Origin of the sequence: Amycolatopsis granulosa (genome assembly GCF_011758745.1) — a bacterium.
GTDB lineage: Bacteria > Actinomycetota > Actinomycetes > Mycobacteriales > Pseudonocardiaceae > Amycolatopsis_E > Amycolatopsis_E granulosa.
Window position 1 is genome coordinate 4,607,027 of record NZ_JAANOV010000001.1, and the last position, 226,709, is coordinate 4,833,735.

Consider the following 226,709-nt stretch of genomic DNA (forward strand, 5'->3'; position numbering starts at 1 on the left):
CCCGTCGCTGACCCGCGGCCGTTACGCCTACGACTTCGGTGACACCGCGGGGCTGACCCCGCTGCTGAAGATGCACACGCTCGGGCACGACTTCGTCCCGGACCCGATCCACGCCGGCGGTCTGCGCTACCACGGCATGTCGCCGCTGCTGTCGCACATCCGCGAGCTGGGCCTGATCGAGGCGATGGCGGCCGGGCAGCAGGAGTGCTTCGCGGCCGGGGTGGCCTTCGCGCGGGCGGAAGGCATCATCCCCGCGCCGGAGCCGACGCACGCGCTGGCGGCGTGCATCCATGAGGCGTTGCGCTGCAAGGAGACCGGCGAGGAGAAGGTCATCCTGACGGCGTTGTGCGGGCACGCGCACCTCGACCTGCCCGCGTACGCGGCGTACCTGTCCGGGCGGATGACCGACAACGAGCTGTCCGAATCCGTGCTGGCCGAATCGCTGGCGGGGCTGCCGTGACCGACGAGCACGCGTCCCTCACCTACACCTCCTACCTGGCGCTGGACGAGGTGCTGGCCGCCCAGCGCCCCCGCTCCGCCGAGCACGACGAGATGCTGTTCATCGTCATCCACCAGGTGTACGAGCTGTGGTTCAAGCAGATGCTGCACGAACTGGCGTACCTGCAGGACAAGCTCACCGCCGGGGACACGCCGCACGCGATCCGCACGTTGCGCCGGGTGCTGACGATCCTCAAGGTCGTGGTCGCGCAGATCGACGTGCTGGAAACCATGACGCCGACCCAGTTCACCAGTTTCCGCACCCGGCTGGACGCGGCGAGCGGCTTCCAGTCGGCGCAGTTCCGTGAGCTGGAGGCGCTGCTGGGCCGTCGCGACCGCGGCGCGTTCGAGCACTACCCGGAGGGCAGCGCGGCGCGGGAGCGGATCGCCGCGGCGATGGCCCGCCCGTCGCTGTACGACTCGTTCCTGGCCTACCTGTCCGCCCACGGTTACGAGGTGACGGGCGACCAGCGGAAGCTGCTGCTGAGCGTCTACGCCGACGACGCCGGCCCGGCGACGGTCGCCGAGCACCTGGTTGACCTGGACGAGGGTGTGCAGGAGTGGCGGTACCGGCACGTGAAGATGGTCGAACGGACCATCGGCGACAAGGCCGGCACGGGCGGCTCCTCGGGCGCGAAGTACCTGCGGGGCACCCTGTTCAAGCCGCTGTTCCCCGAGCTGTGGGCGGTCCGCGCGGACCTGTAACCGCCGGGAGCGGCGAACACGCCGCCGGAAGCGGCCAACACGGCGCCGGGCGGCGTGTTCGCTCCGGGGGGCGGCGTGTTTGCTGTCGCGGGCGGTGGGTTGGCTGGTTCGGCGCGCGCGGGGTGGGCGGCGTCAGGCGTCCCGGAGACGCGTGAGCAGCGGGTCGAGGGCGGCGGGGTCCTCGACGTGGGCGTTGTGCCCGAGCCCGGGCAGGATCACCGCGTCCTCCGGCAGGTGCGCGGCCGGGCACATCGGGTCGTGTTCGCCCGCGGCGAGCACCACCGGTGCCCGCGCCGCCGCGAGCAGTCCCGGCAGGTCCGGCGCCCCGACGCCGAACGCCGCCTGGTCCAGCGCCGGCCGCCACCCCTCGGTGAGGCCGCTGTCGACGATCGGCGAGTCCGCGGCGACCAGGCCGTGCAGCCCGGACAGCTTGAGCCAGCGGGCCGCCGCCTCCTCCCGCGAGGCGAACACCTTCGCCGGCCGGGTGGCCTGCTCGGCCGCCCGGGCGAGTTCCTCGTCGGTCCAGCGCACCTTGATGCCGAGGCCGCAAGCCCTGCTCACCCGCACGCCGAACCAACCGCTCGCCAGGGTGAGTGCCACCACCCCGCCGAGGGAGTGCCCGAGCACCGCGACGGGTGTCCGGGACGGCACCAGCGGCGCGACCGCGGCGGCCAGCGCGCCGAACGAGTACCGGGGAAGCGGTTCGGACCGGCCGTGCCCGGGAAGATCCGGGGCGATCCACCGGCCCGGCCACCGCGTGACCACCCCGTCCCACACCGCGCCGGTCGCGCCCAGGCCGTGCAGGACGAGCAGCACCGGTCCCGCCGGCCCACCGGAACGCACGTACATCGCTCGATCTTGCCATGGCCTTTCCGGCGGCGGGACCGCTAAGTTCTCCCCATGGAGCGAACGGGGACGACCTTCCCGGACGCCTCCGCCCCACAACCGGAGAGCCCCTCCGCGGCGCCACGAACGTCGTCGGGTGGGTCGCAGATGAGGAGTCACCACCGTGACGGATGGAGTGTTCGGCCGCGAAACCGGCCATGAGCAGGTCGTGTTCTGCCAGGACCAGGCGAGCGGCCTGAAGGCGATCATCGCCGTCTACTCGACCGCACTGGGCCCCGCGCTCGGCGGCACCCGGTTCTACCCCTACGCCAGTGAACACGACGCGCTCGACGACGTCCTGGCGCTGTCCAAGGGCATGGCCTACAAGAACGCGCTCGCCGGGCTCGACCTCGGCGGTGGCAAGGCCGTCATCATCGGCGACCCGTCGACCACCAAGACCGAGGCGCTGCTGCGTGCCTACGGCCGGTTCGTGCAGTCGCTCGGCGGCCGCTACTACACCGCCTGCGACGTCGGCACCTACGTCGCCGACATGGACGTCATCGCTCGCGAGACCCGGTTCGTGACCGGCCGCTCCCGCGACGACGGCGGCGCGGGCGACTCCTCCGTGCTGACCGCGTTCGGCGTCTTCCAGGGCATGCGCGCCGCCGCCGAGTTCCGCTGGGGCAGTGCCGACCTGGCCGGCCGGCACGTCGGCGTTTCCGGGGTCGGCAAGGTGGGGCACATCCTCGTCGGGCACCTGGTCGAGGCCGGCGCGCGGGTGTCGATCACCGACGTCTCGGGCGCGGCCGTCGAGCGCACCAAGGCCGCGTACCCGGCGGTGGAGGTCGTGGCGGACAACGACACGTTGCTGCGCGCGCCTCTGGACGTGTTCGCGCCGTGCGCGCTCGGTGGCGCGCTCAACGACGCCACGGTGCCCGTGCTCGGTGCCGAGGTCGTCTGCGGCGCGGCGAACAACCAGCTCGCCCATCCGGGCATCGAGAAGTCGCTGGAGGACCGCGGCGTGTTGTACGCGCCGGACTACCTGGTCAACGCCGGCGGGGTGATCCAGGTCAGCGACGAGCTGCACGGATTCGACTTCGACCGGGCCCAGCGCAAGGCGGCCGGCATCTTCGAGACGACCAAGGCGGTGTTCGAGCTGGCCGACGCCGAGGGTGTGCCGCCGGCGACCGCCGCGGACCGTCTCGCGGAGCGCCGGATGTCCGAGGTCGGTCGGCTGCGGTCCATCCTCGCCGGGTGATCTTCGCGGCGGTGGTGGCGTGGGCGGCCGGGCAGGCCGCCCACGCCGCGCGTCAGCCGCTCTTGCGGCGGAAGGTGCGCTTGCTGGCCGCGGGGCCATGACCGTGGACGTGGCCGCCCTTGCCGCCGCCGCCCTCGTGCCGGCCGGACGCCTGGGCGCTCGCCTGCTTGCGTTCGAGAGCCTCGCGGAACCTGCGCTTGACGTCGTCCTCCGATTCACCCGGTGACGTGTTCTCGGACATACGACCTCCTGATGTCGCCGCTTGCCCGTCCAGCCTTCCAGGTGCCCGTGGCCTTGGCGAGCTGTTTTCGTCGCGATTGTCGGCCGTGTTGACTGGCGTGCCAACACGAGGGAGTTACTGTTACGGCATGGCGAAGTCTGCTCCTGTGCCCGGACGTCCGCGTTCCCGTGACGCGGCGGGGTTGCCCGCGGTCACCCCGGAACGCATCATCGATGCGGCGCTCGAGCTGACGGCCCGGCACGGAGTCGAGACGTGGACGTTGCGCCAGCTCGCGGGTGCGGTGGACGCCTATCCGGCGGTCATCTACCACCACGTGGGCGACCGGGACACGGTCGTCACCGCGGTCGTCGACCGCGTCATCGCCATGTACGAACTGCCGCCGGCCGAGCTCGACTGGCGTGACTGGTGGCGCCAGTTCCTCACCAACTTGCGGGGCGTGTTCATGCGCTACCCCGGTGTGGCGCGCCGGGTGGCGCTCCTCGGTCCGTCGGTGAAGGCCGCGGCGCCCACTGTGGACCGTGCGATGAGGACGCTCATGCGGGCCGGTTTCGACGCGGACGAGGCGGCCATGGTGTGCCGCATGCTCGTCAGCCAGGCGTGTTTGTTCATCTCCCTGGAGGACGACCAGCGCAAGACGTCCGAGGTCAAGGCCCAGATCTCGAAGGTGTGGGGCACCCCGCCGGCGGATCCGGACCTGTCCGGGCTGGCCACCCTGAACGAATCGGTGCACGAGCGCCTGGCCGACCCGGACAAGAGCGAGGAGTACTTCGCCGAGCTGTTCTACTACGCGGTCGACCGCGCGCTGGACGGAGTTCAGATGCGGTTGAGGGAGATCGAGCGTCCCTGACGGACGGACGGGGGGCGCGCCGGTGTCGGCGCGCCCCCCGTTCTCGTTTTCGCCGGTCAGGGGCAGATGATCTTCGGCTGTGGGTTGTAGCGGACGGTGCGTGTCTCGCGCCGGACCTCGCGGCCGGACTTCGCGTCGCGCAGCACCCGCGTGTCCGTGCTGGTGAAGCCCTGCGCACCGGCCGAGGCGTGACAGTTCTCCGCCGGACCGGGCTTCTCCTGCGGCGGGACGAAGTTCGTCCGCTCACCGGGGATCGACTCCACCGTGTACCGTTTGGTGCCCCACAGCTTGACCGTGATCGACGACGGCGTCCAGATCGTCTGGATCGCGACACCGGTGCCGGAATCGTTGGTGAACTTCAGGTCGATGACGCTGGCCCCGTTCGGGCTCTGGAACACCGTCGCCTCGCGTGCGGCGGGGTAGCGGCTGATGTAGTAGCTGTGTTCCTTGTGCCCGGCGTCCTTCAGCCCGGCGAAGTAGGCCGCGTTGTACAACGTGGTGGCGAACTGGGAGATGCCGCCGCCGACCTCGCGGGCCGGGGCGCCGTTCTCGATCACACCGGCCTCGACGTAGCCCTGCGCGGCGCCGCGCGGGCCGGTGAAGCCGTTGAGGCTGAACGTCTCGCCCGGTTTGACGATCGCGCCGTTGACCTTCTGCGCGACGGTGCGGATGTTCACGCCCGAGTCCGTGGCGAACCCGCTGGTGGTGAACTCGCCGATCACCTCGGTGATGCCCAGTTGGTTGGCCTGCTCGGTGGTGACCTTCGCCGGCGTGGTCTGGTACTTCGCCACCAGTTCGTGCTTGCCGGGCGCCTTGAGCAGGTCGAACACCGGCTGGAGTGTCGGGTTCCAGTCCACGCCCTTGCCGTCCACCGACGGCTGCACCGCCGGCCGGCCGCCCTCGAACACGATCTGCGCGTCCTTGCCCTCCTTCTCCGAGGGCTTGAGCTGCGGCGCCGCGGCCGCGATGAGCTTGTTGTGGTCGACCTTCGGCACGAGCGTCCCGCCACCGCCCGGCTCGAAGGCGAGCGCGGCGGCGACGGCTTCGGGCGGCAGGGTCGCGACCGCACCTTCGCCGCGGATGACGAGCGGCGTGGACACGGCGGGCCGGGCGAACCCGTCGAGGGTGGCCTGCACGGCCTCGGTGGTGACCCGCACGGGCGTGGTGGTGACCGGGAGGGTCAGTGTCCGTCCGGCGGCCCAGTGGCTCAGCACCTCGTTCCTGGCGCCGGCGGCATCGAGCTGCTGGCCCGGTTGCGGCGTCACGGCGACGGGCTTCGCACCCTCGAAGCGGATCGTGCCCTCGGTGGGCGGCCGGTCGGTGCGGGCACGCAGCTGTTCGACGGCCGCGGTGAGCCTGGCCTCGTCGGCGTGGGTGACGACGCCGACCTCGCGGTCGGTGAAGAGGGACGCGACGCGGGTGAACGGGTTGAGCGGCTGGTCCCCGGCCTGGTCCAAGGTGGACGGCCAGTCGAGGCTGAGCCCGGCGCTGCCCGGGTCGATGGCCGCGGTGATGTCGCCGGCCCGGACTGCGACGGCCTCGGTCAGCCGGGGCTCGATCTCCGCGCGCAGCTTGTCCTCGGCCGCGCTGCGCTTGAGGCCACCCACGTCGACTCCGGCGACGGTGACGCCGCGCGGGACGGTGCCCTGGCTGACCAGCAGGTCGACGGCGTAGAGCGCGGCGAGCACGCCGAGCACGGAACCGGCGACGATCGCGGCGCGCTTGGCGGTCTTCGTGCGCCGCGGCCCCTCTTGCGGCACCTTCGGCAGCACGTCGGTGACCGCGGCCATGACCTCGGTCCGCTCGTCGTCGGATGTGGGCCACGTGGGCTCCTGCGTCAAGGCTCACCCCTCCTGATCCGGACAACCCGGATGAAGGTTACGGGGCGGGGCAGGCGCCGCCCTGCTCCGGGTGGTTGTGCGTGGTACACCGGTGGCCATGCGGCTGCTCATCATCGCGGACACGCACGTGCCGAAGCGGGCGCGTGATCTGCCGGACCGGGTGTGGGCGGAGGTCGCGCGGGCCGACGTGGTGGTGCACGCGGGCGACTGGGTGGATGTCGCGCTGCTCGACGAGCTGGAGTCCCGTAGCCGGCGGTTGATCGCGGTGTACGGCAACAACGACGGCCCCGAGCTGCGTGAGCGGCTGCCCGAGGTGGCGCGGGCGGAGCTGAACGGCCTGCGGCTGGCGGTGGTGCACGAGACGGGGCCGGCGAAGGGCCGCGAGGCCCGGTGCGCGCGGGAGTACCCGGATGCGGATGTGCTGGTGTTCGGGCACAGCCACATTCCGTGGGACACCGAGGCGCCCAGCGGCCTGCGGCTGCTCAACCCGGGTTCCCCCACGGACCGGCGCCGTCAGCCGGCGCACACGTACCTGACCGCGCGGATCGACGCGGGCCGGCTGCGGGACGTGCGGCTGCACGCTCTACCACCCCGTTGAGCGGGGTTCGCCACCGTCCCGGCCGTTACCGCTCCGGCCGGCTCAGCTCGCGTTCCCGGCGGCCGGTTCCGCCTCCGCCGTGGGCGGCTCGGCCGGCATGGGGGCCGGGCGCATCCCGGGGGAGTGGCTCGCCGTGCGCGCCTCCGGCACGGTGACGTCCACCTGTTCCCGCGCGAGCAGCCGGACCACCGAGGTGATCGGCTCGACGCCGATGTCCGGGTCGAGCGAGCGCAGCAGGCCCAGCCCGAGGGTGATGCCGAACAACGCGTGCGCCGCCTCCCTGGCGCTCATCGGCAGCCGCACGCCGAGCCGACGGGCGTTGGCCTCGAGCAGCGCCGTCACCTGGTCGGTGATCTCCGCGTTGCGTTTCCCCAGGCACTCGAGCAGGTCCGGGTCGTGCCGGCAGTTGAGCAGGTACTCCGCTTCCAGCCGGATCCACTGCAGGTCGCCGCCGGTGCTCGCGGCCCACGCCGCGAAGGCCGTCAGCAGGTCCTCCAGGCTGTCCGCGCGGGCCACCGCCGCGTCCGCCGACGCTGTCTTCTCCGCGCGGATGCCGGCCAGGACCTCAAGGCACAACTCGTCCTTGTTCCGGAAATTGGAGTACACCGCGCCCTTCGAAAACCCCGCCTCCTCGGCCACCCGCTCCAGTGAGGTGCTGGAGTAGCCGTCCCGGAGGAAGAGGCCGGTGGCGGTGTCGAGGAGCCGTCGGCGCGTGTGCGCCTGACTTTCCGCACGCGTCAGTCGAGCCATGCGGTCACTCTACGACGATGCTTGAACTGCGTTCAAGCGCGGTAGGCAACGATCATGCGCTGTCACTCATGTGGGTGACTAGGTGTGGAGGGTCCGGAAGCGGAGCCCAGCGTCCGTCAACCGCGTGAGCAGCGCGTCGCCCATGGCGGCGGCGGGGGAGAGCTGCCCGGCCCGGGCGGGCAGCTCGTCCAGCGCGAGGCACAACGCGGACTCGGCGAGCATCTTGGCCGTCTCGTCGTAACCCGGGTCACCGCCGGAGACCTCGGTGACCACCCGCCTGCCGCCGCCGTCGGCGGTGAACCGCACCGTGAACCACGACTTCGCGCGCCGCTGCTCGCTCGGGCCCTCGCCCGGCTTGCGCAGGCGTTCCAGCGCCGCGCGCACCGGCGGCAGCTGCACCAGTGCGACCGCCGCGCCCAGCCCGGCGAGCCCACCGGCCAGGACCGGCAGGTGCTTGACCGCCGCGTAGTGGCTGTAGGTGAAGTCCGGCCCGTATTCGGGGAGCTCCCGCGCGGAGGCGACCACGACCTGCGGGTCGATGGTCGGCAGCGGCACCAGCCAGTGGCCCGTCTCGCCGTCCCGCCGCGGGGTGCCGGTCACCGCGCGCACGCGCCGCCCCTCCGGGTGGTGCTGCACCTTCCGGCGTTCCCGCGCGGCCTGCCGCATCGGCAGCAGGCGCGAAGCCGCGCCCAGCGCGGAGGCGTAGGTACCGCCGGAGAACGTCGCGCCGGCCCGCACCTGGCCGCGCACCCGGATCGGCACGTCGTCGGGAAGTTGCTTGACGGTGTAGTAGACCCCGAGGTCGTGCGGGATCGAGTCGAAGCCGCACGCGTGCACCAGGCGGGCCCCGGTTTCGGCGGCGCGGGCGTGGTGACGGACATACATCAGATCGGTGAACTCCGGCTCGCCACACAGATCGACGTAGTCGGTGCCGGTCTCGGCGCACGCGGCGACCAGCGGCTCGCCGTACCGCACGTAGGGGCCGACGGTGGTGATCACGACCTTGCCCGACGCGGCAACCGCTTTCAGCGAGGCGGGATCGCTGACGTCGGCGTACTGGAGCGGCAGCCGGGCGAACTCCGGGCCGAGGCTCGCCCGCACGCCCTCGAGCTTGGCCCGGTTGCGGCCGGCGAGCGACCAGCGGCAGCCCTCCGGTGCGTGCCGCGCCAGGTACTCCGCGGTGAGCCGCCCGGTGAACCCGGTCGCGCCGAACAGGACCACGTCGTAAGCCATGCCGGTCACCCTAACCGCCTTCCGGCACCTCGCCGGACGGGCCGGACCTGCCCGCCCTGTCGCACGATGCGGTGACGGGTGGCGTCGGCACCGGGGTGGTCGACGTCACGACGATCGAACTGATCCGGATGTTGCCGTTTCCCGCCGCACGGGCCGGGAAGTGGCGGCGACCGGCTCCTGCGGGCCGCGGAACTCGCAGCTCAGCTGCCGGATCCGGCCCGGAGGGGGCTGGACACGCGGCACGATCTGGTGGAGGCTCGGGGGCTCTACACCAAATACGGCTACCGCGAGATCGAGGCTCCGGAACACCGGTTGTACGCCGATCACTGGTTCGAGAAGCGGCCGGCGCTCGGCCGACAGGTGTAGTCGCCGGAGAACCGGGGTAGTCCTGCGCGCAACTGAGATGGTCGCGGAGGTGAGGTCGAGATGGCGGACACGTCACGGCTCCCGGCGCCTGTTGCCGAAACCTGGGAGTGGCAGCGGCACGGCAACTGCCGGAACTTGGACAGTTCGGTGTTCTTCCACCCGGATGGCGAGCGCGGCTTCGCACGGGCGGACCGCGTGGCGCGCGCGAAGCAGATCTGCATGTCCTGCCCGGTGATCGTCGAGTGCCGGCACCACGCGCTCACCGCCGAGGAGCCCTTCGGGGTGTGGGGCGGGCTGGACGAGACCGAGCGGCGGGCGATGATCCTGCGGCGCAAGCAGCTGCTGTCGAGCGCTGAGAAGGAGCAGGAGTGCGTTTCGGTTACACCCTGATGACCGAGCAGGCCGGACCGCGGGAACTGGTCCGGCACGCGGCGGCCGCCGAGCAGGCGGGGTTCGCGTTCGAGGTGTGCAGCGACCATTACTCCCCGTGGCTCGACGAACAGGGTCACGCCCCGTACGCGTGGAGCGTGCTGGGCGCGGTCACCCAGGTGACCGAACGCGTCGAGCTGCTGACTTTCGTGACCTGTCCGCTCATGCGCTACCACCCCGCCGTGGTGGCGCAGAAGGCGGCGACCATCTCCCTGTTGTCCGGTGACCGGTTCACGCTGGGTCTGGGTGCCGGCGAGAACCTCAACGAGCACGTCGTCGGTCGCGGCTGGCCGTCGGCGAACGTGCGGCACGAGATGCTGAGCGAGGCGCTCGCGATCATCGGTGACCTCTTCGACGGCGGTTACGTGAACTACTCGGGTCAGCACTACCGGGTGGACTCGGCGAAGCTGTGGGACCTGCCCGAGCGGCGTGTCCCGATCGGCGTGGCGGTGTCGGGCAAGCAGTCGGTGACCCGGTTCGCCCCGGTGGCCGATGCGTTGATCGCGACCGAGCCGAAGGGCGAACTGATCTCGGCCTGGGACGAGGAACGCGGCCGGCTGGGGCAGGACGCCTCGCGCAAGTACGCGCAGCTGCCGGTGTGCTGGGACCCCGACCCCGAGGCGGCGAAGCGGCGGGCGCACGAGCAGTTCCGCTGGTTCGGCGGCGGCTGGAAGGTCAACGCCGAGCTGCCCGGTCCGGCCGGGTTCGCCGGTGCCACCCAGTTCATCACCCCCGGCGACGTCGCGCAATCCATCCCGTGCGGCCCGGACGCCGGGCCGATCGTGAAGAGCGTGCAGGCGTTCGCCGAGGCCGGTTTCACCGACCTGGCGCTCGTTCAGATCGGCGGCGAGCACCAGGACGGGTTCTTCGATTTCGCGTCGAAGGAACTCCTGCCCGCGCTGACGGAGGCATACGGCGGCGACTAGGGGCGACTAGGGGCACGGTGCCGTGCCCCCGGTGTCCGGGCGAGGAACGGGGGGCGATGCCCGCGTACGTCATCGTCACCGTCGAGGTGCTCGACGAGGAGGCCGGGCTGGCCTACGCCCGCGTGGCCCAGCGGTCCATCCTCGATCACGGCGGCCGCTATCTGGTCGCGGGTCCCACGCCCGAGCCCGTCGAGGGCACCTGGGAGGCGCCCCGGCTGGTGATCCTCGAGTTCCCCGACATGGATCGCAGCCGGGAGTGGTACGACTCGCCGGAATACCGGCAGGCCCGGAAGATCCGCGAGGGCACGGTGCGGGTGAGCATGTTGTTCGTCGAAGGCGCGCCGCCTGAGGGTTTCACGCTCCCCGGCTAGTCCAGCAGATCGCCCTCGCGCGTGATCAGCGCCCGCAGCTTGCCCAGCGCGCGGTGCTGGGTGACCCGGACGTTGCCGGCCGAGATGCCCAGTGCCTCGGCCGTCTCGTTCGCCGACAGTCCCACCGCGATGCGCAGCGTCACGATCTCCTGTTGCAGCTGCGGAAGGGTGGCGAGCAGCTTGGTCATCCGGTCGCCGAGGTCGACGTCAAGAGCGTGCTTCTCCGGTTCGTTGTCGGCCAGCGGGCTTTCCGGCAGCTCGGCGACCGGGTCCGACCGGTCGCGTGAGACCAGGCGATAGGCGTCGGCCACCTTGTTGGACGCGATGGCGTGCACCAGGTACAGGAAGGACCCGCCCCGGTCCTGGTACTGCGGCAACGCGTGCAGGACGGCGAGGCAGACTTCTTGCGCGACGTCGTCGGCGGAAAGGTAGGACAGGTCACGACCGCCCAGCCGGGCCCGGCAGTACCGGACGGCGACCGGTGTGATCATCTCGATCAGCCTGGCCACGGCCCCGTGGTCGCCGGTGGCGGCTTCGCGGACGGCCGGGTCGAGTTCTTCTTTCGTGAGCCGTTGTGATGCCCGAGGAAATGCCTGGGGGGTCAGCCCCGGCGCCTCGGGCTCGACTCTTCCGGTAGTGCTGGGCGGGACACTCGTTCGCATGGTCGGCTCCCCAACGACAACAACGAAGACCCGTCGACCGGTCGCCGTCGGGGGCCCGCGTTTCGAGTAACTCTCGGTGAGCGGGTACTCCCTCTAAGTCCCTGCCTACCCGTCACCGATGCGACTGAGCGTAATCGTAGGTGGTGCCCGCCCCGGCAGTCCAGATTTCAACTAGACGTACCCCATTCGCAGCAAGCACCCGCTCGATCGAGCGTGCCCGGTGCGCGCCGCGAGCATCGACGAACAGCCGGGTGCACATGTGACACCTTCCGTGCCAGTGTGACAACGTGCCGGTCAGCGTGGTGGGAAGACCCACCAGCGCAACACGGCGAACCGTGCGAGACCGCCGAGTGCGCTGGCCAGCGCGAGCGCGACCGCCTGGACGGCTGCCGACGGGGCCGGGGTGAACAGGTGCAGCGACAGCAGTACGACCGACCCGTAGCCCGCGTAGAAGGCGAAGGTTCCCACCGACTGAAGATGCACTCGAAGGGGGGATGCCGGGCTTCCGGCGAACGTCACGCGGCGCTGGAACTCCGTGTTGGCGATCGTGGTCAGTGCCAGGGCGAGCACGTTCGCGGCGAGCGCGCCCAGCAGCGGCCGGGTGCCGAGGAAGAGCACTTCCTGCAGTCCGGTGGTCAGCGCTCCGGCGACGGTGTACCAGGCGATCGGGTGCGCGGCCGGACCGGGGATGGCCGCCGCCTGCCGGGGGGCCGCCCCGCTCATCCACGTCGCGGTCATGGTTCAAAACTTACCTATGCTCAGCATATATTTGTACACTACAAGCATGTGAGCTTGCTCTCGGGTTTGCCCGTTCCGTCACTCGGGTATCGCCACCGCTAGGACCAGCAGGTGAGGAGGACCGATGAGTGAGGCTCATGGCCATCCCGTCCCCGACGCGGTGGAGAGCGATCCGGCCGCGCTGAACAGCGCGGAGGACCTCGACGAGGACCGGTTGCGCGTCGATCCGCTGGAGGAGGGCATCGAGCCGCCGGAGCGGTACCTGGCCGCCGACCGGTTCGGCACGACGCCGAACGAGCAGCGCGAAGGTGAGAGCCTGGACGGACGGCTGGCGCAGGAGCGCCCGGACGTCCAGCCGGAGGACGTGCCCGTGGACGAGACCGAAGTCCGGCCGGACACCAGGCTGGGTGCCGACGGCGGTCAGAACCTCGGCGATGCGGTGGACCAGATGGCCGACAACCCGCCGGGCTCGGTCCCGGACGCGATCCGCACGCCGCCGGACGAAGACCCTGTGTGATGTCCATCACATTGCATCTGACCTGGTCAAACCCCCGGCGATGGGTGCGGACCCGCCGTGCGGAGCAGCGTCGCCGCCGCGCGGCCCCTACGGTCGGAAGACACGAGTGCACGTAACGCGAAGGGACTGACACGATGCTCGCTTTGACCGACGCCGCCGCCGAGGCGATCAGCGCCCTGACGGCACAGGAGGGCCAGACCGACAACGGTGGCCTGCGCTTCGCCGTGCAGGCCCAGCAGGACAGCGGGGCCCAGCTCGCGCTGTCCGTGGCACCGGCCCCGGAGGACGGGGACCAGGTCGTGGGCGCGGAGGGGGGCGCGAAGGTGTTCCTCGAGCCGCAGGCCGCGATCTTCCTGGACGACAAGGTGCTCGACGTCCAGCAGGACGAGCAGGGACAGCTGAACTTCGCCGTCCTGCCCCAGCCGGGCCACTAGAACCGGGACTTCAGCCGGCGGAGGGTGCCGCACCGGTGCCCTCCCCCGGCTGCTTCCTAGAAGTGCTGGACCAGTTTCCGGAACGAGTTCAGCGTGAGCACGCGCTCGTCCGCGTCGTCCAGCTCGTCGTGTTCGAGCACCCAGGTGTGGGCGTTCGGGATGAACACCGCGTTCATCCCCGCCGCACGCGCGGGCCGGATGTCCGACTTCGGCGAATTGCCGATCATCCACGTCGTTTCCGGGGCGAGCATCCGCGTAACGGCCAGCCCGCGGTACACCCCGACGTGCTTCTCCGGCACGATGTGCACCTCGCGGAAGTGGTGGGCCACCCCGGAGGCGTCGATCTTGCGTTGCTGCTCCTCCTGGTCACCCTTGGTGAGCAGCAGCAGCTCGTGCCGCGACCCCAGCTCGTCGAGGGTCTCCGCGACGCCGGGGATCAGTTCGACCTCGTGGTGGATCAGCGCCGACGCCAGCTCCTCGATCCGGTCGCGTTCGGCCGCGGTCGCCGGGCGCTCGCGCAGCTTCTCGAAGCATTCGGCCAGGCTCCGCAGGAACACCTTCGTGCCGTAGCCGTGCGTGACCGCGTTGGCGCGCTCGATGTCGTCCAGGATGGCGCGCACCGCCGCGCGCTCCAGCGTCGGATGCGCGATCCAGTCCAGGTAGTCGTCGATGACCCGCTCGAAGACGACGTTGTTCTCCCACAGGGTGTCGTCGGCGTCCAGAATCAGCACCTGCCCGGTCTTGCGCACCCGGGACACCTTAGGAGGCGGCACCGGAGGCGCGCACCTCATTAAGGGGCGGCTCGCCGGACAGCACCGCCGCCACGTTGCGCGCCGCGAGCAGGGCCATCTCGGTCCGGGTCTCCACGGTCGCCGAGCCCAGGTGCGGCGTGACGACCACGTTGTCCATCTCCAGCAGCCGCGGCTCGACCTCCGGCTCCTTCTCGAACACGTCCAGCCCGGCGCCGGCGATCTCGCGGCGCAGCAGCGCGTCGGCCAGCGCGGCCTCGTCCACGACCGGTCCGCGGGTGGTGTTGATCAGGAACGCGGTGTGCTTCATCGCGCCGAGGGCCTCGGCGTCGATGAGGTGCCGCGTCTCGGGGGTGAGCGGGCAGTGCAGCGAGACGACGTCCGCGGTGGTGAGCAGGTCGCGGAACGGGAGGCGTTCGGCGTGCAGGGCCGATTCCACCTCCGGCCGCGCGCGGGACCGTCCGTTGTAGACGATCCGCATGCCGAACGCCCGGGCGCGGTGGGCCACCGCCTGGCCGATCTGCCCCAGTCCGACCACGCCGAGGGTCTTGCCCTGCAGTCCGGCGCCGAGCATGAACCCGAGGTGGAACGACCACGGCCGGCGCGCCCGCAGCAGTCGTTCGCCCTCGCCGATCCGCCGGGTCACCGCGAGCAGCAGGGCGAACGCGAGGTCCGCGGTGGCGTCGGTGAGCACGCCCGGCGTGTTGGTGACAGCGGCTCCCCGCCCGGCCAGCGCCGGCACGTCGATGTTGTCGTAGCCGACCGCGACGTTGGCCACGACCTTCAGCTGTGGGCCGGCCGCCTCGGCGACGGTGCCGTCGATGCGGTCGTGCAGCATGCTGACCACCGCGTCCGCGCCGCGCACGGCCTCGCGCAGCTCGTCGGGCGTCAGCGGGCGGTCCTCGCCGGACACCCACACCTCGCCGGCTTCGCGCAGCACCACCAGTGCCGCCTCCGGAATCTGCCGCGTCACCACGATTCGCATGGCCCCACTGTCGCAGCCCCGGGGGCGGGCGGCGACCGCTACCGCGGGTCCATCCCGCCCGGGCCGCCCTCGCCCTCGGGCTCGGCCTCGTCGGTGCCGGCCTGGGGGTCCTGATCGCGGTAGGTGGGTTCGCTGTGCTCACCGCCGATGTCCGCGTCCTGCTGCTCGCTCTCGGCCGTGACGGGATCTATCTCCGGTCCGCTCATGCCTCCACTCTTCCTTGCGCCGCCCCGGTCGGCCAGCTATGTTCATATTAAGAACTTCTGTGCGTAATGCGAACAACTCGAGTGAACGAGAGCAGCGCAATGGCCGAGACAACGTCGCTCCGTGATGCCGTCGCCCAGCTGGTGCACGACGGGGACACGGTCGCCCTCGAAGGGTTCACCCATCTGATTCCGCACGCCGCGGGCCAGGAGATCATCCGCCAGCGGCGCCGGGACCTCACGCTGGTCCGGATGACCCCGGACATCGTCTACGACCAGCTCATCGGTGCCGGGTGCGCCAAGAAGCTGATCTTCTCCTGGGGCGGCAACCCCGGTGTGGGCTCGCTGCACCGCTTCCGCGACGCGGTGCAGAACTCCTGGCCGGTGCCGCTGGAGATCGAGGAGCACAGCCACGCCGGCATGGCCAACCGCTACGTCGCCGGTGCCTCCGGGCTGCCGTTCGCGGTCCTGCGCGGCTACCGCGGCACGGACCTGCCCCGGCACACGGACACCATCAAGACCATCACCTGCCCGTTCACCGGCGCGGAGCTGGCCGCGGTGCCCGCCCTCAACCCGGACGTCTCGATCATCCACGCGCAGCGCGCCGACCGCGCCGGCAACGTGCAGATGTGGGGCCTGGTCGGCGTGCAGAAGGAAGCGGTGCTCGCCGCGAAACGCAGCCTGGTCACCGTCGAGGAGATCGTCGACGAGCTGACCCCGGTGCCCGGTCAGGTCATCCTGCCCGCCTGGGCCGTCACCGCCGTCGCGGAGGTGCCCGGCGGGGCGCACCCGTCCTATGCCGCGGGGTATTCCGAGCGCGACAACGACTATTACGCGTATTGGGATTCCATTGGGCGGGAGAGGGACTCGTTCCAGCGGTGGCTGGACGAGAAGGTGTTCAGCCAGGAGGTGGCGAAGTGACCGCGACGGACGAGCGGGCGTACACGTCCGACGAGATGATGTCGGTGGCCGCGGCCCGCGCCCTGTCCGGCGGCCAGCGCGTGTTCGTCGGTATCGGCCTGCCCTCCACCGCCGCCAACCTCGCCCGCCGCACGCACGCCGCGGACCTCGTGCTCGTCTACGAGTCCGGCACCCTCGGCTCCAAGCCCACCCGGCTGCCCGCCTCCATCGGTGACGGCATCCTCGCCGACACCGCGGACGCCGTCATCAGCGTCCCCGAGGTGTTCAACTACTGGCTGCAACCCGGCCGCATCGACATCGGCTTCCTCGGCGCGGCCCAGCTGGACCGGTTCGGCAACATCAACACCACCGTCATCGGCCCCGACTACGCCAGCCCGAAGGTGCGGCTGCCCGGCGCGGGTGGTGCGCCGGAGATCGCCGCCAACTGCCGGGAGGTCTACGTCGTGGTGCGGCAGAGCAGGCGCAGCTTCGTCGAGCAGGTCGACTTCATCACCTCCTTCGGCCACGGCCGCGGCAAGGGCGACCGGGAGAAACTGGGCCTGCCCGGGGCCGGCCCGACGCTGGTGATCACCGACCTGGGTGTGCTGCGTCCCGACCCGGGGACCGCCGAGCTCGTGCTGACCCAGATCCACGAGGGCGTCACGGTCGAGCAGGTCAGGGAGGCGACCGGCTGGGACCTGACCGTCGCGCCGGAACTGACGACCACGCCTCCGCCCACCGAGGCCGAGCTGACGGCACTACGCGAACTGAAGGCGGCACGGTGACGTCGGAAAACAGGGTGACACCGAACAACACGACCGGCGCTTTCGTCCTCGACGCCGTCCGGACCCCGTTCGGCCGGTACGGGGGCGCGCTCGCCGGGGTCCGTCCGGACGACCTCGCCGCGCACGTGCTGCGTGCGCTCGCCGCCCGCACCGGCTTCGATCCGGGCACGGTCGACGAGGTCGTGCTCGGCGACGCGAACCAGGCCGGCGAGGACAACCGCAACGTGGCGCGCATGGCGGCGCTGCTCGCGGGCTGGCCGACCTCGGTGCCCGGCACCACGGTGAACCGGCTGTGCGGGTCCGGCCTGGACGCGGTGATGCAGGCCAGCCGCACCATCACGACCGGCGACGCGTCCCTGGTCGTCGCCGGTGGGGTGGAGTCGATGAGCCGGGCACCGCTGATCCTGCTCAAGGCGGAGAAGCCGTACGCCGCCGCGAACCAGACGTTGCACTCGAGCACGCTCGGCTGGCGGATGGTCAACCCGGAGATGCCCGGGCAGTGGACGATCTCGCTGGGGGAGAGCACCGAGCGGCTGGCGGAGAAGTACGGCATCACCCGTGCCGCTCAGGACGAGTTCGCCCTGCGCAGCCACCGCAACGCGGCGAAGGCGTGGGACTCCGGCTTCTACGACGACCACGTCGTCCCCGTGCCCGGCACCGGCCTCACCCGCGACGAGGGCATCCGCCCCGACTCGACACCGGAGAAGCTCGCCGCGCTCCGGCCCGCTTTCCGCGCGGAGGGCACCATCACCGCCGGCAACGCCTCGCCGCTCAACGACGGCGCCTCCGCCGTCCTGCTCGGCGACCAGGCCGCGGCGGACCGGCTCGGCATCACGCCGCTGGCGCGCATCGCCGGGCGCGGCGCGGCCGGCGTGGATCCGGACGTCTTCGGCATCGGCCCGGTGCGCGCGGCGGAGATCGCGCTGGAGCGGGCCGGGATCGGCTGGGACCAGCTGGCCGCGGTCGAGCTGAACGAGGCGTTCGCCGCGCAGTGCCTGGCCTGCTTCGCCGACTGGCCCGAGCTCGACCCGTCGATCGTGAACGTCAACGGCGGCGCGATCGCGATCGGCCATCCGCTGGGCGCCTCCGGTGGCCGGGTTCTCGCGTCGCTGGCCCACGAGCTGCGCCGCCGCGGCGGCGGTTACGGCCTGGCGGCCCTCTGCATCGGCGTGGGCCAGGGGCTCGCGGTCGTGCTGGAAGCGTGAGGAGAAAGGAAGACCGTGTCATGGCAGCACCGACGGGCGACAAGCTGATCCTGCCGCGTTACCGGCGGGACCCAGCGGGCACGCACCCGCCGCTGGACTCGCCGGGGTACCGGTCGACGGCGCTGCGGCACCCGAAACAGCCGCTCGTGCTGCTGCCGCAGATGCTCACCGAGGTGACCGGCCCGCTGCTCGGCCCGGGCCGGATCGGCGAGCTCGACAACGACCTGACCCGCCGGCACGCCGAGGAGCCGCAGGGTCAGCGGATCCTGGTGCACGGCCGCCTGCTGGACGGCGACGGCCGCGGCATCCCGGACTCGCTCATCGAGATCTGGCAGGCCAACGCGGGCGGCCGCTACCGGCACATCGGCGACAACTGGCCGGCGCCGCTGGACCCGAACTTCGACGGCGTCGGCCGCACCGTCACCGATGCCGACGGCCGGTACGAGTTCACCACCATCAAGCCGGGTGCCTACCCGTGGAAGAACCACGACAACGCCTGGCGGCCCGCGCACATCCACTTCTCGGTGTTCGGCCAGGCGTTCACGCAGCGCCTGGTGACGCAGATGTACTTCCCGGACGACCCGCTGTTCTTCCAGGACCCGATCTTCAACTCGATCCCGGACGAGAAGGCGCGGCAGCGGATGATCTCCCGCTTCGACTACCGCCGCACCACCGACCACTGGGCACTGGCCTTCGAGTTCGACATCGTGGTCCGCGGCCGTGAGCAGTCCGTCTTCGAGAACGAGGAAGAGGAAGAATGAGCACCCCGTCGCAGACCGTGGGCCCCTACCTCGCGATCGGCCTGCCCTGGGCGGACGGTCCCACCGTGGTGCCCGAGGGCACCCCGGGCGCGGTGTGGATCCGGGGCACCGTCACCGACGGCGCGGGCACCCCGATCCCGGACGCGATGATCGAGACCTGGCAGGCCGATCCGCGGGGCCGCTTCGACCACCCGGACGACCCGCGTGGCCGGGTGCCCGGGTTCCGCGGCTTCGGCCGGTGCCCGACCGAACCGGACGGCAGCTACGCGATCCTGACCCTGGTGCCGGGCGCGATCCCGGGCGAGAGCGGGTCGATGCAGGCACCGCACATCGACGTGTCGGTGTTCGCGCGCGGACTGCTCAACCGGGTCATCACCCGCATCTACTTCCCGGACCACGCCGAGTCCAACGCCGCCGACCCGGTGCTGAACTCGGTTCCCGCGGAGCGGCGCGGCACGCTGATCGCGGAGCGGACCGCGGACGGGTACCGCTTCGACGTGCGGTTGCAGGGCGTGGCTGAGACAGTGTTCTTCGATGTCTGAGCTGTTCGACCCGATGCTGGCCGCCGGACCGGTCCGCGCCGAGGTGTCCGACGCCGCGTGGTTGCGGGGTCTGCTCGACGCGGAGGCGGCGCTGGCCGCCGCGGAGGCGGACGCGGGCGTGATCCCGCGGGAGCACGCGGACCGGATCGCGGCGGTGGCCCGGGACGGCGGCTTCGACGCCGCCGCGATCGGGGAGAAGTCGGTGGGCGTGGGGAACCCGGCCGCGCCGCTGGTGCGGGAGCTGACCGCGCGGGTCGGCGGCGAGGCGGGCCGGGTGGTGCACCTCGGCGCGACCACTCAGGACATTGTGGACACCGCCGCGATGCTGGTGTCCCGGCGTGCCTCGGCGGTGCTGCTCGACGAGGCCGCGGCCTGTGCGGACCGGCTCGCGGAACTGACCCGGGAGCACGCCGGGACCGTCCAAGCGGGACGGACGCTGCTGCAGCAGGCGCTGCCGGTGACGTTCGGGTTCCAGACCGCCGGCTGGCTGTCCGGGCTCGACGCGGCGGCCGACCGGTTGCGCGCGCAGCGGTTCGCCGTGCAGCTGGGCGGTGCGACCGGCACGCTCGCGTCGCTCGGCGAGCGGGGCCCGGCGGTGCTGGCCGCGTTCGCGCGGCGCCTCGGGCTGGACGAACCGGTCCTGCCCTGGCACACCGAGCGCACCCGGATCGCCGAGCTGGCCGCCGCGCTCGGCGCACTGTCCGGAGTGGTCGCCGGGATATCGCGGTCGCTGGTGCTGCTGGCCCAGACCGAGGTCGCCGAGGTGGCCGAGGTGGCGGAGGGCAGCGGCGGTTCCTCGACGCTGCCGCACAAGCGCAACCCGGTCGCCGCGGTCGCCGCGAACGCTGCCGCCCAGCAGGCGCCGGGGCTGGTCGCGACCCTGCTCGGCGCGATGGCGCAGGAGCACCAGCGCGCCGCCGGATCGTGGCACGCCGAGTGGCGCCCGCTCACCGAACTGTTCCGCAGCACCGGATCCGCGGTGCACTGGCTGCGCACCAGCCTGGACCGTCTCCAGGTGGACGCGGACCGGATGCGGGCCAACCTGGACATCACCGGGGGCGCGCTGCTGTCCGAACGGGTCACCACCGCGCTGGCGGCCGAGGCCGGCCGGCTCGAAGCGCACGACGCGGTCAGCGCGTGCACCCGGCGCGCCCTGGCCGGCGAGGGTGCGCTGGCCGACCTGCTGGCCGGGGACCCGCTGGTGGGCAAGCACCTCACCCGCGCGGGCATCGAAGAGCTGCTCGACCCCGCGGGCTACCTGGGGAGCGCGCGCGTGTTCACCGAACGGGTGCTGGCCGCACACGAGAAACGGAAGGAAACGCGGTGAGGGTCCACCACGACATCGCGGGCGGCGGTGACTCCGGTGAGGTCGTCGTCCTCAGCAACTCCATCGGCAGCAACCTGCGCATGTGGGACCCGCAGGTGAAACCATTGACCGACAACGGGTTCCGCGTCGTCCGCTACGACACGCGCGGGCACGGGAACTCGCCGGTGCCGCCCGGCCCGTACTCCATCGCCGATCTCGGCGGCGACGTCGTCGAGCTGCTCGACACGCTCGGCGTGGCCTCCGCGCACTTCGTCGGCCTGTCGCTGGGCGGCATGACCGGCGCCTGGCTCGGGCAGCACGTACCGTCGCGGATCCGGTCGCTGACCCTGGCGTTCTCCTCGGCCCGGCCGGGCAACGCCGACATGTGGACGCAGCGCGCGCGGCAGGTGCGGGCCGAGGGCATGGCGCGCATCGCCGAGGGCAGCATCGGCCGGTGGTTCACGCCGGGCTGGATCGCCGCGCACCCGCAACGGGCCGCGGAACTGCGGCGGATGACCGAGACCACCCCGGCCGAGGGGTACGCGTCGTGCTGCGAAGCGATCGCCGGGCTCGACCTGACCGCCGGGCTGGGCAGGATCGGCGTGCCGACCCTGGTGATCTCCGGCGCCGACGACGCCGCCCTGCCGCCGTCGCACGGCCGGCTGATCGCCGAGGGCATCCCGGGCGCGCGCTTCGAGGTCCTCGCCCACGCGGCGCACCTCGGCAGCTACGAGCAGGCGGAGAAGTTCACCGAGCTGCTGCTGGAGCACCTGAAGGGGGCGCGATGAGCGACGAGCTGTACGAGGCGGGCATGCGGGTCCGGCGCGAGGTGCTGGGGGACGCGCACGTCGATCGCGCGGCCGGCAACGCCACCGACTTCACCCGCAAGTTCCAGGACTACATCACGCGTGCCGCGTGGGGCTCGATCTGGACCCGCGAGGGCCTGGACCGCAAGACGCGCAGCTGCATCACGCTGGCCGTGCTGACCGCGCTGCACTGCCACGGCGAGATCGCCATGCACGTCCGCGCGGCGATCGGCAACGGCCTGACCGCGGACGAGATCGGCGAGGTGCTGCTGCACGCGGGCGTGTACGCGGGCGTCCCGGCGGCCAACGAGGCGTTCGCGATCGCGCAGCGGACCCTGGCCGAGATGGGCGAACCCACCGCCCAGCCGCGCGACCGGTAACCCCACCCGCACCCTCGACGCAGGCGCTTCGCACCACGTTAGATTGGCGAGCATGGTGGAACCGACCGAGCGCGGCGCGCACCACGTCCAGTCGCTGGAACGCGGGCTGGCCGTGATCCGCGCGTTCGGTGCCGGCGCACCGGAGCTGACGCTGTCCGACGTGGCCCGCTCGACCGGGCTCACCCGTGCGGCGGCCCGCCGGTTCCTGCTGACGCTGGCCGACCTCGGCTACGTGCGCACCGACGGCAAGCACTTCTCGCTGACCGCACGCGTACTGGAACTCGGGTACGCGTTCCTGTCCAGCATGACGCTGCCCGAGGTCGCGCAGCCGCACCTGGAGCGCCTGTCGGCGGAGGTGCGCGAGTCCAGCTCGGTGTCGGTGCTCGACGGGGCCGACATCGTCTACGTCGCGCGGGTCGCGGTGTCCCGGATCATGACGGTGAGCATCAACGTGGGCACCCGGTTCCCCGCCTACGCCACGTCGATGGGGCACGTGCTGCTCGCCGGTCTCGGCGAGGAGGGCTTCGCGGCGTACCTGGAGCAGGCGAACCTGGAGCGGCTCACCTCGCACACGCTGACCTCTCCGGCGGCGCTGCGAGTGGAGCTGGCCGCGGTCCGGCAGCAGGGGTGGGCGCTGGTCGACCAGGAGCTGGAGGAGGGCCTGCGGTCGGTGGCGGCGCCGATCCGGGACCGGCACGGCACCGTCGTCGCCGCGGTGAACGTGTCCACGCACGCCAGCCGGACGCCGCGCGAGACGGTGGTCGAGGAGATGGTGCCGCCGTTGCTGGCCGCCGCGAAGCGCATCGAGGACGACCTGGCCGTCGCGCCCGCGCAGGCCCGCCGTGGCTGAGTGTGCGGGTCTGCTGCTCGCGGCGGGTGCCGGGCGCCGGTTCGGCAAACCCAAGGCCCTGGTCGAGCTGGCCGGGGAGCCGTTGCTGCGCCGGGCGTTGCGGGTCCTGACCGACGGCGGGTGCGCGCCGATCCGCGTGGTGGTGGGCGCGCAGGCTGCGCAGGTGCGCGCCTTGCTGCCCGCTCCCGGGCTGGCGGTGGAATCGCCGGACTGGGCCCGCGGGATGGGGGCGTCGCTGCGCGCGGGTTTGCGGGCGTTGCCCGAGGCGGATGCGGTGCTGGTGCACCTGGTGGACCTGCCGGGCGTGGACGCGCGGATCGTGGCGCGGCTGCGTGCGCTGGCCGCACCCGAGGTGGTCGCCCGCGCCGCCTACGACGGGGTGCCCGGTCACCCGGTGCTGCTGGGCCGCCGCTGGTGGCGCGAGGTCGCGGACAGCGCCTCCGGCGACCGCGGCGCGCGTGACTGGCTGCGCGGCCGCCCCGACCTGCGGCTGGTGGAGTGCGCCGACCTGGGCGGCGGCGAGGACGTGGACACCCCGGCGGACCTGGCTCGTTAAGCGGCGACGACCACCCCGCCCACGCCGCTGCGGCCGACGGGTGTACCCACCAGATCGACGGTGACCCCGGAGCGGACGCCTTCGCCGCACACGGCGACGATCGCGCCGGTCACCTCCGTGACCAGCCGTGCGACGATTTCGTCCGCGTCCGGGCGGGCGAAGACGCTCTCCTTGATGCCGAAGGTGACGGTCGGCGCGGGCGACTCGGCCGGCTTGCCGCCGATGCCCCACCGGTTCGGCGGCAGGCCGATCAGCCGTACGTCCACCAGGTCACGTGCCCAGTCCCCGTACACCGCGACCACCGCGTCGGTCAGCGCTTCGATCAACGCCGTCTCGCGGCCGGTGAGGTCGCTTTCGAGGGCGTGGACGGTCAGGTGCGGCATGCCAACTCTCCTTGATGACAAATTTGATTTGCTATCAAAGGTAAAGGGCTCCGAGTGGTGTGTCAACCGCCCGCCGACCCCTTAGGGTGGAAGGGGTGAAGGTCAACTCACCCGAAGAGCTGGCGACGGAGCTGGACCGGGTCGGCTACCTCGCCGACGAGGGTGTCGCCACCGCCGCCTTCCTGGCGCTGCGCATGCAGCGCCCGCTGTTCTGCGAAGGCGAACCCGGCACGGGGAAGACCTCGCTGGCCGTGTCCCTGTCGGAGGCGCTCGGACTGCCGCTGGTGCGGTTGCAGTGCCACGAGGGCATCGACGCGGCGCAGGCGCTGTACGAATGGGACTTCCCGCGCCAGCTGCTGCACCTGCGTGCGCTGGAGGCGGGCAGCGAGCGGCTGGACGTCGACACCGCCGAGCAGTCGCTGTTCACCGAGCGGTTCCTGCTGGCCCGGCCGCTGCTGCGCGCGCTCAAGGAATCGCCGTGCGTCCTGCTGGTCGACGAGATCGACCGCGCCGACGACGAGTTCGAGGCATTCCTGCTGCAGCTGCTCGACGAGAACGCCGTCACGATCCCGGAGTTCGGCGAGATCCGCGCCGAACGCCCGCCGCTGGTGCTGCTGACCTCCAACCGCACCCGCGAGGTGCACGACGCGTTGAAACGGCGGTGCCTCTACCACTGGCTGGAGCACCCCGACCTGGCCCGTGAGGTCGCCATCCTGCGCCGCCGGCTGCCCGGGGTCGGTGAACGGCTCGCGACGCAGATCGCCGCGGCCGTCCGCCGGCTGCGTGAGCTGGAGCTGCTCAAGCCGCCGGGTATCGCCGAGTCGCTGGACTGGGCGCAGGCGCTGGTGACGCTGAACCGCTCCGAGCTGGACGCCGACATCGCCGCCCGCACGCTCGGGGCGGTCCTCAAGTACTCCGAGGATCTCGACCGCGTCCGCGCGAAGCTCGACGCGGTCCTCGCCTAGGCACCGTCGGCGATGCGGCGGCTGGACCACCAGCTCAGCGCACGCGGTGGGCGAGCAGGTAGGCCTGCGGAGTCCCCTCGTGCTCGAAGGCGGGCTGCCGGACCAGCCGTGCGGTCACGGAGATCCCCGCTTCCGCCAGCAGCTCCGTGACGCGGTCCGGCGGCAGCCGGTAGGCATCGAAGGAGACCGCGTGCCCGTAGGCCCGCTCGAAGCTCCGGCGCTCGTCGCCCACCTGGAAGGCCAGCATCAGGTGGCCGCCCGGCACCAGCACCCGCGCGAACTCCGCGAACACCTCCGGCAGCAGCTCGGGCGGGGTGTGGATGATCGAGTAAAAGGCGAGGATCCCGCCGAGGCTCCCGTCCGCCAGCGCGAGGTCCGCCATCGGGCCGACCTCGAACCGCAGGTGCGGGTAGCGCCGTCGCGCCTCGGCCACCATTCCGGGCGAGAGGTCGATACCGAAGACGGGGAGCCCCAGCGAGTCCAGATAGGTCGTCACCCGCCCCGTGCCGCAGCCGATGTCTGCCACCTGCCCGCCGCCCGCGCGCACGTACTCCGCGAAGAGCCCCAGCATGGCGCGGTCCTCGGGGGTCTGCTCCAGAAGCCCTTCGACGAGCCGGGCGTAGTCGGCGGCCACGGTGTCGTAGGCGGTTCGGGTCCGGTCGAGATGAGTCACCCGGCGACGGTATCGAGCACGGGGTAGTCGGTGTAGCCCGACTCACCGCCGGTGTACAGGAATTCCCTGTCGCGCAACGGGTTCAGCGGCGCACCGGCACGCAGCCGCGCCACCAGGTCCGGGTTGGCGAGGAACGCGCGCCCGAGCGCGACCAGGTCCGCGCCCGCCGCGAGCAGCCGCTCGCCCGCCCGCCTGCCGCCGTCCCCGGGAAGCGGGCCCGGCCACGGCAGCTTCGGGTTCGCGATCAGCACACCGGGCCACTCCGCGCGGAAGAACCCGTCCTCCGGATCGGCGAAGGCGACGTGCAGGTAGCCCAGCCCGTCGCCGGCCAGCTCGCCGAGGAGCGTGCGGTAGATGGCCCCAGTGTCGCCCTCCTCGATGCCGTTGGCCGTGTTTCCGGGCGAGATGCGCAGCCCGACGCGGCCGGCTCCGATCGCACCGGCCACCGCGCGCACGACCTCGACCACGAACCGGACCCGGTTGGCGACCGGTCCGCCGTAGGAGTCGGTCCGGTGGTTGGTGTTGTGCGCGAGGAACTGGTGCAGCAGATAGCCGTTCCCGCCGTGCACCTCGACACCGGCGAAGCCCGCGTCGATCGCGTTGCGCGCGGCGGCCGCGAAGTCCGCGATCGTCGCGGTGATCTCGCCGGTGGTCATCTCCCGCGGCGTCACGGTGGGCCGGTGGCCGTCGCGGGTGAAGATGGTGCCCGGCAAGGGGATCGGCGACGGCGCGACCGGATGCAGGCCGCTGTTGTCCGGATGTCCGATCCGCCCGCCGTGCTGCAGCTGCAGGAACATCCGCCCGCCTGCCGCGGCGGTGACCCGGCGCCAGCCGTCCACCTGTGCGGCCCGGTGGATGCCCGGGATGTTCGGGTAGGTCTGCCCCACCCGGTTCGGGGTGGTCGCCTCGGCGATGATCAGGCCGGCCGTCGTGCGCTGCCGGTAGTAGGTGGCCATGATCGGTTGCGGGACGCCGTCCGCGCTGGCGCGCGTGCGGGACATGGGTGCCATCACGAGGCGGTTGGGCAGGAGCAGCGAGCCGAGGCGGACCTGGTCGAACAGTGTGTTCGCCATGCGCCGAAGGTAAAACCTAGTATTCGTGCGAGGTTCAAGTCCGGAGGTGACGATGCGGATCGGCGAGCTGGCGCGGCGCACCGGTGTCAGCGAACACTCGCTGCGTTACTACGAGAAGCAGGGGCTGCTGACGGCCGAGCGCACCGCGGGCGGTCAGCGGGAGTTCGCCGAGGCCGCGGTCGACCGCGTCATCCGCATCCAGGAACTGTTCGCCGCCGGGTTGTGCAGCGCGAAGATCGCGCAGCTGCTGCCCTGCATGCATGACGGTGACCGCGGCCCGTCCCGGATCGCCGGCGCGAAGCTGGTGGCCGATCTGCGAGATGAGCGCGAGCGCATCGACCGGATGATCCGCGACCTGCTGCGCTCCCGCGAGGTCCTCGACGAGGTGATCGCCGCGGCCACGACCCGCTGACGCCGTTCCGGGGCGATCCCCCTCACATCGGATTTTCGCGTAACAATGGGCGGGTGAGCACCAGCGACCCGCTGCCGGGTTTCGTCGGTTTCGCGGCCGCGCTGCGCGTGGCCGGCGTCGCTTGCGGACCGCAGCGGGTGCAGGCGTACCTGGACGCGGTCGAACGGCTCGACGTCGGCGACGCCGACCAGCTGTACTGGGCGGGGCGGCTCACGCTGTGCTCCGAGCCGGACGACCTGATCCGCTACGACGACGCGTTCGCCCAGTGGTTCGCCGCCGCGCCACCGGAACCGCGGCCGGCCACGGTCCGCCGCGAGCAGCGGGCCCGCATCGCGGCCCTGGTCTCCCGGTCCGCGGGCGAGGGCGAGTCCGGCGCGGACGACGACGAGCTGCGGGTTGCCGCCACCGACGCCGAGGTGCTGCGCGAACGCGACCTCGCGGAGCTGACCAAGGCCGAACGGGAACACCTGCGGGAGCTGATGGCGGTGCTGCGGCCGCAGCCGCCGATGCGCAAGTCGCTGCGGGTCCGGCCGGCGCGGCGCGGATCGCTGGACGGCGGACGGACCCTGCGGGCGATGCTGGCCGGCGGCGGGGAACCGGTCCGGCTCGTGCACCGCGACCGCGCGACGCGGCCGCGCCGGGTGGTGCTGCTGCTCGACGTGTCCGGCTCGATGAGCCCGTACGCCGACGCGCTGCTGCGGTTCGCGCACGTGGTCGTCCGCCGCGCGCCCGCCGCGGTCGAGGTGTTCACCCTCGGCACGAGGCTGACCAGGGTGTCCCGGCAGCTGCGGCAGCGCGATCCGGAGCGCGCCATGCTCGCCGCCGGCAGCGCGGTGCCGGACTTCGCGGGCGGCACCCGGCTCGGCGAGACGCTGCGGATCTTCCTCGACCGCTGGGGGCAGCGCGGGCTGGCGCGCCGGTCGGTCGTCGTGGTGTTCTCCGACGGCTGGGAGCGCGGCGATCCGGCGCTGCTCGGCGAGCAGATGGCGCGGATGCGGCGTCTGGCGCACGCGGTGTTCTGGGTGAACCCGCACGCGGGACGCGAAGGCTACGCTCCGGTGCAGTCCGGCATCGCGGCCGCGCTCCCGCACGTCGACCGACTGCTGGCCGGCCACAGCCTGGCGACCCTGGAACGACTGCTGCAGGAGATCCGCGATGCATGACGTACTGGACGAGTTGTACAAGCGCTGGAGCGCGGGCGAGGCCGTCGGCGTGGGCACGGTGGTGGCCACGTTCTCGTCCGCGCCACGCGCGCCCGGCGCGGCGATGCTGGTCGGCGCGGACGGTTCCGCGACCGGCAGCGTGTCCGGCGGGTGCGTCGAAGGCGCGGTGTACGAGCTGGCGCAGCAGGTCGTCGCCGACGGCGAGCCGGTCCTGCAGCGCTACGGCGTCAGCGACGACGACGCATTCGCGGTGGGCCTGACCTGCGGCGGGATCATCGACATCTACGTGGAGCGGATCGACCGGCAGACCTTTCCCGAACTGGGCGACGTCGGCGATTCCGTCCACCGGGGCGAGCCGGTCGCGGTCGTCACGGTGATCGAGCACGAGGACCCGCGGCGGCGCGGGCGGCACATGATCGTATGGCCGGACCGCACGGCCGGCACGCTGGGCACGGACCGGATCGACGACGCCGTGGCCGACGACGCACGGGGCCTGCTCGCGGCCGGGCGCACCGGAACCCTGCACTACGGGCTCGAGGGCGAGCGGCGCGGCGAGGGCATGGCGGTGTTCGTCAACTCCTTCGAACCACAGCCGCGGATGCTGGTGTTCGGCGCGATCGACTTCGCCGCCGCGATGGCGCGCATGGGTTCCTACCTCGGCTACCACGTGACCGTGTGCGACGCGCGCCCGGTCTTCGCCACCGCCTCCCGCTTCCCGGAAGCGGACGAGGTGGTGGTGGACTGGCCGCACCGCTACCTGCAGGCGGAGGCCGCAGCCGGCCGGATCGACCGGCGGACGGTGATCGCGGTGCTCACCCACGACCCGAAGTTCGACGTGCCGTTGCTGGAGGTCGCGCTGCGGCTGGACGTCGGGTACATCGGCGCGATGGGTTCGCGGCGCACCCACGAGGACCGCCTCGCCCGGCTGGGTGAGGCCGGATTGTCGGAGGTGGAACTGTCGCGGTTGTCCTCCCCGATCGGACTCGATCTCGGGGCGCGGACGCCGGAGGAGACGGCGGTGTCGATCGCCGCGGAAATCATCGCGTTGCGGTGGGGCGGCGGCGGCCGGCGGCTCACCGAGCTGTCCGGACGCATTCACGGCTGAGCCCTCTCGTGCGTCCGCGACCGGTCACTTCGTGACAGCGGTTCCGCGGATGCGGTGATGGAGCAGGCAGTTCTCGCGCATCCGCGGGAGCCCGGTCCAAGCGTCACCCAACCAGGACTTGTCCGAACGGCACGGACGTAGCACGCTCGGTTGTGAAGCCGATCACCCAGCTCCCACCACTGGAGGCCTCATGCGCATCACCGTCACCGTGGACGGAACCAGCTACACCGACGAGGTCGAACCCCGCACGTTGCTCGTTCACTACCTGAGGGAGACGCTCGGGAAAATCGGCACCGTGGTCGGATGCGACACCAGCAACTGCGGTGCCTGCACCGTGCACCTCAACGGGCACAGCGTGAAGTCCTGCTCGGTCCTGGCCGTGCAGGCCGACGGCGCCGAGGTGACCACCATCGAGGGTCTGGCCCGCGACGGCCGGCTCCACCCCGTGCAGGAAGCGTTCCACGACAACCACGCGCTGCAGTGCGGGTTCTGCACACCGGGCATGATCATGCAGTCGATCGACCTGCTCGCCGACAACCCGGATCCGGACGAGCAAGCCGTGCGCGAGGGGCTCGAGGGCAACCTGTGCCGCTGCACGGGATACCAGAACATCGTCCGGGCCGTGCGGGACGCGGCACAGCGGATGAGCCCCGGAGCGGGTCCCGAGGCCGAGCGCGTGCAGGGTGACGACGTCACCCGCACCTCCGGCGCGTTCGCGGGCGGAGGCGAGTGACATGACGTCGACGATCGAACCCGAGGTCGGCAAGGCACGCACGCGCAAGGAGGACGCGCGGCTCATCACCGGCCGCACCCGCTGGACGGACAACATCACCCTGCCCGGCATGCTCCACGTGGCGATCCTGCGCAGTCCGTTCGCGCACGCCCGGATCAATTCCATCGACACGTCGGCGGCGCGGGACATGCCGGGCGTGGTGGCGGTCTACACGGCCCGCGACCTCGACCCGGACAGCGCGATCGGCATGCCCTGCGCGTGGCCGATCACGCCGGACATGAAGCAGCCGCGGCGGCCGGTGCTCGCCGCCGACCAGGTCAACTTCGCCGGCGAGGGTGTCGCCGTGGTGGTGGCCCGCAGCAAGGCGGAGGCCGCCGACGCGCTCGAGGCCATCGACGTGGACTACGAGGAACTGCCCGTGGTCCTCGGCCTGGAGAACGCCCTCGCCGAGGGCGCGCCGCTGGTCCACGAGGAGCTCGGCACCAACAAGCAGGCCACGTGGGTCTTCGACTCGGCCGAGGCAGGCACCGGGGAGAACGTCGAGGAGGCCATTTCGAGCGGCGAGGTGGTGCTCCGGCGCCGCTTCCGCCAGCAGCGGCTGGTGCCGGCGTTCATGGAACCGCGGTCGGTCGTGGTCGACCCGACCGGCACCCAGATCACCATGTGGTCGGCCACCCAGGTCCCGCACATCCTCAAGACGATGACCGCCCTGACGCTCGGCATCCCGGAGCACAAGCTGCGGGTCATCGCCCCGGACGTCGGCGGCGGGTTCGGTGGCAAGATCGCCGTGCTGCCCGAGGAGACCATGACGGTCCTCATCGCGCAGCGGCTCGGCAAGCCGGTCAAGTGGACCGAGACCCGCTCGGAGGCCATGCAGACCGCGCACCACGGCCGGGACCAGATCCAGGACATCACGATCAGCGCGACCCGCGACGGGAAGGTGACCGGTCTCAAGGTCGAGCTGATGGCCGACATGGGCGCCTACAACGGTCTGGTCGGCCCCGGCGTGCCGATCCTGGGCGCGTTCATGTTCAACGCGATCTACAAGGTCCCGGCGTACCACTTCGCCTGCACCAACGTGTTCACCAACACCACGCTCACCGACGCCTACCGGGGCGCCGGGCGGCCGGAGGCCACGTTCGCGATCGAGCGGATCATGGACGAGCTCGCCGCCGAGCTCGGCATGGACCCGCTGGAGCTGCGGGAGAAGAACTGGATCAAGCACGAGGAGTTCCCGTTCACCACGGTGTGCGGGCTGACCTACGACTCGGGCAACTACGAGGCCGCCACCGCGCGGGCCAAGGAGCTGTTCGACTACGACGGCCTGCGCCGCGAGCAGCGGGAACGCCGGGAGCGCAACGACCCGGTCCAGCTGGGCATCGGCATCTCCACGTTCACCGAGATGTGCGGTCTCGCCCCGTCGCGGGTGCTCGGCTCGCTCGACTACGGCGCGGGCGGCTGGGAGCACGCGGCGGTCCGGGTGCTGCCCACGGGCAAGGTCGAGGTCGTCACCGGTGCCTCGGCGCACGGGCAGGGGCATGAGACGGCGTGGAGCCAGATCGTCGCCGACCGGCTCGGGGTGGCGTTCGAGGACATCGAGGTCATCCACGGCGACACGCAGTCCTCGCACAAGGGCATGGACACCTACGGATCGCGGTCGCTGGCGGTCGGCGGCATCGCCGTGGTGAAGGCGGCCGAGAAGGTGGTGGACAAGGCGCGGGCGATCGCCGCGCACCTGCTCGAGTGCTCGCCGGACGACCTGGAGTTCGAGGGCGGCAAGTTCACCGTCCGCGGCACGGACACGTCCACGACCATCCAGGACGTCGCGTTCGCGACGTTCGCCGCGCACAACCTGCCCGAGGGCATGGAGCCGACGCTGGACTCCGAGGCCGTGTTCGACCCGGAGAACTTCTCGTTCCCGCACGGCACCCACCTCTGCGCGGCCGAGGTGGACACCGAGACCGGGCGGGTGCGGTTGCGCTCGTACGTCTGCGTGGACGACGTCGGCAAGGTGGTCAACCCGCTGATCGTGGAGGGGCAGGTGCACGGCGGTCTCGCCCAGGGCATCGCCCAGGCGCTCTACGAGGAGGCGGTGTTCGACGAGAGCGGCACGCTCACCACCGGCACGTTCGCCGACTACCTGCTGCCCTCGGCGGCCGACCTGCCGTCGTTCGTCACCGACCGCACGGAGACGGCGGCGACGTCGAATCCGCTGGGTGTGAAGGGCGTCGGCGAGGCCGGCACGATCGCGTCCACCCCGGCGGTGGTCAACGCGGTCGTGGACGCCGTGCGGCACTTCGGCGTCAACGACATCGAGATGCCGTGCTCGCCCATGCGGGTGTGGTCGGCGGTCCACCGCGGCCGGACCGACGCCGGTGGTGTCGGCTCGGAGGCCGGTGGCGGTCTGGGTTCCATCGACGCTTCGGGAGGTGCGCAGTGATCCCCGCTGCCTTCGACTACGTCGCTCCGTCCACTGTGGACGAGGCGGTGCAGGCGCTGGCCGCGGCCGGTGAGGACGCCAAGGTCCTGGCCGGCGGGCAGAGCCTGCTGCCGGTGCTTCGGATGCGGCTGGCCGCGCCGACGACACTCATCGACCTGGGCAAGATCTCCGAGCTGCGGGGTGTCCGCGACGACGGCGACGCGATCGTCATCGGGGCCATGACCACGCACTACGACGTGCAACGTGATCAGCTGATCGCCGAGCACGCCGCATTGCTGGCCAAGGCGACCGACACGGTGGCCGATCCGCAGGTGCGGCACCGCGGCACGTTCGGCGGCTCGATCGCCCACGCGGACCCGGCGGGTGACCTGCTGGCCCCCGCGCTCGCGCTGGACGCCGAGATGGTGATCGCGAGCAGCGGCGGACGGCGCACCGTGCCGGCGGCGGAGTTCTTCCAGGACTTCTTCACCACCGCCCTCGATCCGGCGGAGATCCTGGTCGAGGTCCGGGTGCCCAAGCACACCGGCTGGAAGGCTCACTACGAGAAGTTCAACCGGGTGGCGCAGGCGTGGTCGATGGTCGCCGTCGCGGCCACGGTCCGCACCGACGGCGACACGATCGCCGAGGCCCGGGTGGCGCTGACGAACATGGCGTCGGTGCCCGTGCGGGCCACCGCGGTCGAGCAGGCGCTGGTGGGCCAGTCCGCGTCGGACGAGACGATCCGCTCCGCGGCCGCGCACGCGGCGGAGGGAACCAGTCCCACCGCCGACGGCAACGCGGACGTCGAATACCGGCAAGAGCTGGCGAAGGTGCTGACGGGCCGCGCGGTGTCGGCGGCGCTGGCCGGGGTGTAGGCCGGGCAGGCCCGCGGCCGTCCCGCCGGGACGGCCACGGGCCTGGCACCGTGCTCGACGGGCGCCGATGCCGGTCCCGCGTACTCACCCCGCGCCGGTTCCGGCACTAAGGTGGTCCGAGGGACTCGAAGCTTTCTGGAGAAGGGAGGTCGGCCCGTGCGGCTCGACCATGAATTCACCGTTCCGGCCCCGCCCGCCGAGGTGTGGAAGGCGGTCACGGATCCGGAACGCGTTGCGCCCTGCATGCCCGGTGCCACCCTGACGAAGGTCGAGGGCGAGACGTTCACCGGGACGGTCAAGGTGAAGCTGGGCCCGATCTCCCTGCTGTACAAGGGTTCCGGCGAGTACCTGGAGACCGACGAACAGGCTCGCAAGATCGTGATCAAGGCGTCGGGCAAGGACTCCCGCGGAGCGGGCACGGCGGCCGCGACGGTCACGGTGACGTTGTCGGAGAACGACGGTGGCACGAAGGGCACGGTCGCCACCGATCTGAACGTCACGGGCCGGCCGGCGCAGTTCGGCCGCGGCATGATCTCCGAGGTCGGTGGCAAGATCCTGGACCAGTTCGCGGCGAACCTGGCGGACCGGCTCGGTACCGCGGAGAGCCCGGCCACGGAGGAGAAGCCGGCCGAGTCCGGGGTGACCACCGAGCCGGCGCCGGAGAAGCCGAAGCTCGAGTCGGTGAAGCCCCAGCCCCACGAAGCCGAGGCGATCGACCTCTTCGAGTACGCCGGCAGCTCCCTGACCAAGCGCCTGGCGCCGATCCTCGCCGGGGTCGCCGCGGTGCTCGGGGTGGTCGCGATCGTCCGCCTGCTCCGCCGCCGCTGACAACCGCCGCGGTCGGCAAAACCGGGTGGGTGCTGCGCTGACGGGCACACCGGAGCCCGGCCTCGGGCACCGCAACGAAAGCGTCCGCCGGCGGCCAGAAGGTGTCCGGGACACCGGCCGCATACGTCGACGGCGGTGGCGGAACACGGGTGCCCCCTCCACGATCGCCACCAGCCGCCGAACACGGCATCCGCGTCCACACCGGCCACCTGCCGCGGATGCCGGCTACCGGTGTGGAAGGGCAGGTCAGCCGCTGCCCATCGCGCCGCGGGGGTCGTGGGCCGCTGGCTGGGGGCGCTGGCCGGTGCATTACCGGCCGCGGCTCGCGCCGCCAGTGGCGCCGCTGACGCCACCACTACGGGCAGGAGCCGGCGTCGGCCCGCGTGCCCTCACACCGCCTGCCTGCACCACATGGGGCCAATTGCGCGGCGGTGTGCCCGGCGCCACCACCGGGAAGCGGCACGGTTCGGCGGCGGTTGTACCGGGTGTGCGCAGCGAAACGGACGTGGTGGTGATCGGCGCGGGGCAGGCCGGCTTGTCGTCCGCCTACTTCCTCCGCCGGTCGGGTCTGGAATTCGTCGTCCTCGACGGGAACTCCGGGCCGGGCGGTGCGTGGCAGCACCGGTGGCCCTCGCTGCGGCTGGACAAGGTCCACGGCTTCCACGACCTCCCCGGCATGGCCTTCCACGAGCAGGACGAGCACCGGATGGCGTCGGAGGTCGTGGCCGAGTACTTCGCGCGCTACGAGCGCACCTTCGACCTGCCGGTTCACCGCCCGGTCGAGGTGCTCGCCGTGCGGGATGCGGGTCCCCGCCTCCTCGTCGAGACCACCGGCGCTACCTGGGCCGCCCGCGCGGTCATCAACGCGACCGGCACGTGGACCCGCCCGTTCTGGCCGCACTACCCGGGGCAGGAAACCTTCACCGGCCGCCAGTTGCACACGGCCGACTACCGCACCGCCGAGGAGTTCCGCGGGCAGCACGTCCTGGTCGTGGGCGGCGGCACCTCGGCCGTGCAGCTGCTGATCGAGATCGCGGACTTCGCGAGAGGCACCACCTGGGTCACCCGCCGGCCGCCGGTGTTCCAGGACGTGGAGTTCAATCCGGAACTGGGCCGCGAGGCCGTTGCGAAGGTCGACCGCCGGGTCCGGGCCGGGCTGCCGCCGGCGAGCGTCGTGAGCGTCACCGGGCTCGTGCGCACCCCCCAGGTGCGCGACGCGCAGGCCCGCGGGATCCTCACCCGCAAGCCGATGTTCGACCGCATCACCCGGACGGGCGTGGTCTGGGCGGACGGCACCGAGCAGCGGGTGGACGTGATCCTCTGGGCCACCGGGTTCCGCGCCGCACTCGATCACCTGGCGCCGCTGCACCTGCGTGAACCCGGCGGCGGCATCCGCATGGACGGCACGCGCGTGGTCGCCGAACCGCGGCTGCACCTGGTGGGCTACGGCCCGTCCGCCAGCACGATCGGCGCGAACCGCGCCGGCCGCGCCGCCGTCCGCGAGATCCGGCAGCTCCTGACGACACGCCCGGCGCAGATCGCCGCGGCGAGCTGAGCGCACCGGCCCGCCGCGCGGCGCAGTGGCGTGCCACCGGGTGTCACGCGCCTGCGCCGCGGCGAACGGGGTACGGGCTTGTCAGTTGGGCAGTGCGAACACCCGCCGGGCGTTGCCGCTGAGGTACAGCTCCGTCGCCGCCGCTCCCAGGTCCAGGTCCGGCAGGCGCTTCAACGCGTCGGCCGGGGTCATCATCGGGTAGTTGCTGCCGAACAGGACGCGCTCCCGGCCGCGCCCGCGCATGAACTCCACCAGCTCCCCGGGCAGCCGGTGCACCGCGTACGCCGAGGTGTCCACGTGGAAGTTCGGGTACTTCGCGGCCAGGGACAGCACCTCCGCCATCCACGGGTAGCCCACGTGGCCGCCCACCACGGTCAGCTCGGGGAAGTCCAGCAGCACCTCGTCCAGGTACGGGATCGGCCGCCCCGGCTCGGACGGGCACAGCGGCCCGGTGTGGCCGATCTGCGTGCAGAACGGCACGTCCTCCTCCACGCACGTCACGTACACCGGGTAGTAGCGCCGGTCGTTCGGCGGCAGGTTCCACAGCCACGGCACCACCCGCACCCCGACGAAGCCGAGCCGTACGCACCGGCGGATTTCCCGCACCGCCCGCACCGGGTCGCGCAGATCCACCGACGCCACCCCGGCGAACCGGTCCGGGTGCGCGGACACGATCTCCGCCACCTCGTCGTTGGTGATCAGCGCCCCGTCCGGCCCGTGCCACGCGGACAGCAGCGCGACCCGCACGCCGGCCTCGTCCATCGCGTCGAGCGTGCCGGACAGCTGGGGCGCGCGGCGCGCCATGCCGGTCCACCGCACCAGCGTCTCCAGCCACGGCTGGTCCATGAACCGCTGGTTCGGCTGCTGCATCCACACGTCGATCACGTCAGCCATCGTTGGTCCCTTCATCGGTCGAAATCGTGCGGGCGATCCGGGCCACCAGGTCCACGGCGGACTCCGGTGGTGGCCGCCCCTGGGCCAGGTACCGCCGCACCACCGCGTACGGCAGGTCGATCAGCACGAGCAGAAGCTCGTCGGCACTCGATCCGGTTTGCGCGCGCAGCCGCCGCACCACGGTGCGCAGCACCTCGTCCAGCGCGGCATCGCACCGGGCGTCCTCGGCGCGGTCCTCGGCCGACCAGGAGCTCGCGCCGAGCAGCCGTTTTCCCGCGTACAGCACCTGGGCCTCCCCGGGCCGTTCCCGGCACCAGCGCACGGCCGCGGCCGCCGCGTCCAGGGGCCGTTCTCCGCCCAGTACCGCCAGGTAGTCGCGATGGAACCGCCGCACGGTGCGCAGCCACAACGCGGCTTGCAACGCCGGGCGTCCCGGGAAGCGGTGGTAGACCGATCCGCTCGGCGCGCCCGCCTCCCGCGCCACCGCCGACATGGTGACCGCTTCCGGCCCGCCCGCGGCGAACAGCCGGACGGCGGCGTCCAGCAGCTCGTCGGCGGAATGCCGTGGTGGTCGGCCCATGTTTGTGGAGACTACCCTCTAAAACCAGAGCTCGGCAGCCCCCGCGCATCTCGACGGTTGCCCACGACGCAGGGCGCGCTCGTCCCGTCCACGCTGCGGTGTTCATCACGGCTTCGCGTTTCCGGTGGACGGCGGCATCCCGGCCGCGTACGTTACGCCGCTGTAGACTGAAGCCGGACAACTGAACATCAGGCCGTCACGAGCCGGAGCGGGAGAGTCCCCAGGTCACTGGGGCACCGAAGGAGCAACTTCCCCGTCAATCTCTCAGGTACCAGTTACCGCTCCGCGCCAGGCCACTCTGGAAAGCAGGCGCGCGCATCGCGCCTCACCCAAGGTGAAAGCCGCGAGCGCGGTGAAACTCTCAGGTGCCGATGACAGAGGGGGAGTTCCCGCCACCCGCAGATGAGGAGCTCCCGATGTCCTTCGCCGATCGTCACATCGGACCTTCCGAGCACGAACAGGCCAAGATGCTCGCCGAGTGCGGGTACGGGAGTCTGGACGCCCTGGTCGAGGCGGCCGTCCCGGCCGCGATCCGCACGGCGGGCGCGCTGGGCCTGCCCCCGGCCTCCGAGCAGGAGGCGACCGCCGAGCTGCGTGCGCTGGCGGCGAAGAACCGCCCGATGACCCAGATGATCGGCCTGGGCTTCAGCGACACCGTCACCCCGCCGGTCATCCGCCGCAACGTGCTGGAGAACCCGGCCTGGTACACCGCGTACACGCCGTACCAGCCGGAGATCTCGCAGGGGCGGCTGGAGGCGCTGCTGAACTTCCAGACCATGGTGTCCGGCCTGACCGGCCTGGACATCGCCAACGCCTCCCTGCTCGACGAGTCCACGGCGGTCGCCGAGGCCGTCCTGCTGATGCGCCGTGCGTCGAAGGCGAAGTCGTCGCGCGTCGTCCTGGACGCCGAGTGCCTGCCGCAGACCATCGCGGTGGTGCGCACCCGGGCGGAGGCGGTCGGCATCGAGGTCGACGTACGGGACCTGGGCACCGGGCTGCCGGAGGACTTCTTCGGCGTCGTCGTGCAGTACCCGGGCGCGTCCGGTCTGTTGCGCGGCAAGGGCTTCTACGAGGCCATCGGCAAGGTCGCGAAGGACGCCGGCGCGCTGTACACCGTGGCGGCCGACCTGCTGGCGCTGACGCTGATCACCGCACCCGGCGAGTTCGGCGCGGACATCGCGGCCGGGACCACCCAGCGCTTCGGCGTCCCGCTCGGCTACGGCGGCCCGCACGCCGGGTACCTCGCCGTGCGCCGCGGCCTGGAGCGGTCGCTGCCCGGCCGGCTGGTCGGCGTCTCGGTCGACGCGGACGGCAACACCGCTTACCGGCTCGCGTTGCAGACCCGCGAGCAGCACATCCGCCGCGAGAAGGCGACGTCGAACATCTGCACGGCCCAGGTGCTGCCGGCGGTGCTGGCGGCGATGTACGCCGTGTACCACGGCCCGGAGGGGCTGACCGAGATCGCGCGGCGGGTGCACGGGCTGGCCGCCGGGCTGGCCGGGGCGCTGCGGACCGCGGGCGTGGAGGTGGTGCACGAGGGCTTCTTCGACACCGTGCTCGCGCGGGTGCCGGGCCGGGCCGCCGCGGTCGTCGCCGCCGCGCGCGCGGCGGGCATCAACCTCGGCCGGGTGGACGACGACCACGTCCGGATGGCCTGCGACGAGGTGACCACGGTGGACGTCGTGGACCGCGTGCTGCGGGCCTTCGAGGCCGGCCCGGGCATCGCCGAGGACGCCACCGCGCTGCCCACCGGGCTGGCCCGCACCAGCGAGTTCCTCACCCACGAGGTGTTCCACACCCACCGCTCCGAGACCGCGATGCTGCGGTACCTGCGCCGGTTGTCCGACCAGGACTACGCCCTGGACCGGGGCATGATCCCGCTCGGTTCGTGCACCATGAAGCTCAACGCGACCGCCGAGATGGAGCCGATCAGCTGGCCGGAGTTCGCGGGCCTGCACCCGTTCGCCCCGGCCGGGGACGCGGCCGGTTACCGGGAGCTGATCGACCAGCTGTGCGGCTGGCTGGCCGAGGTCACCGGCTACGACCGGGTGTCGCTGCAGCCCAACGCCGGCAGCCAGGGCGAGCTCGCCGGGCTCCTGGCGATCCGCGCGTACCACCGCGCCAACGGCAGGCCGGAGCGCGACGTCTGCCTCATCCCCTCCTCGGCGCACGGCACGAACGCCGCGTCGGCGGTGCTGGCCGGGATGCGCGTGGTCGTGGTGGCCTGCAACGACAACGGTGACGTCGACCTGGACGACCTGCGTGCCAAGGCCGAGCAGCACCGCGAGACGCTGTCGGCGATCATGGTGACCTACCCGTCCACCCACGGCGTGTACGAGGAGGGCATCGGTGAGATCGCCCGCATCGTGCACGAGGCCGGCGGTCAGGTCTACGTGGACGGCGCGAACCTGAACGCGTTGCTGGGCCTGGCCAAGCCGGGCGAGTTCGGCGGCGACGTGTCGCACCTGAACCTGCACAAGACGTTCTGCATCCCGCACGGCGGCGGCGGCCCGGGCGTCGGCCCGGTCGCGGTGCGCGCGCACCTCGCCCCGTACCTGCCGAACCACCCGCTCGCCGACGGTGCCGGCCCGGCCACCGGGGTCGGCCCGATCTCGGCGGCGCCGTTCGGTTCGGCGTCGATCCTGCCGATCTCGTGGGCCTACATCCGGATGATGGGTGGCGCCGGCCTGACCAGCGCCACCAAGGTCGCCGTGCTCGCCGCGAACTACGTCGCCGCGCGGCTGTCCCCGCACTACCCGGTGCTCTACACGGGACGGAACGGGCTGGTCGCCCACGAGTGCATCCTCGACCTGCGGGCGCTCACCAAGCGCACCGGCGTGACGGTCGACGACGTCGCCAAGCGCCTGGTGGACTACGGTTTCCACGCCCCGACGATGTCCTTCCCGGTGGCCGGGACGCTGATGGTCGAACCGACCGAGAGCGAGGACGTCGGCGAGCTCGACCGGTTCTGCGACGCGATGATCGCGATCCGGCGGGAGATCGAGCAGGTCGCCGAGGGCACCTGGCCGATCGAGCGGAGCCCCCTGCGCAACGCGCCGCACACCGCGGAGATGCTCACCGGCGACTGGGACCTGCCCTACGACCGCAGGACCGCGGTCTACCCGGCCGGCGTCTCCCCGAAGAACAAGTACTGGTCCCCGGTGCGCCGCATCGACGGCGCGCACGGTGACCGCAACCTCGTCTGCTCGTGCCCGTCCATCGAAGCCTACGGGAGCTGATCCATGCGGACCCCTCTGCACTCCGTCCACAAGGGACTGGGCGCGCTGTTCACCGACTTCGCCGGCTGGGAGATGCCGGTGCGTTACGGCAGTGAGCTGGCCGAGCACCGCGCGGTGCGCGAGGCCGCCGGGCTGTTCGACCTCTCGCACATGGGCGAGATCGAGGTGAGCGGACCGCAGGCCGCGGACGCGCTCGACCACGCGCTCGTCGGCAAGCTGTCCGCGGTCAAGCCGGGCCGTGCCCGCTACACGATGATGTGCAACGACACCGGCGGGGTGATCGACGATCTCGTCGTCTACCGGCTCGAGGACGAGAAGTACCTGGTGGTGGCCAATGCGGGCAACGCGCCGGCGGTGGCCGCGGAGCTCACCGGGCGGGCCGCCGGTTTCGACGCGCGGGTCACCGACCGCTCCGCCGAGTTCGCGCTGATCGCGGTGCAGGGACCCCGGGCGGTGGATGTCGTCGGCGCGGTCACCGACGCCGACCTCGCCGGCCTGAAGTACTACGCGAGCGTGCCGGCGACGGTGAAGGGCCACGACGTGCTGCTGGCGCGCACCGGCTACACCGGTGAGGACGGTTTCGAGTTGTACGTGCCGCCGGACGAGGCGGCGGCGGTGTGGCACATCCTCACCGACGCCGGCGAGCCGCACGGGCTGGTGCCGGCCGGGCTCGCCTGCCGCGACACGCTCCGGCTGGAAGCCGGGATGCCGTTGTACGGCAACGAGTTGTCCGCCGAGCGGTCGCCGTTCGAGGCGAACCTGGGCCGCGTCGTCAAGCTCGACAAACCGGACTTCGTGGGCAAGGCGGCATTGGCCCAGCGGCAGGATCCGGCCGAGGTGCTGGTGGGACTGCGCGGCAGCGGGCGCCGCGCGCCCCGGCACGGGTACCGGGTGCTCTCCGGCGGGGAGCCGGTGGGCGAGGTGACCAGCGGCGCCCTGTCGCCGACGCTGGGCTACCCCGTGGCGATGGCGTACGTGCCGGTCGCGCTGAGCGCTCCCGGCACCGAACTGGCGGTCGACATCCGCGGCCGCGTCGAGCCGGTCGAGGTGGTCGAGCTGCCGTTCTACCAGCGGGAGACGGCTACCCGGTGAGTTCGCCGCGGCGGTGCAGCTCGTCGAAGACCAGCGCGCCCGCCGCGGAGAGCTGGCCGCGGTCGCCCGGACCCAGCCAGGCCAGCTCCGCCACTTCCGCCGAGGCCGCGAGGGTGCCCCGGTACTCGGCGGTGTAGCAGGCCATCCGCACCACCCCGGCCTGCCCGTGGGCCGGGGCCTCGACCGTGCCGAAGTGGTGGACGGTCGCCGGGTCGATCGACACCGACAGCTCCTCGGCGACCTCCCGGGTCAGCGCCGCGAGGTCGCTCTCACCCGGTTCGCGCTTGCCGCCCGGCAGGTACCACACCGTCTTGCCGTGCGAGCGGGCGGCGAGCACCCGTCCGGACTCCACCCGCACCCAGGTGACCTTGTCGATCACCCGCCGGTCCCCGCCGGTCATGCGGTCACCAGCGCGAGCGTGAACCCGTCGTAGCCCTTCACACCCACGGTCTGCACCACCGTGGCCTCGACCCGCGGCTCGGCGGCGATCAGGTCGTGCATCTCCCGCGTCGCGACGATCGCGGGGTCGGTGCTGTCCGCGTCGGCGAGCGCGCCGTCGCGCACCACGTTGTCCACGACGATCACCGAACCCGGCCGGGACAACCGCAGTGCCCACCGGAAGTACTCCGGGTTGTTCGGCTTGTCCGCGTCGATGAAGACCAGGTCGAACGGGCCGTCGAGGGTGGGCAGCGTGTCCAGCGCCGGGCCGACCTTGACCTCGACGATCTCGCCGAACCCGGCCGCGTCCAGGTTGTTGCTCGCCACCTCGGCGTGCTTCGGGTCGGCCTCCAGGGTCACCAGCCTGCCCTCCGGGGGCAGCGCCCGCGCCAGCCAGATCGTGGAGTAGCCGCCGAGCGTGCCGATCTCCAGGATCGACCGCGCGCCGTGCATCCGCGCCAGCAGGTGCAGCAGCTTGCCCTGGGCCGGGGACACCGCGATCTCCGGCAACCCGGCGTCGGCCGCGGCCGCCCTGGCGTCCTCCAGCACCGCGTCCGCGGCGATCAGCGTCCGGCCCACGTAGTCGTCGACCGCGCTCCACACGTCCTGGCTCACAGGAGCCGAAACTACCGGCGCGCCTTCGGGATCACCAGCGGAGTGCCGGTCTCGGGATCGGGGATCACCGAGCACGGCAGGTCGAAGATCTCCTCGACCCGCTCGGCGGTCACCACCTCCTCCGGCGTGCCGGCCGCCAGCACCGCGCCCTCGCGCATGGCGATCAGGTGGGTGGCGTAGCGCGCCGCCTGGTTGAGGTCGTGCAGCACGGCGACCAGGGTGCGGCCCTGCTCGGCGTGCAGCTGCGCGCACAGGTCGAGGATGTCCATCTGGTGCGTGATGTCCAGGAACGTGGTCGGCTCGTCGAGCAGCAGCAGCTCGGTCTCCTGCGCCAGCGCCATCGCCAGCCACACCCGCTGGCGCTGCCCGCCGGACAGCTCGTCGACCATCCGGTCGGCCAGGCCGGACACCCCGGTCGCGGCCATCGACCGCTCGACGACCTCGGCGTCCTGGCGCGACCACTGGCGCAGCAGCCGCTGGTGCGGGTACCGGCCGCGGGAGACCAGGTCGGCGACCGTGATGCCGTCCGGCGCGATCGAGCTCTGCGGCAGCAGCCCGAGCCTGCGCGCGACCTGCTTGGCCGGCAACGACGTGATGACCTCGCCGTCCAGGTAAACCATGCCGCGCCGCGGTTTGAGCAGCCGGCTCAGCGCCCGCAGCAACGTCGACTTGCCACACGCGTTCGGGCCGACGATCACGGTGAACGAGCGGTCCGGGATGGCGACCGACAGACCCTCGGCGACCACCCGTCCGTCGTACCCCAGGGTCAGGTCGTCGCCGTGCAGCCGGGTGCTGGTGATCGGCTCGGCGGCGAGATCCACGGTCTGGGCCATGGAGGTTAGGCTAACCTACTGAGCTGGCGAACGATACGCACCGCGCCTACCTTGACAGGGTGTTCGACGTCACGGACCTGACTCGCGTCGCGCCGGTGCTCGACTCGCGCGCCGTCACGTTCGAAAACCCCACCGGCGAACGGGGCGCGGGTGGCCGGGCCGGCGGCGGACGCAAGGGCGCCCCCAGCCGGGTGATCGAGGGCGGTGAACGGGTCACCCTGGCCGACCTCGCCGGCCCGGGCACCATCCGGCACATCTGGATGACCTTCCCGCCGGACCGGCCGGCCCGGATGCGTGCCGTGCACCTCGAGGTCCGCTACGGCGGCCTGTCGTATCCCAGTGTTTCGGTGCCCTGCCTGGACTTCTTCGGTTCGCCGCACGGCCGCCCGGTCGCCTACGCCAGCGCGTTGACCAGCATGCCCGAAGCCCGCGGGTTCAACAGCTACCTCCCGATGGCCTTCGGTGAGCGCATCCGCATCGACCTGGTCAACGGCAACCCGGACCCGATCGTCCTGTACTTCCAGATCGACTACACACTCGGCGAATCGGCGTCCGGGCGCCTGCACGTCAGCTTCCGCCGGGAGAACCCGACCGTGTCGAAACGGGATTTCGTGGTGACCGACGGTCTGCACGGCCCGGGCCGGTTCCTCGGCTGGGTGGGCGGCGTGCGGCCGATCGACGGCGGCCAGTGGTACGGCGAGGGCGAGGTGAAGGTCTACCGCGACGGCGACCGGGAGTTCCCCACGATCTGCGGGACCGGGCTGGAGGACTACGTCGGATCGGCCTGGGGGATGGGGCCGCACGCGGGGTTGTACTCGGGTGCGCCGCTGGAGGTGCCCGGCCGCGGGCCGATCCCCAGGTTCGTCGGGTTCTACCGCTGGCACGTGCTCGACCCGATCATGTTCAGCACCGACCTGCGGGTGACGCTGCAACAGATCGGCGCCGACCGGGGCGGGCTCGTCGAGCGGGTCGACGACTACTGCGCGGCCGCGTTCACCGTGTGCGAGAACGCCCAGCCGGTGCCGCCGGTGGACGTCGCCGCGGTCATCGCGGATCTGGAGTGACCTACCGGGACTGTTCGCCGACCACCACGACCGCGTCGCGCAGCGCCGCGCGCAGCCGGCCGACGTCGAGCGGTTCGAGCACCGCGGCTTCACCCGGCGGTGCCACCAGGACCACCCGGCCGCTGCTCACCAACACCGTCAGGTCCCGCCGGCGCCCGGCCAGGTCCCGGCAGCTGATCGACCATTCGTCTCGAGCCGCCACGTCCGTCGCCTTCCCTCGGTGGTGGTGCGGATGATTAGGGGACGACTCCGGGCGCGGCGTGTGACGCGGTGGCGCGGAAAAAGTGTCCGCAGTAGCGTCGGGTGACTTGGTTCACTCTGTTGGGAGGGCACATGTCCGAGCCGAAGCGGATCGTGATCGTCGGGGCCGGTCTCGCCGGCGCCTCGGCCGCGGCCGCGCTGCGGGACAACGGCTACGACGGCGAAATCGCCGTTCTCGGCGCCGAGGCCCACCGGCCCTACGAGCTGCCGCCGCTGTCGAAGCGGGTCCTGCTGGGCCAGTCGGACGAGCCGGACTGGGTGCGGGACGCGGACTTCTACCCCGGGCACGACATCGACCTGCGGCTGGGCACGAGCGCGACACGCGTGGAGCTGGGCGCGCGGGTGGTGCAGGACGCGCGCGGCGGGCGGCACTCCTACGACCGGTTGCTGCTGGCGACCGGTTCGCAGCCGCGGACACTGCCCGTGCGCGGGGTGGACCTGCCGGGCGTGTACTCACTGCGCACCCTCGATGACGCGCTCGCGCTGCGGTCGGCGTTCGCGGGTTCGCCACGGGTGGTCGTGGTCGGTACGGGCTGGATCGGGACGGAGGCCGCGGCCGCGGCCCGGCTGCAGGGCGCCGAGGTGACGATGGTCGACGTGCTGCCCGGCCCGCTGTGGGTGCTCGGGCCGGAGATCAGCGAGGTGTTCGCCGGCCTGCACACCGAGCACGGCGTGCAGTGGCGGCTGGGCAGCGGGATCACCGAGCTGACCGGCGGTCCGGGCGGGGTCGCCGGGGTGCGGCTGGCCGACGGGAGCGAGCTGCCGGCGGACGTGGTGCTGGTCGCCGTCGGCGCGGTGCCGCGCGTCGATCTCGCGCACGCGGCGGGACTGGAACTGGCCGACGAGGGCGGGATCGCGGTCGACGCGTCGCTGCGCACGTCGGCGCCGGACGTGTACGCGGCCGGGGACATCGCGGCGCAGTGGCACCCCCGTTACGGGCGCCGCGTCCGCGTCGAGCACTGGGCGAACGCGAAGAACCAGGGCGCGCACGTGGCACTGAACCTGGCCGGCGGCCAGGAGCAGTACACGCGCTCCCCGTACTTCTTCACCGACCAGTACGACCTGGGCTGCGAGTACCGCGGGCTGGCCGACCCGTCCCGCGACGAGCTGGTGGTCCGCGGTGACCTGGGCAAACGTGAGTTCACCGCGTTCTGGCTGCGCGACGGCCGGGTCCAGGCGGCGATGAACGTGAACATGTGGGACGACGGCGATGCGCTGCAGGCGCTGGTCGACGGCGAGGCGAGGGTGACGCCGGAGCAGTTGCGCGACTCCGACCTCGCCACGCTCACCTGACGACCGCCGCGAGCGGCGAACACGCCGCGCGGAGCGTGTTGGCCGCTGCGGGAGCCGTGTTTGCTGTTCCGGGCGCCGTGTTGGCCGGTCCGGGCGCGGTGTTGGCTGGCGCGGGCGGTGAGTTTGCTGGTCCGGATGCCGGGCGCGGCCGCGAGCCCGCGTCAGCCGCTCACGCGGATGCGGACGACGGAGCTCACGCGAGTGTGGGCGACGCAGCTCACGTAGGTGTGGGTGAGGTGTGCGTGGCGGCGCGGTAGTGGACGATCACCCACGTGGGGTGCTCGTGGTTCCGCGCCGCGCCACCTGCTCGGCTGAAACGCGCTCGCGTACCACTCGTTCGGACCAATCTGCCCCTACCCTCTTGTGGTGACACACGGAGCGGCCAGGCGGGGCCGCGTCGCCAGTTGCCCGGATCCGGCGGCCGGTCCGGTGGCCGCGTTCGCGCATCGGCTGTGGACCCTCAAGCGCGCCGCCGGGGACCCCTCCTACGACCGGATGCGCACCGAACTGGGCGCGCTCGCGTCGAAGTCGGCGCTGTCGGCGGCCGCGCGCGGTCAGCGCCTGCCCTCGTGGGACACGACGTGGGAGTTCGTGCGCGTCCTCGCGGTCGGCGTCCTCGGCGAACCCGAGGACGAGGCCCGCGCCTGCTGGCGCGCCGCCTGGGAGCGGGCCCGGGACGGCGAGACGTCACCGGTTCCGGCGCCGCGGCGCGGGGGACGGGTGGCGGTGCTCGCCGTGGCGGTGGCCGTCGTGCTCGGGCTCGGCGTGGTCACGGCCGTCGCCATGCTCCGCGCGACCGGGCCGTCGGCCACCCCGCCCGCGCCGACCGGGCCCGCCATGACCGGGCCCGCCATGACCGGGCCCGCCATGACCGGGTCCGTTGTGGCCGACGTGCCGCCGCCGGCGCTCGCCCTGGCGCCGCTGGTGCCGGGCGACGCGTCGGAGTTCGGCGGCGACGTCACGGTGCCCGACGGCACGCAGGTGCCCGCCGGTGGGCGGTTCGTCAAGACCTGGGAGTTGCGCAACACGGGCACCGTCCCGTGGGTGGACCGGTCGCTGCGCCGCGAGGGCGCCTTCGGTCCGGGTGACGGGTGCCGGACCCCCGCGGACGTGCCCGTCCCGGAGACCCGGCCCGGTCAGGTCGTGCGTGTCTCGGTGGAGGTGCGCGCGCCGGACGAGCCCGGGTACTGCCAGGTGTACTTCAAGATGGTCGACCGCGCGGGCCGCGTGCTCCTGCCCGGCACCCGGGCGGTCTACTTCTTCGTCCAGGTGGTTGGCTGATTCGGCTACCGGCTCCGGTGGCCAAAGCGCTGAACTGCGAGAACATCGGAATTTGGCTACCGGCCAAGCCGTGGTCGTCCGCGAGCTTCCGTCAGTGGTCCAGACCTCTCTAGCGTCGTCGGCACCAGCTCGATCCGGCGAAGGAGATCCCCGATGCGGAACTCGATCAGAACCCTGGCGGCCGCGCTGCCCCTCGCGGTGGCCCTCCCGCTGCTCGCGACGCCCACCGCGTCGGCGGTCACCAACGTGTGCGTCGGCGGCCCGCTCATGGGTGGCCAGACGACCACCATCGGGTTGGCCGCCGACCAGGCCATCGACATCAACGTGCACAACCACGACTGGCGCGGTCTGGCGCTCGTCATCCGCGACGTGCGGTGGGGCAACCAGCTGTGGAAGGGCGTCGTCGCGCCCGGCGGCGACCAGAACGTGCACACCGACGTCTTCGGTGAGCCGCCGATCGGTTACGAGATCGCGTTCGAGGTGACCTCGAACCTCAGCAACAACTACACCTTCGCCATCTCGTCGACCCGCTGCTACTGAGAGGACCTGGCATGCGCACCCTCCTGCTCGCGGCCGTCGCCGCCACCGCTGCCGCGACCGCCGCCGCACTGCCCGCCGCGGCCGCGGCCACCCCGGCTCCCGCGGCGCCCGTCGCGGCGGCCAAGGACGTCATCACCACCTGCGGCCCGGGCTACTCGGGCTACATCCGCCGCCCCGCCAAGGACGCGTTGTGCCTGCGGCCCGGCACCCGCACCTGGAGCAGCTTCCAGGCGTTCGAGTGCCGCGGGAACCTCACCGTCTACTTCGCCAACGGCAGGTGGGTCGAGTGCGGTTCGGGGATCGACTTCGACTACAACGGCGGGGTCGTCAAGACCGTGGCCCGCTGAGCGTTCCGGCCCCCGGGGCGACCCGGGGGCCGGGCGACCGGGTCAGCGTCGCGAACACCAGCAGCGCCACCACCGCGAACGCGGCCATCACCAGCCCCATCGGCACGGCGCTCGCCGCGCCACCGATGCTCACCAGCGGCGTCGCGAGGCCGCCCACCACGAACTGCATCACCCCGAGCAGCGCCGACGCCGCCCCGGCGTTGTGCGGGTGTTCGGCCAGTGCGAGCGACGACGCGTTCGGCATCACCAGCCCGATGCTGGACACCATCACCAGCAGCGGGACCAGCAGCACCCCCAGTGGCAGGCCGGTCAGCGCCGCCACGAGCACCCCGATGCCGCCCACGGCCGAGGCGCACAGCCCCACCGTCAGCAGCGCCCGCTCCCGGAACCGGCCCACGATCCGCCCGTTGACCTGCCCGGCGATCACGATGCCCAGCCCGTTGGCGCCGAAGACCAGGCTGTACTCCTGCGGGCTCAGCCCGTAGACCTCCTGCAGCACGAACGACGACGCCGAGATGTAGGCGAACAACCCGGCGAACATCAGCCCGGCCGACAGCGCGTACCCGATGAACGAGCGGTCCCGCAGCAGCCGCCCGTATCCCCGCAGCGTCCCGCCGATGCGGGCCGGGCGCCGGCGCTCCGCGGGCAGTGTCTCGGGCAGCGCCAGCGCGGCGGCGAGCAGCAGGGCGGCGCCGAAGAGGGTCAGCACCACGAACACCCCGCGCCACGACGGCAGCCGCAGCACCTGCCCGCCGATCACCGGCGCCAGGATCGGCCCCAGCCCGCTGACCAGCATCAACATCGAGAAGAACTTCGTCATCGCGGTGCCGGCGAACAGGTCGCGCACGCATGCCCGGGCGATCACCATCCCGGCCGCGGCACCCAGCGCCTGCACCGCGCGGCCGGCGATCAGCAGCTCGGCCGACGGGCTCAGCGCGCACAGCACCGACGCCACCGCGTACAGCGCGAGTCCGGCCAGCAGCGGGCGGCGGCGGCCGAGCGAGTCCGACAGCGGTCCGGCGACCAGCTGCCCGATCGCCAGGCCGATGATGAACGCGGTCAGCGTGAGTTGCAGGGTCGGCGCGGAGCTGTGCAGGTCGTCCGCCATCCGGGGGAGGGCGGGCAGGTACATGTCGATCGACAGGGGCGCGAACGCGGACAGGCCGCCGAGGATGAGCGCGTAGCGCAGGGTGCCCGGTGTCCGCCTGACCTTCGCCGGTGCCGTGACCGCTGCCGTGCTCAATGCGCCTCCACTCGACGAGATCAACCCGGCAACTCGAACACCGTCCGGGCCGCCGGAATTCCCCCGTGTGGCCCGGACCACCCGGGTGGTCCACAGTGGATGGTCGTGCGATCAGCGGCTCGCCGGCGAGGAGGCCGGGTCGAGTGCGACGGGCATCACCAGCGTGGTGAACGAGCCCTGGTCGGCCGAGCGCACCCGGGTGACCTGCAGCGGCCCGGCGAACTCGAGGAGCACGTCCGGACCGACGCTCGCCTCCAGCGCGGCGCCCAGCACGGCCGGGTCGAACCCGATGCGCAGCTCGCCGCCCCCGATCGCGGGCAGCGCGGTGCCGCCGGCGGTCAGCCGGTCCGGGCCGAGGAGGAGCTCGGCCGGGCCGGAGCCGGGCAGCGCGTCCCGCAGCGCGACGCGGTCGACGACGACCCGCTGGTCCGGGACGGGTAGCGCGTCGAGCAGAGCGCGGTAGGCGGGGAACTCGTCGTCCAGCAGGGTCAGCGGCCGCGACTCGCCGTGCGCGTGGAGGGCTCCGTCGGCGAGGGTCACCTCGTCGTGGCGCGCGACCCACGGGCCGAGCGCGGCCAGTTCGCGGGCGGGCACCACGAACCGGCCCGTGCCGCCGTGCGACGGGTGCAGGACGCGCAGCGCGAGCCGGTACCGGTCGGTCGCGACGAGGCGGACCTCGTCGCCGTCGGCCTCGATCAGCACGAAGTCCAGCGGCGCCCCGGCGGCGGGAGCGACCTGGCGGATCGCGCTCGACAGGTCGAGGCCGGGCAGCCGGACCGGCCCGGGCAGCAGCCGTCCGACCGCCTCGGTGGCGGCGCGGAAGTCCTCCCGCAGCCGTCGCTGGTGCGCCTGCAGGACCGCGCGCGCTTCCGCCGGCGGCCCGTCGAGCACGGTCGTGACCTGCGCCAGCGGCAGCCCGGCCGCCCGCAGCTCGCGGAGCCGCACGGCGCGGCCGACCTGGTCCTCCCGGTAGTACCGGTAGCCGGTGACCTCGTCGACCCGCGCCGGCGTGAGCACCCCGCAGTCGTCGTAGAAGCGCAGCGCGCTCGGCGTGAGCCCGGCGCGCCGGGCGAAGGCGCTGATGGTCAGCATGCCGTCGATTCTGCGGCTTCGAGCGGGTCGAAGGTCAACGGCCCCGGCGGCGATGTGGCCCGCTCAGCAGCGGTTCAGCATGTCCGTCAGCGCGGACTGCTCGGCCGTGGTCACGCTGAGCTGGTAGTAGTGCTTGACCGCGATCCAGTCGGTCGCGTACGTGCACCAGAAGGACTCCAGCGGCGGCCGCCACTCGTCCGGGGCCTTGTCGCTCTTGGACTGGTTGACGTTGTCCGTCACCGCCCACAACTGCGGCCGCACCAGGTCGTTCGCGAACGCCTCGCGCTGCGCCTGGGTCCAGGCCGAGGCGCCGCTGACCCAGCTCTGCGCGAGCGGCACCATGTGGTCGATGTCCACATCGGACGCCTTGGTCCAGGTCGCGCCGTCGTAGGGGCTGACCCAGGTGCCGGAGACCGGCGAGCAGTCCTTGTCGACCACCACGTCGGTGCCCGCCCGTTTGAGCACCTCCTCGCGGGTGTTGCAGGTGCCTTCGACCGTGTCCCAGTGCGGGAACTTCTCCCGCGAATACCCGTTGAGCGTCCCGCGCGGCTTGACCTGCAGCTCCGCGAGCTGCTGCCGCGCCACGCCCGGGTCGGTCCCCGGGGCCGCCCGCGACGGGGGCACCGGCCCCGGCCGCCACACCACCGCCAGAACCGCCACCGCCACCGCCACGACCAACGGCACCCACACCCGAGCCTTCACGCCGGTGAGGGTAAGCGATCGACTACCGGGGGTACGCTGCTTTCTCCGGCGTGTCGACCCGGGGTGATGAGGAGGTGCGCGTGGCCGAGCGGTTCGGTGGCTACCAGAACGAGATCTACCTGCACGGTCTCGGCGGGACGGCACCGCCGTTCACGACCGATCCGACGCGGCTGGCGGAGTCGGCCCGCGAGGTGATGACCCCCCAGGCGTACGACTACGTCGCGGGCGGCGCGGGCTCGGGCGCGACGATGGCGGCCAACCGCGCGGCGTTCGACCGCTGGCGGCTGGTGCCGCGCATGCTCACCGACGCCACCCGCCGCGACACCGCCGCCACGGTGCTCGGCACGGAACTGCCCGCGCCGGTGCTGCTCGCCCCGGTCGGGGTGCAGTCGATCGTGCACCCGGACGCGGAACTGGCCACCGCCCGCGCCGCCGCGGCGCTGGGCCTGCCGATGATCCTGTCCACCGCATCGTCCCGCACCATCGAGGAGGTCGCCGCCGCCTCCGGCGACGGGCCGCGCTGGTTCCAGCTCTACTGGCCCGCCGACTCCGACGTCACCGCGAGCCTGCTGAACCGCGCGCAGAAGGCCGGCTACACCACGCTCGTGGTCACCCTCGACACCTGGACGCTGGCGTGGCGGCCGCGCGACCTCGACCGCGCCTACCTGCCGTTCCTCACCGGTGAGGGCCTGGCCACGCCGCTGTCCGACCCCGCCTTCCGCGCGCTGCTCGACTCCGCGCCCGAGGACGACCTGCCGTCGGCGGTCCTGCGCTGGGTGTCGCTGTTCACCGGTACCGATCACAGCTGGAGCCAGCTGCCGTTCCTGCGCGAGCACTGGGACGGCCCGATCGTGCTGAAGGGCATCCAGCACGTCGACGACGCCCGCCGCGCGGTGGATGCTGGCGTGGACGGGATCGTGGTCTCCAACCACGGCGGCCGCCAGGTCGACGGCGCGATCGCGTCGCTGGAGGCGCTGCCACCGATCGTGCGCGCGGTCGGCGACCGCATCGAGGTGCTGTTCGACTCCGGCGTGCGCACCGGCGCGGACATCCTCAAGGCACTGGCGCTGGGCGCGACGGCCGTGCTCGTGGGGCGGCCCTGGGTGTACGGGCTGGGCCACGCGGGCGAGGACGGTGTGCGGCACGTGCTGCGCGGCCTGCTCGCGGACCTCGACCTCAGCCTGGCGCTCACCGGGCACCGCACGATCGGCGAGCTGGGACCGGACTCGCTGCGGCGGTCCTGATCACGGGATATTCGCGGGCCCCCCGGATCGCGCGGAGCTATCCTGGAGGCCGTATGTCTACGCGATCCCCCCTCGACGACCTCCGGGCCCGCCTGCCCGGTTTGATGCTGCGCGACGAACACCGGTTGCGCCGCCGGCTCGACGGTGCCCGCCGGGCGCGCGACCGTGATCGCGTGACGCGGGAGATCGCGGCCGACATCGAGGCCGCCGAGGCCCGCGTGCAGCGCCGCCGCCCCCCGGAGATCCGCTATCCGGAAGAGCTGCCGGTCAGCCGGCGCAAGGACGACATCGCCGCCGCGATCCGCGACCACCAGGTCGTGATCGTGGCGGGGGAGACCGGCTCGGGCAAGACCACCCAGCTGCCGAAGATCTGCCTCGAACTGGGCCTGGGCGTGCGCGGGCAGATCGGCCACACGCAGCCGCGGCGCCTCGCCGCGCGCACGGTCGCGGAACGGATCGCCGAGGAGCTCGGGACCGAGCTCGGCAGCACCGTCGGCTACAAGGTGCGGTTCACCGACTCCTCCGGTGACGACACCATGGTCAAGCTGATGACCGACGGCATCCTGCTCGCCGAGATCTCCAGCGACCGGATGCTGCGCCGCTATGACACGCTGATCATCGACGAGGCCCACGAGCGCAGCCTCAACATCGACTTCATCCTCGGCTACCTCAAGCAGCTCCTGCCGAAGCGGCCCGACCTGAAGGTGATCATCACCTCGGCGACCATCGACCCGGAACGGTTCGCCGCGCACTTCGGCGGGGCGCCGATCGTCGAGGTGTCCGGCCGCACCTACCCCGTCGAGGTCCGCTACCGCCCGATCGTCGATCCGGACGCCCCCGAGTCCGATCAGGACCGCGACCAGATCACCGCGATCGCCGACGCCGTCGGGGAGCTGTGCACCGAAGGCCCCGGCGACATCCTGGTGTTCCTGTCCGGTGAACGGGAGATCCGCGACACGGCCGACGCGCTGAACAAGCTCGACTTGCGGAACACCGAGGTGCTGCCGCTCTACGCGCGGCTCTCGGCGGCCGACCAGCACCGCGTGTTCAGCCGCCACAGCGGCCGCCGGATCGTGCTCGCCACCAACGTCGCCGAGACGTCGCTGACCGTGCCGGGCATCAAGTACGTCATCGACCCGGGTACGGCCCGCATCTCCCGGTACAGCCACCGCACCAAGGTGCAGCGGCTGCCCATCGAGCCGGTCTCGCAGGCGTCGGCGAACCAGCGGAAGGGGCGCTGCGGCCGCACCTCCGACGGTATCTGCATCCGGCTCTACAGCGAAGCGGATTTCCTGTCCCGGCCCGAGTTCACCGACCCGGAGATCCTGCGCACCAACCTCGCGTCGGTCATCCTGCAGATGACCTCGCTCGGGCTGGGCGACCTCGCCAAGTTCCCGTTCGTCGACCCGCCGGACCGCCGTCAGGTCACCGCGGGCGTCCAGTTGCTGCAGGAGCTCGGCGCGCTGGAGCAGTCCACTTCGGAGCGACGGCTCACCGACATCGGCCGGCGGCTCGCCCAGCTGCCGGTGGACCCGCGGCTTGGCCGGATGGTGCTGGAGGGCGCGCGCACCGGGTGCGTGCGCGAGGTGATGATCATCGCCGCCGCGCTGTCCATCCAGGACCCGCGGGAGCGGCCGGCGGACAAGCAGGAGGCCGCGGCGCAGCAGCACGCGCGCTTCGCCGACAGGACCTCGGACTTCCTGGCGTACCTGAACCTGTGGGAGTACCTGCGGGACCTGCAGAAGACGTTGTCGAACAACCAGTTCCGCAAGCGCTGCAAGGCCGAGTTCCTCAACTACCTGCGCGTGCGGGAGTGGCAGGACATCTACAGCCAGCTGCGGCAGCTCGCCAAACCGCTGGGCGTCACGCTCAACTCCGAACCGGCCGACCCGCAGCGTGTGCACACCGCGATGATCGCCGGGCTGCTCTCGCACATCGGGCTCAAGGACGTGGAGAAGGGCGACTACCTGGGTGCCCGCGGTACCCGGTTCTCGATCTTCCCCGGCTCGGCGCTGTTCAAGAAGCAGCCGCGCTGGGTGATGTCGGCCGAGCTGGTGGAGACCTCGAAGCTGTGGGGCCGGGTCAACGCGCGCGTCGAGCCGGAGTGGATCGAGCCGCTGGCGCAGCACGTCGTCAAGCGCACGTACTCCGAGCCGCACTGGGAACGCAAGCGCGGTGCGGTGGTGGCGTCGGAGCGGGTCACCCTCTACGGCGTCCCGCTCGTGGTCGGACGGAAGGTCGACTACGGCCGGATCGACCCGGAGACCTCGCGTGAGCTGTTCATCCGCCGCGCGCTGGTCGACGGCGACTGGGACACCCGCCACCGGTTCTTCACCGAGAACCGCGCCCTGCTCGACGAGGTCGAGGACCTGGAGAACCGCGCCCGGCGCCGGGACCTGCTGGTCGACGACGAGACGCTGTTCGAGTTCTACGACCAGCGCGTCGGCCCCGAGGTGGTGTCCGCGCGGCACTTCGACAGCTGGTGGAAGAAGGTCCGCGAGCAGCAGCCGGACCTGCTCAGCTTCGAAAAGGCCATGCTGCTCAACGAGGCCGCGCGGCAGGTGTCCGAATCGGACTACCCGGACACCTGGACGCAGGGCTCCCTGCGGTTCCCGCTGACCTACCAGTTCGAGCCGGGCGCCGACGCCGACGGGGTCACCGTGCACATCCCGGTCGCGGTGCTCAACCAGGTCACCCCGGACGGGTTCGACTGGCAGGTGCCGGGGCTGCGCGAGGAGCTGGTGACCGCCCTGATCAAGTCGCTGCCGAAGCAGCTGCGCCGCAACTTCGTGCCGGCGCCGGACACCGCCCAGGCGGTGCTGTCCCGGGTCGCGCCCGGTGACGGGCCGCTGCTCGACGTGGTGGCCCGGGAACTGGAGAGCCTGCGCGGCGTGCCGGTGCCACCGGACGCCTGGCAGCTCGGCGCGGTGCCCGACCACCTGCGGATGACCTTCCGCGTGGTGAACGACAAACGCCGCAAGCTCGCCGAGGGCAAGGACCTGGCGGTGCTCAAGGAGCGGCTGAGCGGCGAGGTGCGGGCGACGATCTCCGCGGCCGCGGACAGCATCGAGAAGGCCGGCCTGACCACGCCCGCGTTCGGGGAGCTGCCGAAGGTCTTCGCCGGGAAACGGCGCGGACACCAGGTCAAGGCGTATCCGGCGCTGGTCGACGAGGGTGACACGGTGGCCGTGCGGATGCTGGACACGCCGGTGCAGCAGCGGCAGCGGATGTGGCAGGGCACGCGGAAACTGTTGCGGCTCAACCTGCCCTCGCCGATGAAGTTCATCAACCGCAGCCTCACCAACCAGGCGAAGCTGGCGCTCAGCCGCAACCCGCACGGCAGCGTCGCGGCGCTGCTGGAGGACTGCGTCGACTGCGCGGTGGACAAGCTGATGGCGGACAACGGCGGACCGGTGTGGGACGAGGCCGGGTTCGGGGTGCTGCTGGAAAAGGTGCGCGGCGCGCTGAACCCGGCCGTGCTGGACGTGCTGTCCGAAGTGGAGAAGATCCTCGCGGCCGCGAACGAGGTGGAAGTGGCGCTGGCGGGCGCCCGTGGCCCGGCGGAGTCGCTGGCCGACATGCGCCGGCAGCTGTCCGGGCTGGTGTACCCGGGTTTCGTGACGGCGACGGGGTTCGACCGGCTGGGTAACGTGGTCCGCTACCTGCGCGGCATCGGCCGGCGGCTGGAGAAGCTGCCGTCCACCGGCACCAAGGACGTCGAGCTGATGCGCGACGTGGAGTGGGTGACGGGCGAGTACGAGGCGGCCGTGGCCGCGCTCCCGCCGGGTGTGCGGCCCGGTCCGGAGCTGATCGAGGTGCGGTGGATGATCGAGGAGCTGCGGGTGAGCTTCTTCGCGCAGACCCTGGGCACCGCGCACCCGGTGTCGGTGAAGCGGGTGATCCGGGCCCTGGACGAGGCGGCCTAGCGCCGCATCGGATCGACGTTCGCCCTGGACGGTCCGCAACGATGGCTTCGTGCAGGAGGAAGTCATTCCCGTTCTTCGTGTCCAGGACGCTGCGGCGGCGGTCGCCTGGTACGAGCGGCCGGGCTTCGCCAAGCAGTGGGAACACCGCTTCGAACCGGAGCTTCCCGCGTTCGTCGAGGTCGCCCGTGGCGGGGTGCGGTTGTTCTTGTCGGAGCACCAGGGCGATGCCCGTCCCGACACGCTGGTCTACCTCCGTACGGGTGAAGTCGAGGCCATCGCGTCCGAGTTCGGTGTGCAGGTGAAGGACGCTCCGTGGGCGCGTGAGGTCGAGCTGCGTGACCCCGACGGCAACCGGCTGCGGATCGGAACACCGACGGAGTGACCATCGCCGGCAGCTCGCGCCAGGGAAGCTGTGCCGGTGGTGCCCGAGGACGGCGAGCCGAAGGTGGTCTTCCGCCTGGACGAGTTCGGACCGCTCAACCCGGGCCGCGGTGGGCTGACCGCGGCGGACGACGTTGCCTGACGCGGCCTGGCACCGGTTTTTGTCGGTGCCCGGGAGCACAATGGTGCGGTGCAGGTGATCGTCGCGGAAGAGGAGGGCGGGGTCTTCGTCGTGCTCGGCCCGGCCGGGCGGCGGGAGGTGCCCGCCGGTGAGCTCGCGGGCCACCTCGCCGTGATCGAGCGCGCGCACGCCCCGCGCTGGGTGTTCCCGGCCGTCGACCGCCTGTACCCGGTGCTGCTGCGCGCCGGGCTGCGCGTCAGCCGCTGCCACGACCTGTCCTTGACCGAGGGGTTGCTGCTCGCCGCCGAGAACCGGGCGGGTCAGCCCAAGATGCTCCCGGCGGCGTGGGCCCGCCTGCACGGCCGGGAGGTACCGCCGGACCCACCGTCCCACGCCGATACCCAGCCGGTGCTGTTCCAGACCCGCGAGTCCGGTTTGCCCTCCGGCGTCGGTGTCGCCGAGGCCGCGCGGGAGGTGCTCGCCGACCAGGAGCGGCGCATCCGCGGCGTCGAGCACCCGGACCGGTTCCGCCTGCTGGTGGCGGCCGAATCGGCGAGCGCGCTCGTCGCCGCCGAGATGGGTGCCGACGGTCTGCCGTGGCGGGCGGACGTGCACGACGCGCTGCTCACCGAGCTGCTCGGTCCCCGGGTGCCGGCCGGGCAGCGGCCGAAGAAGCTGGTGGAGCTCGCGGCGCGGATCAGCGAGGCGTTCGGGGGGAAACCGGTCAACCCGGACAGCCCGCAGACGATCGTGCGCGCGTTCGGGCGGGAGGGTATCTCGATCCCGTCGGCGCGAGCGCACGTGCTGCGGAAGGTCGACCATCCCGCGGTACCGCTGCTCATCGAGTACCGCGAGCTGTCCCGGCTGCACTCGGCCAACGGCTGGGCCTGGCTGGACGAGTGGGTCGCCGACGGGCGGTTCCGCCCGTCGTGGGTGGTGGGCGGCGTGGTGTCCGGGCGGTGGGCCAGCTCGGGCGGGGGCGCGCTGCAGATCCCGAAGACGCTGCGCGTGTGCGTACGAGCCGATCCCGGCTGGAAACTCGTGGTGGCCGACGCCGCGCAGCTGGAGCCGCGGGTGTTGGCGGCGTTGTCCGGCGACCGGCGGCTGGCCGAGGCGTCGGCGTCGACGGACTTGTACGCGCGGCTGTCGGAGGCGTTGTTCGCCGGCACGATGACCGCCGAGGAGGGCCGGCCGCGCGCGAAGATCGCGATGCTGTCCGCGATGTACGGCGGCACCGCGGGGGAGGCCGCGTCGCTGCTCGCGTTGCTGCGGCAGCGCTTCCCGGACGCGGTGTCGTATGTGGAGCGTGCGGCGCAGGCGGGGGAGCGGGGGGAGCGGGTGCGGTCGCGGCTGGGCCGGGTGTCGCCGGCGCCGTCGGAGGCGTGGCGAGCGCTGACGGGCGGCGCGGACGAGGACGAGGGCCGCGCCCGTCAGGCGGCGCGCAACTGGGGCCGGTTCACGCGGAACTTCGTGGTGCAAGCCAGCGCGGCCGACTTCACGGCCGTCCTGCTCGCCACCCTCCGCCGGAAGCTCCCCGAACCGGCCCACCTGGTTTTCTTCCAGCACGACGAGGTCGTGGTGCACACCCCCGCGGACCTGGCCCCCCGGGTGGAAGCCGCCATCACCGAGGCCGTGGCCGAGTCCGCGGCACTGACGTTCGGGCCCGGGTGCCCGGTGCACTTCCCGATGGCGCCCACCACGGTCGACACCTACGCGGATGCCAAGTAGCGGGCCGTGCGAGATCCGCTGCCCTGCCCTCGCCGGGGGCCGCCGCGGACGATCGCTCCCCATCCGCATGCGTCGTCTCGGGCCGTCGAGTCGCACCGCACCTTCTCCGGCCGGTGGCGCGTTCGCACGCCGTTCCGCTACTGTCCAGTAACCAAGACATACCCTCAGTACGGCCGGCCCAATGGAGGTGCTGTCCATGCGCATTCCGCCCCGCTTGTCCGTTCTTCCTGGCAAGGTGGCGGAGACCGCCCGCGGGCTGGAGGTGATGTGGCGCGCCGGGCTCATCCCGTTCCCCCGGCTGGACGAGGGTGTGCGCAGCGTGATCGCGACCCAGAAGGTGGGGCCGTTCGCCGCGGCGGCGCAGGTGTCCGCCCGGCGCGCGCCGGGGGCGATCGGCCTGGTGGACGAGCTCGGGCCGCTCACGTTCCGGGAACTGGACCTCCGGCCGAACGCGCTGGCCCGCGCGTGGGCGGAGCGCGGGGTCCGGCCGGGGACGGTGATCGCGGCGTTGTGCCGGGACCACCGCGGCCTGGTCACGGTGATGATCGCCGCGGGCAAGATCGGTGCGCGCCTGCTGCTGATGAACACCGGTTTCGCGAAACCGCAGCTCACCGACGTCGCCGCGCGGGAGAACGTCGAGGTACTCGTCCACGACCAGGAGTTCACCGGGCTGCTGTCCGGCATCCCGGGCACGGTTGACCGGTACCTGGCCTGGGTGGACGACCCCGACCCGGACGACCGCGTTCCCGTGCTGGACGAGCTGATCGCCAGCACCGACGACCGCCCCCTGCCGCCGCCGCCCCGCCGCGGCGGGTTCGTGCTGCTCACCAGTGGCACCACCGGTACGCCGAAGGGTGCCCCGCGTGACCGGACCTCCGTGCTGGGCACCGTCCAGTTCCTGGACCGCATCCCGCTGCGGGCCGGGGAGGCCACGTTCCTCGGCGCGCCGATCTTCCACGGCACCGGGATCTCCCAGTTCATCCTGTCGTTCGCGCTCGGCTGCAAGGTCGTGCTGCGCCGCCGGTTCGATCCGGAGGCGACGCTGCGCGGCGTCGCCGAGCACCGGTGCACCGCGCTGGTCCTGGTGCCGACCATGCTGCAGCGCATCGTCGACCTCGGGCCGGAGGTGCTGGGCAAGTACGACAACTCGTCGCTGCGGATCATCTTCGTCGCCGGCTCCGCGCTCTCCCCCGACCTGGGCAACCGGGCCACCGAGGCGTTCGGCGAGGTGATCTACAACCTGTACGGCTCGACCGAGGTCGCGGTCGCCACCGTCGCCACCCCCGAGGACTGGCGCCGGGCTCCCGGCACCGTCGGCCGCCCGCCGGTGACCTGCCGGGTCCACCTCTACGACGAGCAGGGCAGGCGGATCACCGAACCGCACGTGACCGGGCGGGTGTTCGTCGGCAGCGGCCTGTCGTTCGAGGGCTACACCGACGGGCGGCACAAGGAGATCATCGACGGGTTGCTGTCCACCGGCGACGTCGGCCACTTCGACTCCGACGGGTTGCTGTTCATCGACGGCCGGGACGACGAGATGATCGTCTCCGGCGGCGAGAACGTGTTCCCGGTCGAGGTGGAGAACCTGCTCGTCGAGCACCCGGACGTGCTCGAGGCCGCGGTGGCCGGGGTGCCGGACGACGAGTTCGGGCAGCGTCTCAAGGCGTTCCTGGTGGTCAAGCCGGGCTCCGGGCTCGACGCCGACGCGATCCGCGACTACGTCAAGGCCAACCTGGCCCGGTACAAGGTGCCGCGTGACGTCGAATTCGTGCCCGAGCTGCCCCGCAACGCCACCGGGAAAATCCTGCGCAACAAGCTGGCCTGACGCGATCACCCGATTGAGTCAGGGATCTACCGGGACGGTCCGTTCGGCGACGCTGCCTTGCCGGTCGGCGCTGCCTCCGGCGGATCAGGTGACGGTATCGATCCGGTTCGGCACTATGAGTGATGTCGCGGCAGGCCGCGGCGGAATGCGCGGCCCCCTGCTGCCACAGGGAGCCGCGCGGTTGTCGACCCATCCGGAGAGGAAGGCATCAACGTGCCCACCGTACAACCCGGGCCGGAACGGCACCGGATAGTGCTCGACGAGTCGTTCTACGCCGTCGATCCGGCCACAGTGGACACCGCGTCACCGGTGCTCCGCCCGGCGCTGAGCCGCACCGTCGCGCACTGCGCCCCGGTGTGGCGGGTGGTCCTGATCGGGCTGGCGGCCGTGTCGGCGCTGGCGATGATCGCGTTCGCCTTGGTGAAGGCCATCCAGCCGGCCGTGCTGTGCATGCTGGTGCTGGTGCTGGTGAAGGCGGCCGACCACGTGGCCGGTCGCCGGTTCGAGCGGGCGTGACGCCGGGCCGGTCCACCGTGACCGGCCCCCTCACTCCCAGGAGATGCCGAACACCCCGGGCCCGTAGTCGAGCGCCACGGCGTGCACGCCGCCGGCGGTGTCCAGGTGCAGCGCACGCCGTTCCTCGTTCTCCGCGCCGGCGCGGCGCGCGTACTGCCAGCACTTCCGCAGCTCCCCGGCCTCGTCGAAGCGGATCTCCAGCAGGTACTCCCGGATCGGGCGGCGGAACTCGCGGTAGTAGGTGTTCTCGCAGTCGGGGTAGGGCGGGCCGCCGTTGGTCAGCGTGTATTCGATCAGGTACGTCTCGCCGCGGTGGATCGGCCGGTCGAACACCAGTTCGGCGACGGTCAGGCCGTGCTCGGGGTCGACCTCGACCCGCCCGCTGCGGCAGTTGCGCAGCTCGTGCAGGGTGGGCGCGGGCGCGCCGCCGTGGTCGTAGACGAGGATCCAGCGGTCCTGCTGGTCGGCGGTGGCGTGGAAGACCGAGCGCGTGGTCAGCGACCGCTGCCGCCCGCCCGCCGCGATCTCGCACCGGTCGTGCAGGTTGAGCAGGTTGAGCCGGTGCTGCTGCTCCAGTGCATGCGGTGCGCCCACGCGTTCCAGCAGGATGCGCAGCGCCTCCATCGGGAACTTCACGACCCCGTCCGCCTGGCGCCGGGACGGCAGCCCGCGCGGCCGGGGCGGCGGCAGCAGGGACAGCAGCTCCCCGCGTTGCAGGCCGAGGACGTCCTCGAGCACCCGCACCGCGGAGATCGAACTCTGCCGCTCGGGCTGCCGCTTGCCGGACTGCCAGTAGCTCAGCGCCGTGACGCTGACCGGCACACCACCGGCCTGCAACCGGGCCTGGATGCGGTCCAGGCTGAGACCACTGCGGGCGATCGCCGACCGGAGGGTTCTGGCGAACGGGCTCGGCACCGCGCGCTCGGACGTGGACACCTGTTACCACCTGGAAATCGACTTCGCCACCCCCGATCGTAGCAGTCAGTGACGCCCACTCGCCGGACAAGATCGCGCGGCGCAACCCCCGGACGGGCCCGGCCGTCCTTCCGGCGCCGCTGGTTACGCTGCCGGTGGAAACCGGCGAGCGAAAGGACGGCCGATGGGCGCCATCTACCTGATCCGGCACGGTCAGGCTTCCTTCGGCGCGGCCGACTACGACCAGCTCTCCGGTACCGGTGTCGAGCAGGGCGCGGTGGCCGGCGCCGAGCTGCTGCGCCGCAAGGTCCGCTGCACCGAGGGCCGGACCGGGTCGCTGGCCCGCCAGCGCGCCACCGCCGACATCGTCCTGGACTGGCTCGGCAGCGCCGCGCTGGCCAAGGAGGACCCGCGGTGGAACGAGTACGACCACGTCGACATCGTCGCCAACCACGGCGGCGGGGTGCGGCAGGACCCGGACGACCCGCGCGGCTACCAGGAGGTGCTCGACACCTCGCTGGCCGCGTGGGTGCGGGCCGGCGACCGCGGTCCGTGCACCGAGACCTGGCCCGTGTTCGCCGGGAGGGTGCGCGCCGCGCTGGCGGACCTGGCCGCCGTGCTGGGCAAGGGGGAGAGCGCGGTGGTGTTCACCTCCGGCGGGGTGATCGGCACGATCGCCGGGCACCTGCTCGGCGATCCGGAGATGGGGTTGCTGCGGCTGAACCGGGTCACCGTGAACTGCGGGATCACGAAGCTGGTGTCCGGACGGAGCGGGGTCTCGCTGGTGTCGTTCAACGAGCACTCGCACTTCGAGGGCCGGGACGCGCGGCTGCTCACGTACCGCTGATCGCCGGGAAAACGTCCTCGATCAGCGTCACCAGCGCCCGCGACAGCAGCGTGTGCACCTGGTCGCGGTCGAGGTCGCCGCGCAGCAACCATTCCCGTCCGGCCGCCTTGACCATGCCGCCGTAGGCGCGGACCAGCGCGTTGCACGTCTCCGCGTGCACGCTGTCGACCTTGACACCCAGCGCCTCCAGCACCCGCGCGGCGGAGCGCCGTTCGGCCTCGACGAGGATCGCCTCGACCTCGGGATCGCTGCCCAGCCCGTCCGGTGCGGTGGCGACCAGCCACGTCTTGCCCTGTCTGGTCACCAGGGTGAGGAACCAGTCGACCGCCACCCGCACCCTTTCCTCGAGCGGACCGTCGGTGACGATGTCCAGCGTCGCCTGCGGAAGTGTCACGGTCCGGCGGAGAACCGCCAGGTACAGCTCGCGTTTCGTGCCGAAGTAGTGGTTGATCAGCCCGCGCGCCACACCGGCGGCCGTGGCGATGTCCGACGTGGACACGTCGGCGTAGGGGCGCTCGCCGAACAGGCGTGCGGCGCAGGCGAAGATCTGCTCCCGGCGCTCGTCCGGTTCGAGTCGGCGCCACCGGGGCTCGGAGTCCGTCATGGGCGCCATGCTGGCACGGGCCACCCAGCCGAGTTGTCCTTTTCCGACATCTCGTGAAATACGTCATTCGATCGGTGGTCCGTGTTAAGAGCGTTACCCGGACGAAAGGGGCCGGGAATGCATGATCGAAATTCTGCCGGTATCGGAATTACGGGTCTAGTCGCCATTGTGCTGCTGGTCGTCGCGGCGGTCACTGTGGACTCGTGGCCATTGCTGGGCTCCCGGTTGATCTACGAAGCGGAATTCACGGAGGCCGGTGGCCTGGCGGTGGACGACGAGGTCCGCGTCGCCGGGGTGAAAGCCGGGTCCGTCGTGGGCGTCGCGCTGGACGGCGCCGTGGTCCGCGTGCGTTTTGCGGTCGAGGACGTCTGGCTGGGCGACCGGACCACCGCGGCCATCAAGCTCAAGACCGTGCTGGGCCAGAAGTACCTGGCGCTCGACCCGCTCGGGGACGCACCGCTGGACGACGTGATCCCGGCCGGGCGGACCACCGCGCCCTACGACGTGCTCGACGCGTTCCGCGACCTGTCGGCGACGGTGGACCAAGTGGACACCGGCCGGCTGGCGCAGTCGCTGGACGCGGTGTCGGCGGCGCTGTCCGGCCGCCCGGAGGTGCGCGGCGCGCTGGACGGGCTGTCGCGGCTGGCGGACATCGTGGCCACGCGCGACTCCTCGCTGTCGCGGCTGTTCCGCAACACCACCGAGGTGTCCCGCACGCTCGCGGACCGGGACGCCCAGCTGGTGCGGCTGCTGGCGGACGGGAACCTGGTGCTGCAGGAGGTGTCGGCGCGGGAACGGGCGATTTCGTCATTGCTGACCGGTTCGCTGGCCCTCTCCGATGAGCTGCGCGGGCTGGCCGGTGACAACGACGCCCAGCTCGGCCCGGTGCTGTCCGCACTGGACCAGCTGACGGCGATGCTGCAGCGCAACGAGGACGCACTGGCGACGGGCATCGCGCGGTTCGCGCCGTTCATCCGGCTGGCCACCAACGCGACCGGACAGGGGCACTGGGGCGACACCTACGTCTGCCTGCCGCTGGTCTCGCCCTGCTACTGAGGGGCAAGCGTTTCCCGGCCCCGCTACGAGCGGCGCCGCCGGCGGGGTTTCGCCGTGCTGCCCCGCAGCAGCACCTCGCCGGGCAGGCGGCGCACCCTGCCCCGGCTCGCACCGCCCGGATCCAGCGCCAGCTCGAGCGCCTCCGCACCGAGCCGTTCCAGCGGCAACGCCACCGTGGACAGCGGCGGCGCCAGGTCCCGCACCAGCGGCACGTCGTCGAACCCGGTGACCGACACGTCGTCCGGCACCGTCAGCCCCGCCGCACGCAGGGCGCTCACCGCCCCGACCGCCATCAGGTCCGACGCGGTCAGCACGCACGTCGCCCGGTGCCGGGCCGCCAGCAACGCGCCCGCCGCCGCGTAGCCGCCGTCCCGGTCGAACGACCCGGTGAACACGTCCCGTTCGGACAGTTCGATCCCCGCCGCCGCCAGCCCTTCCCGGAACCCGGTGACCCGATCCGCCACTGTGGTCAGCCGCTCCGGCCCGGTCACCACCGCGAACCGGCGGTGCCCCAGCCGGTGCATCGCCTCCGCCATCGCCCGCGCGCCGCCGCGGTTGTCCGGCGCGACGGTGTCCGCCTTGAGGGACCGGTGCCGCGTCACCACCGCGACCCGCCCGCCGCCACGGCGGTAGGGGTCCAGCTCGGCGACCATCCGCCGCTCCCACACCCGGTCCTCGAACGCCGACCCGGTCAGCAGGATCGCCGTCGCGCGCTGCGCCCGCAGCGTCGACACGCAGGCCAGCTCCCGATCCGGATCGGCGGACGTGCCGGCGAGCATCACCAGCAGCCCGTGGCTGTCGGCCACCTTCATCACCCCGCGCGTGATCGCCGCGAAGTACGGGTCGCTGATGTCGTGGCAGATCACCCCCACCGTCCGGCGCGAACCGCCGGCCAGCGCCTGCGCGTGCGCGTTCGGGGTGTACGCCAGCTCCGCGGCGGCCGACAGCACCCGCTCGCGCAGGTCGTCGCGCACCCGGGTGGTGCCGTTGAGCGCACGCGACGCTGTCGCGAGCGAGACCTCGGCGGTCCTCGCCACGTCCTCGAGCGTCACGTGCTGCCGGTCGCTCATCGTCCCTCCCCGCGGTCGACGTTGCGCCGAATTCTAGGTTGGTTTCCGGATTTCGCCTGGTCACGACCACCCGAGCGAGTGGGTCTCACTGCTCGTCGCGGCGGAAATACGCGCGCGCCCGCAGGCGTTGCGAATCACGGAGAACCCTGTCCCCGCGAAAGGACCCGCACATGCTCTACGGTGACGAACACGTCCGCCGGTACGAGGAGACCGATGGTGAAGTCGGTCACGACTGGGAGAAGGGCGCCCCGACGCTGATCCTCACCACCCGGGGCCGCAAGACCGGTCAGGAGCGGAAGTTCGCCCTCATCTACCAGGAGCACGAAGGCGCTTACGCGTTGGTCGCGTCCAATGGCGGCGCGCCCCGGCACCCGGGCTGGTACCTCAACCTGCAGGCCGACCCCGAGGTCAAGGTGCAGGTCAAGGCCGACAAGTTCGCCGCCAGGGCGCGCACCGCGACGGACGCCGAGCGCGAGGCGCTCTGGCCGAAGATGACGGCGGTGTGGCCGGACTACGACGAGTACCAGAAGAAGACCGATCGCAAGATCCCCGTCGTGGTGCTCGAGCGCGTCTGATCCGGGGCCGGTCGTGGGTCCGAGCACCCACGACCCGCCCATCCCCGAAGGCATAGGGTGGCGGGTATGAGTGCGCATTTCGACGTTGTGGTGCTGGGCGCCGGGCCCGGCGGGTATGTCGCGGCGATCCGGGCTTCGCAGCTCGGCCTGAAGACGGCGATCGTCGAGGAGAAGTACTGGGGCGGCGTGTGCCTGAACGTCGGGTGCATCCCGTCGAAGGCGCTGCTGCGCAACGCGGAGCTGGCCCACCTGGTCACCCAGGAGGCGAAGACCTTCGGCATCAGCTCGGACGGGCCGATCACCTTCGACTACGGCGCCGCGTTCGACCGCAGCCGCTCGGTCGCCGACGGCCGTGTCAAGGGCGTGCACTTCCTGATGAAGAAGAACAAGATCCAGGAGTTCACCGGGCGGGGCACGTTCACCGACGCGCACACCATCGAGGTCGCCGGGGAGAACGGCACCGAGACCGTCACCTTCGACCACTGCATCATCGCCGCCGGTGCCACCACCAAGCTGCTGCCGGGCACGCAGCTGTCCGAGCGCGTGGTCACCTACGAGGAGCAGATCCTCTCCCGCGAGCTGCCGGGCAGCATCATCATCGCCGGCGCCGGCGCGATCGGCGTCGAGTTCGCCTACGTGATGCACAACTACGGCGTCGACGTCACGATCGTCGAGTTCCTGGACCGCATGGTGCCGCTGGAGGACGCCGAGGTGTCCAAGGAGCTGGCCAAGCGCTACAAGAAGCTCGGCATCAAGGTCCTGACCGGCACGAAGGTCGAGAGCATCGACGACAGCGGCGCCAAGGTCAAGGTCACCGTCTCCAGCAACGGCAGCCGGCAGACCCTGGAAGCCGACAAGGTGCTGCAGGCGATCGGTTTCCAGCCGCGGGTCGAGGGCTACGGCCTGGAGAACACCGGTGTGGAGCTGACCGAGCGCCGCGCCATCGCGGTCGACGGCCGGTGCCGGACCAGCGTGCCGCACATCTTCGCGATCGGTGACGTCACCGCCAAGCTGATGCTGGCCCACGCGGCCGAGTCGATGGGCATCGTGGCGGCCGAGACGATCGGTGGCGTGGAGACCATGGAGCTCGACTACCGGATGATCCCGCGTGCCACGTACTGCCAGCCGCAGGTCGCCAGCTTCGGGCTGACCGAGGAGCAGGCGCGTGAAGAGGGCTACGACGTCCAGGTCGCCAAGTTCCCGTTCACGGCCAACGGCAAGGCCCACGGTCTCGCCGACCCGGGCGGGTTCGTCAAGATCCTGTCCGACGCCAAGTACGGCGAGCTGCTCGGCGCGCACCTGATCGGGCCGGACGTGACCGAGCTGCTGCCGGAGCTCACACTGGCGCAGCAGTGGGACCTGACCGTGCACGAGGTGGCACGCAACGTGCACGCGCACCCGACGCTCGGCGAGGCGGTCAAGGAGGCCATCCACGGTCTCGCCGGTCACATGATCAATTTCTGATTGACCTCCAGGAAACTAGAGGTGACATCGTCGGTCTCGTAGGTCGAGATCGAGGAGGTACCTCCATGAAGGCGGCGGCGTTCACCGAGTCCGGTGGCCCCGAAGTGTTGCGGACGATGGACCTCCCGGACCCCCAGGCGGGTCCGGGACAGGTCCGGGTCCGCGTGCGCGCGGCGGGCGTCCAGCCGTTCGACGCCGCGGTCCGGGCGGGCTGGGCGCCCCCCGCTGCCACGGACCTGAGCTGGCCCCGGGTTCCCGGCAACGAGTTCGCCGGAGTGGTCGACCAGGTCGGGGACGGGGCCGGCTGGTCCGTCGGGGACGAGGTGCTCGGCTTCAACGTGCTGCGCTGCTACGCCGAGTACGTGGTGGTCGGGGCGAACCAGATCACCGCGAAACCGGCGTCCATGCCGTGGACCGTGGCGGGTGGATTCACGGCAGGCACCCAGACCGCGTACCTGGCGCTGCGGCAGCTCGGCGTCGGCCAGGGCGACACGGTGCTGATCCACGCCGCGGCGGGCTCGGTGGGCACCGCGGCCGTCCAGCTGGCGCGGTTGTGGGGAGCGAGCGTGATCGGCACGGCCAGCGAGGCGAACCAGGAGTACGTGAGTTCCCTCGGCGCCACCCCGGTGGTCTACGGCGAGGGGCTGGCGGACCGGGTGCGCGCGCTCGCACCCGGCGGCGTGCACGCCGTCCTGGACGGCGCGGGCGGGGACGCGCTCGACCTGTCACTCACCCTGGTGAAGGAGCGTCAGCGCGTGCTCACCCTGGTGGACCACGGCCGGGCGGAGTCGCTGGGGGTTCAGCTGGTGCGGGGGGAGCGCACGCCCGAGCGGCTGGCCGAGGTGGCCGCGATGTACGCGCGGGGCGAGCTGAGCTTCCTGGTGCGGCGCACGTACGCGCTGGACGAGGCCGCCGAGGCGCACCGGGAGATCGAGACCGGCCACGGACGTGGCAAAGTCGTGCTGACGGTGTAGGTGGCGGCAGCCTCGGGAGGTCGCGCATGGGCGGGGTCGCGGTCGTGACGGGCGCGGGGTCGGGAATCGGCCGCGAGGTGGCGCGGGAGCTGCTGCGCGCGGGCTACCGGGTGGCGCTGTGCGGCCGGCGGCCCGGTCCGCTGGAGGAGACCGCGGCCGGTGCGCCGGACGCCCTCGTCCACGCGGCGGACGTGGCCGACCCCGCCCAGGTCCAGGCCCTCTTCGCGGCGGTGACCGACCGCTGGGGCCGGGTCGACGTGCTGTTCAACAACGCCGGCACGTTCGGCCCCGCCGGTGACCCGGACGACATCCCGGTCGAGGCGTGGCAGCAGACGGTGGCGGTCAACCTGACCGGCGCGTTCCTGTGTGCGCGGGAGGCGTTCCGGATCATGAAGCACCAGGACCCGCGCGGCGGCCGCATCATCAACAACGGCTCCATCTCGGCGCACGCGCCGCGCCCCGGAAGCGCCGCGTACACGTCGACGAAGCACGCGATCACCGGCCTGACGAAGTCGCTGTCCCTGGACGGGCGCCCGTACGACATCGCCTGTGGCCAACTCGACATCGGCAACGCGGCGACGGACATGACGGCGGGCATCGCGCGCGGTGCCCGCCAGGCGGACGGCCGCGAACTGCCCGAACCCACCTTCGACGCCGGACACGTGGCCGAGGCCGTCCGGTACATGGCGGACCTGCCACTGACCGCGAACGTGCAGTTCATGACGGTGACGGCTACGAAGATGCCGTTCATCGGCCGAGGCTGAAACGTTCCCCCGCCATCCGGCGATAGGGGAAGTGACGTTGACTAAACTGCCAGGTCAGAACTGTCGGCAGGGTTGTCGGCGCCAGGCCCTCGTAGCTCAGCCGGATAGAGCAAGAGCCTTCTAATCTCTAGGTCGCAGGTTCGAGTCCTGCCGGGGGCACATCTTGGCTGGTCAGGACCCCGACATCCGATCAAGGCCCTGACCGGCCCCTGCTCAACCCTCGTTTTTCGGCGGGTTCACCTGCGGGAACGCCGCAGCCTCGGGCTCCTACGCCCACACGCTCCGCTCGTCACACCCCGCTGACCGGTCAGATCCCGAACGTCGCCACCGGCGCCGTGGTGGGCTGGGGTGAGCCGCCCGCGGGTTCGACGGTCATGGCGATCTGCTGGACACCTCGCAGCCCGTCGAACAGCAGCGGCTCGCCGCCCAGCACGCCGATCGAACGCGGCGTCCCGCCGGCGAGCGTCCACGCCTGGTAGGCCGAGCCGGGAGGTGTGGCGGGCATGCCGGACACCAGCAGCAGCCCCCGGTCCAGCCGCTGCGAGACCAGCACGGTGCCGTGCTGCCCGGGCACGGCACGCAGGTCCGGCGCCGACAGCAGTTCGGCGATCGCGTTGTCGCGGGCCTGGGTCTGGGCCAGCTCCCCGCGGGCGGCCGTGAGCTGCCCGGACGTGCGGACCGCCACCACGCCGAGTCCGGCCGCCACCGCGACGGCGACCGCCGCGGCCACCGACACGAGCCGGAGCGCGAGGCGACGACGCGGCCTGCCGGACGTGACCGGGGGGTCTTGGCGCGTCTCCGCGATCCGGGTGAGCACCTGGGACTTCAGGCCCGGCGGCGGGGGCTGTGACACGGCGAGCCCGAGGCGGGCGGTGGTGGCACGCAGTTCGGCGACCTCCCGGGTGCACTCGGCGCATTCGGCCATGTGCCGTTCGAACCGGCGCCGCTCCACCTCGTCCAGCGCGTCCAGCGCGTACGCACCGGTGAGCAGGTGCACGTCGGGCGTGGTCATCGGGTCACCCCCAGGCAGTCCCGCAGGCGGATCAGCCCGTCCCGCAACCGTGTCTTGATCGTCCCCAGTGGACAGTCCAGCAGCTCGGCGACCTCCGGGTAGGTCTTGCCGCCGTAGTAGGCCAGCACGACGGACTCGCGCTGCAGCTCGGTCAGCGTGGACAGGCAGCGGCGCACCTGCTCACGCTCCAGCCGGGCGGTCACCGCCTCGGCGACCTCGTCGAACTCCCGCCCCGATGCCATCGCCTGCGTCTTCTGCTCGCGGTCGACGCGGGCTTGCGCCGATCGCACCCGGTCGACCGCCCGGCGGTGCGCCAGGGTCAGCGCCCAGTTCACCGCGCTGCCCCGCGCGGGATCGAAACGCGCCGCGGTCCGCCACAGCTCCACCAGTACCTCCTGCGCGACCTCCTCCGACTGGGCTACATCGCGCACGACCCGGCGCACGACGCCGTACACCGGCCCCGCCACCACCTCATACAGCCGCTCGAACGCGACCTCACTGCCCCGAGCCACCTCAACGAGCAGGTCGTCGGCGCCCGGGCCGGCGCTGCCCGGCACAGGCACCGGGCCTGCTCGCACGGAGTCGTCCATCGCCCCATCCTCTCCCGGCGCGAGTGCGGCCGGACAGGGGTGATTCGCAGCGGGAGGCGCCGCGGATTGGCCTGTCCGCGGTCCGGGAAAAATTTCCGGCACCGGGACCAATACTTCGGGCCGCGGGCTCCGAAGACCAGACATGACTGCGAGCGGCCCGACCACGACGGAACCCCAGGCCCGGACGAGGCCGGGTGCGCCGGTGGGGGCGTTGTGCGGGGTGCTGGCGTTGCTGGCGGCCCTGGCGGTGGGGCATCTCGTCGCTGGGTTCATCAGCGTCAACGCTTCTCCGTACCTGGCGGTGGGAAACGGGGCGATCGATCTGACCCCGGTGGAGTTGAAGGACTTCGCCGTTCGCACGTTCGGCACGCACGACAAGCTGGTGCTGCTGTCGGGTATGGCGGTGGTGCTGGTGGGGGCCGCCGCGCTGGCCGGACTCGCGTCGCGGCGTTCGCCGTGGCCCGGCACCGCCGTGTTCGCCCTGTTCGGGGTGGTGGGGATCGTCGCGGTCGCGGTGCGCCCGGACCTCGGACCGGTCGCGATCCTCGCGCCGCTCGCGAGCCTGGTGGCGGGGGTGGGAGTGTTCCGGCTGCTGCACCGGGCGGCGCGAACCCGGAGCGGCGGACGTGACGAGCCACGGGCAGGCAAGTCCCGGCGATCGTTCCTGGTCACCGGCGCGGGGGTGCTGGCGGGCTCGGCGGTGGCCGGGGTGGGGGGCCAGCTCCTCGGTTCCACCCGCGACGCCACGGCGTCCCGGGCGGCGGTGGGCCGGCTGGTGCCCGTGCGCACGGCTCCGGCGATCCCGGTCGACGCGGATTTCGCCAAGCTCGGCACCCCACCGTTCCTGACACCCAACCGTGAGTTCTACCGGGTGGACACCGCGCTGACCGTGCCGCAGGTGCGCACCGAGGACTGGTCGCTGCGCATCCACGGCATGGTGGAGGAGGAGAAGACCTACCGCTATTCCGACATCCGCAACCGGCCCCTCGTCGAGCGCACCATCACGATGACATGCGTTTCCAACGAGGTCGGGGGACCGTATGTGTCCACGGCCAACTTCGTCGGCGTCGACCTGGCGGACCTGCTGGAGGAAGCCGGTGTCCAGCACGGAGCGGAGCAGCTGTACGCGTCCAGTGTGGACGGGTGGACCTCCGGCACCCCGGTCGCCGCGGTGCTCGACCGCGGTCGCGGTGCGATGCTGGCGCTGGGCATGAACGGGGAACCGCTGCCGCTGGAGCACGGCTTTCCCGCCAGGCTGGTGACTCCCGGCCTGTACGGGTACGTGTCGGCGACCAAGTGGGTCGTCGACCTGGAGGTCACCACGTGGGCGGCGCGGCAGGCGTACTGGCTCAAGCGCGGCTGGGGTGAGCAGGCGCCGATCAAAACCGAGTCCCGGATCGACACACCCAAGGGATTCCAGACCCTGCCGGCCGGAACGGTGCGCGTCGCCGGCGTGGCCTGGGCCCAGCACACCGGCATCAACAAGGTGGAAGTCCGACTCGACAACGGTCCGTGGCAGCAGGCGACCCTCTCCGCACAGGTCAATGTGGACACCTGGCGCATGTGGTGGTCCGAACTGCGGGTCCCGCCCGGATCACACCAGGTCACCTGCCGCGCCGTGGACCGCACCGGCTACACCCAGACGCAGGACCGCGCCGGTACCGTCCCCGACGGAGCCACCGGCTGGCACACCATCACCTTCACCACGAAGTGAGACGTCCGGAATTTCTCCGAGTTTCCGCCAATCCGGTGCCGCACCGGCTTCGAATACCGGATGACAGCACGGACACGGCCTTTCGCCCCCGTGACACCTTGAAATGGAGTGATTGTTGTGAAGACTGCTCGTATCGCTGGTGCCGCTCTCGTCTCGGCCGCCGCTCTCTCGCTGGCCGCGTGCGGCAGCAACGACAACTCCGGCAGCGCGTCCGGGTCGGCCAACAGCGGCGCGATGGCGCCGTCCAGTGCGATGTCCGCCCCCGTGCCCAGCGGCGCGAGCATGGGCAACGGCGTCACCACGAACGCGGACGTTTTCGGGCCCGCGTGCGGTCAGCTGCCGCAGGGCAACGCGCCGGGCAGCCTGGACTCGATGGGCCCGGAGCCCGTCGCGTCCGCGGCGTCAACCAACCCGTTGCTGACCAAGCTCGTCGCCGCGGTGAAGGCCACCAACCTGGTCGACACCCTCAACAGCCAGCAGGCCATCACCGTGTTCGCCCCGGCCGACGGCGCGTTCAACGCACTGGGGGACGCGAAGTTCACCGAGCTCGCGCAGAACCCCAGCCAGCTCGCGCCGATCCTGCAGTACCACGTGCTCCCGCAGCGCTACGACGCCCAGGGCCTGCAGGCCGCGGGCAGCGTACCGACGCTGAACACCGACGGCGGCCCGATCAAGATTTCCGGCACCGGGGCCAACATGACCGTCAACGGCGCCAAGGTGCTGTGTGGCAACATCCCCACCAAGAACGCGACCGTTTTCGTCATCGACACCGTGCTCACCCCCGGCACCAACAAGTAACCGCATGCGACGTGGCGGGCCCGGCGAGCACGGGCCCGCCACGCCGCTTTCGCCTTCCCGGCCGGGAAGACACGCTGCGCGGCAATAAGGTCAACGGGTCTCGTGTCAACTCGGCGCTCACGTGCTGCATGCTCAAGCCATGGCGGCGGATGACCTCGGTGCGTTGAGTGACGCGGACCTGGACGCCATTGAAGAACGGGTCAGTGCCGCGACTCCCGGCCCGTGGTACTTCCACTTGCTCGATGACGACTGGTCCATGAGTCTCGTCGCGGTGAGCACGGTCCCGGATAGCGAGCACACTGGAGGTCGCGCTGAGTTCGACCCAGGGACTGTCGTGGCCGGCACACTCGTGCAGCACCCTCGATACGTCGATGTCGCTGATCAGCGTTGGGACGAGAACGCTCAGTTCATTGCCGCGGCCCGGACCGACGTACCCCGGCTCCTCGCCGAGGTCAGGCGATTGCGACGACTCCTGGACGGGCAGTCCGCGTAGCCGTCAGGTGGCGGGAAGCCAGATTGCGTGAGCGGGGCGTCGAGACGTGCCCGGCGCAATTCCGTGGGCAGCGCCGGGGCGGATGGTGCTCATGGCCACCACCGGTGGACGTCCCGGGCCGCCTTGACGTAGTCCTCCATCGCCGCAGGCCCTCCGAGATCCCGAGCCGCGGCGGCGAGCGCCGGCGAGCCGGCCGGTGGATCTCCCCCGCGGTAGCGGTGCAATGCCTCGCGGATCAGCCCGATGACCGTCGTGGGATCCGCGCCACGCCGGTGGGCACGCTGCGCGCGCACCAAGGCTGCCCGGGCACCGCTGTCCCTGCCCCACCCCGCCGGTACGCGGACGGCTTCGAACACCGCTGGCACAGCCTTCGCGGCGGGCCGCTTCTCCGGCGTGTCGTTGATCCGGTATCGGCGATGGAAGGTCAACTGCTCGGTCATCAGTGCCGCCCGCCGCTCCTCGGGGAGCCGTCGGGCGATGGCGGTCAGGTCGTGCCTGGCCTCGCGGGCGGCCGCGAGCGCCTCCTCCAGAACGTCGAGGCGCTGTTCCGCGGGTAACTGATCGGCGAGAGCGGTCAGCACGGCAGCCCGCTGGTGTGCCCGGCCGCGGCCGGTGACGGTCCGGGCCATGGCCAGACCGGCCTCCAGGGCGGCGCCCGACAGGTGCCCGGCCCGGCGGTGCAGCACCCGTGCCAGATACCCGGGGCGACCCGTGTCCCGTACAGCCTCCAGCACCTCGATCATCAGGTCTTCGGGAAGTACCGGTGCCAGATCGTCCAGCACCGGCCCGTTGAAGTAGTTCTCGAAACCGATGGCCGCCAGCTTGATGTCCAGCGCTTCGGCGAGAGCCGCGTGCCGTGGCGCTCCGGTCAACAGTCTCGCTGCATCCAGGAGGAGGTGGAACCGGCGGTCGTCGTCCTTGATGGCGCGGGCCGCGCGGACGGCCTCGGCCAGGGGCGGTCCTTGCCGGTCCCTGGGGAGGCGGGCGGCGATCTCGATCAGCAGGTAGGCGCGGTCGTCATCGTCAGCGATGCGTCGCGCATCGGCCAGTGCTTCGTCGAGCACGAGGTGCCGATCCGTCGCCGTCACCCGCTCGGCGAGGGATATCAGGATTTGTGCCCGGTCGAAGGGTTCGGAGATGTCGCGTGCCGAAATTCGCGCGGCGGCCAGTGTCGTCGCCTGCGTTGCCCGGGGAAGCAGATCGGCGATCACGAGCAATGTTCGAGCCCTCTCGAACGGATCTGGGATGCCGCGCGCCACGCTCGTCGCCTCGTCCAGAAACGGACCGCGTTCCGCGGCGGGCAACTCCGTGGCCACATCCGCCAGCAGATGCGCGTGACCCTCTGCGTCGTGTTCTCCTTCGAGCGCCTCGGCGATCGCGGCCCTGCGTTCCTCGTGGGGCAGAAGCGGGATCAGCCGGGCCCAGCTCCGGCGCCGGACCGGGTCGTCATACCTGGTCGGCGGATCGATGCTGCCGACCGCGGCGCGGGCCTCGGCCCGCACCGGGGCGGCGACGTCTTCCGGGAGACGCGGGAGCAGGGCGATCAGAACGTCCGCGCGATACTCCGGTTCGGTGATCTCTCGTGCGGCGGGTAGCGCGTCGACGGCGGTCGCAGCCGGCAGACGCGGCGCGAGCTTCTCCAGCGCGATCGCACGGTGCACGTTCGGCGGAAGTGTGGCCGCGATCGCCAGGGCCCGGTCCAACAGCTCAGCCGGCAGATGCGGCAGCAGCGCTGTCAACGCCCCGCCAGTGGGCGACAAGTAGTCGTCCCGCACGTCCTCTTCGACCAGGGACAGGATCGGGGACCAATCGTCCGGGGAGAGTGTTGTGGCCACCTCGTCCACCAATGGTTCGTTCGCACCGCCCCGAGCGCTGTTCCCGGCCTTGAGCATGGCGTTGATCATCGCCTCGCGCGCGACCTCGGGCTTTTGTCTTTCGGGCACGTGTGGCAGCAGCGCGAGCAGAGCGCGGCAGCGGTCCTCACCGGTTTCGTGACGGCGGGCGTTGGACAGCGCTCGGGTAACGTCCCAGTGACCGGTTTCGGTCAGCATCACCGCAAGTTCGTCGTGGACGCGCTCGCCCGCGGACTTCGCGGAGTGCTCCATCAGCGCGTACCGCATCTCCAGTCCGAGGGACGCGGGCGGTCGTCCCGCCGCGACATCGGCGTCGGTGGCCTCCCGCGCTCGCAAGCGCGCGGCGTCGAGGTCCTGGAGGTAGCCGTCGACATCACCGACGCGATGGCGGGCGTCGAACCACACGTTCACCACGCCGGGGCGTCCCGTCCCGCTGGGCCGCTCGCACGCCAGTAGCCGATGCACGTCCTCGTCCCGGCCGGCTTCAAGGAGGTGGGGCACCAGGTTGCGGAGGCCGTAGCCGCCGTCCACTTCGCACAATGCCGGGTCAGTGGCGAGCAGGGGCAGCCCATCGGCCACTCCACCCCACAAGGACAGGTAGCGATCGGCGATCTCCGAGGCGCTCCTTTTCCGCCGGAGGTTCTCCAGGGCACGGTGCAGCCGGACATGCCACTCGCTCGTCATGCCCGGCAGCATGGCCCGCCCAGCGGTTGATGATCAAGTGCTCTGCCCGGGGCAGCGCAGGTGGCGGCGGCTGATGTCCATGATCGCGGCGTGTTGGCTGAACTCGACATGAGGCTTGCGGTCAGGACCGCTCCGGCAGCTCATCCGGGTGCATCAGAAACTTAAGTCGACACTTGACTTTAGCGGCCCGCGGCGTACGGTTAAGTACGTGCTTAAGTATGAGGTGGAAGCAGCGGACCGGGTGTTCCACGCGCTCGCGGACGCGAACCGGCGCGCGGTGATCGAGCGACTGACCCGCGGCCCCGCCACCGTGAGCGAGCTGGCGGCCCACCTCGGCGTGACGGTTGCCGCGATGGTCCAGCACCTCCGGGTGCTGCAGGACAGCGAGCTGGTGCGGTCGGAGAAGGCCGGGCGGGTCCGCACCTGCCAGATCGATCCGGCCGGCCTCCGCAACGCCGAGGCGTGGTTGCAGCACCAGCGCATGGAGTGGGAGCACCACCTGGACCGCCTCGGAGCACTACTCGACGACCGGACGAAGGAGTCAGGATCATGAGCGACCACTCGGTGAAACACAGCACGTTCACGCTGGAACGCACCTACCCCGCCGAACCCGCCGTGGTCTTCGCGGCCTGGTCCGACCGCGACACGAAGGCGAAGTGGTTCGCGCCCGAGGACAGCCGCTATTCGCTGGACTTCCGGGTCGGCGGCAACGAGGCCGTGCACGGCGGTGACGGGGCCGGTCTCGTCGCGAGGAGCGAGTACCACGACATCGTCCCCGACGAGCGCATCGTCTACACCACGAGCCTGTTCACCGACGAGGTTCTGGCAACCGTGTCGCTGACCACCGTGCAATTCGTGCGCGACGGCGACGGGACCCGCCTGGTGCTGACCGAACAAGGCACCTTCCTGGACGATCGGGAACAGCCCGGGTGGCGCGAGCAGGGCACCGGCGACTGGCTGGACGCCCTCGGCCGTCAGGTGGTCCGGTGATGACGGCGGACAGCGACCAGCAGATCCGCGAGCTGCTGGAGAGCCGCACCCGCGCGTTCGCCCTCCGGGACGCCACCACCGCGGCCGCCGCCTACGACGATGAGCTCGTGCTGTACGACGTGGTCGGCCCGTTCGTCCGCCGCGGCGAGGACCCGGCCGGCAGGTTGGAGAAGTGGATCGCGTCGTACCGCACCGGGATCGGGCACGAGATCCGCGATCTGGAGATCACCGCCGGAGCCGATCTCGCGTTCTGCCACTTCCTGGTCCGGATCAGCGGCACGATGCGGGATGGCACCGAGGTCGGCATGTGGGTGCGCGCGACGAGCTGCCTCCGCAGGCAGGGCGGTGCCTGGACGATCGTGCACGAGCACGCGTCGGTGCCCTTCGACGCCGGTACCGGTCGCGCCGTGCTGCGCGGGGAGCTTTGAAACACAATCGGGGGCGATACGAATAGCGTGCTCACTTCCTGGGCGACTGACTACGACCATCCGTCGTACGGGAGCGAGAATTCTGAGCGTGGTCCCGGGAAGGGGCCGGGTGTCGTGCTACGGATGCCGCCATGAGTGATTCCGCAGTAGTAACGGTCGGTGATGTTTTCGACGTCGTTTCTCGTTCGAGGCGAACAGATGGCACGCGTGAGTCCCTTGTTCGGATCCTGGGTGGCAAGCCGCAAGTCTGGCGCATCCGTGTCAGTTTCAGTTCACGAGAGCGGATTCTCGAACTTCACAGGTTTCGATTGTCCCGGCCGAGGTTTGATCCTAGATCTCTGAAAGGTGGCGAGACGCTGCTCGATGATCTTGCGGGGTCTCACGACGAGCGGCTTGCTTCGTTCGCGGTAGACGATGGTGTGGAGTTGGCTTACGTCTGGTTATCCGAGGATTTACAGCGACTGGTGGGTTGTCTGATCGGACCGCTGAAGGTCTAGTCGTGCGGGCTTCACCAGATCTGGGAAGACGCGTGACGACTTTCGGTCGCTTCCAGGCGGCGAGGTGGCTGGGTCCAGTTGCGAGGGAGGGGAACGCGTGTGGCGTTCGTAATCTAGAGGCGCCGGGCTTGACCGCTGTGCGTTCAGTCCAGCGCATCGTATCATCGTTCCGTGAACACGTTGCGCTATTTGTTGTACGGGAGCTCGGTTTACGCACCTGATGATCTGCGTGTAGAGTTGGAGGCCGCACTCGGAGTTGATTTCGAGCCTCGGCACAGTGAATATCACTGTGGCGACTATTGTCGAGCCGGTGACCTCAGGGGTGAACACTACGTACTTGAGGCGAACTGGCGCGATGATGATGGCCTGCTTCTCGAGCCGGATCATGAGGAGTTCGACCTCATTTTCGAGGTCAACAATACCGCAAGACCGGCAGAGGTCCGCTCGCTGCTTGCCGACGTGTCGGGTTTGGTGTTTATTGCCGAACGTTGAATAGGTGAACGCGATCGCGGCTTGAACGTGCTGATCAGCATCCAGAACAAGAGGTGTTGAGTGACGTGCGATGCGCTTCGGCGCCCGAGGAGCTGGCTCCTCCGCCTGTTGTCCGGTCGAGGAAGATTGACTGGACCGGCTTGGCGGGGCGAGCGCCGGGGTGCGATAGCGGTCGAAGCGCTTCGTGTTCTGCAGGCAGATCGCTCGGTCAATCCTTACGACGGAGGCGAAGAGCTGCCCTACCGGGTAGATGCCGAAAGTCTTGAGGTAATCCCTTGGGCTATCACTGATAATGGTGATGTATGTTACGGGTGACTACGTGAGCGGCATTTTCCCTGATGATTTCCCTGGTGGCGATGTGGCTTTCCGCCCAGTGGCGTGAGCCGCGCCGCACACCGTTGTGCCGCGGACGGCCGGCGGCCTGACGAGCAGACCGCCGACCGCGGGCCGTTCTAGGCGGGGGCGCTGGAGCGGTCGGTGTTGACGTCCTCCAGCGGCACCGACGGGTCGGTGAGCCGGTCGATGTCGACGGCGTTGCCGGAGCGGATGAGGTCCTTGATCGGGCCGGTCACGTCCCAGATGTTGACGTTCATGCCGGCGACGACCTTGCCACCCTTGAGCCAGAAGGCGATGAACTCGCGGGCCGCCACGTCGCCGCGGAAAACGACCCGGTCGTAGCCGTCCGCGTGGCCCAGGTACTCCATCCCGAGGTCGTACTGGTCGGTGTAGAAGTACGGCAACTCGTCGTAGACCGTCTCCACGCCGAGCATCCCGGCCGCCGCGACCGCGGGCTGCTTGAGCGCGTTGGCCCAGTGCTCGACGCGGAGGTGGCGCCCCAGCAGCGGGTGGTAGGCGTTGGCGACGTCACCGGCGGCGAAGATGTCGGGGTCGCTCGTGCGCAGGTGCTCGTCCACCTGGATGCCGTTGTCCACGGTCAGCCCGGCCGCCTCCGCCAGCGCCGTGTTCGGGATCGCGCCGATGCCGACGAGGACGGCGTCAGCCTCGATACGCGTGCCGTCGGCGAGGCGCACGCCGCCCGGACCGGCTTCCGCGACCTGAACGCCGAGCCGCAGATCGACACCGTGCTCGGTGTGCAGGTCCGCGAACACCCGCGCGGCTTCACGCCCGAGTGCGGGCAGCAGCGGCAGTTCGAGGGCTTCCAGCACGGTGACCTCCAGACCGGCCTGCCGGGCCGCCGCCGCGACCTCGAGACCGATCCACCCCGCGCCCACCACGGCGAGCCGCGACCCGGTCGCCAGGACCCGCCGCAGCTGTTCGGTGTCGTCGAACCGGCGCAGCCGCAGCGTGCCGTCGGCGCCGCGCAGGGAGCGGGGTTCCGCGCCGGTGGCCAGCAGGAGCTTCGTGTAGCCGACCCGGCTGCCGTCGGCGAGCACGACTTCGCGAGCGGCGCGGTCGATCGCCGTGACCGCGGTGCCGAGCCGCAGATCGACGTCGTGGTCGGCGTACCAGTTTTCGGGGTGCACGAAGGCGCTCTCGCGCTCGGCTTTGCCGGTGAGCAGGTCCTTGGACAGCGGAGGCCGCTCGTACGGGCAGTGCTGCTCGTCGCCGAGCAGGACGATCCGGCCGTCGAAACCCTTCTCCCGCAATGCCTCGGCGGCCTTGGCGCCGGCCAGTCCGGCCCCGATGATCACAAACGTCGGCGATACCACGATCAGCTCCTCGATGACGAATTCGGATGGATGGGTCAGCTGCCGGCGCCCAGGGCCGCGAGCAGGACGAGGACCACGGTGGCGACCGCGACCAGCCCGTGCCCCGCGACCACCACGACCGGGAAGTGCTGCTCAGGCGCCACCTCCTTGCCCGAGGCGGGCGCGGTACGGGCGCGGTAGCCGGGGACCCACCGGGCGAACATGGTGAAGCCCAGCAACGCCACCGGTACCAGCAGGACGAACGCGATCCACGCCAGGGTGGCGCCGCCGACGACCAGGTAGATGATCCACAGGACCAGCCCGGCCGCCGCGATGGCGAAGTGCCCGAAGATCAGCCCCGGGGCGAACCGGGTCCGTCCCGGATCGCGAGTGCCGCCCTTGGCGATCCAGGTGCCCAGCATGACGAAGCCGCCCACGGCGGTGACCACCCAGGCGATCAGCGCGGCGATGTCCATGAACCCTCTCCTCGGTGTGGTGGTGGGAACAGACTGCTCAGGACGAGTGGCGGGCCGCGGTGCGGTAGCCCTCCGCCTGAGTGGACTCGGCGGCGACGCGGACGCCGTAGTGGTAGGCGAGCTTCCCGCCGAGGTAACCCGATGCGGCGAGCGTGACCAGCGCGGCCGCCGACAGCACGAGCGGGCCGATCCCCACCGGCCCCGGCTGGTCGTATGCGGCGCGACGCCAGAAGAAGCCGGCGATGTAGGCGGCGGTGACCGCGAGGTTGAGGCTCATGTGCGTCAGCCCCGTGCGGAACGCGGGAGTGCCGGTGGGGATCGCCAGCAGATCCAGCGTGCCGACCAGCGCCGCGGCGAGCGCCCCGACGACGCCGATCGCGACGAGCCAGAGCGATCCCCTGGTCAGGAAGCCCGGATCCGCCACGATGTGCGACCCGATGTCGAAGACCAGGCTGGACACCCAGGCGCCGATCGGCACGGTGACCAGGATCGGGTGGAAGGGATGCCCGTAGGGACCGGCCAGCGCCGCGCTCACCGGCCGCTTCGCCTGCTCGATGTCGTTGGCCATGTCGCCTCCTTTTAGCCAACGAAGTTTGGTCTTATTGACGGCTCTGGTCAAGGGTTACAGCTGGGTGCTACCCGGTTGATTTTTCGTCCAGCCGAGTCGGTGCAAACTTCGGGCGCGGCCACGAGCGTGCGAACGGCCGGTGAGCGGTCCGGCGCCGGACCGCTCACCAGCCTCGAGACGGACAGTGGCCGGGGTTCAGGAGGCGGTCACCTCCTGGGTGGGAGCGGGGTCCGCGCGGGCGGTGCGGATCGTGGCCAGTCCGAGGAACCCGCCGACGACGGCGAGGGCGGCGGCGCCGAGGAAGGCGGCGGAGAAGCCGTCGGTGAGGGCGACCGTGTTGCCGAGCTCGCCGGCGCCGAAGGAGAGGCCGACCGCGGTCATCGCCGCCAGGCCGAGGGCCGACCCGATCTGGTAGGAGGTGTTGACGATGCCGGACGCGAGGCCGCCTTCCTCCGGCTTCGCGCTGGAGATCGCCATCCCCAGCGACGGGATGAACGCCAGCGCCTGGCCGAGGGCGGCGACGAGCGAGGCGGGCAGGACGTCGACCACGAACGATCCGCTCGGCCGGGCGAACGACAGCCACACCAGGCCCGCGGCCAGCGCCCACAGGCCCGCCACGATCAGGCTCTTCGTGCCGAACCGGGCGATCAGGCGCGGCGCGACACCCACCATCAGGATCACGATCAGCAGGGTCATCGGGAGCAGCGCCGCGCCGCTGGCGAAGGCGCCGTAACCCAGGACCTGCTGGAGGTAGAGGTTCAGGAAGTACCACATCGGGATCCACGCGGCGCCCAGCAGGAGCTGGGCGAGGTTCGCGGCGCCGAGGTTCGGGGTGCGGAAGATGCCGAGCCGGACCAGCGGAACCCGGCGCGCCCGCTGGATGACCAGGAAGATCGCCAGCAGCACGATCCCCCCGGCCAGCGCGCCGAGCGTGGCCGCCGATCCCCAGCCCTGCTCGGGAGCGCGCACGATCGCGAACACGGCCAGCGCGAGGCCGGCGGTGACCGCCGCCGCACCCGCGACGTCCACCGCACCGCGACGTGCGGGCGTGACCGGCATCAGGGCGGGCGTGGCCACGATCGCGATCAGCGAGATCGGGACGTAGAGCCAGAAGATCCACGGCCAGGACAGCCATTCGGTGATCACGCCGCCCAGGAAGACGCCCGCGGTGCCGCCGGCCGGCGCCGCCGCCCCGTAGAGGGCGAGTGCCTTGGTCAGCTCCTTCGGGCGGCCCCCGAACAGCACCATCAACAGCGTCAGGGCCGACGGCGCGATCAACGCGGCCCCGGCGCCCTGGAGCACGCGGCCCAGCAGTTCCACGCCGGCGTTGCCCGCCAGTGCCGCCACGACCGAGCCGCCGAGGGTGACGATCCAGCCGGCCGCGAACATCCGCCGCGCGCCGAGCAGGTCGGACAGGCGGCCGCCGAGCAGCAGCAGCCCGCCGAACGCGACGACGTAGGCGTTGAACACCCACGACAGGCCGTCGGGGGAGAAGCCGAGGTCGGACTGCATCTTCGGCAGCGCGACCCCGATGATCGACGTGTCCATGATGACCATGAACTGGGCGAGCGCGATGAACCCCAGCGCCCACCAGCGCCGCGAGTCCCGTATCTCGGTCATTGCCTCTCTCCTATACCTATAGGGGGTATCTGTACGACCGTGAAAGGTAGACCGCGCGGGGACTGCCGCGCAAGTACCCCCCAGGGGTAATAGTGTGATCCAGCTCCAGCGCGCCGTCGCGGTGGCTGCGGCGAGGCGGCGGCTACGGCAGCTTGGGGGTGCGGGCGGTGAAGTGGCCGTGGCCGAGGGCGGACCCGATCAGTGCGAGCGATGCCGGGGCGCGCTTCCTCCGCCGCCGGACCCGCCCCTGAGTCCCCTGTGTCAGAACGGAGTGCGCGCCACGTAACCGTCAGGTTTGTGCGCGTCGTGGCTGTGCTGTATTCGCCGAGGTGACGGGACGATTCTCCGGCCGCGCTCGTCGACGACCTCGTCCATTCCCGCGAGGCGGGGATGACCAAGCCCGATCCGCGGATCTACGAGCTGACCTGTGCCCGCCTCGGTGCCGCTACGGAAGAGACGATCTCGACGCCAGCGTCACCGGTGCTCTCGACGCCGGCTGGCCCGCCGTCCGGGACCGGAACACCGCTCGGGCGATCGGCCGGCATCGAGGCGGTCGTGTCATCGGTGCCAGCCAGTTGAGGCCGCCACAGCCAAAAAGACCCCTGCCGCGGGGTGACCGGGGCAGGGGTCCACAGGCGACGGATCGGCCGTCAGTACCACTTCTTGTCGCAGGTGCGGCCATCGTTGCCGTTGAAGATGCAGGGCTGGGCGACGATGTCGTGTGCGGAGCCCTGGAAGTTCGCCTCGAACCTCTTCACGAAGCCGGCCGGCTTGCCCTTCGTGCTGGCCAGGTCCTGGGTGTAGGTCTGCTCGTGCCAGGGGATCATGTCGTCGGGGGTGACGTACCGGATGCGGAAGACCGCCTCGTGCTGGTCCGCCGCGGTGTCCTTCACCCAGCCCTTCACGGTCCAGAGTTTCCCCTCGCACAGGGTGCCGTCGATCTCCGCGCCGGGGAACGCCGCGTGCACCTTGCGGCACTTCAGCTGCCCCGCGCTCGCCGCAGGCGTGGCGGCCAACGGGAGCAACGCCGCGGACAGCAACGTCAGTGCGGTCATGGTGAGAGCTCGCAACTTCATGGGGTCCCTTTCAGATCAACCCGGGCCGGGAGCAGATGTGCGCTTCTGACGAAGAAGGACAGCATCGCGGCAGAGGCTAACATAACGCGGGTTTGCGAAAACCATCCGAAAGGGCGACAAACCAGACGGAACCACCAGCGTGTCCGCGGCGTCAGGCGGCGGTTTCGGCGACCGGTGCGGACCGGCTCCGGGCCAGGCGGTGTCCCAGTTCGGACAGTGCCAGGGCCAGCACCGCCACCGCGGCACCGATCAGGCTGATCCACCGGGCACCGATGGCGCCGATGCCCACCGCCCCGATCACGCCGGAGAAGGCGATCGCGAGGTAGAGGAACGCCGCGTTGAGCGAGATGAGCAACGGCGCCGAGGCCGGGTTCAGGGCGATGAGCCGGGACTGCTGGGGCGTGGTGATGCCCCACGCGGCGATGCCGTAGACCACCGTGATGACGAGGGCGGCCGGGAACGAGCCGGTCGCGAACGGGAGGACGACCAGGCTGGCCGCGAGCAATGTGACCGCACCGCCGACCACCAGGCGCGCACCGAACCGGTCGGCGAGCGTTCCCGCGTAGAAGTTGCCCGCCGTCCCGGTCAGCCCGAAGGCGAACATGAGCACGGCCAGCCGGGTGCCGTCGCCGCCGGTGGCGGGGGCGAACACCTCCGCCATGTAGGTGTAGACCACGTACGCGGCGGTGAACGCGACCAGCGTGGTGGCCAGGACGACGACCACGCGACGGTCACCGAGCGGCGCGAGGCGCTGGCGCAGCCCGCCCGGGGCCGCCACCGACACCCGCGGGACGAGCGCGAGGACGCCGGCCAGGCTCAGGACGGTGAGCAGGGTGATGAACCACATCGTCGCCCGCCATCCGAGCGCGCTGCCCACGACGGTGCCGATCGGCGCGCCCAGCGCGGTCGCGGCGGTCAGTCCGGTGGTGACGGCGGCGATGGCCCGGCCGCGGCGCTCGGGTCCCACCAGTGCGGAGGCGGTGACGCTGGCCGCCGGGATGTACAGCCCGGCCCCGGCCGCGGCGACGACCTGTGCGATCAGGACGCCGGGGAAGTTCGGGGCGAGCCCGGTGCCGACGACGCCCAGCAGGTAGAGCAGGACGGACAGCTTGAGCACCCGGTGGCGCGGCCACGCGGCGGTGAGGGTCGCCAGGATCGGCGACATCACCGCGCAGGTCAGCGCGAAGACCGTGACCACCTGGCCCGCGGTGGCGATGGAGACGTCCAGCGACCGGCTGAACTCGGGCAGCACGCCGGCGAGGACGAACTCGTCGGTACCGATCGCGAACGTGCCGAAGCCCAGCATCAGGACGCTCCGCCAGTGCGACGCGGCCGAGCCCTCTCCCGGTGTGGCGCCGCCACTGTCGGGTGCGGGCGTGCGAGTCATGACCCCTCCTCGGTACCGATCAGTTCCATTTGCTGAATGGTACTGATCGGTTCCGTTTTGCGTCAAGAGGGTCCGATCACCGCTCCCCGAGCAGCGCGCGCAGCGCCTTGTTCTGTTCCTCCAGTTCGGCGATCCGTGCCCGCACGGGCGCGAGTGCCTCGGCGAGCTCGGCCTCGGAGTAGCGCGGGGTGATGTGCTGGTGGCAGTTCCAGTTGAAGCCCTCGACGCGGATGACCATCAGGCGTTCCACCCGCCCGTCCGTGCGCGTCTCGGTCAGCGTTCGCGTCAGCCCGGGATCCTCGTCGAGGGGGACGGCCCGGGCGAGTCCGAAGATCTTCAGGCGCGCCTGGTGCGGGTAGTCCATGAAGAACAGCGCCACCCGGCCGCCGGCGCGGACGTTGCCGGTGGTGATGTACTGCCGGTTGCCGCGGACGTCGGCGAACCCCAGTGTCCGCTCGTCCAGCACGTGCACGAAGCCCGGCGGGCCGCCGCGGTGCTGCACGTACGGCCAGCCGGTCTCGCTGACGCTGGCGAGGTAGAACCCGTCCCGGGCCGCGATGAACGCCGCCTCGTGCGGGCCCAGCGGATCCGGTGTCTCGCCCCCGGTGAGTGCGCGGCCGGCCGCCGCGGCGCTGCCGTTCTGCTCCTGTTCCCGGCGCACGCTCTCGGTGTACGCCAGGTGCGCGTAGCGGCTCATCTACTGTCCCGCCCCCTCGGGGTCCACCGGCTCGTCCGCGACCGCGGGCCGGGCGCCGAGGATGGCGGCGAGCAGCCCCGGGAAGCGCCGGTCGAGCTCCTCCCGGCGCACCTTGCTGATGCGCGAATTGCCGCGCAGTTCCATCTCGACCAGGCCGCTTTCCCGCAGCGTGCGCATGTGGTGCGTGACCGTGGACGGCTTGACCGGGAGGTCGAGCGCGCCGCAGGCCGCCTCGCCCGCCTCGGTCAGCATCCGCACGATGCGCAATCGCACCGGGTCGGCCAGGGCGTGCAGCACCGTCCCGATGTCGACGCGGGCCAGGTCCGGTTGTGGCAGCCGGACGGTTTCCGACACGCGCATCCTCACCCCCGAGTTCGATGACTGTTGAATCCTACGATATCCATCGAACTAGCGGCGGGTCACGCGGAGCCCTCGTTGCTCGTGCCGGACACCCCCCGGCACGAGCAACGAGGTGATCAGCGCACCGTGCGGAAGAACGCGCGCACTTCCTCGGCGAACAGGCCGGGTTGCTCCCAGGCCGCGAAGTGGCCGCCGCGGTCGGGTTCGCTCCAGTGCCGGATGTCGGTGTAGCGCTGGGCCGCCCAGCGACGCGACGGGCGCGGCATCTCCTTCGGGAACACCGTGCAGCCGGTGGGCACCGGGACCGTGTCGTCGGTCGCGGTGTTGAACCACTCGCCGACCTGCCGGAAGCTCTCCCAGTACAGGCGGGCCGACGAGGCGGCCGTGCGGGTCAGCCAGTACAGCGTGATGTCGTCGAGCATCTCGTCGCGGGTCAGCACCTTCTCGGGCCGTCCGCCACTGTCGGTCCAGGACGCGAACTTCTCCACGATCCACGCGCACAGGCCGGCAGGGGAGTCGGTCAGCGCGTAACCCACCGTCTGCGGCTTGGTGGTCATCTCCTCCGAGTACCCGGTCTCGTGCGCGGCCGCGTGGCGCAGGTCCGCCAGTGCCGCCTCCTCGGCCGGGGTGAGGTCGTCGAAGGTGGCCGGGTCCGGCGCCGCGATCGGCGGCATCACGTGGATACCCGCCAGCTCGCCGCGGTCCTGCTGCCCCATGCTCGTGGTGACGCTGGTGCCCCAGTCGCTGCCCTGGGCGCCGTACCGCTCGTACCCGAGGCGGGCCATCAGCTCGCGCCACGCGGCGGCGATCCGCTGCACGCCCCAGCCCGGTGTGGCCGGCCGGTCGCTGAACCCGTAGCCCGGCAGCGACGGGACCACCACGTGGAAGGCGTCGGCCGGATCGTCCGGTTCGGTCAGCAGCGGGATGGCCTTTTCGAACTCCAGCACCGATCCGGGCCAGCCGTGGGTGAGGATCAACGGCAGCGCGTGCTCGTGCGGGGAGCGGACGTGCAGGAAGTGGATTCCGACGCCGTCGATCTCGGTGCGGTACTGGGGCAGCGCGTTCAGGCGCCGCTCGGTCGCCCGCCAGTCGTACTCGGTGGCCCAGTACTGGCACAGCTCGCGCAGGTAGGCCAGCGGCACGCCCTGCGACCAGTCGGCGACCGGTTCCTCGTCGGGCCACCTGGTGCGCAGGAGCCGGTCCCGCAGGTCGGTCAGCTCCTCCTCCGGGATGTCGATCTGGAACGGGATCACGTGCCGGTCCTCCTCGGTCGGTGTGGTGCGGCGGCGGCCGCCAGTGCGGACAGGGTGCGCGGGGTGAACGGCTCACCGGCGATCGCGGTGAGCGCACCCGCCCACCCGGCGACGAAGTAGTCCCAGCCGTCCCGTGTGGACAGTCCCTGGGTCGCCGCCTGGTGCAGGAACGTCAGGTCCCCCCGGTAGTTCAGGTCCCACGCCACCGTGCCGGGGGTCCACGGGGCATGGCCGGTGACCGGACTGCCGGGCCGGTCCTTGCCCAGCCCGGTGGCGTTGACCACGAGCGTCGCGTCCGGGACGAGGTGATCGGCCGGCCCGGACAGGTGCACCAGCTCCGGCTGCGCGCCGATCCGCTCGGCGACCCGCCGCAGCGCGTCGAGCGCCGCCGGATCGATGTCGGCGAACACCAGCCGCTCCGGCGGATCCGGACGCGGCACGCCCGTCTCGACGTCCAGGTGCATCGCCAGCAGCAGGGCGGTCGCCGCGCCGCCCGCGCCGAGGCACACGATCCGGCCACCCGCGGGCGAGCCCAGGATCGCGGTCAGCGAGCGGGCGTCGTTGGCGTAGGCGGCCACCCGGTCGCCGGTGGCGAGCGTGTTGATCTCGCCGGTCAGCTCGACCAGCCGGTCGCGTTCGGACAGTTCCGCCGCGCACGCCCGGTACAGCCGCAGCTTGTGCGCGGTCACCACCGCGCCCTGGACCAACGGGTTGCGGCGCATCGCGGCGAGCAGCCGCCGGTAGACCGGCGGCGGGCTGTCCGGTGGCAGGTCGATCCCGCGCAGCACCCACGACCGGCCCAGCGCACCGGCCCAGCCGTCGAACACGACGTGCGCCAGCGATCCCGCGGTGCTGATGCCGGCGAACAGGACCAACGGCGGGCCGGTCCAGGTCTCGACGTCCTCGACCGTGATCACGTGGTCCGGCATGTCTCCCCGTTCTGCTCCACGGCCCGCCGCCACGCGGTCACCGCGCTGTCCAGGTCCTCGGCTCGTTCGAACACCGAGGCCCCGAAAAATCCGAAGCGGACCCCATCCTGCCCGGTTCGCGGGAACGCGGCAGGATCGGTCAGCGGACCCCCGTGTGCCAGCAGCGGCACGGTGCCGGCCGCCTGCGCCATCGCGGCGAGAGCGGCGGTGTGCTCGGCGGTCGGCGCACCCGGGCGGGTGATCCCCAGGTGGGCCACGACCGCGTCGGCGCCGTGTGCCACCAGCGCCGCCGCCTGCTCGGGTGTGCACGCGTACCCCCACGCCAGCAGCCCGCGGTCGCGCGCCAGCGCCATCAGCTCGACCTCACGCCGGTAGCCGAGCCCGGCGTCCTCCAGCGCGTCCCGCACCGGCCCGGACAGCAGCGCGGTTGTCGGCGCATTCAGGACACCCGCCACCCCGTGCCCGGCCAGTTCGTCCAGCACCTGATCGGGCGGGCGCAGGGCGTCGTTCGCGCACACCGTCGCCAGCACCGGGCGTCCACCGGCCGCGGCCACCACCTCCGGGGCGATCCCGAGGGTCAGCTCGTTGGCACTGGCCCAGGGCAGCAACCCGGCCACCGACGGGAGACCGCGGCGGCGCAGCACGCTGGAGTGGTAGGCGACGATCACGTCCACCCCCGCGCGGACCAGGCGCCTCGCGGTGTCCCCGTCCCCGGCGGCCGCGGCGAGCAGCGCCTTCACAGCAGGTTCGCGTGGCGCTCGTCGAGCGCCGCGTCCGGGATCGCGTGGTCCTCCTGGAAGGCCCCGCACAGGGTGTCGCCGAGCAGCAGGCACGCCTGCTCGAACAGCGAGCCGCCGTGCTGACGGCCCGTGGCCGGGACGACCACGACGAGGTCGGCCTCCGCGGCGAGCGGGGAGTCCGGCGCGGCGGTCAGCACGGCCACCCGCGCGCCGCGGGCGCGGGCGACCCGGGCGTTCGCGAGCGGGCCGGCGGTGCGGCCGCTCGCGGACAGGCAGACCAGCAGGTCATCGGCCACGATGGCGGGTGAGGTGGTCTCGCCGGCCACGTGGACCCGCAACCCGAGGTGCATCCACCGCATGGCCAGGGCGCGTGCCACCAGCCCCGACCGGCCCCGCGCGTCGAAGAACACCGTCCGCGCCGAGGCGATGGCCGCGCCGAGAGCCGTCGCCGCGGCCGGGTCCACAGCGGTCACCGCGTCGTGAACCTCCGTGAGCACCACCCGTGCCCGGTCCAGCACGTCAGGCATGCGCGTGCCCCCCGATCTGCGCCCGCGCGGCGACGAGCAGCCGGCTGGCAGCCCGGTCGTCGTCCCGGCTGGTGAACCTGGCCTGCAACGCCGCGGTGAGCACGGGCGTGGCGATGCCCCGCCGGACGGCTTCCTCCGCCGTCCAGCGGCCCATGCCGGAATCGGCGACGGCCGAGCCGACACCGGTGAGCGCGGGGTCGGCGGCGAGCGCGTCGACGGTCTGCTCCAGCAGGAACGACCGGGCCGAGCAGCCCGCCTGCCACACGCGCAGCGCCGTGAGCGGGTCGAGCCCGTCGCGCGCGGACAGCAGCGCGAAACCCTCCGCGTACGCCTGCATCAGGCCGTACTCGACGGCGTTGTGCACGGCCTTGACGAAGTGGCCGGAACCCGTGGGCCCGACCACGGCGACCGCGCCCGGCGCTGCCAGGGCCGTCAGCACCGGCTCGATGCGCTCGGCGTCCTCCGCCGCGCCCCCGACCGTCAGCCCGTACCCGTGCCGCCAGCCCCACTGGCCCCCGCTGACCCCGACGTCGAGGAACCGGACACCGGACCCGGCCAGCCGCTCGGCCCGCCCGGCCGCCTCCCGCCAGTCGCTGTTGCCGCCGTCGACGACGAGATCACCCTCGTCGAGGAGCCCGGCGAGCTCGTCGAGCACCCCACCGGTCAGAGGCGGCGGCACCATCACCCACACCGCGCGGGGCGGCGCCAGTGCCGCCACGAGATCGGCCAGTGAACCGGTGGCGCCGATGCCCGCCGCGCGGGCCCGCTCGACCGCGTCCGCGGACGAGTCGGCGCCGACCACCTCGTGCCCGGCCTCGCTGATGCGGCGGGCCATGGGGCCGCCCATCTTCCCCAGGCCAACCAATCCGAGTTGCATTCCTCGACCTTCCGTCAATGGATTGACATCGGATACATCCTTGATGCCAATATGGCTTGTCTACCTCGGCTCTCATAGGACCAATCAAGGTCCGATTGGTTGGAATCGCCATGCACATCCAGGACGCGCTCGCCGACTGGTCCGCGCGGTCCGGGCCGCTGTACGCCCGGTTGTCCACGGCCCTCACCGCGGCCATCGAGCGCGGCGACATCCCGCCCGGCACCGTGCTGCCACCGGAGCGGTCGCTGGCCAAACGGCTGGCGATCGGCCGCAGCACGGTGATGCACGCCTACGCCCGCCTCCGCGAGGCCGGGATCCTGGAAACCCGGCAGGGCAGCGGATCCTGGGTCACCGGAGGGCAGCGGACCGGGAATGGCGAAGCCCCGCGCGAATCGCTGCCGGTCGCGGCCCTGCGGAACCCGGCGGCACTCGTCGATCTCGCCACCGCCGCACTGCCCGCGCACCGCCGCCTGCGCGACGCGGTCGCCGCGCTCGGCGTGGCCGATCCGGACACCGCGGTCGCACTCGACACCCCCGGCTACCACCCGGCCGGGCTGCCCGCGCTGCGCGCCGCGCTGGCCGACCGGCTGACCACGCAGGGCCTGCCCACGGCCGCCGACCAGGTCCTCGTCACCACCGGCGACCAGCAGGGCCTGTCGCTGCTGGCCGCGCACGCGCTGCCGGACCGGGAACCGGCGATCGTGGAGGCGCCGACCAGCCCGGGCATCCTCGACGTGCTGCACGGGCTGTCCGTGCCGCTGCGGGGTGCCCCGCCGGTGACCGCCGGGGGCGACGAGCTGCCCGCGCTCGTCGACCGGATCCGCCCCGGCCTGGTGTACCTCGTGCCGACGCTCGGCCCGCTCGGCCGGGTCCTCCGCGTCGGCGACCGCCGGCGGCTGGCCACCGCGCTCGCCGAGCGGGACACCCTGGTGGTGGACGACGTCAGCCAGGCCGGGCTGGTGTTCGAACAGGCGCCGCCGCCACTGGCCGCGTACGCGGAGTCGGACAACCTGCTGACCGTCGGCTCGCTCAGCAAGCTGCACTGGGGCGGGCTGCGGCTCGGCTGGGTGCGCGGACCGGCACCGCTGGTGGCCGCGCTCGCGCGCGCCAAGGCACGCGCCGACCTCGGCACCCCGGTGCTCGACCAGGTGCTGGCCACCCGGTTGCTCGGCGCCGAGGACGAGGTGCGGGCCGAGCGCGTCGCCGAGCTCCGCGACCGGCTCGCGCACGCCGCCGCCACCCTGACCGCGTCGCTGCCCGAGTTCCGGTGGACACCGCCCGAGGGCGGGCTGAGCCTGTGGCTGCAACTGCCCGCCGGGACGGCGACCGCGTTCAGCGAGGTGGCCACCCGGTTCGGGGTGGCGGTGGTACCCGGCGGCGTGCTGTCCCCGCGCGGGCTGTCCGACGACCACGTCCGCGTCGTGTACGCGCGGCCACCGGAGGTGTTCGACGAAGGCGTCCACCGGCTGGCCGCCGCGTGGGCGCGGTACCGGCACAGCGGCGACGACCAGCCGGTGCTGCTGTGATCACCCTGGGCGTCGACCTCGGCGCGACCCACCTCCGGGCCGGGCTGGTGGACCGGGCGGGCCAGCTCAGCGGCGTGACCCGGCAGGCGCTGCCACCCGATCCCACCGCCCGGCTGGACGCGCTCCGGTCCGTCGTGGCGGCCCACCCCGAGGTGTCCGCGGTGGGCCTGGCGGTCGCCGGTACCGTCCGGGACGGCGTGCTGACCTGGTCGGCGAACCTCGGGCTGTCCGGTGTGGACTTCGCGGCGGAGCTGGGCCGTCCGGTGACCGTGCTCAACGACGCCCGCGCCGCCGGACTGGCCGAGGCCCGCCTCGGCGCGGGCACCGGTGCGGCCACGGTCCTGCTGGTGACCGTGGGCACCGGGCTGGGCGGGGCGGTGGTGACCGGCGGGCGGCTGCACGAGGGCGCCGGGCACGCCGGCGAGGTCGGTCACCTGGTGCTGGAGGCCGGGGGACCGCCGTGCCGGTGCGGCAACAGCGGGTGCTGGGAACAGCTCGCGGGCGGCGTCGCGCTGAACCGGACCGGCGCCGCGCTGGGCACGGCCGGGGACGGAACACCCGGTGCCGCGCGACTCGCCGCCGCTGTCGTGGCCGGACAACCACGCGCGGTGGCCGCCCTGGAGCAGCACGCCCGGCAGTTCGCCCGCGGGCTGGACAGCCTCTGCGCCGTGCTCGCGCCGCACACCGTCGTGCTCGGCGGCGGCCTCATCGCCCGCTCCGGCCCGATCCGGGACGCCTACCTCGCCGCCGCGCGCACCCTGCGGTGGCACACCGGTGCGGTGCTCCCGGCGCAGCTCGGCGACGACGCCGGGGTCCTCGGCGCGGCACTGGCGGCCAATCCTTGCTGATTGGTTCTGGAAACCCCCGCCGCGGCGAGGTTTCCTGGTGCCATGCGCGATCGTCCATGGTGGCAGGACGCCATCGGTTACCAGGTGTACCTGCCGTCCTTTCAGGACAGCGACGGCGACGGCTGGGGCGACCTGCCCGGTCTGATCAGCCGTCTGGGCCACCTCCACGACCTCGGCGTCACGTTGCTGTGGATCAGCCCGTTCCACCCCTCACCGATGCGGGACCACGGGTACGACGTCGCCGACTACCGTGGGGTCGACCCGCGCTACGGCACACTGGACGATGTGGACAAGCTGCTGTGCGCCGCGCACGAGCGGGGCATCCGGGTCGTCGCCGACCTCGTGGTGAACCACACCAGCAGCGAGCACCCGTGGTTCCGCAGCGCGCGCCGGTCCCGCACCGACCCGATGCGGGACCGCTACATCTGGCGCGACCCCGCGCCGGACGGTGGCCCGCCGAACAACTGGCTCTCGCACTTCGGCGGTCCGGCGTGGACGCTCGACGAGCACACCGGCCAGTACTACCTCCACCTGTTCACCCCCGACCAGCCGGACCTCAACTGGCAGAACCCGGAGATCGCCGACGAGGTCGACGACATCCTGCGCTTCTGGTTCGACCGCGGCCTCGACGGCTTCCGCATCGACACCGCGCACTACCTCACCAAGCACCCCGGCCTCCCGGACAACCCGTGGCTGGCGGCGGAGGACGTGCCGGTGCAGGGCGGGGTGGCGGCCGAGTGGCTGCGGCAGGATCACCGGTACGACATCGAACAGCCCTCGGCGATGGACATCCACCGCCGCTGGCGCGCGATCGCCGACTTCTACCACGCGGTGCTGATCGGCGAGGTGTACATCCTCGACCCCGCCCGGCTCGCCACCTACGTGCAGGCGGACGGCCTGCACTCCACGTTCTGGTTCGGACTGGTCGAGTCCGGCTGGGCGCCCGAGCGGGTGGCCACCATGCTGCGGGCCGCGGCCGCCGCCGCGCCCACCCTCGCCTGGGTGCAGAGCAGCCACGACCGCAAGCGCGCCGTCACCCGCTACGGCAGCGCCCGGCGCGCCATCGCCGTGGCCACCCTGCTGATGGGGCTGCCGGGCATCCCGTTCCTCTACAACGGGGAGGAACTGGGCCTGCCCGACGGGACCATCCCACCCGGACACGCCCAGGACCCGCTCGCCGCGGCCGACGGCGGCAGCCAGTCACGCGACGGCGCCCGCACCCCGATGCCCTGGGAGCCGGGGCCGGGCCTGGGCTTCACCACCGCGCCGACGGCGTGGCTGCCCTTCGGGAACCGCCGCCCGTCGGACACCGTGGCGGTGCAGCAGGACGACCCGTTCTCCCCGTTGTCGATCCACCGCAGGCTGATCGCCGCCCGTGCCCGCACCGCGTGCGCCCGCACCGCACCGCTGTGGCTCGAGGACAGCGGGGACGTGCTCGGCTACCGCACCGGCTCGGTCGTGGTCGCCGCCAACCTGTCCGAGGCGCCGCACCCGTTCGACCCGGGGCCCGGCCGCTGGCGGTGCGAGTTCGACACCGACGACCCCGAGGCGGACCGGGTGCCCGCCGAACTGGCGCCCGGGCAGGCGGTGATGGTGCGGCAGGAGTCCTCGCCGGCTGTGGTGTGATGCGTCGCCGCACCGGTGCGTGAACGCCGCGACGGCGCGCCCGGCCAACACGGTGCCCGGAGCGGTGGCCCGGCCCGTGGGGGGCCGGGCCACCGGGGATCAGAACGGCAGCCGCAGCACGAGCGAGTCCCGCACCGGGGCGTTCGCCGTGCGGATGCTGTCCAATTCGGACGGTGACAGGGCGCGGCGGTAGAGCCGGACCTCGTCCAGGCCGCCGGCCAGCCCGAAGGCGCCGTCGAGGCGGCGGCCCAGCCAGAACTGGAACGACACCGTCTGCGTCACCGAACCGGCGGCCGCCGGTCCGGCCGCCACCTGCGCGCCGTCGACCCACAGCAGCAGCTGCCCGCCGGTGCGCTGCAACGCCACGTGGTGCCACTGCTGATCGGCGTAGGCACCCGTGGAGCTGATCTGCTTCGTGCCCGACGGAGTGGTCATCGAGGCGATCAGGCGGTTCGCGGCCGGTTCGCCGCGCAGCCAGATCTGCGGCGCGGTCGAGCCCATGCCGCCCATCCAGAAGAACACCTGGTTGCTGGTCGACGCGCCGTAGTTCACCCAGCCGGTCCAGGTGAAGTCGCCGTCCCCGACCAGCTGCGAGCTGTCGTAGGGCACGCGGACGAAGTCGTCCACGCCGTCCAGCTCCAGCGCGCTGCCGTAGCGGCCGGGCACCGTGGCCGGGTCGCCGATCAGGTACGCGTTGGACCGCTGACCCGACACGTCACGGGTCGCCGGGCCGGGGGAGTTGCGCCAGCCGAGCACGTCCTCGTCGAAGCGCGCGAAGCGGATCTCGTCCCGGGCGTCCACCGGACCACCCTCGTACATCAGCCCGATCTCGGTGGTCGCCGCGTGCCGGCCGGTGATCTGCACCAGGTCCGAGTAGCCGGACCAGTCGTCGGTGACCCGGGTGCCCTGCTCGGCGTCCTCCCAGCTCCGGCCGCCGTCGTAGGACGAGCGGATCATCATCCACCGGCGCCGGTCGGTGTCCGAGGGCGAGGCGAACAGGATGCGATCCGGTCCCGGCCGGTCCAGGCGCAGCAGCGAACCCTGCACCATCGGCGTCACCAGGTCGGGGATCGTGCGGAACGGCTGGCTGAACGTCTCCCCGCCGTCCCGGCTGATCGCGAAGTCGCGGTTGCCGATGTCGGTGCCGCTCTGCTCGCGGCCACCGGCGTAGACCGACCCGTCGGCCAGCTCCACGACGCTGATCTCGGACGGCTTCTGCGGGAACGGTCCCTTCGCCTGGAACGGGTAGCTGTCCACCGCGCCGATGTGCCAGGTCTGGCCGTGGTCGTCGCTGTAGACGAGCGCGCCGTAGTTGACCACGGAATCGGTGCCCAGCGCGGTTTCCGCGTTCACCCCGAACACGAGGCGCCCGCGGTGCGGGCCCTTGGTGAGCTGGATGCCGTGCACCGGGCCGGAGGCGTACCACCCGTTCCACTCCGGCCGGGTCGCCTGTGCGCTGATGTCGGCCGGCGCCGACCAGGTCAGCCCGTCGTCGTCGCTGTATTGCACGTGCGGGGTGCGGGCGCAGGGCACCGCGCAGCCCTTGCCGTCGGTGCGGCCGGCGTTGTAGGTGGTGATCAGGACGATGCGGCCGGTGGTCTGGTCGACGATCGGCACCGGGTTGCCGTGCGTGTCGCCGTCGCCGGGGTTGACGACGCTCAGTGGCGACCAGGTCTTGCCGCCGTCGGTGGAACGCTTGAGGACGAGGTCGATGTCACCGGCGTCGCCGCAGTCGTGCACCCGGCCCTCGGCGAAGGCCAGGAGGGTGTCGTGGGTGCTCTTGACGATGGCGGGGATGCGGAAGCAGGCGTACCCCTGCTCCTGCTTGGGGTTGAACAGCGCCTGCTGGTCGAACCCGGGTCTGGCGGTGTCGGCGGAGGCGGGGGTGCCCCCGAGCAGGCCGGCGAGCAGCACCGCTACCACGAGCGGGACCGCGCGCCACACTGCGGACGATCTCATCTGCCTTCCCTTCGGTCAGTGGATGCGCAAAACCGCGACCCCGCGCGGCGGCAGCGTGTGCCGGGCCGCGGGCGCCGAGCCGGTGAGCAGGTCGGGTGCCGGTTCCGGCAGGCCGATCCGGACCTCTTCGGTGTTGTGGTTCAGCAGGAACAGGAACTCCCGGTCCGGCGCGGCCCGGCGCACGGCCTGCACGCCGGGCGGCAGCCCGGGCAGCACCGGCGCCACGCCCGCCTCGGCGGCGATCCGGTCGATCAGGCGCCGCATCCCGTCCGGATCGGGCCGGGTGCCGAGGTACCAGGCGACTCCGGCGCCGTAGCCGTGCCGGGTGATCGCGGGCGAACCGGTCAGGTCACCGCCGGTGAACGACTCGACGACCGCCGCGCCCTCCGTCGACATCGCCTCCGACCACACGGTGCCGGTGGCGCCCGAGGTCAGCGGAACGCTCGTGCCCGGGGCGAGCGGCCAGAACTCCTCCACCCGCACACCGAGCGCCTCGCGCAACGGAGCCACCGGGTATCCGCCCAGGTGGGCGCGATCGCAGGCGTCGACGATGCCGGAGAAGAACGACACCAGCAGGTGCCCGCCGCCCTCGACGTAGCGGCGCAGGCCCTCGGCGACCTCGTCCTCGAGCAGGTACAGGTTCGGCACCACGACCAGCCGGTAGGCCGACAGATCACGGGCCGGCCGCACCACGTCGCAGGTGATACCGGAGTCGAAGAACGGCGCGTAGTGCGCGAGGTGCGCGTCGAGCTGGGTGACGTCGGCCGAGGGGTGCGCGTCCAGCTCCAGCGCCCACCAGCTGTCCCAGTCGTGCAGGAACGCCACGTCCGACCGCACCCGCGTGCCGGCCACGTCGGCGAGCGCCGCGAGGTCCTGCCCCAGCGCGCGGGCCTCGGCGAACACCCGGGTGTCCGCACCGGCGTGCGGCACCATCGCCGAGTGGAACTTCTCCGCCCCGCCGCGGCTCTGCCGCCACTGGAAGAACATCGCCGCGTCCGCGCCGCGCGCCACGGCCTGCAGCACGCCCTGGCGCATCACGCCCGGCGGCTTCGCGCCGTTGTGCGTGCGCCAGTTGACCGCGCTCGGCGCGTGCTCCAGCAGCATCCACGGCCGGCCGTCCTTCAGCGACCGCACCAGGTCGTAGCCGAACGCGGCCTCCACGTGGCCGCGCGGGTCGTAGGGCTCGGGGTAGGAGTCCAGCGACACGACGTCCTCGTGCGGTTCCCACGCGTGCCAGTCCAGCGCCTTCTGCACCAGGCCGACGAAGTTGGTGGTGAGCGGCACGTGCGGGGTCACCCGGCGCAGGACCTCCGCCTCGGTGCGGTAGCAGCCCAGCGACGCGTCGGAGGAGAACCGCTGGTAGTCCAGCTGCTGGGCCGGGTTGCGGAACGACGGCGCGACCCGCGGCGGCTGGATCTCCGCCCAGTCCGAGTAGCCCTGCGACCAGAACGTGGTGGACCACGCGGCGTTCAGCGCGTCCAGGTCGCCGTAACGCGCACGCAGCCAGGACCGGAAGTCGGCGGCGGAGACGTCGCAGTAGCACGCCCGGATGTGGCAGCCGTACTCGTTGCCGACGTGCCAGATCTTCAGCGCCGGGTGGTCGCCGTACCGGGTGGCGAGCTGCTCCACCAGGCGGGCCGCGTGCTCGCGGAACACCGGGCTGGACGGGCAGAACTGCTGGCGCGACCCGGCCGACAGCCGCGTGCCGTCCTCGCGGACCGGCAGCACCTCGGGGTGGCGGTGGGTCAGCCACGGCGGCGGGGACGCGGTCATGGTCGCCAGTGCCACGCCGATGCCGGCGTCGGCGAGCTTGTCCATCACCGCGTCGACCCAGCCGAAGTCGTACTCGCCCGGCCGCGGCTCCACCTTCGCCCAGGAGAACACGCCCAGCGTCACCAGCGTGACGCCGGCCTCGGTCATCAGCTTGACGTCCTCGTCCCAGACCTCGGGCGCCCAGTGCTCCGGGTTGTAGTCGGCGCCGTAGGAGATCACAGCAGGCCCGCCTCGGTGAGCGTGCCCTTGATCCGCAGCAGTTCCTCGTCGTTGAGCGGGAGCTGCGGGGGCGCCATCACCGGGTTGTCGATGAACCCGCGCATCTTCATCGCCGCCTTGAACGCGCCCAGCCCGGCCGAGCCGCGCCCCATCCGCTCCGGCGGCGCGGCGCACGTGATGTCGAACAGCCGCAGGAGCCGTTCCTGCTCCCGCCGGGCCGCGGCCAGCTCTCCCGCGCGCACACTGTCCCAGATGGACACGTACCCGCGCGGGTCCACATTGGCCAGTCCGGGCACCGCGCCGTCGGCGCCCATCTGCAGCGCCAGGTCCACGACCAGTTCCGACCCGGTGAACACGGCGAAATCGGACAGCCCGCGCTCCCGCCGTCCCAGCACGAGCGCGCCGAACCCGGCCTCGTCGCCGCTGGAGTCCTTGATGCCGGCGAGCACGCCGTCCGCGGCCAGGCGCAGCACCATTTCCCGGTCCAGCTTGGTGTGCACCGCCATCGGGATGTCGTAGGCGAAGATCGGCAGCGTGGCCCGCGTGTGCAGCAGCCGGAAGTGCTGCTCGATCTCCGCGACGTGCGTACGCGTGTAGTACGGCGCGGTGATGACCAGTGCGTCCGCACCGGCCTCCTCGGCGACGCGGACGTGCTCGGCCACCCGCAGTGTCGTCATGTCGATGCAGCCGGCCAGCACCGGGACCCGGCCGCCGACGTGCTCCACCGTCGTCTCGATCACCACCCGGCGCTGCCGGTCCGGCAGGAAAGCCACCTCGCTGGACGAACCGAGCACGAACACCCCGTGCACACCCGCGTCCAGCTGGACGTCCAGGTGCCGCCGCAGCGAGTCGACGTCGATCGTGAAGTCGTCCCGGAACGGGGTGCACAGCGGGGGGATGATGCCGGTGAATCGAGTCATCGAACACTCACTTCGAGTTCTGGGTGGATGCAGTGGTAGGTGTGCCCGGCGCCGGCCTCCGACGCCGGTGGCACCGCCTCGGCGCACTCGTCCGTCGCTTTCGGACACCGGGTGCGGAACGGGCAGCCGCTGGGCGGGTTGACCGCGGACGGCACCGGCCCGGTCAGCACTATCGGTTCGATCGGGTTGAGCAGGCTCGGCGTCGCCGAGAACAACGCCCGCGTGTACGGGTGCCGCGCCTCGCCCGGGATGGCCGCCGCCGGTGCGTCCTCGACGATGCGGCCGAGGTACATCGTGACGATGCGGTCGCTCATCTTCCGCACGGTCTGGATGTCGTGCGAGACGAAGATCATCCCCAGGTTCAGCCGCTCACGCAGGTCGAGCAGCAGGTTGAGGATCTGGGCACGCACCGAGACGTCCAGCGCGGAGGTCGGTTCGTCGGCGACCAGCAGGGACGGCTCCAGCGCCAGCGCCCGCGCGATCGCCACCCGCTGCCGCTGCCCGCCGGAGAGCTGGCCGGGTACCGCGTCCGCGACGCTGGGCGGCAGGCCGACCAGCTCCATCAGCTCGCGCACCCGTTCGGCGCGCTCGGCCGGGGTGCCGACCCGGTGCACGTCCAGCGGATCACGCACGATGCGGGCGATGGACATGCGCCGGTTCAGCGCGGTGGACGGGTCCTGGAAGATCATCCCGATGTCCCGGCCGAAGTCGCGCCGCACGGAGCCGCGCTCCCACAACGGTTTCCCGCGGAACCGCACGACACCCCGGGTGGGCTTCTGCAGTCCGACCACGACCTTCGCCAGTGTCGTCTTGCCGCAGCCGGACTCGCCGACCACGCCGATCGTCTCGCCGGGGCGGACGGTCAGCGACGCGTCGGTCAGCGCGTGCACGGAGTCGTGCCCGAGCAGCCCGGACGAGCGGATCTTGTGCACGACGTGCACGCCGTCGAGTTCCAGCAGGCTCATGCCGGGGCTCCCTTCACCAGGACCTCCGGTGCGGCGATCGGTTCGGCGGGGTGGTGGCAGGCGACCAGGTGGTGCATGCCGTCACCGGCCACCACCGGCGGCTCGACCCGGCAGTGCGCCCGCGCCGCGGGGCAGCGGTCGGAGAACCGGCAGCCCGGGGCGAACTCGGCGGGCGGCGGGACCACACCCTTGATCTGGGTGAGCCGGGCGTCGTTCTCCTCCAGCGACAGCACCGCGCTGAGCAGGCCGCGCGTGTAGTGGTGCCGCGGCGCGCCGACGATCTGCGCGGTCGTCCCGGCTTCGGCGACCTGCCCGCCGTACATGACCACCACGCGGTCGGCGACGTCGGACACCAGGGCCAGGTCGTGCGACACCAGCACGAGCGCGAACCCGAGTTCCTCCTGCAGGCGCAGCAGCAGCGCGATGACCTGCGCCTGGACCGTCACGTCGAGCGCGGTGGTCGGCTCGTCGGCCACGATCAGCTTGGGACTGCGGGACAGCGCCATCGCGATCAGCACCCGCTGACGCTGCCCGCCGGACAGCTCGTGCGGATACGCCCGCAACGTCCGGTCCGGGTCGAGGTTCACGAGCTCGACGAGTTCGCGCGGGCTGCGCGTGCCGCCGCGCCGGGTGAACTGCTTGAGCTGCGCGTGGATCGTCATCGCCGGGTTCAGCGAGCTGAGCGCGTCCTGGTAGATCATCGCGATGTCGTGCCCGAGGTGGCGGCGCCGCGCGGACGGCTTCATCGTCAGCAGGTCGTGCCCGTCGAACATCAGCCGGCCGGACAGCTGCGCGGTCCGCGGTTGCAGGCCGACGACCGACAGCGCGGTCAGCGACTTGCCGCAGCCGGACTCGCCGATCAGGCCCAGCACCTCGCCCGGCCGCACGGTGAACGACACGTCGTCGACCACGTTGACGCCGTTGTGCCGCTCCGGGAACGAGATCGTCAGCCCCTCCACCGACAGCAGTGGTTCGCGGTCGGTCAGGGTGCGGGACCGGCGGGACAGCCGCTCGCCGACCTCACGCAGACCGCCGATCGGCAGCACCGGCGCGACGTTCCCGGCCGCCTCCTCGGCGACGACCGCCTTGGCGACCTCCGCGGCACGGGCGGTGCGGGCCGACGGCGCGGCCCACGCGTCGGAAATCCCTTCCGACAGCACGTTCAGCGCCAGCACGGTGATCAGGATCATCAGGCCGGGGAACAGGGTGGCCCACCAGCCGCCGGTCAGCACCATGTCCTTGCCGTCGGACAGCACCGAGCCCCAGGACGGGTCGGGCGGCTGGATGCCCGCGCCGATGAACGACAGCGACGCCTCGAACACGATGGCGTCGGCCACCATCACCGTGCAGTACACCAGGATCGGCGCGGCACAGTTCACCGCGACGTGCCGCACCAGGATGAAGAACCGCCGGGCGCCGATGATGTGCTCGGCCGCCACGTAGTCCTCGCCGTACTGCGCGAGCACGTTGGCCCGGACCACCCGCGCCACCGGCGGCACGTTGACGAACGCGATCGCGAAGATCAGCACCTCGATGCCGCGGCCGAACACCGCCACGAACACCGCGGCGAGCGCGATGCCGGGGAAGGCCATCAGCACGTCCAGCACGCGCATGATCACCGCGTCGACCGCGCGCCCCGAGGTGGCGGCGAGCGCGCCGATCAGCGCGCCGGCGAGCAGCGCGAGCACGGCGGCCCCCAGGCCGATCGCGAGCGACCAGCGGGTGCCGTGCACCACGCGGGAGAGGATGTCGCGACCGGACTGGTCGGTGCCGAACCAGTGCGCGGCGTTCGGCCCGGTGACCTCGGTGCCCAGCGCGTACGGGTCCTTGACCAGCAGCGGCCCGACGAGGGCGACCAGCGCGAGCAGGACCAGCAGCACGACCGCGACCCAGGACGCGGTGCCGATCCGCCGGAAGCGGATACCCGGCCGGGACAGCCTTTTCGTGAGCCCGGGCCGGTACAGCTGCCGCATCACGACCGGCTCCGCAGGCGCGGGTTCACGATCAGGTACAGCACGTCGACGATCAGGTTGACCAGGACGAACCCGACGGCGATCGTGATCACGAAGCCCTGGACCTTCGCGGTGTCGCCGTCGGTGACGGCTCGGATCATGTTCTGTCCCATCCCGGGCAGCGCGAACATCGTCTCGATCACGACGGCGCCGCCCAGCAGGTAGCCGACCCGCAGGCCGAGCACGGTGAGGGGGTTGATCAACGCGTTGCGGAGCACGTTCCGGCCGACGACCACCACCGGTGGCAACCCGCCGCCGCGCGCGGTGCGGACGTAGTCCTTGTCCAGTTCCTCCACCATCGAGGTGCGGATGATCCGGGTCAGCTGCGCGGCCACCGGCAGCGCCAGCGACACCGCCGGCAGGGTCAGCGAGTTCAGCCAGCCGCCGAACGAGTCGGCCGGGCTGACGTACCCGCTGGTGGGGAACAGTCCCTTGCCCACCGCGAGCCACTGCACGAGCAGCACCGCGATCCAGAACGCGGGCGCGGCGACGCCGGCCAGCGTGACGATCCGGATCAGCTGGTCCGGCCAGCGGTCGCGGAACAGCGCCGACGTCACGCCGAGCACGAGGCCGGCGACGACCGCGATCAGCAGGCCCAGCAGGGTCAGCTGCACCGTCAGCGGCAGCGCGGTGGCGATGGTGTGTCCCACCGGTTCCCGGGTGATCACGCTCGTGCCGAAGTCACCTTGCACCAGGTGCCACACGAAGTGCACGTACCGCAGCGGCAGCGGGTCCAGCAGACCGTTGTCCCGGCGGAACTGGTCGAGCTGCTCCTGGGTGGCGTTCGCCCCATCGAACGCGGCCAGCGCCGGGTCGACGGGGGAGAACTGCATGACCACGAACACGAACAGGATCACGCCGAGCAGCAGCGGGATCAGGGCGAGGATGCGCGCGAGCAGCATCCGGAGGACGACGACCATGGCGGCTCCCGCGGATCAGGCCGGCTTGGCCTGGTTGAGGTAGATGCCCGGGTAACCCTGCGCGCGGACGCCGTTGATCTTCCGCGCGTCCCACGCGGTGCCGAGCTGGGTGAACACCACGGGGTAGATGACCGCGTGGTCGGAGATCATGTCGAGCAGCTGCTTGGTGAGCTGCCTGCGGCGGGTCTCGTCGGTTTCCGAGGCCGCCTGGTTCTGCAGTTGCAGCAGCGCCTGCGACTCCGGCCCGGTCCAGCGCGCGTAGGTGGTCATCAGCACCGAGGTGGTGTCGTAGTAGTAGCGCGTGAGCAGGTCCGGGTCGTTGCCGAACTGCAGCGGGTTGTTCGTGGTGGCGACCACTTCGAAGTCCTTGCCGCTGTCCAGTTTGGAGAACAGCGCCTTGGTGTCCTGCGAGTCGAGTGTGGTGGTCACGCCGATCGCGTCCCAGCCCTCCTTGATGACCTTGACGCAGTCGGCGACGAGCGAGGTGTTGGTGGTGGACAGCGTGACCGCGAGGTTGGTGATGCCGGCCTGCTGCAGCAGTTCCTTGGCCTTGGCCGGGTTGTAGGTGAAGTCGTTGGCCGCGGGTTGCGAGGCAGGCAGCTTCGGGTTGATGAACGAGGTGGCGGCGGTGCCCGCGCCCTGCAGCCCGATCTGGATCATCTTCTGCTTGTCGATGGCGTAGTGCAGGGCCTGCCGCACGCGCTTGTCCGTGAACGGCGCGTGGGTGGTGTTGAACATCAGGAACAGGTTGTTGCCGCCGTCGGCGAACTCGACGGTGCGGCCGGCCTTGCGCAGCTGATCGGCGTTGGCCGGCGGGATGTTGTCGACGATCTGCGCCTCCGGGTTGCTGCCCGAGATGGCGGCCACGCGTGGTGCCGCGTCCACGATCGACTTCCACAGCATCGACTGGTAGGCGGCCGGGCGCGGGCCGTTGTAGTCGGCGAACTTCTCGAAGCGCGTGTAGGACAACGGGGCCTGCTCGACGACCTTGTACGGCCCGGAGCCGACGACCTTGCCCGCGGCGGCGTCGCTCCATTTGCCGTCGAAGACGTGCTTGGGGCAGATCTTCGCGGTCTGGATGCGCTGCAGCGCGTACGGGAAGGGGTGCTTGAGCACGAACTCCACGGAGTTCTCGCCGGTCTTGCGCACCTCGGCGAGCCAGTCCGCGAAGAAGCTGTGCACCAGCACCTTCTCCTTCGGGTCGAGCACGCGCGCGTAGGTGAACACGACGTCGTCGGCGGTCACCGGAGTTCCGTCGTGCCACTTCGCGCCGTCGCGCAGCTCGAACTTCAGGCTGGTCCCGGACAGGTCCGCGGGCAGGGCCTTGGCGAGCGCGGGGAACGGGTCGCGCGTGATCGGGTCGCCCTCGACGAGCGACTCGTAGCAGTGCAGGTTCGCGGCCATGGAGAACGCGGAGGCGGTCTGCAGCGGGTCCCAGGTCTGGTTGTTGCCGTAGCCGATGACCGCGGTGAGCGTGCCGGTCGAGTTGCCCGTGGAGTTGGTGGAGGAAGGTCCGCCACAGGCACCCAGGGTGACCGAGAAGGCCGCGGCCGTGCCGGCCAGCCCGGTGTACCGCAGGAAACTACGGCGGCTGAGCCCGGACAAGCTGTGCGACATGACGTCTCCTGACTTGTGCTTCGTTGATCAAGCCTCAGCGGGGAAGTAGGACGTAGGACGTCCTGCGTTCGGGTGACTGTAAACAGCGGCGTGCCCGGTGGTCAAGGGTCTGACGTAGGATGTCCGGAAATTCGGCGGTCAGCAGGCGGGGAGTTGAACGTGGCACGCCCTCAGCTCGGCGACGAAATCAGCAAACGGATCATCGATCTGATCATCGAGCGGGATCTTCCGCCCGGGTCGCCGATGCCCACGGAGCTGGACCTGATGGCCGACATCGGGGTGAGCCGCAACTCGATCCGCGAGGCGATCCGGGCGCTGCGGGCGCTCGGGATCGTCGAGGTCCGGCACGGGTACGGCACGTTCGTCGGCTCGGCCGGGTCCGAGGCGCTGCGCACCTGGCTGTTGTTCCGCACCCGGACACCCGGGGCCGGGACGACCGGCCGGCTGCGGGACCTGCTGGAGGTGCGGGAGATGCTGGAGACCGAGCTGACGCGGCGCGTGGCCCGGCGGCACCGGCCCGAGCTGATCGCCGACCTGGAGGAACGCGTGGCCCGGATGCGCCGGAAGGGCCCGGACAGCGCGACCGCCGACCGCGAGTTCCACGACCTGATCTGCGCCGAGGCGGGGTTCGACCTGGCGCGCGAGCTGACGCGGTTGTTCTGGGACGTCTACCAGGCGGCGGAGACCGAGCTGGGCGGTCCGGCGGGATCGGCGGTGACCACGGCGAAGCGGCACCAGGCGATCGTCGATGCGCTGGTCTCGGCCGATCCGGACGCCGCGGAGGAAGCCGTGCACCGGCATTTCGACGAGGTCCGCAAGCGGGCGAAGGCCGGTGCGTACGGCGGGCTGGGCGCGGCGACGCCCTGCTGACGGTGCGTGCCCGGCCGTGCTGCCGCCGGGCACGCGCCACCGGATCACGCCAGGATCTTGGCGAGCCAGGCGGCCTGCTCGGCGACCTGCGCGCCCTGCCCGCCCTCGTGCTCGTTCCACTCCCAGACCCGGATCTCCCCGGGACCGCCGTAGCGGTTGAAGGCCGCGAACACCGTGGACGGCGGGCACACCGGATCCCGCAGCGCCACGCTGAACAACGCCGGCGCCGACGCCCGCGGGGCCAGCACCGCAGCGTCGAAGTACCGCAACGTGGCGAACACCTCCGCCGACCGCCGGCGGTGCGCGGCCAGCCACGTCACCAGCTCCAGGTAGGGACCGTCGGACGCGATCTCCGCGCCGCGCCGGAAGTGGCACAGGAACGGCACATCCGGCATCGCCGCGGCGATGTCCGGCGCCAGCGCGGCCGCGGCGAGCGTGATGCCGCCGCCCTGGCTGCCGCCGGCCACCACGATCCGGTCCGCGTCCACGGCCGGGTGCGCCCGCGCCGCGGCCACCGCGCGCACCGCGTCCACGTACACCCGCCGGTAGAAGTACTGCGCCGGGTCCAGGATGCCCAGCGTCATGAACCCGGGCACGTGGGGCCCCGGCGGGCCGGGCATCGTGTCGGCGGTGGCGCCGGGCAGCGTTTTCCCGCCCTGACCACGCGTGTCCACCACGAGGTGGGCGTAGCCGAACGCCGACCAGGTGAGGACGTCGTGCGGCAGCCCGCGGCCCAGGTTGTACCCGAGGTACTGCACCACGCACGGCAGCTTCTCCGGCCGCTGCCGGGGCAGCACCAGCCACGCCGAGATCCGCTGGCCGTGCGCGCCGGTGAACGAGGTGTCGAACACCTCCACCGTGCGCAGCAGCGTCTCGTGCGGACGGAACACCGGGTCCAGGTCGAACGCCGCCGCCTCGGACAACGCGGCGGCCCAGAACGCGTCCAGGTCCGGCGGCTCCTCCAGTGCTGGGCGGTATTCCGACAACTCGGACAGGGGGAGATCGTAGGTGGTGGTCACCGTCATCCTCACTTTCGCGGGGTCCCGGCCGAGACTAATGCCGGAACCCCGCGGAAGTCAGTGCTCCATCCGCGCGACGACGCAGCGTCCACTGTGTCCACTGTGTCCACTGCGTCCACTGTGTGTGTACCACCGAGCGGTCACCGTCGGCCGCTGCGGAACGTCCTCACTCGACGGAGAACGCCGAGGCGTAGGCGTTCTCGGGGCAGATGATCCAGGCGTAGTAGGTGCCCGGGGCGGTGCCTGCCGGGACGGTGGCGTTCCAGTGCGTCGGCACCCCGGAGGGTACGACGTTCTCCAGTGCGACCGATTCCGGCGCCCCGGAGGCGTTGACGCAGTTCGCTTCCACGTCCACCACCTGACCCGCGTGCACGAAGTCGGGCTCGACGTTGATCCACCCGCACGAGCCGGTGCTGCCCGGTTCCGGCACGCAGTACCGGTGCGCGGTGGCGCTCGCGGACGGTGCGGCGAACAACGACAGCCCGAGTGCCCCGGTCGCGGCCGCCAGGACGATTCCCTTGAGGTGCATGACCATTCCTCCCAGTTGAGGTCGTACACCTCTCCTTACGCGGAGAGTGATCACGCGGTTGCCCGCCGCCGTGGAATTCCGGTGCACCGCGACCCGGCGACCGGTCATACTGCGACGCATGCTGGTGGAGCTGACCGAGCGCGTGCGCCGGGGTGAACCGATCACCTTCCTGTTCTTCTGGGGACACCGCCCGGAACGGGACGGCGGTGTGGGGCGGGGGTGCCTGAGCCAGTGGTGGCCCGCGCGGTTCACGGCGGACGGCCGGGAGTTCGCCACGGCGGAGCACTACTTGATGTGGCGCAAGGCGATGTTGTTCGGTGACCGCCCTACCGCCGGGGAGATCCTGCGTGCCCCGGACCCGGCGACGGCCAAGGAGCTGGGCCGCCGGGTGGCCGGGTTCGACGAGGACCGGTGGGTGGAGTGCCGGTACGGCATCGTGGTCGCCGCGTCGGTCGCGAAGTTCGGGCAGGACCCGCGGCTGCGCCGGTTCCTGCTCGGCACCGGGGAGCGGGTGCTGGTCGAGGCCAGCCCGGTCGACGCCGTGTGGGGGATCGGCGTGGCCGCCGATGACCCGCGCGCGAGCGACCCGGCGCGGTGGCCCGGGCTCAACCTGCTGGGGTTCGCGCTGATGGAGGCGCGCGCGACGCTCGCCGGCTGAGCCCCCGGGGTGCCGCCGTGCCCGCGTTTCTCCCGGCAGCTGCGCGGGCATTCCGGGACATGCGCGCGACGACGGTGATCGAGCGGGAGCGGAAGTTCGACTTCGACGACGGGCGGCCGGTGCCCCGGCTGACCGGGGTGGGGCCGGTGGCGGCGCAGGCCGACGCCCGCGAGTCCCACCTCGACACCATCTACTACGACACCCCGGACCTGCGGCTGGCCCGGGCCGGCGTGACGCTGCGGCGCCGCACCGGCGGGGACGACGAGGGCTGGCACCTCAAGCGGCCCGGCGCCGCCGGTGCGCGTGAGGAGACCCAGCTGCCCCTCGGTGACCGCGTGCCGCACGAGCTCGCCGAGGCCGCGCGCGAGTGGACGGGTGGCGCGGACCTCGTGGAGGTGGCGCACCTGCGGGTCGACCGGTTCACCCACGAGCTCACCGACGACGACGGCCGCCGCCTGGCGCTGCTGACCGACGACCACGTGCGTGGTGCGCGCGCCGGGGATCAGGCCCACCTGGACAGCTGGCGCGAACTCGAGGTCGAGCTGGACGCCGGGGACCCCGAGCTGCTCGACACCCTGACCGCGGCCCTGCTCGCCGGCGGGGTCCGGCCGGCGCACTGGCCGTCCAAGCTGCGCCGGCTGCTCGCGGCCGAACTGGCCGCCGGTGCCGAGCACGGCAACGCCGGCGAAACCGTGATGTCCTACCTGCGCGACCAGGTCGACGCCCTGCGGGCGCACGACGCGGGTGTCCGGCGCGGGGACCCGGACGCGGTGCACCAGTTGCGGGTCGTGATGCGGCGGTTGCGCAGCGCCCTGCGCGGCTACCGGCGCCTCTTCGTGCGGGAGCGGGCACGGTGGCTGGCGGGTGAGCTGAAGTGGGCCGGGCAGGTGCTGTCCCCGGCGCGGGACGGCGAGGTGCGGCGCGAAATCCTGCTGGACGCGCTGGCGGAGTTCCCGCGCGGCCCGGAGACCGAGCACGCCCGCCGCACCCTGCTGTCCTGTTTGGACGAGGTGGCCGCGCGCGACCGGGAGACGCTGCTCGCGCGGCTGCACACCGAACGGTACGCGCGGCTGCTCGGCGCACTCGACGAGTGGGTGGCGGACCCGCCGCTGACGGTGTCGGCCGAGTCCGGCCGGCGCGAGCTGCGCACGGCCCTCCGCGAGGCCGACGAGCGGCTGGCGGCGGCGGTCGCCGCGGCCCGGGAGGCGCCCGACCCGGACACCGCCCTGCACGAGGTGCGCAAGAAGGCGAAGGCGGCGCACTACATGGCGGACGCGGCCCGGCCACTGCTGGGCAACCGGGTGCGAAAGTGGCGGCGGGCGGTCAAGTCGGTGCAACGTGAGCTGGGCGAGTACCACGATCTGGCGGGCGCGGCGCGGCTGCTGCGGGACGGGCCGTGGGAGTCGGTGAACGACGCGTTCCTGTTCGGCCGCATGCACGAACGGTTGCGGGCCCGCTGCACCGCGCTGCGCGCGGACTTCGAGCGACGGGAGCGGCCGGCCGCGCCGTGAGCGGCGCCAGCGGACCAGGCCGGGGTCGTCACCGGGCGGCGCGCCGGCGGTCCGCACCCAGGGCCGTGGTCAGGGCGTGCGCCTCCTTCAGCAGCAGCGCGCCCATCTGCGCCCGCCGTGGCTCGCGGAACCGGGACTCCACGCCGGTGAGCGTCAGCGCCCACGCCGGTTCCCCGGCCGCGCCGAACACCGCCGCCGCCATGCCCCAGCTGCCCTCGACCACCAGGCCCGGGTTGACCGAATACCCGCGTTCCCGGGTCTGCGCGATCCGCTCGCGCAGCGGCCCGGGCGCGTGCGCCGCGCCCCACCGCTCGGTCAGGTCGACGCGTGCCAGGTACTCGTCGATCTCCCGGTCGGACAGCAACGACAGCACCACCAGCCCGGCCGAGACCACCCCCAGCGGGAACCGCGCGCCCTCGTACAGCACGAACGAGCGGATCGGGAAGTCGCCGTCCTCCCGCAGCAGGCACACCGTCTCGTCGCCGCGCCGCGCCGAGAAGAACGCGCTCTCGCCGGTCGCCGCCGCCAGCCGGTGCACGCTCGCCCGCGCGTGCTGCGTCACGTCGTAGCGCGCCGCGGCGGATTCGCCCAGCAGGTACAGCTCCGGGCCGAGGTGCCAGCGGCCGGTGCGGTGGTCGCGGTCGACGAACCCCTCGTCGGCCAGCGCCGCGAGCAGCCGGTGGGCCGTGGGCCGGGCCAGGCCCGTCGTGCGGGACACCTCGGACGTGGACGCGCCGGGCTCACCGGCCGTGGACAGCGCGCGCAGCACCATCGCGGCGCGGCCGATCAGGTGGGCTGGCGGCATGCTCCTATGTTACGTCCACTCAGTGAACGCCGTGGCCGCGCTCGTTCACCTGACGAGCGATGCCGGTACCGCGCTTGACCCGGTTTTCCCAGCTCCGGTTCACTTTCGCGCAGTGCTCATTCCACGGACGCTCGAAGGAGAGTTGCACGTGTCCAAGGTGTTCGGCGCGGCCGCCGACGCGATGGCCGGCGCGTTGCGGGACGGCATCACGATCGCGGTCGGCGGCTTCGGCCTGTCCGGAATTCCCTACGACCTGATCGAGGTCGTGCGCGACTCCGGGATCGGTGACCTGACGATCGTGTCGAACAACATGGGCGTGGACGGCAAGGGCCTCGGACTGCTGCTGGAGAACAAGCAGGTCCGCAAGGTGATCGCGTCCTACGTAGGGGAGAACAAGCTGTTCGCGCAGCAGTACCTGGACGGCGCGATCGAGGTGGAGTTCGCGCCGCAGGGCACGCTGGCCGAGCGGATGCGCGCCGGTGGCGCGGGCATCCCGGCGTTCTACACCAGGACCGGCGTCGGCACCCCGGTCGCCGAGGGCAAACCGCACGCCGAGTTCGACGGCGCGACCTACGTGCAGGAACGCGGGATCGTCGCGGACCTGGCGCTGGTGCACGCGCACACCGCCGACCGCGAGGGCAACCTCGTGTACCGGATGGCGGCCCGCAACTTCAACCCGGTGGTCGCCACCTGCGGCCGGGTGACCGTGGCCGAGACCGAGGTCTTGCTGGACGGCTACGTCGACCCGGACCTGGTGATCACCCCGGGCGTGTTCGTCGACCGGCTGGTGGTCGCCGCACCGCGGGTTAAGGAGATCGAGAAGCGCACGGTGCGCCCGCGGGCGCTGACCGGAACGGAGGCGTGACCATGGGCTGGAGCCGCGACGAGATGGCCGCGCTGGCGGCGGCGGAGCTGCGGGACGGGGACTACGTGAACCTCGGCATCGGCATCCCCACGCTGGTGGCGAACCACATCCCGGAGGGCGTCCGGGTCACCCTGCAGAGCGAGAACGGCATCCTCGGCCTCGGCCCGTTCCCGTTCGAGGGCGAGGAGGACGCCGACCTGATCAACGCCGGCAAGCAGACGGTCACCGTCCAGCCCGGCGCGAGCTTCTTCGACTCGGCGACGTCGTTCGCCATGATCCGCGGCGGGCACATCGACCTGGCGATCCTCGGTGCGCTGCAGGTCGCCGCGAACGGCGACCTCGCGAACTGGACCGTGCCCGGCGCGCTGGTGAAGGGCATGGGCGGCGCGATGGACCTCGTCGCCGGCACCAAGCGGATCATCGTGATCACCGACCACGTGGCGAAGGACGGCAGCCCGAAGATCGTCGAGACGTGCACGCTGCCGCTGACCGGCGCGGGGGTGGTCGACCGGATCATCACGGACCTGGCGGTGCTGGACGTGACGCCGGAGGGGCTGCGGCTCGTGCGGACCGCACCGGGCGTCACGGACGACGAGCTGCGCGACAAGACGGGCGCGAAGGTCCTGGAACCCCTGGCGAGCTAGGACTTCCGGCGCGGCGCGGGCGATCCCGTCACGCGCGGGGGCGGACTCCGGTGGCCTGGCGCCATTCGCGTCAGCGGTCCGCCTCCGCGAGGGCCCGCCGGGCCGCCTCGCGGGCCTCCGCGAGCGATGCGGTGATCGTCAGGATGCCGTCGAGGCCCGTCATCTCCAGCGGGCGGGTCACCACCGGGGTCGGGCAGATCAGCGCCAGCGCCTGGTCGGCGGAGTGGCATTCGGCGGCGGTCTCCACCAGGACGGCCAGCCCGAGCGAGTCCAGGTGCTCGACCTCGGACAGGTCGAGGATGAGGGTGGTCAGCGGGACCGGGCCGGTGCTGTCGCGCGCCTCCTTGACGGCTTCCCGGACCCGGGAGGCCGTGCCGAGGTCGACCTCACCGATGATCGCGACGATCGCTTCGCCTCCCTCGCGTGTCCAGCGGGTGGCGAAAGCCTGGGGCACGATCCCTCCATCGTCCGTACGGTCAGCCTGCACACCTTACCGGCAGTACCGCTGGTGACGCGGAGCAGGACCACCGGCGGCCGGGCCGCCGGTGACCCGTCTTGCGTGCGGCCCCCGGTTTACCCGGCGCGGCAGCCGGTGAAACCGGTCCACAGTGCACGCGCCGGCGTCAGGACAGTGCGTCCGGCAGGCCGAAGTGCGCGAAGTGTTCCCGCCCCAGGAACGAAGTGATCCCGGCGATCCGGCCGTCCCGCGGCGACAGCACGGTGATGGACCAGGCTTCGAACGTCCCGCCGGGTGCGGAGCGCAAGTACGCGGCGACGCCGGTCGATCCGTTGGTGCCCACCAGGCGGTGCCGCCAGTCGCCGCAGGTGGCCAGCGGGTACTGCCGCGCGAAGGACATCACCGCGCCGGTTCCGCGGTACCAGTGCGGCATCGGTGGCATCGCCCACGTCACGTCCTCGGTCAGCAGCGCCACGAGCGCATCCGCGTCGCCGCGCTCCAGCGCGCCGGCGTAGGCCGCCGCCAGGGTGCGCATCGTGGCGTCGGACGGTGCCGGAACGCGTGCGGGCATGGCCCGCCGCGCCCGTTGCAGCGCCGAGTTCACCGACGCGGCCGAGGTGTTCATCATCGTCGCGATCTCGGCCGCGGAGAATCCCAGGACCTCGAACAACAAAAGCGCGGCCCGCTGGTTCCCGGGCAGGTGCTGCAACGCGGCCACGAACGCCAGCTCCACCGCCTCCCGCTGTTCGGCTCGCGGGCCCGGTCCGGCCGGGTAGGGGCCGAGCCACGCGACCTCCGCGCGGGGCGCGTTCCCGGTGACCACGTGGTCAGCGGCCGGCCCGAGGTCCATCGGCAGCGCCCGCCGGCCGCGCCGCTCCACGGCGTCCAGGCAGACCCGCGTCGCCACGGTGTACAGCCACGACCGCAGCGAAGCGCGGCCCTCGAAGCGCGCCAGCCCGCGCCAGGCACGCAGCAACGCCTCCTGCACCGCGTCGTCGGCGTCGTGCACCGAACCCAGCATCCGGTAGCAGTGCGCGTGCAGCTCCGGGCGCAGCGGCTCGACCAGCCGGGCGAACGCGGGTCCGTCGCCCGTGCGCGCCCGCTCCAGGTCCACGGCCAGTTCGGTCACGAGCGATGATTCTGCCGCACGACGGCGGTCTCCACTTCGGAAAGCCAATCCCGGGAGGAACCATGAACCACACCGTGACCGCGAGCTCACTGCGCGTCCCCGGCGCCGAGCTCTACCACGAGGTCCGCGGACAGGGCCCGCTCGTCGTGCTCGTCGGCGCACCGATGGACGCTCGCCCGTTCGCCCCGCTCGCCGGCCTGCTCGCCGACGGCCACACCGTCCTCACCACCGACCCGCGCGGCATCAACCGCAGCCCGGTCGACGATCCCGGCCTTGATGTGACACCGGAGACCCGCGCCGACGACCTGGCCCGGCTCATCCGGCACGTCGACGCGGGACCCGCCACCGTGCTGGGTTCCAGCGGCGGCGCGGTGAGCGTGCTCGCGCTCGCGCAGGACCACCCCGAGCTGATCAGCAAGGTCATCGCGCACGAACCGCCGCTGCCGGAGCTGCTCCCCGACCGCGACGCTCTGCGCGCGCAGAGTGAGGACATCATCGCGACCCATTTCGCCGGCGATCGCGTCGGCGCGTGGCGGAAGTTCCTGGCGATGGCGGACATCGACCTGCCGGAGGCGGTGTTCCAGCAGATGTTCGCCCAGGAGCCCAGCCCGCAGGACCTCGCCGATGCGGACTTCCAGTACGCCCACCTGTACCGGCCGACGACCCGCTGGCTGCCGGACGTGGCGAAGCTGCGTGCGCTGGGCGACCGCCTCGTGATCGGCATCGGCGCGGACTCCGCGGGCCAGATCTGCGACCGCACCTCCCGCGCCCTCGCCACGCTCGTCGGCATCGAGCCCGCCCCGTTCCCCGGCGATCACACGGGTTTCGCCTCGCAGCCGGACGCGTTCGCGGCCCGGCTGCGCGAGCTTCTCTGACCGGCAGGTGGGGCCGGCTCCCGAGGTATCAGGACGGTAAAGGTGTGCGTCCACCACTGGTGTCCGCGCAACGCGCGCTCTAGGTTGCCAGGGAACTAGTCAAACCTTTGATCTTCTTTCCAACGGCGGGAAGGGATGGACATGACGCAGACCCCCGAGGCCTCGGCCCGGATGAGCCGGTCGCGCGACCGCGGGCAGCTGCGCCGCGTCGTCGGTGCGAGCCTCGTCGGTACGACGATCGAGTGGTACGACTTCTTCATCTACGCCTCGGCCGCGGGCCTGGTGTTCGGCAAGCAGTTCTTCCCCTCGCTGGACGCCACCGCCGCGCTCCTGGCGTCGTTCGCGACCCTCGGGGTGAGCTTCGTCGCGCGGCCGATCGGCGGGATCGTCGCCGGGCACCTCGGGGACCGGGTCGGCCGCAAGGCGGTGCTCGTCGCGACGCTGCTGCTGATGGGGCTGTCCACGATCGGCGTCGGCCTGCTGCCCTCCTACCACTCGATCGGCGTCGCCGCGCCGATCCTGCTCGTCGTGCTGCGGCTGCTGCAGGGCCTGTCCGCCGGTGGCGAGTGGGGCGGCGCGGCGCTGATGTCGGTCGAGCACGCCCCGGCCGGCCGGCGCGGCTACTTCGGCTCGTTCCCGCAGATCGGCGTGCCGATCGGGCTGCTGCTGGCGAACCTGGTGTTCTTCAGCGTCTCCGCAGCCACCACCGCCGACCAGTTCGCCCGGTGGGGCTGGCGGATCCCGTTCCTGCTCAGCGTCGTGCTCATCGCCGTCGGCTTCTTCGTGCGGGCCCGGGTTTCCGAGAGCCCGGTGTTCAGCGAGCTGCGCGAACGCCGGGCCCGCCGGTCCGCGCCACTGGCCGAACTGCTGCGCACCAACCGCCGCGAACTGGTCGTCGCGATCGGGCTCTTCATCGCCAACAACATGGTCGGCTACATCCTGATCGCGTTCATCAACTCCTACGGCACCCGCACGCTCAAGCTGTCCAGCTCGACGATGCTGTTCGTCGGCATGGTCGGCGCGGTCGCCTGGGGTGTGTTCACCGTCGCCGCCGGGCACTGGTCGGACACCTGGGGCCGCCGGCGCACCTACCTGATCGGCATCCTCGCGATGGGCGCGTGGACGTTCCCGTTCTTCCTGCTCTTCGACACCCGTGCGCTGCCGCTCATGCTGCTGTCGGTGGTCGTGCTGGGTTTCGGTCTCGGGCTGACCTACGGCCCGCAGGCCGCGGCGTACAGCGAGCTGTTCCCCGCCTCGATCCGGTACAGCGGTGTCTCCTTCGCCTACGCCTTCGGCGCGATCCTCGGCGGCGGGTTCGCTCCGCTGGTGTCGACCTGGCTGGTCGGCGAGACCGGCACGTCGCTCGCGGTGTCCGGTTACATGCTGCTGGCCTGCCTGGTGACGCTGGCCGCGGTGCTGGCCCTGCGGGAGCGGCCGGCCGCCGAGCGGGAGGCGTTCGTCACCGGCGCCCAGTAGCTCACCGGCGCCGGTCGGCGGGGAACGAGGTGTCCACGCGCTCCTCCTCGTGGTACGCGCGTTCCTCCGCGTAGGACTCGTAGGCGCGGTGGTCGGCCTCCGTCTCCGGGGGGCCGGCCAGCGCGCGCGGGTGCAGCCGGTCCGTGAGCACCACGTTGAGCTGCGCCCCGAGCAGCGTCACGATGCCCTGCAGGTAGAACCACCACAGCAGCGTGATCACGGTGGCGAACGTGCCGTAAGTGCTCTCGGCGTTGCGCAGGTACCGGCTGATGATCAGCGACGACAGCGTTTGCAGGACCCAGAACAGCACACCGGACAGCACCGCGCCGGGCAGTACGTCCCGCGTGGTGATGTCCCGGTCGGTCAGGATCCGGAACGCCGCGATGAACAACCCGATGTCCAGCACGATCGCGATGGCGTACCCGAGGATGCTCCCCAGCCAGCCCAGGTGCAGCAGGTCGCTGCCGCTGGAGACGAACCCGCTGATCATCGTGCTGATGACCAGGCCGAGCCCGATCGTCACCAGTACGAGCACGCTGCGCACGATCTGCTTGGGCAGGCTGGGCCGGGCGTGGTAGGGCAGTTCCCACACCGCGTTGAACGCGTTCTGCGTCGCGCGCACCACCGCGATCCCGCTCCACAGCGCGGTGACCAGCCCGACGGTCAGCGCCCACCACGACCCGCTCAGCCCCTGCATGGACGACGGGTTCAGCAGCGGGAACATCCTGCTCACGTGCCCGAGGACGTCGTTCTTCAGGTGTTGCGGCACGAAGAACCCGAGCAGGGTGATCAGGACGAGGAACAGCGGGAAGATCGAGAAGAACGCCCAGAAGGCGATCATGCTCGCCAGGTTCGTGGACCGGTCCTCGACGAACTTGCGGGCCACCGCGACCGGTACGGACAGCGCCTTGTGCTCCTGCTGCACCGCGTCCACGCGGTCGAGGCCGGCTTTGGCCCTGCCGGCAACGCTTTCCCTGTTGTGCTGGCTCACGGTTGCACTCCCACCGTCGGCGTCTGCGCGTGGCGGTGAGCTACCCCGTGCGGCGGCGGGTCAACCCGCCTGGGGGAGACGGGCCTCGCCGAGGGTGGAGCGGAGCACCGCGCGGTGGGTCTGCTTCGCCTCCGCGTAGCGGCGCCGGCCGGCGTCGGTGAGGGCGACGAAGATGCCGCGCCGGTCCTGCTCGCACATCGCGCGCGTGACCAGGCCCTCCTTCTCCAGGCGCGCGACCAGGCGCGAAGTGGCGCTCTGGCTCAGGTGCACGGCGGCCAGGAGGTCCGCCGAGCGGCACTTGTGATCGCAGGTCGCGAGCCGCTCGAGGGCCTCGAACTCGCTGACCCCGATGCCGTGCTCGTCCTGCAGGCGGCATTCCAGCTCGCCGGAGACGGTGGCGTGCAGGGCCATCAGGTCATGCCACTGCTGCACGAGGGAGCCTTCGGCGACGTCACCCATGGCGCACACCCTAGCATGCGCGCGGGTTTGATGCAAAGACATTAAATCCTCTTGCATTAGATGCGCACGCATGTAATCTGGTTGCCATGACTTCTCCCGCCCACCTGTCCACCGCCTCGACGCGATGGGACGCCCGGCTGTGGGCCGTGCTCCTGACCGTGTCCACCGTCGTGGGTTTGGACGCCCTCGACGTCTCGATGGTCGGCGTCGCGCTGCCCTCCATCCAGGCCGACCTCGGCCTGTCCACCAACGCACTGCAATGGGTCGTGAGCGGATACGTCCTCGGCTACGGCGGGCTGCTCCTGCTCGGCGGCCGCACGGCCGACCTGCTCGGCCGGCGCCGGGTGTTCCTCGTCGCGGTGGCCGTGTTCGCGGTCGCCTCGCTGCTCGGCGGTCTCGTCGACGACGGCGCCCTGCTCATCGCGAGCCGGTTCGTCAAGGGCCTGGCGGCGGCCTTCACCGCGCCGGCGGCGCTGTCGATCATCACCACCACGTTCCAGGAGGGCCCGGCCCGCAACCGCGCCATCAGCATCTTCGCGGTGTTCGGCGCCAGCGGGTACTCGGCAGGCCTGGTCTTCTCCGGGCTGCTGACCGAGGTCGGCTGGCGCTGGACGTTCCTGCTGCCGGTGCCGATCGCGCTGATCGCGCTGGTGTCCGCGATCAAGGTCGTCCCGGCGTACGAGCGGGACCGCTCGGCCGGCGGCTACGACCTGCCCGGCGCGATCACCGGTGCCGCTGGTTCGCTGCTGCTGGTGTTCGGGGTCGTCGAGGCGCCGGCGGCCGGCTGGGCCGCACCGCGGACCCTGATCACGTTCGCCGTCGCGGTGGCGCTGCTCATCGCGTTCGTGCTGATCGAGAAGCGCAGCGCGCACCCGCTGCTGCGGCTGGGGATCCTGCGGTCCGGACCGCTGGCGCGGGCGAATCTCGGGGGTGCGCTGTTCTTCGGCGCCTACATCGGGTTCCAGTTCGTCGTGATGCTGTACCTGCAGGACGTGCTCGACTGGTCGGCGCTGGAGACCGCGCTCGGGTTCCTGCCCGCCGCGCTGATCGTCGCGTTCGTCTCGCCGCGCATCGAGCCGCTGATCGACCGGCTCGGCACGCCCGTCACGATCCTCGGCGGCGTGCTGGCGCACGTGATCGGGTACGCGTTGTTCCTGCGGATCGACGAGCACTCCGGGTACGCGGGATCGGTCCTGCCCAGCATGATCCTGCTCGGCATCGGGTTCACCCTGGCGTTCTCGTCGCTGAACATCCAGGCGACCACCGGGATCAGCGACAACGAGCAGGGGCTGGCCGGTGGCCTGCTGAACACCTCGCTGCAGGTCGGCGGCGCGATCGGGCTCGCGATCGTCACGGCGGTCCTCACCGGCAGCGGCAAGGGCTCACTGCTGACCGGGCTGACCCCCGCGCTGGCGGTCATCACCGGTATCGCCGCCCTCGGGCTGCTGATCGCGATCTCCGGCGTGGTGCGCCCACGCCGCCTCGCCGCGGAGCCGGAGCTGGCACGCGTCTGAGGATCCGGGGGATGTGCGGGGCCTGTCGTCGGGGGACGGGCCCCGCACACACGCGTCCGCACCCACCCGCATGCGGGTCGTGGAAACCGTCCCCGGCGCTCCTGAAACCGGCGTGAAGCCCGGCTGAAGCCGCTTCCCTCGAGAGTCGCTCCCACACGAGGAGCACTCACCACGAGGAGGGGCGTTGACCACCACCACGAACCCGGCGATCGAGGTCGCCGGGTTGCGCAAGGCGTTCGGGGACAAGGTCGTGCTGGACGGGATCGACCTGCGCATCCCGGCCGGCTCGACCTTCGCCCTGCTCGGGCCCAACGGCGCGGGCAAGACAACCATGGTCCAGATCCTGTCGACCTACCTGCGGGCCGACTCCGGCAGCGCCCGCATCGCCGGGCACGACCTCGCCACGCAGGCCGACCAAGTGCGCGCCGCCATCGGCGTCACCGGCCAGTTCTCCGCCGTCGACAACAAGCTCACCGGCGAGGAGAACCTGTGGCTGATGGCCGACCTGCACCACCTGCCCAAGGCCGAGGGTCGCCGCCGGGCCGCGGACCTGATCGAGCACTTCGACCTGGTCGAGGCGGGCAAGAAACTCGCTGCGGTCTACTCGGGCGGCATGCGCCGTCGGCTGGACCTGGCGATGAGCCTGGTCGGCGAGCCGCGCATCATCTTCCTCGACGAGCCGACCACCGGACTCGACCCGCGCAGCCGCCACACCATGTGGGACATCATCCGCGACCTCGTCGCCCGCGGCGTCACCGTCTTCCTCACCACCCAGTACCTCGAGGAGGCCGACGAGCTGGCCGACCGCATCGCGGTGCTCGACCACGGCGTGCTCGTCGCCGAGGGCAGCCCGGCCGAGCTCAAGCGCCGCATCCCCGGCGGGCACGTCGAACTGCGCTTCGCCGACGCCCGCACCCTCGACCTGGCCGCCCGCACGTTCGGCGAGGTCTCCCGCGACGACGAAGCCCTCACCCTGCAGATCCCCGGCGACGGCGGCGTCCGCTCGCTGCGCGCCCTGCTCGACCGCATGGATCACGCCGGCATCGAGGCAGAGGCCCTGGCGGTGCACACGCCCGACCTCGACGACGTCTTCTTCGCCCTGACCGGACACCCCACGGAAGAGAAGGTTTCCCGCTGATGCCCGCGCTCACCGACTCCGCCACCATGCTGCGGCGCAACCTCCGCCACGCGCTGCGCTACCCGTCGCTGACGCTGAGCGTCGCCGCGATGCCGATCCTGATGCTCCTGCTGTTCAACTACGTCTTCGGCGGCGCGATCGGCGCCGGCCTCACCGGCAGGCCCGCCGGCGGCGACTACCTCGCCTACCTGGTGCCCGGGATGCTGTTGCTCACCGTGGGATCGGCCACGATGCCGGTCGCCGTGGCGATCTGCACCGACCTGACCGAGGGCATCGTCGCCCGCTTCCGCACCATGGCGATCGCCCGCGCGTCCGTCCTCACCGGACACGTCCTGGGCAACGTGATCCAGGCCGTGGCGAGCCTGGTGATCGTCCTCGGCGTGTCCCTGCTGCTGGGCTTCCGCAGCTCGGCCGGGGTCGGGGACTGGTTGCTCGTGGCCGCTGTCCTGCTGCTGCTCACGCTCGGGCTCAGCTGGTTCTCCGCCGCGCTCGGCCAGATCTCCAAGACACCCGAGGGGGCGAGCAACATCGTGATGCCGATGACGTTGCTGCTGCCGTTCCTGTCCAGCGCTTTCGTGCCGCTGGAGTCGATGCCGGCCGGCATCCGCTGGTTCGCCGAGTACCAGCCGTTCACCGCGGTCATCGAGACCCTGCGCGGGCTGCTCGCCGGCACGCCGGTCGGGTGGTACGGCTGGGCCGCGGTCGGCTGGGGGGTGGGCATCGCCCTGCTCGGCTACCTGTGGTCGAAGGCCCTGTTCAACCGCGAACCGACGCGCTGACCAGCTCCAGCGCCGCCGCGCGCAGCTCGTCCGGGCCCAGGCCGGCGTACTCCGACACCGCGGCGGAGTACGCCGGCCCGTCCGCGTTCACGACCGCGGCCCGGATCCCGGCGGGGCTCATCGTGGGCTGGAAGTTGCGCAGGAACCCCATGTGTTCGGCCAGCGCGATCATCCGCACGCCGGTCGGGTCGCCGCGGTCCAAGGCCACCATGCCGGCTGCCACGAGCGCCGCCCCGCGCACCGGCATCCCGATCAGGTACGCGGGCAGCTTCGCCGCCCGCTCGCTGAACAACTGCGCGACCAGCACCGGCAGTTCGCCAATCAGGTCCCCGATCAGGTCAAGCCGGCCGTGCTGCGCGTGGGCGACCACAGTGACGGCGGTCAGCTCCAGCGTCCAGGCATCCAGCCAGGGCGCTTCGCGCAGGCCGAGGAAGCCGTTGGCGCGCTGACGGGCGACGGCCTGCCGCCAGAGCACGAGGCCGCGGTCGACCTCGTTCCGCGCCAGCGCGATCTCGGCGCGCACGCCCATGTCGAAGGTGAGCACGTCGAACCGGTCTTCCACGCCGGCGGAGCCGGACCCGGCGAGCAACCGTTCTGCCTCGTCGACCTCACCCGCTTGCAGTGCGGCGAGCATCAGACCCCAGCGGAGCCCGAGCGTGTCGGGCCAGGGCGTCACATCCTCCACCAACCGGATGGCCGCCCGCAGGTGCCGGCTGGCCGACACCGCGTCGCCGCGCTGCAGGTACAACTCGCCGATGCGGGCGTGTGTCATCAGCCGTAGCCACGCACCGCCCGCCTCCGCAGCGGCCTCAAGCATGCGCAGGGCCGCGGTGAGCGCCTGGCCGGCATCACCCTCGGTTTCCCACCGGTAGCTGTCCACGGCGCGCGCGACGAAGGCGAGCAGCGGGAAACCGCTGTCGCACAAGGCTTTCAGGGCGCGGCGGTCGGGAAGCATGATCTCGGGGAACGCGCACAGCGTGATCGACAGCGCCCGGATCAGGGTCGTCGGCGGCGCTTCGGGCAGACGCCGCAGGACGATCAGCGAGCGCATTGCGCGGGGGCCGCGGAGCATGAAGGCCGTCACGGTGCACGCGGCGGCCGCGCTCCGCGTCACCTCGACGAACGCGGGCTCGGGGTGGAAGTGCGCCAGCACGTCCGGGACCTCGACGGCCAGGCCGGCGAGGCGACCGAAGTTGGAGTCGAACATCCAGAGGGCGCCCAGCGCCGCAGCCGCGGCCGCGACCGTCGGGCCGTCGGCGCGTTCGAGGCCCAGCCGGAGCGCCGCCGCGAGGTTGTCCCGTTCGGCCCGGATCCGTTCGGTGGCCGCGGAGGGGTTGTCCGCGAACACCGCTTCGTGGTGCGCCCGACCGAAATCCTGCGCCCAGGCGAGAAAATCGCCGGTGGCCCGGTCGGTTTCACCCGCCTCGTCCAGGCGGGCGGCACCGAACTCGCGGACCGTCTCCAGCATCCGGAACCGGGTGCCGGCGGGAGTGTCGCTCACCTTGAGCAGGGACTGCCCGGTCAGTTCGTCGAGGACGTCGAGCGTGTCCCGCTCACCGAGCAGGTGCCGGGCGGCGTCCTCGGTGAACCCGCCGGGGAAGACCGACAGCGCGCGCAGTCCGGCCTGGGCGGGTTCGTCGAGCAGGTGCCAGCTCCAGTCGACGACCGCCGCCAGCGTGCGGTGCCGCTGCGGCGCGTCGCGCGGGCCGCCGCGCAGCAGCGCGAACCGGTCGGTGAGCCTGCGGGCGATCTCGGCGACCGACAAGACCCGCACCCGCGCGGCCGCCAGCTCGACGGCGAGCGGTAGTCCGTCCAGGCGGCGGCACAGGCCGGCCACGATGTCCGCGGGCAGGTCGGCATCCGGCCGTGCAGCACGGGCTCGCTGCGTGAACAGCTCGACCGTCGCGGCCAGGCCCAGCTCCGGCAGCGGGTAGACCGATTCCGACGACAGCCCCAGCGGAGCCCGGCTGGTGGTCAGCACCCGCACGTCCTGGGTTCTCGAGACCAGCGCCCCGACCAGCTCGGCGACCCCGTCGAGGACCTGCTCGCAGTTGTCCAGGATCAGCAACGCCGGAGCGGCACCGAGGACCTCGGCGACGCCGGACAGTTCGTCGGGTGGGAGCGGGGACCGCGACCGCAGCAGCTCCCCGACCCCGAGCGCGCTCGCGACGTGCCGCACCACGTCGCCGTCGGTGCGGACGGCGGCCAGCGGGACGAAATGCACCAGCGGCTGTTCGGCATCCCGCCCGACGGCGTGCGCGATACGGGTCTTGCCGATACCGCCGGGGCCGGTGATCGTGGTGACCCGGGACCGGCGCAGCAGGCTGCGGATCGCCGCGAGGTCGTCGGTGCGGCCGACCAGGGGATTGGACTCGTGCGGAATACCGTGCCGGACGGCCGGCGCGCCCGCGCGCAACGTTTCGCGGTGCCACGCCTGCAGCTCGGCGTCCGGGTCGGTGCCGAGGTCGTCGCGCAGCTTCCGGCGGTAGGCCTCGTACCGCGCCAGTGCGGCGGACGGGCCGACCGTGGCGGACTCCGAGCGCAGGAGTTCCAGCAGCACTTCCTCGTCGCGCGGGTGCTCGCGGGCCGCGTCGGTGAGCGGTTCGATCGCCTCGGCGTGACGGCCCAGCCGGGACAGCGCCAGCCCACGGGCGCGGACCAGGAACCGGTGCGCGGGACGGAGTTCGCGACGCAGGGTGGACAGCGGGTCCAGTGCGTCGTCCGCCGTGCCGTCCCACAACCGCAGCCCGGCCTCGGCTTCGGCGAGCGCGGTGCGCGGGTCGCCGGTGCGGGCTGCGGACGCGTGCCGGTGCAACGCGGTGGTGTCGACCTGGCCCGCGGTCAGTGTGAGCCGGTAGCCGGCCGGTGTGCTGGCGATCAGGTCGGCGCCCAGCTGGGCGCGTGCCCGCGAAACGAGGATCTGCAGGGCTTTGACGGGGTTTTCCGGTTGTTCGTCCGGCCACAGCCCCTCGATCAGGCGGCCGGTCCCGCACCCGCCGGGCAGGTCGGCAGCGAGCAGCGCGAGAAGGTCCCGCAGACGCGGCGCGGTGATTTCGCGGCCGCGGCAGACGACCTCCGGCAAGAGGCGCAGCTCGACGGTCACCGGAGTAGGTTAGTCCGTCCGCTGGGGCGCCTTCTCCTGGCTCAGCGCGCTCCAGTGGAGTTTCTCCTGTTCCCGCCGCGGCAGGCCGGCGACCACGAGGTCGTAGGAGTCCTCGATCATCTCCCGGACCAGGTCGTCGGGCACCGAGCCGTCCAGGACGACCGTGTTCCAGTGCCGCTTGTTCAGGTGGTAGCCGGGCGTGATGGCCTCGTGGTCGTGCCGCAGCTGCACCGCCAGGTCCGGGTCGCACTTGAGGCTGATCCGCAGTGGCCGGGACTTCAGCGCGCTGAGCGCGAACATCTTGCCGGCGACCTTGAACACGCTGCTGGCCTCGTCGAAGGGGAACTCCTCGCGGGCCCCGGGGAACGACAGGCACAGCTCCTTCAGCGCGGCAGGCGTCATGGTCCCAGGCTAACGGGTTGACACATTCCCATATGGGTATATATTGGGGTGCATGGCACGGGCAGCGACGACAGCGGACGCGTTCAACGCGGTGGCCGAACCGCGGCGGCGGCAGATCCTCGACCTCCTGGCGGGCGGGGAGAAACCGGTGAACGAGCTGGTGGCGGTGCTCGCGCTGGCTCAGCCGCTGGTGTCGAAGCACCTGCGGGTCCTGCGGGAGGTGGGCCTGGTGGAGGTTCGTGACTCGGGGCGCCAGCGGGTGTACCGGCTCAACGCCCGCCCGTTGAAGGACATCGACGACTGGGTGAGCGGGTACCGGCGTTGGTGGTCCGGGCGCTTCGACCGGATGGACGTGGTTCTGGCGGAACTGAAGGAGTCGGAGGACGGAGATGAGCACGGTGACCAGTAGTGGAACGGCAGTGGTGACGCTCCCGGCGGACAACCAGATCCTGATCACGCGCGAGTTCGACGCGCCGGCACGCCTGGTGTGGAAGGCGTGGACGACGCCGGAGCTGATCAAGCGGTGGTGGGCCGGTGAGCGCGGTGAGGTGATCTCGGTCGAGGTCGATCTGCGGGTCGGCGGCCGGTGGCGGAACGTGATGATCGCCGACGGCGGGTTCGAGGTCGCCTTCCACGGCGAGTACCGGGAAATCGTGGAGCACGAGCGGATCGTGTCCACCGAGGTGTACGAGGGCCTGCCGGACGCGTCCTCGCTGAACACGCTGACGCTGGTCGAGCGCGACGGGCGCACCACGTTGACGGTGCTGGCCGAGTACCCCAGCAAGGAGCTGCGCGACGGGCACCTGGAATCCGGGATGGAAGGCGGCATGCAGGAGTCGCTGGACGAGCTGGAGCAGGTGGCGCTCTCGCTGGCCGGAAGCAACTGAGCCACCTGGACCGGCGGTGGGGGCCACGTGCGCGTGGCCCCCACTGTCACGCGTCCAGAACTCCGCGCGCCACCAGCGTTTCCCGCAGGCGTGCCAGGATGGGCACCTGTCCTTTCACGAGCAGCTCGGCGGCCCGGTCCGGGTCCGTCCACTCGACACGGTCGACCTCGGGGAACTCCCGCACCCGCCCGGAACCCTTCGGCCACTCCATCTGGAACGTGTTGCTCTCGAACCGCGCCGGGTCGAAGTCGCCCTCCGCGGCGAAGGTCGTGATGACCTTGCCGCTCGACTGGCGGAACGAGCCCAGGTCCACGGTTTCCCCCGTCAGCACCGGTTCGCCGACTTCCTCCGCGAACTCGCGGCGGGCCGCGAGCAGCGGGTCCTCGTCGGTGTACTCGCCCTTCGGGATGGACCAGGCGCGCTCGTTCTTGCGCGCCCAGAACGGGCCGCCCATGTGCGCGATGAGCACCTCCAGCCGCCGGTCGCCGGTGAGCCGGTAGAGCAGGAACGCCGCGCTCTTCCTGGGCACCGGGTCACCACCCGTCGTGGTGGACGACCTCGGACAGCGGCTGGCGTTTCGCCGGCTTGAACGTCTCGCCGGTGTAGAAGGCGGTCGGGATCAGCGCGGCCTGCCGGATGTGGCCGGGGATGCCGAGGAGTTCCGCGGCCTCCCGCTCGTAGGCCAGGTGCAGCGTGGTCCAGGCCGTGCCGAGGCCCAGGGTGCGCGCGGCCAGCATGTAGCTCCACACCGCGGGCAGGATCGAGCCCCACAGGCCGGCCTGGTTGCCGGCCGGGAGGTCCCCGCCCGGCACGTGGATGGCCGGCACCAGCAGGACCGGCACCTCTGCCATATGCTCGGCCAGGTAGTCGGCGCTGCTCATGACCCGGTGCTGGGTGGCGGCGCGGTCGGCGTCGTCCCGGTAGCGCTCCTCCGGCGAGGGGCCGCTCGCCCGGTAGGCGCGGTAGGACTTCGCGTAGAGCTCGGCGAGCTGGGCGCGCAGATCCGCGTCGGTGACCACGATCCAGTGCCAGTCCTGCCGGTTCGACCCGGTCGGCGCCTGCAACGCGATGGTGATCGCCCGCTCGATCAGCTCGTTCGGCACCGGACGGGACAGGTCCAGCCGTTTGCGCACGCTGCGGGTGGTGGTCAGCAGCTCCTCAGGTGTCATGGCTCCGATCCTGGCATGAGCTCGCGCGCGATGAGCCCGCCGTGGGGATGGATATGGCGCTGTACCGCGGGCGGATGACTGCCCCCGGCGGGGGCGTCCGCGGGCGGCGAGTGTCGGGCGGACCGACCGCGCATACCGCCCGGACGTGGTGAGCGGGCTGCGGGCGCGGGTGCGCCGGGTGACAATGCCGGGGCCGGGATTCGCCGAGGGCAAGGAGGCCGCCATGGCCGGGCACACCTATCGCGTCACCGAGATCGTCGGTTCGTCCAGCGAAAGCCTCGACGCGGCGATCCGCGGGGGAATCGAGCGTGCCTCGCGGACGTTGCGGGAGCTGGACTGGTTCGAGGTGACCGAGATCCGCGGCCACATCGAGAACGGCGCGATCGGCCACTTCCAGGTGGGCATGAAGGTCGGGTTCCGCCTGGAGGAAGCGGACTGATCCACTGCGCGATCAGCGTTCTCGCGCCGATGGGGGTGACTGGATCATCGGAGCGGACTCGTCGCTCTCCAGGCCGGTAGGACGGAGACAGCACGATTCGCGGCGGAGCCACCACATCGGGAGTCAACCGGCAAGACTCCGCACCGAACTCGATCAGGGGAACGAACCGGAACGCCGTGGCAGCCTTGGTGAAGAACACCGCCGGCTCCCGGCGGTGCGAATCACTCATGCCTCTCGCCGACATCCAGCAACTCCCGGGGGCAATCGATTCGGTCGGCCGGCGTGCTCCCACGCACGATGAACGAGAGCTCGTTGCGGACATTGACCGAGCCCGCCGACCTCGTTTTCCCCGCACACGCGATCCTTGGCTGCGAAACAGTGCAGTGAGAACCGGCGCCGCGACCGTCCACCCGAGACCGACTACGACCTTGGTGAGGAATGTGCTCTGCATGCCATCACCGTAGGAACGACCCCCGACAAAAACGGCGCTCCGGCCGGGGAAAGGCCACCCGAACGTGTCGTTAGTGGCTTTTCACCCGGCCGGAGCAACGGGTATCAGAACGGGTATCAGTCGGTCGAAAGCGCCTGGACCAGGTCGCCGACCTGCGGGTCCTTCAGGGCGCGGGCGACGTCGGCCTGGGCGACGATCCCGACCAGGTCGTGGCCGTCGATCACCGGCAACCGCCGCACCTTGTGGCTCGACATCGTGCGCAGGATTTCCTCCGCGTCGTCGTCGGCACCGATGGTCACGGCCTCCCCCTGGGCCAGCTCCCCGACGCTCAGCGAGCGCGGGTCCTTGCCCTCGGCGAGCACTTTGACCACGATGTCGCGGTCGGTCAGCATGCCCTTCAACCGGTTGTCCTCACCGCAGATGGGCATCGCCCCGACCTGCAGCTCCGCCATCCGCTTCGCGGCGTCGAGCACCGTGTCGCTGGTGCGGACGCACTCGGGGTCGGACGTCATGATTTCGCGAGCCTTGGTCATCTTCTCTGCCTGCCTCCGATCTACGTCGAACTGGGCCCTCCCCGCATACCCGGCCCGTCCGGGCGCAAACGCGTCCGCCCGCCGCCGCACCGCCGTCCGTTGGTTTACTCGACGCATGCCCGACCTCCAGATCCACTACGACGTCGCGACCGGCGGCGACCTCGCCGCCCACTACGCCCGCGGCGAATCGCGGCCGATCACCGTCGTCGGCAACCCGGTGCTGCACGAGCGCTGCGCCGAGGTGGCCGGCTTCGGCGGCGACCTGGCCGCCCTCGTGTCCGACCTGTTCGTGAGCATGCGCACCGCCCGCGGCGTCGGCCTCGCGGCCAACCAGATCGGCGTGCCGTTGCGCGTGTTCGTCTACCTGTGCCCGGAGAGCTACGAACGCACCGAGGACGAGGTGTGGCACGCCGGGCACGTGATCAACCCGGTCGTCGAGGTCAGCGGGGACGGCACCGGCGCCCACGCCGAAGGGTGCCTGTCCGTGCCGGGCGCGCGGGCGGTCGTCCCGCGCGCCGCCCGCGTCACGGTCCGCGGCTTCGACCTGGCCGGCAACCCCGTCGAGGTGACCGGACGCGATCTGCTGGCGCGGTGTTTCCAGCACGAGACCGACCATCTCGACGGCCACCTGTACCTCGACCACCTCACCGCCGAGGCCCGCGAGACGGCCCTCGGCGAGATGAGCGAACCCGCCTACCCGGTCGTCCCGGACCCCGCCGCCGCGGAGGGCCCCGCTCGATCCTGATCGTGGCCGCGGAAGGGTCTCCCCGGCCGGCGCGGTTTCGCCGCACCGGCCGGGCCGGCCCGTCCGAAGGCGGGCCCGCGCACGCAGCTCGGCGAGCCGCTCCGGCGCGCGCGGTGTGGAGCCGGCGTGCGGGAGCGGGCGAGCGTGCGTGAGGTTCCGGTGTCTCCACTGTCGCCCGTGGATCCGCGACCGTCAAAGGGTTTTCCACTACGTTGGGCGAATCCCCGGCACCGGGTGTCGATCCGCGGGGGTGCCGTTCGTGTAGGGGGTGCAGACCGACCCGAGGAGGGACCATGACGCACTACCTGATCACCGTCTACCAGCCCGACGGGGAGCCGCCCGCACCGGAGATCCTCGACCCCATCATGGCCGACGTCACGGCGTTCCACGAGGAGCTGCGGGCGGCGGGTGCCTGGGTGTTCACCGGCGGCCTGCACCCGCCGGACACGGCGACCGTGGTGCGGCCGTCCGGTGACGACGTGCTGGTCACCGACGGCCCGTACCTGGAGGGTAAGGAGCACGTCGGCGGGTTCACGGTCATCCGCGCGGCCGACCTGGACGAGGCCCTGGCGTGGGGCCGCAAGGCCGCGCGGGCGACCAGGCTGCCCATCGAGGTCCGGCCGCTGGCCGAGGTGCCCGCCAGTTGACCGTGCCCGCCGCGGAGATCGCGCGCGTGTTCCGCGAGGAGTACGGGCGCGCCGTGGCCGTCCTGGCCCGCGTCTTCGGTGATCTCGACATCGCCGAGGACGCGGTCCAGGACGCGTTCACGACCGCCGTGCGGCGGTGGCCGGGCGAGGGTGTGCCGCCGAGCCCGGCCGGCTGGATCATCACCACCGCGCGCAACCGGGCCATCGACCGGTTGCGGCGGGAAGCCGGCCGCGACGACCGGCAGGCCCAGGCGGCCCTGCTGCACGCCAGGGACCAACCGGTGGAGGAGGGTGCTGTGCCCGACGACCGGCTCCGGCTGATCTTCACCTGCTGTCACCCGGCGCTGGCTCCGGCCGCGCGGGTCGCGCTGACGCTCCGGCTGCTCGGCGGGCTGACCACCGCTGAGATCGCCCGCGCCTTCCTGGTTCCGGAAAAGACGATGGCCCAACGGATCGTGCGCGCCAAGGGCAAGATCCGCGCCGCCCGGATCCCGTACCGGGTGCCGGCCGAGGCGGACCTGCCGGACCGCCTGCGGGCCGTGCTCGCCGTGCTCTACCTGATCTTCAACGAGGGCTACACGGCCCGCCGCGCGGAGCTGTGCGCGGAGGCGGTCCGGCTGACCCGGGCGCTGGCCGGGCTGATGCCCGACGAGCCCGAGGTGCTGGGGCTGCTCGCGCTGATGTTGCTGACCGAGTCCCGCCGCGCCGCGCGGACCGGGCCGGGCGGGGAGCTGGTGCTGCTGGCCGACCAGGACCGCGGCCGGTGGGACCGGGCGCTGATCGCCGAGGGGCAGGCGCTGGTGCGGCAGTGCCTGCGCCGCGGGCGGCCCGGGCCGTACCAGATCCAGGCCGCGATCAACGCCGTGCACAGCGACGCGCCCACGGCGGCCGCCACCGACTGGCGGCAGGTGGTGGCGCTGTACGACCAGCTGATGGTCGTCGCGCCGTCGCCGGTCGCCGCGCTGAACCGGGCGGTCGCGGTGGCCGAGGTCGCCGGCCCGGCGGCGGGTCTCGCGGCGGTGGCGGCGCTGGAGCCGGCCGAGTACTACCTGTACCACGCGATCCGGGCCGACCTGCTGCGGCGGCTGGGCCGCACGGCGGAGGCGGTACGCGCGTACGAGGCCGCGCTGGCGCGCACCGAGAACGCGGCCGAGCGGGAGTTCCTGACGCGGCGGCTGCGTGAGTGCGCGGGGTAGTGCCCCGCCCGCCGGGCCTGGCCGCGGGCGGGGCGGTCCGCCGTCACACCTGCCGCGCCCCCGCGCGGCCGGCCTCGATGACGAAACTCGCCCGGGTGCGGACCGGCGCGCCGGGCCGGCTCACGTAGTCGACGACCCGGTAGTCGGCCGTCCACGCGGCAGGCGTGATCGTGTTCCGCACGTAGCCGCGCCGGCGGTTGATGAACTTGATGTGCGGGTTCTCCTGCAGTTGCACGCGATCCCCGGAGTTCTGGTCCGTCCCGTCGCCGCCGGAGGAGATCGACGTGCCCACCAGTTCGGTCGCCACCGTCGCCGACGACGGGTCCTCGAAGTCGGCCTTGACGTCGGCCACGTGGGGGAGAAGGCGGGCAAACGGTAGACCGGCGCCGTGACGCCCGGCCGAATGCGCGGTGGCCGCGGGGTGGCGGGTCACGGTCGGCGGATCACAGTTCGATCACCGCGGTAGCGATGTGCGCCGGACGGGCGATCAGCGTGGTGTGCGCGTGTTGATCGAGGTGGTGGTCCTGGCCGTGGCCGTGGGTGGGGCGTTCTGGCTGGGGCGGCGCTCGGCCCGGCCACGCCGGACCGGGCCGGTGCCGGTGTTCCGGCTCGAGGCGCAGCCGCAGCAGTGGTACCGGCTCACCAACACCGGATCCGTCGGGGCCACCGGCGTGCGGATCGACTTCGGCGAGCACTACGACCGGTCCCTCACGCGCCGCCTGCCGGACTCCGCCGACCTCGCGCCCGGCGAGTCGGTCACGTTCCTCATGCTCGCCACCTGGGCCACCCCGCGGCCGGGCGAGCTGCGCGTGAGCTGTGCCGAACTCGCCAAACCGGCCGTCGTCGCCGTACCGGAAGGCGCCGAGCCGCTCGCGTCCTGACCGGCCGGGCTAGCTTGGACACCAGGAGGCCGCACCGGTGCCTCCACGAGGAGGGTCATGGCTTCCGTTTCCCGCATCGGCCTGGTGGTGCACGGCGGCAAGGAGAGCGCGCGGCGCACCGCGGGCGAAGTGCGCGCGTGGGCGGCCGCCCGCGGTATCCCGTGCACGGACATCGACGTGTGGGACGACTTCGACGGCCACCGGCGGCACGCCAAGGAGGAGGCCGAGCGGGCGGGTAACCCGGACCTGATCGTCACGGTCGGCGGGGACGGCACCTTCCTGCGCGGGGTGCGGGTCGCGGCGCCGGTCGAGTCGCTGGTGCTCGGCGTGAACGTCGGGCGCGTCGGGTTCCTCACCGAGGTCGCCACGGAGGACGTGATCGCCGCGCTGGACGCGGTGAACGACGGCGCCTTCCAGGAGGACTCCCGGATGACGCTCACCATGTGCGCGTCCCGGCCGCTGACCATCCCGAAGGGCATCGAGCCGATGCTGCGCTACGGGCGCGGCCCCGCTCTGCCCCCGCCGGCGCCGCGGCGGCGTGAGATCTCCGACGGCGAGGGCATCCAGCTCGACGTGCTGGGGCTCAACGACATCGTGGTGGAGAAGCTGGCGCGGGACCGGCAGGCGAGCCTGGCGGTCTACGTCGACGGCCGCCAGTTCGCCGTGTACTCCACCGACGCGTTCGTCGTGGCCTCCTCGACCGGCTCCACCGCCTACAGCTTCTCCGCGGGCGGCCCGATCGTCTCGCCCGGCCTGGACGCGCTGGTGTTCACGCCGGTCGCGCCGCACATGGTGTTCAACCGCAGCGTGGTGCTCGCGCCGCAGCAGCGGGTCGGGATCCGGGTGCTGGAGCGGTCCGGGGAGGCCGCGGTCAGCGTCGACGGGCAGCTGCGCGGCGTGCTGGAGCCGGGCGACTGGATCACCGTGCAGGCGTCGAGCCGGCGGGCGCGGCTGGTCCGCCTGGACGAGCCGGACTTCCTGTGCCGGGTGCGCGACCGGTTCGGGCTCGCCGACTCGGTCGCCGCCCTCGCCGATGAGCGGCCCCCGCGCTGACCCGGTCCGCGCTGAGCCCGCGCTGAGCCCGCACATGGGATCATGGGGTGTGCCTCGCCTCGGAACGCAGATCCCGCTGATCGGCCGCGACCGGGAGCTGGACACCCTGCGCGCGGCCCTGCGCCGGTGCCGGGAGGGACACGCGGGCGCGGTGCTGCTGGCCGGTGACGCCGGGGTCGGCAAGTCCCGCCTGCTGGCCGAGTTCGTCGACGGCGCCGGGCGGGACGGCGTGACCGTGCTGTCCGGCCGCTGCCTGGACGTCGGCGAGGCGGGGTTGCCGTACCTGCCGTTCGCCGAGGCGCTGGGCACGCAGCGGGAGGCGGCGAAGCGGTGGCCGGTGCTCGGGGGCCTGCTGCCCGGCCTGGCCACGCCGGAGCCGGCCGACCAGAGCGTGGAGCGGCTGCGGCTGTTCGACGCGGTGCACGCGGTGCTCGCCGACCTCGCCACGCCCGGCCCGGTGCTGCTCGCGCTGGAGGACCTGCACTGGGCGGACGCCTCGACGCGCGACCTCGTGCTGTTCCTGCTGTCCCGGCTGGACACCCAGCGGCTGCTGGTGGTGGCCACCTACCGCACCGACGACCTGCACCGCCGCCATCCGCTGCGCCCGTTGCTGGCCGAGGTGTCCCGGCTGCCCGCGGTCACCCGCCTCGAGCTGGCCCCGCTCGGCGCGGCCGACACCGTCGCGTTCGTCACCGCCCTCGCCGACGGCGCGTTGCCGGACGCCACCGTGCACACGGTCGTCGAACGCTCGGAGGGCAACCCGTTCTTCTGCGAGGAGCTGACCGCCGCCGCCACCCGTGGCGTGAACCTGCCCGGCGGCCTGGCCGAACTGCTGCTGGCCCGCGTGGAGCGGCTCAGTTCCGCTGCGCAGCGCGTGGTCCGGGCGGTGTCCGGCGCGGCGCAGCTCGTGGCGCACGCGAGCCTGCGCGGCGTGTGCGGCCTCGATGAGGACGCGCTGGAGAGCGCGGTGCGGGAAGCGGTGCGGCACAACGTGCTCGTCGCCGCCGAGGACGGCTACGCGTTCCGGCACGCGCTGCTGCGCGAAGCGGTTTACGACGATCTGCTGCCCGGGGAACGGGTCCGCCTGCACGCCGCGTTCGCCCGCCTGGCCGAGGAGAACGGCACCCCCGCCGCGCTGGCGCACCACAGCTTCCGCAGCCACGACCTGCCGACCGCGCTCGCCGCGTCCGTGCGCGCCGCCGGCCAGGCCGCGGCCATGCACGCGCCGAGCGACGCGCTGCACCACCTGGAGCAGGCGCTGCAGCTGTGGGAGGCGGTCGCGGAGCCGGAGCGGATCAGCGGACGGGACCGCCTGGCGCTGCTGCGGTCGGCGTCGGCGATGGCGTCGGCAGCAGGCGAGGTGGACCGGGCCGTCACCTACGCCGGGTCCGCGGTGACCGAAGCGGACCTGCGGGACGACCCCGAGCTGGCCGCGGAGACCCGGCACCAGCTGGCCGTCGCGCTGATCCCGTTCGACGTGCACCGCGCCGAGGTGTCCAAGGCCGTGGCCGAGGCGTGGGAGCTGGTGCGCGACCGCCCGGCGAGCCTGGTCCGCGCCAAGGTGCTGGCGCTGCGCGCGCGGGCGTGGGTGTGGGGCGTGCCGGACGTGGACGTCGACGTCCTGCGCGGGCACGTCGAGGAGGCGATCGCCGACGCGCGGGTGGCCGGGGCGCCGGAGGTCGAGGCCGACGGTCTGGTCACGCTCGCCGCGTTCGAGGAGTGGCAGGGCAACACCGGGCTCTCCACCGAGCTGGGGCTGGCCGCCGCGGCCCGGGCCGCCGAGATCGGCGCGGTCCGCGTCGAGCTGCGTGCGCTGCACAACGTCGGCTCCAACTACGTGCGAAGCGGGGAGCTGCGCAAGGCGGCGCGGATGGCCGAGCGGGTGTGGCGGCGCGCGGAGGAGTCCGGGCTCGGCTGGAGCGACCTCGGCGTCGAGGGGCGCCTCGGCGAGCTGTTCGACCTGTTCGCGCTGGGCGACTGGGACAGCGCACTCGCCCGCGCCGAGGTGCCGGGGGCGCCCCGGTTCGCGCGCGCCCGCATCGGCGCGTACTCCGCGCCGATCCTGGTGGCACAGGGGCGCTTCGCCGAGGTGGCGGCGCTCGCCTCGCGGCTGGCCGATCAGCACGGTGACCCGCGCACCGGCGTCGTGCTCGGGATCGCGCTGGCCGAGGCCGCGCAGTGGCGTGGCGACCCGGCCACGGCGGTCGCGGAGATCCACGGCGTGACCGACCGCATGCGGACGCTGTCCCGGTCGAGCCTGGCCGAGACCCGCTGGGCCGTCGCGGTCGGGGTGTCCGCGCTCGCCGACCTCGCCGAGCAGGCCCGGCGCCGCGGCGAGGACGCCCGGGCGCTGGTCGAGGAGGGTGCGCGGTTCGCCCGGTGGGCGGCGGACTCGGGTGAACTGGTCTCGCCGGTGCAGCTCCGGCTCGAGGAACGCAACCCGGACACCGAGGCGCCGACCGCCCGGCTCGCCGCGGAGCTGAACCGGTTGCGCGGCGCGGACGACCCGGACAGCTGGGCGTGCGCGGTGGACCGGGCCGCGCCGATCCCGTACTGGCAGCTGCTCGCCCGCTGGCGGTGGGCCGCCGCCCTGCTGGCCCACGGCGAGCGGGACGCCGCGGCCGAGCAGGTCCGCCTCGTGCACGACTCCGCGACCGGGCTGGGCGCGCGGCCGCTGCGGGCCGCGGTGGCGGACCTGGCGAAGCGCGGCCGCCTGACGACCGCGGGTGCGGCCGCGCCGGCCGGCGACGTGCTGACCCCGCGTGAGCGGTCCGTGCTGGAACTGGTGGCCGGCGGCCTGACCAACAGGCAGGTGGGGGAGCGGCTGTTCATCAGCGAGAAGACCGCGAGCGTGCACCTGTCCCGGATCATGGCCAAGCTCGGCGCCGGAAGCCGCGCGGAGGCGGTGTCCCGGGCGCACCAGCGCGGCCTGCTCGGCTGAGCCGATTGGCGGCGGGCGGCGATCCGGCGCAGCATCGGGACATGCCGACGCCTGAGCCCGTCGCCCCGATGCTGGCCGTTCCCGGACCCGTGCAGGACAGCGAGGGCTGGGCGTTCGAGTGGAAGTACGACGGGGTGCGGTGCCAGGCCGCGGTGTCCGGCGGCGAGGTCCGGCTCTACTCGCGGCGGCTGCGTGAGGTCACCGCCACCTACCCCGAGCTCGCCGTGCTCGGCCGGGACCGCCGGACGCTGCTGATCGACGGCGAGGTCGTCGCGCTCGACGAGGACGGCAGGCCGGATTTCGGGCGCCTGCAGCAGCGGATGAACCTGGCCGCGCCCACCCCGGCCCGGCTGTCGTCGGTGCCCGTGGTGTTCTTCGCGTTCGACCTGCTGCGCGAGGGGACCGCCGACTGCACCGGCCTGCCCTACGAAGAGCGCCGGGAACGCTTGCTGGCACTGGGCGTCGACCGCCCGGAGGTGCGGGTGCGGCGGCACTTCCGGGCGTCCGAAGTGGAGGGTGCGGAGCTGTTGCGGGCCGCCCGCGAGGTGGGCCTGGAGGGCCTGGTGTCCAAACGGCTCGACTCGCGCTACCAGCCGGGGCTGCGGTCGCCGGACTGGGTGAAGACGCCGCTGACCCGCACCCAGGAGGTGATCATCGCGGGGTGGACCGCGGGCGGGGGACGGCGGTCGGGCACGTTCGGCGCGTTGCTGCTCGGGCTGCACGACGAGACCGGGTTGCGGTTCGCCGGTCACGTCGGCACCGGCTTCACCGAACGGATGCTGGCCGACCTGCAGGACCGGCTGCGCCCGCTCGCCCGTCGCACCAGCCCGTTCGCCACCCCGGTGCCCCGCGAGTACGCCCGCCACGCGCACTGGGTGGAGCCGGAGCTGGTGGGCGAGGTGGAGTTCCGGCAGTGGACCTCCGACGGGCGCCTGCGGGCGCCGTCGTGGCGCGGGCTGCGGCCGGACCGGCACCCGGAGGAGGTCACGCGCGCTTGAGCCGGGTCCGCACCGCCAGACCGGCGCAGGCGATCACCGCGAGCCCGCCGAGCACGGTCGGCCAGGTGATCGCCTCGCGCAGCAGCAGGACCGCCCAGCAGATGCTCAGCACCGGCTGGACCAGCTGGATCTGGCTCACGTGTGCCATCGGCCCGATCGCGAGCCCGCGGTACCAGGCGAAGAACCCGAGGAACATGCTCACCACCCCGAGGTAGGCGAAGGCCGCCCACTCGGCCACGCCCCCCGCGGGCGGGTGCTGCGCCGCCGACGTCACCGCCAGCGCGGCCATCACCGGGGCGGACAGCACGAGCGCCCACGAGATCGTCTGCCACGCCCCGAGTTCCCGGGCGAGCAGCCCGCCCTCGGCGTAGCCGACCCCGGCCGCGAGCACGGCCGCGAGCAGCAGCAGATCGGACCAGTGCAGCCTGCCGAGCCCACCGCCCTGCAGCGCCGCGAAGGCGGCCGCGGCGACCGCGCCGACCGCCGCCGTCGCCCAGAACAGCACCGGTGGCCGTTCCCGGCCGCGCAGCACGGCGATCACCGCGGTCGCGGCGGGCAGCAGCGCGATCACCACCGCGCTGTGACTGGCCGACGCGCTGGTCAGCGCGAACGAGGTGAGCACCGGGAAGCCGACCACCACGCCCGCGGCGACCACCGCGAGCCGCAGCCACTGGACGCCGCGGGGCGGCCGTTGCCGGGTGGCCGCGAGCGCACCGGTCGCGAGCAGCGCGGCGATCACGGCGCGGCCGCACCCGATGAACAACGGTGACATCGTCCCGACGGCGACGCGGGTGAACGGCACGGTGAACGAGAACGCGGCCACGCCGAGCAGTCCCCAGCCGAGACCGCCCCGCCCGGGAGATAGCACCGGGCGCCCGGCGAGGGTAGCGCTACTATCCTGCTTCATGTCCGACGATAGCAGTGCCCGCATCGTCGCCGGCCTCCGCGCGTGGATCGCGACCGCACAGCCCGGTGCTCGGCTGCCGTCCACGCGGGCACTGGTCGCCGAGTACGCGGCGAGCCCGGTGACGGTGCAGAAGGCGCTGCGGGCCCTCACCGCGGGCGGGATGGTGGAGAGCCGGCCGGGGGTGGGCACGTTCGTGCGCGCGGCGCGCCTGGCCCGGCCCAACGACTACGGGTGGCAGACCGCCGCGCTGGGCTCCCCGCGTCATCCCGTGCCACGCGGGTCGGCGGCACTGCGCACCGTGCCCAACGACGTGATCGCGCTGCACTCGGGTTATCCGGACCGGGAACTGCTCCCCGAGCGGCTGGTCCGGGCCGCGTTCGCCCGCGCGGCCCGCGGTGACGCGGCCGTGCACCGCCCGCCCGCCGCGGGACTGCCCGAACTGCAGGCGTGGTTCGCCGCCGAGCTCGGGGTGGCGGCGCCCGGCGACGTGGTCGTCTTCCCCGGCAGCCAGAGCGGGTTGAGCGCGGCGTTCCGTGGGCTGGTCGGCGCCGGCCGCCCGCTGATACTGGAGTCGCCGACCTACTGGGGTGCGATCCTCGCCGCGGCGCGGGCGGGGGTGGAGGTGGTGCCGGTGCCCAGCGGTGCGGACGGTCCCGACCCGGACGAGCTGGCGCGGGCGTTCCGGCAGACCGGCGCCCGCGCGTTCTACGCGCAGCCGAACTTCGCCAACCCGACCGGCGCCCGCTGGTCGCCGGGCCTGGCCGGCCGGGTCCTCGACGTCGTCCGCGAGCACGGCGCGTTCCTCATCGAGGACGACTGGGCACACGACTTCGGCATCGACGCCGACCCGGTGCCGCTCGCCGCACGGGACGACGACGGGCACGTGGTGTACCTGCGGTCGCTGACCAAGAGCGTGTCCCCGGCGGTCCGGGTCGCCGGGCTCGTCGCGCGTGGCCCGGCCCGCGAGCGTGTCCTGGCCGGTGTCCGGGCCGAGGCGCTGTTCGTCAGCGGCATCCTGCAGGCGGTCGCGCTGGACGTGGTCACCCAGCCCGCGTGGCGCGGCCACCTGCGGGGCCTGCGCGACCAGCTGGCGGCCCGGCGTGACCTGCTCGCCCGCGCCGTGCGGGAGCACCTCCCGTGCGCGCGCCTGGACTCGGTGCCGAGGGGCGGGCTGAACCTGTGGGTGCGGCTGCCGGACACCGTCGACCCGGTCCGCCTGAGCCGGGAGTGCGAGGCGGCCGGGGTCGCGCTCAGCCCCGGTGGGGAGTGGTTCCCCGCCGAACCGCCCGGCGCCTACCTGCGGCTCAACTACTCCGGCCCGAACCCGGGTGCGTTCGCCGACGGTGCCCGGATCATCGGCGAGGTCCTGGCCCGGCAGTGACGGAACACCGGTAACATCAGCCCCTCCAGCACCACAACGAGGTGTGTTGTGTGGGTCACATCCGGGGTGTCGTTACCCTTCGCCAGGCGAATGTCCGATTAGACCGTCCCGGGGGGTCAGGTGCGCAAGACCAGCTCACGGCCGTGGCAGCGCCGGCCGCCGAGCCCGCAGCCGCCGCCGAGCAAGCCGCAGCCGATGCCCGGCCGCATCAGCCGCTGACGCTGCGGCCCTTGCGGGTGGTCCCGACCAGTGCCCGGAACGGGCTCGCCGCGGACCGCCGCCGACACTCCACAGTGGACGATCCGGGGGCCGGTGTGTGCACCGGCGGTTTCCGCTGACGGGCACGGTGCCGCCGGTTAGGCTGGGCGCATGCGCTTCGGACTCTTCGTTCCCCAGGGGTGGCGGCTGGACCTGACCGGTATCGAGCCCGCCCGGCAGTGGCAGACCATGCTCGACATCGCCCGGTACGCCGAGAACGGGCCGTACGAGTCGGTGTGGGTGTACGACCACTTCCACACCGTCCCGGTGCCCACCGGGGAGGCCACGCACGAGGCGTGGACGCTGATGGCCGCGCTGGCCGCGAGCACCAGCCGCGTCCGGCTGGGCCAGATGTGCACCTGCATGGGCTACCGCAACCCGGCCTACCTGGCGAAGGTGGCGGCGACCACCGACGTGATCTCCGGTGGCCGCGTCGAGATGGGCATCGGTGCCGGCTGGTACGAGCACGAGTGGCGCGCCTACGGCTACGGCTTCGCGCCGGCCGGGCAGCGGCTCGGCATGCTCGACGAGGGCGTGCAGATCATGCGGCAGCTGTGGACCACGGGCACGGCGACCCTGGACGGCAAGCACTACCAGGTCGACGGTGCCCGGTGCTACCCGCTGCCGCTGCAGGAGGGCGGCATCCCGCTGTGGATCGCCGGCGGCGGGGAGAAGAAGACGCTGCGGATGGCCGCCCGGTACGCCCAGTACACCAACTTCGCCGGTGGTGCCGAGGACTTCAAGCACAAGTCCGAGGTGCTCGCCGCGCACTGCCGCGACCTCGGCACCGACTTCGACGCGATCGTCCGGTCGGCCAACTACAACGTGATCATCGGCGAGACCGAGAAGGACGTGGCCGACCGGCTGGCGTGGATCCGCGCGCACTACGAGCCGCACGTGCCGGCGGACGTGCTGGAGAACAGCGTCGCGTCGTTCCGCAACGGCCCGCTGGTCGGCACGCCCGAGCAGGTCGCCGAGCGGCTCACCGAGCTGCGCGGCCTCGGCATGACGTACGCGATCACCTACTTCGCCGACATCGCCTACGACCGCACGTCGGTGGAGCTGTTCACCAACCGCGTCATCCCCGAGCTGGCCTGACGGCGAACTCGTCGAGGGCGGCGCGCATCGCCGCCCGCATCGTGTCGCTGCCGGTGTGGCCGGCGTCCTCGATCACCCGCAGATCGGCGTCCGGCCACACCTTGGCCAGCTCCCACGCGGTCTCCACCGGGCCGGACAGGTCGAGCCGGCCGTGGATGAGCTTGCCGGGGATGCCCTTGAGCCGGTGGGCTTCCCGGATCAGCACGCCCTCCTCCAGCCAGGCTGCGTTCGAGAAGTAGTGCGCGCAGATGCGGGTCATCGCGAGCACATCGCGGGACGGCCGGTCGCTGTAGACGTTCGGCACCCCGTGGGGTTCCAGCGAGATCGCGGTGTCCTCCCAGGTGCTCCAGTCCCGCGCGGCCTTCCCTCGTACGGCGGGATCGGGGTCGGCCAGCAGCCGCGCGTACGCGGCGAGGACGTCGAAGGTGCCGCCCTCGACGTCACCGGCGCCGGCCTGGAACCGCTCCAGCTCGGCCGGGAAGAACCGGCCGACCCCGGAGTAGAGCCAGTCGAGTTCGCGGCGGGTGGTGGTGGTGACCCCGGCGATCACGATCTCGCTGACCCGTTCCGGGTGCCGCTGGGCGTAGGCGAGGAGCAAGGTGGAACCCCAGGAGCCACCGAACAGCAGCCACCGGTCGATGCCGAGGTGCTCGCGCAGCAGTTCCATGTCGGCGATGAGGTGCCCGGTGGTGTTGTGGGTCAGGTCGGTGGCCGGGTCGCTCGCGTGCGGTGTGCTGCGGCCGCAGTTGCGCTGGTCGAACAGGACGACGTGGTAGCGGTCCGGGTCGAAGTAGCCGCGCGTGCTGGTCCACGCGCCCGAGCCGGGACCGCCGTGCACGACCGCGGCGGGCTTGCCCTCCGGGTTGCCGCACGCGGCCCAGTGGATGCGGTTGCCGTCGCCGACGTCGAGCATGCCCTCGGCGTAGGGCTCGGCGGGCGGGTGGAGCTGGGTCATCGTCCCTCCAGGTGCAACAGTGCTGTTATATTAGCGCTGTGACAATTCTCCGGTCCGAGCTGCTCGGCACACGGCTGCGGCACCTGCTGGACCTGCTCGACGGCGACGTCGCCGCGGTCTACGCCGACCTCGGTCTGGCCTGGTTCCGGCCGCGATTCACCCCCGTGGTGCGGTTGCTGGCCGCCTCCGGACCGCAGCCCATCCGGGACCTCGCCGAGGCCATCGGGGTCACGCACTCGGCGGCGAGCCAGACGGTCGCGCAGATGGTCAAGGCGGACCTGGTGACGCTGAGCCCGGGCGCGGACGCGCGGCACCGGATCGTGCGGCTGACCCGCAAGGCCGAGGAGCTGCTGCCGGTGCTGGACGCGGAATGGGCGGCGACGACCGCGGCGGCGAAGGAGTTCGAGGCGGAGCTGGCCCACCCGCTGAGCAGGCTGGTCGACGAGGCGATCGAGGCGCTGCGGACGCGGCCGATGCGGCAGCGGATCGCGGACGCGGCGCCGGACCTGTTCGGCTGACGACGTTTCCGCGCGGTGGCCCGGGGTATCACCCCACCTCGCACCCGGTGACATCGCAGCGGAGGGCCGTCGTGCCGGAACCAGCGCAGCTCGCCGAGCGAACCACCGCGGTGCCGCTGCTGGGCGCGGCCCACCTCGCCGGGCTCCGGCGCCACCTGCGGGAGCTGCTCGACGGCGAACGTCCGGACGCGGCCGAACGCGCGCTGCTCGTCGTCGACACCCTCGCCGGCCTCGCCTGCCGGCACGCCCAGCCGCCGTTCGCCGTGCGCCTCCGGCACCGCCCCGGCGCCCGCCTGCGGGCCGACATCCGCGAGCTGCGCTGCCGCGCCCTGCCCGGCCACGCGTCGTTGCGGCTGCCACTGCACGTCCTGGACCGGCTCGCGCGCATGTGGTGCGTCGACCTGCACGGCCACCACGGTGTACTGACCGCCGAAGTGGACCTGAGCCGCTGATGTCGGTGGCCGCGCGTCGCCGGGCCACTGCCCGCGCGACGCCGTGACCGACTGCGAGTGGCCCACCGGACGCCGTCCGCGGCGGCGCGGGACTTCTGGGACCGGAACTATCCACTTCGGACCACCGAGAAGAACGCCGATATCTAGCCCTTCACGCAGACGACCTGCTTGAGGTGCGCGACCACCTCGACCAGGTCGGCCTGCGCCTTGATCACCGACTCGATGTCCTTGTAGGCGGCCGGGATCTCGTCGACCACGCCGTCGTCCTTGCGGCACTCGACGCCACTGGTCTGGGCCGCGAGGTCGGCCGCGGTGAACGTCTTGCGGGCCTTGGTCCGCGACATCCGCCGCCCGGCGCCGTGCGACGCCGAGTGGAACGACGTCTCGTTGCCCAGGCCCCGCACGACGTACGAGCCGGTGCCCATGCTGCCCGGGATGATGCCCAGGTCACCTGCCCCGGCGCGGATCGCGCCCTTGCGGGTCACCAGCACGTCCACGCCGTCGTAGGTCTCCTCGGCCACGTAGTTGTGGTGGCACGAGATCGGCTCGTCGAACCGAACCCCGGGCACCTCCGCGGCGAGCGCCCGCTGCACGAGCGCGACCATCGTCGCCCGGTTGCGGGCCGCGTACTCCTGCGCCCAGAACAGGTCCCGCCGGTAGGCCGCCATCTCCGGTGTCCCGGCGACGAACACCGCCAGATCGCGGTCCGGCAGGTCCGCGTTGTGCGGCAGCTTCCGCGCGATGTCGATGTGCCGCTTGGCCAGTTCGTTGCCGATGCCGCGCGACCCCGAGTGCAGCATCAGCCACACCCGGCCGGCGTCCGGGCCGCCCTGTTCCAGGCACACCTCGATGAAGTGGTTGCCCCCGCCGAGGCTGCCGATCTGGGCCCGCGCCCGGTCCCGCAGGTTCTGCACGCCCTCGTGCAGGTGCCCGAACGCCGACCAGAACTCGTTCCAGCCGCGCGTGCCGGGCACCCGGGCCGGGTCGACCGGCGTCTGGTGCAGCGCGAAGCCGACCGGCACGGCGTCCTCGATGCGCCGCCGCAGCCGGGCCAGGTCGTCGGGCAGGTCGCCCGCGGTCAGCGAGGTGCGCACCGCGCTCATGCCGCAGCCGATGTCCACACCGACGGCGGCGGGGGAAACCGCGTCGCGCATCGCGATGACGCTGCCGACCGTCGCGCCCTTGCCGTAGTGCACGTCCGGCATCACGGCCAGCCCGTGCACCCACGGCAGGTTGGCGACGTTGTGCAGCTGCCGCATCGCGGCGTCCTCGACGGACGCCGGGTCGGCCCACATGCGGATGGGTACCCGGGCGCCCTCGACTGCGGTGAACATCGGAAGATCCTTTCGCTGCGGTGGATCCCCAGGGTTACCCGGGAAACCGGCCGGAGCAACCGGATTTCAGTAGTCGTCGCGGCCGGTGAGCTGTTCCTCGAGCAGCTCGGCGGAGCTGGTGACCAGGGCGAGCGGGTCGACGAACTCGTTGAGGTCCAGGTTGGCCAGCGGCAGCGAGTGGCGGAGCACCAGGTACTCGCCCATCACGACCACCCCGCCGACGACCGTGGTGTGCCCCACCTCGGCGAGCACCGCGGCCACGTCGACCTCGTCCACGCGGGCGAACGGGGTCGCGATCTGGATCCACTCGTCCCGCCGGTCGAGCACCTCCCGCGCGATGACCACGATCTGGGTGCGTTCCTCCTCCTCCGGATCGGACTGGAAGCGGATGCGGATGCGCAGCTCGTCCGGCTCGTCCCGGACGACCTTGTACTGCTGCCGGATGAACGTCGCGAGATCGCGCCAGCTCGTCACCCCAGTGGTTCCCTTCTCGTGGCCGGACGGTCACGGGAAGTGAAGCACAGATGATCCACCAGCAGGTGGCCGAGCGCGGAACTCGCGTGCCGGGAGACCGGCTCAGGCGGTGACGGCTTCCCGGCCCCGGGCGCGGACCGTCGAGGTGGCCCAGATTCCCAGCGCGATCAGGGGCAGTGCGGCGCCGAACAGGCACGGGCCCGCCCAGGCGAAGCGGTCGTACAGCGTGCCGGCCAGCGCCGAGGCCACCGCCCCGCCGACGAAGATCGTCGTCATGAACACCGTGTTGATGCGGGCACGTGCGTCCGCCCGCAGGCCGTAGATCTCCCGCTGGCTCAGCACCTGGTGGCCCTGCACCGCGAGATCCAGCACGACCCCCGCGAGCGCCAGCACGATCAGCGAACCGGCGCCCAGCCAGGCGACCACCATCGCCACCGCGGCCAGCGCCGGCGCGATCCCGCTGCCGAGCCGGCCGTGGCCGCGGTCGCCCAGCCGCCCCGCCAGCGGTGCCGCCGCCGCGCCCGCCGCGCCGACCAGCGCGAACATCCCGACCTCGGTCTGCGTGAGCCCGTGCCGGCCGGTCAGCTCGAACGCCACGGACGTCCAGAACGCGGAGAACGCCCCGAACATCAGCGCCTGGCACACCGCGCGCCGCCGCAACGCGGGTTCCTCCCGCGCCAGCGTCAGGATCGACCCCATCAGCCGCCGGTAGCCCTCGTCGTGCGGAGGCCGGCGGTGCGGCAGGATCCGCCGCACGGCGACCGCGACCACCAGCATCAGCACCGCCGACACGACGTAGATCGTGCGCCACCCGAACGCCCCGGCGACCACGCTGGACAGGGTGCGCGCGAGCAGGATCCCCAGCAGCAGGCCGGTCATCACCGTGCCGACGAACCGGCCGCGCTGCTCCTCCGGTGCGAGGTGCGCGGCGAACGGGATGAGGATCTGCGCCACCACCGACGTCACCCCGATCAGCACCGAGGCCGCCAGGAACAACCCGAACACCGGCGCCACGGCCGCCACCACGAGCGCCAGCGCGGTGAACACCAGCGTGCGCGAGGCCAGCGCCCGGTTCTCCACCAGGTCGCCGAGCGGCATGAGCAGAGCGAGCCCGGCGGCGTAGCCGAGCTGGGTGAGCGTCACCACCAGCGCGGCGCTGCCCTGGCTCACGCCGAACGTGGACGCGATCCCCGCCAGCAGCGGCTGCGCGTAGTACAGGTTCGCCACGGTGGTGCCGCAGGAGAACGCGAGCACCACCATGATCAGCCGCAGGGTGCGGTGTTCCGGCATGACAGTGCCGACACGCGCCACGACCCCAAGATTCCCGGTGTGACCGCGCTCACCGCGTGAGGACGTCCTACGCGGACCGGATCCGCAGCCCGTCGAAGGCCACCGCCGCCACGGTCTCGGCGAGCTGATCGGCGCTCTGTCCACCGCGCGGCCGGTACCACTCGATCAGCGAGTTCACCATGCCGAACAGCAGCCGGGCCGCGGTCGGCGGGTCGATGTCCGGCCGCAGGTCGCCCTCGTCGACGGCCCGGGTGACCAGTTCGGACACGATGTGGTCGAACTCCCGGCGGCGGGCCAGGGCGTCCCGCTCCACCTTGGTGTTGCCGCGCACCCGCAGCAGCAGCGTCACGAACGGCAGCCGGTCCACCAGCACCCGCACGCTGCCGCGGACCAGGTACTCCAGCCGGTCGACCGCGCGACCGTCGACCGCCTCCAGTTCGGCCACGATCTCGAACAACCCGTCCAGCGCGCGGTTCACCGCCAGCCGCAGCAGTTCCTGCTTGCTCGGCACGTGGTGGTAGATGGCGGACTTGGTGATGCCGAGCTTGCGCGACAGGTCCTCCATGCTGGTGCCGTCGTAGCCGCGCTCGTTGAACAGCTTGACCGCGACCGCCAGCAGGGACTCCAGGTCGTAGCCCGGCCTGCCGCGCCGGGCTGGAGGTGCGGTCGTCATGGTCCTGAGTATCCCAAGCGCGTTCAGGCCGGTGGCCGCTGGTCGATCACGCGGCGCAGCTTGCCCATCGACCGTTCGAGGGTGTCCGGGTCGAGCACCTCGACGGCGACGCTGACCCCGACGCCGTCCTTGACGCGTGCCGCGACCTCCTCCGCCGCCGACACCCGGCGCCCGGCCGCGGTGTCCGGCCGCGCCTCCACCAGGACCGTGAGGTGGTCCATCCGGTCCTGCTTGGTCAGCTTGAGCTGGAAGTGCGGCGCCAGCCCGGCGGTGGCGAGCACGATCTCCTCGATCTGCGTGGGGAACACGTTGACACCGCGCAGGATGATCATGTCGTCGCTGCGGCCGGTGACCTTGTCCATGCGCCGGAACGACGGCCGCGCGGTGCCCGGGCGCAACGCGGTGAGGTCGCGGGTGCGGTAGCGGATCACCGGCATGGCCTGCTTGGTGAGCGAGGTGAACAACAGCTCGCCCGTCTCGCCCTCGTCCAGCACGTGCCCCTCGACCGGGTCGATCACCTCGGGGTAGAAGTGGTCCTCCCAGACGTGCAGGCCGTCCTTGGTCTCCACGCACTCCTGCGCCACGCCCGGACCCATCACTTCGGACAGACCGTAGATGTCCACCGCGTGCAGATCCATCCGCTGCTCGATCTCCCGGCGCATCTGCTCGGTCCACGGTTCCGCGCCGAAGATGCCCACCCGCAGTGACGACGACGCCGGATCGATGCCCTGCCGTTCGAACTCGTCCATCAGCGTGAGCATGTAGGACGGGGTCACCATGATGACCTCGGGCCGGAAGTCGGTGATGATCTGCACCTGGCGCGCGGTCATGCCGCCGGAGGCGGGGATCGCGGTGCAGCCCAGCTTCTCCACGCCGTAGTGCGCGCCGAGGCCGCCGGTGAACAGGCCGTAGCCGTAGGCGACGTGGACCTTCTGCCCCGGCCGCCCGCCGGCTGCGTGGATCGAGCGGGCCATCACGGTGGCCCAGGTGTCGATGTCGGCCTCGGTGTAGCCGACGACGGTCGGCTTGCCGGTGGTGCCGCTGGAGGCGTGGATGCGGCGCACCTGTTCCTGCGGTACCGCGAACATGCCGAACGGGTAGTTGTCGCGCAGGTCGTTCTTGGTGGTGCAGGGGAACTTCGCCAGGTCCGCCAGCTCCCGGCAGTCGTCCGGGTGCACTCCGGCCTCGTCGAACTTGCGCCGGTAGAACGGGACGTTCCGGTAGGCGTGCCGCAATGTCCACTGCAGACGCTCGAGCTGGACGGCCCGCAGCTCGTCGACGCTCATCCGTTCGGCGGGGGAGAGGTCGCCCGGTGCCGGTGGGCTGCCGAGGTGTTTCGCGGAGGGCACGTCGCTGTGCGTGGTGGTCATGGGGGCCGGCTCCTCAGTTCCTCACTTGGCCGATCGTGCGGCTGCGGCCGCGGAATTCGGCGATCACCTCGCGTCCCGCGTCGGTCTCGCGGTGCACGGTGACGTCGTAGATGCCGTTGCGCCCGTAGCGCGTGCGTTCCTCGGCCGTGGCGACCAGCCGGTCACCGAGCCGGGCGCTGGCGACGAACGAGATCTCCGCGCCGGCCGCGACGGTCGCCGGGCCGTGGCTGTTGCACGCGCAGGCGAACGTGGTGTCGGCCAGCAGGAAGAGGTAGCCGCCGTGGGCGATGGCGTGCCCGTTGACCATCTGTTCGGTCACGGTCATGCGCGCGACGGCCCGTCCGTCCTGCGCCTCGACGAGTTCGATGCCGAGCGCCCTGGACGCGACGTCGTCGGCGAACATCGCCTGTGCGGCGTGGGACACGGCGGCACCGCCTCCAGGTTACTGACCGAATGGACGGTTAATAATGTGCGTCCCGCCCGGACACTGTCAAGACCCGTGGAAGACGGGCTCCGACTTGGCCAGAAAGGCTTCCACGGCGCCGCGGTGGTCGGCGGTGAGCCCGAGCCGCGCCTGCGCCTCGCCTTCCCGTCGCAGCACGTCCGGCAGCGGTGCGCCCCAGGACTCGGCCAGTGCCCGCTTGGCCGCCGCGTAGGCGAGCGTGGGCCCGGCGGCCAGCCGGGCGGCGAGCTCGGCCGCGGCCGCGGCGAGTCCGGCGGCGGGCACCACGCGGCCGGCGATGCCCCACTCGGCGGCTTCCGCGGCGGTGAACGTCTCGCCGAGCAGGACCAGCTCGCTCGCGCGGGCCGCGCCGACCGCCCGCGCGAGCGTCGCGGACAGCCCGGAGTCACAGGTCAGGCCGAGCCTGGTGAACGCGGTGCCGAACTTCGCGGTGTCCGCGGCGATCCGCAGGTCGCAGGCCAGGGCGAGGCCGAGCCCGGCGCCGACACAGGTCCCGTTGACGGCGGCGACCACCGGCTTCGGCATGGTCGCCAGTGTGGTGACGATCGGGTTGTAGTGCTCGTCGATGGTGGTGAACGCGGTGGCCGGGTCGGCGCGCAGCGCGTCCGCGTGCTCGGCCAGGTCCTGGCCCACGCAGAACGCCCGGCCGGTGCCGGTCAGCACGACCGCGCGGATCTCGTCGCCGGTCGACACCCGCTCGAGCGCGTCCCGCAGCTCGGTTTTCAGGTCGGTGGTGAGCGCGGGCCGGAGCAGGGTCACGGTGGCCACCGCACCGTCACGGGAAACGGAAACAACGTCGCCGGTGCTTTCGTCAGCCATGTCGAGACGCTACCATGAATTCCTGAACGTTCGGTTGGTAAATCCGGGGAAGCGAGGAACGATGGCCCAGCAGTCGACGAGGATGCTGCGCAGCTACGTCAGCGGCGCCTGGCGGACCGGCGAGGGTGAGGGGGCACCCCTGCACGACGCGGTCACCGGCGCCGAGGTCGCCCGGATCTCCTCGGCCGGCATCGACATGGCCGCCGCGCTCGACCACGGCCGCCGGGTCGGCGGCCCGGCCCTGCGGGAGCTGACCTTCCACCAGCGGGCCGCGCTGCTCAAGGCCGTGGCCTCCCACCTGCGCGAGCACCGCGACGAGCTGTACGAGCTGTCCGCCAGAACGGGGGCGACGCTCGGTGATGCCAAGTTCGACGTCGACGGCGGCATCGGCGTGCTGTTCGCCTACTCCAGCAAGGGCAAGCGCGAGCTGCCCAACGACACGGTCTACGTCGACGGCGACGTCGAGCCGCTGAGCAAGGGCGGCACGTTCCTCGGCCGGCACATCGCCACCCCGCTGCGCGGTGTCGCGGTGCAGATCAACGCGTTCAACTTCCCGGTCTGGGGCCCGCTGGAGAAGTTCGCCCCGGCGTTCCTCGCCGGGGTGCCGAGCCTGGTCAAACCGGCGAGCCAGACCGCCTACCTGACCGAACGGATCGTCGAGCTGATCATCGAGTCCGGGCTCGTCCCGGAGGGCACGCTGCAGCTGGTCTCCGGCAGCGCCGGTGACCTGCTGGACCACCTCACCGAGCAGGACCTGGTGTCGTTCACCGGCTCCGCCTCCACCGCGCAGAAGCTGCGCACGCACCCGGTCATCGTGCGCCAGGCTGTTCGATTCAATGCCGAGGCCGACTCGCTGAACTGCTCGATCCTCGGCCCGGACGCCCGGCCCGGCACGGCCGAGTTCGACCTCTACGTCAAGCAGCTGGTCACCGAGATGACCGTCAAGGCAGGCCAGAAGTGCACCGCCATCCGGCGCGCGTTCGTGCCGGCGGACCTGCTCGACGACGTCGCCGAGGCCGCGCGCGAGCGGCTGGCGAAGGTCAAGATCGGCAACCCGGCCAACGCCGAGGTGCGGATGGGCGCGCTGGCCAGCCTGGAGCAGCGCGAGGAGGTGCGCCGCTCGCTGAAGGCCCTGCAGGACGCGTCGAGCGTCGTGTTCGGCGACCCGGAGCACGTCGAGGTGGTCGACGCCGACGCCGAGCGGGGCGCCTTCATCTCCCCGGTGCTGCTCTCCGGCGACCCGGAGCGCGCCGAGCCGCACGAGGTGGAGGCGTTCGGCCCGGTGTCCACGCTGATGCCCTACACCTCGGTGGAGCAGGTCGTCGGCTACGCGGCGCGTGGCCAGGGCAGCCTCGCCGGCTCGGTCGTCACCGCGGATCCGGAGTTCGCCCGTGACGTCGTGCTCGGCGTCGCGCCGTGGCACGGCCGGCTGCTCGTGCTCGACCGCGACGACGCGAAGGAGTCCACCGGCCACGGCTCGCCCATGCCCGGCCTCGTGCACGGCGGACCCGGCCGCGCCGGTGGCGGCGAGGAGATGGGCGGCATCCGCGGCGTGCTGCACCACATGCAGCGCACCGCCGTGCAGGGCGGCCCCAAGGTGCTCACCGCGGTCACCGGCCGCTGGGTGGCGGGCGCGCCGCGCAACACCGGAAACGTGCACCCGTTCCGCAAGTCGCTGGCGGAGCTGAGGATCGGCGATGCGGTGGTGGCCGGCCCGCGGACGGTGACGCAGGAGGACATCGACCACTTCGCCGAGTTCACCGGCGACACCTTCTACGCCCACACCGACCCGGCGGCCGCGGCGGCGAACCCGCTGTTCGGTGGCATCGTGGCGCACGGCTACCTGGTCGTGTCGTTCGCCGCCGGCTTGTTCGTCTCGCCCGAGCCCGGCCCGGTGCTGGCCAACTACGGCCTGGAGAACCTGCGGTTCCTCACCCCGGTCAAGCCCGGCGACGAGCTGACCGTGACGCTGACCGCCAAGCAGATCACGCCCCGCGAGAACGCCGACTACGGCGAGGTCCGCTGGGACGCCGACGTGACCAACTCCGCGGGTGACTCCGTCGCGAAGTACGACGTGCTCACCCTGGTGGCCAAGGAGAACAACCGACCATGACACTGTCCGCCACGCTCAGTGAGAAGGACCTCGAGCGGCACTTCGAGCACACCATCGACAAGGACCAGCGGATCGAGCCGCGGGACTGGGTGCCCGAGGGCTACCGCAAGACGATGATCCGGCAGATCGCGCAGCACGCGCACTCCGAGATCATCGGCATGCAGCCCGAGGGCAACTGGATCACGCGTGCGCCGTCGCTGCGGCGCAAGGCGATCCTGCTCGCCAAGGTCCAGGACGAGGCCGGGCACGGGCTCTACCTGTACTCGGCGGCGGAGACCCTGGGCGCGGACCGCGCCGACCTGACCGAGAAGCTGATCAGCGGACGGCAGAAGTACTCCTCGATCTTCAACTACCCGACCCTGTCGTTCGCCGACGTCGGCGCGATCGGCTGGCTCGTCGACGGCGCGGCGATCTGCAACCAGGTTCCGTTGTGCCGCAGCAGCTACGGCCCCTACGCGCGGGCGATGATCCGGATCTGCAAGGAGGAGTCGTTCCACCAGCGGCAGGGCTACGAGCTGCTGATGACGATGATGAAGGGCACCCGGGCGCAGCGCGACATGGTGCAGGACGCGGTCAACCGGTTCTGGTGGCCGTCGCTGATGATGTTCGGGCCGCCGGACGCCGAATCGGCCAACACCGCGCAGTCGATGGCGTGGAAGATCAAGCGGCACACCAACGACGAGCTGCGCCAGCGGTTCGTGGACATGACCGTGCCGCAGGCCGAGGCGCTCGGCGTCACACTGCCGGACCCGGAGCTGAAGTGGAACCCCGAGCGCGGGCACTACGACTTCGGCCCGGTCGACTGGGACGAGATGAAGCAGGTCGTGGCCGGCAACGGGCCGTGCAACGCCGAGCGCATCGCCCGGCGGCGGCAGGCGCACGAGGACGGCGCGTGGGTCCGCGAGGCGGCGGCCGCGCACGCGCGCAAGAGGGCGGAGGCGACGGCGTGAGCAAGAGCGAGTGGCCGCTGTACGAGGTGTTCGTGCGCGGCAAGCGTGGCCTCAACCACGTGCACGTCGGGTCGCTGCGCGCGGCCGACGACCAGATGGCCCTGCACAACGCCCGCGACCTGTACACGCGGCGCAACGAGGGCGTGAGCATCTGGGTGGTCAAGGCGGCCGACATCACCGCGTCCTCGCCGGACGAGAAGGACCCGTTCTTCGCGCCCTCCGGTGACAAGGTGTACCGGCATCCGACCTTCTACGACATCCCCGACAACGTTCCCCACATGTAAGGGATGCCCTGCTGTGTCTTTCGATAACGCGTACGAAGCGCTGATCGACGCGCACGACGACTCCCGGTGGGCGTTCGGCACCGGTTTCGAGGATCCGCTGGCCGGGGTGGACACCTCGGTTCCCTCCGGTGTGGACGGTGTGGAGCTGGCCCAGTACTGCCTGATGCTGGGTGACGACGCGCTGGTGTTCTCGCACCGGCTGCAACAGTGGTGCACCCGCGCGCCCGAGCTGGAGGACGAGGTCGCGATCGCCAACATCGGCCTGGACCTGCTCGGCCAGGCGCGGCTGCTGCTCGCCCGCGCCGGCAAGGCCGACGGCAGTGACCGTGGCGAGGACGACTACGCGTTCTCCCGCGCCGAGCACGAGTTCCGCAACGTGCGGCTCGCCGAGCTGGAACGCGGCGACTTCGGGCAGCTCGTCGCGGTCCTGCTGGTGTTCTCGACCTGGCGGCTGGCGCTGTTCGAGCGGCTGCGTGACTCGGCCGACCCGGTGCTTACCGCGATCGCGGACAAGGGTGTCAAGGAGCTGACCTACCACCGCGACTACGCCGCCCGGTGGGCCGTGCGGCTCGGCGACGGCACCGCGTTCTCCCGCGAGCGCATGCAGGCCGGGCTGGACGAGATCTGGCCGTTCGTGGACGAGCTGTTCGTGCCGCACGAGATCGAGTCGCGGCTGGCCGCCGCTGGGGTCGCGGCCGACCCGGCGACGGTGCGCGCCGAGGTCGACGAGGTGCTGACGCAGGTGTTCACCGCGGGCACCCTGAACCGGCCGCAGGTGAGCGGCAAGGCCGGGGTCGACGGGCAGACCGGCCGGGGTGGCCGGCACACCGAGGCCATGGGCTACCTGCTCGCCGAGCTGCAGAGCGTCGCCCGGGCGCACCCGGAGGCGACGTGGTGAGCGCCCGTGCCGTCGCGGAGACCGTCCGCGATCCCGAGCTGCCCATGCTGACGCTGGCCGACCTCGGCGTGCTGCGTGAGGTGTCCGAATCGGACGGTGCGGTGACGGTGGCGATCACGCCCACCTACACCGGCTGCCCGGCGATGGACACGATGCGCGACGACCTGGTGCACGCCCTGCGCGGCGCCGGGTACGAGCGGGTCGAGGTCCGCACCGTGCTGCAGCCGCCGTGGAGCAGCGACTGGATCAGCGCCGACGGCCGCCGCAAGCTCGCCGAGGCGGGGATCGCGCCGCCGGGCAGCGCGCCGCGGCGCCCGTCCGGCCCGATCCCGTTGACGCTGCACCCTCCGGTGCGCCGGGTGTCCTGCCCGCGCTGCGGCTCGGCGGACACCGAGCTGGTGTCGGAGTTCGGGGCCACCGCGTGCAAGTCACTGGTGCGGTGCCGGTCCTGCGACGAACCCTTCGAGCACGTGAAGGAGATCTGAGGTGACCGCCGGCATCAAGTCCAGGCTGCGGGGCGATTTCCACACCCTCACCGTGGCCGAGGTAACGCCCCTGTGCGACGACGCCGTCGCGGTCACCTTCGACGTGCCGCCGGAGCTGGCGGAGGCCTACGCGTTCCGCGCCGGTCAGTCGCTGACCCTGCGCCGCGTGATCGACGGGCGTGAGGAGCGCCGGTCGTACTCGATCTGCTCGCCGGAGGGCAGCAGGCCGCGGATCGGGGTGCGCGAGGTCCCGGACGGGCTGTTCTCCTCCTGGCTGGTGCACCAGCTGCGGCCGGGTGACGAGGTCGAGGTCGGCACGCCGACCGGCAACTTCACGCCCGATCCCGCGACGCCCGAGCACCACGTGCTGATCGCCGCCGGGTCCGGCATCACCCCGGTGCTCTCGATCGCGGCGACCGTGCTGCGCCACCCGGAGGCGACGGTCACCGTGTTGTACGGCAACCGCCGCACCGACACGGTGATGTTCGCCGACGAGCTGGCCGACCTCAAGGACCGCTACCCGGACCGGCTCGAGCTGGTGCACGTGCTCTCCCGCGAGCCGCGCGAGGCGGAGCTGTTCACCGGCCGGCTCGACGGTGCGAAGCTCACCGCGCTGCTGGCGTTGATCCCGGACGTCTCCGCGGTCGGGCACTGGTGGCTGTGCGGTCCGTTCGGGATGGTCACCGTCGCCCGCGAACGGCTGCGGGACGCCGGCGTACCGGCCGGGCGGATCCACCAGGAACTGTTCTATGTGGACGACGTGCCGCCGGAACCCGTGCGGCACGAGGAGAAGGCTCTCGACGGGGTGGTCACCCAGGCGACGATCATCCTCGACGGACGGTCCACCACGGTCGCCGTGCCGCGGGACGTGCCGGTGCTCGACAGCGCGCAGAAGGCCCGGCCGGACCTGCCGTTCGCCTGCAAGGGCGGCGTGTGCGGCACCTGCCGCGCGAAGGTGACCGCCGGCAAGGTGGACATGCGCCGCAACTTCGCGCTCGAGGACAGCGAGGTCGACGCCGGGTTCGTGCTGACCTGTCAGTCGCTGCCGGTCTCGGACCAGCTCACGGTCGACTTCGACGTGTGATCGGCATCGCTTTCGCCGCGGCGGCCAGGGAACCCACCGCGGCGAACGCGAGCACGACCCCCAGCACGCCGGACAACCACACCGACATCGCGACCGCCAGGTAGAGCTGGACGGCCGCGGTCGCCGCGAACACCACGGTCAGCACGAGCCAGACCGGACGGTCGGTGACCGGTGTCTTGTACTGGCCGAACCCCACTGCGAAACCCTCCCGTACACTTCGGATACTGCTGGTATCGTCGTCGGCCCGTGTGGAGTTACCGCCGCGCAGCGGCCGTGACCTTCTCAACATTTGCCAGTTGGCACCCGCAACCGCAAACCCACCGCCGCAAGCGGCAAACACACCGCGTCGGCGTGTTTGCCCGTCCGCGCGCCGTGTTCGCCGTTCCGGGCGGCGTGTTTGCTGGCGCGGGCGGCGGGTTGGCGGTTCCCGGACGTGACGGTGTTCACCGGCGCGTGCCCGTCGTGCAGAATCACGCCGTGACCGTCACCGCCAAGGCCGCGCCAGGCGCCCGGAAAGCCGTGCTGAGCTGGGCGCTGTGGGACTGGGGAGCATCCGCGTTCAGCGCGGTGATCCTCACCTTCGTCTTCACCGTCTACCTCACCAAGGGTGTCGCCGCCGACACGGAGAGCGGGTCGCAGGCGCTGGGCGTGGCGACCACGATCGCCGGTGTCGTGGTCGCCGTGCTCGCCCCGGTCACCGGGCAGCGCGGCGATGCCGGCGGCCGGCGCAAGTTGTGGCTCGGCCTGCACAGCGCCATCGCGATCGCGTGCACCGCGGGGCTGTTCTTCATCCGCGACGAGCCGTCCTACCTGCTGGCCGGGCTGGTCCTGCTCGGTGTCGGCAGCGTGTTCTTCGAGTTCGCCGAGGTCAGCTACAACGCGATGCTGGTGCAGGTGGCCACGCCGAAGACGATGGGCCGGGTGTCCGGGTTCGGCTGGGGCATGGGCTACTTCGGCAGCGTCATCGCGCTGGCGATCGTGCTTTTCGCGTTCGTGCAGCCCGACGTCGGACTGTTCGGCGTGACGTCCGCCGGTGGCTTGAACATCCGCGTGGTGGCGCTGTTCGTGGCGGTGTGGTTCGCGGTGTTCGCGCTGCCGGTGCTGCTGTTCGTGCCGGAGAACCCGCCCGCCGCCCAGCGGGACCGGGGCAGCTTCTTCTCCGGCTACGCCGTGCTCGGCAAGCGGCTCGCGACGCTGTGGCGGACCGACCGGCGGACGCTGGGGTTCCTCGCGGCGAGCGCGGTCTACCGCGACGGGCTGGCCGCGATCTTCACCTTCGGCGGGGTCGTCGCGGCCGGCACGTTCGGGTTCAGCCAGACCGAGGTGGTGCTGTTCGCGATCGCGGCGAACGTGACCGCGGGCATCGGCGCGGTGAGCGGGGGCCGGCTCGACGACCGGGTCGGGCCGAAGGCGGTGATCGTGACGTCGCTGGCCGCACTGGTGGTCATCGGGCTCGCCCTCATCGCGCTGCCCGGCAAGGCGACCTTCTGGGTGTGCGGGCTGTGCCTGTCGGTCTTCCTCGGACCGGCGCAGGCGGCGAGCCGCACCTTCCTCGCGCGGATCGTCGAGCCGGAGCGCGAAGGCGAGGCGTTCGGCCTGTACGCGACGACCGGTCGCGCGGTCAGCTTCCTCGGGCCGCTGGCGTTCTCCGGGTTCATCGCCCTCTTCGGCAGCCAGCGCGCCGGCATGGCCGGGATCGTGCTGATCCTCGCCGCCGGGCTGGTCGCGATCCTGCCGGTGCGGGCGCCGGCCGGGCATGATGGATGACCATGGAGTCCACGCGCGTGGACCGCTGGCTGTGGGCGGTCCGCCTGACCAAGACCCGATCGGATGCCGCGGCTGCCTGCCGCGGCGGGCACGTGCGCGTCAACGACCGGCCCGCGAAGCCCGCGACGGGCGTGCACCCGGGCGACACCGTCCGGGCGCGCGTGCACGACCGGACCCGGATCGTGGAGGTCGTCCGGGTGATCGAAAAGCGGGTCGGCGCCCCGGACGCGGCGACCTGCTACATCGACCGCACCCCCGCGCCGCCGCCGGAGGCGGCGATGCCGGTGGCCCGCCGCGACCGGGGAGCGGGGCGCCCCACCAAGCGGGATCGCCGCGTGCTGGACCGGTTGCGCGGTCAGGGCTGGTAGCCGTCCCGACGGGGGCGAGCTCAGCCGTGGTCGGCTCGCCACTCGGCGACGATGTGCTCCACGTCGAACGGCGCCAGGTTCAGCGGCGGGCCGGACGGCGGCCGACGGATCGCCGCGACGATCCGCTCGTTGATGTCGGCGAGGATCCGCCGCACCTCGGCCTCGGAACCGGCCGCGGCGGCGGCCGCGCGGGCCTGCGCCGCGTCCTTGCGCAGGGCCAGCGACGGCGGCAGGTAGGTCACGTTCTCGCGCGCCAGCTTCTCGCGCAGCCACGCGTTCTCGTCGTGCGGTTTCCGCAGCCACGCCAGTGGTTTCCCCGCGCCGGGCAGGTTCTCGAACTCGCCGCGCTCGGCCGCCTCGCGGATCTGCTTCTCCACCCACGTCTCGAAGCTGACGTCCGGGGGTTTGCGCTCGGTCACGACTGCCTCCTCCCGTCTGTGATACCGGTCTACCACCGGGCACCGCCCGCACTCCCTGTATTACCGTGCGGTAATGCACGCCGTGAGTGAGACAAGCGGTGGCCGAGCCCACCCTCGCCGACCTGCTCGATCTCGAGGAGATCGACCGCGACCTCTACCGTGCCACGCGCGTCTTCGACGATCCGCTGCCGCTCTACGGCGGCCAGGTGGCCGCCCAGGCCCTCGCCGCGGCCGGCCGCACCGTGGAGCCGGAGCGGCTGCCGCACTCGCTGCACGGGTACTTCCTGCGTCCGGGCGATGCGACCCGGCCGACGATCTTCCACGTCGACCGCGACCGCGACGGCGGCTCCTATTCCGCCCGCCGGGTCGTCGCCGTGCAGAACGGCGAGGTCATCTTCAACATGTCGGCGTCCTTCCACCGCCCCGAGGACGGTGTGGACCGCGAGGCGCACCCGGAACGCCCCGAGGGCGACCCGGAGCAGCTGACCAGCGGCGGCATGCCGCGGCTGTTCTCGATGCGCGGCGCCCTCCCGCCGCAGCCGTACCCGGACGGCCAGTGGCCGACCCGGTTCTGGGCGCGGTGCGAGCTCGACCTGCCCGACGACCCGCTGCTGCACGCCTGCGTCCTGACCTACCTGTCGGACATCTCCTCGGGCGTGGCCGCGTTCGGGGACGAGACGGCGTCCGCGTCGTCCAGCCTGGACCACGCCGTGTGGTTCCACCGTCCGGGGCGCCTGGACGAATGGGTGCACATGGACCTGGTGCCGCAGAGCGTCGCGGGCGGCCGGGGCTGGTACACCGGCACCGTGCGCACCCGCGACGGGGTGCTGCTCGCGAGCCTCGCCCAGGAGTGCCTGTTCCGGAACCGCAGGCGGTGACGTCCGCCCGGTGAAGGTCGATTTCGCGGTGCCGTTCGAGAGCCCGGCCGACACCCGGGAGCTGATGCGGCGCGCGGAGCGCGACGGCTTCGACGGGGTGTGGACGACCGAGGTCAAGCGCGACCCGTTCGTCCCGCTCGCCCTCGGTGCCACGGCGACGTCGCGGATCGAGCTCGGCACGGCGATCGCGGTGGCCTTCGCCCGCAGCCCGATGACGGTCGCGGCGACGGCGAACGACCTGCAGGAACTGTCCGGTGGCCGGCTGCTGCTCGGCCTGGGCACGCAGATCAAGGCGCACGTCACGCACCGGTTCTCGATGCCGTGGTCACGCCCGGCCGCCCGCATGCGCGAGTTCGTGCTGGCGTTGCGCGCGATCTGGGACGCCTGGCAGCACGGCACCCGGCTGAACTTCCGCGGCGAGTTCTACACGCACACGGTGATGACACCGATGTTCACGCCGGCGCCGCACCCGTTCGGGCCGCCGAAGGTGCTGCTGGCCGGGGTGGGCGCGGGTATGACGCGGGTGGCCGGGGAGGTGGCGGACGGCTTCCTGTGCCACGGCTTCACGACGGAGCGTTACCTGCGTTCGGTGACCGTGCCGGCGTTGCGGTCCGGGCGCGGGTCGCTGGACGGGTTCGAGCTGGTGGGCTCGCCGATGGTGGTGACGGGCCGCTCCGCGGCGGACATCGCGGACGCGGTGGCCGCGGCGCGCCGGCAGATCGCGTTCTACGGCTCGACACCGGCGTACCGGGGTGTGCTGGAGTTGCACGACCGGGCGAGCCTGGGGGAGGAGCTGCACGCGCTCTCCCGGCGGGGCGAGTGGGACCGGATGGCCGCCCTCGTCGACGACGAGCTGCTGCACGCCATCGCGGTGGTGGGACCGCCGGCCCGGGCGGCGGAAGAACTGCGCCGCCGCTACGCGGACGTCTTCACCCGCGCGACCCTGTACACGCCCTACCCAGCCGATCCCGCGCTGGTGGCGGAGGTGGCGGCGGCGGTGCGCGGATAGCTGCCGCGGCGCCGCCTGCGGGGTGACGGGAGTCGCTTCAGGAGGGCGAGAAGTGGTCGTCGTCCTCCTGGTGGGGCGGGTGCTCGGTGGGGGCGCCCTCGCTCTCGGCCTGCTCGTAGGGCCTGGTGAGGTTCACCTTGCGGGCGGCTTCCTTCGCCTCGGCGAGCGCCTTCCTCGATTCGGCCAGCTCATCGTGCTCGTGGTCCGGCACGGTCGCCTCCCTTCGCTGCGGTCCGGCCCTCGGCTACCACTTCCGCCCGCCGGCAAACCCGCGGTGTCCGGTGTGGCCGATCCGGATGCGCCGCGCACCGGACGGGGTTCAACCGCGCGGGGCGTACATGATGACCGCGACACCCGCGAGGCAGACGAGCGCGCCGATCACGTCGAAGCGGTCCGGCCGGTACCCGTCGGCGACCACGCCCCAGACCAGCGACCCGGCGACGAACACACCCCCGTAGGCGGCGAGGATGCGGCCGAAGTTCGCGTCCGGTTGCAGGGTGGCGACGAAGCCGTACAACCCGAGCGCGACGACTCCGGCTCCGATCCACAGCCAGCCCCGGTGCTCCCGGACTCCTTGCCAGACCAGCCAGGCGCCGCCGATCTCGGCGAGCGCCGCCAGCACGAACAACGCGATCGAGCGCAGAACCAGCACGCCCGACCCTAACCGTGGCGATCGACGGAACGGCCACCCGGCCGGATGCCGCGACCACGCTGCCGGCACGGTGCGTTCGCCCGCCCCCGCCGGCGTGGCCGGGCTACGGGCGGGGGATGTTGCGCAGGTTGCTGCGGGCCAGCTCGACCATCTTGCCCACGCCTCCGTTCAGCACCGTCTTGCTCGCGGCCAGGGCGAAGCCCCGCAGCATCTCGCTCGTGATCTTCGGTGGGATCGACATCGCGTTCGGGTCGGTGGTCAGCTCGACCAGCGCGGGGCCCGGGTGCTCGAACGCCTTGCTCAGGGCCGAGCGCACCTCACCCGGGTGGTCGACCCGGGTCGACCAGATGCCGCACGCGGCGGCGATCGCGCTGAAATCGACCGGCGTGTGGTCGGTGCCGAAGGAGGGCAGGCCGTCCACGAGCATCTCCAGCTTCACCATGCCCAGCGACGCGTTGTTGAACAGCACCACCTTCACCGGCACGTCGTACAACGACAGCGTCAGCAGGTCGCCCATCAGCATCGCCAGCCCGCCGTCGCCGGAGATGGACACCACCTGCCGGCCCGGGGAGGACAGCGCGGCGCCGATCGCGTGCGGCAGGGCGTTGGCCATGCTGCCGTGCCGGAACGACCCGATCACCCGGCGCCGGCCGTTCGGCGTCAGGTACCGTGCCGCCCACACGTTGCCCATTCCGGTGTCCACTGTGAACACCGCGTCGTCGGCCGCGACCTCGTCCAGGACCGCCGCCGCGTACTCCGGGTGGATCGGGGTGCGGTGCTCGATGTCGCGCGTGTAGGCGTCGACCACCTTCTCCAGGCTCCGCGCGTGCTCGCGCAGCATGCGGTCCAGATAGGACCGGTCGGTGCGCTGCCGCAGCCGGGGGAGCACCGCGGCCAGCGTCTCCTTCACCGACCCGTGCACCGCCAGGTCCAGCGGCGTCCGGCGGCCCAGGTGCGCCGGGTTGGTGTCGATCTGCACGGTGTGCGCCTGGGGCAGGAACCCGTCGTAGGGGAAGTCCGTGCCCAGCAGCACCACCCGGTCCGCCTCGTGCATCGCCTCGTAGCACGCGCCGTACCCGAGCAGCCCGCTCATGCCGACGTCATAGGGGTTGTCGAACTGGATCCACTCCTTGCCGCCCAGCGAGTGACCCACCGGTGCGAGCAGGCGGCCGGCCAGCGCCATCACCTCGTCGTGCGCATCCCGGCACCCGGCCCCGGCGAACAGCATCACCTTCCCGCTGCTGTCGAGGGCCTCGGCCAGCTCGTCGATCACCGCGTCGCGGGGCACCACCGGCGACGGTTCCACCAGGTGCACCGTCTCGTCCGCCGTGCCGAGGGCCCGCCGCTCCGCCACGTCGCCCGGGATGCTCAGCACCGAGACCCCGCCCTTGCCGACGGCCGTCTGCATCGCGATCCGCAGCAGCCGCGGCATCTGCTCGGCCTGCGACACCAGCTCGCTGAAGTGGCTGCACTCGGCGAACAACTGCTCCGGATGCGTCTCCTGGAAGAACCCGGTGCCGATCTGCCCGGACGGGATGTGGGAGGCGATCGCGAGCACCGGCGCGCCGCTGCGGTGCGCGTCGTAGAGGCCGTTGATCAGGTGCAGGTTCCCGGGGCCGCAACTGCCCGCGCACACGGTGAGCCGCCCGGTGATCTGCGCCTCCGCGGCCGCGGCGAACGCCGCCGTCTCTTCGTGCCGCACGTGCACCCAGTCGATTCCCGGGGTGCGCCGCACCGCGTCGACGATCGGGTTCAGACTGTCCCCGACGATCCCGTAGATGCGGCGAACCCCGCACTCCCGCAGGATCCGCACCATCTGCTCGGCCACTGTCGCCATCGCCCCACCTTTCCGTGTCTGGGACCCAGGGTCCCCTCGCCGGAGCGCGGCCGTCCAGCCGACTTCACTCGTTGTGGGCAGAATCGAACAATGCGATCGCCCACATCCGGGTGAGCGAGGCGGAATTCAGGCGCGGGCACACGGTTCGAGGCGGCCACGGACCTCGTCGAAGTGGTGGCGCACCGCGTCCCCGATGGCGTCCGGATCGCCCGCGGCGATGGCGTCCACCACCAGCTGGTGCTTGGCGACCAGGGCGTCCGACGGCGTGCGCGGCGCGCCGATGAGCACCTCCGTCTGCCGGTAGACGCTCCAGAACAGGCGGATCAGCTCGGCGGCCAGCTCGTTGCCCGCCGCGGTGCAGATCAGCTCGTGGAACTCGCCGTCCGCGGCCGCCGAGGTGGCCGGATCGGCCATCCGCCGCACCCGCTCGGCGAGCTGGTCGAGCAGTGCCTCGTCCCGCTGCCGGGCGAGCTTGCGGGTCAGTTCGGTCTCCAGGATCTGCCGGACCTCCAGCAGGTCGCGCAGCCCCCGCAGGTCGTCGCGCGAGCGTGCGCGGGTGCGGAACAGCAGGGACGGGCTGAGGGCCGTCATGCTGGCGGCACCGACGAAGGTGCCGTAGCCGTGCCGGATCTCCACGATGCCCAGGGCCTGCAACGTGCGCAGCGCCTCCCGGACCGAGTTGCGCGCCGCGCCGAACTCCGCCATCAGCCTCGGCTCCGGCGGCAGGGGATCGCCCGGACCGAGCTGCCGCCGGTCGATGAGCTCGACGATCGAGTCGGCCAGTTCCTGGCTGCGCAGTGTCCGCACTCTTGCCACCATCCGAGGTCGTCGGCTACCGTCCCGGGCATCATACGACGTCCAACGTCCCACAACCAGTCCTCGACGTAGAGGTAGGACGCATGACCTCCCCGATCCCGTGGTACCGCCGGCTGGGGCCCGGACAGTGGAAGGCGTTCGGCGCAGCGTGGCTCGGCTACCTGCTCGACGGCTTCGACTTCGTGATCATCACCCTGGTGCTCACCGAGCTGCGCGACGAGTTCCACCTGTCCCTGGCCACCGCCGCCACGCTGGTGTCCGCCGCGTTCGTGTCGCGCTGGCTGGGCGGGCTTGCGCTCGGCGCGTTCGGCGACCGCTTCGGCCGCCGCCCGGCGATGATCGCCTCCATCGTCCTGTACGCCGCCGGCACCGCGCTGTGCGGTTTCGCCTGGAGCTACTGGTCGCTGTTCGTCTTCCGCGCGATCGTCGGGCTCGGCATGGCCGGGGAGTACGGCGCCAGCAGCACCTACGTGATGGAGAGCTGGCCGAGGGGCCTGCGCAACCGTGCCACCGGTTTCCTGCTGTCGGCCTACCCGATCGGGTCCGTCCTGGCCGCTCGCGCGTACGACCTGATCGTGCCGCACCTGGGCTGGCGGTGGCTGTTCTGGATCGGGATCGTGCCGGTCTTCGTGGCGCTGTGGCTGCGCCGGGCGCTGCCCGAGGCCGGGGACTGGACGGCGGAGGTCGGCTCCGGCAACGTGCGGTCGACGAGCGCGACCGCGCTGCTCGACCGGCGCTGGGCGGCGGTCAACGTGGTCGTCACGCTGGTGCTCGCGACCAGCCTCGTGCTGATCTTCTCCGGCCACGCCGGCGGGCTCTACCCGCTGTGCATCGCCCTGTGCGTGATCGGGTTCGCCGTGTTCGCCGTGCAGATCAGCGGCCGGGCGTGGCCGATGGCGGTCGGGCTGATGCTGACCGTGTTCTGCGCGTTCCTCTACTCGTGGCCGATCCAGTCGCTGCTGCCGACCTACCTGAAGACCGTGCTGCACTACAACGCCGGTCAGGTCGCGAACGCGCTGACCTGGGCCGGGCTCGGCTACGCGGCCGGGTCGTGCCTGGCCGGAGTCGTCGGTGACCGGTTCGGCACGCGGGCCACCTACGTCGGCGGGCTGCTGCTATCGCTGGTGTTCGTGTTCCCCGCGTTCGCGCTCGGGTCCGGCAGCATCGTGCTGGTGTGGCTGCTGCTGTTCGTGTTGCAGGGCACCAGTTCCGGAATCTCGGGGTTGCTGCCGAAGTACATCGGCGACCACTTCCCGACCCGGACGCGGGCGGCGAGCCTCGGGTTCACCTACAACGTCGGTGCCCTCGGCGGCGCGGTCGCCCCGCTGCTCGGGGCGCAGGTGGCCGGGCACATCGGGCTCGGTCCGGCGCTGGGCTGGCTCGCGGCCGGCCTGACGCTGCTCACCGCGCTGCTGGTCGGGTTCGACGTGCCGGCGCGGCTGGGCAGGCTCGGGAACCGGGAGTCGGCGCCGGTCGGCTGAACCGCGCGCCGCGGGCGTGGCGACGAACCCGGCCACCTCAGGACTCGTTCGCCGTGATCCAGGCGGCGATCTGGGTGCGCGAGCTGAAGCCCAGCTTGGCCAGGATGTGCTCGACGTGGCTTTCCGCGGTGCGCTGGGAGATGACCAGCCGGCCGGCGATCTGGCGGTTGCTCAGCCCCTTGGCCACCAGGCCCGCGATCTCCTTCTCGCGCGTGGTGAGCGGGTGGCGGGACGACGTCGCCGGGGCGGTCCGGGTCCGCCGCTCGTCCAGGGCGAACGCCACCGCGTTCTCGAACGACATCGCCGCGCCGCGCGCGTACTCCTGCTCGAACGCCTCGCCGCCCAGGGCATTCCGGGCCGGTGCCGCGGCGCGCGTTTCGGACACCTGCCGCAGGGCCGCTTCGATGCGTCCCGCGCCGGACAGCCGCCACGCGGTCGCGGCGGCGCCGAGCAGGCGGGCGGTCCGGGTGAACCGCCGGTCCGAGGCCGAGCACCAGGCCAGTGACTCCAGGGCCAGCGCGGCCCCGGAATGGTCGCCCGCGGGCTCGCGCAGCCGGATCGCCTCCCGGTGCAGGCGTTCCGCGCGCCGCACGTCACCGCGCCGCCAGACCGCCAGCCCCAGCACCCACACGGCCAGCGCGGTGTACCACGGCGGGTTTCCGTGGCTCGCGCACAACGCGACCGCCTGCTCCGCGGCGGCTTCGGCGTCCGGCTCGCCCAGCACGAACCGCGCCAGGGCCAGGTAGGACAGGATCTGCAGCGGCAGCGCGTCCTTGCCGATCGCCGCGCACTCCTCCTGCGCCTTCTCCAGCAGCTCACCGGCCCAGCGCGGGTCGCCGAGGAAGTAGCGGCTGACCCCCTCGCACACCAGCAGTTCGACGTCGATCGCCGGATCGCGCAGGTGCGCGGCGATCGACCGGTACTCCCGCAGCCGGCCGCCGAAACCCTTGCGCACCCCCAGCCAGGTGGAGGCGAGCAGCGACGCGTGCAAGGCGCGCGCCCGTTCCCGCGACGGCCCGCTGTCCCGCGCCAGTACCCGGTCCAGCCAGCGGCCGCCTTCCACGAGGTGGCCGCCCGCGATCCAGAACGTGGACAGGTTGCCCGCCATCTCCAGCGCGGGCCGCGGATCCGGCTCCTCGAGCCACGATTCCAGGGCGCCGCGCAGGTTGGCGTGCTCGCTCTGCAGCCGCGCGATCCATTCCTGCTGCCGCGCGGTGATCTTCTCCGTGGTGAAGCGGCGGGCGAGCTCGCGGTAGTAGTCGCGGTGCCGGCGCACCGGTTCGGCCGGGTCGCCGCGCTCGGCGAGCCGGGCCGCGCCGAACTCGGCGAGGGTTTCCAGCATGTGGTAGCGCGCGCCGTGGCCGTAGGTGTCCCGCTCGCGCACCAGAACCGATTTGTCGACCAGGCCGGCGAGCACGTTCAGCACGGTGCCGTCATCAGCGTCAGCACCGTCGGTGCTGCCCTCGGTCAGGCACACGTACTCGGCGGCCGGCAGGTCGAACCCGCCGCGGAACACCGACAGCCGCTCCCACGCCCGCTGCTCGGCGGGCAGGCACAGCTGGTAGGTCCAGTCCACCAGCGCCTCCAGTCCCTGCTGGCGCGGTGGCGCGGTGCGCGTGGCCTCGGTCAGCAGCGCGAACCGGTCGGCGAGGCGGTCGTTGAGCTCGGTCAGCGACAGGGTGCGCAGCCACACCGCGGCCAGCTCGATCGCCAGCGGCAGTCCCTCCAGGCGGCGGCAGATGGTGGCGACCAGCGCCTCGTTGGCCCCGGTGAGCGTGAAGCCGGGCGACACCGCGGCGGCGCGGTCGGCGAACAACGACACCGCGTCCCAGCCGTCGGCGCGCTCGCTCGTCCCACTCCCGATGGGCAGGTCGAGTGGCTCGACCGGCAGCAGGTGCTCACCCTCCACGGACAACCGCTGGCGGCTCGTGGCCAGCACGCGCAGGCCGCTCGTCGCGGCGAGCAGTTTGCCGATCAGCGTCGCGCAGGCGTCGGCGAGGTGCTCGCAGTTGTCCAGCACCAGCAGCACCTGCCGGTCGGCGAGGAACCGGGCCAGCCGGTCGGCGGGATCGACGGCCTCGTCCCGCAGGCCGAGCGCGGTGGCGATGGTCTGCGGCAGCAGCGCCGGATCGTCGAGCGCGGCCAGCTCGGCGAAGTGCACCCCGTCCGGGAACGCCCGGGTCAACCCCGCCGCGGCACGCACGGCGAGCCTGGTCTTGCCCACCCCGCCCAGGCCGGTGAGCGTCACCAGGCGGGCAGCCGACAGTAACCGCCGGATCTCGGCGAGTTCCTGCCGCCGGCCGACGAAGCTCGTGAGCTCGCTCGGAAGTGTGCCCGCCACTGCAACAGCCTAGTTGGCGCGGGCGTTGATCGGTGCCATCCGGACAGTTCGAATACTGGGGGTATCCGACGGCCGGGTGGCCGCCTGGTGGTGCGAGCGCTTCTCGCGTAACGTCCGACCTGCGGTTATCTCGGCAGGAGCGGAGGGCCCCGGCGATGCGATCGATGTGGAAGGGCTCGGTGTCGTTCGGGCTGGTCACCATTCCGATCAACCTCTACACGGCCACCGAGAACAAGAACGTGTCCCTGCGTCAGGTGCACGTCGCCGACGGCGGGCGGATCCAGTACAAGCGCTTCTGCACGATCGACGGCGAGGAAGTGCCCTACGCCGACATCGCCAAGGGTTACGAGACCGACGACGGCGAGATGGTCGTGATCACCGACGACGACCTCAAGGACCTGCCGCTGTCCAGTTCCAACGTGATCGACGTGCTGGAGTTCGTGCCACTCGAGGCCATCGACCCGCTGCACTTCGACCGGCACTACTACCTGGAGCCGCAGAAGGCGGCGGTCAAGCCGTACGTGCTGCTGCGCGACGCGCTGCACAAGTCGGGCCACGTCGCGATCGCCAAGGTCGCGCTGCGCCAGCGGGAGACCCTCGCCCTGTTGCGCGTGCACGCCGACGTCATGGTGATGACCACCATGCTGTGGCCGGACGAGGTGCGCACCCCCGACTTCGGTTTCCTGCGCGACGAGCTGCCCCAGGTCCGGCCCCAGGAGCTCAGCATGGCCGGCTCGCTGATCGACTCGCTGTCCGAGCCGGTGTTCGACCCGGGCAAGTACACCGACCACTACCGCGAGGCACTGGAAGCGGTCATCGACGCCAAGATCGCCGGCAAGAAGACCACGCGGCCCGCGGGCCGGTCGCCGAAGACCGACGTGGTCGACCTGATGGCGGCGCTGGAGGCCAGCGTCAGCGAGGCGAAGAAGGCCCGCAAACCGGCCAAGCGGACGCCCGCCAAGAAGTCCGCCGGGACCTCGTCCACGTCGTCCACCTCGTCCACCTCGGGGCGCGGCCGCCGCTCACCCAAGAGTGCCTGACCGCACACCGACACGCCGGGGCGCCCTCCCACCGTCCGGCCGGGCTGGGTGGTACCAAGGTGCCGCAACCCCTACCGGCGGAAGGTGTCAGACATGGAGTGCCCCAGCTGCGCACGGGACCTCGACCACTGCCACGGCACCCTCGTCCTGCACGTCGACGCCCTGGTGGAGTGCACCGAACCGGACTGCACCGACACCGACCTGGTGCGGCACCGTCTCACGATCCGGTGCGACGAGGTGGACGGCGGCTGCGTCTGCACGGCCGACCACACCGTGGAGTACGCGCGGGCGTCCTGATCACCGCACCACGTTGACCAGCGGCTCGCCGCGCGCGAAGCGTTCGAGCTGCTGCTCCACCAGCCGCTTCGCCCGCGGGTAGAACGAGTCCGAGCCGCCCGCGACGTGCGGGGTGATGATCGATCCCGGCAGCCGCCACAGCGGGTGCTCCGGCGGCAGCGGCTCCGGGTCCACCACATCCAGCGCCGCCCGCAGCCGGCCGTCCGAGACCTCCTTCGTCAGCGCCGCGGTGTCGATCGCGGTGCCGCGGCCGACGTTGACCACCAGCGCCCCGTCCGGCAGGGCCGCCAGTTCTGGTGCGCCGATCAGCCCGCGGGTGGCCGGGGTGTCCGGCAAGATCAGCACGACGATGCTCGCGCCCGGCAGGAGGTCCGCCAGCTCGCCGACGCCGTGCACGCCCGCGCGCGGGGTGCTCGCCACGCGCACCACGTCGGCCGCACCGGCCACCAGGTACCGCTCGACGGCCTGGCCGATCGAGCCGTAGCCGACCAGCAGGACACGCTCGTCGGCGAGCGAGCGGGTGTGCTCGCGGTCCCAGGAGCCGCTGCGCTGCTGGCGGAACCAGCGCGGCAGGTTCCGCTGCGCGGCCAGGATCAGCGCGAGCGTGTGCTCGGCGACGCTCAGGTCGTGCAGGCCCCGGCCGTTGGCCAGCGTGACGCCCTCGGGGATCAGCGGCCGCAGGCTGTCCACGCCCGCCGACAGCGACTGCACCACCTTCAGCGACGGCATCCGCGCGATGAGTTCCGGTGGTCGCGGGCCGCTGTCGTAGGGCAGCACGTAGAACTCCACGCCGTCCAGGCCGGGTGGCGTCCCGGTGCCGTCGTAGCAGGCGGCTTCCAGGCCGGCCGGGACGGCGACATCGGACCAGGGGAGCAGAACTCGGGGTGTCATGCGACCTTCCTCTTCGGGGACCGGACGGCGAACAGGACCAGCGCGGACGCGGCCATCGTGCCCGCCAGCATCAGGAACGCGGCGGCGTCGGTGCCGGTGGCGGTGCGCAACCAGCCCACCAGATACGTGCCGAGGAAGCCACCCAGGGCGCCGGCCGCGTTGACCAGCGCGACGGCGATCCCGGCGGTGCGGCGCGGCAGCAGCTCCGGGATCATCGCGAAGAACGGCCCGTAGGGTGCGTACATCGCGATCCCGGCGAGGATCAGCAGCGGGAACGACAGCCAGAAGGCGCTGTGGCCGGCCAGGTAGGAGCCGTAGAACGTGATCGCGCCGGCGAGCAGCCACGGCCACACGTACCGGATCCTGCGGTGGGCGCGGTCGGACAGGCGCGAGTTGAGCAGCATCGCGACCACGGCGAAGGCGTAGGGCACGGCCGACAGCAGGCCGGTGGCGCCGATGCCGGCCGACGATCCGGCTTTCACGATCGAGGGCAGCCAGAACACGAACCCGTAGACGCCGATGCTCCACAGCAGGTACTGCGCGGCGAGGATCAGCACGGACGGGGTGCGCAGGGCTTCGGCGAGCGGGTGGCGCCCGGTGGTCTCCGCGGCCGGCGCCAGGTCGGCCTGCTCCGCGGCGATCGCGGTGTCGACGGCCGCGCGTTCGGCCGCCGCCAGCCACGCCGCGTCGGCGGGGCGGTCGCGCACCTGCGCGCGGAAGAAGAACGCCCAGACCAGCGCCGGAATGCCCTCGATGATGAACATGCCGCGCCAGTTGGTGGCCTCGACCAGGTAGCCCGACGCCGCGGACAGCCACATGACGGTCACCGGGTTGCCGAGGATGAGGAAGGCGTTGGCGCGGCCGCGTTCGGCCTTCGTGAACCAGCGGGCGAGCAGGACCACGAGCGCGGGCAGCACCGCGGCCTCGACGGCGCCGAGCAGGAAGCGGACCACGATCAGCAGCACGACGGAGCTGAGCAGCCCCTGCAGCGTGGCGAGCAGGCCCCAGGCCAGCACCGACCAGAAGATCAGGTCGCGGACGCTGCGGCGGTCGGCGTAGAGCACCCCGGGGACCTGCAACAGGAAGTAGCCGGCGAAGAACGAGGCTCCGATGAGGCCCGAGGTCGAACTCGTGATGCCCAGGTCCTCGGCCATGCCCCCGGCCGCGGCGATGGAGAAGTTCGAGCGGTCGAGGTAGGCCAGGCTGTAGGTGACGAAGACGATCGGGATCAGGCGCAGCCAGCGCTGTCTCCCCGGCGTCGTCGCCCTGCCGGTCACTGGCGGGCTCCCCATGTCGGCCTCCTTGCCATGCTTTCCATGATATGGAAAACTATTCCGCGATATGGTGCCCGATGAGTGTGGGACCTCGACCGGACGGCGTCAAGGGGTGGTGTGTGGCCGACATGGTGGGCAAGGCCCTGCGGGTGCTGTCGCTGCTCGGTGAGTACCCGGACGGGGTCGGGCTGTCCGAGCTGGCGCGGCGCGCGGGCTACCCGGTGAGCACCACGCACCGGCTGCTGAGTTCGTTGCAGGAGCAGGGTTTCGCGCGCAGCGATCCGGCGTCGAAGCGGTACGCGCTGGGGTTGCGGCTGTTCGAGCTGGGGCAGCGGGTGTCGCACGCCCGCGGCTTCGCCGGGGTGGCGTTGCCGGTGCTGCGTGCGCTGACCGACCAGACCGGCGAGCCGACGCTGATGGCCGTGCTCGACGGGCACGAACAGGTGTACGTGCATTCGGTGCGGGGTCCACGGCAGATCCAGATCCGCGGCGAACCGGGGCAGCGCGGCCCGCTGCACTGCACGTCGATGGGGAAGTGCCTGGTGGCGTTCGCCCCGGACCGGGCAGCGCTGGTGGAGTCGCTGGAGCTGACCGCGCTGTCGCCGCGGACGATCACCACGCGGGCGGAGTTCGCGCGGGAGATCGCCTCCGTGCGGGCGCGTGGCTACGCGGTGGCCGACGAGGAGCACGAGCCGGGGATAAGGGCGGTCGGCGTGCCGGTCCTGGCCCCGGACGGCACCGCGATCGCCGCCGTGTCCACCGCCGCGCCCGCGTACCGCGTGACGATGGCCGAGCTGGAGGCGTTCGTGCCCGCCCTGCGGGCCGCGGCGCGCGAACTGGCCGCGTCCCTGCCGCGCTGAACCGCCGCCCGATAACCGGTTGTAGCCCGGACACCGGGGTTGACTACGCTGTTCACACCGTGTTTCGACCCCGAGGAGCACCCCAGTGATCACCAGGATGTCGTCGCTGTTCCTGCGCACGCTGCGCGAGGATCCGGCCGACGCCGAGGTTCCCAGCCACAAGCTGCTGACGCGGGCCGGCTACGTCCGCCGGGTCGCGCCGGGCGGGTACTCGTGGCTGCCGCTGGGTCTGCGGGTGCTGCGCCGGATCGAGAACATCGTCCGCGAGGAGATGGACGCGATCGGCGGTCAGGAGATCCTTTTCCCCGCGCTGCTGCCGCGCGAGCCGTACGAGGCGACCGGCCGCTGGCGCGAGTACGGCGACGCCCTGTTCCGCATCAAGGACCGCAAGGGCGCCGACTACCTCCTCGGCCCGACGCACGAGGAGCTGTTCGCGCTCACCGTCAAGGGCGAGTACAGCTCGTACAAGGACTACCCGGTCGTCCTGTACCAGATCCAGACGAAGTACCGCGACGAGGCCCGTCCCCGCGCCGGCATCCTCCGCGGCCGCGAGTTCGTCATGAAGGACTCCTACTCCTTCGACCTGGACGACGACGGTCTGTCCCGGTCCTACCAGCTGCACCGCGACGCCTACATCCGCATCTTCGACCGCCTGGGCCTGGACTACGTGATCGTCGCGGCCACCTCCGGTGCGATGGGCGGCTCGGCGTCGGAGGAGTTCCTCGCCGTCGCCGAGACGGGTGAGGACACCTACGTCCGCAGCAGCGAGTCCGGGTACGCGGCCAACGTCGAGGCCGTCGTCACGCCCGCGCCGCCGGAGCAGTCCGTCGAGGACAAGCCCGCGGCGCAGGTGCACCACACGCCGAACACGCCGACGATCCAGACCCTGGTCGACCACCTCAACAGCCGCACCGACCTGGGCCGCACCTTCACGGCGGCGGACACCCTCAAGAACGTGATGGTGAAGATCCGCCGGCCGGGCGAGAAGGACTGGCAGATCATCGGCATCGGCATTCCGGGCGACCGCGAGGTCGACCCGAAGCGGCTGGAGGCGTCCCTGGAGCCGGCGGAGGTCGCGCTGCTCGAGGAGGCCGACTTCGCCGCCAACCCGTTCCTGGTCAAGGGCTACATCGGCCCGAAGGCGCTGCAGGACAACGGGATCCGCTACCTGGTCGACCCGCGGGTGGTCACCGGCACCGCGTGGGTGACCGGTGCGGACAAGGCCGACCACCACGTCGTCGACCTCGTCGCGGGCCGTGACTTCCGGCCGGACGGCCACATCGAGGCCGCGGAGGTCCGCGAGGGCGACGCGTCCCCGGACGGCCGGGGCACGCTGGTCGCGGCGCGCGGCATCGAGATCGGGCACATCTTCCAGCTGGGCCGCAAGTACACCGACACGTTCCAGGTGGACGCGCTCGGCGCCGACTCGAAGCCGGTCCGCATCACGATGGGCTCCTACGGCATCGGGGTGTCCCGCCTGGTCGGTGTGATCGCCGAGCAGAGCCACGACGAGCTCGGCCTGGTGTGGCCGCGCGAGGTGGCGCCCTACGACGTGCACGTGGTGATCGCGGGCAAGGACGAGTCGATCGCGGCGGGCGCGGAGAAGCTGGCCGCCGACCTGGACGCCGCCGGGGTGCAGGTCCTGCTGGACGACCGCAAGGCCTCGCCGGGTGTCAAGTTCGCCGACGCGGAGCTCCTCGGCGTGCCCACGATCCTGGTGGTGGGCCGCGGCCTGGCGAAGGGCGTCGTGGAGGTCAAGGACCGCAAGTCCGGCGAGCGCGAGGAGATCGCCGTGGACGCGGTGGCCGGTCACCTGGTGAAGCTCATCCGCGGCTGAGCAACGGGAGCGGCCCGCCGGGCAGGCCGCTCCCGTGCCGGTCAGCCCTCGCCGAAGACGGCTGCCAGCACCCGGTTCGTATCGCTCAGGTCGCGCAGCACGACCTGGGCGCCCGCGTCGCGCAGCGCCTGCTCGTCGAAGCGGCCGGTCGCCACGCCCACCGCGACGGCGCCGTGCGCCCGTGCCGCGTCGATGTCGTGCGGCGTGTCGCCCACGACGACCACCGAGGCGGGCTCGAACGGTGATCCGTGTGCCGCCCGCGCCCGGTCCACCGCGTAGGCCACCAGGTCGGGCCGGTGCGCGGAGAGGTTGCCGTAGCCGCCGATCTCGAAGTCCAGGTGCGTGTGCAGGCTGAACGCGGACAGCTTGTGCCAGGCGATGTCCCGCAGGTTGCCGGTCACCAGTGACTGCAACGCCCCGCCCGCGCCGGCCACCCCGGCCAGCGCCGCGGCGGCGCCGGGGAGCGCCAGGCCCTGCTTGCCGAGCTCCGGCAGTGCTGTTTCCGACACCGCGGTCAGCGCCGCCCACATCCGCTGGATCAGTTCCTCGGTGGGCTCGATCCCGTGCCGGGTCAGCAATTCCACGGTGATGGCGCGCTCGGTCCGGCCGAAGAAGTCCGGCATCTCGGTCAGCGTCACGCCGGTCACCTCGGTGAGCACCTGCCGGTACCAGCCGCGGCCGGCGCCACGCAGGTCGATGAGGGTCTGGTCGATGTCCCACAGCACCAGCCGGTGCGTACTGCTCGTCACGTCCGCGACGCTACCAATCCCGGTATTCATCACGCGTTGACTTCTGCGCGGAACCGTGTCTACCCTGAAATTCAACACAGGAAGAATTCAATCGGAGGTTCCCATGACCGGAACATCCACCCGGCGGATCGCCGGGCTCGCCGCCCTGGCCGGCGCGGTGATCGCGGTGGTACTGGGGTTCCTCACCGTGGGCGTGCAGGCGTCGGTCGCACCGCACGGACTTCCCGTCGCGGTCGCCGTGCCCGACCACGCGCCGCCCCCGTTGCGGGCCGCGGCGCAGCGCCTCACCACGGCGAACGGCGACGCCCTGAGCGTGCGGCTCACCTCACCGGAGCAGGGCAGGCAGCTGCTCGACGACAAGAAGGTCTACGGCGTCCTGGAACTCGCCCCGGGGCAGGTCGGTGTCGTCGTGTCGGGCGCGGTCAACCCGGCCGGCACCCAGGTCGCGCAGCAGGCGCTCACCGGGGCCGGCCAGGCGCTGTCGGCCGCGATGGCGCAGGCGACCGGCACCCCGGCCGCGCCGGTGCGGGTGGAGACCGTGCACCCGGCGAGCCCGGCGGGACGCGTCGCGCCGCTCGCGGTGAGCATCCTGGCCTGGGTCGGCAGCCTCGCCGCGGGTGCGCTGCTGGTGTTTCTCGGCCGGCGGTCCGGCGGGCGGATCGGCACCGCGGCCCGCCTGACCCAAATCGCGGCCACCGCGGTGCTGATCACGGCGGTCGCCGCGGGGTTCCTGGCCCTGTGGGACTCGTCGTTGACCCCCGGCTGGGACGTCCTCGGGTACGTCCTGCTGACCGCGGCGGCGTTCGCGGCCGTGCAGGCCGCCTTGCTGCGGCTGCTGGGTATCCGGGCGATGGCGATCCTCGGCCCGCTCTACCTGCTCGCGCCGAACGTGGCCGGGCAGGTGCCGGAGCTGCTGAACCCGGCCTACCGGATCCTGCTGTGGTCGTGGACGCCGTTCCGGTTCTCCACCGAGGGCATCCGCAGCCTGCTGCAGGGCATCCCGGGCGCCCCCGACGTCACCACCGGCGTGTGGGTGCTCGGCGCGATGCTCGTCGCCGGGCTGGTCGTCGTCCTCTGGCCCGGCCGCGCGCCGCGGCCGGCGCCGGTCCCGGCGGCCGAGCTTCAGCCGGCCAGGTAGCTGAACCGGACGCGCCGGACCGGGTTGTCGATGTTGGTGTCCACCAGGCAGATCGACTGCCAGGTGCCCAGCGCCGGCGACCCGTTCAGCACGGGCACGCTCGCGTACGGCGGCACCAGCGCGGGCAGCACGTGGTCCCGGCCGTGACCGGCGCTGCCGTGCTGGTGCCGCCACCGCTGGTCGCGGGGCAGCAGGTCGTCCAGCGCGGTGAGCAGGTCCTCGTCACTGCCCGCGCCGGTCTCCAGGATCGCCAGGCCCGCCGTGGCGTGCGGCACGAAGACGTGCAGCAGCCCGTCGGCGGCCGCCGCCTCGGCGAGGAACGCCTCGGTCTCCTTCGTCAGGTCGTGCACGACGGCCCGGCCGCCGGTCTTCACCTCGATCTCCGTGGAGTACATGGCTCCCACCGTAAGCGTCCCAAGGGGTGGTACGCGAAATAGCGCGCACCACCCGATCGCTGGACGGTGGGAGGCGAAAGGAGCGAGGCATGGTTCATCTCGCGGTGGCACTGGAGGGCGCGGGCTGGCACCCCGCCGCGTGGCGCGAGCCGGACGCGCGCCCGGACGAGCTGTTCCGCCCGCGCTACTGGGGCGATCTGGTGACCGAGGCAGAACGCGGCCTGCTGGATTTCGTGACGATCGAGGACTCCCTCGGTGCCCCCCGGGACGGGCGCACCGACCGGGTGGACGGGCGGCTGGACGCGGTGCTGGTCGCGTCCCGCGTCGCGCCACTGACCCGGCACCTCGGGTTCCTGCCGACCGCGGTCGCGACCCACACCGAGCCGTTCCACCTGTCCAAGGCGATCGCCACACTCGATTTCGTCTCGTCCGGCCGCGCCGGGGTCCGGGTCCGGATCGCGAGCAGCCCCGAGGACGCGCGGCACTTCGGCCGCCGCGAGTTCCCGGTGCCGCTGCCGGACCTGGCCGAGGAGGCCGGCGACTGGGTCGAGGTGGTGCGGCGCCTGTGGGACAGCTGGGAGGACGACGCGGAGATCCGCGACGTCGCGACCGGCCGCTTCGTCGACCGCGACAAGCTGCACCACATCGACTTCACCGGCCGGTTCTTCAGCGTGGCGGGCCCGTCGATCACGCCGCGCCCGCCGCAGGGTCAGCCCCCGGTCGCCGTGCTCTCGCACATCGGCGAGATCCACCGGCTCGCCGCCCGCGCCGCCGATCTGGTGTTCGTCACCCCGCACGACCGTGAGCAGGCGCGGTCGCTGTCGGCGGAGCTGCGCGGGCTACGGCCGGATCTGCTCGTCTTCGGCGACGTCGTGGTGTTCCTCGACGAGACCGAGCAGGCGGCGCGGGACCGCAAGGCGCGGCTGGACGATCTCGACGGGGCCGGGTACACCTCCGATGCCCTGGTGTTCACCGGCACGCCCGCCCAGCTGGCCGGTCAGCTGCTCGCGTGGCGCGACGCCGGGCTGGCCGGTTTCCGGCTGCGCCCGGCCGCACTGCCGCACGACCTCACCGCCATCACCCGCGGGCTCGTGCCCGAACTCCAGCAGCGCGGCGCGTTCCGCCGCGAGTACGAGGCCACCACGCTGCGGGGACTGCTCGGCCTGAGCCGCCCCGCCAACCGGTACGCAGGAGCGTCGCGATGAAGCAGATCCACCTCGCCGCGCACTTCCCCGGCGTCAACAACACCACGGTGTGGAGCGATCCGCAGGCGGGCAGCCACATCGAGTTCTCGTCGTTCGCGCACCTCGCGCGGACCGCGGAACGGGCGAAGTTCGACTTCTTCTTCCTCGCCGAGGGGCTGCGGCTGCGCGAGCACGCCGGCCGGATCTACGACCTCGACGTGGTCGGCCGCCCGGACACGTTCACCGTGCTGGCCGGGCTCGCGGCGGTCACCGAGCGCCTGGGCCTGACCGGCACGATCAACTCGACGTTCAACGAGCCCTACGAGGTGGCCCGCCAGTTCGCCAGCCTGGACCACCTGTCCGAGGGGCGCGCCGGGTGGAACGTGGTGACCTCGTGGGACGCCTTCACCGGGGAGAACTTCCGCCGCGGCGGTTACCTGCCCGAGGACCAGCGGTACCAGCGGGCGAAACTGTTCCTGGACACGGCGTTCGAGTTGTTCGACTCGTGGCGCACGGACGACATCGTGGCGGACAAGTCGTCCGGCGTGTTCCTGCGCGACCCGCGCGCGGGCTCGTTCGAGCGGCACGACGCGCAGTTCGACATCGCGGGCCGGTTCACCGTGCCGCGCAGCCCGCAGGGCAGGCCGGTGATCCTGCAGGCGGGCGACTCCGACGAGGGCCGGGAGTTCGCGGCCGCGACCGCGGACGCGATCTTCACGCGGCACGGCACGCTGGACGCGGGGCGGAAGTTCTACGCCGACGTGAAGCGGCGCCTGGCCGCCTACGGGCGCGAGCCGCACCAGCTGCTGGTGCTGCCCGCGGCGACGTTCGTGCTCGGCGACACCGACGCCGAGGCCGAGGAGCTGGCGAGCGTCGTGCGGTACCAGCAGGTGAGCGGCCAGACGGCGATCCGCTTCCTGGAGCAGGTGTGGAACCGCGATCTGTCCGGCTACGACCCGGAGGGCCCGTTGCCCGACGTCGAACCGGTGGTCGGCGGGGACGCGGTCGCCAAGGGCCGCGCGCAGACCCGCATGTACCGCGACCCGGTGGCGACGGTGCGGCAGTGGCGCGAGCTGGCGGCGGCGAAGAACCTGTCGATCCGCGACCTGGTCGTGGAGGTCAGCGGGCGGCAGACGTTCGTCGGCGCCCCGGCGACCGTCGCCGAGGCGATCAACACCTACGTGCAGGAGGACGCGAGCGACGGGTTCATCCTGGTTCCGCACGTCACACCCGGCGGACTGGACCCGTTCGCGGACAAGGTGGTGCCGTTGCTGCAGGAGCGGGGCGTCTTCCGGAGCGAGTACGACGGCACCACGCTGCGCGACCACCTCGGCATCGATCGCTGAACCGCGCGGCCGGTCGGTCAGCTTCCGGCGGCGGAGAACACGACGGGCGGTGCCTTGCGGACCGCCGTGCGCGCGGTCTTCGCCGCCGGGGTGGCGGTTTTCCTGGCACCGGTGCTCCCGGAAGCCGCGGCGCGGGACGGCTTCGCCGCGGCGGCCTTCGGCTGTGCCGCGCTGTCCTGCTTCGTCCCGGCACCGGCCCTGGTGCTCCGCTGCGCGCCGGACGTGGCGGTCTTCGGTTTCGCCGCGGACCCGGCCCTGGTGCCGCGTTTCGCCGTCGTTGCGGTCGTTGCGGTCGTTGCGGTCGTTGCGGTCGTTGCGGTCGCTGCGGTGGCTTTGGTGGCTTTCGGTTTCGTGGCCTTCGGTGTGGCGGTGGCCGGTTTGGCTGCCTTGGTGCCCGCGGCGGGCTTCGCCGTCGCGGTGGTCTTGCGGCCGGTGCCGGACTTCCCGGTGGTCTTCGCCGCGGTGGCCTTCGCGGCCGGAGCCTTGGTGGTGGTCTTCCGGACCGCGGGCTGCGCCGCCGCGGCGGCGGACTTGGCCCGGGCAGCGGCGCCCGTGCGCGCCGGCTTCCCCGGCTTCCCGGTCTTGACCGTCTTGCCGGTCTTCGCCGTCTGCACCGCCTTCGCCGACGGCGCGGGTTCCGCGGTTTTCGCCGTGGTGGCAGGGGACTTGGCGCGGCGCGTGGCCGTCAGGCGGCGCGGCGGGCGCTTGCGGCCACCTGTCCGGCGGCCCGCGCGGACGTAGGTCCCGAGCAGTTCACGGAGGCCGGTGGCGTTCGGGTCCGAGAGGTCGATGTCGTACTCGACGCCGTCCAGGCCGAACCGCACCGTCTCCGCGGCCGGTTCGCCGTTCAGGTCGTCCAGTAGTTGCACCGCGGTGTTCTTCGCCACCGAATACCTCCAGTACTCACGCGTTCGCGCCGAGAATACCCGCCCCACTTGCGCCGGCCGCCCAGCTGGTGTGCGCTGTGCCCATGGCCGACGAGACTTTTGACGTCATCGTGATCGGTGGCGGACCGGTGGGGGAGAACGCGGCGGATCGCGCCGTCAAGGGCGGCCTGTCCGTCGCGCTGGTGGAGTGGGAACGGTTCGGGGGCGAGTGCTCCTACTGGGCGTGCATCCCGAGCAAAGCCTTGCTGCGGCCGGGAAACGCGCTTGCCGCGGCCCGTCGCCTGCCGGGTGTGCCGGTGGGGGAGCGGCTGGATCCCGCGGCGGTGTTCGAGCGCCGCGACTACTTCACCGGCCGGGGGGATGACAGCGGTCAGGTCGAGTGGGCGCGTGGCGCCGGTATCGAGACGATCCGTGGCCGCGGCCGTCTCACGGGTGAGCGCGAGGTCACTGTGGACGGCACCCGGGTGCTGCGCGCGCGGCACGCCGTGGTGATCTGTACCGGCAGCGTCCCGAAGACGCCGCCGATCCCGGGTCTCGACGAGGTGCCGACGTGGGGTTCGCGTGAGGCCACCGCCAGCAGCGCCGTGCCCCGGCGGCTCGCGGTCGTCGGCGGCGGTGTGGTCGGCGTGGAGATGGCGCAGGCGTGGGCGCGGCTCGGTGCGCGGGTGGACCTGATCGTCACCGGGCCGCGCCCGCTGCCGCGGTACCCGGACTTCGCCGGTGACGCGGTCGCCGAGGGCCTGCGTGCCGACGGGGTCCGGCTGCACACCGGCTCGGGCCTGTCCCGGGCGTCCTCAGTGGACGGTGCCGCCCGGCTGGAGCTCGCGGGCGGCGAGACGCTGACCGCCGACCAGGTGCTCGTGGCGACCGGACGGCGGCCGGCCACCGACGACCTCGGCCTCGAGGTGGTGGGGCTGGCCCCGGGCAAGCCGCTGACCGTGGACGACAGCGGAACGGTGACCGAAGTGGACGGTGAATGGCTGTACGCGGCGGGTGACGTGACCGGCCGCGCGCTGCTGACCCACCAGGGCAAGTACGCCGCCCGGATCGTCGGGGACGTCGTCGCCGCCCGCGCGACCGGGAAGCCGGTCGACACCCGTCCGTGGAGCAAGCACAGCAGCACCGCCGACCACTACGCGGTACCGCAGGTGGTCTTCACCGATCCGGAGGTCGCCTCGGTCGGGCTCACCGAGCCGGAACCCGGTGCGCGGCAGCGGGTGGTGGACATCGACATCGCGGTGGCCGGCTCGTCGCTGCACGCCGACGGCTACGCCGGTAAGGCCAGGATGATCGTCGACACCGAGCGTGCGGTGCTGGTCGGTGTGACGTTCGTCGGCCAGGACGTCGCGGAGCTGCTGCACTCGGCGACGGTGGCGATCACCGGCGAGGTGCCGCTGGACCGGTTGTGGCACGCGGTCCCGTCGTTCCCGACGATCAGCGAGGTGTGGCTGCGGCTGCTCGAGGAGTACGGCCTCTAGCCGGAAACCGGTTTGCCGCGCGGCAGGTTGGGCGCCATCCTGTGCCGCGTGCGCGAAGATCACGAGCTGTCCCTGCCTGGCGGGCGGGTGCTGGCGTGGTCGGCGTCCGGGCCGGCGGACGGTGTGCCGGTGCTGTTCCTCGCCGGAGCCGCCACCGGCCGGTCGATGACCTTCGGTGCAGAGCACCTCGACCGTGCCGGCGTCCGGCTGGTGACCGTCGACCGTCCCGGCATGGGCGGGTCGACACCCGATCCCGGCCGCACCGTGCCGTCCACGGCCGCGGACCTCGCGTGCCTGGTGGCGCGCCTCGGCGGCCCGGTGCCGGTGGTGGCGAACTCGCAGGCCGCGGTCTTCGGTCTCGCGCTCGCCGAGCGCGGGATCACCTCCCGGCTGCTGCTGGTGTCGCCCGCCGACGAGGTCGCCGATCCACGCGTGCGCGCCCAGGTGCCCGCCCCGCTCCAGGACGTGGTCGCGCGGGTGGCGGCGGACCCCGAGGGCGCCCGCGCGTTCTTCGCCGGGCTCGGTGCCGACGGGATGGAACGCATGGTGCTGGACGGAGCCGACCCGGCCGACCGCGCGGTGTACCGCGAACCCGTGTTCCTGAGCCGGTATCGCGCCGCGCTGCGGGAGGGATTCGCCCACGGCGGGGCGGGCTACGCCACCGACGCGCTCCTGGCGATGTCGCCGTGGCCGCTGGACTGGCAGGCGATCCGGGCGCCGGTGCTGGTGTGGTTCGGCGAGCGGGACCACGTCCACTCGCCGGACGGGGGTGCACTGCTCGCCTCCCGCATCCCCGGCGCGCGACGCCGGATCGAGCCCGGCGCCGGTGCCGCCCTGCTCTGGACCCACGCCGTCGATGTCCTCGCCGCGGCGACCGGCTAGGAGATGGGCACCCCCAGCGCCGCGCCGGCGGCCCGCAGCAGCGCGGGGTCGTCCGGCGTGGAGTGCCCGCCCGGATAGGCGGCCAGCACGAGCCGGACCGCCTTGCCCGAGACGGCGCTCCGGTAGGCGGCACCGGCGAGGTCCGGGGTGCGCGGCCACCGGTGGGTCTCGGTCGCCAGATCGGTGATTCCGCCGCTGCCGGGCGTGTCCGCGAGCTGCTTGAACGCCGTGGCCTGCTCGTCGCTGCCGAACGTGAGCACGGCGACCGACACCACCACGGCCCGTCCGTCCACGGTCGCCTCGAAGCTGCCGCGTTCCATGCCCGCGCATCCACCGGCCTGCAACCGGGCCTGCAGGTCGCCGTAGGCGTGCGCGGCACACGTGCGGTCCGTGCCGCCGGCCTGTTCGGCGAACTCCACACCGGCGACGGACTGCCGCCCGGCTTTGACGGTGGTGGTCGCGGGCGCGGTGACCGGCTCGCCACCCCCGCCCGTCGTGGCCAGCAGGATCACGGCGACCACCAGCACCAGCGCCGCGGCGATCGCCGCGGCCGGCCGCCACGGCAGCGGCCGCGGCGCCGGGATCGTGCGCACCGGCGCGGCCGCGGAGATCCGGGACACCGGTGGCGCGGCCTCGGGCAGGGGGACCACCGGTGGCATCGCCGCGGGCTCCGCCGGCCGCCGGCGCGGCCGCGGCCCGGCCGGCGGCAGCTTCACCGTCACCGGCTCCTCGGCCGCGGTGAACCCTTCGGCGGCCAGGTCGTCCGCGGTGAGGGTGGCGTGCGGGGCGAGGGTGCCGATCAGCGCGCCTGCTTCGTCCGGTGTGCACGGCCAGGGGGCCGGGGTCAGCGAGGTGATCGCGGCCAGCAGGCTGTTCCGCGTCGGGAACAGGACGCGGACGTGGCCGGCGAGATCGGCGGCCGGCTGCTCGATCTCCTCGGCGAACGGCCCGACCGCGATGATCGTCGCGATCGGCAGGTGCTCGGGGACGTCCGGGCGCAGGCGTTCGGTGACGGCTCCGGCCAGCGCAAGCGCGTGCGTCGCGGGGTTGACGACGTCGCGGTCGGCGACGAGCGGCCACCCGTCGGCCTTCCACTGCCCGGTCAGGGGCGCTTCGAGGCGGATCGCCGGGTCCGGCAGGTCGACGCCGATCACGACGAGGACGGCGCGGGGGAGCACGACGATCGCCTCGACCGGCGGCCGGGCCGGCAGCGGCCGGGCACCGGCGAGCGCGACGCCGCCGGCGATGTCGTCCCCGCGGCCCAGTGCGGCGAGCGCGGCCCGGACGTCGTCGGCGACGCGCGCGGGTTGTGGTTCCAGGCGGACCAACCGCACGGCGCACCTCCCCGAACTCGTCCGCGCGAACACGCTAGCGCGCTGTGGGGCCGCCGGGCCTCGATGGTGTGACGCGTGCGCGGAAGATCTCCCACTTTGGTGGCGCCAGGCGGGTTGTTGGTAATTGACAGTGATCGAGGTCGTTCGGTTAGGTGTTACTCATTGGCAGTCGACGGGGTGGCGCCGGACGACAGCGCTTCCCGGTGCCGGGGAGGCTGGACCGGCCCCCCGGGAGCTTGTGAGCGCTGCGACATCTGAGGTTCCTGTGGCGAAATGCCGTCGGCGGGGTGCAGAATATGGGCAGTCACGTCAAGGACTGCTTCACCGCAGGCGTGCCGAGGCTCGCGAGGTCGTAGGGGAAGACGCCCCTCGTCGAGTAGCGGAGGTCAGCAGTGAGCACCCGTGGCGTGGTTTACGTCCACTCGTCGCCGTCTGCGGTGTGCCCGCACGTCGAGTGGGCGATCTCGGGCACCCTGGGTACCCGGGTCGATCTGAAGTGGACGGCGCAACCCGCCGCTCCAGGGCAGCTGCGTGCCGAGTGCACGTGGAGTGCGCCCGCGGGAACCGGCGCCAAGCTGGCGGCCGGTCTGAAGGCGTGGCCGATGCTGCGGTTCGAGGTGACGGAGGAGCCGAGTGCCGGCGTCGACGGCGAGCGGTTCTGCTACGTGCCCGGGCTGGGTCTGTGGCGCGGCCGTACGAGCGCGAACGGCGACATCGTCGTCGGGGAGGACCAGCTGCGCACCCTCGTCGCGACGTGCCGCGCGGGAGAGCAGCTGACGCACAAGCTGGACGAGCTGCTGGCCGCAGGCTGGGACGAGGCGCTGGAGCCGTTCCGCCACGCGGGCGACGGGGCGCCGGTGACGTGGCTGCACCGCGTGGGGTGAGGTGGCTGCCGGCGATGGTGGCGGCGCGGGGTGACCGATGTCGCGAAAACCTGCTCCGCCCGCGGGTGACGGCCCGCACTACGCTGCCGGTGTGACAGCCGTGCCGGCGCCGCCCCCAGCACCACCACGCTGGCTGGTGCCCGTGGTCATCGTGGTGGTGTCGATCATGGTCGGCGGCGGTCTCCTCGCCCGCGAGCTCTACCGCCTGCCCGAGACCGTGCCGGACGCCATCCTGGCCGAGTCCACGACCGCCCGGCCGCTCGCCCAGCAACCGGGCCCGGACACCGTCGAGCTCACCCCGGACGCCGCCGCGCACCCGCGCAGCGCGGCCGTCCGCACGGTGCTCCAGACCTACTACGACTCGATCAACCACCGCGATTACGACCTGTGGAAAACCGTCGTCACGCGGGAACGGATCCAGGCCAGACCCAGGAGCACCTGGCTCAACGACTACGGCAGCAGCCGCGACGGCAGCATCCTCGTCTACCGCATCAACCCGGTTTCCGACGCCGAGCTGCGCGTCCTCGTCGGGTTCACCAGCACCCAGAACGCCGAGGACGCCCCGCCCGAACTCCCCGAACCGTGTGTCCACTGGCGACTGGTCCTGCCGCTCGCCCTCGAGTCCGGCACGTGGAAGGTCGACGCGGTCACCGGCTCCACCACCCCGGAGCTGTCCCGCTGCTGACGGCATGACGAAGACCCCGGCACCGGGCCGGGGTCTTCGCCGGGAACCGGAACCTAGGCGCCGGTGAACAGCAGCGCCGTGTTGTGGCCGCCGAACCCGAACGAGTTGCTCAGCGCGGCCGCGAGTTCCACCTTTCGGGGCTCCCCGGACACCACGTCGAGCTCGACCTTCGGGTCCAGGTGCTCCAGGTTCAGCGTCGGCGGCACCAGCCCGTGGTAGAGCGACAACAGCGTCAGGATGCCCTCGACCGCCCCCGCGCCACCGACCAGGTGCCCCAGCGCCGACTTCGGCGCGGTCACCACCGGGTGGTCACCGACGGCCTTGCGGATCGCGTTGGCCTCGCCGATGTCACCGACCACGGTGGACGTCGCGTGCGCGTTCACGTGCCCGACGTCGGCCGACGTGAGACCCGCCATCGTCATCGCGTTGGCCATCGCGGCGATCTGCCCGATCCCTTCCGGGTGGTTGCCGGTGATGTGGTGCGCGTCCGAGGTGATGCCGTACCCGGCCAGCCGGCCGTAGACCCGCGCGCCGCGGGCCTTCGCCCGGTCGGCCCGCTCCAGCACGACCACACCGGCACCCTCACCGAGCACGAACCCGTCCCGGTCGGTGTCGAACGGCCGCGACGCGCGCTCCGGCTCGTCGTTGCGCGTGGACACCGTCCGCGCCTGCGCGAAACCGGCGATGGTGATCGGGTGGATGCAGGCCTCCGCACCACCCGCCACCACCACGTCGGCCCGGCCGTTCTGGATCATCTGGTAGCCGTTGGCGATGCCTTCCGCACCGGAGGCGCACGCCGACACCGGCGAGTGCACACCGGCCCTGGCCTTGAGGTCGATGCCGACGTGCGCGGCCGGCCCGTTCGGCATCAGCATCGGCACGGTCAGCGGCGAGACCTTCCGGATGCCGTGCTCCTCCAGCAGGTCGTCCATGGCCAGCAGCGTCAGCGGGCCGCCGATGCCGGTGCCGATGGACACGCCGAGCCGGTCCGGGTCGACGTCGGTGTGCTCGTCGCCGGGCTGTTCGAAACCGGCGTCCGCCCACGCCTGCCGGGCGGCGATGAGCGCGATCTGCTCACACCGGTCCAGCCGGCGTGCCTGCACGCGCGGCAGCTTCTCCGCCGGATCCTCGGCGAGTGTGGCGCCGATCTTGACCGGCAGGTCGAACCTCTCGACCCAGTCGGCCTCGATCCGCCGGATGCCGCTGCGGCCGGCGAGCAAGCCCTCCCACGTGGACGCGACGTCCCCGCCGAGTGGCGTCGTCGCGCCGATCCCGGTGATCACGACGTCGATGTTGCTCATGCGGAGTCTCCCCGAGGTTCAGCCGAAGAATTCAGCTCGTGCTTACTTGGCGTTCGCGGCGACGTAGTCCACGGCGTCGCCGACGGTCTTGAGGTTGGCCAGCTCGTCGTCCGGGATCTTGACCCCGAACTTGTCCTCGGCCTGCACCGCGATCTCCACCATCGACAGCGAGTCGATGTCCAGGTCGTCGACGAAGGACTTCTCCAGGCTCACGTCGTCCTGCGAGACGCCCGCGACCTCCTCGACGATCTCCGCGAGGCCGTTGAGGATCTCCTGCTTGTCCGCCACGATGGTGTTTCCTTTCTGAGGGTTCGACACCGGCAGGCCCGTGCCTGCCGGCGATAGTGGTATCACGGGCAGATGACGACCTGTCCGGCGTAGGACAGGCCCGCGCCGAATCCAACCATCAGCACGACGTCACCCGTGTTGACGGTGCCCGCTTTCCGCATGTGGTCCAGCGCCATCGGAATCGACGCGGACGAGGTGTTGCCGGAGTACGTGATGTCGTCGGCGACGATCAGGTCCTCCCGCGCGCCCTTGGCGCGCAGGCGCTTGGCGATCGCGTCCACGATCCGCAGGTTCGCCTGGTGCGGGATGAGCACGTCGATGTCCGACGGCTGCAGCCCGGCCAGCTCGACCGCCCGCAACGCGATCGGCGCGATCTGCGTGGTCGCCCACCGGAAGACCGACTGGCCCTCCTGGTAGATGTAGCGGTGGTCGCGCATGTAGATGGTGTCGACCAGGTCCCCGGCGCTGCCCCAGGAGACCGGCCCGATGCCCGGCTCGTCCGACGGCCCGACCACCGCGGCGCCCGCGCCGTCGGCGAAGATGATCGCGTTGGCGCGGTCCACCGGGTCGACCACGTCGGTCAGTTTCTCCGCGCCGATCACCAGCACCCGCCCGGCCGAGCCGGCGCGGATCAGGTCGGAGGCGACGCCGAGGCCGTAGCAGAACCCGGCGCACGCGGCGTTGAGGTCGAACGCGCCCGCGGCCTTGACCCCGATCCGGTCGGCGACCTGGCCGGCCGCGTTCGGGATCGGCGACGGCATGGTGCAGTTCGGCACGATCACCGTGTCCACGTCGGCCGCCTGCAGGCCGGCGTCGGCCAGCGCCGCGGTGCCCGCCTTGACCGCCATGTCGACGAGCAGCTCGTCCTTGTCGGCGAACCGGCGCTCGATGATGCCGACCCGATCCCGGATCCACTGGTCGCTGGTGTCCATGATCTGGGACAGGTCGTCGTTGGTGACGACGCGTTCGGGCTGGTAGCTGCCGACGCCGAGGATGCGCGTGGCGGCCGGGCCCTGCTTCTGACGCAACACCGGACTCACAGGATCTCCTTGGCGGCGGGCAGGTCGGCGGGAGTCTTCACGGCGACGGTCTGCGTGACCGTGCCCTTGAGCTGGCGCTTGACCAGCCCGGTCAGGGTCCCCGCGGGCGGCAGCTCGACCGTGGCGGTGACGCCCAGCTCGACCAGCCCGTCCATCGTCAGATCCCAGCGGACCGGGCGCGTGACCTGCTTGACCAGCCGCTCCAGGTACTCGGCGCCGCTGGTGACCACGGTGCCGTCGGCGTTGGACAGCAGCGGGCGGACCGGGTCCTTCGGCGTGATGGACGCGGCGTGTGTGCGCAGGGCCTCCTCGGCGGGGGCCATGTACTGGGTGTGGAAGGCGCCGGCGACCTTCAGCGGCCGGACCTTCGTGCCCGCCAGCGGCTCGGCGACGATGCGCTCGATCGCGTCCTTGGCCCCGGAGGCGACGATCTGGCCGGCGCCGTTGCGGTTCGCGGCGACCAGGCCGTGATCCGCCAGCCACGCGACCACCTCGTCCGGGTCGCCCAGCATGACGGCGGCCATCGAGGTCGGCTCGATCGCGCACGCCTTCGCCATCTCCGCGCCCCGCACCGCGGCCAGTGCGACGGCCTCCTCGGCGGTGAGCACGCCGGCCGCGGCGGCGGCCGCCAGCTCGCCCACCGAGTGGCCGGCGACCGGGGCGCCGGACGGGACGTCGCCCAGTGCGTCGAAGGCCAGCAGCGAGAGCGCGACGATCAGCGGCTGCGTGATCGCGGTGTCCTGGATGGTCTCGGCGTCGGCCTCGGTGCCGAGGTGGACCAGATCGAGCCCGGTCCGCTCCGACCAGCGCGCGAGCTTGTCGCGGGTACCGTCGAGTTCGAGCCAGGGGGAGAACATGCCGGGCGCTTGGGAGCCCTGCCCGGGAGCGAGCACTGCTGTCACGCCTTCAAGGGAACATGCTCGCCGGCCGGGGCCGGGATGCCGCTGGTCACCAAGTCGGAGCGGCGATCTTGTAGAAGACCTACAAAGATGCCGCCCGGGTGTCCTCTTCCAGCGGCGATGTGTTGTCGGTTCCGGGCACCCCGGAAGTGAGACCGGTCACCAGCAGCCGTTGACCGGCGGGTTACCAGAGGCCGCGCGCCCGGGCGAGCCTGCCCACGGTCAGGGCGACCCGCAGCACGAGGGCGTCCCGCGGCTCGGCGGGGTTGCGGCCGGTGAGCTCGGCCGCCCGCCGCAGCCGGTACCGCACCGTGTTGGGGTGCACGAACAGCTTCTTCGCGCACGTCTCCAGCACCCCGCCGGACTCGAGGTACTCGTCCACCGTCTGCAGCATCGTCGGCCCGGCGGTCTCCAGCGGCTGCGCGATCTCCTCGATCAGCAGCCGCTCGGCGTCGGCGTCCCCGGACAGGGCGCGTTCCGGCAGCAGGTCCGACGACCGCACCGGGCGCGGAGCCCCCGGCCAGCCGACCACCGCCCGCAGCCCGGACAACGCCTCGGCGGCGCTGCGGTGCGCTTCGGCGAGGCTGGGCACCGTCGGCCCGGCGACCACCGGTCCCTCGCCGAACGCGCCGGCCAGCTTGCCGAGCACCTCCCGCTGCTTGGCGTCACCGTCGGTCGGTCCGCCCGCCACCACGATCAGCCGGGTCCCCTGGACGCTGAGCAGCACCGGGCGCCCCAGCCGGGCCGCCAGGCGCCGCACCTCGAACACGACGCTCGGTGGGTCGTCCGACGGTGGCCGCCCGGCCAGCACCGTCGCCATCGCCGACGGTTCCCAGCCCAGCGCCGCGGCCCGGGACAGCACCGCCTCCTCGGCGTCGCCGCGCACGATGCCGTCCACGACCAGCGCCTCCAGCCGGGCGTCCCACGCGCCACGTGCCTCCGCGGCGGCGGCGTAGGAGTTGGCCGTGGCGAACGCGATCTCCCGGCCGTAGCGGAGGATGCCCTCGACCAGCGCGGCGTGCTCCTCGTCGGTGGCGGCGAACTCCGGCAGCTGCTCCTCGAACACCTCCATCGCCAGCCGCACCAGCCCGACGGCCTGCCGCAGGCTGATCCAGCGGGACAGGTCCTCGGGTGCGCCGCGGAACGCCTCGGTGGTGAGCTTGAGCGCCTCCTGCGAATCGCGCAGCCAGTCCACGAACCCCGCCGCGCCGGTCTGGGTGATCAGCAGGATGCTCGCCCGCTGCTCGGCGGGCAGCCGGCCGAACCAGGGCAGCCGCTGTTCCATGGCGGCGACGCTGGCGGAGGCGAGGCGTCCCGAGGCGTGCTCGAGCCTGCGCAGCGTCTTCGCCGAAAGGCCGTGGTGCTTGGCCGGCCGCCTGCCGTTCGTCTGGGTCATCGCGGAACCGACTCTAACCGGCCGTCCGGTAAACGCGAGGCCGCCCGGCGCGTTGCGGTTCTCGCAGCGCCGGGCGGCCTTATCTCCCCGGTCCCCACCGGTAGGTCCACTATGGAGCCATCGGATATTTTCCGCCAGTTTTCTCACTCGATCGTGCCAGGAATTTTCCACGCGTGTAGCAGGGCTCACTGCGCGTGCCGGAATGCGGGCGGCATGTGGCAGGTTGTGCCGCAGACGGGAGGCGTCATGCACGTTCTGTTGCAGCACGGGTTGTCCGTTTTCGGGCAGTGGATCTCCATCGCGGAGCTGGTCGGCCAGCTGTGCGCGCTGGCGGTGGTCTTCCTCGCGCAGCGTCGCACGCTGTGGACCTGGCCGGTGCAGGTCGGCGCCACGGTCCTGCTGTTCGCCGTCTACGCCTCGGCGCACCTGGGCGGCCTGGCCGCCCGGCAGGTGGCGATCCTGCTGATCTCGGTCTACGGCTGGTGGGCGTGGACGCGGCGGCGCGACCCGGTGTTCGGGGTGATCGTGCGTGGCGGCCGGGTGGCCGAGCGGATCGTCATGGCCGCGGCGTTCGTGGCGGGCACCGTGGTGATGGCGCTGGTGCTCGACGCGCTGCACGCGTCCTGGGCGCCGTGGCCGGACGCGGCGATCTTCGTCGGCACCCTGGTGGCCTTCGCCGCCCAGGGGCGCGGGCTGGTCGAGTTCTGGCTGGTGTGGCTCGTCGTCGACGCGATCGGCGTGCCGCTGCAGATCTCCTCCGGGTTGTACTTCTCGGCCGCCGTCTACCTCGTGTTCGCGGTCCTGGTCGTGCACGGCTGGTGGAGCTGGCACCGGGTCAGCACGCGCGTCGAGCAGCTCACCGCGGCGTCCCGCTAGCGCACCGTGACGGGCGGACTTGTGCTGGTTACTGCCCGACCATGGTCCACCATCCGCCCCCTCGCGCAGACGGCCGAGTTTTTCGTATTGAGCGTGCACGAGCTCCCCCAGCCGGCCCCACCCGTAGCGGCGGATCGGCTCGCCAGTGGGACGGTCCAGCCAGGGCAGCTTCGGCCATGCCCGTGCCGCACCAGGATGCGGTGCACCGTCGAAGCAGGTATCCGGAGGATCCCGGCGATCCGCGCTCGCCCCAGCTGGCGGTCCTTCCGCTGCCGCAGGATCTCCCGCTCCACCTCCGCGGGGTCCGCCCGGGCGAGGTGTGCGGGCGGCTAAGTCCGCTCAGCCAGCCCGGCCGCGCCCTCCTCCCGGGGCCGGTGCACCCATTTGTGCCCGGTCGCCCCCATCCCGCCTCCACATGCGCCACCGACTGCCCCGCGGCGACTCGCTCAACGAGCAACCGCCGCCCGTACTCGGTCAAACGGGAATTACGGTGAGACACGAAGACTTCCGTTCGCGCGGGTAAGGCGTCAGACCCCTCCAGCCCACGCGGACGTCTTCCTCATGATCAACCCGACGCGCCGACACCGACCCCACCATCAACAACGTCCATGACCACTACGTCTAGCGGGCTAGGATAGCTTGACTTGCACGAGGTCGTGTCTGCTCGGTCATCACGAAAACTTGCACGATACGGCAATATTGTTCCGCATCATGGAAGACAAAGTTCCGCTCACCTTGCTGGCATCGATACTCCGTGCTCGGAAAAACACGGAAAGATCGCCGGTTTGGCGCATCGTCAATCGAGCACCGCCTGGGATACGGTCGCTTGTCGAATCGGTGTTTCAGTGGGGGTGTGCTGTGGCGCGCAAACGGGGTTTCTTCGCTGAGCTCCAGCATCAGCAGATGGTGCAGGAACGAGAAAGGCAGCGGCAGCTCAAGCAGGCTATGAGGGAGGCTGAACAGGCGGCTCGCGCCCGCGATCGAGCATTGGCGAAAGAAGCTCGCGACCGGCGAGAACTGCATGTCCGGCAGCAACAAGACGAAGCTGCGGCGTTAACTGTTGCTGCCCAGCGCCGATTCGACGAGCTAGGCCAGGTGTTGGTGGACAGTCTTCGTCGTCGAGGAGTTTTCTCGTTCAGTCAAATGCGCAAGTCGTTCAAGCCTCGGCCGTTTGAGGCTCCGCCCGCCCTCGCCGCCCCGGCGCGGCAACCGCAATGGGACCGCTATGCTCCGCCGCCCCCGTCAGGAGTGGGGCGAGTTTTCAAGGGAGCCTATAGACACGCATTGCAGCAGGCCAAGGTCAGGTTCGAACACGACATGCAGACATATCAGCGCAATGAGCACGAGAGGCTCGCTGGGCTATCAGCGGCGGAGGCTCGGCACCGGCACATCGAGGACTCTCGCCGACAGGAAGTGAATCAACACAATGCTCAGGTTGAGGACCTGGAGAAGCGCGTTTCAGCAGGCGTGGCCGAGGCCGTCGAAGACTATTTCGAGCTGCTGATAGAGCACTCGCCTCTTCCTGGAGACTTGCCCGTCGACGTTGAAGTGGCCTACCAGTCTGATTCGAAGAAGCTGCTCATAATCCGGGAGTTGCCTGGCATTGACGTAATTCCGCAGCATCGCGAATATTCTTATGTGAAGTCGCGCGATGAAATTGTTTCAAAGCCGCGGAGCGCAAGGGAGGTCAAGCAAGCGTATGCCAATTTGGTGGCGCAGATAGTTCTGAAGACTATGCGGGACGTGTTCGAGGTGCGACCGAGTGATCTTGTCGACGAGGTGGCTGTCAATGCGCATGTTTCCACGCGTAACAGGGCCACCGGTAAGCCGGAACGCCCTTGTCTGGTCAGCGTCTCGGCGACCCGGAAGCAGTTCGAGGAGCTAGTGCTCACTGAACTCGACCCAGGCGAATGTCTAAAGTACTTCAATGCCCTCGTGTCCCCCCACCCGTGGGACCTCGAAGCAGTGCGTCCCATATTTGACCCCGACTTGTCGAAGTACCGGCTGGTGGAAGCTCTGGACGTGGCGGCGGGTCTCGATAGTCGCCCGGTTCTCTTGGAGATGAAGCCATTCGAGTTCGAGGTACTCGTAAAACAGCTTTTCGAGGCGATGGGTATGAAATCATGGGTTACTCAGGCGTCTCGTGACGATGGACTGGATGCGCTCGCTGTTAACGAAGATCCGATCATGGGCGGGGTCTGCGTCATTCAAGCAAAGCGATACAAGGGTACGGTGGAACCGGATGCGGTTCGTGCGCTTGCCGGTGTGATGGATGACAAGCGCGCAAGTCGTGGCGTGTTGGTGACGACTTCGCGTTTCGGCAAAGCTTCACACGATTTTGTTGCTCGTCATGGGCGGATGCAACTAATCGAAGGGGCACATCTTAAGCATTTGCTGGCCGAATACCTGCATCTCGATGTGCTACTTGGGCCGCTATCCTAGTAACGTTTCGAAACCGCGGCGCGGGCGGTTGAGTACGCTCCGGTTCGCTTGGTTGCATCGCGCACTGCGGGGTTATCGCAGGATCGCGTGGCTTGGACGCAGGTGGCCTATCTCCCTGACCCCGAGCAGCTGCATGGTGCGCACGATCTCGCCGCGCAGGATGTCCGCGCACCGCTGTACGCCCCGCTCCCCGCCGGCCATCAGCCCGTACAGGTAGGCCCGGCCGACCAGGCACAGCGATGCGCCCCGCGCGATCGCGGCCACGATGTCGCCGCCGGAGAGGATCCCTGTGTCGAGCCACACCTCGGCGTCGCCGCCCACCGCGTCCAGCGTGGCCGGCAGCAGTTCCAGCGGGGTGGGTGCCCGGTCGAGCTGGCGGCCGCCGTGGTTGGACAGCACCACCGCGTCCGCGCCGCACTTGACCACCTCCCGCGCGTCGGCGGGGTTCTGGATCCCCTTGACGACCAGCTTGCCCGGCCAGGTCTCACGGACCCAGGCCAGATCGTCGAAGTCCAGCGCCGGGTCGAACAGGGCGTCGATCAGCTCCGTGACGGTGCCGTGCCACGACTCGAAGGACGCGAACGTCAGCGGCTCGGTGGTCAGCAGGTTGAACCACCACGCCGGGTGCAGGGCGCCGTCGGCGAACGTGCGCAGCGTCAGCGCGGGCGGGATCGTCAGGCCGTTGCGCACATCTCGCATCCGCGCCCCGCCCACCGGCGTGTCCACCGTCAGCAGCAGCGTGCCGTACCCGTTCTCCCACGCCCGCCGCATCAGCTCCCGGCCCGCTCCGTGGTCCCGCCACACGTACAGCTGGAACCACTTCCGTGCGTGCGGTGCCGCCCTCGCGACCTGCTCGATCGAGGTGGTGCCCATCGTCGACAACACGTACGGGATGCGTTCCCGTTGCGCGACCTGGACCACCGCCCGTTCGCCCTCGTGGTGCATCATCCGCGTGAACCCGGTGGGCGCGAACGCGAACGGCAGCGCCGAACGCTCGCCGAGGACCTCCACGCCGGTGTCCACATCGGACACGTCACGCAGAACACTGGGGTGGAACTCCACCGCGCGGAACGCCTGCCGGGCACGACGCAGGCTCTCCTCGAGCTCGGCGGCGCCGTCGGCGTAGTCGAACACCGCCCGCGGCGTGCGCCGTCGCGCGATCGCGCGCAGATCGGCGATGGTGTGGGCGTTCGCCAGCCGCCGGCCGGTCGGGTTCAGCTCGACCGGCCTGGGCCGCAGGATCCGCTGCAGCTCGCGGGGCCGGGGGAGTCGGCGTCGCGTCATGGACGACATCCTCGCGCACCGTGCCGGGACGGCCACCCCCGGTGCGGGGGCGGCCGTCACGGGCACCGTGGTGCGGCGGTGGATCAGGCGTTGCCGGCGTCGGTCAGCTGCGGCCCCGCCGCCGTCACGTCGTCGATCCGGTACTTGCGCGCGGCCTCGACCACCTTGTCCTGCGCGACCTCGCCACGCTTGGCGAGTGCCGCCAGCGTGGCGACCGTGATCGACTCGGCGTCGACCAGGAAGTAGCGCCGCGCCGCCGGACGCGTGTCGGAGAAGCCGAACCCGTCGGTGCCCAGGGTGACCATGTCGGTCGGCACCCACGGGCGGATCAGGTCGGGTACCGCCCGCATCCAGTCCGACACCGCCACGACCGGGCCGGTCGCGCCGGACAGGGCCTGCGTCACGTACGGCACGCGCGGCTCGTCCGCCGGGTGCAGCAGGTTGTCCCGGTCCACCGCGACCGCCTCCCGGCGCAGCTCCGACCACGACGTCGCCGACCACACGGCCGCGCGCACGCCCCACTCCTCGGCGAGCATCCGCTGCGCCTTGAGCGCGTCCGGCATCGTCACGCCGGACACCAGGATCTGCGCCTCGGGACCGTCGCCCGCCGGCGCCTCCGCGTAGCGGTAGAGACCCTTGAGCAGGCCCGCCACGTCGAGGTTCTCCGGCTCGGCCGGCTGCCGGTACGGCTCGTTGTAGATCGTGAGGTAGTAGAACACGTTCTCGCCGTTGCCGTCCGGGCCGCCCTCGCCGTACATGCGGCGCAGGCCGTCCCGCACGATGTGGGCGATTTCGAACGACCACGCCGGGTCGTAGGCCACCACGGCCGGGTTGGTGTGCGCCAGCAGCAGCGAATGCCCGTCCGCGTGCTGCAGGCCCTCACCGGTCAGCGTGGTGCGGCCGGCGGTGGCGCCGAGCACGAACCCGCGCGCCATCTGGTCCGCGGCGGCCCACAGGCCGTCGCCGGTGCGCTGGAACCCGAACATCGAGTAGAAGATGTAGATCGGGATCATCGGCTCGCCGTGCGTGGCGTAGGACGTGCCCACCGCGGTGAACGACGACGTCGACCCGGCCTCGTTGATGCCCTCGTGCAGCAGCTGCCCGTGCTCGGACTCCTTGTAGGCCAGCATCAGGCTGGCGTCCACCGACGTGTAGCTCTGCCCGTGCGGGTTGTAGATCTTCGCCGTCGGGAACATCGAGTCCAGGCCGAAGGTGCGGGCCTCGTCCGGGATGATCGGCACGATCCGGTTCCCGATTTCACCGTCCTTGGCCAGCTCGCGGACCAGCCGGACGAACGCCATCGTGGTGGCGACCTCCTGCTTGCCCGAGCCCTTGCGCACGGCCTCGTACACCTTGTCGCCGGGCAGCACCAGCGGCTTCGCCCGGTTGCGCCGCTCCGGCACGAACCCGCCGAGCGTCTTGCGGCGCCCGATCATGTACTGGATCTCCGGCGAGTCCGGGCCCGGGTGGTAGTACGGCGGCAGCTTCGGGTCGCGCTCCAGCTCCTCGTCGCTGATCGGGATGCGCTGCGCGTCCCGGAACAGCTTCAGGTCGTCGAGCGTGAGCTTCTTCATCTGGTGCGTGGCGTTGCGGCCCTCGAAGGTCGGGCCCAGGCCGTAACCCTTGATGGTGTGCGCCAGGATCACCGTCGGCTGGCCCTGGTTCTCCATCGCGGCCTTGTACGCCGCGTACACCTTGCGGTAGTCGTGGCCGCCCCGCTTGAGGTTCCAGATCTCCGCGTCGGTCAGGTCCTTGACGAGGTCCTTCGTCCGCGGGTCGCGGCCGAAGAAGTGCTCGCGGACGTAGGCGCCGTCATTGGCCTTGTACGTCTGGTAGTCACCGTCGGGGGTGACGTTCATCAGGTTCACCAGGGCGCCGTCGCGGTCGGCGTGCAGCAGCGAGTCCCACTCGCGGCCCCAGATGACCTTGATCACGTTCCAGCCCGCGCCGCGGAAGTACGCCTCGAGCTCCTGGATGATCTTGCCGTTGCCGCGCACCGGCCCGTCCAGCCGCTGCAGGTTGCAGTTGATGACGAACGTGAGGTTGTCCAGGCCCTCGCCCGCGGCGACGTGGATCAGGCCGCGCGACTCCGCCTCGTCCATCTCACCGTCGCCGAGGAATGCCCACACGTGCTGGTCGGACGTGTCCTTGATACCGCGGTCGCGCAGGTACCGGTTGAACCGGGCCTGGTAGATCGCGTTCATCGGGCCCAGGCCCATGGACACGGTCGGGTACTCCCAGAACGACGGCATCAGGCGCGGGTGCGGGTACGACGGCAGCCCGCCGCCCTCGCCCGCGTGCGACATCTCCTGGCGGAAGCCGTCGAGCTGCGACTCGGTGAGCCGGCCCTCGAGGTACGCCCGGGCGTAGATGCCGGGCGAGGCGTGACCCTGGATGAACACCTGGTCACCGCCACCGGAGTGGTCCTTGCCCCGGAAGAAGTGGTTGAAGCCGACCTCGTACAGCGCGGCCGAGGACGCGTACGTGGAGATGTGGCCGCCCACGCTGACCCCGGGCCGCTGCGCCCGGTGGACCATGATCGCGGCGTTCCACCGGATGTAGGCCCGGTACCGGCGCTCGATCTCCTCGTCGCCGGGGAACCACGGCTCGTTCTCCGTGGGGATGGTGTTGACGTAGTCCGTCGCGGTCAGCGGCGGGACACCGACGTTGCGCTCACGGGCGCGTTCCAGGATCCGCAGCATCAGGTAGCGAGCCCGCTGCCGGCCGCCCCGGGCGAGTGCCTCGTCGAACGAGTCCAGCCATTCGGCGGTCTCCTCCGGGTCGATGTCGGGCAGGTGGGCCGCCAATCCGTCGCGGATGACGCGGACCCGGGCCGGGGCCCGATCGGTGCTGGCTCCGTTGCCTGCGGCCTGGTGGTTCTGGGGGGCCAAGGGATCTCCTCGCCGGTCGTCACTTTCGAGTGCGGGACACGGGTGCCTCTGGTGGCCGTGTCCTCTCTGTCATGGTCGTTCGATCCGAGCTTCCCGTCATCGCTACTGAGCGGTAACGTTCACCTAGTTCCGCGCGCGCACGCGCGCGCGTTATCTCTACCCTAAGCCAGGTATCCCCGGAGGGGTTCGCTCGAGGGTGGTTTTGCGGTCGCGAACCCGTCCCGGCGGGCCCTACGCTGCGCTACGAGTTGACAGAGATCCGGTGTGGACGGTTGCGCCGGAGGCTCCGGGCGTGTTCGCTACACCCATCCGTATGTCGGGTGCGGCGGCGTCCTGCCGTCCGCGTCGTGAGTTGGAGGAGTGACAGCAGTGGTCGCCGCTGGAGACGCTGAGCACAGCAGCGTCGCCGAGAGGCTTGGCATCAAGCCGGACATGACGGTTCAGGAGATCGGGTGGGACGAGGACGTCGACGACGACCTGCGTGCCGCGATCGAAGAACATATCGGCGGCGATCTCCTCGACGAGGACGCCGACGAGGTCATCGACGTGGTCCTGCTGTGGTGGCGGGAGGATGACGGGGACCTGGTCGACGCGATCATGGACGCGCGGTCGCCGCTCGACGAGAACGGTTTCATCTGGGTGCTCACCCCCAAGACCGGGCAGCCCGGGCACGTGGAGCCGAGCGAGATCGCCGAGGCGGTGCCCACCGTCGGCCTCGCCCAGACCTCGAACATCAGCGTCGGGCCGAACTGGTCCGGCACCAAGCTGGTGCCGCCGAAGTCCAAGTCGAAGCAGCGCTGAGAAGCCGCACGCTAAGGTGGGCGTGCGGCAAGCGCAACGTTGGCGATGGGAAGGTGCTTCGATGGCGGTCGAGGTCGGTTCAGTTGCTCCGGACTTCACCCTGAACGACTACAACAAGCAGCCGGTCACGCTGTCGTCGTTCCGGGGCGACAAGCCGGTGCTGCTGGTCTTCTACCCGTTCGCGTTCAGCGGGATCTGCCAGGGCGAGCTCTGCCAGCTGCGCGACGAGTTCGCCGAGTACGACGGCCAGGGCGTGCAGGTGCTGGGTGTGTCGGTGGACACACCGTTCTCGCTCAAGGCGTGGGCCGAGCAGCAGGGCTACCAGTTCCCCCTGCTCTCGGACTTCTGGCCGCACGGTGAGGTGGCCAAGCTCTACGGCGTGTTCAACGAGGGCGCCGGCCTGGCCAACCGCGGCACCTTCCTGATCGGCAAGGACGGCGTGGTGCGCTTCGCCGAGGTGAACCAGCCGGGTGAGGCGCGCGACCAGCTCGCCTGGAAGCGTGCGGTGGCCGAGCTGCCGGAATGATGCTCGCACCGGCGGGGTCCCTCGGGGCGCCGCCGGTCCGGGGCGCATAGCTCAGTGGAAGAGCACTTGCCTTACAAGCAAGGGGTCGCAGGTTCGAACCCTGCTGCGCCCACCCGTCCGGCCGCTCCGCCGGTGCCCGGAAATCCTGGTGCTCCCAGCGCTTCACGCTGGCAGACTGCGGGCCGTGAACCGTGACTTGATCTCGCGCCTCGCGCATGCCGATCACCCCGTCGCCGCGCCGCTCGGTGACGAAGCCGTGGCCAGACTGCTGGCCAGGGCCCTGCCGCGCGGGGACGAGCGCATCCTCGACCTCGGTTGCGGTGGCGGGGAGTGGCTGCTGCGCGCGCTCGAGCTGCGTCCGCAAGCCCGGGGCGAGGGCGTCGATCTTTCCGAAGTCGCTCTCGAGCACGCTCGCCGGGAGGCCGCGCGGCGCGGCCTCGCCGACCGGCTGGCCCTCCACCACCTGGACGCGGCCGAATTCACCGGCCCGCCCGCGGATCTCGTGCTCTGCGTCGGCTCCACGCACGCGTTCGGCGGTTTGCTGCCGGCCCTGGCGGCCGCCCGGAAGCTGCTGACGCCCGGTGGGCGGGTCATCGTGGGCGACGGGTACTGGGAACAGGAGCCGAGCGCGGAGGCCGTCGAGCTGCTCGGCGACCTCGCGGACCTGCCCGCCACCGTCGACATGGTGACCGGCGACGGCTGGGTGCCCATCTACGGGCATCTCAGTACCCGGCACGAGCTGGACGACTACGAGTGGAACTGGAGCGGCTCCCTCGCCGAGCGCGCGCCTGACCAGCTCGCCACGGCGAGCGAGCACCGGGACGAGTGGTTGCGTGGCTACCGGCACTGCTTCGGGTTCCTCACCCTCGTGCTCACTCCCGCAGCGCGACGTTGAGCTTCGCGCCGCGGATGACGGCCGGGTTCGCGAGCATCGCCCGGACCAGCGGCCCCTTTTCCGCCGCCCACGGTCCTGGTAATTCTTTTCCGGTTCGGGTGCCGGGTTGTGGGAGGTCGACGGGTGGCTACCTCGAGGCGGGAGTTCCTCCGTGCTGCCGCGCTGGTCGGCGCCTCCGCCGTGGCGGCACCGGCGGCACCCGCGAGCGCGGATCCCGGCGGTGCGGCACCGGGCGGCCCGGGCGCGGACACCACGTTCACCCCGGCCGGCAAGCTGGGGTTCGGAACCGCGCGCTCGGCCAGTCCGGTCTGGTTCACGCTCGAGGGTGGGCGGCTCTCCGAGGTGTACCACCCGGACCTGAGTACGCCGGCGAGCCGGGAGACGCAGATCGTCGTCACCGACGGAGAGTCCTTTGTGGAGCGCGTGTCGGACGTCGAGCACCGCACGGAACTCCCGGACGAGGAGGTGCCCGCGTACCGGCAGACCGCGCGCGGCACCGGGTGGACCCTGACCACCCGGTACGTGACGGATCCGGACCGGGACACGGTGCTCGTCGACGTCGAGTTCCGGTCACGGCGGCCGCTGCGCGTGTACGTGCTGCACGATCCGGCGCTCGGCGGTGACGGCACCACCGACCACGCCTTCCCGCGGGCCGGTGCGCTCGTCGCGGCGAACGGCAGCAGTGCCTGCGCCGTGATGGCGGGCGGCGGGTTCAGCGAGTCGACCGTCGGCTACGCCGGGGTCAACGACGGGTGGACCGAGCTGGTCGCCGGCCGCGGCCTGCTGACGCACCACTACGCGACGGCCGGGCCCGGGAACGTCGTTCAGCTCGGCCGGTTGCGGCTCGACGGCACGACCCGCACCCGGGAACTAATCGCCCTCGGCTTCGGCGCGGACGCCGACCACGCGGTGCGCGCCGCGCGGGCCTCGCTGACCCGGGGGTTCGGCCCCGCCGCGGCGGCGTACGCATCGGGGTGGCGGCAGTACCTGGCCGGGTTGCCCGAGCCCCCCGCCGACGCGGACCGGCGCGTCTATCTGACCTCGGTGGTGGTGCTGGCCGCGAGCGAGGACAAGCGCAACCCGGGCGCGTTCATCGCGTCACCGTCGATGCCGTGGGCATTCGGCTTCGACCGGGCGGTGGCGCCGCGGTACGGGTCCTACCACCTGGTGTGGCCGCGGGACCTGTACCAGATCGCCACCGGACTGCTCGCCGCCGGCGACCGGGCGGCCGCGGAACGCGCGCTGGACTACCTGCTGCGCGTGCAGCAGCCGGACGGGCACTGGCCGCAGAACACCACTGTGGACGGCACGCCGTTCTGGACTTCGGTCCAGCTCGACGAGACCGCCGCGCCGATGCTGCTGGCGTGGCTGCTCGACCGAGATGATCGGGCCACAGTGGACAGTCTCACACGCGGTGGCGATTTCCTGTTGTCCTACACCGGGAACGGGCACGCCTCGCCGTACACCGAGCAGGAGCGGTGGGAGGAGCAGAGCGGCTATTCCCCGTCCACGATCGCGTCGGTGATCGCCGGGCTGGTGTGCCTGGCCGACCTGATGCACCGGGCTGGGCGCGACCCGTCGCGGTTCCTCGCCGCGGCGGACCGGTGGCGGGCCGCAGTGGACGGCTGGACGGTGACCGGCAACGGGCCGTACTCGCCTCGCCCGTACTTCCTGCGGTTGACGAAGGACGGCAACCCGAACGCCGGGACGACGTACGACCTGGGCAACAACAACCCCGGCACGACCGACCAGCGGGCCGTGGTGGACGCCGGTTTCCTCGAGCTGGTGCGGCTGGGTGTGCGGCGGGCGCAGGACCCGGTGGTGCTGAACTCGCTGGCGGTGGTGGACGCGCGGATCTCCACGCTCACGCCGTCGGGCCGGCACTGGCACCGCTACTCCGGCGACGGATACGGCGAACAGGCCGACGGCCGGCCGTGGAACGTGAACCGGCCGGACGTGGTACGGACCTACGGCCGGTTGTGGCCGATCTTCGCCGGTGAGCGTGGCGAGTACGAACTGCTGGCCGGCGACCGTCCTGCCGCGCGAAACCGGTTGCGCGACATGGCCGCGTGCGCCGGCGAGACCGGGTTGCTGCCGGAACAGGTGTGGGACACGAACCCGCCCTACCCGGCCGTGCGACCGGGCACGCCGACCGCCTCGGCCACCCCGCTGGCCTGGACCCACGCCCAATACCTGCGGCTGGCGTGGTCGTTGTCGCGGGGGAGGCCCGTGGAGTACCCCGACGTCGTGGCGACGCGCTACCTGAACGCATGAGCGGCAAGCGGTAGGGGGTTGCCCGCCGCTGGTGCTGTTTGTGGGAGGGTGGGCGGGTGCGGGAACGGGCGTTGGCGGCGTTGGCGGGGCTGGCGATCGGGGATGCGCTGGGCATGCCGACCGAAGGCAAGTCGCCCGCGGAGATCGAACCGGTGACCGGGTTCGCGGCTGCCCGGGGGCTTCCGGCGGGCGCGGTCACCGACGACACCCAGCAGTGCGTCATCGTGGCTCGCCTGTTGATCGACGGCGGTGGGCGGATCGACCCGCACCGGTTCGCCGGGGCGTTGCTGGCCTGGGAACGGGATCTGCGCGGTCGCGGTGTCCACGGCCTGCTCGGGCCCTCCACCCGTGCCGCGCTGAACGCCGTCGCCGCGGGCGAACCGCTGGAGCAGGCCGGCCGGTACGGTGCCACCAACGGCGCGGCCATGCGCATCACGCCCGTCGGGATCGCCACGCCGCCCGACCTGGAGCTCCTCGTCGAGCGGGTGGTCGAGGCCAGCTGGGTCACCCACCACACCGGCGTCGCCCTGGCGGGGGCCGCCGCGGTCGCCGCCGCCGTGAGCGCGGGAATCGACGGGGCGGGCCTGCCGGACGCGATCGACCTCGCCATCGCCGCCGCCGAACTTGCCGCGCAGCGCGGGAACTGGGTCGCCGCCGCGGACGTCGCCGCCCGCATCCGCTGGGCACGGGACCTCGATCCCGCGCGCATCGCCACGCTGATCGGCACCAGCGTCGCCACCCAGGAATCGGTGCCCGCCGCCTTCGCGGTGCTCGCGCACGCCGACGACCCTTGGCACGCCTGCCGCACCGCGGCGAGCCTGGGCGGCGACACCGACACGATCGCCGCCATGGCCGGTGCCATGGCAGGAGCCTGCACTGGAGCCGGCGCCTTCCCCGAAGACGCCGTCCGCACGGTCACCGAGGTCAACGATCTCCCGCTACCCGAGCTGGCCGACGGCCTGCTGGAACTGCGTGCCGGAACCCGCTGAGCGGTCACCCGTCCGCGCCACCACGTCCGCGGCCTCCGCCGCCCCGCCGCACGTCCGCACGATCTCCCGCATGCCACGCACGTTCTCGGCGATCCCGGCGTCCGACGACACCCGCAGCACCGCGTTGTGCAGCGCCTGCACCGTGACGTCCGCCCGGTCCAGCGTGACCCCCAGCCCCAGCTCCGTCAGCCGCGCCGCGTTCAGCCGCTGCTCCGCCATCTGCGGCACCGCGACCATCGGGACGCCGTGGTACAGCGCCTCCAGCACGCTGCCCATCCCCGCGTGCGTGACGAACGCCGACGCCATGGCCAGCACGTCCAGCTGCGGCACCATCGCCGCGATTTCCACGTCGTCCGGCACCGGCCCGAGCGTGGCCGGGTCCACGTGCCGGCCGATCGCCATGACCGTGTGCCAGCCCAGCCCGGCCGCCATGTCCAGACACGTCCGGAAGAACCCCGGCTGGTCGGTGAAACACGAGCCGAGCGAGACCAACAGCACCGGCTTGCCCCCCGGCGCCCGCCAGCGGCCCTGGAAGGACCGGTCGCCCAGCGCCGGACCGGTGAAGGTGTGCTCCGGCCCGAGCAGTTCCGGCGACATCTGGAACGCCCGCGGCACGAACACCACCTTCGGATCGGCGGTAGCCTGGAACTGTTCGACCGAGCACCCCAGCCCGTGGGTGTCGAGAAATCGCTGGAACCTCTGGTACACCGGCAGTTCCGACAGGCTCGGCACCCCGAACGCGACCTGCTCCCAGCCCGGGAACAGCGCGTGCGTCGGCGACAGCTGCACCATCGGCACACCCAGCTTGAGCGCCAGCACCTTCCCCGCGAACGCGACGAAGTCGTAGACGATCACGTCGGGCAGGTCACCGGCGATCGCGGCCTCCAGCACGGGGAGCGCGGCCTGCGCCTCCCGGTGGTACACCTCCACGCCGGCCATCAGGTCCTCCGGCGGTGGCCCGCCGTCGCGCACTCCGGGCAGCACCACGGGTTCCGCGCCCACCACGCGTACCTGCGGGACGAACTCCGCGCCCACCGCGTAGGTCACCCGCCACCCGCGGGCGACCAGCTGGGCCACCACCGCGAGGGTCGGGTTGACGTGCCCGTGGTCCGCGACGTTGACGAACAGGGCGTGCTTCACCGCGCCACCCCGCGAACCACGTGCTCGACCGGCGTGCAGTAGGGCAAGCCGGACAGCGTCTCGCCGCGGAAGAACCGGAGCGCGAGGTCCACGATCTCGGCGGGTCGTTCCAGGTGCACCAGGTGGTCGGCGCCGCGGATCGCGGTGAAGCGCGCGTCCGCACAGCGGGCGGCGGCGGCGCGGCTCAGCCGCGGCGTGGTCAGCGGATCGTGCTCACCCGTGGTGACCAGAACCGGGACGGGGAGCACCGCACCGTCGTCACCGGGGTGGTCCAGCAGCCGCCGGGTGTTGTCCAGGTACTTCGCGACGTCGGCGCCGGTCATCGCGCCCACCAGCCCGGTGAGGCACCGGCGCACCGCGGCCTGGCGCTGCACGCCCGCCTCGCGGCTGAGCATCAGATCCAGCACCTCGGTCGTGAACTCGTCGTGCCGCCCCTGCTCGGCCAGTTCCACGCTGCGCGCGATGCGCTCCCGCAAGGGACCGGTCACGTGCGTCATCGTGCCGACCAGCAGCACGCGCCGCACCCGGTCGGGCCGCAGCTGTGCCCACCGGTGCGCGACACCGCTGCCGTAGGAGGCGCCGACGAGGTGCACCGGGCCGGGCGCGACGTGGTCGAGGAGGTGGTCGAGCGCGTCGGCCAGGAAGTCCACCCCGTACTCCGGCGGCAGCCGGTCCGCGGTGCCCCAGCCGGGCAGGTCGGCGGTGATCACGTCGGCGTGGCCGAGCAGATCGCGTTCCACGCGCCCCCAGGCGTCCTTGCGCTGGAACGCGCCGCCGACCAGGACGACCGGCTCGAGCCCGCCGCCCGATCCGCGCACCTTCCTGCCCTCGTAGGTGAATCCGCCGAACGTGAGCGGGACGATCTCCTGCCGGGTGGTCATTGCCGTCACAAGCATCTTCCTCGGTCGTGGTCGCGGCACGCCACGAAACCACGCCGCCGCCTGTTCTCGCGCCGCGGAAACCCGATGGAGCCAACATCTCCACACGCACGTGTGACCGGTGTCCGAGCCCTCGGGGACCGCTGTGTGCTACGCCGACACCACCAACCCCCGACATCAGCAACCCCTCAGGGCGCATCCGGTGGAAGAACTGGGCGGTGCCCGTCAGTCACGCGCTCGCGGCGGTGACTGTGCCTGGCGAGCGACCTGGCGGAAGTGGTGCGCGGGCGGGCCGCGCGGCCCGGGGCTTCAGTCCGCGAGGCTGAGGCCGGCGAGCTGGGCGCGGCTCGTGACGCCGAGCTTGGGGAACGCCCGGTAGAGGTGGTAGCTCACCGTTTTCGGACTCAGGAACAGTTGGCCGGCTATTTCCCGGTTGCTCATGCCGGTCGCCGCCAGGCGGGTGATCCGCAGTTCCTGCGGCGAAAGCGATGGCGCCGGGTCACGGCCGGGCCGCGGGGTAATGGTGGCGCCGGCGGCGCGCAGTTCGGCACGGGCGCGGTCGGCCCACGGGGTCGCGCGAAGCCGTTCGAAGGTTGACAAGGCGGTGCGAAGGTGGAGCTGGGCATCGGTCTTGTGGCGCTCGCGGCGCAGCCGCTCGCCGAAGAGAAGGTGGGTGCGGGCGGCCTCCCACGGCCGTCCGGTGTTGGCGTGCAGGCGAACGGCCGTACGGAACAATTCGTGCGCCTTGGGCCAGTCCTGTTCCACGAGCGCCCGGCAGCGGTGCAGCACCGCATCGGCCCAGCCGAGCCCGGATGCCTCGGCCCAGGCGGTGATCTGCTCCAGCGCCGCGCGCGCCGAGCGGTCGTGACCGCCGAGACGGGAGGCGGCTTCGATGCGGTCAGGGGCGTAGTAGACGCTCTGGATCTGGCGGCCGACCCGGCCCTCCTGGGCATGCTCGAGCCGTTCGAGCGCCTCCGCGAACCTGCCCCGGCCAAGATCGGCGAGGGCAAGGGCCCACTCGGCCCACGCCAGGCTGTTCACGATGCCGGTGGTGTCGAAGTGGTCGTGGCAGTGGGCGGCGAGTTCGGCGCAACGGTCGTATTCGCCGCGCACCGCGCAGATCCAGGCGAGCATCCCCTCGAGGTAGCCGGCCCGGTTGGGCTGGCCGGTGTCCGCGGCGATCCGCAGCCCGTCGGCCGCCGACGCTTCGGCGTCCCGGAACTTGCCGAGGTAGAGCTCGGACGCGGTGAGGGTGAGGTGTACCAGCGGTAGCCACCCGATCTCGCCGCGCGAGCGGCACTCGGCGGCGACGGCCAGGGAGATCTCCCGTCCGGCCTCGAAGTCGCCGACCAGGCCGGCGACGAAGGCGGCGTTGACCCGCAGGTCCGGACTGCTGGAGGACTTGCGGCCGTGGTCCACGAGGGCGCGCATGATCGACAACGCCGCCGCCGGGCCACGTTCGAGGAACTCCGCCGCGCCGTACACCGCGGCGGCGGCGGGCCCCAGCCCGTGCTCGGGGTGCGGTCCCAGTTCGCGCAGCAGGTCCGCGGCGGCCCGCAGCCGGCTGGTGTCGCTGAGCTGCCACGCGTTGCGCGCCGCGTCGACCAGCAGGAGACCGGCCTCGGCACGGTCCTGGGCGGTGTTGCCTCCGGCGATGGTGCCGGCGGCGGCCAGCAGCAGGTCGTGCGCGGTACCGGGGTCGCCGTCGTCGAAGGCGATGCGGGCGCGCAGGGCTTGTGCCCGTGCCCGTGTTCGCGGATCGTCGGTCAGCCGGGCGGCCGTATCGAGCAGTGAGCCCGCCCTCGGGCCCAGACCGGCGTCCACGGCGGCCCTGGCGGCCGCGATCAGCCGGCGGGCACGCCGGCCCGGGTCGGCGGTGAGCTCGGCCGCACGCTCCAGTGCGGGTGCGGCGGCCTCGTGTCCATTGCGTTCCCTGGACCGGGCGGCGCTCTCCTCGAGGGCCAGCGCCGCTTGTTCGTCGGGGCCCGTCGCGGCGGCGGCCAGATGCCAGGCGCGGCGGTCCGGCCGGTCGGTGAGGACAGCCGCGAGCGCGCGGTGCGCCGCGAGGCGCTCCTCGAAGGTGACGGCGCGCAGTGCGGCGCCACGCATGAGCGGGTGCGCGAAGGTGACGCGCCCGCCGGCGATCCGTACCAGGCCGGCCCGTTCAGCGGCATCCGGTGCCCCGGCGCCCGCGCCGAGTCGCGCACTGGCGGCGAGGACCGTCGGGAGATCGCCGTCGTCCTCTGCCGCGACGACCAGCAGCCACGTACGGGCCTGCGGCGGCAACTCGGCGATCCGCGCGGCGTACGCGTCCTGGATGCGGCGCGGCAGGGGCAGCGGTTCGAAGGTGCGGGAATGGTCCGCCACGGTGCTGGGCAGTTCGACGAGGGCGAGCGGGTTGCCCGCGCTCTCTTCGAGGACCCGGCGCCGCAGCGGAGGGGTGAGCCCCGGCGCGTGCTCGGCCAGCACATCCCGTGCACTGTCGTCGTCGAGCCCGGCGAGCCGTAGCTCGGGCAGCCCCGCCGCGTCGAAGCCGTCCCTGGCGGCCAGGACGAGGGCGATGCCCTCGGCGTGCAGGCGCCGGGCCGCGAACAACAGCGCGCGAGCCGAGCTGTGGTCGAGCCAGTGCGCGTCGTCGACCAGGCACAGCAGGGGACCGTCGGCGGCGAGCTCGGACAGCAGGGACAGCACGGCAAGGCCGACCATGAGCTGGTCGCCGCCGCCCTCCCGCGCGAGGCCGAACGCCTGCTTGAGGGCGGCCGTCTGAGGGGCGGGCAGCGCGTCGATCCGGTTCAGCGCGGGACGCAGGAGCATGTGCAGCGAGGCGTACGGCAACTCCGCCTCGGTCTCGAACCCGGCGGCCTGAACCACGGTCATGCCGTGGGTGTCGCGAGCTTGCGCGGCGGCGTAGGACAGGAGCGCGGTCTTGCCGATACCCGGATCTCCCCGGAGCACCAGCGTGCCGCTGGACCCAGCGGACGCGGCGGCGAGGAGGGTGTCGAGCGTTGCCTGTTCGGGCCCCCTGCCGTGCAGCGGCGTCACCTCGGATTTCCCTTCTGCCCAGTCTGGATCCTAGTCGGTTGTCCGGTACCGGCCGGACGACGGTCTTCCTAATGTCCCCTGGTAGGGGCGGCCGCCCCGGCCCAGACGAGCAGGACGGACCAGACCGTGATGACGATGATGACCGAGACCGGCACCTCGGTGAAGCTGGAGGCGGTGACCCGTAGCTATCGGGGTGACGGTGGCGAGGTGACCGCATTGGACGACGTGTCGGTCACCTTCGGGCATGGGACGTTCACCGCGGTGATGGGTCCGTCGGGCTCGGGAAAGTCGACGCTGCTGCAGTGTGCCGCCGGCCTCGACCGTCCGAACTCCGGCCGGGTGTTCCTCGGCGGGACGGACCTCACCGCGCTGAGCGAGCGGAAGCTGACCCAGCTGCGCCGCGACAAGGTCGGCTTCGTCTTCCAGCAGTTCAACCTGATGCCCTCGCTGACCGCGGAGCAGAACGTCGCGCTGCCGCTGCGGCTGGCAGGGCGGCGGCCCGATCCCGATCTCCTGCGCCAGGGGTTGGCGTCCGTCGGGCTCGAGGACCGGCGCGGGCACCGTCCGGCGCAACTGTCCGGTGGCCAGCAGCAGCGGGTGGCGATCGCCAGGGCACTGGTCACGCGGCCCGCGGTGTTGTTCGCGGACGAGCCGACCGGCGCGCTCGACACGGCGACCGGGCGCGACGTACTGCACTTGCTGCGCACGCTCGTCGACCGGCACGCCCAGACCCTGGTGATGGTCACCCACGACCCGGTGGCCGCTGCGTACGCGGACCGGGTCGTCTTCCTCGCCGACGGCCAGATCCGCGACGAACTGGTCGATCCCGATCCGCGCTCGGTGATGTCGCGGATGGTGCTGCTGGAGGCGTCGTGCTGACCATCGCGCTCAGTACCCTGCGCACCCGCTGGGTGTCCTTCGTGGGTTGCTTCTTCGCTCTGTTTCTCGGCGCCGGGCTGATCGCCGTGACCGGGCAGGTCCTTGCCAGCACGGTCACCACCGCTGACCGGGCGCCCCAGCGGTACGCCGCGGCGCCGGTGGTGGTCGTACCCGGCGAGCTGACCGGCCTGCCTCCGATCGCGGGGCAGCCCTCGCGGCCCGCGGAGCCGCGAGGGCTGCCCGCGGTCCTCGCGGCCGAGTTCCCGGACGCCGTGATCGACCGGGTCTTCCCCGCCGCGCTGGCGGGCGGTCCGCCGGCGACCGGGCGGCCGTGGTCTGCGGCGCGCACCGCGCCGCACCATCTCACCGCCGGACGCCCTCCGGCCGCGGACGGCGAGATCGCGGCGAGCGTGTCGGCCCGTCAGGGGGTCACCCTCGGCGAACAGGTGCGGATCGTCACCGCGGGCGGTGCACAGACGTACACGGTCGTCGGCATCACGTCAGCCGGCCCACAGGACACCCTGTTCTTCACCGACGCACGGGCCGCGGCGCTGTCGCCGAGAATCGACGCGTTGGCGCTGTGGCAACCGGCCGACGCCGTACGGGCCGTGGTCGGCGACCGCGGCCGGATCCTCACCGGCCAGGACCGGGCACTGGCCGACCCGACCAGGCAAGACGACGACCGGGCGCGGAACAACGCCAACACCATCGCGGGTATCGCGGGTGGCTTCGCGGCGTTCGTGGCGATCTTCGTCGTGTCCTCGACGTTCGCGTTCACCGTGGTGCAGCGCCTGCGGGAGTTCGCCCTGCTGCGCACTGTCGGGGGAACCCGGCGCCAGGTGCGCCGGATGGTGCTCGCCGAGGCCGGGGCCGTCGCGGTCGTCGCGTCCGCACTGGGTGCGGTGGTCGGGCCCCTCGCCACCGGGTGGTCGCTGGACGGCCTGATCAGCCATGGCATGGCCCCGGCCTGGACGGTAGTGAGCCACTCGGCCGTCCCCGCGCTGGTGGCGTTCCCGGCCGGTGTTCTCGTCGCGCTGCTCGGCGCGGCCGCCGCGGCGTGGCGTGCCTCGCGCGTCGCCCCGGTTGAGGCGATGCGTCAGGCGGCGGCCGAGTCGAGGCCGATGACACCGGTGCGCTGGCTGCTCGGTCTTTCCGCGCTCCTGGGCGGAATCATCAGCATGGCCGTCAACGTGGGGTTCGACCCCGAGTCGGCGGCCAAGAACAAGACGGCGATGCCGATCGTCATGCTGCTCGTCGCCGGCGTCAGCCTCCTCGCTCCGGCCGTGGTGCGGCCCGTCACGCGGGTGCTGGCCAGACCGCTCGAGCGGCTGCGCGGCGCCACCGGCATGGTGGTGGCCGGTTCCGCTCTCACGTCCGCCCGGCAGACAGCCGCGGCCGCGGGGCCGGTGCTGGTGATGGTCGCGCTGGCCGTATCGCTGCTCGGCGGAGCCGCGACCGGCGACGCGGCGGACACCACCCAGCAGACCGCACCCGTGCGGGCCGAGTATCTCGTCCTGCCCACGACGGACGCGGGCCTCGACCGGGAGCTCGTCGGACGGCTGCGGAACACACCCGGGGTCGACGTCGCCACCTCCACGCCGACCAGCGTGTACACCGCGGAAGGCCAGGACACCGTCCTGATCCAGCGCCCGGTCGAGGTCGTCGAGCCGGGTACCTTTCCGTCCGCCGTCCGGATCGCTCTGGCGGAAGGCTCGTTCTCCGCGCTCGACGAGCACGGGATCGTGGTCTCCGCCGACTGGGAGCGGGGCCTCGGCGAGACCCTGCGTCTCCGCCGCGCCGACGGCTCCGCGACCACGCTCACCGTGGTCGGCGTGCTCGCCGCGGGAGCCGGCGCTGACGCCTACATCACGCCGCCGGCCGTGGACCCCCCGACCGCTCTGCCCAGCGTCGCCTACGTGAAGCTCCATGACGGCACCCCGGGCGCGGCCGTCGAGGAGGCATTGCGCGGGGCGACCGAGGGGCACAACGCCCGGATGGTGTCCCGCTCGGTGTGGGCCGACAGCCTTGCGGCTCACCGGGGCTCCGCGAGCAGGCTCGGACTGCTGGCCGTGCTCGGCGTCATCCTCGCGTACACCGCCATCGCGCTGGTCAACATCGCGCTGATGGCAGCGGCCCAACGGGCGCCGGAACGCCGGGCACTGCGTCTCGCCGGTGCCCGCCAATCCCAGGTGCTGCGCTTCGTCGCGGCGGAGTCCCTCTTGGTGGTGGCGATCGGCGTCGTCCTGGCCACCGCCACGGCGGCACTGGCGCTGACCGGACAATGGGCGGCGCTCGTGCGCGTCGTCGGTCCGCTACCGATCCACGTGCCATGGCTCGCGGCCGCGGCGGCGGTAGCCGGATGCGCACTCCTCGCCATGCCGGCGTCGATCTTGGCCGCGGCGATCACGGACCGGGGCGGAAGACCGCGCACCGGCGCCCGATGACGGTCTGATGACGAGCGCGAACCGGTGATCGAGGAAAGCGTCCGGCCGCCGTTCCGGCGAGTTGACCCGGTTCGCGCCCGGCAGCCGTGTGGTGAACGGACCGCGTTGGGGGTGGTGATCCCGGGCCGGTTGGATGGACCCATGACCGTGACGTTCCTGCTGCTCGCCCGCTTGCCCGAGGACGGGGCGGCGGCCTTCGACGCCTACGAGGATTCGGTGCTGCCGCTGCTGTCCGAGTACGGTGGGCGCCTCGAGCGGCGGGTGCGTTCCCTCGACGACCGCACCGAGGCGCACCTGGTGTCGTTCCCCGGTGAGCAGGAGTTCGCCGCGTACCGCGCCGATCCCCGGCGGGCCGCGTCCGCGCCGCTGCTGGAGCGGTCGGGCGCCGTGGTGGAACTCCTGCCCGTCCGGGAGATCACTTCCCGGAACGGGTCGTAGGCCGTTGACCAGCGGTCCGTCCGACTTGGTGGTGGACGTCCGGCACGCGCCGGTGCTGGGCTCGCTGGCGCTGGCCGGGATCGTCATAGCCGTGCTCGGCGCCATCGTTCCCGCCCGCGGTGCAGCGAGGACGCCGGTCGCCGCGGTGCCCCACAACGATTAGCGGCTGCGTCCGGGGCACCTCCCCGGTCCCTCCGGATGGACAGGACCGGGGAGGGCGGCGTTGCCGGGTGCGTCCGGTTCAGGCCAGCTTTTCCACGGTCTCCACCAGGGTGCGCAGCTCGTCCTCGGTGTTGAAGTAGTGCACCGACGCACGCACCATGTCCGGCAGCTGCCGGACCTGCTGGTCGTACTGGTAGGAGGTGGGGCGCGCCACCGAGGTGTTGACCTTCGCGCCGTACAGGGTGTCCCGCACGTCCCCGGCGTCGACGCCGGCGACGCTGAAGGTCACGATGCCGCACTGGTGCCGGCCCTGGTCGTGCACCGTCACGCCGGGGATCCGGGACAGGTCCGCCCGCAACCGCGCGGCCAGCGCGGTCACCCGCTCCTCGATCGCGGGCAGCCCGACCTCCAGGGCGTAGTCGACGGCGGCGCCGAGGCCCAGCACGAGACCGTAGTTGCGTTCCCACGTCTCGAACCGACGTCCGTCCGGGGCGATCTCGAACTCCGCCGGCGCGGTCCAGGTGGCCGAGTGCAGGTCGAGCATCGCGGGCTCGAGCCGTTCCCGCAGCCGCGGGTGCACGTAGAGGAAGCCGGTGCCGCGCGGGCCACGCAGGTACTTGCGGCCGGTGGCGGACAGCGCGTCGCAGCGCAGGCGGCGCACGTCGAGGTCCAGCTGCCCGGCCGACTGGCACGCGTCGAGCAGGAACGGGACGCCCGCCTGCTCGGCGATCGCGCCGACCTCCTCGGCCGGGTTGACCAGGCCGCCCTGGGTGGGCACGTGGGTGATCGAGATCAGCTTCACCCGGTCGTCCAGGCGGCGCTCCAGGTCGGCGACGTCGAGCTGGCCGCTCTCGTCGTCCTCGACGACCTCGACCACGGCACCGGTGCGGCGGGCGACCTGCAGGTAGGCGATCGCGTTGCTGGCGTACTCCGACCGGCAGGTGAGGATCCGGTCGCCGGGGCCGAACCGGAACGCGTAGAAGACCGCCTGCCACGAGCGGGTGGCGTGGTCGGTGAGCGAGATGTCGGCGGTGCCGGCGCCGAGGAACCGGGCGATCGAGCCGTACACGCCCTCGATCCGCTCGGCGTGCGCGGCGGCGGTCTCGTAACCGCCGCGCACCGACTCCTCGCGCAGGTAGTCCAGCACGGTGCCGGTGACCCGGTCCGGCGGGAGGGACGAACCGGCGTTGTTGAGGTGGATGACTTCGCCGGTGCCCGGGGTCTCCTGGCGGAGGCGGTCGACGGCTGCTGCGTCCAGTGCGGTCAAGGTCGTCACAGACCGACCATATTCGGCGTGGCCAGGCGGGGACACCTCTTGACGACGTCGTCCCAGTCGTATTCGGGGGCGACCCGGCGCAGCGCGGCCAGTGCCGCGGGCATGCGGGCCCGGTCCGCGCCGTCGGCGATCTTGACCGCGACCGTGGTGCCGTCCGGCAGGACCGCGATCTGCACGGCCTCCGCACCGTCCTTGGCGATCAGCCCGGGCACGGCGGTCATCAGCTGCGTGACGTCCCGGTTCGGGCCGGCGACCATCTCCGGGTGCTTGCGCATGGCCTCGGCCACGCGGTGCTCGGGTGTGCCGGGCGGCGCGGTGGCGACGCGCTGGACCGCGGTGGCAAGGCCGCGCAGGGAGATCGCGAACAGCGGGGCGCCGCACCCGTCGACCGCGGTGTGCGCGACCGGCTCGCCGGCCAGCTCGGCCACGGTGGCGGCGAGCCGGGTCTGCAACGGGTGCGCCGGGTCCAGGTATCCGGCGGTGGGCCAGCCGTTCCGCTTCGCCGTGGCGAGCATCGCCGAGTGCTTGCCGGAACAGCAGTGCGCGAGCCGGCGGGGCGCGCGGCCGTCGGCGAGCCACTGGTCACGCAGGACCGGGTCGTGGGGGAGGTGCGCCGGGCACCGCAGGTCGTCCTCGCTCAGGCCCGCGTCGCCGAGGATCTGGGCGGCACCGGCCAGGTGGAACTCCTCCGCCGAGTGGCTCGCCGCGGCCAGTGCGAGCAGGTCGGACGGCAGGTCGAGACCGAGCCGCACCATGCCGGCGGCCTGCATGAGCTTGGCCGTCGACCGGGGGTAGCCCGGCTCGTCGACCTCGCCCCGGGCTTCCAGCAGCGTCCCGTCGGGCGCGAGGACCACTCGCGATCCGAAGTGGACGCTTTCCACCCGACCGTCACGGAACACCTGGACCAGAGGGATCACCACGACGGCCAGGCTCGCCGCGGGCTCGCCGTTGTGTCAAGCGGACGCTCGTCACTTACACGGTTTTGATCACTCCGCCGTCCGCCAGGTAGTCGGCGCCGGTGAGGTTGCCCGCGCGTGGCGAGGCGAGGAACGTCACCAGCGCGGCCGTCTCCGCCGGCTCGCTCAGCCGTCCGGTGGTGATGCCCATCGCCGCCGGAACCCCGGCCAGGTACTCCTCCAGCGGCACCCCGGCGGCCGCGGCCAGCTCGCCCGCGTACCCGGCCGGGTCGGCCCAGCTCTGCGTCCGCGTCGGGCCCGGGCTGACGGTCAGCGCGCGCAGGCCCCGCGCGCCGAACTCCTCGGCCAGCGCCTTCGTCAGGTTGGTCAGGGCCGCCTTCGCCGTGCCGTAGTCGACCGGCGGGAACGCGGCCCGGGCGCCGATCGACGAGATGTTGATCACGACGCCGCGCCGGCGGAGCAGCCCGGGCAGCAGCGCACGGGTCACCCGCACGGTCGCGAACAGGTTCAGCTCGTAGGTCCGCAGCCACGCGTCGTCGTCGATGTCCAGGAAGCCCCCGGCCCGCATGCTGGCCGGCACCACCCCGCCCAGGTTGTTCACCAGGATGTCCACGTCACCGGCGCGTTCGGCGAGCAGTGCCACTCCGTCCGGCGTGGTCAGGTCGGCCTCGATCCCGATCCCTTCGCTCACGCTGCGTGCCGCCGCGAACACGGTCACGCCTTCCGCGGTGAGCGCCCGCACGGTCGCCAGCCCGATTCCCTTGCTCGCGCCGGTCACGACCGCCGTCTTCCCGTCCAGCCGCAGGTCCACGTACTTCCCTTTCTTGAACTGTAGTTACAAAATCACCGCAGCGCGAAGCGCCGCGGAGCCGAACGGCTCAGAGCGCGCGCATCGCCGTCTCCGCCAGGCTCGCCAGCCGGTCCGGATCGGGATCGGCCTTGGCCAGCACGCGGATACCGTTGAGGGTGGTGAGCAGGAACGCCGCGAGGGCGCGGGCGTCGGCACCGGGGTCGATCTCGCCCGCGCGCTGGCCCTCCTCGATGGTGCTGCGGAACGCCGCCTCCTGACGCTCGAAGGTGCGGCGGACCAGGTGGTTGACCGACGGGTCGGACTCGCCGAACTCCACCGCGGCGTTGGCCACCAGGCAGCCCCGGCGGTCGTCACGGGCCGCCTCGACGACCAGGTCGAGCGCCCTGCGCACCCGCTCCCGCGCCGGTCCTGCGCCGTCCAGGATCTCGATCAGCCGGACGGTCTCCCGCTCGTAGTACCGTCGCAGCGCGCGCTCGTAGAGAGCGTGCTTGCTGGTGAACGCGTTGTACAGGCTGCCGCGCCCGATGCCGAGGGCATCGACCAGGCGCTGCGGCGTGGTGCCCGCGAACCCGTGTGCCCAGAACACCTCCATCGCCTTGTCCACGGCCGCGTCGACGTCGAAGGATTTCGCTCTCGCCACGGCTCGACCCTAGCCGATACTGGAACTTGAGGTCAAATAAAGTTCGCTCGGCACGTCGGCGCCGTTTTCGTCGGTGCCCCGAGCTACGCTGGCTCTCCAGGCCGGCAGCAGGCGGCGTGAGGTCACAGGGGAGGTTTCTGCTGGTGTCGAACGATTCCTTCGTCCACCTGCATGTGCACACCGAGTACTCGATGCTCGACGGTGCGGCGAAGATCGCCCCGCTGTTCGCCGAGGCGAGCCGTCTCGGCATGCCCGCGGTCGGGATGACCGACCACGGCAACATGTACGGGGCGGACGAGTTCTACCAGCAGTCGCGCAAGGCCGGGCTGAAGCCGATCATCGGCATCGAGGCCTACATCGCGCCCGAGTCGCGGTTCACCAAGAAGCCGGTGTTCTGGGGGCAGGCGTCGCAGCGCGGTTCCGACGAGTTCGGCGAGGGCGGCGACGTCTCCGGTGGCGGTGCCTACACCCACATGACGATGCTGGCGGAGAACGCGACCGGTCTGCGGAACCTGTTCAAGCTCTCCTCACTGGCCTCGATCCAGGGCTACTACCGCAAGCCGAGGATGGACCGGGAGCTGATCGCCGAGAACGCCTCGGGCATCATCGCCACCACCGGCTGCCCCTCCGGCGAGGTGCAGACGCGGCTGCGCCTGGGCCAGAAGCAGGAGGCCATCCAGGCGGCGTCGGACTACCGGGACATCTTCGGGGCGGACAACTTCTTCCTCGAGCTGATGGACCACGGGCTGCCGATCGAGCGGTCGGTGCGCGAGGGGCTGCTGGAGGTCGGCAGGCTGCTCGACCTCAAGCCGCTGGCCACCAACGACTCGCACTACGTCACCAAGGACCAGTCCGACTCGCATTCGGCGCTGCTGTGCGTGCAGTCCGGCAAGACGCTCAACGACCCGAACCGGTTCAAGTTCGACGGCGACGGCTACTACCTGAAGTCGGCCGCGGACATGCGCGAGTACTGGGACACCGAGGTGCCCGGCGCCGCCGACAACACCCTGCTCATCGCCGAGCGCGTCGAGTCCTACGACGACGTGTACACGCACAAGGACCGGATGCCGGTCTTCGAGGTGCCCGACGGGCACGACGAGGCTTCGTGGCTGCGGGCCGAGGTCGACCGCGGTCTGGCGTGGCGGTTCCCCGACGGCGCGCCCGATGGCTACCGCGAGCGGCTCGACATGGAGCTCGAGGTCATCATCGGGAAGGGCTTCCCGGCCTACTTCCTCGTGGTCGCCGACCTCATCAACTACGCACGCAAAGTCGGCATCCGCGTCGGTCCCGGCCGTGGTTCGGCGGCGGGTTCGCTGGTCGCCTACGTCCTCGGCATCACGAATCTGGACCCGATCCCGCAGAAGCTGCTGTTCGAGCGGTTCCTCAACCCCGAGCGCGTGTCGATGCCCGACATCGACATCGACTTCGACGACCGCCGCCGCGGCGAGATGATCCGCTACGCCACCGAGAAGTACGGCGCGGACAAGGTCGCCCAGGTGATCACGTTCGGCACCATCAAGACCAAGGCGGCGATCAAGGACGCCGCGCGGGTGCACTTCGGCCAGCCGGGGTACGCGATCGCGGACAAGATCTCCAAGGCGCTGCCGCCGCCGATCATGGCCAAGGACATCCCGCTGTCGGGCATCGTGGATCCGCAGCACGAGCGGTACGGCGAGGCCGCCGAGGTGCGGACGCTGATCGAGACCGACGACGAGGTCTCCACGATCTTCAACACCGCCCGCGGCCTGGAGGGCCTGATCCGCAACGCCGGCGTGCACGCCTGCGCGGTCATCATGTCGAGCGAGCCGCTGATGGATGCCATCCCGTTGTGGCAGCGCGACGACGGGTCGATCATCACCGGGTGGGACTACCCGTCCTGTGAGGCCATCGGCCTGTTGAAGATGGACTTCCTGGGGCTGCGCAACCTCACCGTCATCGGCGACGCGATCGACAACATCAAGGCCAACCGCGGCATCGACATCGACCTGGACACCCTCGGCGTCGACGACCCGGAGACCTACAAGCTGCTCTCTCGCGGTGACACGCTCGGCGTGTTCCAGCTGGACGGTGGCCCGATGCGGGACCTGTTGCGGCGCATGCAGCCGACCGTGTTCGACGACATCGTCGCGGTCGGCGCGCTGTACCGCCCCGGCCCGATGGGCATGAACGCCCACAACGACTACGCCGACCGGAAGAACGGGCGGCAGCAGGTCAAGCCGATCCACCCCGAGCTGGAAGAGCCCCTGAAGGAGATCCTGGCCGACACCTACGGCCTGATCGTCTACCAGGAGCAGATCATGCACATCGCGCAGAAGGTCGCCGGCTACTCGATGGGCCGGGCGGATGTGCTGCGCCGCGCGATGGGCAAGAAGAAGAAGGAGGTCCTCGACAAGGAGTTCGAGGGCTTCGCCGCAGGGATGAAGGCCAGTGACCTTGTTCCCGGCGGTTTCTCCGACGAGGCCATCCAGGCGCTGTGGGACACGATCCTCCCGTTCGCCGGGTACGCGTTCAACAAATCCCACGCGGCCGCGTACGGCCTCGTGTCCTACTGGACCGCATACCTGAAGGCGAACTACCCCGCGGAGTACATGGCCGCGCTGCTGACGTCGGTCGGCGACAACAAGGACAAGTCGGCGGTCTACCTGTCCGAGTGCCGCCGGCTCGGCATCAAGGTGCTGCCGCCGGACGTCAACGAGTCGGGCCAGCGGTTCGCCGCGGTCGGCGACGACATCCGCTTCGGCCTGGGCGCGGTGCGCAACGTAGGCGCCAACGTCGTCGAGTCGATCATCAAGACGCGCCAGGAGAAGGGCAAGTACTCCTCCTTCACCGATTTCCTGGACAAGTCCGAGCTGGTGGCCTGCAACAAGCGGGTCATCGAATCGCTGATCAAGGCGGGCGCGTTCGATTCGCTGGGCAACACGCGGCTGTCGATGATCCAGGTCCATGAGGACGCGGTCGACGCGGTCGTGCCGCTCAAGCGCCAGGAGGCGATGGGCCAGTTCGACCTGTTCGGGGCGTTCGGCGCGGACGGTGACGCGGCGGAGGCCGCGCCCTCGTCGTCGCCGTTGGCGCACCTGAGGTTCGGTGACGAGGAGTGGCCGCGCAAGCAGTTGCTGGCCTACGAGCGGGAGATGCTGGGCCTGTACGTGTCGGCCCACCCGCTGGACGGTGCCGAGCGGATCCTGCGCAAGCACGCCCCGCGGCCGATCGCCGCGATCCTGGACAACCCGCCGAAGGAGGGCGAGCTGATCATCTCCGGGCTGATCACCTCGCTGGAGCGGCGGGTCAACAAGAAGGGCGAGCCCTGGGCCATCTGCACGGTGGAGGACATGGACGCCTCGCTGGAGGTGCTGTTCTTCCCCAAGTCCTACGCCATGTTCTCGGCCGATCTGGTCGAGGACAACGCGGTCCTGGTCAAGGGCCGGGTGAACTGGCGGGAGGACAAGATGTCCGTCTTCGGCGGTGGTCTCGTCCCGCTGGACCTGTCGGAGATCGGCAACGGCGACGACGAGCCGCCGCTGGTGCTGCGGTGCACGGCGGAGCGCCTGGACAAGAGCGTGGTCGGCGAACTGAAGTCGACCCTGCTCGCCCACCGCGGCGACACCCCCGTGCGCCTGAAGCTGGTGGGCAGGCAGCGCGAGACGACCTTCGCCCTCTACGACTACCCGGTCAAGGTCAGCTCGATGCTGATGGGCGAGCTCAAGGGCATCCCCGGTATCACCGCGGGCACCTAGGGCACCAGCACAACGGCCACGCCGGCACCGGGGCCAACCGCCAGGGCCGTCCCTCCCGCCGCGGGCGGCGCGAGCACCGTGGCGGGCGCGATCTGTGAGCAGAAGCGACCATGGAGGAGTGACGCTCACCCGGCAACAGGATCCGCGCCGCTGGAAGGCCCTGGCCGTGACCCTCACGGCGGGGTTCATGGGCCTGCTCGACGTGAGCATCGTCAACGTGGCCCTGCCCTCGATCCAGAAGGGCATCGGCGGGAACGCGGGCACCGCGCAGTGGGTGGTGTCCGGATACGCGCTGGCGTTCGGTCTGGTCCTGGTGTCGGGCGGCCGGCTGGGGGACGCGCTGGGCCGGCGCCGCATGTTCCTCATCGCCCTGGCGGCGTTCGTGGCGATGAGCGCGTTCGCCGGTGCCGCGCCCACCGGTGAGGTGCTGGTGATCGCGCGGCTGCTCCAGGGTTGCGCGGCCGGGATGCTCACGCCGCAGAACAGCGGCTTGATCCAGGACCTGTTCCAGGGCCCGGAACGGGGCAAGGCGTTCGGCGCGTTCGGCTCGGTGGTCGGCATCTCGACCGCGGTCGGGCCGGTCCTGGGCGGGCTCATCATCGCGGTGTTCGGCGAGGAGCACGGCTGGCGCTGGGTGTTCTACGTCAACGTGCCGATCGGCGTGCTGGCGTTCGTCCTGGCGTTGCGGCTGGTGCCCCGCGCGGAGGGCCGCCCCGCCCGGCTGCGGCACGAGATCGACTTCCTCGGGGTGCTGCTGCTCGGCGCGGCCGTCCTGTGCGTCCTGCTGCCGCTCGTGGAGTCCGAGCAGCAGGGTCTGCGCCGCCTGTGGTGGTTGTTCGGGGTGGCGGTCGTGGTCGGGTTCGCGTTCGTGTGGTGGGAACGGCGCGTGGTGCGGCGCGGCCGCCCGCCGCTGATGGACGTGCGGCTGTTCACCGAAACCCCGGGTTACGCGCCGGGCGCGGCGATCGGCGCGGTGTACTTCTGCGGGTTCGCCGGGATCTGGCTGGTGTTCGCCCTGTTCTTCCAGCAAGGTCTGGGGTACTCGCCGCTGGAGTCCGGTCTCGCCGTCACCCCGTTCGCCGTCGGCGCCGCCGTGTCGGCCGCGGTGGCGGGCCGGTTCGTCGCCCGGTGGGGCCGCCGCCTCACCGTCAGCGGCCTGTCCCTCGTCGCGTGCGGGCTGGGGGTGGTCGCGCTGCTGGCGTGGCTCGCCCCCGGGCAAAACCTCGGGCTGGTCGTCGCGCTGCCCCTGCTCGCCGCCGGGATCGGGGGCGGGATGGTCATCTCGCCCAACACCACGCTCACCCTGGAGTGCGTGCCGACGAGCATGGCCGGGGTGGCCGGGGGAGCACTCCAGACCGGGCAGCGGATCGGCACGGCGATCGGCACGGCGGTGCTCGCCTCGGTCTTCCGCGCGGTCGTGCCGGCCACGCACGGCGATTTCCCGGGCGCGCTCGCGGTGTCGATGCTGTGCGCCGTCGGGTTCGTCGTCGTGGCGCTGGGTCTCGGAATCGCGGAACTGCGGGCCCGGCGGGTACGCGGCTCTGACGATCAATCACCGAGAGCTACTCCTGCTGCTCCATATGAGTGAGACTGTCCCGAAGGTGCTAGCTCGACGGAGAGCAACCGGGTAAACCTTGTACAGCCTTCAGGCTTCGGGCGGCAGCTACGCACAGTGGCGATGCGGGGCCGGTTCCGGGGATGGAACCGCGCTCCGGGCTCTCCAGAGTGGACACTCAGGGTCACGCCCGGCCGCGCCGTCGGCGTCCGCGGGGGATCGTGCGGCGGCAGGAAGGCACCCGTGTGGGTGGGCCCGGATGAGGGGGAGCCGGGCCCACCCCTTTTTCTGTGCTGCAATGGGCGCACATCCGGCCGTCGGGGAGGGAAGGCAATGTCCGTGGCACCGGCGAACCGGCGGTACCGGGTCTGGTACCGGCCGATGGCTGCGCGCGACCGCGACGAGGAACACCGCGTCGCGACCCCGCTGGAGTTGTTGTTCGACCTGTGCTTCGTCGTCGCGGTCGGTCAGGCCGCGGGCGAGCTGCACCACGCGCTGTCGGACAACCACGTCGGCCACGGGGTGCTCAGCTTCCTGCTGGTGTTCTTCGCGATCTGGTGGGGCTGGGTCAACTTCACCTGGTTCGCGTCCGCGTTCGACACCGACGACGGCCCCTACCGGCTGCTCACGTTCGTCCAGATCGGCGGCGCCCTGGTGGTCGCCGCCGGGGTGAGCCGGGCGTTCGCCGACGACTTCACCGTCATCGTGATCGGCTACGTGCTGATGCGCCTGGCGATGGTCGCCCAGTGGTTGCGCGCCGCCGCGAGCGAACCGGAGTGCCGGCCCACGGCGTTGCGGTTCGCCGCCGGCATCACGGTCGTCCAGGCGGGCTGGGTGGCACGCATCGCCGTGCCGGAGTCGTGGCTGCTGCCCAGCTTCCTGGTGCTCGCCGCGGCCGAGATGCTGGTGCCGGTGTGGGCCGAGCGGCCGGCACCCACCCGCTGGCACCGGCACCACATCGCCGAACGGTACGGCCTGTTCACGCTGATCGTGCTCGGCGAGACGGTGTTCGGCGCCACCAACGCCGTCCGGGAGGCCATCGACACCGGACACGACCTGCTCGACCTGGTGCTGCTCGCGCTCGCCGGGCTGGTGCTGGTGTTCGCGATGTGGTGGCTGTACTTCGACCAGCCCGGCCACCAGCGGCTGGCCCAGTTCCGGCAGGGCTTCGCCTGGGGCTACGGCCACTACCTGATCTTCACCTCGGCCGCCGCCGTCGGCGTGGGCATCGAGGTGGCGCTGGACCGCATGACCGGCGCCGCGCACACGCCGGGCCTGGTCGCCGCACTGGCCACGACGCTGCCGGTGGCCGTGTTCCTGGTCAGCGTGTGGCTGCTGCACGTGGGGCCGCGCAACGAGTGCCGCCCCATCGCGATCGCCTTCCCGCTCGCCGCGGTGCTCGTGCTGGCGGCGTCGCTCACCCCGGTGCCGGTGTACCTGACCGCCCTGATCGCCGCGGCGCTGGTGGCCACCACCGTGATCGCCGCCCACGGCGAACCGGTCAGCGACTGACCGGCGCGGGCAGCACCTCGCCCAGCGGTTCCCGCAGCACGACGGCCGCCACGTCGTCGTAGGGCGTTCCGGACGCGTTGACGATGATCACCGGTGCTCCGCGGTCCGGACAGTTCCCGGCCACCTGGTGGAGCCCGTCGATGTTCTGCGTGAGGACGGCCCCGCGGAAGTCCCGGATATGCCCGAGTCGGTGGAGACACCGGCGCCGGTGAGCGCGACGATCCGGGCGGCGCCCTCCACGAGCCGCCGCGTGATCGAGTTCCGGGACGGCCATGGCCCCCATGGTGCCGTCCCGGAACCGCGATCACCACACGGTCACTTGAGCGCGCTGCCCTGCTGCCACTTGTCCCAGGACAGCGCCCAGTCGCCGTAGAGGTCCCACACCGGCAGCGCCTGCCCGCCCGAGTTGGTCACCTCCACGACGTCGCCCAGGCCCATGTTGTGGAAGAACCACTGGGCGTTCTCGGCGTTGAGGTTGATGCAGCCGTGCGAGACGTTGGAACTGCCCTGCGCCCCCACGCTGTTCGGGTTCTCGTGCACGAACTCGCCGTCGTTGGAGATGCGCTCGGACCACTTCTCGTCCGAGCTGTACCAGTTCGGATCGCCCTTGCAGACGCCGTAGGTGCACGAGTCCATGTGGTAGGTCTCGGCCTTGAACGAGATGACGTGCGGGCCCAGGTGGGTCGGGGTGGCGTCCTTGCCCATCGAAATGGGCATCGTCTTCACCACCTGTCCGTTGTGCAGGATCTGCATCTGCTCGGTGTTGCCGTCGGCCTTGGCGATCCAGGAGTCGTGCACGTGGTAGGTCTCGGTGCGGTCCTCCGCGCCGTAGACACCGTTGCCGAAATCGACGCCGTAGATCTTCGCCGACACGGTCAGCGTGGTGCCTGGCTGCCAGTACTCCTTCGGCCGGTAATGCACGTTCTTGTCGTCGATCCAGTACCAGGAGCCCTGCTGCGGCGGGTTCGACACCACCGAAAGCTGCTTTTCCACGTCGGCCTTGTTCTTCACCCCGTAGCTGAACTGGAAGACGATCGGCTGACCGACGCCCACCCCCGTCTGGGCGACCGCGCCCGGCGCGGGGATCAGGTTCGGATTGGCCTGCTTGGCCGGTGCCACCGTGGTGATCTGGCCCTGCTGGTCGACCGTCTTGCCGGCGCTGTCCGCGCCGCGCGCATCGACGGTGTAGGTGCTGGCGTAGCCCAGCGGTTCCGACGAGGTCCAGGTGGTCTTGTCGGCCGAGAGCTGGCCCTTGACCGTGGTGTGCTTGGCGGTGTTCTGGACCGTCACGTCGGTGAGCGTGCCGTTGGCCGCCTTCACCACGATCGGCGTGGCGGGGCTGATGTTCGTGCCGTTCGCGGGTTCGATGGACACGGTCACCGCGGCCTGTCCGGAGTTCGCCGGCGCGGCTGTACCGCCGTTGCTCGTATTGCCCTGATCACCGGAAGTGCAGGCCGACAGAAAGAGCGCCACGGCGAGCAGTCCGGCCGTGATCGGCGCCCTGCGGGTGGAAAGTAAAGTCTTCTTGACTGTCATGTGGTCTCTTTGCGCAAATCGTGGGCGGAACAAGCAAACTACCGTGCCCGCATAGACGCCTCCTCACCCGGTTTGTTGTGCGGAAGTGGCCCGCGTCACGGCGTTGCCCGCGGGGTCACATCACCTTCACGCCGGGGCCGCCGTAGAGGCCGGGACCGTCGACGGTGATCTCCCGCAGATAGATGCGTGCCGCCTCGTAGGCGAGGTCGGTCAGCTCGTCGGTGCGGCTGAAGTCCAGCGGGCTGAGCCGGACCGGACGCGGGCCGGGCAGGTACACGACCGGCACCTCCGCCGCGGCGATCGGCGCCTCCAGCACGGCCTGGTTGCGCATGCTCACCATCGCCGTGTACATCAGCACCTCGGCGAACGTCTGCGGTGGCGACGGGATCTGGCCGGGGAAGGCGCAGTCGAGCACGACCAGCGAGCGGGCGCCGAGCGCGAGCGCCTGCCGCATGGGCACGTTCGCGACCAGCCCGCCGTCGTAGAGCAGCCGGCCCTCGTGCTCGACCGGTGGGTAGATCCCCGGGATCGCCGCGCTGGCCAGCAGCGGCGGCCGCAGCTCGCCGGAGGTGAACAGCCGCGCCTCCCCGGTGTCCACCACGGTCGCGACGACGCCCAGCGGCAGCGCGAGGTCCTCGAAGGTGGTGCCCGGGCCGAGGTGGTCGTCGACGATCGTGGCCAGCCCGATGTTCGCGAACAGGTGCGTCTTGCTGTGCCGCAGGGTGCGGACCTGGCTGAGCACCCCGCCCGGGAACGCCTCGTGGCGGGTCATGTGGCTCCACGTCTTGCGCAGCCGCTCGCCCGCGTCGTCCGGGTCCAGAGCGAGGACCGCGCCGTTGAGCGACCCGACGGACGTGCCGACGACGAGGTCCGGCCGGATCCCGGCCTCGGTGAGGGCGCGGAGCATGCCGACCTGCATCGCGCCCAGGCTGCCGCCACCACCGAGCACGAACCCGACCGGACGGGGAAGGTCCACCATCCGACCACCTCCCTGTTCGCATGGTGCTCCGCGCCCCGCGCCCCCGCTACGGGAGAACGGGTGGCCTTGACCACCCCGATCCGGGGGCTTCCCTTCCGCACTACCGGCGAGTAACACTGGTCACAAAGGTCTTGACGGCACACGGGGAGGTGCTCGGTGGTTGATCAGCCGAAGGTGACGGAGCAGGAAGCCCGCGCGGTCGCCGAGGAGGCCCGGGAGAGCGGCTGGCGCAAGCCGTCGTTCGCCAAGGAGCTCTACCTGGGGCGCTTCCGGCTCGACCTGGTCCACCCGCACCCCCGGGCCGACCCGGCCGCCGCCGCGAAGGCCGGGGCGTTCCTCACCCGCCTGCGCGAGTACGCCGAGACGCTCGACGGCACGGTGATCGAGCGGGAGGCGCGCATCCCGGACGAGTACGTCAAGGGCCTGGCCGAGCTGGGATGCTTCGGGATCAAGATCCCCGAGGAATACGGCGGGCTGGGGCTGTCGCAGGTCACCTACAACCGGGCGCTCGCGCTGCTCGCCTCGGTGCACCCGACGCTGGGCGTGCTGCTGTCGGCGCACCAGTCGATCGGCGTGCCGGAGCCGCTCAAGCTCGCCGGCACGCCCGAACAGAAGGCGAAGTTCCTGCCGCGCTGCGCGGAAGGCGCGGTCACCGCCTTCCTGCTCACCGAGCCGGACGTGGGGTCCGACCCGGCGCGACTGGCCACCACGGCGACGCCCACCGGCGACGGCGCCTACCTGCTCGACGGCGTCAAGCTGTGGACCACCAACGGTGTGGTGGCCGAACTGGTCGTGGTGATGGCGCGGGTGCCGCGCGGCGAGGGGCACCGGGGTGGGATCACCGCGTTCATCGTGGAGATGGACTCGCCGGGCATCACCGTGGAGCGGCGCAACGCGTTCATGGGCCTGCGCGGCATCGAGAACGGTGTCACCCGTTTCCACCAGGTGCGGGTGCCCGCGGACGCCGTTGTCGGCGGCGAGGGCAAGGGGCTGAAGATCGCGCTCGCCACCCTGAACACCGGGCGCCTGTCGATCCCGTCGATGTGCGCGGGCGCGGGCAAGTGGTGCCTGAAGATCGCGCGCGAGTGGTCCGCGGCGCGCGTGCAGTGGGGCAAACCGATCGCGGAGCACGCGGCGGTGGCGAACAAGATCTCGTTCATCGCGGCCACGACGTACGCGCTGGAGAGCGTGCAGGAGCTGTCCGGCCACATGAGCGACGAGGGCCGCAACGACATCCGCATCGAGGCCGCGCTGGCGAAGCTGTACGCGAGCGAGATGTCCTGCAAGATCGCCGACGAGCTGATGCAGATCCGCGGCGGCCGCGGTTACGAGACCGCCGAGTCGCTCGCCGCGCGCGGGGAGCGGGCGGCCGGGGTCGAGCAGCTGGTGCGCGACCTGCGGATCAACCGCATCTTCGAAGGCTCGACCGAGATCATGCACCTGCTCATCGCGCGCGAGGCGGTCGACGCGCACCTCGCGGCGGCCGGGGCACTGGCGGAGGCCGACGCCGGCCTGCCGGCGAAGGCGAAGGCCGCCGCGAAGGCCAGCGGGTTCTACGCGAAGTGGTTGCCGCAGCTGGTTGCCGGCCGCGGGCAGGTGCCCACCTCGTTCGCCGAGTTCGGGCAGCTCGCCCCGCACCTGCGCTACGTCGAGCGGACGGCGCGCAAGCTGGCGCGGTCCACGTTCTACGGGATGGCGCGGTGGCAGGCCGGGCTGGAACAACGGCAGGGTTTCCTGGGGCGGATCGTGGACATCGGGGCCGAACTGTTCGCGATGTCGGCCGCGTGCGTCCGGGCGGAGATGCAGCGCCAGGACGACAAACGGGAGGGCGAGGCCGCCTACGAACTGGCCGACGTCTTCTGCCGGCAGGCGCGACTGCGGATCGAGGCGCTGTTCGAGAAACTGTGGCACAACACCGACGACGCCGACCGCCGGCTGACCGGCCGCGTCCTCGACGGCGCCCACACCTGGCTCGAAGAAGGCGTGCTGGACCCGAGCGAGGGCACCGGCCCGTGGATCGCCGACTGGCGGGCGGGAGCCTCCACCGAGCACAGCGTGGCCCGCCGCTACGCGACCGGCTGAGCCGGCACCGGCGGCGGGCTACTCCACCGTGCCGCTCTCCGCGGGGGCCGCCGGCTTGGCCATCGCCCGCTTCTTCTTCCACCTCAGCAGGAAGAAGACGCCCACCGCGGCCAGCACGCCGACCACGATCAGGCCGCCGGTGCTCATCAGGCCCTCGATGCGCTTGGCCGCCTCACCCATCGCGGCGCCCAGGCTGATGTGCAGCAGCGACCAGCACGTCGCCCCCGCGGCGGCGGCCGGCAGGAACTTCCGGAACTCCAGCCCGGAAGTACCGGCCGCGGCCGGGGTCAGCGTCCGGATCACCGGCAGGAACCGTGCGAAGAACACCGCCCACGCGCCGCGCCGGTGCAGCACGTCCGTCGCCTTGTCCCAGGCGTCCGTGCCGTACTTCTGGATCAGGTTGGTCTCGCGCAGCCGTGGCCCGAACTTCCGGCCGATCGCGTAGCCCAGTGAATCGCCGATGATGGCGCACATCGCGACCACCGCCCACAGGATCAGGAACCGCGGCGCCGTGTTGGCGGTGGTCGCGGCGACCAGCAGGCCCGACTCGCCCGGGGCGATGAAACCGAGCCCGATGGTGCACTCGGCCAGCACGAGCGCGCCCGTCGCGCTGACCAGCGCCGGCTGCGGTAGCGCCTGCAGCCAGTCCAAGATGTCGGTTACCAACGCCACCTGCGATCCCCTGTCCGTTATGCCCTTGCTGCCCTGTTCACGCTACCGGCCACGGTATCGGGCACACAGTGCACTTACGTCAGGGAAAGACCCTGGCTTTCAGCGGGCCAGCAGGCTGCTGGCTTCCTGCGCGGCCGGCCCGGCCTCGGCCAGGTGCGCCAGGTTCTGCGGCAGTTCCTCGCCGCGGTGACGCTTGGTCTGGGCGTAGAGACGGCCCGCGCGGTAAGACGACCGGACGAGCGGGCCGGCCATCACACCGGCGAACCCGAGACCCTCGGCGACCTTGGCGTGCTCGACGAACTCCTCCGGCTTGACCCACCGGTCCACCGGGTGGTGCCGCACCGACGGGCGCAGGTACTGGGTGATCGTGAGGATCTCGCACCCGGCGTTCACCAGGTCGCGCATCGCCGGCTCGACCTCCTCGGGGGTTTCCCCCATGCCGAGGATCAGGTTCGACTTGGTCACCAGCCCGGCCTCGCGGGCGCGGGTGATCACCTCGAGCGAGCGGGCGTAGCGGAAGCCGGGGCGGATGCGCTTGAAGATCCGCGGCACGGTCTCCACGTTGTGCGCCAGCACCTCCGGCTCGGCGCCGAACACCTCGGCCAGCTGGCCGGGCTCGGCGTTGAAGTCGGGGATCAGCAGCTCCACACCGGTGCCCGGGTTCAGCGCGTGGATCTGGCGAACCGTCTCCGCGTACAGCCACGCCCCGCCGTCGGGCAGGTCGTCGCGCGCGACCCCGGTGACGGTGGAGTAGCGCAGGCCCATCGCCTGGACGCTCTCGGCGACCCGGCGCGGCTCCTCGCGGTCCAGCTCGGCGGGCTTACCGGTGTCGATCTGGCAGAAGTCGCAACGGCGGGTGCACTGGTCACCGCCGATGAGGAAGGTGGCCTCGCGGTCCTCCCAGCACTCGTAGATGTTGGGACAGCCCGCCTCTTCGCAGACCGTGTGCAGGCCCTCCCGGCGGACCAGGCCCTTGAGTTCGGTGAACTCCGGCCCCATCTTCGCGCGGGTCTTGATCCAGGACGGCTTCTTCTCGATCGGGGTTTCACTGTTGCGGACCTCGAGCCGCAGCAGTTTCCGACCTTCAGGCACAACAGTCACGCGCCCCAGCCTACGCCCCCGGTGCCGGAAAACGACCTTACGCGGGGTCCGGGGTGACGTCGGTCAACTTGGCCGTCAGCTCCCACAACCGGGACCCGTTGTCCCGGTCGAGCGCGGCCCGCACCGGCCGCACCACCGCGGGGTCGCCACGCATGCCGCCGAACAGGCGCGGGCCGAGGTAGTCGCCACCGTTGACATCCGGGGCGGTGGCCGCGATCAGCGACGGCAGCGCACCCGTGC

General features: G+C 71.9%; 221 protein-coding genes, 2 tRNA genes, 1 pseudogene and 1 riboswitch (2 of these 225 running past the window's edge). Of the genes and pseudogenes, 121 read left to right on the forward strand and 103 right to left on the reverse strand.

Annotated features, from left to right (window positions below; all coding sequences use genetic code 11):
- On the forward strand, positions 1–460 hold the final stretch of the coding sequence (locus FHX45_RS22590) for a TrpB-like pyridoxal phosphate-dependent enzyme (RefSeq protein ID WP_167105497.1). It extends 893 nt beyond the left edge of the window; the window shows 460 of its 1,353 coding nt (coding positions 894–1,353); the start codon falls outside the window, past its left edge; the stop codon is at positions 458–460.
- Positions 457–1,203, forward strand: coding sequence for a tryptophan 2,3-dioxygenase family protein (locus FHX45_RS22595; protein WP_167105500.1), 747 nt, complete (start codon positions 457–459; stop codon positions 1,201–1,203). The genes FHX45_RS22590 and FHX45_RS22595 overlap by 4 nt, the downstream gene beginning before the upstream one ends.
- Positions 1,204–1,335: 132 nt before the next feature.
- Here the strand turns inward: FHX45_RS22595 and FHX45_RS22600 are convergent, their stop codons facing one another.
- Positions 1,336–2,052 carry an alpha/beta fold hydrolase gene (locus FHX45_RS22600; RefSeq protein ID WP_167105502.1) on the reverse strand — a complete coding sequence of 239 codons (717 nt, stop codon included), beginning with the start codon at positions 2,050–2,052 and terminating at the stop codon, positions 1,336–1,338.
- 160 nt (positions 2,053–2,212) lie between these two features.
- Here FHX45_RS22600 and FHX45_RS22605 point away from each other — a divergent pair, with 160 nt between their 5' ends.
- On the forward strand, positions 2,213–3,286 hold the full coding sequence (locus FHX45_RS22605; protein WP_167105504.1) for a Glu/Leu/Phe/Val dehydrogenase: 1,074 nt from the start codon (positions 2,213–2,215) through the stop codon (positions 3,284–3,286).
- Between the two features lie 52 nt (positions 3,287–3,338).
- On the opposite strand, the gene FHX45_RS22610 is transcribed toward FHX45_RS22605, so the two are convergent.
- Positions 3,339–3,527, reverse strand: coding sequence for a DUF5302 domain-containing protein (locus tag FHX45_RS22610; protein ID WP_167105507.1), 189 nt, complete (start codon positions 3,525–3,527; stop codon positions 3,339–3,341).
- 127 nt (positions 3,528–3,654) lie between these two features.
- On the opposite strand from FHX45_RS22610, the gene FHX45_RS22615 reads away from it, so the two are divergent.
- On the forward strand, positions 3,655–4,374 hold the full coding sequence (locus FHX45_RS22615) for a TetR/AcrR family transcriptional regulator (protein WP_167105510.1): 720 nt from the start codon (positions 3,655–3,657) through the stop codon (positions 4,372–4,374).
- Positions 4,375–4,430: 56 nt separating this feature from the next.
- Here the strand turns inward: FHX45_RS22615 and FHX45_RS22620 are convergent, their stop codons facing one another.
- The gene (locus FHX45_RS22620; protein ID WP_167105513.1) at positions 4,431–6,215 is read right to left on the reverse strand and encodes a VanW family protein; all 1,785 of its coding nucleotides are present in this window, start codon (positions 6,213–6,215) and stop codon (positions 4,431–4,433) included.
- A gap of 97 nt (positions 6,216–6,312) precedes the next feature.
- Here FHX45_RS22620 and FHX45_RS22625 point away from each other — a divergent pair, with 97 nt between their 5' ends.
- On the forward strand, positions 6,313–6,813 hold the full coding sequence (locus tag FHX45_RS22625) for a metallophosphoesterase family protein (protein WP_167105516.1): 501 nt from the start codon (positions 6,313–6,315) through the stop codon (positions 6,811–6,813).
- A 42-nt stretch (positions 6,814–6,855) separates the two neighbouring features.
- Here FHX45_RS22625 and FHX45_RS22630 read toward each other — a convergent pair whose 3' ends face one another.
- Both FHX45_RS22630 and FHX45_RS22635 read right to left on the reverse strand, forming a co-directional pair.
- A complete protein-coding gene (locus tag FHX45_RS22630) occupies positions 6,856–7,563 on the reverse strand; it encodes a TetR/AcrR family transcriptional regulator (protein ID WP_167105519.1) in 708 nt (235 codons plus the stop codon).
- Between the two features lie 78 nt (positions 7,564–7,641).
- Positions 7,642–8,796 carry a saccharopine dehydrogenase family protein gene (locus FHX45_RS22635; RefSeq protein WP_167105522.1) on the reverse strand — a complete coding sequence of 385 codons (1,155 nt, stop codon included), beginning with the start codon at positions 8,794–8,796 and terminating at the stop codon, positions 7,642–7,644.
- Between the two features lie 426 nt (positions 8,797–9,222).
- On the opposite strand from FHX45_RS22635, the gene FHX45_RS22645 reads away from it, so the two are divergent.
- From FHX45_RS22645 to FHX45_RS22655, 3 genes are read left to right on the forward strand one after another with little or no spacing between them, the layout of a single operon-like run.
- Positions 9,223–9,552, forward strand: a complete 330-nt coding sequence (locus FHX45_RS22645) for a WhiB family transcriptional regulator (protein ID WP_167105525.1) — start codon at positions 9,223–9,225, stop codon at positions 9,550–9,552.
- Positions 9,531–10,517, forward strand: a complete 987-nt coding sequence (locus FHX45_RS22650; protein ID WP_167105528.1) for a TIGR03557 family F420-dependent LLM class oxidoreductase — start codon at positions 9,531–9,533, stop codon at positions 10,515–10,517. Before FHX45_RS22645 ends, FHX45_RS22650 begins: the two co-directional genes overlap by 22 nt.
- A gap of 56 nt (positions 10,518–10,573) precedes the next feature.
- On the forward strand, positions 10,574–10,888 hold the full coding sequence (locus FHX45_RS22655; RefSeq protein ID WP_167105531.1) for a DUF1330 domain-containing protein: 315 nt from the start codon (positions 10,574–10,576) through the stop codon (positions 10,886–10,888).
- Here FHX45_RS22655 and shbA read toward each other — a convergent pair.
- Positions 10,885–11,550: an RNA polymerase sigma factor ShbA gene (shbA, locus tag FHX45_RS22660; RefSeq protein WP_208406052.1), complete on the reverse strand. Its 666-nt coding sequence runs from the start codon at positions 11,548–11,550 to the stop codon at positions 10,885–10,887. The genes FHX45_RS22655 and shbA overlap by 4 nt on opposite strands.
- 294 nt (positions 11,551–11,844) lie before the next feature.
- Entirely contained in the window at positions 11,845–12,288 is a 444-nt protein-coding gene (locus FHX45_RS22665) for a GtrA family protein (RefSeq protein WP_167105534.1), read from the reverse strand.
- A gap of 124 nt (positions 12,289–12,412) precedes the next feature.
- Between FHX45_RS22665 and FHX45_RS22670 the strand changes: the two genes are divergently transcribed.
- Entirely contained in the window at positions 12,413–12,805 is a 393-nt protein-coding gene (locus FHX45_RS22670; protein WP_167105537.1) for a hypothetical protein, read from the forward strand.
- Between the two features lie 134 nt (positions 12,806–12,939).
- Positions 12,940–13,239: a HesB/IscA family protein gene (locus tag FHX45_RS22675; protein WP_167105540.1), complete on the forward strand. Its 300-nt coding sequence runs from the start codon at positions 12,940–12,942 to the stop codon at positions 13,237–13,239.
- A 56-nt stretch (positions 13,240–13,295) separates the two neighbouring features.
- On the opposite strand, the gene FHX45_RS22680 is transcribed toward FHX45_RS22675, so the two are convergent.
- From FHX45_RS22680 to FHX45_RS22690, 3 genes are read right to left on the reverse strand one after another with little or no spacing between them, the layout of a single operon-like run.
- Positions 13,296–13,988, reverse strand: coding sequence for an HAD family hydrolase (locus FHX45_RS22680; protein ID WP_341771573.1), 693 nt, complete (start codon positions 13,986–13,988; stop codon positions 13,296–13,298).
- A 10-nt stretch (positions 13,989–13,998) separates the two neighbouring features.
- Positions 13,999–14,973, reverse strand: a complete 975-nt coding sequence (locus FHX45_RS22685) for a 2-hydroxyacid dehydrogenase (protein WP_167105543.1) — start codon at positions 14,971–14,973, stop codon at positions 13,999–14,001.
- Between the two features lie 38 nt (positions 14,974–15,011).
- Positions 15,012–15,179 carry a hypothetical protein gene (locus FHX45_RS22690; RefSeq protein WP_167105546.1) on the reverse strand — a complete coding sequence of 56 codons (168 nt, stop codon included), beginning with the start codon at positions 15,177–15,179 and terminating at the stop codon, positions 15,012–15,014.
- Between the two features lie 99 nt (positions 15,180–15,278).
- On the opposite strand from FHX45_RS22690, the gene FHX45_RS22695 reads away from it, so the two are divergent.
- Genes FHX45_RS22695 through FHX45_RS22740 form a run of 10 tightly spaced genes read left to right on the forward strand, consistent with a single transcriptional unit; the run spans position 15,279 to position 23,267 of the window.
- Positions 15,279–16,097, forward strand: a complete 819-nt coding sequence (locus FHX45_RS22695; RefSeq protein ID WP_167105549.1) for a CoA transferase subunit A — start codon at positions 15,279–15,281, stop codon at positions 16,095–16,097.
- Positions 16,098–16,132: 35 nt separating this feature from the next.
- Positions 16,133–16,861 (forward strand): CoA-transferase subunit beta, encoded by a 729-nt coding sequence (locus FHX45_RS22700; protein WP_167109344.1) that lies wholly within the window; start codon positions 16,133–16,135, stop codon positions 16,859–16,861.
- A gap of 14 nt (positions 16,862–16,875) precedes the next feature.
- Complete coding sequence (locus tag FHX45_RS22705) at positions 16,876–18,066, forward strand: acetyl-CoA C-acyltransferase (protein ID WP_167105552.1); 1,191 nt, start codon at positions 16,876–16,878, stop codon at positions 18,064–18,066.
- Between the two features lie 20 nt (positions 18,067–18,086).
- The gene (gene pcaH, locus FHX45_RS22710) at positions 18,087–18,827 is read left to right on the forward strand and encodes a protocatechuate 3,4-dioxygenase subunit beta (RefSeq protein WP_167105555.1); all 741 of its coding nucleotides are present in this window, start codon (positions 18,087–18,089) and stop codon (positions 18,825–18,827) included.
- Positions 18,824–19,369: a protocatechuate 3,4-dioxygenase subunit alpha gene (gene pcaG / locus FHX45_RS22715; protein ID WP_167105558.1), complete on the forward strand. Its 546-nt coding sequence runs from the start codon at positions 18,824–18,826 to the stop codon at positions 19,367–19,369. Before pcaH ends, pcaG begins: the two co-directional genes overlap by 4 nt.
- Positions 19,362–20,696 (forward strand): 3-carboxy-cis,cis-muconate cycloisomerase, encoded by a 1,335-nt coding sequence (pcaB, locus tag FHX45_RS22720; protein ID WP_167105561.1) that lies wholly within the window; start codon positions 19,362–19,364, stop codon positions 20,694–20,696. The genes pcaG and pcaB overlap by 8 nt, the downstream gene beginning before the upstream one ends.
- Positions 20,693–21,463, forward strand: a complete 771-nt coding sequence (pcaD, locus tag FHX45_RS22725; RefSeq protein ID WP_167105564.1) for a 3-oxoadipate enol-lactonase — start codon at positions 20,693–20,695, stop codon at positions 21,461–21,463. The genes pcaB and pcaD overlap by 4 nt, the downstream gene beginning before the upstream one ends.
- Positions 21,460–21,861, forward strand: coding sequence for a 4-carboxymuconolactone decarboxylase (gene pcaC, locus FHX45_RS22730; protein WP_167105567.1), 402 nt, complete (start codon positions 21,460–21,462; stop codon positions 21,859–21,861). Before pcaD ends, pcaC begins: the two co-directional genes overlap by 4 nt.
- Positions 21,862–21,913: 52 nt before the next feature.
- Positions 21,914–22,711 (forward strand): IclR family transcriptional regulator domain-containing protein, encoded by a 798-nt coding sequence (locus FHX45_RS22735; protein WP_167105570.1) that lies wholly within the window; start codon positions 21,914–21,916, stop codon positions 22,709–22,711.
- Complete coding sequence (locus tag FHX45_RS22740) at positions 22,704–23,267, forward strand: NTP transferase domain-containing protein (protein ID WP_167105573.1); 564 nt, start codon at positions 22,704–22,706, stop codon at positions 23,265–23,267. Before FHX45_RS22735 ends, FHX45_RS22740 begins: the two co-directional genes overlap by 8 nt.
- Here the strand turns inward: FHX45_RS22740 and FHX45_RS22745 are convergent.
- The gene (locus FHX45_RS22745; protein ID WP_167105576.1) at positions 23,264–23,650 is read right to left on the reverse strand and encodes a tautomerase family protein; all 387 of its coding nucleotides are present in this window, start codon (positions 23,648–23,650) and stop codon (positions 23,264–23,266) included. The genes FHX45_RS22740 and FHX45_RS22745 overlap by 4 nt on opposite strands.
- 95 nt (positions 23,651–23,745) lie before the next feature.
- Between FHX45_RS22745 and FHX45_RS22750 the strand changes: the two genes are divergently transcribed.
- Positions 23,746–24,615, forward strand: a complete 870-nt coding sequence (locus FHX45_RS22750) for an AAA family ATPase (RefSeq protein ID WP_167105579.1) — start codon at positions 23,746–23,748, stop codon at positions 24,613–24,615.
- A 34-nt stretch (positions 24,616–24,649) separates the two neighbouring features.
- On the opposite strand, the gene FHX45_RS22755 is transcribed toward FHX45_RS22750, so the two are convergent.
- Together FHX45_RS22755 and FHX45_RS22760 are read right to left on the reverse strand one after the other, a co-directional pair.
- Positions 24,650–25,288: a methyltransferase domain-containing protein gene (locus FHX45_RS22755; protein WP_167105582.1), complete on the reverse strand. Its 639-nt coding sequence runs from the start codon at positions 25,286–25,288 to the stop codon at positions 24,650–24,652.
- On the reverse strand, positions 25,285–26,361 hold the full coding sequence (locus tag FHX45_RS22760; protein ID WP_167105585.1) for an oxidoreductase: 1,077 nt from the start codon (positions 26,359–26,361) through the stop codon (positions 25,285–25,287). Before FHX45_RS22760 ends, FHX45_RS22755 begins: the two co-directional genes overlap by 4 nt.
- Positions 26,362–26,386: 25 nt before the next feature.
- On the opposite strand from FHX45_RS22760, the gene FHX45_RS22765 reads away from it, so the two are divergent.
- The 8 genes from FHX45_RS22765 (at position 26,387) to FHX45_RS22800 (ending at position 35,451) form a co-directional block, all read left to right on the forward strand.
- Positions 26,387–26,773, forward strand: a complete 387-nt coding sequence (locus FHX45_RS22765; RefSeq protein WP_341771574.1) for a MerR family transcriptional regulator — start codon at positions 26,387–26,389, stop codon at positions 26,771–26,773.
- 53 nt (positions 26,774–26,826) lie between these two features.
- Positions 26,827–27,936 (forward strand): VWA domain-containing protein, encoded by a 1,110-nt coding sequence (locus FHX45_RS22770; RefSeq protein WP_167105588.1) that lies wholly within the window; start codon positions 26,827–26,829, stop codon positions 27,934–27,936.
- On the forward strand, positions 27,929–29,041 hold the full coding sequence (locus FHX45_RS22775) for an XdhC family protein (RefSeq protein WP_167105591.1): 1,113 nt from the start codon (positions 27,929–27,931) through the stop codon (positions 29,039–29,041). Before FHX45_RS22770 ends, FHX45_RS22775 begins: the two co-directional genes overlap by 8 nt.
- A 190-nt stretch (positions 29,042–29,231) precedes the next feature.
- The gene (locus FHX45_RS22780; RefSeq protein WP_167105594.1) at positions 29,232–29,774 is read left to right on the forward strand and encodes a (2Fe-2S)-binding protein; all 543 of its coding nucleotides are present in this window, start codon (positions 29,232–29,234) and stop codon (positions 29,772–29,774) included.
- Position 29,775: 1 nt separating this feature from the next.
- Positions 29,776–32,214, forward strand: a complete 2,439-nt coding sequence (locus FHX45_RS22785; RefSeq protein ID WP_167105597.1) for a xanthine dehydrogenase family protein molybdopterin-binding subunit — start codon at positions 29,776–29,778, stop codon at positions 32,212–32,214.
- The gene (locus tag FHX45_RS22790) at positions 32,211–33,068 is read left to right on the forward strand and encodes an FAD binding domain-containing protein (RefSeq protein ID WP_167105600.1); all 858 of its coding nucleotides are present in this window, start codon (positions 32,211–32,213) and stop codon (positions 33,066–33,068) included. The genes FHX45_RS22785 and FHX45_RS22790 overlap by 4 nt, the downstream gene beginning before the upstream one ends.
- 156 nt (positions 33,069–33,224) lie before the next feature.
- The gene (locus FHX45_RS22795) at positions 33,225–33,896 is read left to right on the forward strand and encodes an SRPBCC domain-containing protein (protein ID WP_167105604.1); all 672 of its coding nucleotides are present in this window, start codon (positions 33,225–33,227) and stop codon (positions 33,894–33,896) included.
- A 487-nt stretch (positions 33,897–34,383) separates the two neighbouring features.
- Positions 34,384–35,451: an FAD-dependent oxidoreductase gene (locus tag FHX45_RS22800; RefSeq protein ID WP_167105607.1), complete on the forward strand. Its 1,068-nt coding sequence runs from the start codon at positions 34,384–34,386 to the stop codon at positions 35,449–35,451.
- Between the two features lie 81 nt (positions 35,452–35,532).
- On the opposite strand, the gene FHX45_RS22805 is transcribed toward FHX45_RS22800, so the two are convergent.
- Complete coding sequence (locus tag FHX45_RS22805) at positions 35,533–36,345, reverse strand: amidohydrolase family protein (protein WP_167105610.1); 813 nt, start codon at positions 36,343–36,345, stop codon at positions 35,533–35,535.
- Positions 36,338–36,925, reverse strand: coding sequence for a TetR/AcrR family transcriptional regulator (locus tag FHX45_RS22810; protein WP_167105613.1), 588 nt, complete (start codon positions 36,923–36,925; stop codon positions 36,338–36,340). Before FHX45_RS22810 ends, FHX45_RS22805 begins: the two co-directional genes overlap by 8 nt.
- A gap of 199 nt (positions 36,926–37,124) precedes the next feature.
- Positions 37,125–37,216, forward strand: a riboswitch (glycine riboswitch).
- Positions 37,217–37,341: 125 nt separating this feature from the next.
- Here FHX45_RS22810 and gcvP point away from each other — a divergent pair.
- Together gcvP and gcvT are read left to right on the forward strand one after the other, a co-directional pair.
- Complete coding sequence (gene gcvP, locus FHX45_RS22815; protein WP_167105616.1) at positions 37,342–40,164, forward strand: aminomethyl-transferring glycine dehydrogenase; 2,823 nt, start codon at positions 37,342–37,344, stop codon at positions 40,162–40,164.
- Positions 40,165–40,167: 3 nt separating this feature from the next.
- Positions 40,168–41,256: a glycine cleavage system aminomethyltransferase GcvT gene (gene gcvT / locus FHX45_RS22820; protein WP_167105619.1), complete on the forward strand. Its 1,089-nt coding sequence runs from the start codon at positions 40,168–40,170 to the stop codon at positions 41,254–41,256.
- Here the strand turns inward: gcvT and FHX45_RS22825 are convergent.
- From FHX45_RS22825 to FHX45_RS22835, 3 genes are read right to left on the reverse strand one after another with little or no spacing between them, the layout of a single operon-like run.
- Positions 41,246–41,635 (reverse strand): NUDIX domain-containing protein, encoded by a 390-nt coding sequence (locus FHX45_RS22825; RefSeq protein ID WP_167109348.1) that lies wholly within the window; start codon positions 41,633–41,635, stop codon positions 41,246–41,248. The two genes, gcvT and FHX45_RS22825, sit on opposite strands and share 11 nt — an antisense overlap.
- Before the next feature lie 17 nt (positions 41,636–41,652).
- Positions 41,653–42,309, reverse strand: coding sequence for a class I SAM-dependent methyltransferase (locus tag FHX45_RS22830; RefSeq protein ID WP_167105622.1), 657 nt, complete (start codon positions 42,307–42,309; stop codon positions 41,653–41,655).
- An 11-nt stretch (positions 42,310–42,320) separates the two neighbouring features.
- The gene (locus tag FHX45_RS22835) at positions 42,321–43,142 is read right to left on the reverse strand and encodes an ABC transporter ATP-binding protein (protein ID WP_167105625.1); all 822 of its coding nucleotides are present in this window, start codon (positions 43,140–43,142) and stop codon (positions 42,321–42,323) included.
- A gap of 59 nt (positions 43,143–43,201) precedes the next feature.
- On the opposite strand from FHX45_RS22835, the gene FHX45_RS22840 reads away from it, so the two are divergent.
- Entirely contained in the window at positions 43,202–44,206 is a 1,005-nt protein-coding gene (locus FHX45_RS22840; protein WP_167105628.1) for a DUF2961 domain-containing protein, read from the forward strand.
- Position 44,207: 1 nt separating this feature from the next.
- Here the strand turns inward: FHX45_RS22840 and FHX45_RS22845 are convergent, their stop codons facing one another.
- On the reverse strand, positions 44,208–44,408 hold the full coding sequence (locus FHX45_RS22845; protein WP_167105631.1) for a hypothetical protein: 201 nt from the start codon (positions 44,406–44,408) through the stop codon (positions 44,208–44,210).
- A 131-nt stretch (positions 44,409–44,539) separates the two neighbouring features.
- Between FHX45_RS22845 and FHX45_RS22850 the strand changes: the two genes are divergently transcribed.
- From FHX45_RS22850 to FHX45_RS22865, 4 genes are all read left to right on the forward strand, one after another.
- Positions 44,540–45,760: an NAD(P)/FAD-dependent oxidoreductase gene (locus tag FHX45_RS22850; RefSeq protein WP_167105634.1), complete on the forward strand. Its 1,221-nt coding sequence runs from the start codon at positions 44,540–44,542 to the stop codon at positions 45,758–45,760.
- Between the two features lie 366 nt (positions 45,761–46,126).
- Positions 46,127–47,041 (forward strand): NBR1-Ig-like domain-containing protein, encoded by a 915-nt coding sequence (locus tag FHX45_RS22855; RefSeq protein ID WP_341771575.1) that lies wholly within the window; start codon positions 46,127–46,129, stop codon positions 47,039–47,041.
- Positions 47,042–47,194: 153 nt separating this feature from the next.
- Positions 47,195–47,581, forward strand: coding sequence for a hypothetical protein (locus FHX45_RS22860; RefSeq protein ID WP_167105637.1), 387 nt, complete (start codon positions 47,195–47,197; stop codon positions 47,579–47,581).
- An 11-nt stretch (positions 47,582–47,592) separates the two neighbouring features.
- A complete protein-coding gene (locus FHX45_RS22865; protein WP_167105640.1) occupies positions 47,593–47,928 on the forward strand; it encodes a hypothetical protein in 336 nt (111 codons plus the stop codon).
- On the opposite strand, the gene FHX45_RS22870 is transcribed toward FHX45_RS22865, so the two are convergent.
- The 3 genes from FHX45_RS22870 to FHX45_RS22880 form a co-directional block, all read right to left on the reverse strand.
- Positions 47,909–49,171, reverse strand: coding sequence for a Bcr/CflA family multidrug efflux MFS transporter (locus FHX45_RS22870; RefSeq protein WP_167105643.1), 1,263 nt, complete (start codon positions 49,169–49,171; stop codon positions 47,909–47,911). The two genes, FHX45_RS22865 and FHX45_RS22870, sit on opposite strands and share 20 nt — an antisense overlap.
- Positions 49,172–49,282: 111 nt before the next feature.
- Positions 49,283–50,263: a MerR family transcriptional regulator gene (locus tag FHX45_RS22875; RefSeq protein WP_167105646.1), complete on the reverse strand. Its 981-nt coding sequence runs from the start codon at positions 50,261–50,263 to the stop codon at positions 49,283–49,285.
- A gap of 63 nt (positions 50,264–50,326) precedes the next feature.
- Entirely contained in the window at positions 50,327–50,965 is a 639-nt protein-coding gene (locus FHX45_RS22880; protein WP_167105649.1) for a GmrSD restriction endonuclease domain-containing protein, read from the reverse strand.
- Between the two features lie 80 nt (positions 50,966–51,045).
- Here FHX45_RS22880 and FHX45_RS22885 point away from each other — a divergent pair, with 80 nt between their 5' ends.
- The 6 genes from FHX45_RS22885 to FHX45_RS22915 all read left to right on the forward strand — a co-directional run bounded on the left by FHX45_RS22885 (position 51,046) and on the right by FHX45_RS22915 (position 60,706).
- Positions 51,046–52,209, forward strand: a complete 1,164-nt coding sequence (locus FHX45_RS22885; RefSeq protein ID WP_167105652.1) for an alpha-hydroxy-acid oxidizing protein — start codon at positions 51,046–51,048, stop codon at positions 52,207–52,209.
- Positions 52,210–52,262: 53 nt separating this feature from the next.
- On the forward strand, positions 52,263–56,135 hold the full coding sequence (gene hrpA, locus FHX45_RS22890; RefSeq protein WP_167105655.1) for an ATP-dependent RNA helicase HrpA: 3,873 nt from the start codon (positions 52,263–52,265) through the stop codon (positions 56,133–56,135).
- 49 nt (positions 56,136–56,184) lie between these two features.
- Entirely contained in the window at positions 56,185–56,517 is a 333-nt protein-coding gene (locus FHX45_RS22895) for a glyoxalase superfamily protein (protein WP_167105658.1), read from the forward strand.
- Positions 56,518–56,706: 189 nt separating this feature from the next.
- Positions 56,707–58,365, forward strand: a complete 1,659-nt coding sequence (locus FHX45_RS22905; RefSeq protein ID WP_167105661.1) for a bifunctional 3'-5' exonuclease/DNA polymerase — start codon at positions 56,707–56,709, stop codon at positions 58,363–58,365.
- Positions 58,366–58,561: 196 nt separating this feature from the next.
- Positions 58,562–60,190 carry an acyl-CoA synthetase gene (locus FHX45_RS22910; RefSeq protein ID WP_167105664.1) on the forward strand — a complete coding sequence of 543 codons (1,629 nt, stop codon included), beginning with the start codon at positions 58,562–58,564 and terminating at the stop codon, positions 60,188–60,190.
- 213 nt (positions 60,191–60,403) lie between these two features.
- Positions 60,404–60,706 (forward strand): hypothetical protein, encoded by a 303-nt coding sequence (locus FHX45_RS22915; RefSeq protein WP_208406056.1) that lies wholly within the window; start codon positions 60,404–60,406, stop codon positions 60,704–60,706.
- A gap of 30 nt (positions 60,707–60,736) precedes the next feature.
- On the opposite strand, the gene FHX45_RS22920 is transcribed toward FHX45_RS22915, so the two are convergent.
- A complete protein-coding gene (locus FHX45_RS22920; protein WP_167105667.1) occupies positions 60,737–61,642 on the reverse strand; it encodes a hypothetical protein in 906 nt (301 codons plus the stop codon).
- Between the two features lie 163 nt (positions 61,643–61,805).
- On the opposite strand from FHX45_RS22920, the gene FHX45_RS22925 reads away from it, so the two are divergent.
- A complete protein-coding gene (locus tag FHX45_RS22925; protein ID WP_167105670.1) occupies positions 61,806–62,468 on the forward strand; it encodes a histidine phosphatase family protein in 663 nt (220 codons plus the stop codon).
- Here the strand turns inward: FHX45_RS22925 and FHX45_RS22930 are convergent.
- A complete protein-coding gene (locus tag FHX45_RS22930; RefSeq protein WP_167105673.1) occupies positions 62,455–63,072 on the reverse strand; it encodes a TetR/AcrR family transcriptional regulator in 618 nt (205 codons plus the stop codon). The two genes, FHX45_RS22925 and FHX45_RS22930, sit on opposite strands and share 14 nt — an antisense overlap.
- A 117-nt stretch (positions 63,073–63,189) precedes the next feature.
- Here FHX45_RS22930 and FHX45_RS22935 point away from each other — a divergent pair, with 117 nt between their 5' ends.
- A complete protein-coding gene (locus FHX45_RS22935; RefSeq protein ID WP_167105676.1) occupies positions 63,190–64,128 on the forward strand; it encodes an MCE family protein in 939 nt (312 codons plus the stop codon).
- A 23-nt stretch (positions 64,129–64,151) separates the two neighbouring features.
- On the opposite strand, the gene FHX45_RS22940 is transcribed toward FHX45_RS22935, so the two are convergent.
- Positions 64,152–65,198, reverse strand: coding sequence for a LacI family DNA-binding transcriptional regulator (locus FHX45_RS22940; protein WP_167105679.1), 1,047 nt, complete (start codon positions 65,196–65,198; stop codon positions 64,152–64,154).
- 170 nt (positions 65,199–65,368) lie between these two features.
- On the opposite strand from FHX45_RS22940, the gene FHX45_RS22945 reads away from it, so the two are divergent.
- The 5 genes from FHX45_RS22945 (at position 65,369) to FHX45_RS22965 (ending at position 69,134) form a co-directional block, all read left to right on the forward strand.
- A complete protein-coding gene (locus FHX45_RS22945; RefSeq protein ID WP_167105682.1) occupies positions 65,369–65,773 on the forward strand; it encodes a nitroreductase family deazaflavin-dependent oxidoreductase in 405 nt (134 codons plus the stop codon).
- A gap of 66 nt (positions 65,774–65,839) precedes the next feature.
- A complete protein-coding gene (gene lpdA, locus FHX45_RS22950; RefSeq protein WP_167105684.1) occupies positions 65,840–67,237 on the forward strand; it encodes a dihydrolipoyl dehydrogenase in 1,398 nt (465 codons plus the stop codon).
- Between the two features lie 65 nt (positions 67,238–67,302).
- Positions 67,303–68,211, forward strand: coding sequence for an NADP-dependent oxidoreductase (locus tag FHX45_RS22955; RefSeq protein WP_167105687.1), 909 nt, complete (start codon positions 67,303–67,305; stop codon positions 68,209–68,211).
- A 26-nt stretch (positions 68,212–68,237) separates the two neighbouring features.
- A complete protein-coding gene (locus tag FHX45_RS22960) occupies positions 68,238–68,975 on the forward strand; it encodes an SDR family oxidoreductase (RefSeq protein ID WP_167105690.1) in 738 nt (245 codons plus the stop codon).
- A gap of 85 nt (positions 68,976–69,060) precedes the next feature.
- Positions 69,061–69,134 (forward strand) — tRNA-Arg (locus FHX45_RS22965).
- A gap of 148 nt (positions 69,135–69,282) precedes the next feature.
- Here FHX45_RS22965 and FHX45_RS22970 read toward each other — a convergent pair.
- Both FHX45_RS22970 and sigK read right to left on the reverse strand, forming a co-directional pair.
- Entirely contained in the window at positions 69,283–69,987 is a 705-nt protein-coding gene (locus FHX45_RS22970; protein WP_167105693.1) for an anti-sigma factor, read from the reverse strand.
- Positions 69,984–70,577 (reverse strand): ECF RNA polymerase sigma factor SigK, encoded by a 594-nt coding sequence (sigK, locus tag FHX45_RS22975; protein WP_167105696.1) that lies wholly within the window; start codon positions 70,575–70,577, stop codon positions 69,984–69,986. Before sigK ends, FHX45_RS22970 begins: the two co-directional genes overlap by 4 nt.
- 142 nt (positions 70,578–70,719) lie before the next feature.
- On the opposite strand from sigK, the gene FHX45_RS22980 reads away from it, so the two are divergent.
- The 3 genes from FHX45_RS22980 (at position 70,720) to FHX45_RS22990 (ending at position 73,582) form a co-directional block, all read left to right on the forward strand.
- On the forward strand, positions 70,720–72,291 hold the full coding sequence (locus FHX45_RS22980) for a molybdopterin-dependent oxidoreductase (protein ID WP_167105699.1): 1,572 nt from the start codon (positions 70,720–70,722) through the stop codon (positions 72,289–72,291).
- Between the two features lie 117 nt (positions 72,292–72,408).
- Positions 72,409–73,089: a fasciclin domain-containing protein gene (locus FHX45_RS22985; protein ID WP_167105702.1), complete on the forward strand. Its 681-nt coding sequence runs from the start codon at positions 72,409–72,411 to the stop codon at positions 73,087–73,089.
- Positions 73,090–73,228: 139 nt separating this feature from the next.
- Positions 73,229–73,582, forward strand: a complete 354-nt coding sequence (locus FHX45_RS22990; protein ID WP_167105705.1) for a hypothetical protein — start codon at positions 73,229–73,231, stop codon at positions 73,580–73,582.
- 89 nt (positions 73,583–73,671) lie between these two features.
- Here the strand turns inward: FHX45_RS22990 and FHX45_RS22995 are convergent, their stop codons facing one another.
- A complete protein-coding gene (locus FHX45_RS22995) occupies positions 73,672–76,119 on the reverse strand; it encodes a hypothetical protein (RefSeq protein WP_167105708.1) in 2,448 nt (815 codons plus the stop codon).
- A gap of 208 nt (positions 76,120–76,327) precedes the next feature.
- Between FHX45_RS22995 and FHX45_RS28220 the strand changes: the two genes are divergently transcribed.
- The 4 genes from FHX45_RS28220 to FHX45_RS23015 all read left to right on the forward strand — a co-directional run bounded on the left by FHX45_RS28220 (position 76,328) and on the right by FHX45_RS23015 (position 78,526).
- Complete coding sequence (locus FHX45_RS28220; RefSeq protein WP_167105711.1) at positions 76,328–76,672, forward strand: metalloregulator ArsR/SmtB family transcription factor; 345 nt, start codon at positions 76,328–76,330, stop codon at positions 76,670–76,672.
- Positions 76,669–77,109: an SRPBCC family protein gene (locus FHX45_RS23005; RefSeq protein WP_167105714.1), complete on the forward strand. Its 441-nt coding sequence runs from the start codon at positions 76,669–76,671 to the stop codon at positions 77,107–77,109. Before FHX45_RS28220 ends, FHX45_RS23005 begins: the two co-directional genes overlap by 4 nt.
- Positions 77,109–77,537 carry a YybH family protein gene (locus tag FHX45_RS23010; protein WP_167105717.1) on the forward strand — a complete coding sequence of 143 codons (429 nt, stop codon included), beginning with the start codon at positions 77,109–77,111 and terminating at the stop codon, positions 77,535–77,537. Before FHX45_RS23005 ends, FHX45_RS23010 begins: the two co-directional genes overlap by 1 nt.
- Before the next feature lie 668 nt (positions 77,538–78,205).
- Positions 78,206–78,526: a hypothetical protein gene (locus FHX45_RS23015; protein WP_167105720.1), complete on the forward strand. Its 321-nt coding sequence runs from the start codon at positions 78,206–78,208 to the stop codon at positions 78,524–78,526.
- Positions 78,527–78,978: 452 nt separating this feature from the next.
- Here FHX45_RS23015 and FHX45_RS23020 read toward each other — a convergent pair whose 3' ends face one another.
- The 13 genes from FHX45_RS23020 to FHX45_RS23080 form a co-directional block, all read right to left on the reverse strand.
- Positions 78,979–80,196, reverse strand: coding sequence for an FAD-dependent oxidoreductase (locus FHX45_RS23020; RefSeq protein ID WP_167105723.1), 1,218 nt, complete (start codon positions 80,194–80,196; stop codon positions 78,979–78,981).
- Positions 80,197–80,231: 35 nt separating this feature from the next.
- Positions 80,232–80,651: a hypothetical protein gene (locus tag FHX45_RS23025; protein ID WP_167105726.1), complete on the reverse strand. Its 420-nt coding sequence runs from the start codon at positions 80,649–80,651 to the stop codon at positions 80,232–80,234.
- Between the two features lie 37 nt (positions 80,652–80,688).
- Positions 80,689–81,219 (reverse strand): DUF2231 domain-containing protein, encoded by a 531-nt coding sequence (locus FHX45_RS23030; RefSeq protein WP_167105729.1) that lies wholly within the window; start codon positions 81,217–81,219, stop codon positions 80,689–80,691.
- Positions 81,220–81,414: 195 nt separating this feature from the next.
- Positions 81,415–82,839, reverse strand: coding sequence for an MFS transporter (locus tag FHX45_RS23035; protein ID WP_167105732.1), 1,425 nt, complete (start codon positions 82,837–82,839; stop codon positions 81,415–81,417).
- Positions 82,840–83,489: 650 nt separating this feature from the next.
- The gene (locus FHX45_RS23040) at positions 83,490–83,915 is read right to left on the reverse strand and encodes a hypothetical protein (protein ID WP_167105735.1); all 426 of its coding nucleotides are present in this window, start codon (positions 83,913–83,915) and stop codon (positions 83,490–83,492) included.
- Between the two features lie 151 nt (positions 83,916–84,066).
- A complete protein-coding gene (locus tag FHX45_RS23045) occupies positions 84,067–85,302 on the reverse strand; it encodes an MFS transporter (RefSeq protein WP_167105738.1) in 1,236 nt (411 codons plus the stop codon).
- 76 nt (positions 85,303–85,378) lie between these two features.
- The gene (locus tag FHX45_RS23050) at positions 85,379–85,999 is read right to left on the reverse strand and encodes a pyridoxamine 5'-phosphate oxidase family protein (RefSeq protein WP_167105741.1); all 621 of its coding nucleotides are present in this window, start codon (positions 85,997–85,999) and stop codon (positions 85,379–85,381) included.
- Positions 86,000–86,353, reverse strand: coding sequence for an ArsR/SmtB family transcription factor (locus FHX45_RS23055; RefSeq protein WP_341771576.1), 354 nt, complete (start codon positions 86,351–86,353; stop codon positions 86,000–86,002).
- Between the two features lie 122 nt (positions 86,354–86,475).
- A complete protein-coding gene (locus tag FHX45_RS23060; protein WP_167105747.1) occupies positions 86,476–87,612 on the reverse strand; it encodes an alpha/beta fold hydrolase in 1,137 nt (378 codons plus the stop codon).
- Entirely contained in the window at positions 87,609–88,541 is a 933-nt protein-coding gene (locus FHX45_RS23065) for a shikimate dehydrogenase family protein (RefSeq protein WP_167105750.1), read from the reverse strand. Before FHX45_RS23065 ends, FHX45_RS23060 begins: the two co-directional genes overlap by 4 nt.
- On the reverse strand, positions 88,526–89,281 hold the full coding sequence (locus tag FHX45_RS23070; protein WP_167105754.1) for a phosphoenolpyruvate hydrolase family protein: 756 nt from the start codon (positions 89,279–89,281) through the stop codon (positions 88,526–88,528). Before FHX45_RS23070 ends, FHX45_RS23065 begins: the two co-directional genes overlap by 16 nt.
- A complete protein-coding gene (locus tag FHX45_RS23075) occupies positions 89,278–89,808 on the reverse strand; it encodes an SIS domain-containing protein (RefSeq protein ID WP_167105757.1) in 531 nt (176 codons plus the stop codon). The genes FHX45_RS23070 and FHX45_RS23075 overlap by 4 nt, the downstream gene beginning before the upstream one ends.
- Positions 89,801–90,685: an NADP-dependent phosphogluconate dehydrogenase gene (locus FHX45_RS23080; RefSeq protein ID WP_167105760.1), complete on the reverse strand. Its 885-nt coding sequence runs from the start codon at positions 90,683–90,685 to the stop codon at positions 89,801–89,803. Before FHX45_RS23080 ends, FHX45_RS23075 begins: the two co-directional genes overlap by 8 nt.
- A gap of 110 nt (positions 90,686–90,795) precedes the next feature.
- Here FHX45_RS23080 and FHX45_RS23085 point away from each other — a divergent pair, with 110 nt between their 5' ends.
- Genes FHX45_RS23085 through FHX45_RS23095 form a run of 3 tightly spaced genes read left to right on the forward strand, consistent with a single transcriptional unit; the run spans position 90,796 to position 94,685 of the window.
- Complete coding sequence (locus FHX45_RS23085; protein WP_167105763.1) at positions 90,796–92,211, forward strand: aminotransferase-like domain-containing protein; 1,416 nt, start codon at positions 90,796–90,798, stop codon at positions 92,209–92,211.
- Positions 92,208–93,059, forward strand: a complete 852-nt coding sequence (locus FHX45_RS23090) for an ROK family protein (protein ID WP_167105766.1) — start codon at positions 92,208–92,210, stop codon at positions 93,057–93,059. The genes FHX45_RS23085 and FHX45_RS23090 overlap by 4 nt, the downstream gene beginning before the upstream one ends.
- A 42-nt stretch (positions 93,060–93,101) precedes the next feature.
- Positions 93,102–94,685, forward strand: coding sequence for an alpha-amylase family glycosyl hydrolase (locus FHX45_RS23095; protein ID WP_167105769.1), 1,584 nt, complete (start codon positions 93,102–93,104; stop codon positions 94,683–94,685).
- Positions 94,686–94,784: 99 nt separating this feature from the next.
- Here FHX45_RS23095 and FHX45_RS23100 read toward each other — a convergent pair whose 3' ends face one another.
- Genes FHX45_RS23100 through FHX45_RS23130 form a run of 7 tightly spaced genes read right to left on the reverse strand, consistent with a single transcriptional unit; the run spans position 94,785 to position 105,070 of the window.
- Complete coding sequence (locus tag FHX45_RS23100; protein WP_167105772.1) at positions 94,785–96,644, reverse strand: sialidase family protein; 1,860 nt, start codon at positions 96,642–96,644, stop codon at positions 94,785–94,787.
- A 15-nt stretch (positions 96,645–96,659) separates the two neighbouring features.
- Complete coding sequence (locus tag FHX45_RS23105) at positions 96,660–98,636, reverse strand: beta-galactosidase (protein WP_167105775.1); 1,977 nt, start codon at positions 98,634–98,636, stop codon at positions 96,660–96,662.
- Entirely contained in the window at positions 98,633–99,556 is a 924-nt protein-coding gene (locus tag FHX45_RS23110; RefSeq protein WP_167105778.1) for a dihydrodipicolinate synthase family protein, read from the reverse strand. Before FHX45_RS23110 ends, FHX45_RS23105 begins: the two co-directional genes overlap by 4 nt.
- The gene (locus FHX45_RS23115; protein WP_167105781.1) at positions 99,553–100,521 is read right to left on the reverse strand and encodes an oligopeptide/dipeptide ABC transporter ATP-binding protein; all 969 of its coding nucleotides are present in this window, start codon (positions 100,519–100,521) and stop codon (positions 99,553–99,555) included. Before FHX45_RS23115 ends, FHX45_RS23110 begins: the two co-directional genes overlap by 4 nt.
- The gene (locus FHX45_RS23120; RefSeq protein ID WP_167109354.1) at positions 100,518–102,494 is read right to left on the reverse strand and encodes a dipeptide/oligopeptide/nickel ABC transporter permease/ATP-binding protein; all 1,977 of its coding nucleotides are present in this window, start codon (positions 102,492–102,494) and stop codon (positions 100,518–100,520) included. Before FHX45_RS23120 ends, FHX45_RS23115 begins: the two co-directional genes overlap by 4 nt.
- On the reverse strand, positions 102,494–103,453 hold the full coding sequence (locus FHX45_RS23125) for an ABC transporter permease (protein WP_167105784.1): 960 nt from the start codon (positions 103,451–103,453) through the stop codon (positions 102,494–102,496). The genes FHX45_RS23120 and FHX45_RS23125 overlap by 1 nt, the downstream gene beginning before the upstream one ends.
- A 15-nt stretch (positions 103,454–103,468) precedes the next feature.
- Positions 103,469–105,070 carry an ABC transporter substrate-binding protein gene (locus FHX45_RS23130; protein WP_167105787.1) on the reverse strand — a complete coding sequence of 534 codons (1,602 nt, stop codon included), beginning with the start codon at positions 105,068–105,070 and terminating at the stop codon, positions 103,469–103,471.
- 159 nt (positions 105,071–105,229) lie between these two features.
- Between FHX45_RS23130 and FHX45_RS23135 the strand changes: the two genes are divergently transcribed.
- The gene (locus FHX45_RS23135) at positions 105,230–105,940 is read left to right on the forward strand and encodes an FCD domain-containing protein (RefSeq protein ID WP_167105790.1); all 711 of its coding nucleotides are present in this window, start codon (positions 105,230–105,232) and stop codon (positions 105,938–105,940) included.
- A 44-nt stretch (positions 105,941–105,984) separates the two neighbouring features.
- Here the strand turns inward: FHX45_RS23135 and FHX45_RS23140 are convergent, their stop codons facing one another.
- Both FHX45_RS23140 and FHX45_RS23145 read right to left on the reverse strand, forming a co-directional pair.
- Positions 105,985–106,959 carry an acetylxylan esterase gene (locus FHX45_RS23140; protein ID WP_341771577.1) on the reverse strand — a complete coding sequence of 325 codons (975 nt, stop codon included), beginning with the start codon at positions 106,957–106,959 and terminating at the stop codon, positions 105,985–105,987.
- Between the two features lie 166 nt (positions 106,960–107,125).
- On the reverse strand, positions 107,126–107,488 hold the full coding sequence (locus tag FHX45_RS23145; RefSeq protein ID WP_167105796.1) for a hypothetical protein: 363 nt from the start codon (positions 107,486–107,488) through the stop codon (positions 107,126–107,128).
- Positions 107,489–107,606: 118 nt separating this feature from the next.
- Between FHX45_RS23145 and FHX45_RS23150 the strand changes: the two genes are divergently transcribed.
- Both FHX45_RS23150 and FHX45_RS23155 read left to right on the forward strand, forming a co-directional pair.
- The gene (locus FHX45_RS23150; RefSeq protein ID WP_167105799.1) at positions 107,607–108,146 is read left to right on the forward strand and encodes an NADAR family protein; all 540 of its coding nucleotides are present in this window, start codon (positions 107,607–107,609) and stop codon (positions 108,144–108,146) included.
- Between the two features lie 17 nt (positions 108,147–108,163).
- A complete protein-coding gene (locus FHX45_RS23155; protein ID WP_341771578.1) occupies positions 108,164–109,657 on the forward strand; it encodes a CYTH and CHAD domain-containing protein in 1,494 nt (497 codons plus the stop codon).
- Positions 109,658–109,685: 28 nt separating this feature from the next.
- Here the strand turns inward: FHX45_RS23155 and FHX45_RS23160 are convergent, their stop codons facing one another.
- Positions 109,686–110,462, reverse strand: a complete 777-nt coding sequence (locus tag FHX45_RS23160; protein WP_167105802.1) for an IclR family transcriptional regulator — start codon at positions 110,460–110,462, stop codon at positions 109,686–109,688.
- Positions 110,463–110,610: 148 nt separating this feature from the next.
- Between FHX45_RS23160 and FHX45_RS23165 the strand changes: the two genes are divergently transcribed.
- Entirely contained in the window at positions 110,611–111,327 is a 717-nt protein-coding gene (locus FHX45_RS23165; RefSeq protein WP_167105805.1) for a 3-oxoacid CoA-transferase subunit A, read from the forward strand.
- 2 nt (positions 111,328–111,329) lie between these two features.
- A complete protein-coding gene (locus FHX45_RS23170) occupies positions 111,330–111,971 on the forward strand; it encodes a CoA transferase subunit B (protein ID WP_167109358.1) in 642 nt (213 codons plus the stop codon).
- 70 nt (positions 111,972–112,041) lie between these two features.
- On the opposite strand, the gene FHX45_RS23175 is transcribed toward FHX45_RS23170, so the two are convergent.
- Together FHX45_RS23175 and FHX45_RS23180 are read right to left on the reverse strand one after the other, a co-directional pair.
- A complete protein-coding gene (locus FHX45_RS23175) occupies positions 112,042–112,425 on the reverse strand; it encodes an STAS domain-containing protein (RefSeq protein ID WP_167105808.1) in 384 nt (127 codons plus the stop codon).
- Positions 112,426–112,594: 169 nt separating this feature from the next.
- Positions 112,595–113,557, reverse strand: coding sequence for an RNA polymerase subunit sigma-70 (locus tag FHX45_RS23180; RefSeq protein WP_167105810.1), 963 nt, complete (start codon positions 113,555–113,557; stop codon positions 112,595–112,597).
- A gap of 62 nt (positions 113,558–113,619) precedes the next feature.
- Here FHX45_RS23180 and FHX45_RS23185 point away from each other — a divergent pair, with 62 nt between their 5' ends.
- Positions 113,620–114,432 (forward strand): alpha/beta fold hydrolase, encoded by an 813-nt coding sequence (locus tag FHX45_RS23185; RefSeq protein WP_167105812.1) that lies wholly within the window; start codon positions 113,620–113,622, stop codon positions 114,430–114,432.
- A gap of 141 nt (positions 114,433–114,573) precedes the next feature.
- Positions 114,574–115,908, forward strand: coding sequence for an MFS transporter (locus FHX45_RS23190; RefSeq protein ID WP_167105814.1), 1,335 nt, complete (start codon positions 114,574–114,576; stop codon positions 115,906–115,908).
- A gap of 1 nt (position 115,909) precedes the next feature.
- On the opposite strand, the gene FHX45_RS23195 is transcribed toward FHX45_RS23190, so the two are convergent.
- Positions 115,910–116,899 carry a YhjD/YihY/BrkB family envelope integrity protein gene (locus tag FHX45_RS23195; protein WP_167105816.1) on the reverse strand — a complete coding sequence of 330 codons (990 nt, stop codon included), beginning with the start codon at positions 116,897–116,899 and terminating at the stop codon, positions 115,910–115,912.
- Between the two features lie 60 nt (positions 116,900–116,959).
- Positions 116,960–117,358: a MarR family winged helix-turn-helix transcriptional regulator gene (locus FHX45_RS23200; protein ID WP_167105818.1), complete on the reverse strand. Its 399-nt coding sequence runs from the start codon at positions 117,356–117,358 to the stop codon at positions 116,960–116,962.
- Between the two features lie 86 nt (positions 117,359–117,444).
- Between FHX45_RS23200 and FHX45_RS23205 the strand changes: the two genes are divergently transcribed.
- The 3 genes from FHX45_RS23205 to FHX45_RS23215 all read left to right on the forward strand — a co-directional run bounded on the left by FHX45_RS23205 (position 117,445) and on the right by FHX45_RS23215 (position 120,789).
- A complete protein-coding gene (locus FHX45_RS23205) occupies positions 117,445–118,872 on the forward strand; it encodes an MFS transporter (RefSeq protein WP_167105820.1) in 1,428 nt (475 codons plus the stop codon).
- Between the two features lie 184 nt (positions 118,873–119,056).
- Positions 119,057–120,010, forward strand: a complete 954-nt coding sequence (locus FHX45_RS23210) for an ATP-binding cassette domain-containing protein (protein ID WP_167105822.1) — start codon at positions 119,057–119,059, stop codon at positions 120,008–120,010.
- Positions 120,010–120,789, forward strand: a complete 780-nt coding sequence (locus tag FHX45_RS23215; protein WP_167105826.1) for an ABC transporter permease — start codon at positions 120,010–120,012, stop codon at positions 120,787–120,789. The genes FHX45_RS23210 and FHX45_RS23215 overlap by 1 nt, the downstream gene beginning before the upstream one ends.
- On the opposite strand, the gene FHX45_RS23220 is transcribed toward FHX45_RS23215, so the two are convergent.
- Both FHX45_RS23220 and FHX45_RS23225 read right to left on the reverse strand, forming a co-directional pair.
- On the reverse strand, positions 120,767–123,892 hold the full coding sequence (locus FHX45_RS23220) for a BTAD domain-containing putative transcriptional regulator (RefSeq protein WP_167105829.1): 3,126 nt from the start codon (positions 123,890–123,892) through the stop codon (positions 120,767–120,769). The two genes, FHX45_RS23215 and FHX45_RS23220, sit on opposite strands and share 23 nt — an antisense overlap.
- Positions 123,893–123,901: 9 nt before the next feature.
- Entirely contained in the window at positions 123,902–124,294 is a 393-nt protein-coding gene (locus tag FHX45_RS23225; RefSeq protein WP_167105832.1) for an MmcQ/YjbR family DNA-binding protein, read from the reverse strand.
- 52 nt (positions 124,295–124,346) lie between these two features.
- Here FHX45_RS23225 and FHX45_RS23230 point away from each other — a divergent pair, with 52 nt between their 5' ends.
- Positions 124,347–124,703, forward strand: a complete 357-nt coding sequence (locus tag FHX45_RS23230) for an ArsR/SmtB family transcription factor (protein ID WP_167105835.1) — start codon at positions 124,347–124,349, stop codon at positions 124,701–124,703.
- Positions 124,684–125,181 (forward strand): SRPBCC family protein, encoded by a 498-nt coding sequence (locus FHX45_RS23235; protein ID WP_167105838.1) that lies wholly within the window; start codon positions 124,684–124,686, stop codon positions 125,179–125,181. The genes FHX45_RS23230 and FHX45_RS23235 overlap by 20 nt, the downstream gene beginning before the upstream one ends.
- 46 nt (positions 125,182–125,227) lie before the next feature.
- On the opposite strand, the gene FHX45_RS23240 is transcribed toward FHX45_RS23235, so the two are convergent.
- The gene (locus FHX45_RS23240) at positions 125,228–125,710 is read right to left on the reverse strand and encodes an NUDIX domain-containing protein (protein ID WP_167105841.1); all 483 of its coding nucleotides are present in this window, start codon (positions 125,708–125,710) and stop codon (positions 125,228–125,230) included.
- Between the two features lie 4 nt (positions 125,711–125,714).
- Positions 125,715–126,350: a nitroreductase family protein gene (locus FHX45_RS23245; protein ID WP_167105844.1), complete on the reverse strand. Its 636-nt coding sequence runs from the start codon at positions 126,348–126,350 to the stop codon at positions 125,715–125,717.
- Positions 126,351–126,495: 145 nt separating this feature from the next.
- Between FHX45_RS23245 and FHX45_RS23250 the strand changes: the two genes are divergently transcribed.
- Positions 126,496–126,789 (forward strand): dodecin, encoded by a 294-nt coding sequence (locus FHX45_RS23250; RefSeq protein WP_341771579.1) that lies wholly within the window; start codon positions 126,496–126,498, stop codon positions 126,787–126,789.
- A gap of 567 nt (positions 126,790–127,356) precedes the next feature.
- Here FHX45_RS23250 and FHX45_RS23255 read toward each other — a convergent pair.
- Positions 127,357–127,773 carry a CBS domain-containing protein gene (locus tag FHX45_RS23255; protein ID WP_167105847.1) on the reverse strand — a complete coding sequence of 139 codons (417 nt, stop codon included), beginning with the start codon at positions 127,771–127,773 and terminating at the stop codon, positions 127,357–127,359.
- A gap of 115 nt (positions 127,774–127,888) precedes the next feature.
- On the opposite strand from FHX45_RS23255, the gene def reads away from it, so the two are divergent.
- The 3 genes from def to FHX45_RS23270 all read left to right on the forward strand — a co-directional run bounded on the left by def (position 127,889) and on the right by FHX45_RS23270 (position 130,361).
- Positions 127,889–128,518, forward strand: coding sequence for a peptide deformylase (gene def / locus FHX45_RS23260; RefSeq protein WP_167105850.1), 630 nt, complete (start codon positions 127,889–127,891; stop codon positions 128,516–128,518).
- Between the two features lie 293 nt (positions 128,519–128,811).
- The gene (locus tag FHX45_RS23265; RefSeq protein WP_167105853.1) at positions 128,812–129,165 is read left to right on the forward strand and encodes a YciI family protein; all 354 of its coding nucleotides are present in this window, start codon (positions 128,812–128,814) and stop codon (positions 129,163–129,165) included.
- Positions 129,162–130,361, forward strand: coding sequence for an RNA polymerase sigma factor (locus FHX45_RS23270; protein WP_167105856.1), 1,200 nt, complete (start codon positions 129,162–129,164; stop codon positions 130,359–130,361). Before FHX45_RS23265 ends, FHX45_RS23270 begins: the two co-directional genes overlap by 4 nt.
- A 43-nt stretch (positions 130,362–130,404) precedes the next feature.
- On the opposite strand, the gene FHX45_RS23275 is transcribed toward FHX45_RS23270, so the two are convergent.
- Positions 130,405–130,713, reverse strand: a complete 309-nt coding sequence (locus FHX45_RS23275; RefSeq protein ID WP_341771580.1) for an alkaline phosphatase D family protein — start codon at positions 130,711–130,713, stop codon at positions 130,405–130,407.
- A 151-nt stretch (positions 130,714–130,864) separates the two neighbouring features.
- Here FHX45_RS23275 and FHX45_RS23280 point away from each other — a divergent pair, with 151 nt between their 5' ends.
- Genes FHX45_RS23280 through ligD form a run of 4 tightly spaced genes read left to right on the forward strand, consistent with a single transcriptional unit; the run spans position 130,865 to position 136,234 of the window.
- Complete coding sequence (locus FHX45_RS23280; protein ID WP_341771581.1) at positions 130,865–131,242, forward strand: hypothetical protein; 378 nt, start codon at positions 130,865–130,867, stop codon at positions 131,240–131,242.
- Positions 131,243–131,299: 57 nt separating this feature from the next.
- On the forward strand, positions 131,300–132,295 hold the full coding sequence (locus tag FHX45_RS23285; protein WP_167105859.1) for an NAD(+)/NADH kinase: 996 nt from the start codon (positions 131,300–131,302) through the stop codon (positions 132,293–132,295).
- Positions 132,296–132,344: 49 nt separating this feature from the next.
- A complete protein-coding gene (locus FHX45_RS23290; protein ID WP_167105862.1) occupies positions 132,345–135,236 on the forward strand; it encodes an AAA family ATPase in 2,892 nt (963 codons plus the stop codon).
- A 41-nt stretch (positions 135,237–135,277) separates the two neighbouring features.
- A complete protein-coding gene (gene ligD, locus FHX45_RS23295; protein ID WP_208406060.1) occupies positions 135,278–136,234 on the forward strand; it encodes a non-homologous end-joining DNA ligase in 957 nt (318 codons plus the stop codon).
- Here the strand turns inward: ligD and FHX45_RS23300 are convergent.
- A complete protein-coding gene (locus FHX45_RS23300; protein WP_341771582.1) occupies positions 136,221–137,102 on the reverse strand; it encodes a DMT family transporter in 882 nt (293 codons plus the stop codon). The genes ligD and FHX45_RS23300 overlap by 14 nt on opposite strands.
- A gap of 37 nt (positions 137,103–137,139) precedes the next feature.
- Between FHX45_RS23300 and FHX45_RS23305 the strand changes: the two genes are divergently transcribed.
- Together FHX45_RS23305 and FHX45_RS23310 are read left to right on the forward strand one after the other, a co-directional pair.
- Complete coding sequence (locus FHX45_RS23305; RefSeq protein ID WP_167105868.1) at positions 137,140–138,522, forward strand: aminotransferase-like domain-containing protein; 1,383 nt, start codon at positions 137,140–137,142, stop codon at positions 138,520–138,522.
- A gap of 369 nt (positions 138,523–138,891) precedes the next feature.
- On the forward strand, positions 138,892–139,878 hold the full coding sequence (locus FHX45_RS23310; RefSeq protein WP_167105871.1) for an LLM class F420-dependent oxidoreductase: 987 nt from the start codon (positions 138,892–138,894) through the stop codon (positions 139,876–139,878).
- On the opposite strand, the gene pip is transcribed toward FHX45_RS23310, so the two are convergent.
- Positions 139,859–140,833 carry a prolyl aminopeptidase gene (gene pip, locus FHX45_RS23315; protein ID WP_167105875.1) on the reverse strand — a complete coding sequence of 325 codons (975 nt, stop codon included), beginning with the start codon at positions 140,831–140,833 and terminating at the stop codon, positions 139,859–139,861. The genes FHX45_RS23310 and pip overlap by 20 nt on opposite strands.
- A gap of 38 nt (positions 140,834–140,871) precedes the next feature.
- Between pip and FHX45_RS23320 the strand changes: the two genes are divergently transcribed.
- Together FHX45_RS23320 and FHX45_RS23325 are read left to right on the forward strand one after the other, a co-directional pair.
- Positions 140,872–141,351, forward strand: a complete 480-nt coding sequence (locus FHX45_RS23320) for a MarR family transcriptional regulator (protein ID WP_167105878.1) — start codon at positions 140,872–140,874, stop codon at positions 141,349–141,351.
- 71 nt (positions 141,352–141,422) lie between these two features.
- Entirely contained in the window at positions 141,423–141,803 is a 381-nt protein-coding gene (locus FHX45_RS23325) for a hypothetical protein (RefSeq protein WP_167105881.1), read from the forward strand.
- 143 nt (positions 141,804–141,946) lie between these two features.
- Here FHX45_RS23325 and FHX45_RS23330 read toward each other — a convergent pair whose 3' ends face one another.
- From FHX45_RS23330 to FHX45_RS23360, 7 genes are all read right to left on the reverse strand, one after another.
- Complete coding sequence (locus tag FHX45_RS23330; protein ID WP_167105884.1) at positions 141,947–143,137, reverse strand: RtcB family protein; 1,191 nt, start codon at positions 143,135–143,137, stop codon at positions 141,947–141,949.
- Positions 143,138–143,203: 66 nt separating this feature from the next.
- A complete protein-coding gene (locus FHX45_RS23335) occupies positions 143,204–143,611 on the reverse strand; it encodes a hypothetical protein (RefSeq protein WP_167105887.1) in 408 nt (135 codons plus the stop codon).
- 102 nt (positions 143,612–143,713) lie between these two features.
- Positions 143,714–144,922, reverse strand: a complete 1,209-nt coding sequence (locus FHX45_RS23340; RefSeq protein WP_341771583.1) for an MFS transporter — start codon at positions 144,920–144,922, stop codon at positions 143,714–143,716.
- Positions 144,923–144,968: 46 nt separating this feature from the next.
- Positions 144,969–145,574 carry a TetR/AcrR family transcriptional regulator gene (locus FHX45_RS23345; RefSeq protein ID WP_167105890.1) on the reverse strand — a complete coding sequence of 202 codons (606 nt, stop codon included), beginning with the start codon at positions 145,572–145,574 and terminating at the stop codon, positions 144,969–144,971.
- A 23-nt stretch (positions 145,575–145,597) separates the two neighbouring features.
- Positions 145,598–146,944: a phenylacetate--CoA ligase PaaK gene (gene paaK / locus FHX45_RS23350; RefSeq protein WP_167105893.1), complete on the reverse strand. Its 1,347-nt coding sequence runs from the start codon at positions 146,942–146,944 to the stop codon at positions 145,598–145,600.
- Positions 146,945–146,957: 13 nt separating this feature from the next.
- On the reverse strand, positions 146,958–147,347 hold the full coding sequence (gene paaI, locus FHX45_RS23355) for a hydroxyphenylacetyl-CoA thioesterase PaaI (protein WP_167109368.1): 390 nt from the start codon (positions 147,345–147,347) through the stop codon (positions 146,958–146,960).
- Between the two features lie 87 nt (positions 147,348–147,434).
- A complete protein-coding gene (locus tag FHX45_RS23360) occupies positions 147,435–148,226 on the reverse strand; it encodes an enoyl-CoA hydratase/isomerase family protein (RefSeq protein ID WP_167105896.1) in 792 nt (263 codons plus the stop codon).
- Between the two features lie 61 nt (positions 148,227–148,287).
- Here FHX45_RS23360 and paaZ point away from each other — a divergent pair, with 61 nt between their 5' ends.
- From paaZ to paaE, 6 genes are read left to right on the forward strand one after another with little or no spacing between them, the layout of a single operon-like run.
- Positions 148,288–150,339: a phenylacetic acid degradation bifunctional protein PaaZ gene (paaZ, locus tag FHX45_RS23365; protein ID WP_243869199.1), complete on the forward strand. Its 2,052-nt coding sequence runs from the start codon at positions 148,288–148,290 to the stop codon at positions 150,337–150,339.
- The gene (gene paaA, locus FHX45_RS23370; protein ID WP_167105899.1) at positions 150,336–151,289 is read left to right on the forward strand and encodes a 1,2-phenylacetyl-CoA epoxidase subunit PaaA; all 954 of its coding nucleotides are present in this window, start codon (positions 150,336–150,338) and stop codon (positions 151,287–151,289) included. Before paaZ ends, paaA begins: the two co-directional genes overlap by 4 nt.
- Positions 151,286–151,573: a 1,2-phenylacetyl-CoA epoxidase subunit PaaB gene (paaB, locus tag FHX45_RS23375; protein WP_017984160.1), complete on the forward strand. Its 288-nt coding sequence runs from the start codon at positions 151,286–151,288 to the stop codon at positions 151,571–151,573. The genes paaA and paaB overlap by 4 nt, the downstream gene beginning before the upstream one ends.
- A gap of 13 nt (positions 151,574–151,586) precedes the next feature.
- Positions 151,587–152,471, forward strand: coding sequence for a 1,2-phenylacetyl-CoA epoxidase subunit PaaC (paaC, locus tag FHX45_RS23380; RefSeq protein WP_167105902.1), 885 nt, complete (start codon positions 151,587–151,589; stop codon positions 152,469–152,471).
- Complete coding sequence (gene paaD, locus FHX45_RS23385; RefSeq protein WP_167105905.1) at positions 152,465–152,956, forward strand: 1,2-phenylacetyl-CoA epoxidase subunit PaaD; 492 nt, start codon at positions 152,465–152,467, stop codon at positions 152,954–152,956. The genes paaC and paaD overlap by 7 nt, the downstream gene beginning before the upstream one ends.
- A gap of 1 nt (position 152,957) precedes the next feature.
- The gene (gene paaE / locus FHX45_RS23390) at positions 152,958–154,040 is read left to right on the forward strand and encodes a 1,2-phenylacetyl-CoA epoxidase subunit PaaE (RefSeq protein ID WP_167105909.1); all 1,083 of its coding nucleotides are present in this window, start codon (positions 152,958–152,960) and stop codon (positions 154,038–154,040) included.
- On the opposite strand, the gene FHX45_RS23395 is transcribed toward paaE, so the two are convergent.
- Complete coding sequence (locus FHX45_RS23395; protein ID WP_167105912.1) at positions 154,018–154,236, reverse strand: hypothetical protein; 219 nt, start codon at positions 154,234–154,236, stop codon at positions 154,018–154,020. The genes paaE and FHX45_RS23395 overlap by 23 nt on opposite strands.
- A 281-nt stretch (positions 154,237–154,517) precedes the next feature.
- Here FHX45_RS23395 and FHX45_RS23400 point away from each other — a divergent pair, with 281 nt between their 5' ends.
- The gene (locus FHX45_RS23400; protein WP_167105915.1) at positions 154,518–155,807 is read left to right on the forward strand and encodes an MFS transporter; all 1,290 of its coding nucleotides are present in this window, start codon (positions 154,518–154,520) and stop codon (positions 155,805–155,807) included.
- A gap of 2 nt (positions 155,808–155,809) precedes the next feature.
- Positions 155,810–156,175, forward strand: coding sequence for an RNA-binding S4 domain-containing protein (locus FHX45_RS23405; protein ID WP_167105918.1), 366 nt, complete (start codon positions 155,810–155,812; stop codon positions 156,173–156,175).
- 20 nt (positions 156,176–156,195) lie between these two features.
- Here the strand turns inward: FHX45_RS23405 and FHX45_RS23410 are convergent, their stop codons facing one another.
- Positions 156,196–156,594 (reverse strand): DnaJ family domain-containing protein, encoded by a 399-nt coding sequence (locus tag FHX45_RS23410; protein ID WP_167105921.1) that lies wholly within the window; start codon positions 156,592–156,594, stop codon positions 156,196–156,198.
- Between the two features lie 98 nt (positions 156,595–156,692).
- On the opposite strand from FHX45_RS23410, the gene FHX45_RS23415 reads away from it, so the two are divergent.
- Entirely contained in the window at positions 156,693–157,472 is a 780-nt protein-coding gene (locus FHX45_RS23415; protein ID WP_341771584.1) for an acyl-CoA thioesterase, read from the forward strand.
- 10 nt (positions 157,473–157,482) lie between these two features.
- Positions 157,483–158,481: a TIGR03617 family F420-dependent LLM class oxidoreductase gene (locus tag FHX45_RS23420; RefSeq protein ID WP_167105927.1), complete on the forward strand. Its 999-nt coding sequence runs from the start codon at positions 157,483–157,485 to the stop codon at positions 158,479–158,481.
- Between the two features lie 37 nt (positions 158,482–158,518).
- Here the strand turns inward: FHX45_RS23420 and FHX45_RS23425 are convergent, their stop codons facing one another.
- The 4 genes from FHX45_RS23425 to FHX45_RS23440 all read right to left on the reverse strand — a co-directional run bounded on the left by FHX45_RS23425 (position 158,519) and on the right by FHX45_RS23440 (position 161,777).
- Positions 158,519–158,692 carry a hypothetical protein gene (locus tag FHX45_RS23425; RefSeq protein WP_167105930.1) on the reverse strand — a complete coding sequence of 58 codons (174 nt, stop codon included), beginning with the start codon at positions 158,690–158,692 and terminating at the stop codon, positions 158,519–158,521.
- 108 nt (positions 158,693–158,800) lie between these two features.
- Positions 158,801–159,133 carry a YnfA family protein gene (locus FHX45_RS23430; RefSeq protein ID WP_167105933.1) on the reverse strand — a complete coding sequence of 111 codons (333 nt, stop codon included), beginning with the start codon at positions 159,131–159,133 and terminating at the stop codon, positions 158,801–158,803.
- Between the two features lie 103 nt (positions 159,134–159,236).
- Positions 159,237–160,970, reverse strand: coding sequence for a pyruvate dehydrogenase (locus FHX45_RS23435; RefSeq protein WP_167105936.1), 1,734 nt, complete (start codon positions 160,968–160,970; stop codon positions 159,237–159,239).
- Between the two features lie 126 nt (positions 160,971–161,096).
- Positions 161,097–161,777, reverse strand: a complete 681-nt coding sequence (locus tag FHX45_RS23440; protein ID WP_167105939.1) for an FCD domain-containing protein — start codon at positions 161,775–161,777, stop codon at positions 161,097–161,099.
- Between the two features lie 92 nt (positions 161,778–161,869).
- Between FHX45_RS23440 and FHX45_RS23445 the strand changes: the two genes are divergently transcribed.
- Entirely contained in the window at positions 161,870–163,267 is a 1,398-nt protein-coding gene (locus FHX45_RS23445) for a sialate:H+ symport family MFS transporter (RefSeq protein WP_167105942.1), read from the forward strand.
- A 37-nt stretch (positions 163,268–163,304) separates the two neighbouring features.
- On the opposite strand, the gene FHX45_RS23450 is transcribed toward FHX45_RS23445, so the two are convergent.
- Positions 163,305–165,608 (reverse strand): LuxR C-terminal-related transcriptional regulator, encoded by a 2,304-nt coding sequence (locus FHX45_RS23450; protein WP_167105945.1) that lies wholly within the window; start codon positions 165,606–165,608, stop codon positions 163,305–163,307.
- 155 nt (positions 165,609–165,763) lie between these two features.
- Between FHX45_RS23450 and ku the strand changes: the two genes are divergently transcribed.
- Positions 165,764–166,648 carry a non-homologous end joining protein Ku gene (gene ku / locus FHX45_RS23455; RefSeq protein WP_167105948.1) on the forward strand — a complete coding sequence of 295 codons (885 nt, stop codon included), beginning with the start codon at positions 165,764–165,766 and terminating at the stop codon, positions 166,646–166,648.
- A 93-nt stretch (positions 166,649–166,741) separates the two neighbouring features.
- Entirely contained in the window at positions 166,742–166,945 is a 204-nt protein-coding gene (locus FHX45_RS23460) for a hypothetical protein (RefSeq protein ID WP_167105952.1), read from the forward strand.
- On the opposite strand, the gene FHX45_RS23465 is transcribed toward FHX45_RS23460, so the two are convergent.
- A complete protein-coding gene (locus FHX45_RS23465; RefSeq protein WP_167105955.1) occupies positions 166,946–167,836 on the reverse strand; it encodes a 2-hydroxyacid dehydrogenase in 891 nt (296 codons plus the stop codon). It lies immediately after the preceding gene.
- Entirely contained in the window at positions 167,833–169,128 is a 1,296-nt protein-coding gene (locus tag FHX45_RS23470; protein WP_167105958.1) for an MFS transporter, read from the reverse strand. The genes FHX45_RS23465 and FHX45_RS23470 overlap by 4 nt, the downstream gene beginning before the upstream one ends.
- 110 nt (positions 169,129–169,238) lie before the next feature.
- Between FHX45_RS23470 and FHX45_RS23475 the strand changes: the two genes are divergently transcribed.
- Complete coding sequence (locus FHX45_RS23475) at positions 169,239–169,970, forward strand: IclR family transcriptional regulator (protein ID WP_208407502.1); 732 nt, start codon at positions 169,239–169,241, stop codon at positions 169,968–169,970.
- An 85-nt stretch (positions 169,971–170,055) separates the two neighbouring features.
- The gene (locus tag FHX45_RS23480; protein WP_167105964.1) at positions 170,056–171,807 is read left to right on the forward strand and encodes a proline--tRNA ligase; all 1,752 of its coding nucleotides are present in this window, start codon (positions 170,056–170,058) and stop codon (positions 171,805–171,807) included.
- A gap of 41 nt (positions 171,808–171,848) precedes the next feature.
- Here FHX45_RS23480 and FHX45_RS23485 read toward each other — a convergent pair whose 3' ends face one another.
- Positions 171,849–172,556, reverse strand: coding sequence for a haloacid dehalogenase-like hydrolase (locus tag FHX45_RS23485; protein WP_167105967.1), 708 nt, complete (start codon positions 172,554–172,556; stop codon positions 171,849–171,851).
- A 103-nt stretch (positions 172,557–172,659) separates the two neighbouring features.
- On the opposite strand from FHX45_RS23485, the gene FHX45_RS23490 reads away from it, so the two are divergent.
- Positions 172,660–173,694 (forward strand): ABC transporter permease, encoded by a 1,035-nt coding sequence (locus FHX45_RS23490; RefSeq protein WP_167105970.1) that lies wholly within the window; start codon positions 172,660–172,662, stop codon positions 173,692–173,694.
- On the opposite strand, the gene FHX45_RS23495 is transcribed toward FHX45_RS23490, so the two are convergent.
- Entirely contained in the window at positions 173,679–174,089 is a 411-nt protein-coding gene (locus FHX45_RS23495) for a secondary thiamine-phosphate synthase enzyme YjbQ (RefSeq protein ID WP_167105973.1), read from the reverse strand. The genes FHX45_RS23490 and FHX45_RS23495 overlap by 16 nt on opposite strands.
- An 89-nt stretch (positions 174,090–174,178) precedes the next feature.
- Here FHX45_RS23495 and FHX45_RS23500 point away from each other — a divergent pair, with 89 nt between their 5' ends.
- The gene (locus FHX45_RS23500; RefSeq protein WP_167105976.1) at positions 174,179–175,294 is read left to right on the forward strand and encodes an LLM class flavin-dependent oxidoreductase; all 1,116 of its coding nucleotides are present in this window, start codon (positions 174,179–174,181) and stop codon (positions 175,292–175,294) included.
- A complete protein-coding gene (locus FHX45_RS23505; RefSeq protein WP_167105979.1) occupies positions 175,291–176,619 on the forward strand; it encodes an NtaA/DmoA family FMN-dependent monooxygenase in 1,329 nt (442 codons plus the stop codon). The genes FHX45_RS23500 and FHX45_RS23505 overlap by 4 nt, the downstream gene beginning before the upstream one ends.
- A 17-nt stretch (positions 176,620–176,636) precedes the next feature.
- Here the strand turns inward: FHX45_RS23505 and FHX45_RS28485 are convergent, their stop codons facing one another.
- Positions 176,637–177,506 carry an Lsr2 dimerization domain-containing protein gene (locus FHX45_RS28485; RefSeq protein WP_167105982.1) on the reverse strand — a complete coding sequence of 290 codons (870 nt, stop codon included), beginning with the start codon at positions 177,504–177,506 and terminating at the stop codon, positions 176,637–176,639.
- A gap of 83 nt (positions 177,507–177,589) precedes the next feature.
- On the opposite strand from FHX45_RS28485, the gene FHX45_RS23515 reads away from it, so the two are divergent.
- The gene (locus tag FHX45_RS23515) at positions 177,590–178,984 is read left to right on the forward strand and encodes a dihydrolipoyl dehydrogenase family protein (RefSeq protein WP_167105985.1); all 1,395 of its coding nucleotides are present in this window, start codon (positions 177,590–177,592) and stop codon (positions 178,982–178,984) included.
- A 48-nt stretch (positions 178,985–179,032) separates the two neighbouring features.
- Complete coding sequence (locus FHX45_RS23520) at positions 179,033–179,866, forward strand: alpha/beta fold hydrolase (RefSeq protein WP_341771586.1); 834 nt, start codon at positions 179,033–179,035, stop codon at positions 179,864–179,866.
- Here FHX45_RS23520 and FHX45_RS23525 read toward each other — a convergent pair.
- Positions 179,863–181,200 (reverse strand): hypothetical protein, encoded by a 1,338-nt coding sequence (locus tag FHX45_RS23525; protein WP_167105988.1) that lies wholly within the window; start codon positions 181,198–181,200, stop codon positions 179,863–179,865. The genes FHX45_RS23520 and FHX45_RS23525 overlap by 4 nt on opposite strands.
- A gap of 392 nt (positions 181,201–181,592) precedes the next feature.
- Here FHX45_RS23525 and FHX45_RS23530 point away from each other — a divergent pair, with 392 nt between their 5' ends.
- Positions 181,593–182,084 carry a DUF3145 family protein gene (locus FHX45_RS23530; RefSeq protein WP_167105991.1) on the forward strand — a complete coding sequence of 164 codons (492 nt, stop codon included), beginning with the start codon at positions 181,593–181,595 and terminating at the stop codon, positions 182,082–182,084.
- Between the two features lie 136 nt (positions 182,085–182,220).
- Complete coding sequence (locus FHX45_RS23535; protein ID WP_167109373.1) at positions 182,221–182,769, forward strand: hypothetical protein; 549 nt, start codon at positions 182,221–182,223, stop codon at positions 182,767–182,769.
- Between the two features lie 53 nt (positions 182,770–182,822).
- Here the strand turns inward: FHX45_RS23535 and FHX45_RS23540 are convergent, their stop codons facing one another.
- The 5 genes from FHX45_RS23540 to FHX45_RS23560 all read right to left on the reverse strand — a co-directional run bounded on the left by FHX45_RS23540 (position 182,823) and on the right by FHX45_RS23560 (position 187,693).
- Entirely contained in the window at positions 182,823–184,070 is a 1,248-nt protein-coding gene (locus tag FHX45_RS23540; protein WP_167105994.1) for a beta-ketoacyl-[acyl-carrier-protein] synthase family protein, read from the reverse strand.
- Between the two features lie 42 nt (positions 184,071–184,112).
- Positions 184,113–184,358: an acyl carrier protein gene (locus FHX45_RS23545; protein ID WP_167105997.1), complete on the reverse strand. Its 246-nt coding sequence runs from the start codon at positions 184,356–184,358 to the stop codon at positions 184,113–184,115.
- Between the two features lie 62 nt (positions 184,359–184,420).
- Entirely contained in the window at positions 184,421–185,398 is a 978-nt protein-coding gene (locus FHX45_RS23550; protein WP_167106000.1) for a beta-ketoacyl-ACP synthase 3, read from the reverse strand.
- Positions 185,395–186,300 carry an acyltransferase domain-containing protein gene (locus FHX45_RS23555; protein ID WP_167106003.1) on the reverse strand — a complete coding sequence of 302 codons (906 nt, stop codon included), beginning with the start codon at positions 186,298–186,300 and terminating at the stop codon, positions 185,395–185,397. Before FHX45_RS23555 ends, FHX45_RS23550 begins: the two co-directional genes overlap by 4 nt.
- A 181-nt stretch (positions 186,301–186,481) precedes the next feature.
- On the reverse strand, positions 186,482–187,693 hold the full coding sequence (locus FHX45_RS23560; protein WP_167106006.1) for a PucR family transcriptional regulator: 1,212 nt from the start codon (positions 187,691–187,693) through the stop codon (positions 186,482–186,484).
- Between the two features lie 246 nt (positions 187,694–187,939).
- On the opposite strand from FHX45_RS23560, the gene FHX45_RS23565 reads away from it, so the two are divergent.
- On the forward strand, positions 187,940–188,569 hold the full coding sequence (locus FHX45_RS23565) for a nicotinamide mononucleotide transporter family protein (protein WP_167106009.1): 630 nt from the start codon (positions 187,940–187,942) through the stop codon (positions 188,567–188,569).
- Positions 188,570–188,626: 57 nt separating this feature from the next.
- On the opposite strand, the pseudogene FHX45_RS28760 reads toward FHX45_RS23565, so the two are convergent.
- Positions 188,627–189,068: pseudogene (locus FHX45_RS28760) on the reverse strand (leucine zipper domain-containing protein); the annotation flags it as partial.
- Between the two features lie 212 nt (positions 189,069–189,280).
- On the opposite strand from FHX45_RS28760, the gene FHX45_RS28230 reads away from it, so the two are divergent.
- Complete coding sequence (locus FHX45_RS28230; RefSeq protein WP_243869202.1) at positions 189,281–191,011, forward strand: restriction endonuclease; 1,731 nt, start codon at positions 189,281–189,283, stop codon at positions 191,009–191,011.
- Positions 191,012–191,083: 72 nt separating this feature from the next.
- On the opposite strand, the gene FHX45_RS23575 is transcribed toward FHX45_RS28230, so the two are convergent.
- Positions 191,084–192,295, reverse strand: coding sequence for an alpha-hydroxy acid oxidase (locus FHX45_RS23575; RefSeq protein WP_167106012.1), 1,212 nt, complete (start codon positions 192,293–192,295; stop codon positions 191,084–191,086).
- A gap of 83 nt (positions 192,296–192,378) precedes the next feature.
- On the reverse strand, positions 192,379–195,186 hold the full coding sequence (gene aceE, locus FHX45_RS23580) for a pyruvate dehydrogenase (acetyl-transferring), homodimeric type (RefSeq protein ID WP_167106015.1): 2,808 nt from the start codon (positions 195,184–195,186) through the stop codon (positions 192,379–192,381).
- A gap of 369 nt (positions 195,187–195,555) precedes the next feature.
- On the opposite strand from aceE, the gene FHX45_RS23585 reads away from it, so the two are divergent.
- From FHX45_RS23585 to FHX45_RS23610, 6 genes are all read left to right on the forward strand, one after another.
- Positions 195,556–195,987 carry a DUF3052 family protein gene (locus FHX45_RS23585; protein WP_167106018.1) on the forward strand — a complete coding sequence of 144 codons (432 nt, stop codon included), beginning with the start codon at positions 195,556–195,558 and terminating at the stop codon, positions 195,985–195,987.
- A gap of 61 nt (positions 195,988–196,048) precedes the next feature.
- Entirely contained in the window at positions 196,049–196,513 is a 465-nt protein-coding gene (locus FHX45_RS23590; RefSeq protein ID WP_167106021.1) for a peroxiredoxin, read from the forward strand.
- Positions 196,514–196,553: 40 nt separating this feature from the next.
- Positions 196,554–196,625 (forward strand) — tRNA-Val (locus FHX45_RS23595).
- A gap of 72 nt (positions 196,626–196,697) precedes the next feature.
- Entirely contained in the window at positions 196,698–197,408 is a 711-nt protein-coding gene (locus FHX45_RS23600) for a methyltransferase (protein WP_167106024.1), read from the forward strand.
- 123 nt (positions 197,409–197,531) lie between these two features.
- Complete coding sequence (locus FHX45_RS23605) at positions 197,532–199,682, forward strand: glycoside hydrolase family 15 protein (RefSeq protein ID WP_341771589.1); 2,151 nt, start codon at positions 197,532–197,534, stop codon at positions 199,680–199,682.
- Between the two features lie 56 nt (positions 199,683–199,738).
- On the forward strand, positions 199,739–200,671 hold the full coding sequence (locus tag FHX45_RS23610; protein WP_341771590.1) for an ADP-ribosylglycohydrolase family protein: 933 nt from the start codon (positions 199,739–199,741) through the stop codon (positions 200,669–200,671).
- Here FHX45_RS23610 and FHX45_RS23615 read toward each other — a convergent pair.
- The 3 genes from FHX45_RS23615 to FHX45_RS23625 form a co-directional block, all read right to left on the reverse strand.
- A complete protein-coding gene (locus FHX45_RS23615; protein WP_167106027.1) occupies positions 200,621–201,811 on the reverse strand; it encodes a macrolide family glycosyltransferase in 1,191 nt (396 codons plus the stop codon). The two genes, FHX45_RS23610 and FHX45_RS23615, sit on opposite strands and share 51 nt — an antisense overlap.
- Positions 201,808–202,692 (reverse strand): alpha/beta fold hydrolase, encoded by an 885-nt coding sequence (locus FHX45_RS23620; protein ID WP_243869205.1) that lies wholly within the window; start codon positions 202,690–202,692, stop codon positions 201,808–201,810. The genes FHX45_RS23615 and FHX45_RS23620 overlap by 4 nt, the downstream gene beginning before the upstream one ends.
- Before the next feature lie 306 nt (positions 202,693–202,998).
- Positions 202,999–205,731 (reverse strand): AAA family ATPase, encoded by a 2,733-nt coding sequence (locus tag FHX45_RS23625; RefSeq protein ID WP_167106033.1) that lies wholly within the window; start codon positions 205,729–205,731, stop codon positions 202,999–203,001.
- 135 nt (positions 205,732–205,866) lie between these two features.
- Between FHX45_RS23625 and FHX45_RS23630 the strand changes: the two genes are divergently transcribed.
- The 4 genes from FHX45_RS23630 (at position 205,867) to FHX45_RS23645 (ending at position 209,655) form a co-directional block, all read left to right on the forward strand.
- Complete coding sequence (locus tag FHX45_RS23630; protein WP_167106036.1) at positions 205,867–206,610, forward strand: ABC transporter ATP-binding protein; 744 nt, start codon at positions 205,867–205,869, stop codon at positions 206,608–206,610.
- Positions 206,604–209,054, forward strand: a complete 2,451-nt coding sequence (locus tag FHX45_RS23635; RefSeq protein WP_167106039.1) for an FtsX-like permease family protein — start codon at positions 206,604–206,606, stop codon at positions 209,052–209,054. Before FHX45_RS23630 ends, FHX45_RS23635 begins: the two co-directional genes overlap by 7 nt.
- A 141-nt stretch (positions 209,055–209,195) precedes the next feature.
- The gene (locus FHX45_RS23640) at positions 209,196–209,492 is read left to right on the forward strand and encodes a hypothetical protein (RefSeq protein WP_167106042.1); all 297 of its coding nucleotides are present in this window, start codon (positions 209,196–209,198) and stop codon (positions 209,490–209,492) included.
- Positions 209,493–209,496: 4 nt separating this feature from the next.
- Positions 209,497–209,655: a hypothetical protein gene (locus tag FHX45_RS23645; RefSeq protein WP_167106045.1), complete on the forward strand. Its 159-nt coding sequence runs from the start codon at positions 209,497–209,499 to the stop codon at positions 209,653–209,655.
- A 78-nt stretch (positions 209,656–209,733) separates the two neighbouring features.
- Here FHX45_RS23645 and FHX45_RS23650 read toward each other — a convergent pair whose 3' ends face one another.
- The 4 genes from FHX45_RS23650 to FHX45_RS23665 all read right to left on the reverse strand — a co-directional run bounded on the left by FHX45_RS23650 (position 209,734) and on the right by FHX45_RS23665 (position 213,298).
- The gene (locus FHX45_RS23650; RefSeq protein ID WP_341771591.1) at positions 209,734–210,930 is read right to left on the reverse strand and encodes an aminotransferase class V-fold PLP-dependent enzyme; all 1,197 of its coding nucleotides are present in this window, start codon (positions 210,928–210,930) and stop codon (positions 209,734–209,736) included.
- A complete protein-coding gene (locus FHX45_RS23655; RefSeq protein ID WP_167109384.1) occupies positions 210,927–211,844 on the reverse strand; it encodes an asparaginase in 918 nt (305 codons plus the stop codon). Before FHX45_RS23655 ends, FHX45_RS23650 begins: the two co-directional genes overlap by 4 nt.
- Before the next feature lie 58 nt (positions 211,845–211,902).
- Positions 211,903–212,658, reverse strand: a complete 756-nt coding sequence (locus FHX45_RS23660) for an SDR family oxidoreductase (protein ID WP_167106048.1) — start codon at positions 212,656–212,658, stop codon at positions 211,903–211,905.
- Positions 212,659–212,725: 67 nt separating this feature from the next.
- Complete coding sequence (locus tag FHX45_RS23665) at positions 212,726–213,298, reverse strand: TetR/AcrR family transcriptional regulator (RefSeq protein ID WP_167106051.1); 573 nt, start codon at positions 213,296–213,298, stop codon at positions 212,726–212,728.
- A gap of 143 nt (positions 213,299–213,441) precedes the next feature.
- On the opposite strand from FHX45_RS23665, the gene dnaE reads away from it, so the two are divergent.
- The 3 genes from dnaE (at position 213,442) to FHX45_RS23680 (ending at position 220,099) form a co-directional block, all read left to right on the forward strand.
- Entirely contained in the window at positions 213,442–217,032 is a 3,591-nt protein-coding gene (gene dnaE, locus FHX45_RS23670; RefSeq protein ID WP_167106054.1) for a DNA polymerase III subunit alpha, read from the forward strand.
- A gap of 187 nt (positions 217,033–217,219) precedes the next feature.
- Positions 217,220–218,620, forward strand: coding sequence for an MFS transporter (locus FHX45_RS23675; RefSeq protein WP_208407531.1), 1,401 nt, complete (start codon positions 217,220–217,222; stop codon positions 218,618–218,620).
- Between the two features lie 300 nt (positions 218,621–218,920).
- Positions 218,921–220,099, forward strand: a complete 1,179-nt coding sequence (locus FHX45_RS23680; protein ID WP_167106061.1) for a low temperature requirement protein A — start codon at positions 218,921–218,923, stop codon at positions 220,097–220,099.
- Between the two features lie 315 nt (positions 220,100–220,414).
- On the opposite strand, the gene FHX45_RS23690 is transcribed toward FHX45_RS23680, so the two are convergent.
- Together FHX45_RS23690 and FHX45_RS23695 are read right to left on the reverse strand one after the other, a co-directional pair.
- Positions 220,415–221,635, reverse strand: a complete 1,221-nt coding sequence (locus FHX45_RS23690; protein WP_167106064.1) for a L,D-transpeptidase — start codon at positions 221,633–221,635, stop codon at positions 220,415–220,417.
- Between the two features lie 115 nt (positions 221,636–221,750).
- Positions 221,751–222,614 (reverse strand): patatin-like phospholipase family protein, encoded by an 864-nt coding sequence (locus tag FHX45_RS23695; protein ID WP_167106066.1) that lies wholly within the window; start codon positions 222,612–222,614, stop codon positions 221,751–221,753.
- Between the two features lie 156 nt (positions 222,615–222,770).
- Here FHX45_RS23695 and FHX45_RS23700 point away from each other — a divergent pair, with 156 nt between their 5' ends.
- The gene (locus tag FHX45_RS23700; protein ID WP_167106069.1) at positions 222,771–224,696 is read left to right on the forward strand and encodes an acyl-CoA dehydrogenase family protein; all 1,926 of its coding nucleotides are present in this window, start codon (positions 222,771–222,773) and stop codon (positions 224,694–224,696) included.
- A gap of 18 nt (positions 224,697–224,714) precedes the next feature.
- On the opposite strand, the gene FHX45_RS23705 is transcribed toward FHX45_RS23700, so the two are convergent.
- The 3 genes from FHX45_RS23705 to FHX45_RS23715 form a co-directional block, all read right to left on the reverse strand.
- On the reverse strand, positions 224,715–225,368 hold the full coding sequence (locus FHX45_RS23705) for a VTT domain-containing protein (RefSeq protein WP_167106072.1): 654 nt from the start codon (positions 225,366–225,368) through the stop codon (positions 224,715–224,717).
- Between the two features lie 99 nt (positions 225,369–225,467).
- Complete coding sequence (gene lipA / locus FHX45_RS23710) at positions 225,468–226,469, reverse strand: lipoyl synthase (RefSeq protein ID WP_167106075.1); 1,002 nt, start codon at positions 226,467–226,469, stop codon at positions 225,468–225,470.
- Between the two features lie 37 nt (positions 226,470–226,506).
- A protein-coding gene (locus tag FHX45_RS23715) for an oxidoreductase (protein ID WP_167106078.1) crosses the window boundary here: on the reverse strand, positions 226,507–226,709 show its 3' portion. The gene runs 742 nt beyond the window's last position; only the last 203 of its 945 coding nucleotides appear in the window; its start codon lies off the right edge, out of view; it ends in the stop codon at positions 226,507–226,509.

Coding starts and splice junctions, on each gene's coding strand:
- FHX45_RS23640 (WP_167106042.1), top strand. CDS start 209,196: ATGACCGTGACGTTCCTGCTGCTCGCCCGCTTGCCCGAGGACGGGGCG.
- FHX45_RS23110 (WP_167105778.1), bottom strand. CDS start 99,556: ATGACTCGATTCACCGGCATCATCCCCCCGCTGTGCACCCCGTTCCGG.
- def (WP_167105850.1), top strand. CDS start 127,889: ATGCCCGACCTCCAGATCCACTACGACGTCGCGACCGGCGGCGACCTC.
- FHX45_RS23025 (WP_167105726.1), bottom strand. CDS start 80,651: ATGGACATCGCCGCGCTGATCGCCTGGGTGGTCACCGCCGTGGGCGGC.
- FHX45_RS22990 (WP_167105705.1), top strand. CDS start 73,229: ATGGCGGCGGATGACCTCGGTGCGTTGAGTGACGCGGACCTGGACGCC.
- FHX45_RS22785 (WP_167105597.1), top strand. CDS start 29,776: ATGACGTCGACGATCGAACCCGAGGTCGGCAAGGCACGCACGCGCAAG.
- FHX45_RS23100 (WP_167105772.1), bottom strand. CDS start 96,644: ATGAGATCGTCCGCAGTGTGGCGCGCGGTCCCGCTCGTGGTAGCGGTG.
- FHX45_RS23030 (WP_167105729.1), bottom strand. CDS start 81,219: ATGGCCAACGACATCGAGCAGGCGAAGCGGCCGGTGAGCGCGGCGCTG.
- FHX45_RS23465 (WP_167105955.1), bottom strand. CDS start 167,836: ATGACACCCCGAGTTCTGCTCCCCTGGTCCGATGTCGCCGTCCCGGCC.
- FHX45_RS23565 (WP_167106009.1), top strand. CDS start 187,940: ATGCACGTTCTGTTGCAGCACGGGTTGTCCGTTTTCGGGCAGTGGATC.
- FHX45_RS22645 (WP_167105525.1), top strand. CDS start 9,223: ATGGCGGACACGTCACGGCTCCCGGCGCCTGTTGCCGAAACCTGGGAG.
- FHX45_RS23265 (WP_167105853.1), top strand. CDS start 128,812: ATGACGCACTACCTGATCACCGTCTACCAGCCCGACGGGGAGCCGCCC.
- FHX45_RS22745 (WP_167105576.1), bottom strand. CDS start 23,650: ATGCCGCACCTGACCGTCCACGCCCTCGAAAGCGACCTCACCGGCCGC.
- pcaC (WP_167105567.1), top strand. CDS start 21,460: ATGAGCGACGAGCTGTACGAGGCGGGCATGCGGGTCCGGCGCGAGGTG.
- FHX45_RS22850 (WP_167105634.1), top strand. CDS start 44,540: ATGTCCGAGCCGAAGCGGATCGTGATCGTCGGGGCCGGTCTCGCCGGC.
- FHX45_RS23460 (WP_167105952.1), top strand. CDS start 166,742: ATGGAGTGCCCCAGCTGCGCACGGGACCTCGACCACTGCCACGGCACC.
- FHX45_RS23065 (WP_167105750.1), bottom strand. CDS start 88,541: ATGCCGGACCACGTGATCACGGTCGAGGACGTCGAGACCTGGACCGGC.
- FHX45_RS22860 (WP_167105637.1), top strand. CDS start 47,195: ATGCGGAACTCGATCAGAACCCTGGCGGCCGCGCTGCCCCTCGCGGTG.
- FHX45_RS23500 (WP_167105976.1), top strand. CDS start 174,179: ATGGTTCATCTCGCGGTGGCACTGGAGGGCGCGGGCTGGCACCCCGCC.
- FHX45_RS22995 (WP_167105708.1), bottom strand. CDS start 76,119: ATGACGAGCGAGTGGCATGTCCGGCTGCACCGTGCCCTGGAGAACCTC.
- pcaB (WP_167105561.1), top strand. CDS start 19,362: ATGTCTGAGCTGTTCGACCCGATGCTGGCCGCCGGACCGGTCCGCGCC.
- FHX45_RS22970 (WP_167105693.1), bottom strand. CDS start 69,987: ATGACCACGCCCGACGTGCACCTGCTCACCGGTGCGTACGCGCTGGAC.
- sigK (WP_167105696.1), bottom strand. CDS start 70,577: ATGGACGACTCCGTGCGAGCAGGCCCGGTGCCTGTGCCGGGCAGCGCC.
- FHX45_RS23120 (WP_167109354.1), bottom strand. CDS start 102,494: ATGCGGCAGCTGTACCGGCCCGGGCTCACGAAAAGGCTGTCCCGGCCG.
- FHX45_RS23130 (WP_167105787.1), bottom strand. CDS start 105,070: ATGTCGCACAGCTTGTCCGGGCTCAGCCGCCGTAGTTTCCTGCGGTAC.
- paaA (WP_167105899.1), top strand. CDS start 150,336: ATGACACTGTCCGCCACGCTCAGTGAGAAGGACCTCGAGCGGCACTTC.
- FHX45_RS22665 (WP_167105534.1), bottom strand. CDS start 12,288: ATGACCGCGACGTGGATGAGCGGGGCGGCCCCCCGGCAGGCGGCGGCC.
- FHX45_RS23215 (WP_167105826.1), top strand. CDS start 120,010: ATGCCCGCGCTCACCGACTCCGCCACCATGCTGCGGCGCAACCTCCGC.
- FHX45_RS22635 (WP_167105522.1), bottom strand. CDS start 8,796: ATGGCTTACGACGTGGTCCTGTTCGGCGCGACCGGGTTCACCGGGCGG.
- FHX45_RS23540 (WP_167105994.1), bottom strand. CDS start 184,070: ATGAGCAACATCGACGTCGTGATCACCGGGATCGGCGCGACGACGCCA.
- FHX45_RS23115 (WP_167105781.1), bottom strand. CDS start 100,521: ATGAGCCTGCTGGAACTCGACGGCGTGCACGTCGTGCACAAGATCCGC.
- FHX45_RS23050 (WP_167105741.1), bottom strand. CDS start 85,999: ATGAGCCGCTACGCGCACCTGGCGTACACCGAGAGCGTGCGCCGGGAA.
- FHX45_RS23245 (WP_167105844.1), bottom strand. CDS start 126,350: ATGACACCTGAGGAGCTGCTGACCACCACCCGCAGCGTGCGCAAACGG.
- FHX45_RS23575 (WP_167106012.1), bottom strand. CDS start 192,295: ATGACGCGACGCCGACTCCCCCGGCCCCGCGAGCTGCAGCGGATCCTG.
- FHX45_RS22865 (WP_167105640.1), top strand. CDS start 47,593: ATGCGCACCCTCCTGCTCGCGGCCGTCGCCGCCACCGCTGCCGCGACC.
- FHX45_RS23230 (WP_167105835.1), top strand. CDS start 124,347: ATGGCACGGGCAGCGACGACAGCGGACGCGTTCAACGCGGTGGCCGAA.
- FHX45_RS23330 (WP_167105884.1), bottom strand. CDS start 143,137: ATGTTCACCGCAGTCGAGGGCGCCCGGGTACCCATCCGCATGTGGGCC.
- FHX45_RS22930 (WP_167105673.1), bottom strand. CDS start 63,072: ATGACGGACTCCGAGCCCCGGTGGCGCCGACTCGAACCGGACGAGCGC.
- FHX45_RS28230 (WP_243869202.1), top strand. CDS start 189,281: ATGGAAGACAAAGTTCCGCTCACCTTGCTGGCATCGATACTCCGTGCT.
- FHX45_RS23255 (WP_167105847.1), bottom strand. CDS start 127,773: ATGACCAAGGCTCGCGAAATCATGACGTCCGACCCCGAGTGCGTCCGC.
- FHX45_RS22875 (WP_167105646.1), bottom strand. CDS start 50,263: ATGCTGACCATCAGCGCCTTCGCCCGGCGCGCCGGGCTCACGCCGAGC.
- pcaH (WP_167105555.1), top strand. CDS start 18,087: ATGGCAGCACCGACGGGCGACAAGCTGATCCTGCCGCGTTACCGGCGG.
- FHX45_RS23170 (WP_167109358.1), top strand. CDS start 111,330: ATGGGCTGGAGCCGCGACGAGATGGCCGCGCTGGCGGCGGCGGAGCTG.
- FHX45_RS22955 (WP_167105687.1), top strand. CDS start 67,303: ATGAAGGCGGCGGCGTTCACCGAGTCCGGTGGCCCCGAAGTGTTGCGG.
- FHX45_RS22775 (WP_167105591.1), top strand. CDS start 27,929: ATGCATGACGTACTGGACGAGTTGTACAAGCGCTGGAGCGCGGGCGAG.
- FHX45_RS23345 (WP_167105890.1), bottom strand. CDS start 145,574: ATGACGACCGCACCTCCAGCCCGGCGCGGCAGGCCGGGCTACGACCTG.
- FHX45_RS23075 (WP_167105757.1), bottom strand. CDS start 89,808: ATGCCTGACGTGCTGGACCGGGCACGGGTGGTGCTCACGGAGGTTCAC.
- FHX45_RS23435 (WP_167105936.1), bottom strand. CDS start 160,970: ATGGCGACAGTGGCCGAGCAGATGGTGCGGATCCTGCGGGAGTGCGGG.
- paaI (WP_167109368.1), bottom strand. CDS start 147,347: ATGTTCGCCGACGACGTCGCGTCCAGGGCGCTCGGCATCGAACTCGTC.
- FHX45_RS22675 (WP_167105540.1), top strand. CDS start 12,940: ATGCTCGCTTTGACCGACGCCGCCGCCGAGGCGATCAGCGCCCTGACG.
- ligD (WP_208406060.1), top strand. CDS start 135,278: ATGCCGACGCCTGAGCCCGTCGCCCCGATGCTGGCCGTTCCCGGACCC.
- FHX45_RS23125 (WP_167105784.1), bottom strand. CDS start 103,453: ATGGTCGTCGTCCTCCGGATGCTGCTCGCGCGCATCCTCGCCCTGATC.
- FHX45_RS23360 (WP_167105896.1), bottom strand. CDS start 148,226: ATGGCTGACGAAAGCACCGGCGACGTTGTTTCCGTTTCCCGTGACGGT.
- hrpA (WP_167105655.1), top strand. CDS start 52,263: ATGTCTACGCGATCCCCCCTCGACGACCTCCGGGCCCGCCTGCCCGGT.
- FHX45_RS23235 (WP_167105838.1), top strand. CDS start 124,684: ATGAGCACGGTGACCAGTAGTGGAACGGCAGTGGTGACGCTCCCGGCG.
- FHX45_RS23490 (WP_167105970.1), top strand. CDS start 172,660: ATGACCGGAACATCCACCCGGCGGATCGCCGGGCTCGCCGCCCTGGCC.
- FHX45_RS22695 (WP_167105549.1), top strand. CDS start 15,279: ATGGCCGAGACAACGTCGCTCCGTGATGCCGTCGCCCAGCTGGTGCAC.
- FHX45_RS22655 (WP_167105531.1), top strand. CDS start 10,574: ATGCCCGCGTACGTCATCGTCACCGTCGAGGTGCTCGACGAGGAGGCC.
- shbA (WP_208406052.1), bottom strand. CDS start 11,550: ATGCGAACGAGTGTCCCGCCCAGCACTACCGGAAGAGTCGAGCCCGAG.
- FHX45_RS23010 (WP_167105717.1), top strand. CDS start 77,109: ATGACGGCGGACAGCGACCAGCAGATCCGCGAGCTGCTGGAGAGCCGC.
- paaZ (WP_243869199.1), top strand. CDS start 148,288: ATGGCCCAGCAGTCGACGAGGATGCTGCGCAGCTACGTCAGCGGCGCC.
- FHX45_RS22910 (WP_167105664.1), top strand. CDS start 58,562: ATGCGCATTCCGCCCCGCTTGTCCGTTCTTCCTGGCAAGGTGGCGGAG.
- FHX45_RS23620 (WP_243869205.1), bottom strand. CDS start 202,692: ATGACCACCCGGCAGGAGATCGTCCCGCTCACGTTCGGCGGATTCACC.
- FHX45_RS23475 (WP_208407502.1), top strand. CDS start 169,239: ATGGTGGGCAAGGCCCTGCGGGTGCTGTCGCTGCTCGGTGAGTACCCG.
- FHX45_RS22940 (WP_167105679.1), bottom strand. CDS start 65,198: ATGAGCGACCGGCAGCACGTGACGCTCGAGGACGTGGCGAGGACCGCC.
- FHX45_RS22925 (WP_167105670.1), top strand. CDS start 61,806: ATGGGCGCCATCTACCTGATCCGGCACGGTCAGGCTTCCTTCGGCGCG.
- FHX45_RS22805 (WP_167105610.1), bottom strand. CDS start 36,345: ATGGCTGACGTGATCGACGTGTGGATGCAGCAGCCGAACCAGCGGTTC.
- FHX45_RS23690 (WP_167106064.1), bottom strand. CDS start 221,635: ATGACAGTCAAGAAGACTTTACTTTCCACCCGCAGGGCGCCGATCACG.
- FHX45_RS23095 (WP_167105769.1), top strand. CDS start 93,102: ATGCGCGATCGTCCATGGTGGCAGGACGCCATCGGTTACCAGGTGTAC.
- FHX45_RS22810 (WP_167105613.1), bottom strand. CDS start 36,925: ATGGGCCGACCACCACGGCATTCCGCCGACGAGCTGCTGGACGCCGCC.
- FHX45_RS22670 (WP_167105537.1), top strand. CDS start 12,413: ATGAGTGAGGCTCATGGCCATCCCGTCCCCGACGCGGTGGAGAGCGAT.
- gcvT (WP_167105619.1), top strand. CDS start 40,168: ATGCGGACCCCTCTGCACTCCGTCCACAAGGGACTGGGCGCGCTGTTC.
- FHX45_RS23675 (WP_208407531.1), top strand. CDS start 217,220: ATGGGCCTGCTCGACGTGAGCATCGTCAACGTGGCCCTGCCCTCGATC.
- FHX45_RS23590 (WP_167106021.1), top strand. CDS start 196,049: ATGGCGGTCGAGGTCGGTTCAGTTGCTCCGGACTTCACCCTGAACGAC.
- FHX45_RS23680 (WP_167106061.1), top strand. CDS start 218,921: ATGTCCGTGGCACCGGCGAACCGGCGGTACCGGGTCTGGTACCGGCCG.
- FHX45_RS23150 (WP_167105799.1), top strand. CDS start 107,607: ATGCTGGTGGAGCTGACCGAGCGCGTGCGCCGGGGTGAACCGATCACC.
- FHX45_RS23445 (WP_167105942.1), top strand. CDS start 161,870: ATGACCTCCCCGATCCCGTGGTACCGCCGGCTGGGGCCCGGACAGTGG.
- FHX45_RS23040 (WP_167105735.1), bottom strand. CDS start 83,915: ATGAAGTTGCGAGCTCTCACCATGACCGCACTGACGTTGCTGTCCGCG.
- FHX45_RS23305 (WP_167105868.1), top strand. CDS start 137,140: ATGTCCGACGATAGCAGTGCCCGCATCGTCGCCGGCCTCCGCGCGTGG.
- pip (WP_167105875.1), bottom strand. CDS start 140,833: ATGACCCAGCTCCACCCGCCCGCCGAGCCCTACGCCGAGGGCATGCTC.
- FHX45_RS23405 (WP_167105918.1), top strand. CDS start 155,810: ATGGAGTCCACGCGCGTGGACCGCTGGCTGTGGGCGGTCCGCCTGACC.
- lpdA (WP_167105684.1), top strand. CDS start 65,840: ATGAGTGCGCATTTCGACGTTGTGGTGCTGGGCGCCGGGCCCGGCGGG.
- FHX45_RS23085 (WP_167105763.1), top strand. CDS start 90,796: ATGCACATCCAGGACGCGCTCGCCGACTGGTCCGCGCGGTCCGGGCCG.
- FHX45_RS23190 (WP_167105814.1), top strand. CDS start 114,574: ATGACGCAGACCCCCGAGGCCTCGGCCCGGATGAGCCGGTCGCGCGAC.
- paaK (WP_167105893.1), bottom strand. CDS start 146,944: ATGACCACCACGCACAGCGACGTGCCCTCCGCGAAACACCTCGGCAGC.
- FHX45_RS22960 (WP_167105690.1), top strand. CDS start 68,238: ATGGGCGGGGTCGCGGTCGTGACGGGCGCGGGGTCGGGAATCGGCCGC.
- FHX45_RS22625 (WP_167105516.1), top strand. CDS start 6,313: ATGCGGCTGCTCATCATCGCGGACACGCACGTGCCGAAGCGGGCGCGT.
- FHX45_RS23560 (WP_167106006.1), bottom strand. CDS start 187,693: ATGACCCAGACGAACGGCAGGCGGCCGGCCAAGCACCACGGCCTTTCG.
- FHX45_RS23045 (WP_167105738.1), bottom strand. CDS start 85,302: ATGACTCGCACGCCCGCACCCGACAGTGGCGGCGCCACACCGGGAGAG.
- FHX45_RS23310 (WP_167105871.1), top strand. CDS start 138,892: ATGCGCTTCGGACTCTTCGTTCCCCAGGGGTGGCGGCTGGACCTGACC.
- FHX45_RS23515 (WP_167105985.1), top strand. CDS start 177,590: ATGGCCGACGAGACTTTTGACGTCATCGTGATCGGTGGCGGACCGGTG.
- ku (WP_167105948.1), top strand. CDS start 165,764: ATGCGATCGATGTGGAAGGGCTCGGTGTCGTTCGGGCTGGTCACCATT.
- FHX45_RS23285 (WP_167105859.1), top strand. CDS start 131,300: ATGGCTTCCGTTTCCCGCATCGGCCTGGTGGTGCACGGCGGCAAGGAG.
- FHX45_RS23470 (WP_167105958.1), bottom strand. CDS start 169,128: ATGGGGAGCCCGCCAGTGACCGGCAGGGCGACGACGCCGGGGAGACAG.
- FHX45_RS22735 (WP_167105570.1), top strand. CDS start 21,914: ATGGTGGAACCGACCGAGCGCGGCGCGCACCACGTCCAGTCGCTGGAA.
- gcvP (WP_167105616.1), top strand. CDS start 37,342: ATGTCCTTCGCCGATCGTCACATCGGACCTTCCGAGCACGAACAGGCC.
- FHX45_RS23630 (WP_167106036.1), top strand. CDS start 205,867: ATGATGACCGAGACCGGCACCTCGGTGAAGCTGGAGGCGGTGACCCGT.
- FHX45_RS23080 (WP_167105760.1), bottom strand. CDS start 90,685: ATGCAACTCGGATTGGTTGGCCTGGGGAAGATGGGCGGCCCCATGGCC.
- FHX45_RS23695 (WP_167106066.1), bottom strand. CDS start 222,614: ATGGTGGACCTTCCCCGTCCGGTCGGGTTCGTGCTCGGTGGTGGCGGC.
- FHX45_RS22835 (WP_167105625.1), bottom strand. CDS start 43,142: ATGGCCCAGACCGTGGATCTCGCCGCCGAGCCGATCACCAGCACCCGG.
- FHX45_RS22760 (WP_167105585.1), bottom strand. CDS start 26,361: ATGGCGAACACACTGTTCGACCAGGTCCGCCTCGGCTCGCTGCTCCTG.
- FHX45_RS23160 (WP_167105802.1), bottom strand. CDS start 110,462: ATGCCGCCAGCCCACCTGATCGGCCGCGCCGCGATGGTGCTGCGCGCG.
- FHX45_RS22630 (WP_167105519.1), bottom strand. CDS start 7,563: ATGGCTCGACTGACGCGTGCGGAAAGTCAGGCGCACACGCGCCGACGG.
- FHX45_RS22945 (WP_167105682.1), top strand. CDS start 65,369: ATGCTCTACGGTGACGAACACGTCCGCCGGTACGAGGAGACCGATGGT.
- FHX45_RS23205 (WP_167105820.1), top strand. CDS start 117,445: ATGACTTCTCCCGCCCACCTGTCCACCGCCTCGACGCGATGGGACGCC.
- FHX45_RS23505 (WP_167105979.1), top strand. CDS start 175,291: ATGAAGCAGATCCACCTCGCCGCGCACTTCCCCGGCGTCAACAACACC.
- pcaG (WP_167105558.1), top strand. CDS start 18,824: ATGAGCACCCCGTCGCAGACCGTGGGCCCCTACCTCGCGATCGGCCTG.
- FHX45_RS22980 (WP_167105699.1), top strand. CDS start 70,720: ATGACTGCGAGCGGCCCGACCACGACGGAACCCCAGGCCCGGACGAGG.
- FHX45_RS23495 (WP_167105973.1), bottom strand. CDS start 174,089: ATGTACTCCACGGAGATCGAGGTGAAGACCGGCGGCCGGGCCGTCGTG.
- FHX45_RS22780 (WP_167105594.1), top strand. CDS start 29,232: ATGCGCATCACCGTCACCGTGGACGGAACCAGCTACACCGACGAGGTC.
- FHX45_RS23200 (WP_167105818.1), bottom strand. CDS start 117,358: ATGGGTGACGTCGCCGAAGGCTCCCTCGTGCAGCAGTGGCATGACCTG.
- FHX45_RS22615 (WP_167105510.1), top strand. CDS start 3,655: ATGGCGAAGTCTGCTCCTGTGCCCGGACGTCCGCGTTCCCGTGACGCG.
- FHX45_RS23185 (WP_167105812.1), top strand. CDS start 113,620: ATGAACCACACCGTGACCGCGAGCTCACTGCGCGTCCCCGGCGCCGAG.
- FHX45_RS22685 (WP_167105543.1), bottom strand. CDS start 14,973: ATGCGAATCGTGGTGACGCGGCAGATTCCGGAGGCGGCACTGGTGGTG.
- FHX45_RS22935 (WP_167105676.1), top strand. CDS start 63,190: ATGCATGATCGAAATTCTGCCGGTATCGGAATTACGGGTCTAGTCGCC.
- FHX45_RS23145 (WP_167105796.1), bottom strand. CDS start 107,488: ATGCACCTCAAGGGAATCGTCCTGGCGGCCGCGACCGGGGCACTCGGG.
- FHX45_RS22600 (WP_167105502.1), bottom strand. CDS start 2,052: ATGTACGTGCGTTCCGGTGGGCCGGCGGGACCGGTGCTGCTCGTCCTG.
- FHX45_RS23005 (WP_167105714.1), top strand. CDS start 76,669: ATGAGCGACCACTCGGTGAAACACAGCACGTTCACGCTGGAACGCACC.
- FHX45_RS23035 (WP_167105732.1), bottom strand. CDS start 82,839: ATGACCGAGATACGGGACTCGCGGCGCTGGTGGGCGCTGGGGTTCATC.
- FHX45_RS22610 (WP_167105507.1), bottom strand. CDS start 3,527: ATGTCCGAGAACACGTCACCGGGTGAATCGGAGGACGACGTCAAGCGC.
- FHX45_RS22690 (WP_167105546.1), bottom strand. CDS start 15,179: ATGAGCGGACCGGAGATAGATCCCGTCACGGCCGAGAGCGAGCAGCAG.
- FHX45_RS22700 (WP_167109344.1), top strand. CDS start 16,133: ATGATGTCGGTGGCCGCGGCCCGCGCCCTGTCCGGCGGCCAGCGCGTG.
- FHX45_RS23225 (WP_167105832.1), bottom strand. CDS start 124,294: ATGACGCCTGCCGCGCTGAAGGAGCTGTGCCTGTCGTTCCCCGGGGCC.